At 71.9% G+C, this 225850-nt stretch carries 227 protein-coding genes, 1 tRNA gene, 1 pseudogene and 1 riboswitch (2 of these 230 only partly in view); of the genes and pseudogenes, 155 read left to right on the plus strand and 74 right to left on the minus strand.

The genetic code is table 11. The features are described 5' to 3' along the window. The 3 genes from C7S10_RS05575 to C7S10_RS05585 all read left to right on the plus strand — a co-directional run. On the plus strand, positions 1-972 hold the 3' end of the coding sequence (locus tag C7S10_RS05575; RefSeq protein ID WP_108343441.1) for an Ig-like domain-containing protein. The gene continues 2226 nt to the left of window position 1, outside the view; the window shows 972 of its 3198 coding nt (coding positions 2227-3198); its start codon lies off the left edge, out of view; its stop codon occupies positions 970-972. A 168-nt stretch (positions 973-1140) separates the two neighbouring features. Continuing rightward, positions 1141-2394, plus strand: a complete 1254-nt coding sequence (gene mshA, locus C7S10_RS05580; protein WP_423802706.1) for a D-inositol-3-phosphate glycosyltransferase — start codon at positions 1141-1143, stop codon at positions 2392-2394. Continuing rightward, entirely contained in the window at positions 2391-2897 is a 507-nt protein-coding gene (locus C7S10_RS05585; RefSeq protein WP_108343442.1) for a type III secretion system chaperone family protein, read from the plus strand. The genes mshA and C7S10_RS05585 overlap by 4 nt, the downstream gene beginning before the upstream one ends. Here the strand turns inward: C7S10_RS05585 and C7S10_RS05590 are convergent. The 4 genes from C7S10_RS05590 to C7S10_RS05605 all read right to left on the minus strand — a co-directional run bounded on the left by C7S10_RS05590 (position 2894) and on the right by C7S10_RS05605 (position 6150). After that, positions 2894-3247, minus strand: a complete 354-nt coding sequence (locus C7S10_RS05590) for a DUF1304 domain-containing protein (RefSeq protein ID WP_108343443.1) — start codon at positions 3245-3247, stop codon at positions 2894-2896. The genes C7S10_RS05585 and C7S10_RS05590 overlap by 4 nt on opposite strands. 17 nt (positions 3248-3264) lie before the next feature. Beyond that, positions 3265-4179: a DMT family transporter gene (locus C7S10_RS05595; protein WP_243395230.1), complete on the minus strand. Its 915-nt coding sequence runs from the start codon at positions 4177-4179 to the stop codon at positions 3265-3267. A gap of 73 nt (positions 4180-4252) precedes the next feature. Then, positions 4253-4930, minus strand: a complete 678-nt coding sequence (locus tag C7S10_RS05600; RefSeq protein WP_108343444.1) for a response regulator transcription factor — start codon at positions 4928-4930, stop codon at positions 4253-4255. Continuing rightward, on the minus strand, positions 4927-6150 hold the full coding sequence (locus tag C7S10_RS05605; RefSeq protein WP_108343445.1) for a sensor histidine kinase: 1224 nt from the start codon (positions 6148-6150) through the stop codon (positions 4927-4929). The genes C7S10_RS05600 and C7S10_RS05605 overlap by 4 nt, the downstream gene beginning before the upstream one ends. Positions 6151-6270: 120 nt before the next feature. Here C7S10_RS05605 and phoU point away from each other — a divergent pair, with 120 nt between their 5' ends. Then, positions 6271-6927, plus strand: a complete 657-nt coding sequence (gene phoU, locus C7S10_RS05610) for a phosphate signaling complex protein PhoU (protein WP_108343446.1) — start codon at positions 6271-6273, stop codon at positions 6925-6927. Positions 6928-6943: 16 nt separating this feature from the next. Here phoU and C7S10_RS05615 read toward each other — a convergent pair whose 3' ends face one another. Genes C7S10_RS05615 through C7S10_RS05625 form a run of 3 tightly spaced genes read right to left on the minus strand, consistent with a single transcriptional unit; the run spans position 6944 to position 9063 of the window. Continuing rightward, on the minus strand, positions 6944-7687 hold the full coding sequence (locus C7S10_RS05615) for a phosphoglyceromutase (protein ID WP_108343447.1): 744 nt from the start codon (positions 7685-7687) through the stop codon (positions 6944-6946). Next, positions 7684-8196, minus strand: a complete 513-nt coding sequence (locus C7S10_RS05620) for a copper chaperone PCu(A)C (protein WP_108343448.1) — start codon at positions 8194-8196, stop codon at positions 7684-7686. Before C7S10_RS05620 ends, C7S10_RS05615 begins: the two co-directional genes overlap by 4 nt. Before the next feature lie 21 nt (positions 8197-8217). Beyond that, entirely contained in the window at positions 8218-9063 is an 846-nt protein-coding gene (locus tag C7S10_RS05625) for a UbiA family prenyltransferase (protein ID WP_108343449.1), read from the minus strand. A 191-nt stretch (positions 9064-9254) separates the two neighbouring features. Here C7S10_RS05625 and C7S10_RS05630 point away from each other — a divergent pair, with 191 nt between their 5' ends. After that, positions 9255-9740, plus strand: coding sequence for a CarD family transcriptional regulator (locus C7S10_RS05630; RefSeq protein WP_108343450.1), 486 nt, complete (start codon positions 9255-9257; stop codon positions 9738-9740). An 82-nt stretch (positions 9741-9822) separates the two neighbouring features. After that, positions 9823-10398: a 2-C-methyl-D-erythritol 4-phosphate cytidylyltransferase gene (locus tag C7S10_RS05635; protein ID WP_108343451.1), complete on the plus strand. Its 576-nt coding sequence runs from the start codon at positions 9823-9825 to the stop codon at positions 10396-10398. On the opposite strand, the gene C7S10_RS05640 is transcribed toward C7S10_RS05635, so the two are convergent. Then, positions 10385-11068: an IspD/TarI family cytidylyltransferase gene (locus tag C7S10_RS05640; protein ID WP_108343452.1), complete on the minus strand. Its 684-nt coding sequence runs from the start codon at positions 11066-11068 to the stop codon at positions 10385-10387. The genes C7S10_RS05635 and C7S10_RS05640 overlap by 14 nt on opposite strands. A 101-nt stretch (positions 11069-11169) precedes the next feature. Here C7S10_RS05640 and C7S10_RS05645 point away from each other — a divergent pair, with 101 nt between their 5' ends. Genes C7S10_RS05645 through C7S10_RS05655 form a run of 3 tightly spaced genes read left to right on the plus strand, consistent with a single transcriptional unit; the run spans position 11170 to position 16006 of the window. Then, the gene (locus C7S10_RS05645) at positions 11170-12567 is read left to right on the plus strand and encodes an MFS transporter (RefSeq protein ID WP_108343453.1); all 1398 of its coding nucleotides are present in this window, start codon (positions 11170-11172) and stop codon (positions 12565-12567) included. Next, positions 12567-14615: a molybdopterin oxidoreductase family protein gene (locus tag C7S10_RS05650; RefSeq protein WP_108343454.1), complete on the plus strand. Its 2049-nt coding sequence runs from the start codon at positions 12567-12569 to the stop codon at positions 14613-14615. The genes C7S10_RS05645 and C7S10_RS05650 overlap by 1 nt, the downstream gene beginning before the upstream one ends. Then, the gene (locus C7S10_RS05655) at positions 14612-16006 is read left to right on the plus strand and encodes an FAD-dependent oxidoreductase (RefSeq protein ID WP_108343999.1); all 1395 of its coding nucleotides are present in this window, start codon (positions 14612-14614) and stop codon (positions 16004-16006) included. Before C7S10_RS05650 ends, C7S10_RS05655 begins: the two co-directional genes overlap by 4 nt. Here the strand turns inward: C7S10_RS05655 and C7S10_RS05660 are convergent. Together C7S10_RS05660 and soxR are read right to left on the minus strand one after the other, a co-directional pair. After that, positions 15993-16952, minus strand: coding sequence for a cation diffusion facilitator family transporter (locus C7S10_RS05660; RefSeq protein WP_207769255.1), 960 nt, complete (start codon positions 16950-16952; stop codon positions 15993-15995). The two genes, C7S10_RS05655 and C7S10_RS05660, sit on opposite strands and share 14 nt — an antisense overlap. 33 nt (positions 16953-16985) lie before the next feature. After that, entirely contained in the window at positions 16986-17462 is a 477-nt protein-coding gene (gene soxR / locus C7S10_RS05665) for a redox-sensitive transcriptional activator SoxR (RefSeq protein ID WP_108343455.1), read from the minus strand. Between the two features lie 46 nt (positions 17463-17508). On the opposite strand from soxR, the gene C7S10_RS05670 reads away from it, so the two are divergent. From C7S10_RS05670 to C7S10_RS05690, 5 genes are all read left to right on the plus strand, one after another. Then, positions 17509-18195 carry an SDR family NAD(P)-dependent oxidoreductase gene (locus C7S10_RS05670; RefSeq protein ID WP_108343456.1) on the plus strand — a complete coding sequence of 229 codons (687 nt, stop codon included), beginning with the start codon at positions 17509-17511 and terminating at the stop codon, positions 18193-18195. Beyond that, a complete protein-coding gene (locus C7S10_RS05675) occupies positions 18192-19262 on the plus strand; it encodes an S-adenosylmethionine:tRNA ribosyltransferase-isomerase (protein WP_108343457.1) in 1071 nt (356 codons plus the stop codon). Before C7S10_RS05670 ends, C7S10_RS05675 begins: the two co-directional genes overlap by 4 nt. 64 nt (positions 19263-19326) lie before the next feature. Beyond that, positions 19327-21942, plus strand: a complete 2616-nt coding sequence (nirB, locus tag C7S10_RS05680; RefSeq protein ID WP_108343458.1) for a nitrite reductase large subunit NirB — start codon at positions 19327-19329, stop codon at positions 21940-21942. Continuing rightward, positions 21939-22292 (plus strand): nitrite reductase small subunit NirD, encoded by a 354-nt coding sequence (gene nirD / locus C7S10_RS05685; RefSeq protein ID WP_108343459.1) that lies wholly within the window; start codon positions 21939-21941, stop codon positions 22290-22292. The genes nirB and nirD overlap by 4 nt, the downstream gene beginning before the upstream one ends. Next, positions 22289-23401 (plus strand): uroporphyrinogen-III synthase, encoded by a 1113-nt coding sequence (locus C7S10_RS05690; protein WP_108343460.1) that lies wholly within the window; start codon positions 22289-22291, stop codon positions 23399-23401. The genes nirD and C7S10_RS05690 overlap by 4 nt, the downstream gene beginning before the upstream one ends. A 236-nt stretch (positions 23402-23637) precedes the next feature. Here C7S10_RS05690 and ispF read toward each other — a convergent pair whose 3' ends face one another. Next, positions 23638-24117, minus strand: a complete 480-nt coding sequence (gene ispF / locus C7S10_RS05695; RefSeq protein ID WP_279303158.1) for a 2-C-methyl-D-erythritol 2,4-cyclodiphosphate synthase — start codon at positions 24115-24117, stop codon at positions 23638-23640. A 90-nt stretch (positions 24118-24207) separates the two neighbouring features. On the opposite strand from ispF, the gene C7S10_RS05700 reads away from it, so the two are divergent. Then, positions 24208-25731, plus strand: coding sequence for a molybdopterin-dependent oxidoreductase (locus C7S10_RS05700; RefSeq protein WP_243395231.1), 1524 nt, complete (start codon positions 24208-24210; stop codon positions 25729-25731). Here the strand turns inward: C7S10_RS05700 and C7S10_RS05705 are convergent. Both C7S10_RS05705 and C7S10_RS05710 read right to left on the minus strand, forming a co-directional pair. Beyond that, complete coding sequence (locus tag C7S10_RS05705) at positions 25728-26570, minus strand: patatin-like phospholipase family protein (protein WP_108343462.1); 843 nt, start codon at positions 26568-26570, stop codon at positions 25728-25730. The two genes, C7S10_RS05700 and C7S10_RS05705, sit on opposite strands and share 4 nt — an antisense overlap. 13 nt (positions 26571-26583) lie before the next feature. Further along, a complete protein-coding gene (locus C7S10_RS05710; RefSeq protein ID WP_108343463.1) occupies positions 26584-27798 on the minus strand; it encodes a C39 family peptidase in 1215 nt (404 codons plus the stop codon). 94 nt (positions 27799-27892) lie between these two features. Between C7S10_RS05710 and cysS the strand changes: the two genes are divergently transcribed. The 3 genes from cysS to C7S10_RS05725 are packed head-to-tail and all read left to right on the plus strand — an operon-like array spanning position 27893 to position 31761. Then, on the plus strand, positions 27893-29308 hold the full coding sequence (gene cysS, locus C7S10_RS05715; protein WP_108343464.1) for a cysteine--tRNA ligase: 1416 nt from the start codon (positions 27893-27895) through the stop codon (positions 29306-29308). After that, the gene (gene rlmB, locus C7S10_RS05720) at positions 29298-30257 is read left to right on the plus strand and encodes a 23S rRNA (guanosine(2251)-2'-O)-methyltransferase RlmB (RefSeq protein WP_108343465.1); all 960 of its coding nucleotides are present in this window, start codon (positions 29298-29300) and stop codon (positions 30255-30257) included. Before cysS ends, rlmB begins: the two co-directional genes overlap by 11 nt. Before the next feature lie 37 nt (positions 30258-30294). After that, positions 30295-31761, plus strand: a complete 1467-nt coding sequence (locus C7S10_RS05725; RefSeq protein ID WP_243395232.1) for a metallophosphoesterase family protein — start codon at positions 30295-30297, stop codon at positions 31759-31761. Here the strand turns inward: C7S10_RS05725 and C7S10_RS05730 are convergent. Together C7S10_RS05730 and C7S10_RS05735 are read right to left on the minus strand one after the other, a co-directional pair. Beyond that, the gene (locus C7S10_RS05730) at positions 31656-32852 is read right to left on the minus strand and encodes an acyltransferase family protein (RefSeq protein ID WP_108343467.1); all 1197 of its coding nucleotides are present in this window, start codon (positions 32850-32852) and stop codon (positions 31656-31658) included. The genes C7S10_RS05725 and C7S10_RS05730 overlap by 106 nt on opposite strands. Positions 32853-32926: 74 nt before the next feature. Continuing rightward, a complete protein-coding gene (locus C7S10_RS05735) occupies positions 32927-34102 on the minus strand; it encodes a GNAT family N-acetyltransferase (RefSeq protein WP_165807069.1) in 1176 nt (391 codons plus the stop codon). 101 nt (positions 34103-34203) lie between these two features. Between C7S10_RS05735 and C7S10_RS05740 the strand changes: the two genes are divergently transcribed. Then, positions 34204-35085, plus strand: a complete 882-nt coding sequence (locus C7S10_RS05740) for a hypothetical protein (protein WP_108343469.1) — start codon at positions 34204-34206, stop codon at positions 35083-35085. Here C7S10_RS05740 and C7S10_RS05745 read toward each other — a convergent pair. Further along, a complete protein-coding gene (locus C7S10_RS05745) occupies positions 35082-36329 on the minus strand; it encodes a DUF4032 domain-containing protein (protein ID WP_108343470.1) in 1248 nt (415 codons plus the stop codon). The genes C7S10_RS05740 and C7S10_RS05745 overlap by 4 nt on opposite strands. Positions 36330-36488: 159 nt before the next feature. Between C7S10_RS05745 and C7S10_RS05750 the strand changes: the two genes are divergently transcribed. The 4 genes from C7S10_RS05750 to C7S10_RS05765 all read left to right on the plus strand — a co-directional run bounded on the left by C7S10_RS05750 (position 36489) and on the right by C7S10_RS05765 (position 40330). Further along, positions 36489-37616, plus strand: coding sequence for an ABC transporter substrate-binding protein (locus tag C7S10_RS05750; RefSeq protein WP_108343471.1), 1128 nt, complete (start codon positions 36489-36491; stop codon positions 37614-37616). A 64-nt stretch (positions 37617-37680) separates the two neighbouring features. After that, positions 37681-38496 (plus strand): ABC transporter permease, encoded by an 816-nt coding sequence (locus C7S10_RS05755; RefSeq protein WP_243395233.1) that lies wholly within the window; start codon positions 37681-37683, stop codon positions 38494-38496. Continuing rightward, on the plus strand, positions 38493-39266 hold the full coding sequence (locus C7S10_RS05760) for an ABC transporter permease (protein ID WP_108343472.1): 774 nt from the start codon (positions 38493-38495) through the stop codon (positions 39264-39266). Before C7S10_RS05755 ends, C7S10_RS05760 begins: the two co-directional genes overlap by 4 nt. Then, the gene (locus C7S10_RS05765; RefSeq protein WP_108343473.1) at positions 39263-40330 is read left to right on the plus strand and encodes an ABC transporter ATP-binding protein; all 1068 of its coding nucleotides are present in this window, start codon (positions 39263-39265) and stop codon (positions 40328-40330) included. The genes C7S10_RS05760 and C7S10_RS05765 overlap by 4 nt, the downstream gene beginning before the upstream one ends. Here C7S10_RS05765 and C7S10_RS05770 read toward each other — a convergent pair. Beyond that, a complete protein-coding gene (locus C7S10_RS05770; RefSeq protein ID WP_108343474.1) occupies positions 40327-42141 on the minus strand; it encodes a glycoside hydrolase family 13 protein in 1815 nt (604 codons plus the stop codon). The genes C7S10_RS05765 and C7S10_RS05770 overlap by 4 nt on opposite strands. Positions 42142-42193: 52 nt before the next feature. Here C7S10_RS05770 and C7S10_RS05775 point away from each other — a divergent pair. The 3 genes from C7S10_RS05775 to C7S10_RS05785 all read left to right on the plus strand — a co-directional run bounded on the left by C7S10_RS05775 (position 42194) and on the right by C7S10_RS05785 (position 43737). Beyond that, positions 42194-42265 (plus strand) — tRNA-Thr (locus tag C7S10_RS05775). Between the two features lie 32 nt (positions 42266-42297). Next, on the plus strand, positions 42298-42699 hold the full coding sequence (locus C7S10_RS05780; RefSeq protein WP_108343475.1) for an HNH endonuclease signature motif containing protein: 402 nt from the start codon (positions 42298-42300) through the stop codon (positions 42697-42699). Positions 42700-42810: 111 nt separating this feature from the next. Beyond that, positions 42811-43737, plus strand: a complete 927-nt coding sequence (locus C7S10_RS05785) for a methylenetetrahydrofolate reductase (RefSeq protein WP_108343476.1) — start codon at positions 42811-42813, stop codon at positions 43735-43737. Here C7S10_RS05785 and pdxY read toward each other — a convergent pair. The 6 genes from pdxY to C7S10_RS05815 are packed head-to-tail and all read right to left on the minus strand — an operon-like array spanning position 43734 to position 50161. Next, the gene (gene pdxY / locus C7S10_RS05790; protein WP_108343477.1) at positions 43734-44576 is read right to left on the minus strand and encodes a pyridoxal kinase PdxY; all 843 of its coding nucleotides are present in this window, start codon (positions 44574-44576) and stop codon (positions 43734-43736) included. The genes C7S10_RS05785 and pdxY overlap by 4 nt on opposite strands. A gap of 22 nt (positions 44577-44598) precedes the next feature. Beyond that, positions 44599-45372, minus strand: coding sequence for a dioxygenase family protein (locus tag C7S10_RS05795; protein WP_108343478.1), 774 nt, complete (start codon positions 45370-45372; stop codon positions 44599-44601). Between the two features lie 46 nt (positions 45373-45418). Continuing rightward, positions 45419-46075, minus strand: a complete 657-nt coding sequence (locus C7S10_RS05800; RefSeq protein ID WP_108344003.1) for a uracil-DNA glycosylase — start codon at positions 46073-46075, stop codon at positions 45419-45421. 32 nt (positions 46076-46107) lie between these two features. After that, positions 46108-47553 carry a pyridoxal phosphate-dependent decarboxylase family protein gene (locus C7S10_RS05805; RefSeq protein WP_108343479.1) on the minus strand — a complete coding sequence of 482 codons (1446 nt, stop codon included), beginning with the start codon at positions 47551-47553 and terminating at the stop codon, positions 46108-46110. Next, positions 47550-48887 carry an MFS transporter gene (locus C7S10_RS05810; protein WP_108343480.1) on the minus strand — a complete coding sequence of 446 codons (1338 nt, stop codon included), beginning with the start codon at positions 48885-48887 and terminating at the stop codon, positions 47550-47552. Before C7S10_RS05810 ends, C7S10_RS05805 begins: the two co-directional genes overlap by 4 nt. A gap of 11 nt (positions 48888-48898) precedes the next feature. Next, complete coding sequence (locus tag C7S10_RS05815; RefSeq protein ID WP_108343481.1) at positions 48899-50161, minus strand: alpha/beta fold hydrolase; 1263 nt, start codon at positions 50159-50161, stop codon at positions 48899-48901. A gap of 76 nt (positions 50162-50237) precedes the next feature. On the opposite strand from C7S10_RS05815, the gene C7S10_RS05820 reads away from it, so the two are divergent. Further along, on the plus strand, positions 50238-51776 hold the full coding sequence (locus tag C7S10_RS05820; protein ID WP_108343482.1) for an FMN-binding glutamate synthase family protein: 1539 nt from the start codon (positions 50238-50240) through the stop codon (positions 51774-51776). Between the two features lie 18 nt (positions 51777-51794). Here C7S10_RS05820 and C7S10_RS05825 read toward each other — a convergent pair whose 3' ends face one another. Then, on the minus strand, positions 51795-53237 hold the full coding sequence (locus tag C7S10_RS05825) for an alpha,alpha-trehalose-phosphate synthase (UDP-forming) (RefSeq protein WP_108343483.1): 1443 nt from the start codon (positions 53235-53237) through the stop codon (positions 51795-51797). 139 nt (positions 53238-53376) lie between these two features. Between C7S10_RS05825 and C7S10_RS05830 the strand changes: the two genes are divergently transcribed. The 6 genes from C7S10_RS05830 to C7S10_RS05855 all read left to right on the plus strand — a co-directional run bounded on the left by C7S10_RS05830 (position 53377) and on the right by C7S10_RS05855 (position 57400). After that, complete coding sequence (locus C7S10_RS05830; RefSeq protein ID WP_108343484.1) at positions 53377-53673, plus strand: nucleoid-associated protein NapA; 297 nt, start codon at positions 53377-53379, stop codon at positions 53671-53673. Between the two features lie 43 nt (positions 53674-53716). Then, entirely contained in the window at positions 53717-54238 is a 522-nt protein-coding gene (locus C7S10_RS05835) for a LytR C-terminal domain-containing protein (RefSeq protein WP_108343485.1), read from the plus strand. A gap of 38 nt (positions 54239-54276) precedes the next feature. After that, positions 54277-55113, plus strand: coding sequence for a trehalose-phosphatase (gene otsB, locus C7S10_RS05840; RefSeq protein WP_108343486.1), 837 nt, complete (start codon positions 54277-54279; stop codon positions 55111-55113). A gap of 73 nt (positions 55114-55186) precedes the next feature. After that, positions 55187-55326: riboswitch (SAM riboswitch) on the plus strand. Positions 55327-55340: 14 nt separating this feature from the next. Further along, a complete protein-coding gene (gene thrC, locus C7S10_RS05845) occupies positions 55341-56612 on the plus strand; it encodes a threonine synthase (RefSeq protein WP_108343487.1) in 1272 nt (423 codons plus the stop codon). Positions 56613-56622: 10 nt separating this feature from the next. Further along, positions 56623-56898, plus strand: coding sequence for a MoaD/ThiS family protein (locus C7S10_RS05850; protein ID WP_108343488.1), 276 nt, complete (start codon positions 56623-56625; stop codon positions 56896-56898). A gap of 58 nt (positions 56899-56956) precedes the next feature. Beyond that, positions 56957-57400: a DUF6174 domain-containing protein gene (locus C7S10_RS05855; protein ID WP_108343489.1), complete on the plus strand. Its 444-nt coding sequence runs from the start codon at positions 56957-56959 to the stop codon at positions 57398-57400. A 16-nt stretch (positions 57401-57416) separates the two neighbouring features. On the opposite strand, the gene C7S10_RS05860 is transcribed toward C7S10_RS05855, so the two are convergent. Then, entirely contained in the window at positions 57417-57875 is a 459-nt protein-coding gene (locus C7S10_RS05860; protein WP_108343490.1) for a GDYXXLXY domain-containing protein, read from the minus strand. Next, the gene (locus tag C7S10_RS05865; RefSeq protein ID WP_108343491.1) at positions 57872-59068 is read right to left on the minus strand and encodes a DUF2157 domain-containing protein; all 1197 of its coding nucleotides are present in this window, start codon (positions 59066-59068) and stop codon (positions 57872-57874) included. Before C7S10_RS05865 ends, C7S10_RS05860 begins: the two co-directional genes overlap by 4 nt. Before the next feature lie 114 nt (positions 59069-59182). Here C7S10_RS05865 and C7S10_RS05870 point away from each other — a divergent pair, with 114 nt between their 5' ends. Then, positions 59183-60013 carry an SGNH/GDSL hydrolase family protein gene (locus C7S10_RS05870; protein WP_108343492.1) on the plus strand — a complete coding sequence of 277 codons (831 nt, stop codon included), beginning with the start codon at positions 59183-59185 and terminating at the stop codon, positions 60011-60013. Between the two features lie 3 nt (positions 60014-60016). Here the strand turns inward: C7S10_RS05870 and C7S10_RS05875 are convergent, their stop codons facing one another. Together C7S10_RS05875 and C7S10_RS05880 are read right to left on the minus strand one after the other, a co-directional pair. Continuing rightward, positions 60017-61366: a rhodanese-like domain-containing protein gene (locus tag C7S10_RS05875; RefSeq protein ID WP_114327785.1), complete on the minus strand. Its 1350-nt coding sequence runs from the start codon at positions 61364-61366 to the stop codon at positions 60017-60019. Positions 61367-61446: 80 nt separating this feature from the next. Beyond that, positions 61447-62325 carry a LysR family transcriptional regulator ArgP gene (locus tag C7S10_RS05880; protein WP_108343494.1) on the minus strand — a complete coding sequence of 293 codons (879 nt, stop codon included), beginning with the start codon at positions 62323-62325 and terminating at the stop codon, positions 61447-61449. 69 nt (positions 62326-62394) lie between these two features. On the opposite strand from C7S10_RS05880, the gene C7S10_RS05885 reads away from it, so the two are divergent. From C7S10_RS05885 to C7S10_RS05975, 19 genes are all read left to right on the plus strand, one after another. Beyond that, positions 62395-63000: a LysE/ArgO family amino acid transporter gene (locus C7S10_RS05885; RefSeq protein ID WP_108343495.1), complete on the plus strand. Its 606-nt coding sequence runs from the start codon at positions 62395-62397 to the stop codon at positions 62998-63000. A gap of 24 nt (positions 63001-63024) precedes the next feature. Continuing rightward, entirely contained in the window at positions 63025-64269 is a 1245-nt protein-coding gene (locus tag C7S10_RS05890; protein WP_243395234.1) for a low temperature requirement protein A, read from the plus strand. 9 nt (positions 64270-64278) lie between these two features. Next, on the plus strand, positions 64279-65076 hold the full coding sequence (locus C7S10_RS05895; RefSeq protein ID WP_108343496.1) for a methyltransferase: 798 nt from the start codon (positions 64279-64281) through the stop codon (positions 65074-65076). Next, positions 65073-65930 (plus strand): ATP-grasp domain-containing protein, encoded by an 858-nt coding sequence (locus C7S10_RS05900; protein WP_108343497.1) that lies wholly within the window; start codon positions 65073-65075, stop codon positions 65928-65930. The genes C7S10_RS05895 and C7S10_RS05900 overlap by 4 nt, the downstream gene beginning before the upstream one ends. Positions 65931-66064: 134 nt before the next feature. Next, positions 66065-66706: a TadE/TadG family type IV pilus assembly protein gene (locus C7S10_RS05905; protein ID WP_108343498.1), complete on the plus strand. Its 642-nt coding sequence runs from the start codon at positions 66065-66067 to the stop codon at positions 66704-66706. Positions 66707-66713: 7 nt separating this feature from the next. Next, on the plus strand, positions 66714-68504 hold the full coding sequence (locus C7S10_RS05910; RefSeq protein ID WP_108343499.1) for a pilus assembly protein TadG-related protein: 1791 nt from the start codon (positions 66714-66716) through the stop codon (positions 68502-68504). Positions 68505-68701: 197 nt separating this feature from the next. After that, positions 68702-70336, plus strand: coding sequence for a chaperonin GroEL (gene groL, locus C7S10_RS05915; protein ID WP_108343500.1), 1635 nt, complete (start codon positions 68702-68704; stop codon positions 70334-70336). Between the two features lie 185 nt (positions 70337-70521). Beyond that, on the plus strand, positions 70522-71088 hold the full coding sequence (locus C7S10_RS05920) for a hypothetical protein (protein WP_108343501.1): 567 nt from the start codon (positions 70522-70524) through the stop codon (positions 71086-71088). Further along, positions 71085-71597, plus strand: coding sequence for an SRPBCC family protein (locus C7S10_RS05925; RefSeq protein ID WP_108343502.1), 513 nt, complete (start codon positions 71085-71087; stop codon positions 71595-71597). Before C7S10_RS05920 ends, C7S10_RS05925 begins: the two co-directional genes overlap by 4 nt. After that, complete coding sequence (locus tag C7S10_RS05930) at positions 71594-72133, plus strand: nucleotidyltransferase family protein (RefSeq protein ID WP_108343503.1); 540 nt, start codon at positions 71594-71596, stop codon at positions 72131-72133. The genes C7S10_RS05925 and C7S10_RS05930 overlap by 4 nt, the downstream gene beginning before the upstream one ends. After that, positions 72130-73074 carry an aminoglycoside phosphotransferase family protein gene (locus C7S10_RS05935; RefSeq protein WP_108343504.1) on the plus strand — a complete coding sequence of 315 codons (945 nt, stop codon included), beginning with the start codon at positions 72130-72132 and terminating at the stop codon, positions 73072-73074. The genes C7S10_RS05930 and C7S10_RS05935 overlap by 4 nt, the downstream gene beginning before the upstream one ends. Before the next feature lie 40 nt (positions 73075-73114). Continuing rightward, positions 73115-73984 (plus strand): AAA family ATPase, encoded by an 870-nt coding sequence (locus C7S10_RS05940; protein WP_108343505.1) that lies wholly within the window; start codon positions 73115-73117, stop codon positions 73982-73984. Further along, positions 73981-75096 (plus strand): vWA domain-containing protein, encoded by a 1116-nt coding sequence (locus C7S10_RS05945; RefSeq protein ID WP_108343506.1) that lies wholly within the window; start codon positions 73981-73983, stop codon positions 75094-75096. The genes C7S10_RS05940 and C7S10_RS05945 overlap by 4 nt, the downstream gene beginning before the upstream one ends. After that, positions 75089-76225 (plus strand): XdhC family protein, encoded by a 1137-nt coding sequence (locus C7S10_RS05950; protein WP_108343507.1) that lies wholly within the window; start codon positions 75089-75091, stop codon positions 76223-76225. The genes C7S10_RS05945 and C7S10_RS05950 overlap by 8 nt, the downstream gene beginning before the upstream one ends. Before the next feature lie 103 nt (positions 76226-76328). Continuing rightward, entirely contained in the window at positions 76329-77507 is a 1179-nt protein-coding gene (mftD, locus tag C7S10_RS05955) for a pre-mycofactocin synthase MftD (protein WP_108343508.1), read from the plus strand. Between the two features lie 7 nt (positions 77508-77514). Further along, entirely contained in the window at positions 77515-78312 is a 798-nt protein-coding gene (locus C7S10_RS05960; protein WP_108343509.1) for a mycofactocin-coupled SDR family oxidoreductase, read from the plus strand. A gap of 132 nt (positions 78313-78444) precedes the next feature. Beyond that, complete coding sequence (locus tag C7S10_RS05965) at positions 78445-79638, plus strand: iron-containing alcohol dehydrogenase (RefSeq protein ID WP_108343510.1); 1194 nt, start codon at positions 78445-78447, stop codon at positions 79636-79638. Further along, on the plus strand, positions 79635-81053 hold the full coding sequence (locus C7S10_RS05970) for a MadS family sensor histidine kinase (RefSeq protein WP_243395235.1): 1419 nt from the start codon (positions 79635-79637) through the stop codon (positions 81051-81053). Before C7S10_RS05965 ends, C7S10_RS05970 begins: the two co-directional genes overlap by 4 nt. Then, entirely contained in the window at positions 81050-81727 is a 678-nt protein-coding gene (locus C7S10_RS05975) for a MadR family response regulator transcription factor (protein WP_108343511.1), read from the plus strand. The genes C7S10_RS05970 and C7S10_RS05975 overlap by 4 nt, the downstream gene beginning before the upstream one ends. A gap of 182 nt (positions 81728-81909) precedes the next feature. On the opposite strand, the gene mftM is transcribed toward C7S10_RS05975, so the two are convergent. From mftM to mdo, 4 genes are all read right to left on the minus strand, one after another. Next, positions 81910-82815, minus strand: a complete 906-nt coding sequence (gene mftM / locus C7S10_RS05980; RefSeq protein ID WP_108343512.1) for a mycofactocin oligosaccharide methyltransferase MftM — start codon at positions 82813-82815, stop codon at positions 81910-81912. Next, the gene (locus C7S10_RS05985) at positions 82812-84353 is read right to left on the minus strand and encodes a VWA domain-containing protein (RefSeq protein ID WP_108343513.1); all 1542 of its coding nucleotides are present in this window, start codon (positions 84351-84353) and stop codon (positions 82812-82814) included. Before C7S10_RS05985 ends, mftM begins: the two co-directional genes overlap by 4 nt. A 9-nt stretch (positions 84354-84362) precedes the next feature. After that, positions 84363-85568 carry an AAA family ATPase gene (locus tag C7S10_RS05990; protein ID WP_108343514.1) on the minus strand — a complete coding sequence of 402 codons (1206 nt, stop codon included), beginning with the start codon at positions 85566-85568 and terminating at the stop codon, positions 84363-84365. A gap of 79 nt (positions 85569-85647) precedes the next feature. Beyond that, positions 85648-86940 carry an NDMA-dependent methanol dehydrogenase gene (mdo, locus tag C7S10_RS05995; protein WP_108343515.1) on the minus strand — a complete coding sequence of 431 codons (1293 nt, stop codon included), beginning with the start codon at positions 86938-86940 and terminating at the stop codon, positions 85648-85650. Between the two features lie 216 nt (positions 86941-87156). Between mdo and mftA the strand changes: the two genes are divergently transcribed. The 11 genes from mftA to C7S10_RS06050 all read left to right on the plus strand — a co-directional run bounded on the left by mftA (position 87157) and on the right by C7S10_RS06050 (position 97426). Further along, positions 87157-87285 (plus strand): mycofactocin precursor MftA, encoded by a 129-nt coding sequence (mftA, locus tag C7S10_RS06000; protein WP_108343516.1) that lies wholly within the window; start codon positions 87157-87159, stop codon positions 87283-87285. Next, a complete protein-coding gene (gene mftB / locus C7S10_RS06005) occupies positions 87285-87551 on the plus strand; it encodes a mycofactocin biosynthesis chaperone MftB (RefSeq protein ID WP_108343517.1) in 267 nt (88 codons plus the stop codon). The genes mftA and mftB overlap by 1 nt, the downstream gene beginning before the upstream one ends. Continuing rightward, a complete protein-coding gene (gene mftC, locus C7S10_RS06010; RefSeq protein ID WP_108343518.1) occupies positions 87548-88774 on the plus strand; it encodes a mycofactocin radical SAM maturase in 1227 nt (408 codons plus the stop codon). The genes mftB and mftC overlap by 4 nt, the downstream gene beginning before the upstream one ends. 1 nt (position 88775) lies before the next feature. After that, positions 88776-89540, plus strand: coding sequence for a mycofactocin biosynthesis peptidyl-dipeptidase MftE (mftE, locus tag C7S10_RS06015; protein WP_108343519.1), 765 nt, complete (start codon positions 88776-88778; stop codon positions 89538-89540). Beyond that, positions 89537-90949 (plus strand): mycofactocin biosynthesis glycosyltransferase MftF, encoded by a 1413-nt coding sequence (gene mftF / locus C7S10_RS06020; RefSeq protein ID WP_108343520.1) that lies wholly within the window; start codon positions 89537-89539, stop codon positions 90947-90949. The genes mftE and mftF overlap by 4 nt, the downstream gene beginning before the upstream one ends. A gap of 60 nt (positions 90950-91009) precedes the next feature. Then, positions 91010-92239, plus strand: coding sequence for a sigma-54-dependent transcriptional regulator family protein (locus C7S10_RS06025; protein ID WP_108343521.1), 1230 nt, complete (start codon positions 91010-91012; stop codon positions 92237-92239). 98 nt (positions 92240-92337) lie between these two features. Next, positions 92338-92811: a (2Fe-2S)-binding protein gene (locus C7S10_RS06030; protein ID WP_108343522.1), complete on the plus strand. Its 474-nt coding sequence runs from the start codon at positions 92338-92340 to the stop codon at positions 92809-92811. Further along, positions 92808-95279 carry a xanthine dehydrogenase family protein molybdopterin-binding subunit gene (locus C7S10_RS06035; RefSeq protein ID WP_108343523.1) on the plus strand — a complete coding sequence of 824 codons (2472 nt, stop codon included), beginning with the start codon at positions 92808-92810 and terminating at the stop codon, positions 95277-95279. Before C7S10_RS06030 ends, C7S10_RS06035 begins: the two co-directional genes overlap by 4 nt. Further along, positions 95276-96130, plus strand: coding sequence for an FAD binding domain-containing protein (locus C7S10_RS06040; protein ID WP_108343524.1), 855 nt, complete (start codon positions 95276-95278; stop codon positions 96128-96130). Before C7S10_RS06035 ends, C7S10_RS06040 begins: the two co-directional genes overlap by 4 nt. 4 nt (positions 96131-96134) lie before the next feature. Further along, entirely contained in the window at positions 96135-96860 is a 726-nt protein-coding gene (locus C7S10_RS06045) for an SRPBCC family protein (protein ID WP_108343525.1), read from the plus strand. A gap of 86 nt (positions 96861-96946) precedes the next feature. After that, complete coding sequence (locus C7S10_RS06050; protein ID WP_108343526.1) at positions 96947-97426, plus strand: hypothetical protein; 480 nt, start codon at positions 96947-96949, stop codon at positions 97424-97426. A 15-nt stretch (positions 97427-97441) separates the two neighbouring features. Here C7S10_RS06050 and C7S10_RS06055 read toward each other — a convergent pair whose 3' ends face one another. Continuing rightward, the gene (locus tag C7S10_RS06055) at positions 97442-98089 is read right to left on the minus strand and encodes an alpha-ketoglutarate-dependent dioxygenase AlkB (RefSeq protein ID WP_243395236.1); all 648 of its coding nucleotides are present in this window, start codon (positions 98087-98089) and stop codon (positions 97442-97444) included. 103 nt (positions 98090-98192) lie between these two features. Here C7S10_RS06055 and C7S10_RS06060 point away from each other — a divergent pair, with 103 nt between their 5' ends. The 3 genes from C7S10_RS06060 (at position 98193) to C7S10_RS06070 (ending at position 102291) form a co-directional block, all read left to right on the plus strand. Further along, complete coding sequence (locus C7S10_RS06060) at positions 98193-98957, plus strand: ABC transporter ATP-binding protein (RefSeq protein ID WP_108343528.1); 765 nt, start codon at positions 98193-98195, stop codon at positions 98955-98957. Beyond that, entirely contained in the window at positions 98957-101485 is a 2529-nt protein-coding gene (locus C7S10_RS06065) for an ABC transporter permease (protein ID WP_108343529.1), read from the plus strand. The genes C7S10_RS06060 and C7S10_RS06065 overlap by 1 nt, the downstream gene beginning before the upstream one ends. 83 nt (positions 101486-101568) lie before the next feature. Beyond that, positions 101569-102291 (plus strand): GntR family transcriptional regulator, encoded by a 723-nt coding sequence (locus tag C7S10_RS06070; protein WP_243395237.1) that lies wholly within the window; start codon positions 101569-101571, stop codon positions 102289-102291. Here the strand turns inward: C7S10_RS06070 and C7S10_RS06075 are convergent. Genes C7S10_RS06075 through C7S10_RS06090 form a run of 4 tightly spaced genes read right to left on the minus strand, consistent with a single transcriptional unit; the run spans position 102288 to position 107102 of the window. Next, positions 102288-102884 (minus strand): HD domain-containing protein, encoded by a 597-nt coding sequence (locus tag C7S10_RS06075; protein WP_108343531.1) that lies wholly within the window; start codon positions 102882-102884, stop codon positions 102288-102290. The two genes, C7S10_RS06070 and C7S10_RS06075, sit on opposite strands and share 4 nt — an antisense overlap. Further along, a complete protein-coding gene (locus C7S10_RS06080) occupies positions 102856-104502 on the minus strand; it encodes a DNA repair helicase XPB (protein WP_108343532.1) in 1647 nt (548 codons plus the stop codon). The genes C7S10_RS06075 and C7S10_RS06080 overlap by 29 nt, the downstream gene beginning before the upstream one ends. Beyond that, positions 104499-105026: a CGNR zinc finger domain-containing protein gene (locus C7S10_RS06085; protein WP_108343533.1), complete on the minus strand. Its 528-nt coding sequence runs from the start codon at positions 105024-105026 to the stop codon at positions 104499-104501. The genes C7S10_RS06080 and C7S10_RS06085 overlap by 4 nt, the downstream gene beginning before the upstream one ends. 9 nt (positions 105027-105035) lie before the next feature. After that, positions 105036-107102, minus strand: a complete 2067-nt coding sequence (locus tag C7S10_RS06090) for a helicase-associated domain-containing protein (RefSeq protein ID WP_243395238.1) — start codon at positions 107100-107102, stop codon at positions 105036-105038. Positions 107103-107384: 282 nt separating this feature from the next. On the opposite strand from C7S10_RS06090, the gene C7S10_RS06095 reads away from it, so the two are divergent. Genes C7S10_RS06095 through C7S10_RS06105 form a run of 3 tightly spaced genes read left to right on the plus strand, consistent with a single transcriptional unit; the run spans position 107385 to position 110694 of the window. After that, positions 107385-108203, plus strand: a complete 819-nt coding sequence (locus tag C7S10_RS06095) for a PP2C family protein-serine/threonine phosphatase (protein WP_108343535.1) — start codon at positions 107385-107387, stop codon at positions 108201-108203. Beyond that, positions 108200-109480 carry an FHA domain-containing protein gene (locus tag C7S10_RS06100; RefSeq protein ID WP_108343536.1) on the plus strand — a complete coding sequence of 427 codons (1281 nt, stop codon included), beginning with the start codon at positions 108200-108202 and terminating at the stop codon, positions 109478-109480. The genes C7S10_RS06095 and C7S10_RS06100 overlap by 4 nt, the downstream gene beginning before the upstream one ends. A gap of 29 nt (positions 109481-109509) precedes the next feature. Beyond that, positions 109510-110694 carry an RDD family protein gene (locus tag C7S10_RS06105; RefSeq protein WP_165807070.1) on the plus strand — a complete coding sequence of 395 codons (1185 nt, stop codon included), beginning with the start codon at positions 109510-109512 and terminating at the stop codon, positions 110692-110694. 9 nt (positions 110695-110703) lie between these two features. Here the strand turns inward: C7S10_RS06105 and C7S10_RS06110 are convergent, their stop codons facing one another. Further along, positions 110704-112830: a S8 family serine peptidase gene (locus C7S10_RS06110; RefSeq protein ID WP_108343538.1), complete on the minus strand. Its 2127-nt coding sequence runs from the start codon at positions 112828-112830 to the stop codon at positions 110704-110706. Positions 112831-112947: 117 nt separating this feature from the next. On the opposite strand from C7S10_RS06110, the gene C7S10_RS06115 reads away from it, so the two are divergent. Both C7S10_RS06115 and C7S10_RS06120 read left to right on the plus strand, forming a co-directional pair. Further along, a complete protein-coding gene (locus C7S10_RS06115) occupies positions 112948-113586 on the plus strand; it encodes an HAD family hydrolase (protein WP_108343539.1) in 639 nt (212 codons plus the stop codon). Positions 113587-113708: 122 nt separating this feature from the next. Continuing rightward, positions 113709-114104, plus strand: coding sequence for a cold-shock protein (locus tag C7S10_RS06120; RefSeq protein WP_108343540.1), 396 nt, complete (start codon positions 113709-113711; stop codon positions 114102-114104). A 3-nt stretch (positions 114105-114107) separates the two neighbouring features. Here the strand turns inward: C7S10_RS06120 and C7S10_RS06125 are convergent, their stop codons facing one another. Next, a complete protein-coding gene (locus C7S10_RS06125) occupies positions 114108-115526 on the minus strand; it encodes an MFS transporter (RefSeq protein WP_108343541.1) in 1419 nt (472 codons plus the stop codon). A 98-nt stretch (positions 115527-115624) separates the two neighbouring features. Between C7S10_RS06125 and C7S10_RS06130 the strand changes: the two genes are divergently transcribed. Then, on the plus strand, positions 115625-116401 hold the full coding sequence (locus tag C7S10_RS06130; protein WP_108343542.1) for a DUF3027 domain-containing protein: 777 nt from the start codon (positions 115625-115627) through the stop codon (positions 116399-116401). Here C7S10_RS06130 and C7S10_RS06135 read toward each other — a convergent pair whose 3' ends face one another. Both C7S10_RS06135 and C7S10_RS06140 read right to left on the minus strand, forming a co-directional pair. Next, complete coding sequence (locus C7S10_RS06135; protein ID WP_207769257.1) at positions 116402-117004, minus strand: class I SAM-dependent methyltransferase; 603 nt, start codon at positions 117002-117004, stop codon at positions 116402-116404. Then, a complete protein-coding gene (locus C7S10_RS06140; RefSeq protein ID WP_108343543.1) occupies positions 117001-117285 on the minus strand; it encodes a DUF2530 domain-containing protein in 285 nt (94 codons plus the stop codon). The genes C7S10_RS06135 and C7S10_RS06140 overlap by 4 nt, the downstream gene beginning before the upstream one ends. A gap of 66 nt (positions 117286-117351) precedes the next feature. Between C7S10_RS06140 and C7S10_RS06145 the strand changes: the two genes are divergently transcribed. The 10 genes from C7S10_RS06145 to tuf all read left to right on the plus strand — a co-directional run bounded on the left by C7S10_RS06145 (position 117352) and on the right by tuf (position 128088). Beyond that, on the plus strand, positions 117352-118224 hold the full coding sequence (locus C7S10_RS06145) for an ABC transporter permease (RefSeq protein WP_108343544.1): 873 nt from the start codon (positions 117352-117354) through the stop codon (positions 118222-118224). A gap of 47 nt (positions 118225-118271) precedes the next feature. Beyond that, complete coding sequence (locus C7S10_RS06150) at positions 118272-119348, plus strand: taurine ABC transporter substrate-binding protein (protein WP_108343545.1); 1077 nt, start codon at positions 118272-118274, stop codon at positions 119346-119348. Continuing rightward, a complete protein-coding gene (locus tag C7S10_RS06155; protein WP_108343546.1) occupies positions 119345-120121 on the plus strand; it encodes an ABC transporter ATP-binding protein in 777 nt (258 codons plus the stop codon). Before C7S10_RS06150 ends, C7S10_RS06155 begins: the two co-directional genes overlap by 4 nt. Positions 120122-120170: 49 nt before the next feature. Beyond that, positions 120171-121631, plus strand: a complete 1461-nt coding sequence (locus tag C7S10_RS06160) for an NCS2 family permease (protein WP_243395239.1) — start codon at positions 120171-120173, stop codon at positions 121629-121631. A gap of 159 nt (positions 121632-121790) precedes the next feature. After that, entirely contained in the window at positions 121791-122240 is a 450-nt protein-coding gene (locus tag C7S10_RS06165) for a MarR family winged helix-turn-helix transcriptional regulator (RefSeq protein ID WP_243395240.1), read from the plus strand. Between the two features lie 30 nt (positions 122241-122270). Next, positions 122271-123536, plus strand: a complete 1266-nt coding sequence (locus C7S10_RS06170; RefSeq protein ID WP_108343548.1) for an MFS transporter — start codon at positions 122271-122273, stop codon at positions 123534-123536. A gap of 232 nt (positions 123537-123768) precedes the next feature. Further along, a complete protein-coding gene (gene rpsL / locus C7S10_RS06175) occupies positions 123769-124140 on the plus strand; it encodes a 30S ribosomal protein S12 (RefSeq protein WP_010831695.1) in 372 nt (123 codons plus the stop codon). Then, a complete protein-coding gene (gene rpsG, locus C7S10_RS06180) occupies positions 124140-124610 on the plus strand; it encodes a 30S ribosomal protein S7 (RefSeq protein WP_108343549.1) in 471 nt (156 codons plus the stop codon). Before rpsL ends, rpsG begins: the two co-directional genes overlap by 1 nt. A gap of 131 nt (positions 124611-124741) precedes the next feature. Then, positions 124742-126802, plus strand: coding sequence for an elongation factor G (gene fusA, locus C7S10_RS06185; protein WP_423802707.1), 2061 nt, complete (start codon positions 124742-124744; stop codon positions 126800-126802). 92 nt (positions 126803-126894) lie between these two features. Continuing rightward, on the plus strand, positions 126895-128088 hold the full coding sequence (gene tuf / locus C7S10_RS06190) for an elongation factor Tu (protein ID WP_108343551.1): 1194 nt from the start codon (positions 126895-126897) through the stop codon (positions 128086-128088). 84 nt (positions 128089-128172) lie between these two features. Here tuf and C7S10_RS06195 read toward each other — a convergent pair whose 3' ends face one another. Next, on the minus strand, positions 128173-128985 hold the full coding sequence (locus C7S10_RS06195) for an alpha/beta fold hydrolase (protein ID WP_108343552.1): 813 nt from the start codon (positions 128983-128985) through the stop codon (positions 128173-128175). 59 nt (positions 128986-129044) lie between these two features. Here C7S10_RS06195 and trmB point away from each other — a divergent pair, with 59 nt between their 5' ends. Next, positions 129045-129764 carry a tRNA (guanine(46)-N(7))-methyltransferase TrmB gene (gene trmB / locus C7S10_RS06200; RefSeq protein WP_243395241.1) on the plus strand — a complete coding sequence of 240 codons (720 nt, stop codon included), beginning with the start codon at positions 129045-129047 and terminating at the stop codon, positions 129762-129764. A gap of 77 nt (positions 129765-129841) precedes the next feature. Next, complete coding sequence (locus tag C7S10_RS06205) at positions 129842-131119, plus strand: MFS transporter (RefSeq protein ID WP_108343553.1); 1278 nt, start codon at positions 129842-129844, stop codon at positions 131117-131119. Here the strand turns inward: C7S10_RS06205 and C7S10_RS06210 are convergent. Together C7S10_RS06210 and C7S10_RS06215 are read right to left on the minus strand one after the other, a co-directional pair. Further along, positions 131103-131486, minus strand: a complete 384-nt coding sequence (locus C7S10_RS06210; protein WP_207769258.1) for a hypothetical protein — start codon at positions 131484-131486, stop codon at positions 131103-131105. The two genes, C7S10_RS06205 and C7S10_RS06210, sit on opposite strands and share 17 nt — an antisense overlap. A 5-nt stretch (positions 131487-131491) precedes the next feature. Then, positions 131492-132307: an RDD family protein gene (locus C7S10_RS06215; protein ID WP_108344009.1), complete on the minus strand. Its 816-nt coding sequence runs from the start codon at positions 132305-132307 to the stop codon at positions 131492-131494. Between the two features lie 23 nt (positions 132308-132330). On the opposite strand from C7S10_RS06215, the gene C7S10_RS06220 reads away from it, so the two are divergent. Further along, positions 132331-133326, plus strand: a complete 996-nt coding sequence (locus tag C7S10_RS06220) for a stage II sporulation protein M (RefSeq protein WP_108343555.1) — start codon at positions 132331-132333, stop codon at positions 133324-133326. 20 nt (positions 133327-133346) lie between these two features. On the opposite strand, the gene C7S10_RS06225 is transcribed toward C7S10_RS06220, so the two are convergent. Genes C7S10_RS06225 through C7S10_RS06245 form a run of 5 tightly spaced genes read right to left on the minus strand, consistent with a single transcriptional unit; the run spans position 133347 to position 138504 of the window. After that, positions 133347-134639, minus strand: a complete 1293-nt coding sequence (locus C7S10_RS06225; protein ID WP_108343556.1) for a DUF58 domain-containing protein — start codon at positions 134637-134639, stop codon at positions 133347-133349. A 13-nt stretch (positions 134640-134652) separates the two neighbouring features. After that, complete coding sequence (locus tag C7S10_RS06230; RefSeq protein WP_108343557.1) at positions 134653-135663, minus strand: AAA family ATPase; 1011 nt, start codon at positions 135661-135663, stop codon at positions 134653-134655. After that, positions 135660-136778: a DUF4350 domain-containing protein gene (locus C7S10_RS06235; RefSeq protein WP_108343558.1), complete on the minus strand. Its 1119-nt coding sequence runs from the start codon at positions 136776-136778 to the stop codon at positions 135660-135662. Before C7S10_RS06235 ends, C7S10_RS06230 begins: the two co-directional genes overlap by 4 nt. Next, positions 136775-137401: a DUF4129 domain-containing protein gene (locus tag C7S10_RS06240; RefSeq protein WP_108343559.1), complete on the minus strand. Its 627-nt coding sequence runs from the start codon at positions 137399-137401 to the stop codon at positions 136775-136777. The genes C7S10_RS06235 and C7S10_RS06240 overlap by 4 nt, the downstream gene beginning before the upstream one ends. Then, positions 137398-138504, minus strand: a complete 1107-nt coding sequence (locus C7S10_RS06245; RefSeq protein WP_133176444.1) for a hypothetical protein — start codon at positions 138502-138504, stop codon at positions 137398-137400. Before C7S10_RS06245 ends, C7S10_RS06240 begins: the two co-directional genes overlap by 4 nt. A gap of 70 nt (positions 138505-138574) precedes the next feature. Between C7S10_RS06245 and C7S10_RS06250 the strand changes: the two genes are divergently transcribed. The 26 genes from C7S10_RS06250 to C7S10_RS06375 all read left to right on the plus strand — a co-directional run bounded on the left by C7S10_RS06250 (position 138575) and on the right by C7S10_RS06375 (position 153917). Next, complete coding sequence (locus C7S10_RS06250) at positions 138575-139399, plus strand: hypothetical protein (protein WP_108343561.1); 825 nt, start codon at positions 138575-138577, stop codon at positions 139397-139399. 403 nt (positions 139400-139802) lie between these two features. Further along, positions 139803-140111 (plus strand): 30S ribosomal protein S10, encoded by a 309-nt coding sequence (rpsJ, locus tag C7S10_RS06255; RefSeq protein ID WP_007078637.1) that lies wholly within the window; start codon positions 139803-139805, stop codon positions 140109-140111. An 8-nt stretch (positions 140112-140119) separates the two neighbouring features. Continuing rightward, positions 140120-140782 (plus strand): 50S ribosomal protein L3, encoded by a 663-nt coding sequence (gene rplC / locus C7S10_RS06260; RefSeq protein ID WP_108343562.1) that lies wholly within the window; start codon positions 140120-140122, stop codon positions 140780-140782. A 2-nt stretch (positions 140783-140784) separates the two neighbouring features. After that, positions 140785-141738 (plus strand): 50S ribosomal protein L4, sunset domain variant, encoded by a 954-nt coding sequence (gene rplD / locus C7S10_RS06265; protein WP_108343563.1) that lies wholly within the window; start codon positions 140785-140787, stop codon positions 141736-141738. Beyond that, positions 141735-142040, plus strand: coding sequence for a 50S ribosomal protein L23 (gene rplW / locus C7S10_RS06270; RefSeq protein ID WP_108343564.1), 306 nt, complete (start codon positions 141735-141737; stop codon positions 142038-142040). The genes rplD and rplW overlap by 4 nt, the downstream gene beginning before the upstream one ends. A 24-nt stretch (positions 142041-142064) precedes the next feature. Continuing rightward, positions 142065-142901 (plus strand): 50S ribosomal protein L2, encoded by an 837-nt coding sequence (rplB, locus tag C7S10_RS06275; RefSeq protein WP_108343565.1) that lies wholly within the window; start codon positions 142065-142067, stop codon positions 142899-142901. Positions 142902-142906: 5 nt separating this feature from the next. After that, a complete protein-coding gene (gene rpsS, locus C7S10_RS06280; protein WP_056887117.1) occupies positions 142907-143188 on the plus strand; it encodes a 30S ribosomal protein S19 in 282 nt (93 codons plus the stop codon). Beyond that, positions 143185-143613: a 50S ribosomal protein L22 gene (gene rplV / locus C7S10_RS06285; RefSeq protein WP_108343566.1), complete on the plus strand. Its 429-nt coding sequence runs from the start codon at positions 143185-143187 to the stop codon at positions 143611-143613. Before rpsS ends, rplV begins: the two co-directional genes overlap by 4 nt. Next, positions 143613-144458 carry a 30S ribosomal protein S3 gene (gene rpsC, locus C7S10_RS06290; RefSeq protein WP_108343567.1) on the plus strand — a complete coding sequence of 282 codons (846 nt, stop codon included), beginning with the start codon at positions 143613-143615 and terminating at the stop codon, positions 144456-144458. Before rplV ends, rpsC begins: the two co-directional genes overlap by 1 nt. A gap of 5 nt (positions 144459-144463) precedes the next feature. Next, a complete protein-coding gene (gene rplP, locus C7S10_RS06295; RefSeq protein WP_108343568.1) occupies positions 144464-144883 on the plus strand; it encodes a 50S ribosomal protein L16 in 420 nt (139 codons plus the stop codon). Next, complete coding sequence (gene rpmC, locus C7S10_RS06300) at positions 144883-145131, plus strand: 50S ribosomal protein L29 (RefSeq protein ID WP_108343569.1); 249 nt, start codon at positions 144883-144885, stop codon at positions 145129-145131. The genes rplP and rpmC overlap by 1 nt, the downstream gene beginning before the upstream one ends. Then, positions 145128-145412, plus strand: a complete 285-nt coding sequence (gene rpsQ / locus C7S10_RS06305; protein ID WP_108343570.1) for a 30S ribosomal protein S17 — start codon at positions 145128-145130, stop codon at positions 145410-145412. Before rpmC ends, rpsQ begins: the two co-directional genes overlap by 4 nt. 105 nt (positions 145413-145517) lie before the next feature. Further along, positions 145518-145886 carry a 50S ribosomal protein L14 gene (gene rplN / locus C7S10_RS06310; RefSeq protein WP_010831718.1) on the plus strand — a complete coding sequence of 123 codons (369 nt, stop codon included), beginning with the start codon at positions 145518-145520 and terminating at the stop codon, positions 145884-145886. Positions 145887-145889: 3 nt separating this feature from the next. Next, positions 145890-146240, plus strand: coding sequence for a 50S ribosomal protein L24 (gene rplX / locus C7S10_RS06315; protein WP_108343571.1), 351 nt, complete (start codon positions 145890-145892; stop codon positions 146238-146240). A gap of 1 nt (position 146241) precedes the next feature. Further along, positions 146242-146802, plus strand: coding sequence for a 50S ribosomal protein L5 (gene rplE, locus C7S10_RS06320; protein ID WP_108343572.1), 561 nt, complete (start codon positions 146242-146244; stop codon positions 146800-146802). A 1-nt stretch (position 146803) separates the two neighbouring features. Continuing rightward, positions 146804-146989 carry a type Z 30S ribosomal protein S14 gene (locus C7S10_RS06325; protein ID WP_010831721.1) on the plus strand — a complete coding sequence of 62 codons (186 nt, stop codon included), beginning with the start codon at positions 146804-146806 and terminating at the stop codon, positions 146987-146989. A 75-nt stretch (positions 146990-147064) separates the two neighbouring features. Then, positions 147065-147472 carry a 30S ribosomal protein S8 gene (rpsH, locus tag C7S10_RS06330; protein WP_108343573.1) on the plus strand — a complete coding sequence of 136 codons (408 nt, stop codon included), beginning with the start codon at positions 147065-147067 and terminating at the stop codon, positions 147470-147472. Between the two features lie 32 nt (positions 147473-147504). Next, positions 147505-148047: a 50S ribosomal protein L6 gene (gene rplF, locus C7S10_RS06335; protein ID WP_108343574.1), complete on the plus strand. Its 543-nt coding sequence runs from the start codon at positions 147505-147507 to the stop codon at positions 148045-148047. A 1-nt stretch (position 148048) separates the two neighbouring features. After that, on the plus strand, positions 148049-148432 hold the full coding sequence (gene rplR, locus C7S10_RS06340; RefSeq protein ID WP_108343575.1) for a 50S ribosomal protein L18: 384 nt from the start codon (positions 148049-148051) through the stop codon (positions 148430-148432). A gap of 40 nt (positions 148433-148472) precedes the next feature. Beyond that, a complete protein-coding gene (gene rpsE, locus C7S10_RS06345; RefSeq protein ID WP_108343576.1) occupies positions 148473-149105 on the plus strand; it encodes a 30S ribosomal protein S5 in 633 nt (210 codons plus the stop codon). After that, positions 149105-149287 (plus strand): 50S ribosomal protein L30, encoded by a 183-nt coding sequence (gene rpmD, locus C7S10_RS06350; RefSeq protein ID WP_101525234.1) that lies wholly within the window; start codon positions 149105-149107, stop codon positions 149285-149287. The genes rpsE and rpmD overlap by 1 nt, the downstream gene beginning before the upstream one ends. 1 nt (position 149288) lies before the next feature. Further along, positions 149289-149729: a 50S ribosomal protein L15 gene (rplO, locus tag C7S10_RS06355; RefSeq protein ID WP_108343577.1), complete on the plus strand. Its 441-nt coding sequence runs from the start codon at positions 149289-149291 to the stop codon at positions 149727-149729. A 212-nt stretch (positions 149730-149941) separates the two neighbouring features. Beyond that, a complete protein-coding gene (secY, locus tag C7S10_RS06360; protein ID WP_108343578.1) occupies positions 149942-151237 on the plus strand; it encodes a preprotein translocase subunit SecY in 1296 nt (431 codons plus the stop codon). Beyond that, positions 151237-151812: an adenylate kinase gene (locus tag C7S10_RS06365; RefSeq protein ID WP_108343579.1), complete on the plus strand. Its 576-nt coding sequence runs from the start codon at positions 151237-151239 to the stop codon at positions 151810-151812. Before secY ends, C7S10_RS06365 begins: the two co-directional genes overlap by 1 nt. 10 nt (positions 151813-151822) lie before the next feature. Then, positions 151823-152644 carry a type I methionyl aminopeptidase gene (gene map, locus C7S10_RS06370; RefSeq protein ID WP_279303159.1) on the plus strand — a complete coding sequence of 274 codons (822 nt, stop codon included), beginning with the start codon at positions 151823-151825 and terminating at the stop codon, positions 152642-152644. A gap of 241 nt (positions 152645-152885) precedes the next feature. Continuing rightward, a complete protein-coding gene (locus tag C7S10_RS06375; RefSeq protein WP_108343580.1) occupies positions 152886-153917 on the plus strand; it encodes a TerC family protein in 1032 nt (343 codons plus the stop codon). A 10-nt stretch (positions 153918-153927) separates the two neighbouring features. Here the strand turns inward: C7S10_RS06375 and C7S10_RS06380 are convergent, their stop codons facing one another. From C7S10_RS06380 to C7S10_RS06390, 3 genes are read right to left on the minus strand one after another with little or no spacing between them, the layout of a single operon-like run. Continuing rightward, positions 153928-154587 carry an HNH endonuclease family protein gene (locus tag C7S10_RS06380; protein WP_108343581.1) on the minus strand — a complete coding sequence of 220 codons (660 nt, stop codon included), beginning with the start codon at positions 154585-154587 and terminating at the stop codon, positions 153928-153930. Then, the gene (locus tag C7S10_RS06385) at positions 154575-155969 is read right to left on the minus strand and encodes a serine/threonine-protein kinase (RefSeq protein WP_108343582.1); all 1395 of its coding nucleotides are present in this window, start codon (positions 155967-155969) and stop codon (positions 154575-154577) included. The genes C7S10_RS06380 and C7S10_RS06385 overlap by 13 nt, the downstream gene beginning before the upstream one ends. Continuing rightward, positions 155966-157192 (minus strand): FHA domain-containing protein, encoded by a 1227-nt coding sequence (locus C7S10_RS06390; RefSeq protein ID WP_108343583.1) that lies wholly within the window; start codon positions 157190-157192, stop codon positions 155966-155968. Before C7S10_RS06390 ends, C7S10_RS06385 begins: the two co-directional genes overlap by 4 nt. Positions 157193-157375: 183 nt before the next feature. Between C7S10_RS06390 and C7S10_RS06395 the strand changes: the two genes are divergently transcribed. The 11 genes from C7S10_RS06395 (at position 157376) to rplQ (ending at position 172483) form a co-directional block, all read left to right on the plus strand. Continuing rightward, positions 157376-163624 carry an Ig-like domain-containing protein gene (locus C7S10_RS06395; RefSeq protein ID WP_133176446.1) on the plus strand — a complete coding sequence of 2083 codons (6249 nt, stop codon included), beginning with the start codon at positions 157376-157378 and terminating at the stop codon, positions 163622-163624. A 32-nt stretch (positions 163625-163656) separates the two neighbouring features. Then, the gene (locus tag C7S10_RS06400) at positions 163657-164625 is read left to right on the plus strand and encodes an AAA family ATPase (protein ID WP_108343585.1); all 969 of its coding nucleotides are present in this window, start codon (positions 163657-163659) and stop codon (positions 164623-164625) included. A 5-nt stretch (positions 164626-164630) separates the two neighbouring features. Continuing rightward, positions 164631-165812 (plus strand): DUF58 domain-containing protein, encoded by a 1182-nt coding sequence (locus C7S10_RS06405; protein WP_108343586.1) that lies wholly within the window; start codon positions 164631-164633, stop codon positions 165810-165812. After that, positions 165809-168310, plus strand: a complete 2502-nt coding sequence (locus C7S10_RS06410) for a transglutaminase TgpA family protein (RefSeq protein ID WP_108343587.1) — start codon at positions 165809-165811, stop codon at positions 168308-168310. Before C7S10_RS06405 ends, C7S10_RS06410 begins: the two co-directional genes overlap by 4 nt. Before the next feature lie 290 nt (positions 168311-168600). Next, on the plus strand, positions 168601-168822 hold the full coding sequence (gene infA, locus C7S10_RS06415; RefSeq protein ID WP_056927040.1) for a translation initiation factor IF-1: 222 nt from the start codon (positions 168601-168603) through the stop codon (positions 168820-168822). Positions 168823-168852: 30 nt separating this feature from the next. Further along, entirely contained in the window at positions 168853-168966 is a 114-nt protein-coding gene (gene rpmJ / locus C7S10_RS06420) for a 50S ribosomal protein L36 (protein ID WP_056707964.1), read from the plus strand. A 241-nt stretch (positions 168967-169207) separates the two neighbouring features. Continuing rightward, positions 169208-169582: a 30S ribosomal protein S13 gene (gene rpsM, locus C7S10_RS06425; protein ID WP_056599771.1), complete on the plus strand. Its 375-nt coding sequence runs from the start codon at positions 169208-169210 to the stop codon at positions 169580-169582. 70 nt (positions 169583-169652) lie between these two features. Further along, a complete protein-coding gene (gene rpsK, locus C7S10_RS06430) occupies positions 169653-170048 on the plus strand; it encodes a 30S ribosomal protein S11 (protein WP_056906616.1) in 396 nt (131 codons plus the stop codon). 26 nt (positions 170049-170074) lie between these two features. After that, positions 170075-170683: a 30S ribosomal protein S4 gene (rpsD, locus tag C7S10_RS06435; RefSeq protein ID WP_108343588.1), complete on the plus strand. Its 609-nt coding sequence runs from the start codon at positions 170075-170077 to the stop codon at positions 170681-170683. 105 nt (positions 170684-170788) lie between these two features. Beyond that, the gene (locus C7S10_RS06440; protein ID WP_108343589.1) at positions 170789-171805 is read left to right on the plus strand and encodes a DNA-directed RNA polymerase subunit alpha; all 1017 of its coding nucleotides are present in this window, start codon (positions 170789-170791) and stop codon (positions 171803-171805) included. A gap of 72 nt (positions 171806-171877) precedes the next feature. Next, positions 171878-172483, plus strand: coding sequence for a 50S ribosomal protein L17 (gene rplQ / locus C7S10_RS06445; RefSeq protein ID WP_108343590.1), 606 nt, complete (start codon positions 171878-171880; stop codon positions 172481-172483). Positions 172484-172534: 51 nt separating this feature from the next. Here the strand turns inward: rplQ and C7S10_RS06450 are convergent, their stop codons facing one another. Both C7S10_RS06450 and C7S10_RS06455 read right to left on the minus strand, forming a co-directional pair. Then, positions 172535-173491, minus strand: a complete 957-nt coding sequence (locus C7S10_RS06450) for a ketopantoate reductase family protein (RefSeq protein ID WP_108344011.1) — start codon at positions 173489-173491, stop codon at positions 172535-172537. After that, the gene (locus tag C7S10_RS06455) at positions 173488-173841 is read right to left on the minus strand and encodes a GntR family transcriptional regulator (protein ID WP_108343591.1); all 354 of its coding nucleotides are present in this window, start codon (positions 173839-173841) and stop codon (positions 173488-173490) included. Before C7S10_RS06455 ends, C7S10_RS06450 begins: the two co-directional genes overlap by 4 nt. 44 nt (positions 173842-173885) lie before the next feature. On the opposite strand from C7S10_RS06455, the gene C7S10_RS06460 reads away from it, so the two are divergent. Continuing rightward, positions 173886-174800, plus strand: coding sequence for a carbohydrate kinase family protein (locus C7S10_RS06460; RefSeq protein ID WP_108343592.1), 915 nt, complete (start codon positions 173886-173888; stop codon positions 174798-174800). 16 nt (positions 174801-174816) lie between these two features. Here the strand turns inward: C7S10_RS06460 and C7S10_RS06465 are convergent, their stop codons facing one another. From C7S10_RS06465 to C7S10_RS06480, 4 genes are all read right to left on the minus strand, one after another. Then, a complete protein-coding gene (locus C7S10_RS06465; RefSeq protein WP_108343593.1) occupies positions 174817-175380 on the minus strand; it encodes a TIGR03086 family metal-binding protein in 564 nt (187 codons plus the stop codon). Then, positions 175367-175885, minus strand: a complete 519-nt coding sequence (locus C7S10_RS06470; protein ID WP_108343594.1) for an SRPBCC domain-containing protein — start codon at positions 175883-175885, stop codon at positions 175367-175369. The genes C7S10_RS06465 and C7S10_RS06470 overlap by 14 nt, the downstream gene beginning before the upstream one ends. After that, entirely contained in the window at positions 175882-176247 is a 366-nt protein-coding gene (locus C7S10_RS06475) for an ArsR/SmtB family transcription factor (protein ID WP_108343595.1), read from the minus strand. The genes C7S10_RS06470 and C7S10_RS06475 overlap by 4 nt, the downstream gene beginning before the upstream one ends. An 83-nt stretch (positions 176248-176330) precedes the next feature. Then, positions 176331-177986, minus strand: a complete 1656-nt coding sequence (locus C7S10_RS06480; protein ID WP_207769259.1) for an NAD(P)/FAD-dependent oxidoreductase — start codon at positions 177984-177986, stop codon at positions 176331-176333. A 90-nt stretch (positions 177987-178076) separates the two neighbouring features. Between C7S10_RS06480 and truA the strand changes: the two genes are divergently transcribed. Together truA and C7S10_RS06490 are read left to right on the plus strand one after the other, a co-directional pair. Then, positions 178077-178907, plus strand: coding sequence for a tRNA pseudouridine(38-40) synthase TruA (truA, locus tag C7S10_RS06485; RefSeq protein ID WP_108344013.1), 831 nt, complete (start codon positions 178077-178079; stop codon positions 178905-178907). Continuing rightward, entirely contained in the window at positions 178904-179503 is a 600-nt protein-coding gene (locus C7S10_RS06490) for a class I SAM-dependent methyltransferase (protein WP_108343596.1), read from the plus strand. Before truA ends, C7S10_RS06490 begins: the two co-directional genes overlap by 4 nt. 9 nt (positions 179504-179512) lie before the next feature. Here C7S10_RS06490 and C7S10_RS06495 read toward each other — a convergent pair whose 3' ends face one another. After that, entirely contained in the window at positions 179513-179806 is a 294-nt protein-coding gene (locus tag C7S10_RS06495; RefSeq protein ID WP_108343597.1) for a hypothetical protein, read from the minus strand. Positions 179807-179867: 61 nt separating this feature from the next. Further along, positions 179868-180623 (minus strand): class E sortase, encoded by a 756-nt coding sequence (locus tag C7S10_RS06500; protein WP_108343598.1) that lies wholly within the window; start codon positions 180621-180623, stop codon positions 179868-179870. Positions 180624-180669: 46 nt separating this feature from the next. On the opposite strand from C7S10_RS06500, the gene mgrA reads away from it, so the two are divergent. The 3 genes from mgrA to C7S10_RS06515 are packed head-to-tail and all read left to right on the plus strand — an operon-like array spanning position 180670 to position 183285. Next, the gene (gene mgrA / locus C7S10_RS06505; protein WP_108343599.1) at positions 180670-181710 is read left to right on the plus strand and encodes an L-glyceraldehyde 3-phosphate reductase; all 1041 of its coding nucleotides are present in this window, start codon (positions 180670-180672) and stop codon (positions 181708-181710) included. Between the two features lie 53 nt (positions 181711-181763). Next, on the plus strand, positions 181764-182282 hold the full coding sequence (locus C7S10_RS06510) for a SigE family RNA polymerase sigma factor (RefSeq protein WP_243395242.1): 519 nt from the start codon (positions 181764-181766) through the stop codon (positions 182280-182282). Next, a complete protein-coding gene (locus C7S10_RS06515; protein WP_108343601.1) occupies positions 182275-183285 on the plus strand; it encodes a hypothetical protein in 1011 nt (336 codons plus the stop codon). The genes C7S10_RS06510 and C7S10_RS06515 overlap by 8 nt, the downstream gene beginning before the upstream one ends. Before the next feature lies 1 nt (position 183286). Here the strand turns inward: C7S10_RS06515 and C7S10_RS06520 are convergent, their stop codons facing one another. Next, positions 183287-184546, minus strand: coding sequence for an Nramp family divalent metal transporter (locus C7S10_RS06520; protein ID WP_108343602.1), 1260 nt, complete (start codon positions 184544-184546; stop codon positions 183287-183289). A 94-nt stretch (positions 184547-184640) separates the two neighbouring features. Between C7S10_RS06520 and C7S10_RS06525 the strand changes: the two genes are divergently transcribed. Then, positions 184641-186329, plus strand: a complete 1689-nt coding sequence (locus tag C7S10_RS06525; RefSeq protein WP_108344014.1) for an ABC-F family ATP-binding cassette domain-containing protein — start codon at positions 184641-184643, stop codon at positions 186327-186329. A gap of 13 nt (positions 186330-186342) precedes the next feature. Here the strand turns inward: C7S10_RS06525 and C7S10_RS06530 are convergent, their stop codons facing one another. Further along, a complete protein-coding gene (locus tag C7S10_RS06530) occupies positions 186343-187668 on the minus strand; it encodes a cytochrome P450 (protein ID WP_108343603.1) in 1326 nt (441 codons plus the stop codon). A 131-nt stretch (positions 187669-187799) separates the two neighbouring features. Between C7S10_RS06530 and C7S10_RS06535 the strand changes: the two genes are divergently transcribed. Beyond that, positions 187800-188597 (plus strand): lipase family alpha/beta hydrolase, encoded by a 798-nt coding sequence (locus C7S10_RS06535; RefSeq protein ID WP_207769260.1) that lies wholly within the window; start codon positions 187800-187802, stop codon positions 188595-188597. Here the strand turns inward: C7S10_RS06535 and C7S10_RS06540 are convergent. The 8 genes from C7S10_RS06540 to C7S10_RS06575 form a co-directional block, all read right to left on the minus strand. Next, the gene (locus C7S10_RS06540; protein WP_165807071.1) at positions 188587-189405 is read right to left on the minus strand and encodes an ABC transporter permease; all 819 of its coding nucleotides are present in this window, start codon (positions 189403-189405) and stop codon (positions 188587-188589) included. The genes C7S10_RS06535 and C7S10_RS06540 overlap by 11 nt on opposite strands. Continuing rightward, on the minus strand, positions 189405-190343 hold the full coding sequence (locus tag C7S10_RS06545) for an ABC transporter ATP-binding protein (RefSeq protein ID WP_243395243.1): 939 nt from the start codon (positions 190341-190343) through the stop codon (positions 189405-189407). Before C7S10_RS06545 ends, C7S10_RS06540 begins: the two co-directional genes overlap by 1 nt. Then, complete coding sequence (locus C7S10_RS06550) at positions 190340-191437, minus strand: hypothetical protein (RefSeq protein ID WP_108343605.1); 1098 nt, start codon at positions 191435-191437, stop codon at positions 190340-190342. Before C7S10_RS06550 ends, C7S10_RS06545 begins: the two co-directional genes overlap by 4 nt. 45 nt (positions 191438-191482) lie before the next feature. Then, entirely contained in the window at positions 191483-192646 is a 1164-nt protein-coding gene (locus C7S10_RS06555; protein ID WP_108343606.1) for an acyl-CoA dehydrogenase family protein, read from the minus strand. Beyond that, positions 192646-193785 carry an acyl-CoA dehydrogenase family protein gene (locus C7S10_RS06560; protein WP_108343607.1) on the minus strand — a complete coding sequence of 380 codons (1140 nt, stop codon included), beginning with the start codon at positions 193783-193785 and terminating at the stop codon, positions 192646-192648. Before C7S10_RS06560 ends, C7S10_RS06555 begins: the two co-directional genes overlap by 1 nt. A gap of 1 nt (position 193786) precedes the next feature. Beyond that, entirely contained in the window at positions 193787-194938 is a 1152-nt protein-coding gene (locus tag C7S10_RS06565; RefSeq protein WP_108343608.1) for an acyl-CoA dehydrogenase family protein, read from the minus strand. Positions 194939-194995: 57 nt separating this feature from the next. Next, complete coding sequence (locus C7S10_RS06570; RefSeq protein WP_108343609.1) at positions 194996-196183, minus strand: S1C family serine protease; 1188 nt, start codon at positions 196181-196183, stop codon at positions 194996-194998. Between the two features lie 112 nt (positions 196184-196295). After that, positions 196296-197606, minus strand: coding sequence for a citrate synthase (locus tag C7S10_RS06575; RefSeq protein ID WP_108343610.1), 1311 nt, complete (start codon positions 197604-197606; stop codon positions 196296-196298). A 299-nt stretch (positions 197607-197905) separates the two neighbouring features. Here C7S10_RS06575 and rplM point away from each other — a divergent pair, with 299 nt between their 5' ends. The 5 genes from rplM to C7S10_RS22015 all read left to right on the plus strand — a co-directional run bounded on the left by rplM (position 197906) and on the right by C7S10_RS22015 (position 202367). Then, on the plus strand, positions 197906-198349 hold the full coding sequence (gene rplM / locus C7S10_RS06580; RefSeq protein WP_108343611.1) for a 50S ribosomal protein L13: 444 nt from the start codon (positions 197906-197908) through the stop codon (positions 198347-198349). Between the two features lie 16 nt (positions 198350-198365). Continuing rightward, positions 198366-198872, plus strand: coding sequence for a 30S ribosomal protein S9 (rpsI, locus tag C7S10_RS06585; RefSeq protein WP_108343612.1), 507 nt, complete (start codon positions 198366-198368; stop codon positions 198870-198872). Positions 198873-198882: 10 nt separating this feature from the next. Next, complete coding sequence (glmM, locus tag C7S10_RS06590; RefSeq protein WP_108343613.1) at positions 198883-200229, plus strand: phosphoglucosamine mutase; 1347 nt, start codon at positions 198883-198885, stop codon at positions 200227-200229. Between the two features lie 41 nt (positions 200230-200270). Beyond that, positions 200271-201266: a GNAT family N-acetyltransferase gene (locus C7S10_RS06595; RefSeq protein ID WP_108343614.1), complete on the plus strand. Its 996-nt coding sequence runs from the start codon at positions 200271-200273 to the stop codon at positions 201264-201266. Positions 201267-201413: 147 nt separating this feature from the next. Continuing rightward, positions 201414-202367, plus strand: a complete 954-nt coding sequence (locus C7S10_RS22015) for a hypothetical protein (protein WP_133176447.1) — start codon at positions 201414-201416, stop codon at positions 202365-202367. 42 nt (positions 202368-202409) lie between these two features. Here C7S10_RS22015 and coaA read toward each other — a convergent pair whose 3' ends face one another. Then, complete coding sequence (gene coaA / locus C7S10_RS06605) at positions 202410-203378, minus strand: type I pantothenate kinase (RefSeq protein WP_108343616.1); 969 nt, start codon at positions 203376-203378, stop codon at positions 202410-202412. A gap of 65 nt (positions 203379-203443) precedes the next feature. Here coaA and glmS point away from each other — a divergent pair, with 65 nt between their 5' ends. The 10 genes and pseudogenes from glmS to C7S10_RS23140 all read left to right on the plus strand — a co-directional run. Then, positions 203444-205300, plus strand: a complete 1857-nt coding sequence (gene glmS / locus C7S10_RS06610) for a glutamine--fructose-6-phosphate transaminase (isomerizing) (protein ID WP_108343617.1) — start codon at positions 203444-203446, stop codon at positions 205298-205300. 20 nt (positions 205301-205320) lie between these two features. Next, positions 205321-205674 carry a holo-ACP synthase gene (locus C7S10_RS06615; RefSeq protein WP_108343618.1) on the plus strand — a complete coding sequence of 118 codons (354 nt, stop codon included), beginning with the start codon at positions 205321-205323 and terminating at the stop codon, positions 205672-205674. 82 nt (positions 205675-205756) lie between these two features. Then, on the plus strand, positions 205757-206335 hold the full coding sequence (locus C7S10_RS22480; protein WP_207769261.1) for a LysM peptidoglycan-binding domain-containing protein: 579 nt from the start codon (positions 205757-205759) through the stop codon (positions 206333-206335). Next, positions 206336-207712, plus strand: coding sequence for an NAD(P)H-hydrate epimerase (locus C7S10_RS06625; RefSeq protein ID WP_108343619.1), 1377 nt, complete (start codon positions 206336-206338; stop codon positions 207710-207712). Between the two features lie 21 nt (positions 207713-207733). Further along, complete coding sequence (gene alr / locus C7S10_RS06630; RefSeq protein WP_108343620.1) at positions 207734-208870, plus strand: alanine racemase; 1137 nt, start codon at positions 207734-207736, stop codon at positions 208868-208870. Next, positions 208871-209905, plus strand: a complete 1035-nt coding sequence (locus C7S10_RS06635; RefSeq protein WP_108343621.1) for an alpha/beta fold hydrolase — start codon at positions 208871-208873, stop codon at positions 209903-209905. It begins immediately after the preceding gene. Then, positions 209902-210789 (plus strand): tRNA (adenosine(37)-N6)-threonylcarbamoyltransferase complex ATPase subunit type 1 TsaE, encoded by an 888-nt coding sequence (tsaE, locus tag C7S10_RS23075; RefSeq protein ID WP_108343622.1) that lies wholly within the window; start codon positions 209902-209904, stop codon positions 210787-210789. The genes C7S10_RS06635 and tsaE overlap by 4 nt, the downstream gene beginning before the upstream one ends. A 14-nt stretch (positions 210790-210803) precedes the next feature. Further along, complete coding sequence (gene tsaB / locus C7S10_RS06645) at positions 210804-211448, plus strand: tRNA (adenosine(37)-N6)-threonylcarbamoyltransferase complex dimerization subunit type 1 TsaB (protein WP_108343623.1); 645 nt, start codon at positions 210804-210806, stop codon at positions 211446-211448. Continuing rightward, positions 211445-211924: a GNAT family N-acetyltransferase gene (locus C7S10_RS06650; RefSeq protein WP_108343624.1), complete on the plus strand. Its 480-nt coding sequence runs from the start codon at positions 211445-211447 to the stop codon at positions 211922-211924. The genes tsaB and C7S10_RS06650 overlap by 4 nt, the downstream gene beginning before the upstream one ends. A gap of 944 nt (positions 211925-212868) precedes the next feature. After that, positions 212869-213012: pseudogene (locus C7S10_RS23140) on the plus strand (hypothetical protein); the annotation flags it as partial. Positions 213013-213398: 386 nt separating this feature from the next. On the opposite strand, the gene C7S10_RS22735 reads toward C7S10_RS23140, so the two are convergent. Beyond that, positions 213399-213815, minus strand: coding sequence for a hypothetical protein (locus C7S10_RS22735; RefSeq protein ID WP_133176449.1), 417 nt, complete (start codon positions 213813-213815; stop codon positions 213399-213401). A gap of 155 nt (positions 213816-213970) precedes the next feature. Between C7S10_RS22735 and C7S10_RS06670 the strand changes: the two genes are divergently transcribed. From C7S10_RS06670 to C7S10_RS06690, 5 genes are read left to right on the plus strand one after another with little or no spacing between them, the layout of a single operon-like run. Beyond that, the gene (locus tag C7S10_RS06670; protein ID WP_133176450.1) at positions 213971-215089 is read left to right on the plus strand and encodes a DUF3558 domain-containing protein; all 1119 of its coding nucleotides are present in this window, start codon (positions 213971-213973) and stop codon (positions 215087-215089) included. A gap of 39 nt (positions 215090-215128) precedes the next feature. Further along, on the plus strand, positions 215129-216214 hold the full coding sequence (locus C7S10_RS06675; protein ID WP_108343627.1) for an S-(hydroxymethyl)mycothiol dehydrogenase: 1086 nt from the start codon (positions 215129-215131) through the stop codon (positions 216212-216214). Continuing rightward, on the plus strand, positions 216214-216837 hold the full coding sequence (locus C7S10_RS06680) for an MBL fold metallo-hydrolase (RefSeq protein WP_108343628.1): 624 nt from the start codon (positions 216214-216216) through the stop codon (positions 216835-216837). Before C7S10_RS06675 ends, C7S10_RS06680 begins: the two co-directional genes overlap by 1 nt. Beyond that, on the plus strand, positions 216834-217628 hold the full coding sequence (locus tag C7S10_RS06685; RefSeq protein ID WP_108343629.1) for an LLM class F420-dependent oxidoreductase: 795 nt from the start codon (positions 216834-216836) through the stop codon (positions 217626-217628). The genes C7S10_RS06680 and C7S10_RS06685 overlap by 4 nt, the downstream gene beginning before the upstream one ends. A gap of 28 nt (positions 217629-217656) precedes the next feature. Then, positions 217657-219444 carry a glycoside hydrolase family 3 protein gene (locus tag C7S10_RS06690; protein WP_108343630.1) on the plus strand — a complete coding sequence of 596 codons (1788 nt, stop codon included), beginning with the start codon at positions 217657-217659 and terminating at the stop codon, positions 219442-219444. Positions 219445-219453: 9 nt separating this feature from the next. Here the strand turns inward: C7S10_RS06690 and C7S10_RS06695 are convergent, their stop codons facing one another. Then, positions 219454-220638 carry a class I SAM-dependent methyltransferase gene (locus C7S10_RS06695; protein WP_108343631.1) on the minus strand — a complete coding sequence of 395 codons (1185 nt, stop codon included), beginning with the start codon at positions 220636-220638 and terminating at the stop codon, positions 219454-219456. Between the two features lie 62 nt (positions 220639-220700). Between C7S10_RS06695 and C7S10_RS06700 the strand changes: the two genes are divergently transcribed. The 3 genes from C7S10_RS06700 to groL (C7S10_RS06710) all read left to right on the plus strand — a co-directional run bounded on the left by C7S10_RS06700 (position 220701) and on the right by groL (C7S10_RS06710) (position 223906). Next, entirely contained in the window at positions 220701-221741 is a 1041-nt protein-coding gene (locus C7S10_RS06700) for a hypothetical protein (protein WP_133176451.1), read from the plus strand. A 161-nt stretch (positions 221742-221902) separates the two neighbouring features. Beyond that, the gene (gene groES, locus C7S10_RS06705; RefSeq protein ID WP_108343633.1) at positions 221903-222196 is read left to right on the plus strand and encodes a co-chaperone GroES; all 294 of its coding nucleotides are present in this window, start codon (positions 221903-221905) and stop codon (positions 222194-222196) included. Between the two features lie 90 nt (positions 222197-222286). Continuing rightward, complete coding sequence (groL, locus tag C7S10_RS06710) at positions 222287-223906, plus strand: chaperonin GroEL (RefSeq protein ID WP_108343634.1); 1620 nt, start codon at positions 222287-222289, stop codon at positions 223904-223906. Positions 223907-223978: 72 nt separating this feature from the next. Here groL (C7S10_RS06710) and C7S10_RS06715 read toward each other — a convergent pair whose 3' ends face one another. Then, positions 223979-225535, minus strand: a complete 1557-nt coding sequence (locus C7S10_RS06715) for a hypothetical protein (RefSeq protein WP_108343635.1) — start codon at positions 225533-225535, stop codon at positions 223979-223981. Between the two features lie 92 nt (positions 225536-225627). On the opposite strand from C7S10_RS06715, the gene C7S10_RS06720 reads away from it, so the two are divergent. Next, on the plus strand, positions 225628-225850 hold the 5' portion of the coding sequence (locus C7S10_RS06720; RefSeq protein WP_108343636.1) for a GNAT family N-acetyltransferase. It continues 668 nt past the right edge of the window; the window shows 223 of its 891 coding nt (coding positions 1-223); it begins with the start codon at positions 225628-225630; the stop codon falls past the right edge of the window.

Here is a 225850-nt window from a genome sequence, read left to right on the forward strand (position 1 = left end):
GCCCAGGCGCCGACCACCACGAAGCTCGCGGTCACCTCGTCGCTCACCGCGACCGTGGCCTCCGCCGCCGGCACCCCCGGCGGGGCCGTCACCTTCGCGATCGACGGCGCCGACGTGGCCACCGTCCCGCTGACCGGGGGTACGGCGACCTGGCAGGGCGACAACACCGGCGGGCCCGACTCGGTCGTCACCGCGACGTACTCCGGAGCTGCCGACTTCCTGTCCTCGGCCGTCTCCACCGCACGTCAGGACCCGAAGGTCCAGGCGACCCTGTCCGGCACGGCTCGCAACGGCTGGCACAACCAGCCCGTCACGGTGACCTTCACCTGCGCCCCCGGCTCCGCGCCGGTCACCTGCCCGGCTCCCGCGGTGATCGACAAGGAGGGCGCCGGCCAGACGGTCACCCGGACCGTGGTCGCCGCTGACGGCGGCATCGCGGTCGTCACCAGCGCGCCGGTCTCACTGGACCTCACCGCGCCGGACGCCCGCACCGTCGGCGTCGAGGCCGGACGGGTCTACAACGGCACGGCCCCGGACGCCGCCTGCGCGGCGACGGACGCCCTGTCGGGCCTGGCGGACTGCACGGTCGTGACCAGCGGCAACCGCCCCGGCACCCTCCGCACCACCGTGACGGCGACCGACCTCGCAGGCAACACGACCACGGCCGCGACCACGTACTCGGTGCGTGACCTCTGGATCACGCGCAGCGAGCAGGTCGGCGGCGCCTGGAACGTCCCGATCGGCGGCGGCCGGATGCTGCAGCTCGTCGACAGCGGCTTCCCGGTGGTCAAGGCCAAGGGCGACCTCGCGGCCAAGGACTTCCGGTTCGCCGGTCGGCTCGACGGCGTGGGCCACTGGACCAGCCGGGTGCGGGTGCCGGCCGGCGTCCGACCGGGCAAGATCCTCAAGCTGACGATCAAGCGCGACGACGGCTCCGTCCAGCGCGTGAGGATCCGGGCCGTCCGCCGCTGAGCGGTCCCTCGCAGCATCCCCGACGAGCCGTCGCCATCGTGCGGCGGCTCGTCGGGCCTTCCGGGCACCTGCCATCCCCAGGGGTGGGCAGGGAATCGTCCGCGCGCTGTCAGTGTTGGAGCCTGATGGCCCCCGGACATCGGGTGGTCGAGGACGAGAGGATGCCGCGTGGATCGCGTCGCGATGATCAGCCTGCACACCTCCCCGTTGGACCAGCCGGGGACCGGTGACGCCGGTGGGATGAACGTCTACGTCATCGAGCTCTCGCGCCGCCTCGCAGCCCAAGGCATCGCCGTCGACGTGTTCACGCGTGCCACGTCGTCCGAGCTGCCGCCGGTCGTCGAGGCCTTCGACGGCGTTCACGTCCGCCACATCGCCGCCGGGCCCTTCGAGGGCCTGACCAAGGGAGAGCTCCCCGGTCAGCTCTGCGCGTTCGCCCGCGAGGTGCTGCGCGCCGAGGCCAGCCAGCCGCAGGGCCACTACGACGTCGTGCACTCCCACTACTGGCTCTCGGGCCAGGTCGGTGCCCTGGCGCGCGACCGTTGGGGCGTCCCACTCGTGCACACGATGCACACGATGGCCAAGGTCAAGAACGAGGCGCTCGCGGTCGGCGACACCCCCGAGCCGCTGGCGCGCGTGATCGGTGAGGAGCAGGTCGTCGAGGCCTCCGACCTCCTGATCGCCAACACCGACCTCGAGGCCAAGCAGCTGATCGACCTCTACGCCGCCGACCCGCACCGGGTCGAGGTGGTGCACCCGGGCGTCGACCTGTCCGTGTTCCGGCCGCACGACAAGGCGGTCGTACGCCGCGAGCTCGGACTGCCCGAGGACGCGATCGTGCTGATGTTCGCCGGTCGGATCCAGCCGCTCAAGGCGCCCGACGTGCTGCTGCGGGCCGTGAGCGTGCTCCTCGACCGCGACCCGTCGCTGCGCTCGCGCCTCGTCGTGCCGATCGTCGGGGGTCCGTCTGGCAGCGGCCTCGAGCACCCGGAGTCCCTGGCCCAGCTCAGCGCCGAGCTCGACCTCGACGACGTGGTGCGGTTCGTGCCGCCCGTCGCCCAGCCCGAACTCGCGCGCTGGTGCGCCGCGGCGACCGCCGTCGCCGTGCCCTCTTTCAACGAGTCGTTCGGGCTCGTGGCCGTCGAGGCCCAGGCCACCGGCACTCCCGTCGTGGCCGCGGCCGTGGGCGGGCTGACCACCGTCGTGGCCGACGGGCGCAGCGGGCTGCTGGTGCCGACGCACGACGCCCACGACTGGGCCGACGCGCTGCGCCGGCTGATCGACGACCCCGCGCTGGCTGCCCGGCTCGGCGCCGGTGCCCTCGAGCAGGCCCGGGACTTCTCCTGGGAGCGGACCGCCGAGCGCACGCTCGAGGCCTACCACGCGGCACGCACGCTGATGCGTGATGAGATGTCGGTGTGAGTGCGGCAGAGGTCATCCGGGGCTATCTCGACGCCAACGAGATCGACTACGCGATGGCCGGGCCGGCGAGCTTCTCGCTGACCCTGCCCGGCGAGAAGAAGCTCCAGACGCCGGTGCGCCTCGACGTCGGTGAGCACGCCCTCGGGGTGCACGCGTTCGTGTGCCGCAACCCCGACGAGAACCACGCCCGTGTCTACCGCTGGCTGCTCGAGCGCAACCTGCGGATGTACGCCGTCTCGTTCGCCGTCGACCACGCGGGCGACATCTACCTCGACGCCCGCCTGCCGCTCGCGAGCGTCAGCGACGACGAGCTCGATCGGCTGCTGGGCTCCGTGCTCGCCCACGCCGACGAGTCGTTCAACGCCATCCTCGAGCTCGGCTTCGCCAGCTCGATCCGCAAGGAGTGGGAATGGCGGATCTCGCGGGGTGAGTCGACCGCCAACCTCGAGGCGTTCCGCGGCTGGCTCGAGTCGGGCGACGAGCCCGCGCCGCCCGTCGACTAGCGGCTGATCAGCACGGCGGCGAGCGCGACCACGGCCGGCACCGCCTGCACGAAGAGGATCTTGGTGCCGACCGTCGCAGCGCCGTACACCCCGGCGACGATGACGCAGCCGAGGAAGAAGACCTTGAAGGGGAGGTTGTCGTCGATCAGCCCCCAGGCGAGGCCGGCGACCAGGAAGCCGTTGTAGAGCCCCTGGTTGGCCGCGAGCGCCTTGGTCTCCTCCGCGAACTCCGGCGTGAGGTTGAACGCGCCGCGCCCGGCCGGCTTGGTCCACAGGAACATCTCGAGGACCAGGAAGTAGGCGTGGAGGGCGGCCACGAGGCCGACGAGCACGTTGGCGACGACTGTCATGCCCGCAGCATGGCAGGTCAGCGACCGACCGTGGAGGGCTTCCTGCGAGTCAGCAGCACGCCGGTGATCGCCAGCGCGCCACCCACGAACGTCAGGCCCGGCGGCACCTCGTCGAGCAGGGCCCACGCGATCAGCGTGGTGATCGCCGGCACCAGGAAGGTGGTGAGCGACAGCTTGCCGGCGTCGGTGTGCGCGAGGGCGAAGGCCCACGTGGTGAAGGCGATCGCGGTCGGGAAGACGCCGAGGTAGACCGTCCACCACAGCGTCGAGCCGCCCTCGGAGACGACACCCACGAGGTCGTGCGCGAACGGCAGGCAGACCGCGGCGCCGATGACGAACGAGACGAAGACGACCTGCACGGAAGGGATGCGGCGCAGCAACGACTTCTGGCTCAGCACGCCCACGGCGTACATCGCCGCCGCGAGCACGACCAGCAGGATGCCGACGAGGTCGCCGTCACCGCCCCCGGAATAGCCGCGCGCGATGATCGCGACGCCGCCGAACCCGATGACCATGCCGACGACCAGCCAGCGGTGCAGCACCTCACCGAAGATCCACACGGCCAGGACCGCGACGATGATCGGCCCGATCTGGATGATCATGGCTGCGGTGCCGGCGTCGACGCGGCGCTCGCCCTCGTTGAGGGCGAGGTTGTAGATGCCGAACCACCCGACACCGCACGCGGTCAGCAGGATCCACTCGCGCCGGGTCGGCTTCACCCAGCCCCGACGGAGGACGAGCGGCAGCACGCACAGCGCGGCGACCAGCAGCCGCCCGGCCCCGAGCGAGCCGGGGCTGATGTCGTCGGCGACGTGGCGGATCACCACGAACGCCGATGCCCACATGACGAGCGTGATCCCGCCCGCTGCCGCCGGGAACCAGGCCGGGTGGGACGGGGCGATCGGCTCGGCGCTCTGCTCGGTCGTTGTCACGAGTCAAGGCTAGGGACGACCATGACGCCGCGCGAGCGGATTCCGGACAGCGAACCCCGACTTCCCGCCTCGCTCAGAGGTCGAGCTTGTAGCCCAGTCCGCGCACGGTGACGAGGAACTTCGGCTCGCTCGGGTCGGGCTCGAGCTTCGCGCGCAGCCTCTTCACGTGCACGTCGAGGGTCTTGGTGTCGCCGACGTAGTCGGAGCCCCACACGCGGTCGATCAGCTGGCCGCGTGTCAGCACCCGCCCGGGGTTGCGCAGGAACATCTCGAGGAGCTCGAACTCCTTGAGCGGCAGCCGCTGCTCGGTGCCGTCGACGGTGACGACGTGGCGCTCGACATCCATCCGCACCGGCCCGGCCTCGAGGGTGTCGGGCAGCAGGTCCGGCTCCTGACCGCGGCGCAGCACGGCGCGGATCCGGGCGACGAGCTCGCGGGGGGAGTAGGGCTTGGTGACGTAGTCGTCGGCCCCGAGCTCGAGGCCCACCACCTTGTCGACCTCGTCGTCCTTCGCGCTGACCATGATCACCGGCACGCTGGAGGTCTGGCGGATCTGGCGGCACACCTCCGTGCCGGGCAGGCCGGGCAGCATCAGGTCGAGGAGCACGATGTCGGCCCCGTTGCGCTCGAACTCGCTGATGGCGGAGTTGCCGTCGGCGGCGATCGCCACCTCGTAGCCCTCCTTGCGGAGCATGTAGGCGAGCGCGTCGCTGTAGCTCTCTTCGTCCTCGACGACGAGTACCCGGGTCATCTGGTGATCTCCTGCTGTTCTTCTGCATGGGTGGTGGACGGCGTACGGCGCGGGGGAGCGATCATCGGCACGGGACCCGACGGCTCGCCGTCCCCGTCGAGGGCGTGCGGCTGGAGCGGGAGGGTCAGGGTGAACGTCGAGCCCTGGCCCTCGACGGACCACACGTTCACGTCGCCCCCGTGGGTCGCCGCGACGTGCTTGACGATCGACAGCCCGAGGCCCGTGCCGCCGGTGGAGCGGTGCCGGGCGGGGTCGACGCGGTAGAACCGCTCGAAGATGCGGTCGATCTCGCGCGCCGGGATGCCGATGCCCTGGTCGACGACCGAGATCTGAGCGGTGTCACCGAGGGCCTTGGTGCTGACGAGCACCCGGGACCCCTCGTCGGAGTAGGCCACGGCGTTGGCCACGAGGTTGCTCACCGCGGCGCTGATCTGGTCGAGCGAGCCGAAGACGTGGAGCTCGTGGTCGCCGGTCGTCACGAGCGTGATCCGCTTCGCGCCGGCGTCGATGGTGCTGGTGTCGACGGCCGCGGCCACGACGTCGTCGAGGGAGACCGACACCGGCGCCTCGAGCGGGTCGTCGCCCTGCAGCCGGGACAGCTCGATGATCTGCTGGACGAGCGTGGTCAGGCGGTCGCTCTCGGTGAGCATCCGGGACGCGAACCGCTCGACCGCCTCGGGGTCGTCGGCGGCCTCGGTCACGGCCTCGGCGAGCAGCCGGATCGCCCCGACGGGTGTCTTGAGCTCGTGGCTGACGTTGGCGACGAAGTCGCGGCGCACCGCCTCCACCCGCTTCTCGCGGGTGCGGTCCTCGACCAGCGCCAGCACGAGGCGCGAGCCCAGCGGGGCGACGCGGGCGATGACCGTGCGGGCGGTGGCGCTGTCGGCGCCGAGGTGGAGCTCGGTCTCGCGGATCTGCCCGTCCCGGCGGACCTGGCGGATCAGCGTCGTCAGGTCGTCGACCAGCACCTCGCTGCCGCGGACCAGGCCGAGGGCGTAGGCCGGGGCGGACGCCTTGAGCACCAGGTCGTCGGGGTCCACCACGACGGCGCTCGAGCGGAGGACCGAGAGCACCGCCGCGACACCGGGCGGGACGAGCGGCTCCTCGACCTGGGGCAGGCGGGACTGCTGGCGATCGCTGATGTGCCAGGCCAGCACGCTGCCGCCCGCGATGATCGCTCCGATGACGGCCGCGAGCGCTGCTTGCGTCGTCGGGTCCACACGCAGATCGTACGCAGGGTGACAGGGCGGATCCGCCGGCTGGACGCCCGGCGCGGAGTGTTCACGCCTCGTTCACCTGGGGTGGTCCGAGGGGCCGGATCGCGACCTTACGCTTCGCCCATGCGTGAAGCCTTCCACGACCAGCTCGATGCCATCTTCGTCGACCTCGCCACCATGTGCGGCCAGGTCGAGACCGCCGTCAACCGCGCCACCGCGTCCCTCATGAGCGGCGATGCGGCGATCGCCGAGGAAGTGATCAGCGCGGACCGGGCCATCGACGCCAACCGCGAGCGGGTCGAGGACAACGCCTTCGCGCTGCTCTCCCTGCAGCAGCCGGTGGCCGGTGACCTGCGGGTGGTCGTCTCCGCCCTGCGGATGGTCAGCGAGCTCGAGCGGATGGGCGACCTCTCGGTCCACGTCGCCAAGATCGCGCGCCTGCGGGTGCCGAACATCGCCGTGCCCGAGTCGATCCAGGACACCGTGGTGAAGATGGCCGAGACCGCCGAGGACATGGTGCGCCGGGTCAAGGCGATCATCGCCGACCGCGACGTCGAGGCAGCCATCGAGCTCGGTCGCGACGACGAGGTGATGGACCAGCTCCGCCGCAAGAGCTTCGCCGAGCTGCTCGGCGACGACTGGCAGCACGGCGTCGAGGCGGCCGTCGACATCGCGCTGCTCGGGCGCTACTACGAGCGCATCGCCGACCACGCCGTCTCGGTCGCCAACCGCGTCATCTTCGTCGTCACGGGCGAGCAGGTCTCCCGCGCGGACCGCTGACGGGCGCTGACGCGGGTCAGCGGCCCTGGTTGGCCACGGCGGCCGCTGCGGCTGCTGCGGCCTCGGGGTCGAGGTACTCGCCACCGGCCACCGTGGGGGCCAGCGAGTCGTCGAGGCGGTAGACCAGCGGCATGCCGGTCGGGATGTTGAGGCCGGCGATGTCCTCGTCGGAGATGCCGTCGAGGTGCTTGACCAGCGCACGCAGGCTGTTGCCGTGGGCGGCGACGAGGACGGTCTTCCCCGACGTCAGGTCGGGCACGATCTCGGCCTCCCAGTAGGGCAGGAAGCGCGCGATCACGTCCTTGAGGCACTCGGTGCGAGGCATCTCGGCGCCGAGGTCGGCGTAGCGCGGGTCACCGACCTGGGAGAACTCGTCGTCGTCCTCGATCGGGGGCGGAGGAGTGTCGAACGAGCGGCGCCAGAGCATGAACTGCTCCTCGCCGTACTGCTCGAGCGTCTGCTTCTTGTCCTTGCCCTGCAGGGCGCCGTAGTGGCGCTCGTTGAGGCGCCAGCTGCGCTTCACCGGGATCCAGTGGCGGTCGGCCACGTCGAGCGACAGGTGGGCGGTGGTGATGGCCCGGCGCTGCAGCGAGGTGTGCACGACGTCGGGGAGCAGCCCCGCACCGACCAGCAGCTCGCCGCCGCGGACCGCCTCGGCGCGACCCTTGTCGGTGAGGTCGACGTCGACCCAGCCGGTGAACAGGTTCTTGGCGTTCCAGTCGCTCTCGCCGTGGCGGAGCAGGATCAGGGTGTAGGTCATTCGGCCGACTCCTCGTCAGGTGCCTCATCGGATGACTCGGCGGGCGCGGGACCGTCGAGGTCGGCGTAGTAGCCGGCGTTGGGGACGACGGGCACGTCCAGGACGACGCTCTCGCCGCTCTCGAACCCGAGGGCCACCTCGACGAAGTCGCCGGCCTCGAAGTCGCCCGTGAGCTTGAGGTCGGCCGGCGGCTCGGCCAGGTTGACCAGCCCGCCCTTCGGGATCTCGATCGGCTCGAAGTCGATCGGGGTGCCGTCGCTGAGACCGAGCTCGGTGAGCGACGCCGCGTTGTCCTGGTCGCGGTTGGACAGCGAGGCGATGAAGGTCCCCGAACCGGGCTCCGTCGACACGACGACGGCCGCGAGGACCTTGACGCTGCCGTCGTGGTCGTTGGTCCCGACGCTCGGCGTGTAGTAGCGATCGGTCGCGTAGTCGAAGCCGCAGGAGGACAGGCCGGCGGTCAGGGCGACGGCGGCGGTCGTGAGCGCGAGGGAGCGTCGGAACTGCATGGCGCACAGCCTAGCGTCGACTCAGGTCAGGCCGACTGCCTGTCCCGCGACCAGCAGGCCCACGAGGACGGCGGCCGTGAACAGCCCGGCCAGCACCAGCAGGCGCGACGCTCCCGTCCTCAGCGCGATGCGCAACGGCAACGATCGCAGACCGTCCTGGTTGTCGGGGACCAGCCCCGGCAGCGCGCGCAGCACGTGGACGCCGAGACCCAGCAGCGCGGCGAGGACGGTGAGCTCGACCGTGGGCGGGGTGTCGGTCCCGGCGCCGTTCCAGCCGCCGTACGCGAGGTAGGCGGGGTAGAGGGCGAACTGGACCATCCAGGGCAGGAACGAGAGCACGCTGGCGCGCAGCACCCGGTTGCCGAGCAGCCCGACGAGCACGGCCACCAGGTAGGCGCCGCCGGCGCGCGGGCCGGCGCTGAGGCTGAGGGGGACGAGGAGCAGCAACGCGCAGGTGAGGGTGAACCACACCGTGCCGGGATCGAGCAGCCCCTGCGCGACCGGCTTGCCCGGGCGGTCGTGCCGCTCGTCGCGGGCACGGTCGACGAGGTCGTTGTCCCAGCCGAGCATCGCTTGCCCCACGAGCACCGTCGCGAGGACCAGCAGGGTTTCCCGCAGCGGGCGGCCGGCGAGCGCGGCGGCGACCGCGAGGCCGAGGGCGGTGAGCAGCGCCTGCTTGGGATGGGCGGCCCGGACGAGCACCACGGGGAGGGTCTCGCTCAGGCGGAAGGGACGGGGCGCTGCGCCTGCCCGGGTGTCCTCCGGTCGCGCCGGGGCGGGGTCGGGGGTGGTGGAACCGGCCGCCGGCGGCGTCCGGGACGAGGCGTCCGCGGGCGCGCTCTCACGCTGGCGCTTGAGGGGCGACATGGCACGCAGTATGTGCACATCTTCGGCTCGGGATCGGCACATTCGCGGACCACGGCGGGGCGATTCCGAGCCGCCCGGACCATACGAATCGCGGTCTGTCAATACCGCATATGGGCTCTGACCTGCACAAACGATGTCGGGGGCGCTCGGGGAGCGTGTTAGACTGCTCACCTAGGAAGGGGTACAAATACATGACTTTCACCGTCGGCGAAACGGTTGTTTACCCAAATCACGGGGCCGCTGTCATCGAAGAGATCGAGACGCGGACGATCAAGGGTGAGGACCGGGAGTACCTCGTCCTTCGGATCGTCGCCCAGCAGGACCTGGTCGTGCGGGTCCCCGCCATGAACCTCGACCTCGTCGGCGTGCGTGACGTCGTCGACAAGGACGGCCTCGAGCGCGTGTTCGACGTGCTGCGGGCGGCCCACGTGGAGGAGCCGACCAACTGGTCGCGCCGCTACAAGGCCAACCTCGAGAAGCTCCACTCCGGCGACGTCATGAAGGTGGCCGAGGTCGTCCGCGACCTGTGGCGCCGTGAGCGTGACCGCGGCCTGTCGGCCGGCGAGAAGCGGATGCTGGCCAAGGCGCGCCAGATCCTCGTCTCCGAGCTCGCGCTCGCCGAGCACACCAACGAGGACAAGGCCGAGGCCATCCTCGACGAGGTGCTCGCGTCCTGACGCACTGATCGATCCACAGCGGCCCCCGGGAGTGATCCCGGGGGCCGCTGTGCGTCTGCGGACGCCGTACGGTGGGGACGCCATGACGCATCTTCCGTACGACGTCCTCGAGGGCGAGCTGCCGCCGGCCCTGGGGATCGTGCTCGACCAGGACCGCGGGTCGTTGCCCTACGCCCTCATCCACGGCGAGGCGCTCGTCGCCTGTGCGGCGTGGGCCCTCGGCGAGGCCGGCGTGACGCCCCTCGACACCGGGGTCGGCTGGGACGGCGTGCGCGGGGCGGGGGAGCCGGTGGTGCTGCACGACACCCTGTGCCCCATGACCCCGGCGGACTTCATCGCGACCTGCGTCGCCCGGGCGCTCGCCGACGACACCGTCGTGGTCGGCACCCGCCCCGTCACCGACACCGTCAAGCAGGTCGCCGGTGGTGTGGTCGGAGGGACGGTCGACCGCGACGAGCTGGTGTCGATCGCCTCGCCCTTGGTGCTGCCGCCGTCCGTGGTCGCCGCGCTGGAGCACGCGCCCGGCACCGACCTCGCCGCCCTGGTCGCCCGGCTCGCGACCGACCACCAGGTCGTCGCGCTCGAGGCGCCGGCCTCGGCCCGGCGGGTCTCCTCCGTCGAGGAGATCGCCGTGCTCGAGGCGCTCACCGCCGGCTGAGCAGCCGTTCGGCCAGGGCGACGTCCTCGGGGAACGTGATCTTCACGTTGGTCGGGCTCCCGACGACCGCGACGACGTCGAGGGTGCCCTGCTCGGCCAGCACGGCCGCGGTGTCGGTGCCCTCGAACCCGGCCGCTGCCGCAGCGGCGTGCGCGGCGAGCAGCAGGTCGGCGCGGAAGGCCTGCGGGGTCTGTACGGCGCCGAGGTCGCCAGCAACCGGCTCGAGCCGCGACGTCAGCAGGCCGTGCACGGGCACCACCGGGATCGCGCCCCCGTGGTCCCGGGCGGCGGCGACCGTCGCCTCGAAGAGGGCGACCCCGGCGAGCGGGCGCGCGCCGTCGTGGATCACGACGAGGTCGACCTCGCCGGACTCGATGGCCGGCGCGAGGTGCTGGAGGGCCGCCCACTCCGACGCGTGCCGGGTGGCGCCACCGTCGACGAGCACCACCTCCGCGCCGTCGCCGAGGTGATGACCCAGCGCCTCGGCCACCGCGTCACGGTCGGCGGGCCGGACCACGACCACCACGCGACGTACGTCGTCGAGGGCGAGCGCGTCGCGCACGGACCAGGCGAGCACCGGGCGGTCGCCGAGGGGGAGCAGGACCTTGTTGACGCCGGCTCCGACCCGGCTGCCCGAGCCGGCGGCGACGATCACGACGGCGACGGGCATGGTCGAAGGGTAGGACGCCGTGAGGTCGTGAGGACAAGTTGACTCCTGCGTGAAACAAACGCGAGCGAGCGCGAAACCTCGCGAACCTAGGTTTCCCGGCCATGAACACCTACCGCGACACCTATCGAGGCGGGGCCACGATCCAGCACTGGACCCCCGAGGACGAGACTTTCTGGGAGACGACCGGGAAGGACGTGGCCAGGCGCAACCTGACGTGGTCGATCTTCTCCGAGCATCTGGGCTTCTCGGTCTGGCTGCTGTGGTCGGTGAGCGCGGCCCTGCTGCCCGGAGCCGGGTTCACCTTCACCGTCGGCCAGCTCTTCCTGCTGGTCGCGATCCCCAACCTCGTGGGTGCGCTGATCCGGCTGCCCTACACGTTCGCGGTGCCGCGGTTCGGCGGCCGCAACTGGACGGTGGTGAGCGCGCTCGCGCTGCTGGTGCCGACGTTGCTCTTCGCCTGGGCCGTGCAGCACCCCACGACGCCGTACTGGGTGTTCTGCCTGATCGCCGCGACCGCGGGGCTCGGCGGCGGCAACTTCGCCAGCTCGATGGCCAACATCAACTTCTTCTACCCGACCCGCAAGAAGGGGGTCGCGCTCGGCCTCAACGCCGCCGGCGGCAACCTCGGCGTCGCGGTCATCCAGTTCTTCCTGCCGATCATCGTGGGCGGAGCGGGCGCCTTCGGGCTGGTCAAGGCGAGCGCGGGCGGCTTCCACCTCGAGCGGGCCGGCTACCTCTACGCCGCGCTCGCGGTCGTCGCGGCCGGGGCCGCGTGGTTCTGCATGAACAACCTCGCCGGCGCGAAGTCCAGCCCGCGCGAGCAGCTCAAGGTCGTGAGGTACAGGCACACGTGGGTGATGTCGTTCCTCTACATCGGCACCTTCGGCTCGTTCATCGGCTACTCCGCGGCGATGCCGCTGCTGATCAAGCTCAACTTCACCGAGATCAACTTCGCCTACTTCGCCTTCCTCGGCGCGCTCGTCGGCTCGGTCGCCCGTCCGTTCGGCGGCTGGCTCGCCGACACCTACGGCGGGGCGCGCATCACCCTGGCGACCTTCGCGGCGATGATCGTCGGCAACCTCGGGGTCATCTGGAGCCTGGCCGTGCTCGAGTTCCCGCTGTTCCTGGCGGCCTTCCTCTTCGTCTTCGCGGCGTCGGGGATCGGCAACGGGTCGACGTACCGGATGATCCCGCTGATCCTGGCCACCGAGGCGCGCAGGAACGCCCCGGCGGACGGCGTCGACGCGGCGCTGGTGACCGCCACCAAGGAGTCGAGCGCCGTGATCGGCATCGCCGGTGCCGTCGGCGCGCTGGGCGGCTTCCTGATCCCGATGACCTTCGGCGCCCCGTGGATCGACGACCCGGTCGCGGCCGTGAAGGTCGCGTTCGCCGTCTTCACCGGGTTCTACGCGATCTGCCTGACGACGACCTGGCTGGTCTACGGCCGCAACGTCAGCGTCCCGGGTCGCGCCCGCAGCCTGGCGGGCGCCAGCGTCTGATGACTGCCACGCACTGCCCCTACTGCTCGCTGCAGTGCGGCATGCGCGTCACCCGACGCGGTCCCGCCGTGCCCGAGATCGGCGAGTGGGCCGAGTTCCCCGTCAACCGCGGCGCGCTGTGCCGCAAGGGGTGGAGCGCCGCCGGGCTGTACGCCGGCCGCGAGCGCCTCACGACGCCGCTGCTGCGCGACCGGGCGACCGGTGAGCTCACCCCGGTGGGCTGGGACGAGGCGCTGGACACCATCGCGGACCGCCTCTCGGCGCTCCGGGCCGAGCGCGGCCCGGACGCGGTCGGGGTGTTCGGTGGCGGCGGACTGACGAACGAGAAGGCCTATCAGCTGGGGAAGCTCGCCCGGGTCGCCCTCGGCACGTCGCAGATCGACTACAACGGACGCTGGTGCATGTCGTCGGCCGCCACGGCCGGCACCCGCGCCTTCGGCCTGGACCGCGGCCTGCCCTTCCCGCTGGCCGACATCGAGCAGGCCGACGTCGTCGTCCTCGTCGGCTCCAACCTGGCCGAGACCATGCCGCCGGCGGCGCGCCACCTCGACGCCCTCCGGGAGCGCGGGGGACAGGTGGTGGTGATCGATCCGCGGCGTACGGCGACCGCGGACCGTGCAGACGTCTTCGTGCAACCGGTCCCGGGCTTTGACCTCGCGCTGGCGCTGGGCGTGCTGCACCTGCTGGTGGCCGGCGGGCTGGTGGACGAGTCGTACGTCGCCGACCGGACCAGCGGCTGGGCGGACGTGCGGGACTCGGTCGGTGCGTGGTGGCCCGAGCGTGTCGAGCGCGTGACCGGCGTCCCCGCGCCCGAGGTGCGGGCGCTGGCCGCCCTCCTCGGCGGGGCGGAGCGCGTCGTCGTGCTCACCGCCCGGGGCGCGGAGCAGCACGCGACCGGCTCCGACACGGTGCTCGCCTGGATCAACGTCGCCCTGGCGCTGGGGATGTGCGGCACGCCGGGAGCCGGCTACGGCTGCCTGACCGGGCAGGGCAACGGCCAGGGCGGCCGCGAGCACGGGCAGAAGGCCGACCAGCTGCCGGGCTACCGGATGATCGACGACCCGGTCGCCCGCGAGCACGTCGCCTCGGTGTGGGGGGTGCCCGCGGACTCGCTGCCGGGGAAGGGGCGCTCGGCCTACGAGATGCTCGACGCGCTGGGCACGGACGACGGACCCTCGGCGCTGCTGGTGTTCGGGTCCAACATCGTCGTCTCCGCGCCCAACGCGACCCGGGTGACTGCGCGGCTCGAGGCCCTCGACCTGCTCGTGGTCGCCGACGTCGTGCTCTCGGAGACCGCCGCGATCGCCGACGTGGTGCTGCCGGTGACGCAGTGGGCCGAGGAGACCGGCACGATGACCAACCTCGAGGGACGGGTGATCCTGCGGCAGCGGGCCGTCTCCCCGCCGGCCGGGGTGCGCTCCGACCTCGACGTCATCTCCGGGCTGGCGACCCGGCTGGGCTCGCCGGTCCCCTTCGCCACTGACCCGGAGGAGGTCTTCTCGGAGCTGGGCCGCGCGTCGGCCGGGGGCAAGGCGGACTACGCCGGCATCACCTACGCGCGCATCCGCGACGAGGCGGGCGTCTTCTGGCCGTGCCCGTCGCCCGGCCACGCTGGCACGCCGCGGATGTTCCTCGACTCCTTCGCCCACCCCGACGGCCGCGCCCGCTTCCACGTCGTCGAGCACCGTGGCCCGGCCGAGGTGCCGGACGCGGACTACCCGGTGCACCTCACGACGGGGCGGGTGCTCGCGCAGTACCAGTCCGGCGCGCAAACCCGTCGCGTGCGCGAGCTCCCCGACAGCGGCCCGTTCGTCGAGCTCCACCCGATGCTCGCGGGCCGGATCGGCGCCGTGGACGGCGCCCCGGTGAGCGTCACCACCCGCCGCGGGTCGATGACCGCGTCGGCCCGCGTCGTCACGACCATCCGCCCCGACACCGTGTTCGTGCCGTTCCACTGGGTCGGCGCCAACCGCCTGACCAACGACGCGCTCGACCCGGCGTCGCGGATGCCGGAGTTCAAGGTGTGCGCCGCCGCGGTGACGGCATGAGCGAACGCCTGGTGGTCGTCGGCGGCGGCATGGCCGCGGTCCGCCTGGTCGAGGAGCTCACCGCACGGTCGTACGACGGCTCGATGACCGTGCTGGCGGACGAGCAGCAGGCGCCGTACAACCGGATCCTGCTGTCGGCCGTGCTCGAGGGCACGCACGGCGTCGACGCGATCACCCTGAGGCCCGCGTCGTGGTTCGACGCGCACGGGGTCGAGCTGCGGCTCGGGGCGCGGGTGCTGGACGTCGACCGGGAGCGGCGCGAGGTGATGCTGGTCGACGGGACGCGGATCGGCTTCGACCGGCTGGTGCTCGCGACCGGGTCGATCCCGACGCTGCCGCCGATCCGGGGTCTGGTGCGGATGGACGGCTCGCTGCACCCGAAGGTGCACGCCTTCCGGTCGCTGGCCGACTGTCGAGGACTCGACGCGGCCGCGGCTCCCGGGGCGCGTGCGGTAGTGGTCGGGGGAGGGCTGCTCGGGCTCCAGGTCGCCCGAGCGCTGGCGGTCCGTGGCTTGCACACCGAGGTCGTCGAGGGTGCGGAGCACCTGCTCGCCTCCCAGCTCGGCGAGCCGGGTGGTCGCGTGCTGGCGCGTGACCTGCGTCGGCTCGGGACGTCGGTCTACACGGGCGCGCGCGTCGTGCGGATGACGGAGGCGGGGGTGCGGCTCGACAACGGCTACGAGCTGAGCGCCGACCTGATCGTCCTCACGGCCGGCGGGCGACCCTCCACGGCGCTCGCCCGGCGTGCCGGACTGATGGTCCGGCGCGGAGTGGTCGTCGACTCGGACCTGCGCTCCGTCACCGACGACCGCGTCCACGCGATCGGCGACTGCGCCGAGCACCGGCGCCGCGTCACCGGGTTCGTCCCGCCGGCGTGGGAGCAGGCCGGCGTTCTCGCGTCCGTGCTGTGCGGCGGGGCCGAGCGCTACGACGGCTCGCGCAGCGTCGCCCGGCTCCGCGCGACCGACCTCGAGGTCGCGGTGCTCGGTGACCCGGAGCACGCCGCGGGCGAGGTCGTCGAGATGACCAACCCGATCGCCGGCTCCCACCGCCGACTGGTCGTCGAGGGTGGCGTGATCGTCGCCGCCGCGCTGGTGGGCGACCTGTCGCGCGTCGGCCTGATCACCCAGCTCTACGACCGCGGCACGGTGCTCGGCCCCGACGAGCCGGGGCAGCTGCTCCTCGGCGAGCCCGCCGCCGCGCCGGTCGCGCTGCCGGACGAGGCGGAGGTGTGCGCCTGCGCGGGCGTCACGGCCGGCACGATCCGTGGGTGCTCGTCCTTCGACGCGTGCCGGGAGGGCACGCGCGCGACCACCGGGTGCGGGGGCTGCGAGTCGGTCGTACGGCGCCTGCTGGACGAGGCGGAGCCTGCTTCCCTCAGCCGTGCGTGAGGCTCTCGTCCTCCGGCGACGACAGCGTGAGCACGGCCCGGGCGACGTTGTCGTGGCCCTCGATCCGCTCGGTGATCGTGCGCAGGCGCCGTGCCACCTCGGTCTCGGGGGAGTCGCCGGTGAGGTCGACGGCCGCGACGAGGAAGACCTTGCCGGGCCCGACGTACTCGAGGTGGAGGAAGGTGACCCGTTGGACCTCTGAGTCGCGCTCGAGGGTCCTGATCGCGGTGTCACGCATCCCGGGCGCGACGGCCTGGCCGACCAGGAAGTCTCGGTTGCGGCTGATGAGGTAGACCGCGACGCACCCGAGCAGGAGCCCGACCAGCACCGAGCCGGCGGCGTCCCACCGGGCGTCGCCGGTCGCCTGGTGCAGCCCGATGCCGGTGGCCGCGATGCCGATCCCGATCAAGGCCGCGGCGTCCTCGGCGTACACCGCGCGAAGGGTCGGGTTGGAGGTGCGTGAGAGGTAGCGCAGCGGGTGCAGCCCCGCCGCCCGGGCCGCGGACCGGGTCTGGCGGCGGGCCTGGAGGAACGACACGCTCTCCAGCACGAAGGCGAGCGCGAGCACCGCGTAGGCCCAGGTGTAGTCGACCTCCTCGCCCTCGCCGCCGGTCCAGCTCGTCACGCCGTGCCAGATCGACACCACCGCACCGGCGGTGAAGAGCCCGAACGCGGCGAACATCGACCAGACGTAGGCCTCGCGGCCGAAGCCGAGCGGGTGCCTGGCGTCGGCCGGCCTGGCCGAGCGGCGCTCGGCCACCAGCAGGAAGATCTCGTTGCCCGCGTCGGACCACGAGTGCGCGGCCTCGGCGACCATCGACGCGGAGCCGGTGATGACGGCCACGACCGTCTTGGCGGCGGCGATGAGTGCGTTGGCGCCGAGGGCGATCAGCACGGTGAGCATGCTCTCGCTGCCGGGCTCGGAGGTCGTGCCTGTCTCGGCCATGCCCACAGTCTCCACCTCGCGGCCGTGCCGGCCTCAGCGGCGGGTCGGGTGTGGCTTGCGCAGCGAGTCGGGCAGCAGGCCGGCGCCCGGAGCGCTGTCGCTGGACGCGACCCAGTCACCGGGGTTGGAGAACGCGCAGCGCTGGAGGCTCAGGCAGCCGCAGCCGATGCACGACTCGAGTCCAGTCTTGAGCCGTTCCAGTGCGACGATCTGCTCGTCGAGGCGTCCTCGCCAGTGCTGCGAGATGCGGTGCCAGTCGGACTTGGTGGGGGTGCGGTTGGAGGGGAGCCGGGACAGCTCGTCCTTGATCTCCTCCAGGGTCAGCCCGACGTTGGACGCGGCCCGGATGAAGGCCAGCCGTCGGAGCACGCTGCGCTGGTAGCGGCGCTGCCCCCCACCGGAGCGCATGGCCTCGATCAGCCCCTCAGACTCGTAGAACCGCAACGCCGACGCAGCGAAGCCGCTGCGCTGCACGATCTCGCCGATCGGGAGCACGTCGTGCTTGTCCATCTTGGCCCCTTGAACTCAAGTTAACTTCAACTTGAATGATTGCCGCATGACCAGGAAATCACAAGCACGGGTGGCACTCGTCACCGGAGGAACCGCGGGCCTGGGGCTCGCCCTGACCAAGGCGCTGGCCGCCGACGGCTGGCACGTCATCACCGACGGCAGGAACGAGGGACGGCTCAAGGAGGCGGACCTCCCGCCCGTCGTCGCCGCCGTCGTCGGCGACATCACCGACGCCGAGCACCGCTCGGCGCTCGTCAACCGGGTCTGGGAGGTCGGACGCCTCGACCTGCTCGTCCACAACGCCAGCACCCTCGGGCCGTTGCCGATGAAGCCGCTGGGCGAGGTGCGGATCGAGGAGATGGCGGAGGCGTGGCGGACCAACGTCGGCGCGCCGCTCGTCCTGACCGGTGAGCTCCTCCCCTGGTTGCGCCCGGGGGAGTCGACGCTCGTCTCGATCAGCTCCGACGCGGCCGTCCACCACTACGAGACCTGGGGGCTGTACGGCGCTGGGAAGGCCGCGCTCGACCACCTGACGCTCACGTTCGGGGCCGAGACCGGCGTGGCGGCGTACGCCGTGGACCCCGGCGACATGCGCACCCAGATGCACCAGGACGCGTTCCCGGGCGAGGACATCTCGGACCGGCCGCTCCCGGAGACCGTCGTCCCGCGCCTGCTGCGGCTGCTGGAGCAACGCCCGGAGTCGGGCCGCTACCGGGCGGAGGACTTTCGATGACCACGCTCAGCGAGGCGCCCGGCGTGCACTTCGAGGCGTCGGACTTCGCCCCGCAACCCGCGGAGTCGCGCGGTCTGGCGCGCGACGAGGTGCGACTGCTCGTCGGGACCGGCGACGGCGTCACCCACGCCCGGTTCCGCGACCTGCCCGACCACCTGCGCGCGGGTGACGTCCTGGTCGTCAACAACTCCGCGACCGTGCCCGGCGAGGTGGACGCGACGCTGCACGGCGCCGAGGTCGTGCTGCACGTCGCGGCCCGCCTGGACGACGGCGACCGGGTGGTCGAGCTGCGCTCCGCGCCCGACGCGTCCCGTGCCCTGCTCGACGCCTGGCCGGGCGACGTGGTGCTGGCCGGCGACGTGCGGGTGACGCTCGCGGCGCCCTGGCCGACGGGGGAGGCGTCTTCGCCGACCCGGGCTGGCAACCGGCTCTGGCGGGCGCGGGTGCGCGGCGACTTCGACGCCGTGCTCGCGCGGACCGGGCGACCGATCGCCTACGGCTACCTCGACCGGCCCTACCCCCTCCAGGCCTACCAGACCGTCTTCGGCACCCGACCCGGCAGCGCCGAGATGGCCTCGGCCGGGCGACCCTTCACCGAGGCGCTGGTGACGTCGCTGGTCGCCCGGGGCGTCGCCTTCGCCCCGGTCACGCTGCACACCGGGGTGTCGTCGCAGGAGGCCGGCGAGGCGCCCGGGCCGGAGTGGTTCGAGGTGCCGGACGCCAGCGCGCGGACCGTCAACGCCGCTCGGGCCGGGGGCGGGCGCGTGGTCGCGGTCGGGACCACGGCCACCCGGGCCGTCGAGTCGGCCGTGCGTGACGGCGCCCTCGTCTCCGCGACCGGGTGGACCGACCGCGTGGTCACCCCGGCCGCGCCTCCAGTCGTCGTCGACGGCCTGATCACGGGCTGGCACGACCCGCACGCCTCGCACCTGCTCCTCGTCGAGGCCGTGGCCGGACGGGCGCTCACGCAGGCGGCGTACGACGCGGCGGTGGCGAACCACTACCTGTGGCACGAGTTCGGCGACTCGGCGCTGCTGATGCCGTGGCGCCGTGAGGGGAGTGAGTGAGGGTTTTCCTCCCCGAAACATGGGGTGACACCGCCGACAACATCGCGTTCCTACCGTCGACGACATGACGCACACGCGCCCCACCCTCGTCGTCGTCGGCCACGGCATGGTCGGCCACCGCTTCGTCCAGGCCGCCGTCGAGCGCGGGCTGACCGAGACCCATGGCGTCGTCGTGCTGGGTGAGGAACCGCGTGCGGCCTACGACCGGGTGGCCCTGACGAGCTTCTTCGCGGCGGACAGCGCGGACGAGCTGTCGCTGCTGCCGGAGGGGGAGTACGCCGATCCGCGGGTGCGCCTCGTCCTCGACGCCGCCGTCACCGCGATCGACCGCACGGAGCGGGTCGTCACCTACGTCTCGCCCGCCCCGCGCGCGTCGGCGGAGCCGCTGGCCAACCCCGGGGCCGTGCACGAGATCGGCTACGACGTGCTGGTGCTGGCGACCGGTGCGGCGCCGTTCGTGCCGCCGGTGCCCGGGCGCGAGCTCGACAACGTCTTCGTCTACCGCACGATCGAGGACCTCGAGGCGATCCGGGAGGCGTCCACGACCGCGACCGCCGGCGCGGTCATCGGCGGTGGGCTGCTCGGGCTGGAGGCGGCCAACGCCCTGCACCAGCTCGGCGTCCGGACCCACGTGGTCGAGATGGCGCCGAGGTTGATGGCCGTGCAGGTCGACGACGCCGGCGGCGCCACGCTCAGGCGCCACGTCGAGCAGCTCGGGCTCAGCATCCACACGGGCGTGATGACCGAGCTGATCGAGGGCGACGCCGACGGTGTGGTCAGCGGCCTGAAGTTCGCCGACGCCGAGGAGCCGCTCCCGGTCGAGATCGTCGTCTTCTCCGCCGGCATCCGACCGCGCGACGCCCTCGCCCGCGAGTGTGACCTCGAGGTCGCCGAGCGCGGCGGCATCCTCGTCGACGAGCAGTGCCGCACGTCCGACGACCGGGTCTTCGCGATCGGCGAGTGCGCCGCCCCCGGCGGGAGGATGTACGGCCTCGTCGCCCCCGGCTACGCCATGGCCGAGGTCGTGGTCGACGCGCTCCTCGAGGGGCCGGGCACGTTCACCGGCGCCGACATGTCCACCAAGCTCAAGTTGCTCGGCGTCGACGTCGCCAGCTTCGGCGACGCGTTCGCGACCGCCGAGGGGTCGCTCGAGCTCGTCTACTCCGACGCGGTCGCCGGGGTCTACAAGAAGCTTGTCATCTCCGAGGACGGCACCCGGCTGCTGGGCGGGATCCTGGTCGGCGACGCATCGGCGTACGGCGTGCTCCGACCGCTCGTCGCCAGCGGCATCGCGCTCCCCGACAACCCGGAGTCGCTGATCCTCCCCGTCTCGTCGGGCGCCGCCCCGCTCGGGATGCCGGACGAGGCGCAGGTCTGCTCGTGCAACGACGTGACGAAGGGGCAGATCAAGCACGCGGTCGGCGAGGAGGGCTGCGAGACGGTCGCCGACGTGAAGCGGTGCACCCGCGCGGGCAGCACCTGCGGGTCCTGCGTCGGCCTGGTCAAGAGCATCATCGAGGAGCACTTCGAGAGCGTCGGCAAGGTGGTCGACAGGGGGCTGTGCGAGCACTTCCGGTTGAGCCGCCAGGAGCTCTTCGACATCGTCGCCGTCCACGGCTACAAGAGGTTCGACGACATCGTCGAGGCGCACGGCACGGGTCGCGGCTGCGACGTCTGCAAGCCGGCGATCGCCAGCATCCTGGCCAGCCAGTTCAACGGGCACGTGCTCGACCGCGGGACGCGGCAGCTCCAGGACACCAACGACGCCTATCTCGCCAACATCCAGCGCAACGGCACCTACTCCGTCGTCCCGCGCATCCCGGGCGGCGAGATCACGCCCGACAAGCTGATCGTGATCGGCGAGGTGGCCCGCGACTTCAACCTCTACACGAAGATCACCGGCGGTCAGCGGATCGACCTCTTCGGCGCCCGGATGGAGGAGCTGCCCGCCATCTGGCGCCGGCTGGTGGACGCGGGCTTCGAGTCCGGCCACGCGTACGGCAAGTCGCTGCGGACGGTGAAGTCGTGCGTGGGGTCGACGTGGTGCCGCTTCGGCGTGCAGGACAGCGTCGGCCTCGCGATCGCGCTGGAGCTGCGCTATCGCGGGCTGCGGAGCCCGCACAAGCTCAAGGGCGGGGTCAGCGGGTGCGCCCGCGAGTGCGCCGAGGCCAGGAGCAAGGACTTCGGGGTGATCGCGACCGAGAAGGGCTGGAACCTCTACGTCGGCGGCAACGGCGGCGCCGTACCTGCCCACGCCCGGCTGCTCGCCGGGGACCTGGACACCGAGACCCTGGTCTCCTACCTCGACCGCTTCCTCATGTACTACATCCGCACCGCCGACCGGCTCCAGCGCACGGCCGGGTGGATCGACTCGCTCGACGGTGGCCTCGACCGGGTCCGCGAGGTCGTGGTCGACGACGCGCTGGGCCTCGGGGCCGAGCTGGAGGCCGAGATGGAGCGGCACGTCGGGAGCTACTTCGACGAGTGGAAGGCCACGCTCGAGGACCCGGAGAAGCTGGGTCGTTTCGTGTCCTTCGTCAACGCGCCCGACACCCCCGACCCGGCGATCTCCTTCACCGAGGAACGCGGCCAGATCAGGCCGGCGGACCCGGACGCGCCGGTGGTGCTGGCCGCCACGATCCCGGTCGGGGCACCGGTCGACGCGGCGGTGCTCGGATGACCCGCGGCGACCGCACCTGGGAGAAGGTGTGCCCCCTCGCCGACCTCGAGATCGAGCGAGGGGTGACCGCACTGGTCCACGGCCAGGCGGTCGCGATCTTCCGCACGCACGACGGTGAGGTCTACGCCCTCGGCAACCACGACCCCTTCGCGAAGGCATCGGTCCTCGCGCGCGGGATCGTCGGCACGCGCGACGGGATCCCGTTCGTGGCCAGCCCGATGCACAAGCACGCCTTCGACCTCCGCAGCGGCGTGTGCCTCGACGACGAGCACGCCAGCGTCCCCTGCTACGAGGTGCTGATCGAGGACGGCGTGGTCCACATCGGCGGACGACGCCGTGAGGTCGCATGAGTGAGCTCCCGCTCGACGGCTATCGCGTCGGCGTCACGGCCGCCCGCAAGGTGGAGGAGCAGATCGCCCTGCTCGAACGGCGCGGGGCGAAGGTCGACTGGGCGCCGATGCTCTCCAGCGACCCCAACCGGGTCGACGACGCCGAGCTGCGGGCGGCGACGGAGGCGGTGCTGGCCGAGCCGGTCGACATCTTCGTGGCGACGACCGGCATCGGGATGCGGACCTGGCTCGACGCCGCGGAGGAGTGGGGTCTGCACGACGAGCTGGTCGGCGCGATCAGTGCCTCCGAGGTGCTCGCCCGCGGGCCCAAGAGCGTCGGGGCGCTGCGTCGTCGCGGGATCCGGGAGCTGTGGGCGCCCGACTCCGAGTGCTTCGAGGACGTGCTCGCGCACCTGCGGGGGCGGGACCTGGCGGGGCTGCGGATCGTCGTGCAGGAGCACGGGCAGTCGCTGTCGATGGTCGCCCACGCGCTCGCGCGGCAGGGGGCGCGGGTCGACGTCGTGACCGTCTATCGCGTGGCGAGCGCCGAGGACCCCGAGCCGATGTTCCGGATGGTCGACCTGGTCGCGGAGCGCAAGCTCGACGCGGTCACCTTCACCTCGGCCCCCGCGGTGGCGGCGCTGATGTCCGTCGCCGGCGTCACCGGTCGGCGCGACGAGCTCGTCGCCGCCTTCCAGGCCGACGTGATCGCGACCTGCGTCGGGCCCGTCACCGCCGCGGCGTTCGAGATGTGGGGCGTGCCGACGATCATGCCCGAGCGGTCGCGGCTCGCGGCCATGATCAAGATGCTCGAGGCCGAGCTGCCCTCGCGTCGCGACGGGCTGTCGATCGACGTCGCAGGACACGTGCTGCTGCTCCACAGCGACATGGTGCTGCTCGACGGGACCGAGATCCGCCTCTCGCCCGCGCCGCTCGCCGTCCTCCAGTCGCTGGTGGTCAACCCCGGCCACGTCGTCTCGCGGGCCGACCTCCTCGCGGCCCTCCCGAGCGGCACCGCCGGGTCCGAGCACGCCGTCGAGATGGCCGTCGCCCGGTTGCGTGCGGCGCTCGGAACGCGCGTGGTGCAGACCGTGGTCAAGCGGGGATACCGGCTGGCCGTCGCGAGCTGACCGCGCCGCGGCGTACGGCGTTGGTCCGTGTGCCCCTGGATTGGCGGGGGCGGCGGCCGGGGGCGGGGGTAGTTCAGTGCGACTTTGTCGGAATCCGAGGTGTGGACGACGAACTCTCACTGAACTACCCCGGGGCGGGCCGGCGAGGGTGGCGGCAGATCGCACGCGCGGGCGGCGAAACGCTGTCAGGTGCCGCCACCCATCGGCCGAGCTGACCGCGCTGCGGCGTACGGCGATCAGCCGGTCGCCACGACGAGCGCCGTCGCGATGGCGGCGACGCCCTCGCCGCGGCCGGTGAGGCCGAGTCCGTCGGTGGTGGTGGCGCTGACCGAGACGGGCGCACCGGCGGCGGCGGACAGCGCGGCCTCGGCCTCGGCGCGGCGCGGACCCAGGCGGGGAGCGTTGCCGACCACCTGGACGGCGACGTTGCCGATCTCGAAGCCGGCCGCGCGGACGCGGCGGGCGGCCTCGGCCAGCAGGGTGGCACCGGAGGCCCCTGCCCACTCGGGCTCCCCGGTCCCGAAGTGCGAGCCGAGGTCGCCGATCCCGGCAGCCGAGAACAGCGCGTCGCAGGCGGCGTGGGCGGCGACGTCGGCGTCGGAGTGACCCTCCAGGCCGAGGGGCTCGTCGGGCCACGCGAGTCCCGCGAGGTGCATCGGCCCCCCCGGGACGAGGCGGTGGACGTCGGTGCCGATGCCGGTGCGGGGGAGGCTCACGGGTCGATCATGCCGGGTCGACCCGGCAGAGTTCACCACCACGTAACCTCGAACCGTCCGGACTGCGGAGCCATCAGCCATGATGGTGGCGTGGAGGAGAGCAAGGTCCGGTGGGCGGTCGCCGGCGTCGTGACGATGTTCGTGGGACTCGCCACCAGCTACGCGACCGCGATGGCCCTCACGATCCGGGAGTCGCCGGTCGTCGCCGTGGCCGAGCTGATCATCCGCATCACGCCCGGTCCGGTCGCCGAGCGGCTGATCCGCTTCGTCGGCCAGCTCGACAAGCCGCTGCTGATCCTCGGCATCGTGCTCTTCCTGCTGGCCATGGGGGCGGTCGCCGGCCTGCTGGCCCGCACCAGCGTGGTCAGGCCCGTCGTCGTCTGGGTGGCGCTGGCCGCGATCGGCGCCACCGCCGTGATGCTCCAGCCGGGGGCGCGGGCCGTCGACGTGCTGCCGGTGATGGTCGGCCTGGTCACCTGGGTCGCGGTGCTGTCCGCGATCGTGAAGCCGCTCATCACCGAGCGCCACCATCCCGAGATCGTGTCGCGCGAGCGGCGCGTCTTCCTCTCCGTCGCCAGCGTGTTCGCGCTCGCGGCCGTCGGGATCGCCGGCGCCGGGCGCATCGTGGGGCGCGGCCGCCGCCACGTGGTGGAGAGCCGTCGGCTGCTCCGGCTCGACGGCGTGACCCTCCCGCCCGCACCGCCCGCCACGACGCTCGGCCTCGCCGGCATCTCGCCCTGGCAGACGCCCAACGACGACTTCTACCTCATCCACACGGCGATCTCGGTCCCGACGATCGAGCCGAAGGACTGGACCCTGCGCATCCACGGGCTCGTCGACCGCGAGCTCACCCTGACGTACGACGACCTGGTGGCCCGACGGCTCACCGAGGCCTGGGTCACCCTCAACTGCGTGAGCAACGAGGTCGGCGGCGACCTGGTCGGAAACGCCTGGTGGAGCGGGATCCGGGTGGCCGACATCCTCGAGGAGGTCGGTCTCGACCCGACCGCCGACTGCGTCCTCCAGACCTCCGAGGACGGCTGGAACTGCTCGACGCCGCTGACGGCCCTGACCGACGACCGCAACGCGATGCTGGCGGTCGCCATGAACGGCAAGCCCCTCCCGATCGAGCACGGCTTCCCGGTCCGCACGATCGTGCCCGGGCTCTACGGCTACGTCTCCGCCACGAAGTGGGTCGTGGACTACGAGGTCACCCGCTTCGCCGACGTCGCGGCGTTCTGGACCCAGCGCGGCTGGTCGGAGCAGGGGCCGGTCAAGATCTCCTCGCGCATCGACGTACCCCGCTCCGGGGCGGACGTCGTCGCGGGCAAGGTCAACGTCGGCGGACTGGCGTGGGCCCAGCACACCGGCATCGCGGCGGTGGAGGTCGCGGTGGACGGCGGCGAGTGGCTGCCGGCCGAGCTCGGCGCGAGCCCCAGCAAGGACACCTGGGTGCAGTGGGCGCTGACCGTCGACCTCGACGAGGGCGAGCACGAGCTGCGCGTGCGTGCCACCGACAAGGACGGGCTCGTGCAGACGGGCGTCCTGCGCGACGTGGTGCCGGACGGTGCCACCGGCTGGCACACCATCCGGGTCGACGCCGGGTCGGACTAGGGCTGCACGCCCCAGATGTGTCGGACCTCGGCGACGAGACCGGCCGCCTGGCGCAGGCCGGCCCGGGCCGCGTCGGCGCGCTTGGCCGGGTCGAGCAGGTTGTTGCCGAAGGCGGCCAGCGCCTCGGCGTCGGGCGTGATGACCGACCACTCCCGGGCGGCGACCTTCTCGAGCTGGGCGCGGATCGAGGTGGCCTTGCTGAAGGCCTGGGGCAGCGGCGCGAGCACGATCACCCGCTCGGCCCCGGCCGCCAGGTCGACGTTGGCGGTCGAGCGCATCCCGCCGTCGATGTAGTGGCGCCCGTCGATCGCCACCGGCGGCCACACCGTGGGCACCGCACAGCTCGCCGCGACCGCGCTCACGATGTCGACGCCGCTGTCGGGGGTGAAGACGGTGAAGGCGCCCGTCTCGGCCTCGACGGCGGTGATCTGCAGGTCGCGGTCGGGCCACTCCTCGGTGTCGATGCGGGACCGGATGACGCCCTCGCGATCGACGCTGCCGGGCTCGTGCGCCTTCATCGCCAGCTTGCCGATGCGCGCCCTCTTGGTGTTGCCGTCACCGGGCAGCACGAAGGGCGGCACCATCTTGATCAGGGCGAGGCGCGAGAGCCGGCCACCGAGCTCCGCGTCCGGCGGCGACAGCTGTTCGTCGTAGAGGTCGGCGATCGGCGTGCCGCTGGTGACCTGGACGCCGACGACGGAGCCGGCCGACGTGCCGATGATGCGGTCGGCGCCGGTGAGGTCGACCCCCTCGGCCGCGAGGCCGGCGAGGATGCCGACCTCCCACGCGATGCCGGTGATGCCGCCGCCACCGAGGACCAGTGCTGTGCGAGGACTCATGCCCTCACACTATTCAGCGGTTGATGACGTAGACCGTGCCGCCGCTGGCGTTGATCCAGACGTCCTCGAACTCGTCGCGGTCGTAGACACGGCGTACGGCGCCGTTGCTCGCGCCCGCCGGGTCGTTGACGACCACGTCGCCGTCGGGCTCGAAGCCGACGATCACGAGCAGGTGCCCGTTGCTGGTGGAGATCGGCGCACCGCTCAGCTGGTTGCGCCCGAAGGCGATCGAGGCGACCAGCGGCACGCCCGCGGTGATGAAGGGCTCGGCGGCGCGCAGGTCGGGGAGCCGCGTGACGTAGGCGTCGCCGGTGGTCAGGGTGCTGGCGTAGGCGGTGTTGAACGCCCAGTTGCCGGTGCCGCCGTAGGCGTGGTCATAGACCATCCGCGCGGTGTGGTCGACCTGGGCGTCGGCGTGGCCCGCGGTGATGTCGGTGAAGGGCCCCGGCTGGAGGCCGTAGTAGGCCAGCACCATCGCGGTCGAGGTGGGCGAGCACCAGGCCTCTCCGCCCCCGCCCCACTGCGGGTAGTGGCCGCCGTGCGTCATCTGGGAGAAGGTCGGTACGTCGAGGACGGTGCCGACACCCGGCCCGGGCACCGACGTCGGGGCGCTGCCGCGGGGCACCAGCGCGCTGGCCATCGCGCCCACCCGGTCGAGGCTCACGGGCGACTTGCTGTTCCTGCGGTAGAGACCGACCCGCACCTGCCACTGCGCGAGCGGGGCGGTGGCCTGCCAGGTGTCGACGTTGGCCCGGCCCAGGTCGTCGGGCTGGCTGCCGAGCGAGCGGCGCCGGCGGCTCGGGTTGTCGAGGCTCCACTCGGCCATCGAGTCCCAGCTCGACACGGTGCCGTCGGCGGCCTGGGCGCGCACCTGCACCTTGACCACCGAGTCGCCGGTGGTCATCGCCTCCCACGTCGGGATCAGCTGGGTGAAGCCGAAGCCGGGCGCCGACCACGGGGAGGTCCATGTGCCGACCTGGTAGCGGCGACCGCCGAGCTTGCCCGTGCGCGGCTTCCTCGGGACGAGCGAGTCGCCCTTCACACGCAGGCCCTTCAGGGTGCCGGTCTGCCAGTCGGCAGCGGTCGACCAGCCGGCGTTCGCGATGCCGGAGACGGCCCGGCGAGAGGCCGGGTCGGCGGCGTGAGCCGGTCCGACCGCCGGCAGCAGCGGGGCGACCAGCGCCGTGAGGGAGGCGGCTGCGAGGGCGGGGGCGAGGCGACGTACCACCCGGAGACGGTAACCCGCCGACGTCCCATCTGTCCCACGAGTCACAGGCTCCGGGGAATCGGGGCCAGACCCCGCCCGCCCGTAGACTTGGCGGGTGACCCTGCGCCTCCACGACACCGCGACCCGCGAAGTCCGTGACTTCGTCCCCCTCGAGGAGGGGAAGGTCGGCATCTACGTCTGTGGGCTCACCGTGCAGTCGGAGCCGCACGTCGGCCACGTGCGCTCGGCCGTCAACTTCGACGTGCTGCGCCGCTGGCTCAGCGCGAGCGGCTATGCCGTGCACTTCATCCGCAACGTCACCGACATCGACGACAAGATCCTGACCAAGGCCGCCGAGCAGGACCGGCCCTGGTACAACCTCGCCTACGCGATGCACGCCGAGCTGACCAAGGCGCTGGCCTCGATCAACGTGCTCCCACCGACCTACGAGCCCGGCGCGACCGGCACCATCCCCGAGATGGTCGAGCTGATCGAGAAGCTGATCGCGCGCGGTCACGCCTACGTCGGCGAGGACGGCTCCGGCGACGTCTACTTCGACGTGCGCTCGTGGCCGACCTACGGCGAGCTGACCCGCCAGGGCATCGACGACATGGAGCCGGCCGGCGACGCCGACCCGCGCGGCAAGCGCGACCCGCGCGACTTCGCCCTGTGGAAGGGGTGGAAGAAGGAGACGGAGCCGGAGTCGGCCGCGTGGCCCTCCCCGTGGGGACCCGGCCGCCCCGGCTGGCACATCGAGTGCTCCGCGATGGCCAGCAAGTACCTCGGCCCCGCCTTCGACATCCACGGCGGCGGCGTCGACCTGCGCTTCCCGCACCACGAGAACGAGCAGGCGCAGTCGCGGGCAGCCGGCATGCCGTTCGCGTCCTACTGGCTGCACAACGCCTGGATCACCACGGCCGGCGAGAAGATGAGCAAGTCGCTCGGCAACTCGCTGCTCGTGCCCGAGGTGCTCAAGCGCGTGCGCGGGATCGAGCTGCGCTTCTACATCGTCTCCGCGCACTACCGCTCGCACGTCGAGTTCAGCTTCGAGGCGCTCGACGAGGCCGCCGCCGGGTTCCGTCGCATCGAGAACTTCCTGGAGCGGGTCGGCTACGCCTCCACCCGACCGACCGGGATCGAGGAGATGACCGCTGAGTTCGTGGCCGCGATGGACGACGACCTCGGCACCCCGGCCGCCATGGCGGTCGTCTACGACCTGGTGCGCGACGGCAACCGGGCGCTCGCCTCCGACCAGGACGCGAGGATGCACGCCCGACACGTCGAGGCCATGCTCGACGTGCTGGGACTGCACCCGCACGACGAGGCGTGGGCCGGCGCCGGCGCCGGCGACGAGAAGCTGACCAGCGCCGTCGACGTACTCATCACAGCACTGCTCGAGGACCGCGCCACCGCGCGGGCCGACCGGGACTGGGCGCGAGCGGATGCCATCCGCGACCGCATCAAGGCAGCCGGGATCGAGATCGAGGACACGCCCTCAGGGCCGAAGTGGAGCATCGACAATGCCGGGTAATTCGCAACGCAAGGGCTCGGTCCGCAAGAGCGGCAAGGGCGCCACGGTCGGCTCGGGCGGTCGCGTCCGGCGCGGCCTCGAGGGCAAGGGTCCGACTCCGGCGGCCAAGGACCGGCCCTACCACAAGGCCCACAAGGACGCGAAGCGCGCCGAGCGGACCGAGGCCAAGCGGCCTCCGCGCCGTCAGGCGAAGTCGACCGACGCCGAGTGGGTGGCCGGGCGCAACTCGGTGGTCGAGGTGCTCTCCGCCGGCATCCCCGTGACGGGGGTGTACGTCGCAGAGGGAGCCGAGCGCGACGGCCGGCTGCGCGACGCGTTCAAGATGGCCGCCGAGCACGGCTACCCGTTGCTCGAGGTCACCCGTGCCGAGCTCGACCGGATGACCGGCGGAGCGGTGCACCAGGGCCTCGCGGCCCGCCTGCCGTCGTACGAGTACGCCCACGCCGACGACCTGCTCGACCGCGCCGTGGCCGCCGGCGAGGACGCGCTGATCGTCGCCCTCGACTCGGTGACCGACCCCCGCAACCTCGGTGCCGTCGTGCGCTCGGCGTCCGGCTTCGGCGCCCACGGCGTGCTGATCCCAGAGCGCCGCGCCGCCGGCATGACCGCGGCCGCGTGGAAGACCAGCGCCGGGGCGGCCGCGCGCATCCCCGTCGCCCAGACCGTCAACCTGGTCCGCCAGCTCAAGGCGCTGCAGGCGGCCGGGTGCATGGTGGTCGGGCTCGCGGCCGACGGTGACGTGTCGCTGCCCGAGCTGACCGCACCCGACGGCCTCGCCACCGGACCGCTGGTGATCGTGGTCGGCTCGGAGGGCAAGGGCCTCGGCCGCCTGGTCGCGGAGACCTGCGACCAGCTGGTGTCGATCCCGATGCACAACCAGCTCGAGTCGCTGAACGCGGGAGTCGCGGCGTCCGTGACGCTGTATGCCGTTGCGCAGGCCAGGAGCTAGGTCCGGGCGGGTCCTGACGGGGCTCGTCCTCGCGGCGGTGTGCCTCACCGTCGCGGTCTCGTCCGGCCTGGCGTTCTTCCTCGGCGACAGCCGCACGGTGGTCGTGGCGAGCCACGACGCCGTGGTCACGCCCACCTTCGACGGGTACGTCGCCCTGCGCACCGGCCCGCTCCTGCCGGACGTGCGGCAGGCGACCGGAGGTCCGATCGGCGTCGACCTGGTGCTCGGAAAGACCCAGAGCTCGTCGGTCGAAGAGCTGTTCGCGCGCTATGCGTTCATCGCCAGTGAGCCCGACTCGCAGGTCGCCAAGGTGACCGCGGCCGTGCGCGACATGGCGGTGTCGGCGGCCCTGCGCGGTGCCGCCCTCGGCATGGTCCCGCTCGGGACCTGGTGGCTCCTCGGACCCCACCGGCGCGGCCAGCTGTTCCGCGGGGTGCGCACCCGCAAGGGCGTGGCCGCCGCGCTGGTGCTCGTCTCGGTGCCCCTGCTGCTGTGGCAGCCGTGGTCGGCGGACGAGGAGTCCCAGGAGTCGCAAGGGGAGTGGGAGCCGCTCGAGACCTTCATGGCCGGTTTCCCGATCCCGGCCGAGGCCGCGGGAATCGAGATCCGCAACAGCGCGACCACGGTGCAGACGCAGCGGCTGATCCAGAGCGCCGTGGACACCTACGAGAAGAGCACGGAGTTCTACGACCGCGCCGCCGAGGAGGCCGGTGCCCTCGAGCTGCACGAGCCGGCCGACGACGAGACGGTCGCCCTCGTCGTCAGCGACCGCCACGACAACATCGGCATGGACCGGGTCGCGCGCGCCATCGGCGACCGCGCAGGGGCCACGGTCGTCCTGGACGCCGGCGACGACACCTCGACCGGCCAGCCGTGGGAGGCCTTCAGCCTCGACTCGCTCAACCGCGCGGTCGACGACCTCGACCGGTTCGCGGTTGCGGGCAACCACGACAACGGCCCGTTCGTCGCGGGCTACCTCGACGACCTCGGCTGGCAGATGCTCGACGGGACCGCCGTCGATGCCCCGTGGGGCGGACTGCTGATGGGCGTCGACGACCCACGCTCGAGCGGGCTGGGCAACTGGCGCGACGAGACCGGGCTGAGCTTCTCCGAGGTCGGCGAGCGGCTGGCCGACGCCGCGTGCGAGGTCGCCGACGACGGAGAGCGCATCTCGACCCTGCTGGTCCACGACGCCAACCTCGGGGGCGAGTCACTGGCGCGTGGGTGCGTCGACCTCGTGGTCGGCGGGCACACGCACGTCCAGGCCGGACCGGAGCTCGTCGAGGGCGAGGACGGTCGAGCGGGATACACCTTCACCAACGGCACGACGGGCGGGGCGGCGTACGCCATCGCGGTCGGCAGCAAGCCGCGCCGCGACGCCGACGTGTCGCTCGTGACCTACCGTGACGGCCACCCGGTCGGCACCCAGTGGGTGCGGCTGCGGACCAACGGCGTGTTCGTCGTCGGGGAGTACGCCGAGCTCGTGCTCGACGACGAGAGCTGAGCGCCGACCCGCGACTTCAGGCGCAGGAACGGCGTCTCGAGCCAGTAGTAGGACGCCGGCACCACGAGCGCGGTGAGGGTGGCCGCCAGCAGCTTCGCGCCGAGCGAGTCGAGGCCGACGGCCGCGTCGATGCTCACGAGGACGGGGTAGTGCCACAGGTAGAGCCCGTAGGACATCTTGCCCACCAGCACCAGGGGGCCGACCGACAGCAGCCGGGCCGCAGGGCTCCCCTCGGAGCGGACGGACGCGATCAGGGCGGTGGTGAACACCGAGACGCCGACCCAGGTGCCGAGCAGCACGGTGGTCGACGTCGGAGCGCCCACCATCACGAGCGCCACCAGCCCGACGAGCGAGACCACCCCGGCGAGCGGGGCCGACCGCGCGGTCCAGACCCGGCGACGCGGATCGCCGGTCAGGAGGACGGCCGCCAGGGTGCAGCCGGTCAGCAGCTCGGCCGCGCGGAACTGCGTGGCGTTGTTGAGCATCCCCATCTCGACGTCGGCCGCGAACACGGCGTACGCCGCGCCCGCCCACGCCAGCGCGCACGCCGCGGCGATGATCGCCGGAAGACTCGTGCGCCACCGGCGTGCGGCCGTCGTCGCGCCCACCAGGAGCACCGGCCAGAGCAGATAGAACTGCTCCTCCACCGACAGCGACCAGGTGTGGCCCAGCGTGCCCATCCCGGCGCCGAGGGCCGCGGCCCAGTTGGCGACGTAGAGGAAGCTGAAGAGCGCGCCGCGCAGCGTCCCGCCGGCGTCGACGACGAGGACGTCGCCCGCGACACACACCGCCACGACAGCGAAGTAGGCGGGGAGCAGTCGTAGGCCGCGGCGGAGGTAGAAGCCGGAAAAGCTGAGGGAACCGCGAGCCGACACCTCACGCAGGATCAGCCCGCTGATGAGGAAGCCGCTGAGCACGAAGAACATGTCGACGCCCAGGCTGCCGCCGTCGAATCCCGGCACCCGCAGGTGGAAGCCCACCACGCTCAGCGCGGCCAGCGCACGCAGCCCGTCCAGCGCCGGCTGGTAGCCGAGCGCGACCGGTCGGCCCGGCTCATTGCCGTGGCTCGTGGGCTCGGTCGAGCGCCGCATGTCTCCAGACGCTAGTGGCGGGACGACCGGCGGTCATCACTGCAATTGGGCAACCCCGTGTGACGCGGCCTCGATCAGAAGTAGTCGCGGATGTGGAGCTGGCGGCCGTCGAGGAGGGTGTCCAGCGCCCGGTCCTGGCCGGCGTCGCCGCTCAGCAGCCCGGCCATCCGCAGGTCGGTCGTGGAGGCCGCGCCGGCGTAGAGCAGGGCGACGCCCCGCGGGGCGAGCACCGGACCGCCGGGGCCGCCCGGGGAGACGGTCGCGAGCCCGTCGACGGGGGTCAGGGTCCAGTCGCCGTTCGTCGTCCCCAGCAGGTCGCCGGCGACCGAGAAGGTGATCTGCGTGTCGAGCGGGAGCCCGGCAAACGCGCCGGCGACGTCGTGGACGCGCAGCATGTAGGGGTGGCTCTGCACGACCGTCCAGGTGTCGAAGGGGAGCACCAGGCGCGCGGTGTCGCGACCCGAGGTGAGCAGGCGGACGTGCCCGGTGACCGTGGCGTACGACGCCGCGAGCCGCCACAGGGCCAGGGTCGCGTCACGGGTGAGGGCGACGAGGTCCTCGATCTCGAACGTGGCGGTGGTGTCGTAGCCGCGTCCGCGCTGCCACGCGGCGTAGCCGACGACCTCGCCGTCCTCCTCGGCGATGCTGACGCCGCTGAAGGACGCGAGGAAGGCGTCGGCGTCGGCGGTGAAGGACGCGCCGTCGCGTGTCAGTGGGCCGTTCTGCGCGCGCGCCCAGGTCTCGTGGACGCGACGGATCTCACCGACGTCGGCCGCCGTCGCGCGCCGCAGCGTCGTCGACGCGGGCTTGGGTACGGCGAGGAGGCGAGACGTCGGGATCTCGACGGTGTCGTAGGACGAGACCAGCTCGTAGCCGTAGCGCCGGTAGATGCCCGGCGCCGTGGGGAACAGGGTCGACACGACCTCGCCCCGCTCGCGCATCCCCTCGTCGAGGACGGCGGCGAACAGGTCGTCGAGGAGCCCGCGGCCCCGGTGCTCGGCCGCGACGGCGACGCCGGCGATGCCGTTGGTCGCCACGCGCCGGCCGTGGAACCACGAGTCGTACTCCCGCCGCACCACCTTGGCGGCGAGCACGTCGCCGTCGAAGGTGCCCCAGTCGTGGCGGCCCGGCGCGGGGTGGTCGGCCGGGACGGGCGGGACGTAGCCGGCCGGGAAGTCCCCGAACGCGTCCTGGGCCAGGGCCAGCATCTGGGGTAGGTCGGTCGCCACCAGGGGCCGGGTCTCGGTCATGGGCAACACCCTAGGGGCGTGACAACGCATCGCCGGGCCCGCGCGTCATAGTGACGACCGGTGCATTCTCGGCCACCGACCATCGTCTCGAAGGAGCTCTCATGACCAGGCCTCGCACGACCAGGTACACCCTGCTCGGCCTCATCCTCGCCCCCGTCCTCGTGCTCTGCCTCGGCACCACCGCCCTGGCCCTCACGGCATCCGCCGAGGCGGAGTCGGGTCGCTCGAGCGACCGGTCCACTGATCGGGCGGTGACGAAGGTGAAGTACCCCGGCATCGGCATCGAGGTCAAGCGCACCAGCGGCGACGAGCGCAAGCTCAAGGGCACCCCGCGCAGCTTCAAGAAGTTCATCAGGGCCCGCCTCGACGAGCTGTTCGAGGAGGCCGGCAGCAAGCCGCGCTGCGCCACCGCTCCGACCGTCGTGGTCAAGCGGTTCGACGCGCGCGGGTTCGGCGGCGGCGGCGAGGGCTCCTACGGCCCGTGCGCCGGCGGCGGCTACTCCATCATCTGGAAGAAGTCCGCCTCCGGCTGGGAGCCGATCCTCGGCACCCAGGACGTGCGCTACTGCCAGGACCTCGCCTTCCACGGCGTCACCAACTTCATCGGCGGCCCCGACTGCATCACCGAGGACGGCAAGGCGATCCGCTACCGCCTCAAGAAGACCGACACCGGCAGCCCCGAGGCCAGCGCGCGCCGGGTCTCGAGCCTGGTCAGCGGCTTCCCCGACGTGCCGACCGAAGCCCTCCTCTCGCCGGCCGCGGAGGAGCAGGTCGCGGTGCTCACCGCGAAGAAGGCGTACGTCGACGTCGACACCTGCGTCGCCGCGGGGGACTCCGACCCGCTGGCCGGGAAGCTGGGCGGCTCGCCGTTCGGCTGCTCGGTGACGGCGTACACGACGACGATGCAGCAGAAGAAGATCGGGTCCTACCTGCTGAGGATCGACGAGGACTTCCTCGTCACCGAGCTCGTCGAGCTGGCCTAGGACGGGTCGGGCTCGTCGGTGTAGTCGGGCGGCGGGTCCTCGGGCGCCGTGATGAGCTCGTCGGGCTTGGAGGCGAGCACGGTGTCGATGTAGTCGCGGGCGGTGTCGAAGATGCCGACCTCGCGGCTGTATCGCTGCGACAGGTGCCAGCGGTGCACGAGGATCTCGTGGAAGATCTCGGCGGGCTCGAGCTTGCCGCGGGCCTCGGGCGGCACCATCCGCATGATCGGCTCGTAGACCTCGGTCAGCCACCTGTTGGCGACCAGGTGGCGGTCCTCGCGGCCGAGGTCGAAGTGGGCGGTGTAGGCCGCGAGGTCGTTGAGGAGGCGCCGCGCCTGGGCGTCCTCGACGGTCATCCCCGTGAGCGACTGGAGCTCGCGACGGTGGTGGCCGAGCTCGACGACCTTCGGCTGGATCCGCATCTGGTCGCCGTCGAAGTCCGTGACGATGTCGAGCTCGTCGACGTCGAAGCCGAGGTCGTTGAGGCGCTCGATCCGGCTCTCGATGCGCCACATCTCGCTGGCGCTGAACTCCTCCTCGCCGGTGAGCTCGGCCCACAACGCGTCGTACTGGCTGCGCAGCCGGTCGATGATGGCGTGCCCGTCGACCTCGGTGTGCACGGCGCCGCTGGCCTGGAGGTCCATCAGCTCGGCGAAGATGTTCTCGCAGCCCACGGTGATGTCGTGGTCGCGCATGCGGTCGCTGACGCCGTCGTGCAGCTCACCGGTCTCGGCGTCGACGAGGTAGGCGGAGAACCCGCCGGCGTTGCGTCGGAACAGCACGTTGGACAGCGACACGTCGCCCCAGAAGAAGCCGGCGAGGTGGAGGCGCACGAGGAGCACGACGATCGCGTCGATCAGGCTCGGCAGGTTGTCGGAGGTCATGCCGTGCGCGAAGAGGCTGCGGTAGGGCAGCGAGAAGCGCAGGTGCTCGGTGATGAGCGTGGCCGGGAGCTCCTCGCCGCGTGCGTCGACTCGGCCGGTGACGACGCCCTGTGCGACGACCGAGGGGAGCCCCTCGCGCTGGAGGTCGCGGAGCAGACGGTACTCCCGGAAGGCGATGGACTCCTGCGTCTCCTTCACTGCGTAGGTCCGCTCGCCGAGCCGGACGATGCGCACGATGTGGCGCGAGAGCCCGCGAGGCAGCGGGACGACGACGTCGTCCGACCACTCCTCGAGCGGGGTCGACCACGGCAGGGTGATGATCGCCGGGTCGGGCCGGTTCGCGACGATGCGCAGCGCCATGGGGGGCAACCTACTCCCGATCGACGCTGCTCGTCCGCGAGCAGATTCTGGGGGTTTGCGTGACGGCCATCGCGCGTTTCCCTGGTGCCGCACTAGTGTCCCTACTCTCAGCGCGGCCCGCCGCCCGACGGGTCGACACCGTGTCGGAAGGTTCCATCCATGAAGCATGTACGTGTCCTGGCGACGATCGCCAGCGCTGCCACCGTGTTGGCGCTGGCCTCCTGCGCCGCCCCGGAGAAGGACTCGGGGAGCGAGTCGAGCGACGGTGGCGTCGCGGCCGCCGAGGCCACGAGCGTCGCCGACTTCGGCAGCATGGACGACCTCGTCACGGCGGCCCAGGACGAGGGCGAGCTCAACGTGATCGCGCTGCCGCCCGACTGGGCCAACTACGGCGAGATCATCAGCACCTTCGAGGACAAGTACGACATCAAGGTCAACTCCGACCAGCCGGACGCCGCCTCGCAGGACGAGATCAACGCCGCCGACACCCTCGCCGGCACCGACCGCGCCCCCGACGTCTTCGACCTCGGACAGTCCGTCGCACTGGCCAACACCGACATGTTCGCGCCCTACAAGGTCGAGACCTTCGACGACATCCCCGACGAGTTCAAGGACGCCGACGGCACCTGGGTCAACGACTACGGCGGCTACATGTCGATCGGCTACGACTCATCCAAGGTCCCCGACGTGACGTCGCTCGAGGACCTGCTCGGTCCCGACTTCAAGGGCAAGGTCGCCCTGAACGGCGACCCGACGCAGGCCGGTGCCGCGTTCAGCGGCGTGATGATGGCCGCCATCGCCAACGGCGGCTCCGCCGACGACATCGCGCCCGGCGTCGACTTCTTCGGCGAGCTGAAGAAGGCGGGCAACTTCCTGCCCGTCGACCCCGACTCGGCCACCATCGAGAGCGGCCAGACGCCGGTCGTCATCGACTGGGACTACCTCGGTGCCGCCGCCGCGAAGAACGTCCCGACGTGGAAGACCGTGGTGCCGTCCGAGGCCGTCGTGGCCGGCTACTACTTCCAGGCGATCAACGCCGACGCGCCCCACCCGGCCGCCGCGCGCCTGTGGCAGGAGTTCCTCTACAGCGACGAGGGCCAGAACCTGTGGCTCGCCGGCGGTGCCCGACCCGTGCGCGGCGACGCCATGGCCGAGGACGGCACCATCGACGCCGACCTGTGGGGCGCCCTGCCCGAGGTCGGCGGCGACCCGGTGATCCCGACCAACGAGCAGACGGAGAAGGCCGGCACCGTGCTCGCCGACACCTGGTCCAAGGTCATCAGCTGACGTGAGCTCGACTCACGCAAGCGGGGGTCGTCGCCTGGCGGCGGCGGCCCCTGCGCTGGGGCTGGTGCCCTTCCTGCTGTTCATCGGCATCTTCCTCGTCGTGCCGACCGTCACCGTCGTCGCGACCTCGTTCCAGGGCGCCGACGGGGGCCTCACGCTCGACAACATCCGCGCGCTGGGCTCGGAGGCCGCCCTCACCACGCTGTGGCACAGCATCATCCTCGCCGGGAGCACCGCGATCATCGGTGGCGCGCTCGGGGCGCTCCTCGCGTGGCTGGTCGTCAGCGCCGGGCCCACCAGTCGGCTGCGTCGTGTCACGCTCGCCGTTAGCGGCGTCCTGGCGCAGTTCGGCGGCGTGCCGCTGGCCTTCGCGTTCATCGCCACCCTCGGGTTCTCGGGCGTGCTGACCGAGGCGCTGCGCTCGTGGCCGGGTGTCGACATCTGGGGCGGCGGGTGGCTGTTCGGGCTCAAGGGCCTGATCGTCGTCTACTGCTACTTCCAGATCCCCCTCATGGTGCTGGTCTTCGTGCCGGCCCTCGACGGCCTGCGGGTCCAGTGGCGCGAGGCGGCGGTCAACCTCGGGGCGTCGAGGTGGCAGTACTGGCGCCACGTCGCCGTACCCCTCCTCACCCCGGCCTTCCTCGGCTCGGTCCTGCTGCTGTTCGCCAACGCGTTCGCGGCCTACGCCACGGCCGCCGTGCTGGTCAGCCAGGGCAACCCGATCACGCCGCTGCTGATCCGCTCGGCCCTCACCAGCGAGGTCCTGCTCGGCCAGGCCAACCTCGGCTTCGCGCTCGCGCTCGAGATGATCGTGGTCGTCGCGGTTGTGATGACGCTCTACGCGCTGCTGCTGCGGCGCACGAGCAGGTGGATGAGATGAGCCTCCCGGCCCGCATCGGTCGCGGGATCGCCCTGACCCTGTTCGCGATCTACTTCGCGCTGCCCCTGCTGTCGATGCTCGACTTCAGCACGCGTGCCAAGGGTGGTGCCGAGGGTCGCACCGGCGAGGCCTGGGCCAACCTGTTCCAGGACGAGGACCTGCGCAACGCGATCATCATGTCGCTGCTGCTCGCGCTGTTCACGGCCGTCGCCATGGTCGTGCTGCTGGTGCCGACGATGATCTGGGTGCGCCTGCGGGTGCCGGGGGCCACGCGCGTCATCGAGTTCCTGTGCCTGCTGCCGCTGACGATCCCGGCCATCGTGATCGTGGTGGGCATCGCCAACGTCTACTCGTGGGTGACCTACCTGCTCGGCGACTCGGCCCTGACGCTCACCTTCGCGTACGTCGTGCTGGTGCTGCCCTACGCCTACCGCTCGATCGACACGGCGCTGTCCGCGATCGACGTGCGCACGCTCGCCGAGGCCGCCCGCTCGCTGGGTGCCGGCTGGACGCGGGTGATCGTCACCGTCGTCCTGCCCAACATCGCGCAGGGCGTTCTCGGGGCCGCCTTCGTCGCGGTCGCGCTGGTGCTCGGGGAGTACGTCTTCGCCTCCCTGCTGCACTTCGACACGCTGCCGGTCGAGATCGCGCTGCTCGGCAAGAGCGACGCCAGCACGTCCGTCGCGGCGTCGCTCGCCTCGCTGGTCTTCGTCTCGGTGCTGCTCATCGGACTGTCCTTCCTCCACCGCAACCGTCGGAGCTCGTCATGACCACTGCTGCCCCAGACACCTCGACCGAGCGCGGCGTCGCCGTCCACCTCCAGGACCTCACGCGGACGTACGGCGCCACGCGGGCCCTCGACGGCCTCGACCTGTCCATCGAGCCGGGCGAGCTGGTCGCCCTGCTCGGACCGTCGGGCTGCGGCAAGACCACCGCCCTGCGGATCCTGGCCGGCCTCGACGTCGCCACGTCGGGACAGGTGCTGGTCGGCGGTCGTGACCTGACGCGGGTGCCGGCCAACAAGCGCGACATGGGGATGGTGTTCCAGGCCTACAGCCTGTTCCCGCACCTCACCGTCGCCGACAACGTGGCCTTCGGGCTGCGGCTGCGACGCACCTCCACCTCGGCCCGCAGGGCCCGCGCGCTGGAGATGCTCGAGCTGGTGGGCCTGGGTCAGCACGCGTCGCGCTACGCCGCCGAGCTCTCGGGCGGTCAGCAGCAGCGCGTGGCGCTGGCCCGCGCACTGGCCATCGAGCCCTCGGTGCTGCTCCTCGACGAGCCGCTCTCGGCGCTCGACGCGAAGGTCCGGGTGCAGCTGCGCGACGAGATCCGCCGCATCCAGCTCGAGGTCGGCACCACCACCCTCTTCGTCACCCACGACCAGGAGGAGGCGCTCGCCGTCGCCGACCGGGTCGGCGTCATGAACGCCGGCCGGCTCGAGCAGATCGCGCCGCCCGTCGACCTCTACGAACGCCCCGCGACCCCGTTCGTCGCGGAGTTCGTCGGCCTGCACAACAAGGTTGCGGCGACCGTGTCGGGCGGCACCGCCACCGTCCTCGGGGCGAGCGTGCCGGTCATCGACGGCTCGATCACCTCGGGGGCAGGCGTCGCGATGGTGCGACCCGAGTCCGTCTCGGTGTCGGCGTCGCCGACCGGCACGGCGTCGGTCGTCTCGGTCGGGTTCCTCGGGCCGATCTCGCGGGTGCACGTCCAGACCGAGGCGGGCGACGCGCTGATGGCGCAGCTCCCGTCGGCGCTGGCGGTCGGGCTGGCGCCCCAGGACCGGGTCGACGTCTCCATCGCCGGGACGCCTGTGCTGGTGGTCGCGGGCTAGTCGAGCGACCAGACGTCGAGGCGCGGACCGTCGCTCGCGCCGACGGTGCCGCCGTCGGTGGCCGGCGCTCCCGGCTCGGTCCCGACGAGGTGCTCGCCGATCGTGAGCGGCAGCTCGAACGACGGGCCCGCCGCTCGCCGGGCGACGACCAGCACAGATCCGTCGTCGTGCTCGCGCACGAAGGAGATCGTGTCGTCGTCGACGTACGCCCAGCGCTGGCTGCCGCGCCGCAGGGTCGCGCGGGACCGGCGGACCCGGGCCAGCTCGGAATAGGTGTCGAGGGTCGCGGTGTCCCAGTCGTCGGCGCCCTGCCACGGCATCGGCCGTCGTGAGTCCTCGCCGGTGACGCCCTCGAGGCCGAGCTCGTCGCCGGCGAAGAGCATCGGCACGCCCGGCATCGTGAACTGCAACCCGGCGGCGACGCGATGCAGCGACGGGTCGCCCCCGACCATCGTCCGGATGCGGGCGGAGTCGTGGGAGCCGAGGATGTTCCAGCTGGTGGTGGTGGCCTGCCAGCCCAGCGCGCCCTGCCAAGCCCGGAAGGTCCTCACGACCGCGGGTCCCGGCCGGCGCGGCACCTGCAGCGGCCGACCGAAGGGGCGGGCCGTCGTGTCGGGTGAGCGCAGCCACGACCAGACCGGCCAGGAGAAGCCGGAGTAGTTCATGGTGCCGTGCCACCCGTCGCCGTCCACGTCGCCCGAGGCGTCGTGGTTGTGCTCGCCGATGACGAGCGGGTCCTCCCGCAGCGCGGCGGCGGTGGAGCGCACGGACCGGGCGACCTCGTGGGCGACGTCCAGCGCGCCGAGGCGGCCGGTCATGTTGGCGACGTCGATGCGCCAGCCGTCGACGTCGTACGGCGGTCGCAGCCAGCGCCCGACCACCGAGTCCGCGCCCTCGACCATCGCGGCGCGCAGGTCGGGGTCGCCGTGGTTGACCTTCGGCAGCGTGTCGTGGCCCATCCAATTGGCGTAGGAGCCGTCGTGGTCGAAGTAGTAGTAGGTGCGCGTCGGCGCCTGCGGATCGTCCCTCGCGGTGAGGAACCACTCGTGCGTGTCCCCGGTGTGGTTGGTCGTCAGGTCACCGAGGATCCGCCAGCCGCGGGCGTGGATCGCGGTGCTGAGTCGTTCGTACGCCGCGTCGCCGCCCAGCAGCGGATCGACCTCGTCGAAGGTGGTGGCGTTGTAGCGGTGGTTGCTCTCGCCGGGGAACACCGGCGTCGTGTAGACGATGTCAGCACCCACCCGCTCGACGTGGTCGAGGTGCTCGGTGATGCCGTCGAGGTCGCCGCCGAAGAGCTGCGCCGGGGTGTGCGGGTCGCCGGGCTCGAAGACGACGGTGTCGGTCCACTCCGCCGCGACCGCCCAGTCGGGCGTGGTGCGGGCGTCGGCGGCCGCCGAGCGGGCGAAGCGGTCGGGGAAGATCTGGTAGACGACCCCGTCGCGCGCCCAGTCGGGGGCCGGGTCGTAGGACGTGAGCTTGAAGTCCGTCGCGTCGGGGGCGTCGACGTCGAGCAGGCCGGCGCCCGTCAGCCACTGCTGCGTCCCGTCGGTGCGGCCGATCAGGAAGCGGTAGTGGGTCACCGGGTTGTGCACCGGCAGGTCGGCGGCCCACCAGACCGCGTCGCCGTCGGTCGTGCGTGTGGTGGCGTGGAAGACCGGCTCCGCGTCGTACGTCGTGCGCAGCCAGACCCCGTCGATGGCGTCGCCGACGTGGCTGCGCATCCGGACGGTGACCGTGTCGCCGAGGCGCGGCGAGTCGTCGGCGACGTAGCGGGGCGAGCCGTCGTGGTGGGGCTCGTGGAGCAGGGTCATGGCGCCAGTCTGGCAGCCGCTCCGTCTAGGATTGCGCCGCTGCTTGCAGCAGGCCGCGTTAGCTCAGGGGTAGAGCACCAATCTTGTAAATTGGGTTGCGAGAGTTCGAATCTCTCACGCGGCTCGATGTCGGTGCGCCGCCCTACGGTCCGTCCCATGACCTGTCTCGGATGCGGCGCTGCGCTCACGAAGCGCCACCAGAAGGTCTTCTGCAGCAACCGCTGTCAGCGCGCGATGGAGCGTGCGGCCAACGTCGCGCGGTGGCTGGAGACCGGCGAGGGCCATCCCGGCAGCGGCGTCGGTCACTACATCCGGGGCCATGTCCTGGGTGAGCAGCACGGTCTCTGCGCGATCTGCGGGTGCCCAGCGGAGTGGAACGGCTCCGAGCTGCGCTTCGTCCTCGACCACGTCGACGGCGACTCCACCAACAACGCGCGAGCCAACCTGCGGCTGATCTGCCCCAACTGCGACTCGCAGCTCCCGACCTTCAAGGCCCGCAACCGCGGCAAGGGCCGAGCCTGGCGTCGGCAGCGCTACGCCGACGGCAAGTCCTACTGACCGCTCCGCAGGTCGCCGTACCGAACGAACGTGCTGCCCCGGTGACCCGTCCGTGTGGTCGTGGCGTCACCGACTGACACCACGACCACACGCTCGGCTACGGTCTGGGCCGTGGACCTGCGTCGCAGCATCATCGAGGGCCGGGGCGAGGTGCTGCTCTTCGCCCTCACGCCGCCGCGGCAGTCGGCTCCGGCGGAGCGGGTCCGGGAGATCGCCGAGGTCACGGCGCAGCGGCTGGAGCCGCTGGGGCTCGACGGCCTGATCCTCTACGACATCGACGACGAGAGCGATCGCAACGCCGAGGAGCGACCCTTCCCGTTCCTGCCCACGATGGATCCGGTCGACTACCTGGCCCACCACCTCGAGGACTGGCCGATCCCGGTCGTGGTCTACCGAGCGGTCGGGAAGTACGCCGAGCCCGAGCTCGAGTCGTGGCTGAGGTCGGCGGCGCCCGACCGGACGCTGTCGGTCTTCGTCGGTGCGTCGTCGGGGACCAAGGAGGTCGCGACGTCCATCCAGCGGGCGCAGGCCCTGCGGGCGGAGGTGCGGCCCGACCTGCTCTTGGGCGGCGTCGCGATCCCCGAGCGGCACGCGCGCCGGGGCGACGAGCACCTGCGGATGATCGAGAAGCAGGTGGCCGGCTGCTCGTTCTTCGTGACCCAGGTGGTCTACGACGTCAACGCCGCCAAGGACCTCGTCTCGGACTACCGCTACGAGTGCCTCGCGCGCGGCCTCACGCCCGTCCCGGTCGTCTTCACGCTCTCGGTGTGCGGGTCGACCAAGACGCTCGAGTTCCTCAGGTGGCTGGGCGTGGACGTCCCCCGCTGGATCGAGAACGACCTGACGCATGCCGAGGACACTCTCGCGGCGTCCCTCGACCACGCCCTCGGGGTGGCCCGGGAGCTGATGTCCTACTGCCGCCGCCAGGGCCTCCCGTTCGGGATGAACGTGGAGAGCGTCTCGATCCGGCGCGCCGAGATCGAGGCCTCCGTCGAGCTCGCCCGCCAGCTGCGGGACGAGCTCGACCGGCCGGACTAGCGCACCTGGCGCACCTCGAACTCGCAGGCCGGGTCGGCGATCGCGTCCTGCGCGGCGACCAGCCGCAGCTCGCGCTCGCCCGAGTCGAGGGTCTCCTTCAGCACCGCGAAGACCGCCGACGCCGTGCGGGCGAGGGCGTCGGCGGGGGAGCCGGTCTCGTGCAGGTGGGCGGTGAACATGGCGGCGGTGATGTCGCCCGAGCCGTTGGCCTTCATGGGCAGCCGCGGTGTCTCGACCAGCCAGGCGCCGTCGCGGTTGACGGCGAGCATGCCGATGGAGTCGTCGGTCGGGTCCACCGAGGTCACCAGCACGGTCGAGGGACCCATCGCCATGGCGAGGTCGGCCGAGGCCAGCGTCTCCTCCAGCGAGGTCGGCGAGGTGTCGGTCAGGAAGCCGAGCTCGAACTGGTTGGGCGTGATGATGTCCGCCTTCGGCACGACCTGCTCGCGGATGACCGGCGGGATCGCCGGGTCGACGAAGCAGCCGGAGGTCGCGTTGCCCATGACCGGGTCGCAGGTGTAGGTCGCCGCGGGGTTGGCCTCCTTGACCTGGGCCACGGCGTCGAGGATGACCGCGGCGATGCCGGCCCCACCCTGGTAGCCCGAGAGCACCGCGTCGCACGAGCCGAGCACGCCGCGCTCGGCGATGCCCGTCACGACCGCCGCGACGTCGTCGGGGGCGAGGAGCGGGCCGCGCCACGCGCCGTACCCCGTGTGGTTGGAGAAGTGCACGGTGAACACCGGCCAGACCTCGTGGCCGAGGCGCTGGAGGGGGAAGACGGCGGCGGAGTTGCCGACGTGGCCGTAGGCGACCGAGGACTGGATCGAGAGGATGCGCACCCGATCAGGCTAGTCCCGTGGCTCAGGCGACCTGCAGGCTCCGCTTGGACAGTCCCATCCAGAACCCGTCGATGACCTGCTCGCCGGGCTCGTCGGGCGTCGTCGCGGCACCGAGCGTCACGAACAGCGGCGTGTAGTGCTCCACCGTCGGGTGGGCGTAGGGCATGCCGGGCGCCTGGGAGGTGTACGCCGCCAGCGCGTCGACGTCGCCGCGCGCGAGCGCCTCGCCGGCCCAGGCGTCGAAGTCCTTCGACCAGCCGGGAGCCTTCGCGTCGATGCTGAAGTCCTTGAGGAACGGCAGGCCGTGGGTGAGGAAGCCCGAGCCGATGATCAGCACGCCCTCGTCGCGCAGGGGCCTGAGCCGCTCGCCGAGCTTCATCAGCCGGACCGGGTCCTGCGTGGGCAGCGACATCTGCAGCACCGGGACGTCGGCCTTCGGGTACATGATCTTCAGCGGCACCCAGGCGCCGTGGTCGAGGCCGCGGCTGGCGTGCTGGTGGACCGGCTCGTCCTTCGGCATCATCGCGGCCACCCGCTGGGCGAGCGCCGTGGCGTCGGGGGTCTCGTACGTCATCTGGTAGTAGCGCGGCGCGAACCCGCCGAAGTCGTAGACCAGCGGCGCGTGGCTGGCGGTCAGGCTGACCGGCGCCGACTCCCAGTGCGCGCTGACGATCAGGATCGCCTTCGGCCGGGGGAGGTCGCGCGCCCAGGCCGCCAGCTGGCCCGACCACACCGGGTCGTCGAGCAGCGGCGGGGCTCCGTGGCCGATGTACAGGGCAGGCATGCGGTCGTTCATGCGCCTCACCTTAGTTGAAGGTACAACTAAATTCAAGCTATCCGAGTCAGGCCGGCGGCAGCGACCAGTCGACCGGAGCCGCGCCCTGCTCCTCGAGGAGCGCGTTCACCCGGGAGAAGGGCTTCGACCCGAAGAAGCCGCGCTGGGCGGACAGCGGCGAGGGGTGGGCCGACTCGACGGCCGGGATCGGGGCCAGCTTCGGCGCCAGCGACTTCGCGTTGGAGCCCCACAGGATCGCGGCGCACGGCCCGCCGCGGGCGGCCAGCGCGGTGATCGCCCGCTCGGTGACCGCCTCCCAGCCCTTGCCCTGGTGGCTGTTGGAGTCGCCGGGGCGGACGGTGAGGCAGCGGTTGAGGAGCATGACGCCGCGGTCGGCCCACGCAGACAGGTCCCCGTGCTCCGGCGGCTCGATGCCCAGGTCGTCGCGCAGCTCCGCATAGATGTTGCGCAGGCTCGGCGGTAGTGGCCGGACGTGCTTCTCGACGGCGAAGCTCAGTCCGATCGGGTGACTGGGGTTGGGGTAGGGGTCCTGCCCCAGGATCAGCACGCGTACGTCGCCCAGTGGCCGCTCGAACGCGCGGAAGACCCGGTCGCCCGCGGGCTGGTAGTCGCGACCCGCCGCGAGCTCGGACCGCAGGAACTGGCCCATCGCCGCGATGCGCTCGTCCACCGGCGCGAGCGCCTCCGCCCAGTCGGGAGCCATCAGGCCCTTGTCGACCAGGCCGGCGAGCGCGCTCACGCCGGGACCTCCGTCGCCGGTCGCACCGGTCGAGAGAGCCGGTCGAGGAACGCGACCAGCAGCGCCTCGCGCATCGGCGGCGACGCGACGTCGAGCATCGCGTTGACCGGCGCCATCCGCGTCGGCAGGTCCAGCGACCCGTCCGCTCCGGCGCCGACCAGCCCGGACGCGGCCAGCAGGCCGTCGAAGTCGTCGTCGCCGAGCGCCGCCGGGTCCAGGGCCTCGATGAACGACACCACGCCCTCGTCGACGCTCACGGGCCCCGCGGCCCGGGCCGCCGCCACGGAGTCGGCGAGGGCCGTCGCGAAGTCGGGCAGGTGGCGCAGCGTCGCGGCGCTCACCGACAGGTGGACGGAGGCCGGCTGGTCGGCGTACGCCAGCTGCGGCTGGACGTACCACCCGCGCGAGACGAGCTCGTCGGTCAGCGTGAAGGGGTCGCACGAGCCGTCGGTCGTCAGTGCGACCAGCGTGGAGTCCGGCGGCACCACGAGCCGCAGCGCGGGCGTCGCCGACACGAGCTCGACGATCCGGTCGACCGCCTCGAACACCTCGCCGGCCAGTCGCAGGTAGCCCGCGTCCCCGATCGCGCTCACCACCGCCCAGGTGCCGGCGATCGGGCCACCCGACCGCGTCGACTGCATCGTCTGGTTGAGCATCGTGTAGCCGGGCCAGTCGGCGGAGGCGAAGAGCTGCGGGTGGCGCAGCGCGGACGAGCGGTGCAGCAGCAGCGACGTGCCCTTGGGGGCGTAGGCGTACTTGTGGGTGTCGACGGAGATCGACGTGACGCCCTCCACTGCGAACGTCCACGCCGGCACGTCGCGGCCCAGCCGGGCGGCGTACGGCAGCACCCACCCGCCGATGCAGGCGTCGACGTGGCAGCGGATGCCTGCTTCCGCGGCGGCCGCCGCGACCTCGGTGACCGGGTCGACCACGCCGTGCGCGTAGGACGGCGCGCTCGCCACGACCAGCACGGTGGTGTCGTCGATCGCCGCGGCCATCGCGGCGGCGTCGGCGCGGAAATCGGGTCCGACCGGCACCACGACCGCGCGCACCCCGAAGTAGTGCGCCGCCTTGTGGAACGCCGCGTGGGCGGTCGACGGGATCACCATGCTCGGCTCGCGCACGTCGGGGCGGGCGTCGCGCGCGCCCTGTACGGCGAGGAGCACCGACTCGGTGCCGCCGGACGTCACCGTGCCGACCGCGCCGTCCGGCGCGTCGAGCAGCGAGCACGCGAAGCCGACGAGCTCGTTCTCCATCGTGAGCAGCGACGGGAACGCCGTGGGGTCGAGCGCGTTCGACCCGGCGTAGGCCGCGACGGCCTCGCGCCCGATCCGGTCGACCTCGGCGTCGCCGCCGTCGTAGACGTAGGCCAGCGTGCGGCCGCCGTGGACGGGGAGGTCGCCGGCCTGGAGCTCCTGCAGCCGTGCGAGGGGGTCGGTCATGCTGCCTCCACCTGGTTCTCGTCGAGGGTGTAGCGGGTCAGCCACCACAGGCTCACCAGCGTCAGGACGGCAGGGACGAGCGAGAAGCCCAGCGTGATCGCGGTCTGCGCCGAGCCCGGCTGGACCACGTCGTCCCCGGCGGACGAGACATAGCCACCCGCCGCGAGCACGAGGGCGAAGAGTCCCGGCCCCAGCGCGAGGCCGAGCGTCTCGCCGGCCGTCCACACACCGGTGTAGACCCCCGCCCGGTTCTCGCCGGTGCGCGCGGCGTCGGTGGCGGCGGCGTCGGGCAGCATCGCCATCGGGAAGACCTGGCAGCCGGCGTAGCCGACCCCCACCAGCGCGGTGGCCGCGAAGACCACGGCCGCCGGCGCCGCCTGCGCGAGCACGGCGAGGGCCGCTCCCGCCGCGAGCACGAGCGACGACACGAGGTAGCCCTGCTTCTTGCCGACCCGCTCCCCGAAGCGTGCCCAGACCGGCGTCAGCAGCAGGGCCGGACCGACGAAGCAGACGAACAGGATCGTGGACGCCCCCTGGTCGTCGAGCACGTCCCCGGCGAGGTAGTCGACGCCGGCGAGCATGCAGCCGGTGGCGAGGGCCTGGAGCACGAAGGTGGTGAGGAGCAGGCGGAAGTCGCGCGCGGTGGCCACGATCCGGAGCTGTTCACGCAGCGACCCGGCGCCCGCGGCCACGGCCCCGATGGGGGCGCGGCGGGTGCCGACGTACGCGCTGACCACGCCGACGGCGATGACGAGCGCCATCACCACGCCCATCACGCGATAGCCCTCGCGGCCGCCGACGGCGTCGCGGATCACCGGCGCCGTGGCCCCGGCCAGCATGATCGTGAACGCGAGGATGGCCACGCGGGCCGTCATCAGGCGGGTGCGTTCGTGGTACGACGACGTGATCTCGGCCGGCATGGCGACGTACGGCACCTGGAAGAACGCGTAGGCCGAGGCCGCCAGCACGAAGAAGACCAGCACCCACGCGGCCTCGAGCACCTGCGAGCCCAGGTCGGGGGCGGCGAAGATCAGCGCGAACGCCCCGGCGAGCATCACGCCCGCGCGCAGCAGCCACGGGCGCCGGGGCCCGGCCGGATCGATCGTGCGGTCGGAGACGCGGCCCGCGACCGGGTTGAGCACCACGTCCCAGGCCTTCGGGAGGAAGACGATCAGTCCCGCCCAGAGAGCCGCGATGCCGAGCTCGTCGGTGAGGTAGGGCAGCAGCATCAGGCCGGGGACGGTGCCGAAGGCCCCGGTCGCGACCGAGCCCGAGCCGTAGCCGATGCGGACGCTGCGGGGCAGGCTCGTGCGGGGTTCGTGCAGGTCGGTCATCCCCGGCGCCCTCAGCGACCGAGCGAGCGCGAGCCCGCGGAGCCGTAGCGCCGCGACGGGTTGGACCCGATCGCCGCGCGGTCGGGGGCCTGCTTCCTCGCAGCCGCCTTCTTCGCCGGTGCCTTCTTCGCTGCCGCCTTCTTCGCTGCCGCCTTCTTCGTGCCCGCCTTCTTCGTCGGGGCCTTCGTCGGGGCCGTCGCCGCCGACCACTGGTCGATCCACTCGTCCATCACCAGCCAGGTCGAGGTGCGGGCGGCGCGACCGGTGAGCATCCCGAGGTGGCCGCCGGGCACGATCTCGAAGCGCACCTCCGGCGAGCCGGTGAGCAGGGGGACGACGGCCCTGACGGCGCCGATCGGGGCGATGCCGTCGGTCGCCCCGCCGAAGACCAGCACGGGCGCCTTGATCGCGGAGAGCTGGATGGTGCGGTCGGCGAAGGTCATCGACCCGGCGGCGAGGGCGTTGCCCTTGACCATGCGGTGGTAGAGCTGCCCGAACGCGCGGCCGGGATAGGCGATCATGTTGGACGAGAACCGGTCGACGGCCTCGAGCTGGGCGAGGAACTCGGTGTCGTCGAGGTGGGTCGCGATGGCCAGCGGCTTGGTCACCATCTTCTGCACGCTGGCGAGCTGGAAGGCCCAGTTGACCAGCGGCTTCGGGGCGCCGCCGAGGGCCTGGTAGCCGCGGGTCACGAGACCGCCGCGCTCGGTGAAGTTGAGGTTGAGCAGCGGACGCACCGGCGCCACGAGCGGGACCTTGCGTACGTCGACGGGCGAGCCGACCACGCTGAGCGAGGCGATCGGCAGGTCCGGCTGGTCGGCGGCGGTGAGCAGCGAGAAGATGCCGCCGAGGCTCCAGCCGACGAGGTGCACGGGCCGGCCGCCGGCGTGCTCGGAGACGGCCCGGACGGCCTGGGGCAGCACCTCGTCGACCCAGTGCTCCATGCCGAGCGTGCGGTTGCGGAACGAGACCTGGCCGTACTCCACGAGGTAGGTCGGGCGTCCCTGCGTGACGAAGTGCTCGACCAGCGAGCAGCCCCGGCGCAGGTCGAAGCAGAGGGCCGGAGCGGCCAGCGGGGTCACCATCAGGACCGGGTTGCCCGACTCGGTCGTCCCCGCGGCCGGCCGGTAGTGGTAGACCTCGCGGAGCTCGCCGTCGTCGATGAGCGTGCGCGGCATCGGACGCAGATCGGCCAGCCCGCCGTACAACAGCTTGTGCGCGACGTTGTTGGCGGCCGACACCACCTGGGCCGGCTTCGGGGGCAGGAGATCCATGGGGCGAAAGATACGCCGGGGCCGTGCACCCGTGAGGCTGTTGCCCCGGCACGGTGCGCAGGACTAGACACGACACATGAAGAAGACGCTCACCGCCCTGGGTGCCGCCGCCGTCGGTGCCGTGGCCGTGCGGGACCTCACCCAGAAGCAGCACGCCCTCAAGCGCAACTTCCCCGTCATCGCCAACCTGCGCTACCTCCTCGAGGCGGTCGGCCCCGAGCTGCGGCAGTACATCGTGACCGGCAACGACGACGAGCGTCCGTTCAGCCGCGACCAGCGGCGGTGGGTCTACGCCAGCGCCAAGCTCCAGAACAACTACTTCGGGTTCGGCACCGACAACGACCTCGAGGGCCGCACCGGCTACCCGATCATCAAGCAGCGCACGTTCGCCGACGTCGCGCCGTCGCGACACGCGCACTCCGGCGAGGAGACGCCGCTGCCGTGCGCGAAGGTCATCGGCCTGGCCCGCGGGCGGGCCAAGGCGTTCCGACCGGCATCGGTCGTGAACATCTCGGGGATGAGCTACGGCTCGCTGAGCAGCAACGCGATCATGGCGCTCAACAGGGGCGCCGAGCTCGCCGGATGCCTGCAGAACACGGGGGAGGGCGCGCTGTCGCCGTACCACCGCCAAGGCGGCGACCTCGTCTTCCAGATCGGCACGTCCTACTTCGGGTGCCGCGACGAGGACGGTGCCTTCGACCTCGACCGGCTCGTCGAGCTGTGCGCCGGCGCGCCGGTGCGGATGGTGGAGATCAAGCTGTCGCAGGGCGCCAAGCCCGGCCTCGGCGGGATGCTGCCCGGGGTCAAGGTGACCGAGGAGATCGCCGAGATCCGCGGCATCAAACCGGGCGTCGACTGCGCGTCGCCGAGTCGGCACGCCGAGTTCCACGACGTCGACTCGCTGCTCGACTTCGTCGAGACGATCGCGGCCGCGACGGGCCTGCCGGTCGGCATCAAGAGCGCCGTCGGCAACATGGACTTCTGGGACGAGCTGATCGCGGCCATGACGCCGGAGCGGATGGTCGACTTCGTCAACATCGACGGTGGCGAGGGCGGCACGGGGGCGGCGCCCCTCGTCTTCGCCGACTCGGTCGCGTTCCCCTTCCGCGTCGGGTTCGCCAAGGTCTACAAGCGGTTCGCCGAGGCGGGTCTCACCGACGACATCACCTTCATCGGCGCCGGCAAGCTCGGGCTGCCCGACAACGCCCTCGTCGCGTTCGCGCTCGGCTGCGACATGGTCAACGTCGGGCGCGAGGCGATGCTGGCCATCGGTTGCATCCAGGCCCAGAAGTGCCACACCGACGAGTGCCCCACCGGCGTCGCGACCCAGAGGCCGTGGCTGATGCACGGGCTCGACCCCGAGCTGAAGTCGGCGCGCGCCGCCAACTACGTCAAGACCCTGCGTCGCGACCTGCTCAAGGTCTCAGAGGCCGTCGGGGTCGCCCACCCCGCCCTGATCACCGCCGACGACATCGACCTGATCGACGGGCTCCAGTCGTCGCGACCGCTGCGCGAGGTCTACGGCTACGGCCGTGGATGGGGCACCGTCGGCGCCACGCTGGCCAAGGAGATCGAGACGATCATGGCCGAGGCGACCGCCGAGCACCCAGCCTGAGGGGCGGTACGGGGCGCGTCAGCGCTTGCGCGCGGGTCGCACCGCCTTGCCGTGCTCGGGGCGGGTGTCGGCGAGCGCCGAGAGGAAGTTGCTGGCCCACGCCGTCACGTCGTTGTCGACCACCTGCTTGCGCATGGCTCGCATGCGCTTGGTGGTCTCCTTCGGGTCCGCCTCGAACGCCTCCATCAGCGCGGCCTTCATGCCGTTGATGTCGTAGGGGTTGACGAGGTAGGCCTGACGGAGCTCGTTGGCGGCACCGGCGAACTCGCTGAGGACGAGGGCGCCGTCGTCGTCGTAGCGGCAGGCGACGTACTCCTTGGCGACCAGGTTCATGCCGTCGCGGTAGGGCGTGACGACCATGATGTCGGCGGCGCGGTAGAGCGCGGCCATCTCCTCGCGCGGGTAGGAGGAGTGGAGGTAGGAGATCGCCGGGCGACCGATCCGGCCGAGGTCGCCGTTGATCCGCCCGACCAGCCGGTCGATGTCGTCGCGCAGGATGCGGTACTGCTCGACCCGCTCGCGCGAGGGGGTCGCGACCTGGACGAACACCGCGTCCTCGACGTCGAGCCTCCCCTCCGCGATCAGCTCGGAGAACGCGCGCAGGCGTGCGTAGATGCCCTTGGTGTAGTCGAGGCGGTCGATGCCGAGGAAGACCTTGCGGGGACTGCCGAGGGCCTCGCGGATCTCCGCGGCGCGGGCCTGCACGGCCTCGTCGTGGGCCAGTTCGATGAACCCCTCGGCGTCGATGGAGATGGGGAAGGCGGCGGCCTTCACGGTCCGGCCGTCGGGGAGGTAGACGAGGTCGCGGTGGGTCTTGTGCCCGACGCGGCCGCGCACGAGCCGCACGAAGTTGGCCGCGCCGCCGGAGAGCTGGAAGCCGATCAGGTCGGCGCCGAGGAGTCCCTCGAGGATCTGGCGGCGCCACGGCAGCTGGCTGAAGAGCTCGGCCGGCGGGAACGGGATGTGGAGGTAGAAGCCGATGCGCAGGTCGGGGCGCAGCTCGCGCAGCATCTGCGGCACGAGCTGGAGCTGGTAGTCCTGCACCCAGACGGTGGCGTTCTCGGCGGCGACCTCGGCGGCGCGCTCGGCGAAGCGCTGGTTGACCCGGACGTAGGAGTCCCACCACTCGCGGTGGAACTCCGGCTTGGCCACCAGATCGTGGTAGAGCGGCCACAGGGTGCCGTTGGAGAAGCCCTCGTAGAACTCCTCGACCTCGTCGGCGGTCAGGTGCACCGGCACGAGCTGGAGGCCGTCCTCGACGAACGGCTCCATCACGTCGTCGTCGGTCGAGCCCGGCCAGCCGATCCACGCCCCGTCGTTGGCCCGCATCACGGGCTCGAGCGCGGAGACCAGCCCGCCCGGCGAACGACGCCAGTCGGTGGTCCCGTCGGGGAGGGTGACGCGGTCCACCGGCAGGCGGTTGGCCACGATCACGAGGTCGGCGAGCGCCTGTCTGGTCACGCGTGAACCCTATCGGTCGGGTGTGCGCTACCTGCCCGCCACCGTTTGGCCAACGCGACTCGCCGGGAGCGAATGACATCGGTGTTGTTCGTCGCCTACAGTGGCCCCACCGAGACGTCGATCCCAGGAGATGCAAGTCATGGACGCCGCGAACGCATACGTCGCACACGGGGGTGAGGACACCCCCGGTCTGAGCCAGCGCGACCGCGACATCCTGGAGTTCGAGCGCCACTGGTGGAAGTTCGCCGGGGCCAAGGAGCAGGCCGTCCGCGAGAAGTTCGACATGGGCTCGACCCGCTACTACCAGGTCCTCAACGCGCTCATCGACCGCCCCGAGGCCCTGGAGGCCGACCCGCTGCTGGTCCGCCGCCTGCGCCGGCTGCGTGCCTCCCGCCAGCGCCAGCGCTCGGCCCGGCGCCTCGGCTTCGACGTCTGATCCACCCGTCTTGTCCCGCCTACCTTCCCCCAGCGAGGCACCCATGAGCTCCAGGCCGATCTCCACGCCGTCCCGCCCCCGCACGCGCAACCAGCGCGGCGTCGCCTTCCCGTCGCCGCTGGTGATGCTCAGCGTCATCGCGATCGCGATGGCGGGGTTCGCCTTCGTCGCGACCCGCGACGCCGCCCCGGTCGAGCGCAAGGTCACCACCGCCGCGGCGACGCCGAGCCCGACCCCGGAGGCCACGCCGGTCACGCCGGTGAAGACCGCCAAGCCCAAGCCGACGATCAAGCGCGGCGAGGTGTACGTCGAGGTCTTCAACAACTCCGGCATCAAGGGCCTGGCCGCGACCACCGCCGCGAAGGCGACCCAGGTCGGCTGGCAGGTCGTCGGCGAGGACAACTGGGTCGGGTCGATCCCGGCCTCGACGGTCTACTACCCGGCCCGCCTCGAGGCCGCCGGCAAGCAGCTCGCGCTCGACCTCGGCATCGCCCGCACCAACCCGGCCGTCGAGCCGATGAAGATGGACCGCCTCACGATCGTCCTCACCGGTGACGCGGGCTGATTGACCCCGCAGCCGACCCACGTGGTTGGCTTCTCCGCATGGAGTTCACCTCCGCAGCCTCCCAGCAGCGCTACGCCGACCTCGTCGCGAAGGCGCACCAGACCGTGGTCGGCCTCGACTTCGACGGCGTCCTGTCGCCCATCGTCGAGGACCCGACCGAGGCGCACATCCACACCGACGCGCCGCAGCTGCTCGTCGACCTGAGCGACCTCGTCCTCGCGGTCGCCGTCGTCACCGGCCGCCCGGCACGCCAGGTGCTGGCCCTCGGCGGGCTCGACGAGGTCGGCGACGCGATCGGCGACCACGGCAAGGAGCTGTTCGTCTTCGGGCAGTACGGCAACGAGCGCTGGTCCTCGACGCAGCGTCGGGTCATCTCGCCGCGTCCCCCGCACGGGCTGTCCACCTTCGAGCGCGAGCTGCCGGCGCTGCTGCGCCGCAGTGGAGCGGGGGAGGCCTTCGTGGAGGAGAAGGGGCTGGCGGTCGCCGTACACACCCGACGCCTCGACGACGCCGGCGACGCGTTCGAGCGCCTCCTCGGACCGATGTCCGAGCTCGCGCTGTCCCACGGCCTGATCGTGGAGCCCGGTCGCAACGTCATCGAGGTGCGCTCCGACGGCCAGCACAAGGGTCACGCGGTGCGGACCCTGGCGAGCGAGCAGGGCGCCGGCGGATTCCTGTTCGCGGGTGACGACCTCGGCGACGTCGAGGCCTTCGAGGCCGTCGCCGAGCTGCGCGAGGAGGGGCTGGCCACCTTGCTGGTGTGTGCCGCGTCCGACGAGCAGTCGGCCCTGCTCCCGCTGGCCGACGTCGTGGTCCCCGGACCCGACGGTGTGATGGCCCTGCTGCGGCAGTTCGTCTCCGACGCCGCCGACTGAGTCCGCTCCGCACGCCGCGTGCCAGCATATGGACTCGATGTGCACATGCTGAGACGACCTGCCTACTCTGGAGACCTCATCACGAGGGACTGAGGGAACGGCCCGACGAAGTCCCGGCAACCGCCACGAACCTCCTTCCCGCCTCGCGCGAGAAGTCGTGGAAACGGTGCCAATTCCGTCCCGGAGCGAAAGTCGCGCCGGGGTCGATGAGAAGGAGGACTTCTGTCATGACTGCTGTCGCCGACACCCCGGCCACCTCGACCCTGCGCGACGGGGCCTTCGGCAACGCCCGCTCCCTCGTGTGCCGCGAGTGCAGCCACGAGGTCGAGCTCGGCCCGCACTACGCGTGTCCGGAGTGCTTCGGTCCGCTCGAGGTCGCCTACGACTTCCCGCAGGTGACCCGGGCCGAGATCGAGGCCGGCCCGCGCAACATCTGGCGCTACAAGGCGCTCCTGCCCGTCCCGACCGACATCGAGCAGAGCCCCAACACCGAGCCCGGCTTCACCCGCCTGCTCCGCGCCGACAACCTCGCCCGCGAGCTCGGCATCGACACGCTGTGGGTCAAGGACGACTCGACCAACCCCACCAACTCCTTCAAGGACCGCGTCGTCGCCTGCGCGCTGAGCGCCGCCCGCGAGCTGGACGCCAAGGTCTTCGCCTGCCCCTCCACGGGCAACCTCGCCAACGCCGTCGCCGCGGCCGGGGCCCGTGCGGGGATCAGGACGGTCGTCTTCATCCCCAGCAACCTCGAGCAGCCCAAGCAGGTCAACTCGGCGATCTTCACCGAGAACCTCGTGGCCGTGAACGGCAACTACGACGACGTCAACAAGCTCGCCTCCGAGATCGCGGGCGAGGAGGACGGCTGGGCGTTCGTCAACGTCAACGTCCGCCCCTTCTACGCCGAGGGGTCCAAGACCCTGGGCTACGAGATCGCCGAGCAGCTCGGCTGGCGCCTGCCCGACCAGATCGTCATCCCGGTGGCGTCCGGCTCCCAGCTGACCAAGGTCGACAAGTCCTTCCAGGAGCTGATCAAGCTCGGCCTCGTCGAGGACAAGCCCTACAAGATCTTCGGTGCCCAGGCGACCGGCTGCTCGCCGGTCAGCGTCGCCTTCAAGGGCGGCACGGACGCGATCCGCCCGGTGAAGCCCGACACCATCGCCAAGAGCCTGGCGATCGGCAACCCGGCCGACGGCATCTACGTCCTCGACATCTGCCGCCGTTCCGGCGGTGCCGTGGAGGACATCACCGACGACGAGGTCCGCGACGGCATCGTGCTGCTGGCCCGCACCGAGGGGATCTTCACCGAGACCGCCGGCGGCACCACCGTCGGCGTGCTGAAGAAGCTCGTCGAGACCGGGCAGCTCGACACCACGCTGGAGACCGTCGTCATCAACACCGGCCACGGCCTCAAGACCCTCGACGCCATCTCGGACCGGGTCGGTCCCGCGGCGACCATCGAGCCCAGCTACTCCGCCTTCACCGCCGCCAACATCGTCTGAGGAGACACCCATGGCCGTCTCGGTCCGCATCCCGACCATCCTGCGCACCTACACCGAGGGCGAGTCCGAGGTGAGCGCCGACGGCGAGACCCTCGCCGCCGTGCTCGACGACCTCGACGCGCGCTTCGCCGGCATCAAGGGCCGGGTGCTCGACGAGGCGGGCAACCTGCGCCGCTTCGTCAACGTGTACGTCGGCAACGAGGACGTGCGGTTCCTCGACAACCTCGACACCGCGACGCCCGACGGCACCCAGGTCTCGGTGATCCCGGCGGTCGCCGGCGGCTGAGGGGACCGCTCGACGCAACCGCTCGACGAAGGGGTCCGTCCAAGCGACCATGACCCACATGAAGCGCGTCCTGGTCCTCGCCCTCGCCCTGCTCCCCACCCTCGGCCTCGTGGTGCCGGCGCACGCTGCCGGCGACTTCGAGCCCACCTCGAAGGACGACCCGGCTCTGGTCGCGGCCTGGCAGGCGTGGGAGAAGAAGGGCATCGACGACTACACCACGACGGTCAGGCTCAGCTGCTTCTGCCCTCAGGCGCCCGGCGTGAGGACGGTCGTGCGTGACGGCGAGACGCGCACCGTCACGCAGGGCACCCGCACGCTCGGCGACGGCAAGGGCTGGTCGATGGACCAGCTGTTCGCGATGCTCCGCGAGGGCTACGAGACGGCCGACCGGGTCGAGGTGACCTACACGCCGCGCGGCATCCCGAAGTCGATCACCATCGACCCCGAGAAGTCCGCGACCGACGAGGAGCGCTACTACACCGTCAGCCTCTCGCGGTCCTGACGACCCCGGCACCTCGTCACGGGGCGCGTACGCCGATGAGCGCGGCGTGGCCCCGCCCGTCGATCCGCACCTCGGCGATCGCCCCGTCGCGCAGCGTCTCCTCCATGGCGGCGGCCTCGTCCTGCGGCAGGAACAGGCTGTCGATGCCGCAGTCGACCCGCCACCCGGTGGAGTCGCAGGCCAGGTAGGGCTGCTGGTCGGGGCGCTGGAGCGTGTAGTCGTCGGCGACCATGACGCCGTCCCGCTCGACCAGCGTGATGAACATCGGTCGCCCCTCGAGCTGGTCCTCGAGCTGGAGGTCGGGGTAGTCGAGGGTGACGTACGCACCCCGGAACGGGTCGATCGGGTCGAGTGGTGCGACCCGTAGGGCGTAGGCCTCGCCTGTCAGGCGGGCCGAGAGCTGCGGCGCGACCGCGACGCCCACCAGTCCGGCCTGGACGGCGACGACGGTCGCCAGGGTGACGAGCTTGTTCATCGGGCTCCACCTTCCTGCTCGGTGTCCTCGAGGGAGGCCGCGATCTCCCGCCTGGCCCGGTCGAAGGCGAACCCGGTGGCCAGGAAGACCAGCCCGAGCACTAGGAACAACCAGGCCCCCTGCACGATCGCGGCGAAGGCCGCGAAGCTCTGGAAGGTCGTGAACACCACGAGGCCGACCATGGCGACCACGGTGAGCATCGGGTGGTCGCGCAGGGTGCCCAGTGCGACGAGCGCGACGGCGAGGGCGACGAAGGCGACGACCCCGACCGCGGCGTGCGCCCAGTCGGCCGCACCGACGCTCGAGGTGTCGGTGCCGGTGTCCCACAGCACCATCAGCCCGGCGACGCCGACCACCGCGACGGCGACCAGCGGCTCGAGGCGGGCCCGACCGCGAGCGACCAGCAGCGCGGCACCAGCAGCGACGCCGGCCGCGACGAGGGCCGCGAACAGCCAGCCGCTCCAGCGGAAGCCGTCGGTCGTGGTGTACGGCACGGCCGCCACGAACAGGCTGACCATGCCGAGGAGCGCGCCGGCGGCGCGCCACACCTGCCCGAATCGGGTGAGGCCGCGGTCGTGGACGACCGCGACCGAGATGGCGACCACGCCGGCCGTCCCGATCCCGACGACCGCACTCGCGGCGCTGCCGTCGTCCCACAGCGGCTGGGCGATCCACCAGCCCACGCCGGTGACGACACCGACCACGAGGGGCAGGAGGGCGCGGAACGCGTAGGCGTGGACGAGTGCCCCCGCCGCCCACAGCCCGACGAGGCCGGGAGCGAAGGCCGGCACCTGCAACGACTGGGCGGCCTGGAAGACCACCGCGCCGAAGGCCAGTGCCGCCATCAGGCGCAGTGCTCCGCGTACGGCGCCGCCGACCCTCGACAGCTCGGCGCCCGTCAGCAGGGCCAGCCAGATCGCGGCGACGGCGACGAAGCGCACCATCGGTGGCAGCGCGTCGAGGTTGGCGGCGACCAGCCAGATCAGGCCGACGCCGACGAACGACCCGCCGAGGGCGAGCAGCAGGCGGCCCAGCGAGAACCGGCGGTGGCGGTCGCCGACGTCGGCGTACCGTGCCGTGATGGCCTCGGCGGTGCGGGCGTCGAGGAGTCCCTCGTTCTGCCAGTCGGCGAGCTCGCGCCGCAGCCAGCGGTAGTGCTCACCGCTCAGGGGTCGACGTTCGATGGTGTCCATGCGCCCATGGTGGCGCCGTTGCCGACCGCGGGCGTGAGTACGCGCGCCCAATCATTTCGCCCGCGGCCACCCAGTCGTGGCACGGCGTTCGCCCGCGTCTGGTTGAACGACCCCATGCGGAGCAGGGTGGTGGCGCGGTGGGGGATCGCCGCCGGTGCGCTCGGGGTGGTCGCCGGCGCAGCGGCGTACGCGACCAAGGAGGTGCTGACGCGCCAGGCGGCCATCGCCCGCAGCCGGATCGGCGACCCGCTCGGGCACGTCGCACCGAGCGCCGACAAGGTCTGGAGGAAGCGCTACGGGCAGACCATCGACCTCGTGGTCCTCGGTGACTCGATCGCGGCCGGCCTCGGCGCCGACCATCCCAAGCACACGCTGGGGGGCGGGCTGTCCCGACGCCTCGCGAAGCGGACCGGGCGCGCGGTGCGGCTCCGGACGGCCGCCGTGGTCGGCTCCGAGAGCAGCCTGCTGGCCGAGCAGGTGGCCGGCCTCCCTGCGACGTACGCCCCCGACGTCGCCGTGATCGTCGTGGGCGGCAACGACGTCACCCATCGCGTGCCGGTCGCCGAGTCGATCCGGCACCTGACCGACGCGATCACGGCCCTGCAGGCCCGCGGTGCCGAGGTGGTCGTGGGGACCTGCCCCGACCTCGGCGCACTCCGGCCCGTGCCGCAACCGCTGCGCGCGCTCGGCTCGCGGGCGTCGCGCCAGCTCGCGCAGGCACAGCGGGAGGCGGCCCTGGCGCACGGTGCGCGGGCGGTGTCGCTGGCGCACGTGGTGGGGCCGTTCTTCATCACCAACCCCGACGAGATGTTCAGCCTCGACCGCTTCCACCCCAGCACGCAGGGCTACAAGCGGACGGCCCGGGCGATGCTGCCCTCGGTGCTGGCGGCGCTGGGGCACGACGACGTGCTGCCGTTCGGACACCACGCCCCGGGCGTCGGGTAGCCCTCAGGCGGCGCGCCCCCGGAGCACCGGCAGCCCCTGGTCGGCGATCTTCTCCCAGTCGTCGGCGATCAGCACGACGTCCCGCCCGGCCCGGGCGAGCAGGCTGGCCGCGATGGCGGCGCGGAAGCCGCTCTTGCAGTGCACCCAGACCTGCCCGTCCGGGAGCCGCGACGCGGCGCCCTCCAGCTCGTGCAGCGGGACGTGGAACGACTCGGGCAGGTGAGCGTCGTGGTACTCCGCGTCGAGCCGCACGTCGAGGGTGACGCTGCCGCGGGCGCTGCGGGCGTAGGTCGCCCAGTCGGCCACCCGGTAGTCGTGGCTGTCGAACCAGGTGCTCGCCGGGCCGAGCAGGTGGGTCGCGCGGACCTGCACGCCGACCTGCGCGAGGTCGTGCACGCCGGAGGAGAGGTCGTCGGCCGAGTCGCTGATCAGCACGATGTCACCGCCCCAGGGCGCCAGCCACGCGGCGTACTGCGCGAAGAGGGGGCCGTCCTCGATGTTGATCGAGCCGGTCAGGTGGGCGCGGGCGAAGGTGGCCCGCGGGCGGAGGTCGATGACCCAGGATCCGCGACGCACGGCGTCGAGCACGTCGTTCTCGGTGATCTCGGTCGGCGGCAGCGTCGCGGCCGCCCCGGCGCCGGCACGGTTGAGCCGGCCCATGCGGCGGTAGTAGCTCGGCACCGGGCCGAAGCCGGCGACCAGCTCCTCGACGAACCGGTCGCGCGGGGTGACCAGGGCCGGGTTGAGTCCGCGCTCGTCGCCGACCGTGCCCTGCCCCACCGGCGAGGTGGCCGTCGCGGCGCACATCCCGCCGAAGCCGTGCGTGGGGTGCAGCGTGGCCGCGGCGTCGAGGGACGCGACCTTGCGCGCGCTCTCCCACTGGGCGCGCCCCATCATCCGGCTCAGCAGCGGGTCGACGAGGTCGGTGCGGCCGACCGTGCCGTGGAGCAGGCTGCCGCCGCTGAAGACGCCGGTCTCGCCGCTGCGCGGGTCGCCCACCACGAACGTCTGGTGGTGCAGCGTGTGGCCGGGCGTGGACAGCACCCGCACCCGGAGGCGACCGACGTCGAGCAGGTCGCCGTCGTGGGTCGGCAGCCGGTCGAACTGCACCCGCTCGTCGCCGCTGAGCCAGTAGTCCGCGCGGTGGCGGGTGGCCAGGCCGAGCCCGCCCGAGAGGTAGTCGTTGTGCACGTGGGTGTCGGCGACGGCGACGATGTCGACGCCGGCCGACTCCGCGGCGAGCTCGAGCGGTCGCCAGTCACGGGGGGCATCGACCACGAGCGCCCGCGCACCGTCGTGGACGAGGTGTGCGCGGTTGCCCAGCTCGGGGACATCGACGGCGATGACGTGCATGGCGCTCCTTGGATTCCAAAAGTCTAGTGAGTTACTCATATTAGAGCAGACGGGGCCACGAAAAGTTGTCCGGCGCCCGATCAGCGTCGGGTGCGGGTGCGGACGAGCTGCGTGCGCGCCGTCGCGACGACAGCGTCGGTCAGGGCTACCAGGGCGGTGGAGGCGATGCGCCAGTGCTGCCAGTGGAGGGGTACGTCGAGGTGCCGGCCGCCGGCGACCTCCACCAGCGCGCCCGTGGCGAGGTGCTCCGCGGCGAGCAGCTCGGGGATGGCGCCCCACCCGAGCCCGGCCCGGATCGCGGCGAGGTAGCCGTCGCCGGCGCCCACGGTGTGCAGCCTCCCGGTGAGCGCGCGGGTGGTGGCGCGGGCCACCAGCCGGTCCGGGATGTCGTCGGTGGCGTGGAACCTCGCGCGCGGTGCGACGGACAGGCTCGCGAGGTCGGTGATGGCCAGGTCGGGGGAGGCGACGGCGCGGTAGCGCAGCGAGCCGATCGGGACGGACCGACAGCCCTGCACGGGCTCGCCGGTCGTGGTGACGGCGCCCATCACGGCACCGGAGCGGAGCAGGGCGGCCGTGTGGTTCTCGTCGTCGACCCGCACGTCGAAGCCCGCGTCCGTCGCGTCGCCCGCGCTGCGCAGCGCGTCGACGAACCACGTCGAGACCGAGTCGGCGTTGGCCGCGATCGCCAGGGTCGGTGGCGCGTCGCGCTGGTGGAGCTCGGCGTCGGTGTCGGACTCGAGCTCGCGGACCTGACGGGCCAGCCGGACGAGGTGCTCTCCCGCGCTGGTCGCGGTGCAGGGTCGGGTGCGGCGCACCAGCACCGCGCCGGTCGCGTTCTCGAGGGCGCGCACGCGCTGGGACACCGCGGACGGCGTGAGGTGCAGGTCCCGCGCGGCGGCCTCGAAGGATCCGCGGGCGACGACGGACTCGAGGGCGGCAAGCTGCGCACGGTCATACATGAAGCAATGCTAATGCGTCGCTAATATCTTTCGCTGGGCTGAAACAATGGAAAACCCTACGCTCGGACCGTGCTCCTCACCCTGCTGGCCGGCCTGGGGGCTGGGCTGTCCCTGATCGTCGCCATCGGCGCGCAGAACGCGTTCGTGCTGCGTCAGGGGATCCGTCGCGAGCACGTCGGTGCCGTGGCCCTCCTGTGCGCCCTCGCCGACGCGGTCCTCATCGGCGCCGGCGTGCTCGGCATCGGCACCGTCGTGGAGCGGGCGCCGGTCGTCCTCGACGTCGTGCGCTGGGGCGGGGTCCTCTTCCTCCTCGGCTACGCCGTGCTGGCGCTGCGCCGCGCCGTACGCCCCGACGCGATGGCCACGGGGGAGGCCGCGGGCGGGGCGACGGTGCGGGCCACGCTCACCACGGCCGCCGCGCTGACGTTCCTCAACCCGCACGTCTACCTCGACACCGTCCTGCTGCTGGGGTCGATCGCCAACCAGCACGGCGACAACGGCCGGTGGGTGTTCGCGCTCGGAGCGGCGCTCGGGAGCTTCGCGTGGTTCTTCGGGTTGGGGTACGGCGCGCGCCGGCTCGCACCCCTCTTCGCCCGGCCGGTGGCGTGGCGGGTGCTCGATGGGCTCATCGCCGTCGTCATGGTGCTGATCGCGCTGAGCCTCGCCCTGGGCTGACCCGCCTCCCTAGACTGCGTCGTCGTGACGCAGGCCCTGACGCACCGGCTGACCCCGATGACCGGGCGCGACCCGCGCGAGTCGCACCGGGCCGCGACCCCGCTCGAGCTGCTCTACGACCTGACGTTCGTGATCGCCTTCGGGCTCGCGGCCGACGAGCTGGCTCACGCGCTCGCGGCGGACCACGTCGGGTCCGGGCTCGGCGGCTTCGCGTTCGCGATGTTCGCGGTGACGTGGGCGTGGATCCAGTACACCTGGTTCGCCAGCGCCTACGACACCGACGACTGGCTGTGCCGGCTGATGGTGATGGTCCAGATGATCGGCGTGCTGATCCTCGCGCTCGGGCTGCCCGCGCTGTTCTCCTCGCTCGAGCACGGCGAGCACTTCGACAACCGGGTGATGGTGCTGGGCTACGTCGTGATGCGCGTGCCGATGGTGGCGATGTGGCTGCGCGCCGCCCGGGCCGACCCGCCCCGGCGCAGGTCGCCGCTGGTCTACGTCGCCACGATCGTGGCCTCGCAGGTGATCTGGTGCTACATCGCACTCGCCGAGATGACGATCGAGCACACCTTGCTGGTGATGGTCGTGCCGCTCGTGGTCGAGCTCAGCGGTCCCGTCTTCGGCGAGCGCGTCGCCGCCGACCAGCGGATCCCGTGGCACCCCCACCACCTCGCCGAGCGCTACGGGCTGCTCGTCATCATCGCGCTGGGGGAGGGGCTGCTCGGCACCGTCGCCGCGCTCAGCGCGATCGTCGGGCCGGACGGGCCGGGCTGGAGCGGGGACGTGGCGATCCTCGGCGTGGCCGGAGTGGCTCTGATCTTCGGCATGTGGTGGATCTACTTCGTGCTGCCCAACGGTGAGCTGCTCGACCGCCACCCCGGTCGCGGGCTCGCGTGGGGCTACAGCCACTTCGTCGTGATGGCGGCCCTGGTCGCCGTCGGGGCCGGGCTCCACGTCGCCGCCTACTTCATCGAGCACCACAGCGAGCTCGACGCCGTCGCCACGCTGTGGACGGTGGTGGTGCCGCTGGCGGCGTACGTCATCGGCGTGCTCGTCCTCTACTCGATCCTCACGCTCACCTTCGATCCCTTCCACCTCGCGCTGCTGGTCGCGAGCGTGGCGGTCATGGCCGCCGGGGTCGTCATGGCGCAGGCAGGGCAGCCGCTCGAGTGGTGCCTGCTCGTCGTCGCGGCCACGCCGTGGGTGACGGTCATCGGCTACGAGACGATCGGCCACCGCCACGAAGAGGCCGTGCTGGCGCGCGACTAGGGTCGTGCCGTGCCATTCCGACGTGCCGCAGCCAGTCCGCCCGACGACGAGGCCGCGAAGAAGGCCGCGAAGAGGGCCGAGCGACGCCAGCGGCTGATGTCGCTCGACCTCACCGAGCTGGCCGTCGAGTTCGGCACCGACAAGTGGGGCGTGCACCGCTACACCCCGCACTACCAGCGGCACCTCGAGCACCTGCGCCGGGAGAAGTTCGTGCTCCTCGAGATCGGCATCGGCGGCTACACGCGCAAGCGGCGCAGCGGGGCGTCGCTGAAGATGTGGCGCTGGTTCTTCCCGAAGGCGCGGATCGTCGGCCTCGACATCGAGGACAAGTCGTTCCTCGACGGCGGGCACGTCGCGACGTACCTCGGCGACCAGACCGATCCCGGGATCCTGCAGCGCATCATCGAGGAGGAGGGCGCACCGCTGGTCGTGATCGACGACGGCAGCCACATCCCCGAGCACGTGCGCACCACGTTCGCCATCCTCTTCCCGCTGCTTCCCGACGGGGCGATCTACTGCATCGAGGACATCCAGACGTCCTACTGGCCGGCGTGGGGCGGTGCGCTCGACCCGCGGGCGCGCGGCACGTCGATGGACCTGGTGAAGGACCTCGTCGACGGGCTCAACCACGAGGAGCTGCTGGTCGAGGGCTACGAGTCGAGCTACACGGACCGGCACGTGACGGCGGTGCACTGCTACCACAACCTGGTCGTGATCGAGAAGGGCGACAACGTGGAGGGGAGCAACCGCGACACCGCGGCCCACACCTTCCACGGCAGCAACGACGACCCGGCAGCGTCCTCGTGACCGTCCTGCTGGTGACCAGCGCCGACTGGCCCGCCGGCGAGCCCGGCGCCGCCGCCCTGGATGCCGCCCTCGCGGACCGCGGCGTCGAGTCGCGCTGGGTGGTCTGGGACGACCCGGCGGTCGACTGGTCGGCGGCCGACCTCGTCGCGGTCCGCTCGACGTGGGACTACATGGCCCGCCCCTCCGACTTCCTGGCCTGGGCCGGGCGGCTCGACCAGGACCGGCTGCTCAACGGCGCCGACGTCTTCACCTGGAACCTCGACAAGGTCTACCTCACCGCCCTCGCGGGCGTCCCCGTCGTGCCGACCGTCGCTGCGGACGACGTCGCGTCCCTCTCGGCGGCGGTCGCCGGATTCGGTACGGCGGTCGTGAAGCCCCGCATCGGCGCGGGCGGCGCCGGGGTGCTCGTGGTCGACGACCCCGCCGACGAACGGCTGGGCCGCGACTTCGTCGACCACCCCGAGCTGCCGACGGCGCGCGGCCCGTGGATCGTGCAGCCGCTCGTCGAGTCCGTGCGGACCCGCGGCGAGACGTCCGTGTTCGTCCTCGGCGGCCGAGCCGTGTCGCAGGTCGACAAGCTGCCGGCCGACGGGGAGATCCGGGTGCACGAGCACTACGGAGGCGCCTCGACGCCCGTGCCCCTCGGGCCGGAGCTCGCGGAGCTGTCCGAGCGGGCCGTCGATGCGGCCGGCGCCCTCGGGGGGCGGCTCGACTACGCGCGCGTCGACCTGCTCCACCACGACGGCGCGTGGGCCGTCAGCGAGCTCGAGGTGACGGAGCCCGGGCTCTACCTCGACGTCCTCCCGGACAACGCGCAGCCCTTCGCCGACCTCGTCGCGGGCCGTCTCGAGTGACCCATTTGGACTAGTCCAAATGGCCGGATCGGGGGAGCCGACGGGGAAGTCCTCACCCCTAGCCTTCTTTCTTGGACGATTGGCATTCCGGACCGGGCCTCGATGGCCCCGTCCACACCGAGCAGAGGACACCCGTGAACGTTCGACGACGCGCGCGCAGCGAAGAGCGTGGAGCCGCTGCGGTCGAGTTCGCGCTGATCGCGATGCCGCTGATCCTGCTCATGTTCATGATCGTCGAGTCGGCCTTCCTCATGAAGGACTACGTCGCCGTCAACAGCGCCGTGCGCAACGGGGCCCGCACCGCGTCCGCCTCGGGCGGCGCCGGGCCGGGGACGTGCGAGGCCAGCGCCAACCCGCCGCCGTGCACGCCGGCCAACGCCCCCGCGTTCGCCCAGGGCGCCGCGGACGCGATCCAGACGACCGCGACCTCGCTCGACACCAACGACATCGACTGGCTGCTCATCTACAAGCCTGGCGCCAACGGCTATCCCGCCGGCCAGACGTCGCTGACGTGCGGCTCCAACTGCGTGAAGTACGTCTGGGACTCCGGACTCTCGAAGTTCCGCTACTCCAGCGGCAGCTGGGCGTCGGCCTCGATCAACGCCTGCCTCAACGACGCCGCTCGCGACAGCGTGGGCGTCGGCATGCAGGTCACGCACAAGATGGTCTCGGGCTTCTTCGGCGCCTCCAAGGCGATCCAGGAGCGCACGGTCATGCAGTTCGAGCCCCTCGAGTCCGACCGGTGCAAGCCGGGCACCCCCAACGCGCACCAGTGAGGCCCGCATGACCGCGACCCGATCCGCCCAGTCCCGCCGGCGCTACAGCAAGTCCGACGAGCGCGGCGCCGTCATGGTGCTCGGAGCCATCCTGTTCGCGTTCCTCGCGATCCCGCTGTGCGCCCTCGCGATCGACACCGCGCGCTGGTGGGTCGAGGCCGAGCACCTCCAGGCTGCGGCGGACGCGGCCTCGACGGCGGGCGTGACGTACATGCCCGATGACATCAACAGCGCCCGCTCGCGGGCGGTGGCCGTGGCCACCATCAACGGCTACACCGCTGGCTCGGGCACGACGGTGACCGTGACCCAGGGCGACAAGCCGACCCGCCTCAAGGTCACGATCAGCCAGTCGGTCGACAACTTCTTCGCCAACGCCTTCGGCATCGGCACCAGCACCATCACGCGCTCCGCAGTGGCCGACTACAACGGCCCTGCGCCCATGGGCAGCCCCTGCAACACCTTCGGCAACGAGCCACCCGGCACCACGGCCGCCGGGCCCACGGGCAGTCAGCTCCCCGGCAACATCCCGGCCGGTGCCAACTGCACGAGCAACCCCGACTTCTGGGCCTCGATCAACGGCCCCGACATCGCCAAGACCCAGGGTGAGCGGTTCGCCGCCCGGACGTGCGCCGGCAACGAGGACGGCTGCGACAGCGCCAACAAGAACACCGAGTTCGACCCGCTCGGCTACTTCTACGTCGTCCGCGTCGCCAATCCGGGCAGCCCGGTGACGATCCAGGTCTACGACCCCGCCTCGGTCCCCACCGGCCAGCAGTGCGAGTCACGTCCCAACTGGGGCACGTCGTCGAGCACCACGAACAACGCCAACGACTGGACGCCGGCCGACGCCAAGCTGCGCTACCCCAACCCCGCGTCGTACGCGTCCGGAACGACCAACCGCGAAGCCGCGACCGCCCTGTGCACGGGTGACAACGACATGCGCACCGGCAGCCAGACCGAGGCGCCCACCGTGACCTCCTTCGGCCTGCGCAACCCGACCGACACCCAGGTGCCGACCCAGGGCACCCCGATCACCTCCTGCGCGAAGCAGTACCGCGGGTACAAGGAGAGCGAGGTCACCACGGCCGCGCTCACGAGGGGCAACAGCAACTACAAGGACGGGCTCGCCAGCGTGTTCCACCAGTGGAACACCCTGTGCACCTTCACGCCGTCCGTGGCGGGCGACTACTACCTCCAGGTCCGCTCGAACGTGAAGTTCAGCGGCGCCGCGACCGACACCTCGACCAGCGGGAACAGCGCGATCTTCTCGCAGTCGGGCGACGACACGACCGTCAAGGGCACGGCCGTCAACTCCTTCGGCCTGCGGGCCTACTCCGGGACCGCGGGCAGCGTGTCCATCTCGGCCTGGAAGAGCATGCGGATCTTCGTGAACGGCGAGAACGCCCAGACCTCCTTCAACCTGGTGCGCGTGGTGCCGGCGGCGCAGGGCAAGACGCTCAACTTCGGGTTCTTCGACGTCGGTGAGGGCGCGACCAGCAGCGCCTCGATGAGGATCGTGCCGCCGGCCGACTCCAACATGTCCTCGGCCACCAACTGCAAGGCCTCCGGCTTCGTCACCTCCAACCTGCCCACCTGCTCGATGGCGATCAGCACGGCCTTCAACGGCAAGCAGCAGTACATGAAGGTGCCGATCCCCAACAACTACACCTGCACCTGGCAGTCCCAGGGCGGCTGCTGGTGGCGCGTCACCGTCGACTTCGGCGGTTCCAACGGGGTGCACGACGCCACCACCTGGACCGCTGAGATCCTCGGCGAACCGATCCGCCTCGTCGAGTAGGACGACGTTTGCACTCTCCGGGTGCGAGTGCTAAACATGACGCTGGCAGTCTCAACATGAGAGTGCCAATGCGAGACCGGTGACGCTGAGGTCTCACGCGCCGTCGGGAATGGTCCGTCGGAGACGCGGGGGTCGTCCGTCGCGGGCAGCCAGCCGGTCGTCCACCCTGACTCATGACGAAGGAAGTCTCACGAGTTATGCCCAAGCTGATTGCTTTCAATGAGGAAGCCCGCCGCGGCCTCGAGCGGGGTATGAACACCCTCGCCGACGCCGTGAAGGTGACCCTCGGTCCCAAGGGCCGCAACGTCGTGCTCGAGAAGAAGTGGGGCGCCCCCACGATCACCAACGACGGTGTGAGCATCGCCAAGGAGATCGAGCTCGAGGACCCCTACGAGAAGATCGGCGCCGAGCTGGTCAAGGAGGTCGCGAAGAAGACCGACGACGTCGCCGGTGACGGCACGACGACGGCCACCGTCCTCGCCCAGGCCATGGTCCGCGAGGGCCTGCGCAACGTCGCCGCGGGCGCCAACCCGATGGGCCTCAAGCGCGGCATCGAGGCGGCCGTCTCGGCGCTGTCCGAGCAACTGCTCTCCATGGCCAAGGAGGTCGAGACCCGCGAGCAGATCGCGGCCACCGCCACCATCTCCGCCGGTGGCGACACCACCGTCGGTGACGCCATCGCCGAGGCGATGGACAAGGTCGGCAAGGAAGGCGTCATCACCGTCGAGGAGTCGAACACCTTCGGCATCGACCTCGAGCTGACCGAGGGCATGCGCTTCGACAAGGGCTACATCTCGGCCTACTTCGCCACCGACCTGGAGCGGATGGAAGCGGTCCTCGAGGACCCCTACATCCTGATCGCCAACTCCAAGGTCTCCACGGTCAAGGACCTCCTCCCGCTGCTGGAGAAGGTCATGCAGTCCGGCAAGCCGCTGCTGATCATCGCCGAGGACGTCGACGGCGAGGCGCTGTCGACCCTGGTCGTGAACAAGATCAAGGGCACCTTCAAGTCGGTCGCCGTCAAGGCTCCCGGCTTCGGTGACCGCCGCAAGGCCATGCTGCAGGACATCGCCATCCTCACCGGTGGCCAGGTCATCTCCGAGGAGGTCGGCCTCAAGCTCGAGTCGGCCGGCATCGAGCTCCTCGGCCAGGCCCGCAAGGTCGTCATCACCAAGGACGAGACCACCATCGTCGAGGGCGCGGGCGACGCCAGCCAGATCGAGGGCCGGGTCAACCAGATCCGCGCCGAGATCGAGAAGTCCGACTCCGACTACGACCGCGAGAAGCTGCAGGAGCGCCTGGCCAAGCTGGCCGGCGGCGTTGCGGTGATCAAGGTCGGCGCGGCCACCGAGGTCGAGCTCAAGGAGCGCAAGCACCGCATCGAGGACGCCGTTCGCAACGCGAAGGCGGCCGTCGAGGAGGGCATCGTCGCCGGCGGTGGCGTCGCGCTGGTCCAGGCCGGCAACGAGGCCTTCGCCAAGCTCGAGCTCGAGGGTGACGAGGCCACCGGTGCCAACATCGTGCGCGTCGCCATCGAGGCCCCGCTCAAGCAGATCGCGGTCAACGCCGGTCTCGAGGGTGGCGTCGTCTCGGAGAAGGTCCGCAACCTGACGGCCGGTCACGGTCTCAACGCGGCCACCGGCGACTACGTCGACATGATCGCCGAGGGCATCATCGACCCGGCCAAGGTCACGCGCTCTGCCCTGCAGAACGCTGCCTCGATCGCGGCGCTGTTCCTCACCACCGAGGCCGTCGTGGCCGACAAGCCCGAGAAGGCGGCGCCCATGGGTGGCGGCGGCGATATGGGCGGCATGGGCGGCATGGACTTCTAGGAGTCCTCGAGCCCGCCTCGCGGCCTGCGACAAGTCGCAGTCCGCATCGGCGCTTCACAAACGATCTGGGTCGCGGCTCCGCCGCGGCCCAGATTCGTTCGTTCGGGCCTTCGTCCTCGGACGGGGGCCCTGCTGTCGTCCTCGGTCCGGCGGTCGCCGCGCAGGCACCTGATAGGAATCAGGGCATGCGACTGCCCGTCCCCGGACCCCGTGACCTGCTGGCCGTGCTGGAGAGGGGCTCCGAGCAGGTGGAGGCCCTCCTCGGCGCCGTGCCCCGCGTCCTCGCCCTGCTCGACCAGGCCGAGGCCCTGATGGTCCGGGCGTCGGCCGCCATCGACCAGGTCGAGGCGGTGACCCGCGACGCGGCCGGCGTCGTGGTCCGCACGAGCGGGGTCGTCGACCGCGCCGAGACCCAGGTGGGCCGCATCACCACCCTCCTCGACGACTTCGAGCCGTCGCTGGCCCGGCTCCAGCCGACCCTGGAGAAGCTGTCCGAGACCACCAACCCCGACGAGGTGGCGGCGCTCGTCCATCTCGTCGACCACCTGCCCGAGCTGAGCACCCGCCTGGAGGAGGACGTGCTGCCGATCATGACGACCCTCGGCACCGTGGCCCCCGACCTGCACGACCTGCTCGCCGTCTCGCGCGAGCTCAACGACATGCTGGCCAAGCTGCCCGGCCTCGGCCGGATCAAGCGCCGCATCGACGAGCAGCAGGGCGAGGACGGCACCACCGCGGCGGTGCGCGAGTGACCCGCGAGATGCAGGTCAGTGACAGCGTCGTGATCGACGAGGACGCCGGCACGCTCTGGGCGCAGGTCGCCGATCCCACCCAGATGCCGCGCTGGAGCGGCGAGAACACAGGGGCGAGGACGCCCGAGGCCGGCCGGCCCCTGACGCAGGGCGAGGTCTTCGACGGCACCAACCGTCGCGGCCGGGCGCGCTGGAGCACCGAGTGCGTCGTCACGGAGTCCGAGCCCGGGCGGCGGTTCGCCTTCGCCGTACGCAAGATCGGCGCAAGGACGCCGCTCCTCCCGGGCCGCATCGCGACCTGGACCTACGACTTCGAGCCGGTCGACGGAGGCACCCGCGTGACCGAGACGTGGGCCGACGGCCGCCGCGGCTGGCCCGACGTCGTGGCGGCCGCCTTCGACCGCACCGTCACGGGAGGGCGGCTCTTCGCCGACTTCCAGCGCCGCAACATCCGACGCACGCTCGCGGCGATGAAGGCCGACTTCGAGGGCGGGGACCGCACGACGTGACCGCCGGGCTGCTGCTGGCTGCCGGCGCGGGCCGGCGGATGGGCATGCCCAAGGCGCTGGTGCACGACGCCGACGGCACGTCCTGGCTGCGCAGGTCCGTCGAGGTGCTCCTCGACGGCGGCTGCACGCAGGTGCGCGTCGTCCTCGGGGCGCAGGCCGGGGAAGCGCGGGCGCTCCTGACCGGGACGGCCGCGACGGTCGTCGTCGCGGACGACTGGGCCGAGGGGATGGGCGCGAGCCTGCGCGCCGGCCTGGACGCCGCCGCGCACGACGGTGACGTGCTGGTGTCCCTCGTCGACCTCCCCGACGTGGGTGCCGACGTGATCGCGCGGGTGCTGGCGTGCGGAGCGACGCTGGCGCGAGCGACGTACGACGGCAGGCCCGGCCACCCCGTGCTCATCGGCCGTGACCACGTGGAGCCGTTGGCCGCGACCCTGCACGGCGACGTCGGCGCGAAGGCCTACCTCGAGGCCCAAGACACGCTCGGTGTCGAGTGCGGCGACCTCGCCACCGGACGCGACCGCGACCGGCGATGAGCGTCCCCCGGCTGCAGCCGCTGACCCGCGCCAAGCTGTCCGGGCAGGGCGAGGAGGGTGCGGCGTGGCACCGCGCGCTTCCGAGCGTGCTCGCCGAGCTGGCCGAGCAGTGGGACCTGACGCTGGGGCGGGCGTTGCCGGGCGGCAGCGCGTCGTACGTCTGCCGTGCGACCACCCGCGACGGCGAGGCCCGGGTGGTCAAGGTCGGGGCCCCCGGGCACCACCTCGTGGCCGAGGTCCGCGTCCTCCGGGCCGCCGGCGGGCGCGGCTACGTCCTCCTCCACGCCCACGACGCGGAGCGCGACGCGATCCTGGTCGAGGCCCTCGGCCGCTCGCTCGCCCAGACGCCCGACCCGCCCGAACGCGCCATCGGACTGGTCGCCGACACCCTGCGCGAGGCCTGGACGCTGCCCCTCGACGCGGTGCCGCCCGGCGAGGACAAGGCGGTCTCGCTGCACGCGCTCGTGCGCGACCTCGACGAGCGACTCGGGCACCCGACCGACCCCGCCGTGCTCCGGACCGCCCTCGACCACGCCGAGGCCCTGGCCGGTCACGACCCGGGCCACGACGTCGTCCTGCACGGTGACGCCCATCCCGGCAACACGCTGCCCGTCCTCGCTCCGCGCGGCGGGGCGCCCGTCGGCCACGTCTTCGTCGACCCGGACGGCTTCCGCGGCGACCCCGCCTACGACGCGGGCGTCGCGCTGCGCGACTGGTGCTCGCACCTGACCGGTCCCGGGGCGCGGGCGCGGCTCGAGGGCTGGTGCGACCTGGCGGCCGACCACACCGGTCTCGATCCGGCGCGGATCTGGGCGTGGGCGTTCCTCGAGCGCGTGTCCACCGGGCTCTACGTCATGTCCTTCGGCGCCGAGCGCGTGGGGAGGCCCTTCCTCGCCAGCGCCGAGCACCTCCTGCACGACCGGCACCGACCGTGGGCGTGACCAACGTCCGGCCAACGTCTCGCCCCGTAACCTGACCGACATGGACTCTGCTGCCGACGTTGCAGCGCGCCTCGGTGCGACCGGCTACCTCGCCGACGACGAGCTGGCGACGGTGCTCTTCCTGACCATGAGGATGCAGCGGCCCCTGCTCCTCGAGGGCGAGCCCGGCACCGGCAAGACTGCGCTGGCGGAGGCGCTCGCCGCGACGCTGGACGTCCCGCTGGTGCGGCTCCAGTGCTACGAGGGGATCGACGCCACCCAGGCGCTCTACGACTGGGACTTCCCGCGCCAGATCCTGCACCTGCGGGCGCTCGAGGCCGCCGGTTCGCAGGGGAGCGTCGAGGAGGCCGAGAAGAGCCTGTACGACGAGCGGTTCCTGCTCGCGCGTCCGGTGCTCGCCGCGCTCCAGCAGTCGCCTGCGGTGCTGCTCGTCGACGAGGTCGACCGGGCCGACGACGAGTTCGAGGCCTTCCTGCTGGAGGTGCTCTCGACCTGGCAGGTCACGATCCCCGAGCTCGGCACGGTGAGCGCCGCCACCCCGCCGTACGTCGTGCTCACGTCCAACCGCACCCGCGAGCTCCACGACGCGCTCAAGCGACGCTGCCTCTACCACTGGATCGACCACCCCGGCCTGGACCGTGAGGTGGCGATCCTGCGATCGCGTGCGCCCGAGGTGGCCGAGGCCCTCGCCCGCCAGGTCGTCGGGGTCGTGCAGCAGCTGCGCACCCGCGACGACCTCCTCAAGCCGCCCGGCGTCGCCGAGACACTCGACTGGGCCCGGGCGCTCCAGCACCTCGGCACGACCACGCTCGACCTCGAGACGGCCGCCGCCACGCTCGGCGCGCTGGTGAAGTACCGCGAGGACGCCGAACGGGTGAAGCAGGCGCTCGACCGGATGCTGACGTCATGAGCGACATGGACACCCTCGACCCGATGCCGGCGCTGGTCGGCTTCACCCGCGCGCTGAAGGCCGCCGGCGTCCCCGTGACGCCCGACCGCGCGCACGGGTTCGTCGAGGCGACGTCACTGGTCGGCCTCGACGACCGCCGAGTGACGTACTGGGCCGGTCGCGCCACCCTGTGCGCGAGCCCCGACGACCTCCTGCGCTACGACCAGGTCTTCGACGCGTGGTTCGACCCGCGCGGCGAGCTGCCCCGTCGCCGCGACACCGGACTGCCGATGCCCAAGCCGTCCACCCTCCCGAGCCTCGACGAGGCGGACGAGGGGACGGCCGAGGACGCCGACGACGTGCTGCGGGCGGCGGCCACCACCACCGACGTGCTGCGCCACCGCGACGTGGCGGGCCTCGACGCCGCCGAGCGCCAGCGACTCGCGGCGATGTTCGCCACCCTGCACCCGACCGCCCCCACCCGTCGCACCTCGCGGCACGAGCGCTGGCACCGCGGCCGCCTCGACGCCTCCCGCACGCTGCGCGACTCGCTGCGCCGGATGGGCGAGCCGGGGGACCTCGCCTGGCGGCGGCGTCGCGTCCGGCCGCGCCGGGTGGTGCTGCTGGTCGACGTCAGCGGCTCGATGAGTGCGTACGCCGATGCGCTGCTGCGCCTCGCCCACCGGGTCGTGTCCACGCAACCCCGCGCGGAGGTCTTCACCCTCGGGACGCGGCTCACCCACGTCACCCGCGCGCTCCGGCACCGCGACGGCGACCGCGCGATCGTCGCAGCGGGGGAGACGGTTCCCGACTGGTCGGGCGGCACCCGCCTGGGCGAGACGCTGCGGGTGTTCCTCGACCGGTGGGGACAGCGGGGGCTCGCCCGCGGCGCGGTCGTGGTCGTGTTCAGCGACGGCTGGGAACGCGGCGACGCGGCCCTGCTCGGCGAGCAGATGGCCCGGCTCCGGCGCATCGCGCACCGGGTCGTGTGGGTCAACCCGCACCGCGGCAAGCCCGGCTACGAGCCGGTCCAGCAGGGGATCGCGATCGCCCTGCCACACTGCGACGACTTCGTGGCCGGCCACTCCCTGGCCACCTTCGAGGAGCTGCTGGAGGTGGTCGGTCGTGCGTGAGGTGATGGACGAGCTGATGGCGTGGTGGTCGGCCGGCGAGACCGTGGGTGTCGGGACGGTGGTGGCGACCTTCCAGTCGGCGCCCCGCCCTCCCGGCGCCTCGATGCTGGTGGGCCCAGACGGCAGCGCGGTCGGCTCGGTCTCGGGCGGCTGCGTCGAGGGAGCGGTCTACGAGCTCGGCCAGTCCGTCGTCGAGTCCGGGGAGCCGGTGCTCGAGAGGTACGGCGTCTCCGACGACGACGCCTTCGCCGTCGGCCTGACCTGCGGCGGGATCCTCGACGTCTACGTCGAGAAGGTCTCCCGCGAGACGTTCCCCGAGCTTGGCGAGATCGCTGCCGACCTCGAGGCCGGTCGCGCGGTCGCCGTCGCCACCGTGGTCGAGCACCCCGACCCGGCGTGGCTGGGGCGGCGCCTGGTGCTCCGGCCCGAGGGCGTCTCGACCGGCTCGATCGGCTCGGCGCGCGCGGACGACGCCGTGCGGGACGACGCCCTCGGCCTCCTCGCCCACGGCCAGTCGGCGACCCTGTCCTACGGCCCCGACGGCGAGCGCCGCGGCGAGGGGATGCGCGTCTTCGTCTGGGCGTTCGCGCCCAAGCCGCGGATGCTCGTCTTCGGTGCCATCGACTTCGCCGCCGCCGTGGCCCGGGTCGGCACCTTCCTCGGCTACCACGTGACGGTGTGCGACGCCCGGCCCGTCTTCGCCACGACCAGCCGCTTCCCCGAGGCCGACGAGGTGGTCGTCGACTGGCCGCACCGCTACCTCACGGCCGAGGTCGAGGCCGGTCACCTCGACCGTCGCACGGTCGTCGCCGTGCTGACCCACGACCCCAAGTTCGACGTGCCGCTGCTCGAGGTCGCGCTGCGGCTGCCCGAGGAGTCGCGCCCGGCCTACGTCGGCGCGATGGGCTCGCGGCGCACCCACGACGACCGGATGGCCCGGCTCCGCGAGGTGGGCCTGACCGACGACGACCTCGCGCGGCTGTCCTCGCCCATCGGGCTCGACCTCGGCGCGCGCACTCCCGAAGAGACCGCGATCTCGATCGCGGCCGAGATCATCGCCGGTCGCTGGGGTGGCAGCGGCGAGCGCCTGGCCGGCACCGAGGGCCGGATCCACCACGACACGGCCTGATCCGACGTACCCCTCACTCGGGGGGTCCGTCCCCTCCGGACGGGCAGTTATCGCCGCGCGCCGAGCCACCTAGCGTCGAGACGACGACCGGAGGAGTGAGGCAATGGGCCAGTGGTTCGAGACAGTCAGTGAAGCGCAGCGGCGGGCGAAGAAGCGGCTGCCGTCGTCCGTCTACTCCGCGCTGCTCGCCGGCTCCGAGCGGGGCGTCTCCTACGACGACAACACCCGCGCTTTCGGCGAGCTCGGCCTGGCGCCGCACGTCGCGGGCCTGTCGGCCAAGCGCGACCTCGCGACCAGCGTGCTGGGCCAGGAGATCTCGATGCCGGTGGTCATCTCGCCGACCGGCGTGCAGGCCGTCCACCCCGACGGCGAGGTCGCCGTCGCCCGTGCGGCCGCGGCGAGGGGTACGGCGATGGGCCTGAGCTCCTTCGCCAGCAAACCGCTCTCCGACGTGGTCGCGGCCAACCCGCAGACGTTCTTCCAGACCTACTGGATGGGCGACCGTGACTCGATGCTGCGCCGGATGGACCGAGCCCGGGAGGCCGGTGCCGTCGGCCTGATCGCCACCCTCGACTGGTCGTTCTCGCACGGCCGCGACTGGGGCAGCCCGAAGATCCCGGAGAAGCTCGACGTGAAGGCGATGGCGCGGTTCGCCCCCGAGGTGCTGCGCCGGCCGCGCTGGCTCGCCGACTTCGCGCGCTCGGGCCGGCTCCCCGACCTGACCACGCCCAACCTGGCCGAGCCCGGCAGCCAGGCGCCCACGTTCTTCGGGGCGTACGGCGAGTGGATGATGACGCCGCCGCCCACGTGGGAGGACGTCGCCTGGCTCCGCGAGGAGTGGGGTGGGCCGTTCATGCTCAAGGGCATCTGCCGCGTCGACGACGCGCACCGCGCCCGGGACGCGGGTGTCACCGCGATCTCGGTCTCCAACCACGGCGGCAACAACCTCGACAGCACGCCGGCGCCGATCCGCGTGCTCCCGTCGATCGCGTCCGCGGTCGGTGACGACGTCGAGGTGCTCCTCGACTCCGGCATCCGGCGCGGCAGCGACGTCGTGAAGGCCGTCGCCCTCGGTGCCCGGGCCGTGATGATCGGCCGCGCCTACCTCTGGGGACTCGCTGCCGGTGGCCAGCCAGGCGTGGAGAACGTCCTCGACATCCTGCGCGGCGGCATCGACTCGGCGCTGCTCGGGCTGGGCCACTCCTCGATCCACGACCTGACCCCGGACGACGTGGTCGTGCCGGACGGGTTCACCCGCACCCTGGGCGTGGCCCGGAGCTGAGCCGGTCGTGACCCAGCCCCGCGTCGCCCTCGTGACCGGTGCCGCTCGTGGCATCGGCGCTGCCACCGTGCGAGCGCTCGTGGCGGCGGGTTGTCGCGTGGTCGCCGTCGATGCCTGTCTCGGCGAGGACCACGGACTGGCCGGGGTCGAGCACCCCCTGGCCACCCGCGCCGACCTCGACGCGGTGGCGGACGGATCGGGCGACTCGGTCGTGCCCGTCGTCGCCGACGTGCGTGACCGCGAGGCGCTCGCCGAGGCGGCGGCGCTCGCGGTCGAGCGCTGGGGGCGGCTGGACGTCGCGGTCGCCGGCGCGGCCGTGATGGCGGGTGGCCGCCCGCTGTGGGAGACGACCGAGGCCGAGCTCGCCTCGGTCTGGTCCGTGGACACGCTCGGGGTGTGGAGCACGGCGGCGGTCGCCGTACCCCACATGCTGGCGGGCCCCGACCCGTCCGGGTGCCGGGTCGTGGCCGTCGCGTCGACGGCGGCGAGCCGCGGGCTGTTCCACCTCGCGGGCTACACGATGGCCAAGCACGCGGTCGTCGGGCTGGTGCGCGGGCTGGCCGCCGACCTGGTCGGGACGGGGGTGACCGCGGTGGCCGTGTCGCCCGGCGCCACCCGCACCCCGATGCTCGACGCGACCGCACGGCTCTACGGGCTCGCGGACCCCTCCGAGCTCACGGCGCACCAGCTGTCGCGCCGGGTCCACGAGCCGGAGGAGGTGGCCGCGACGATCGCGCACTGCTGCTCGGTGGCCGGCGGGCTGCTCAACGGGTCGGTGGTCGAGGTGGGTGGCGGGTCGGGGTAGCGCAGGTGGTTGTCCCTCTCCGAACGGAGAGGTCCGCCCCCGCACACAGACCGGGTGCACGGACCCCGCCGACCCCTAGGGTGAGGATCGCTCGGGGGGTTACCGTGGGATGAAACCGGGTGAGGAGGTCCTGTGGCGTCAGCGCTCACGCCGTCGCGCCCGACCACCCCGGCCCCGCCTGCGCTGGCGAAGTTCCACGCGCCGGAGGTCGTCTTCGGCGCCGACTCCCTGGGCGAGGCGGGCTTCGCGGCCATCCGGCTCGGCGCCCGGCGTCCCTTCCTGGTGACCGATCCCGGCATCATCGAGGCGGGCTGGCTCTCGATGCTCCTCACGCTGCTCCAGGCCGAGGGACTCACGCCGGTGCTGTGGAGCGACGTCACGCCCAATCCCAAGGACCACGAGGTGCGCCGCGCCCACGAGCTCTACGTCGAGCGCGAGTGCGACGTGATCATCGCGCTCGGTGGCGGCTCGGTGATCGACGCGGCCAAGGGCGTCGCGATCCTCTCGGGCAACGGTGGCGACATCCGCGACTACGCCGGGGTGGACCAGGTGACCCGGCCGATCCCGCCGCTGCTGATGATCCCGACGACGTCGGGGACGGGCGCGGACGTGTCGCAGTTCTGCATCGTCACCGACACCGACCGGCACGTGAAGCTCACCATCATGGGTCGCGCGCTGGTGCCCGAGGTGTCGATCACCGACCCGCGGCTGTTGACGACGATGCCCGAGGACCTCAACGCCGCCACTGGCCTCGACGCCCTGACCCACGGCATCGAGGCATTCGTCTCGCTCGCCCACAACCCGCTCGCGGACACCCACGCGCTCAACGCGGTCGGGCTGGTGTGCCGCAACCTGCGCACGACGATCACCGAGCCCGAGGAGATGGCCGCGCGCGCGAAGATGGCGCAGGCCAGCCTGCAGGCGGGCCTGGCCTTCACCAACGCGATCCTCGGTGCCACGCACGCCATGAGCCACCAGGTGGGTGGACTGCTCGACGCGCCGCACGGCGTCGTCAACGGCGTCCTGCTGCCCCACGTCATCCGCTACAACGCCCGCGCCAGCCCCGACCGGTTCGTCGACCTCGCACGCTCGGCGGGCCTCGCCGTCGACGGCATGCCGGGTGAGGAGGCGGCCGAGCTGCTGGCCGAGCACGTCCGCAGCCTCGCCGACGACGTCGGTGTCCCGCACGGCCTCGGCGCGCTCGGGGTGACCGAGGCCGACATCGACACGATGGCGCACACGACGCTCGACGACGCCTGCCTGACCACCAACCCGCGCGAGGCGTCGGAGGGCGAGATCCGCCAGCTGTTCAAGGACGCCCTGTGACGACGCGTCCGCAGCCACCCGCCCCGGACCTGGCCACCCTCACGGGGGTCAGGTCCGGCAAGGGCTCCTACTACCGCGCCTACGTCCGTTCCGACGAGCGCATGCAACGCGCCGTACGCGCGATGGACTCGATCTCGCGTGCCCTGGTGCGCACGCTCGAGGGGCCACGCGGCCTGCTCGAGGAGGTCGTGCGTGCGGCCCGGGCCCACCTCGACGCGGAGTGGACCCTGCTGGCGCTCTCCGACGGGCACCTGCGCAACGCCCGCCCTCGGTTCCTGGTGCTCGGGCCGGCCGACGGCCCCCATGCCCAGCCGACCGCCGACGACTCCGGGCTGCCGCCGATGGTGCGCCGCGAGCTCGGTGCCGTCCGCGCCGGGCACGCGGTCCGCAGCAACGACGACGGTCGCTGGGTGCGGGTCCCGATGACGCTGGAGGGCCGACCCATCGGCTGCCTGGTCGGCCTCCACCGTCTCGAGGTCGACCCCGAGCCGGGCGACCTGTCCGTGCTGCGCATCCTCGCCAACCAGGCGGCCGTCTCGCTCCACACCTCCGAGCAGTACCAGGCGAGCATGGCGCTGCACCGTCGGGCGCAGCTGCTGTACGACGAGGCGCGGGCGCACGAGCGCGACCTGGAGGTCCGCACGGCCGAGCTGCGGCGCGTCGAGGACCGGCTGGTGCTGGCGCACCAGCGCGAGGTCATCGACACCGAGCGCCAGCGGATCGCCCGCGAGCTGCACGACTCGGTCGCGCAGTACGTCCTGTCCGCGGGCATGGCCGTCGAGGTGGCACGCGGCGAGGCCGAGGGCCTCGGGGAGCCGGGCGCCGCGATCTCCCTGCGGCTGGGGACGGCGAAGGAGCTCTCCCAGCAAGCCGTCGACCAGCTCCGCCGCGCGATCTACGCGCTCCACCGCACCCCGAGCGACACCGTCGTCGAGCTCCCCGAGCTGTTGCGGGAGGTGGCCGCCCACCACCGGCCCCAGCTGGTCGTGCAGGTCAGGGTCGAGGGAACGGCGGTCGCGTTTCCCGCCGAGGCCGGCCACGAGGTCGCGCGCGCCGTCGGCGAGGCGCTGTTCAACGTCGCCGTGCACGCCCGCGCCGAGCGAGCGGTGGTGCGGCTGCGTTACCGCCCCGACATGGTCATGGTCTCTGTCGCGGACGACGGGCAGGGTGACCCCACGGAGCTGAGCCGGCTCCTGCGCCTGGAGCGAGGCCGGTCCGGCGACGGGTCGCACCGCGGCCTGGCCAACATCGAGAGTCGGCTGGTCGAGCTCGGTGGGTCCGTCGCGTTCCGCCGGGCCCGCATCGGGGGCGTGCGGGTGGAGATGCGCGTCCCGCTGCCGCTGCGACGGCCCGACCGGCCCGGACTCATCGACCAGCTGGTCGGCACCACCGATCGACCCCAGGAGGATGCATGACGACGCTCACCCCGCAGCAGCAGGGATCCGACGTGACGACGGTGCGGATCATGCTCGTCGACGACCACGCGATCGTCCGCCAGGGCCTGCGCTCGATCCTCGAGCGCGAGCGCGACCTGGTCGTGGTGGCCGAGGCATCCACCCCGGACGAGGCGCTGACGGTGATCGGTCGGTCCGGGCCCCACATCGTGCTGCTCGACCTCAAGCTGTCCACGGCCTCCGACAGCGAGGGGCTCGACCTGTGCGCCGAGCTCTCCGCCCGCCACCCCGACGTCGGGGTGCTGGTGCTCACGACCTTCCTCGACGAGCAGCTCGTGCTCAAGGCCATCCGGGCCGGCGCTCGTGGCTATGTCCTCAAGGACGTCGACACCTCCGGGCTGGTCCGCGCGATCCGCGATGTCAGCCGGGGCGAGAGTGCCTTCGACGCGCGCTCGGCGGCCGCGATGGTGCGCGGCCTGAATGCCCCCGACCCGGAGGAGTCGCAGCAGCTCACGAGCCGGGAGCGCGAGGTGCTGCGCCTGCTCGCGCGGGGGCTGTCCAACCGTGACATCGGCGAGAAGCTCTACATCTCCGAGACCACCGCGAAGTTCCACGTCGGCAACATCCTGCGCAAGCTCGGTGTCTCCCGCCGGGCCGAGGCCGTCTACGAGGCCACCAAGCTCGGGTTGATCTGACCTCGCCGTACGCCCTCGTCCGGCGGTGGTAGACCCACATTCCGAGGCTTGGGAGTGTGGCTCACTCACCGCTGCCGTGCCGACTTCGAGCGGCGCGCCGGCCCGGCGGTGGCAGACCCACATTCGGCGGCCCGGGAATGTGGCTCACTCACCGCTGCCGTCGTGGCCTCATGACTCGCCGGTCACGACGTCTCGATCACCAGCCACCCGCCGTGGTGCTCGCTCACCTCGAACGGCAGGCCGGTGCGTTCTCCCCATCCCGTGAGGTCGTCGAGGCTGATGGTGCGCACGTGGCCCCACGTCTCGTCGGCCTCCTCCTCGAGGGGTACGGCGACCACGACCCGGCGCGCGGCGAGCCGGAGCGCCTCGGCCAGCACGCGGTCGCCGTGGTCGGCGTCGAGGTGCTCCAGCAGGTGGATGGCCAGCACCGTGTCGGCGCAGCGGCTCGCAGCGGGGAAGTGGCCGGCGTCGGCGGGCAGCGTCGACAGGGAGACGCCGAGCCGGGGCGCCACCTCGGCCAACAGGCGGGTGGTCCCGGAGGAGAGGTCGCTGGCCGTCGTACGTCGCCCGGAGGCCGCGATGCGCAGGGACAGGAACCCGAAGCAGCACCCGAGCTCGAGCACCGAGCCGGGCGCGAGCAGGCTCTCGGCGCGAGCGTAGACGGGGGCGTAGCCGGCGATGGTCCCGTGCCCGCCCGCGGTCGTCTCGTCGACGCACGACTCGATGCGGGCCAGCGTGTTGCGGTAGAAGAGCTCCCAGCTGTCGAGGGCGTCGACGCCCGAGGTGAGCACCGTGCCCGTGAAGATCCGCTCGAACAGTTCGGGTCCGCGCAGCCAGCCCGCCGCGAAGAGCTCGTCGGCCAGCAGCCCGGCCAGGTCGTCGTCGACCTTCTCCGGCGGGACGCGGTGGCGCACGTGCAGCCGGTCGCCGTCGCTGTGGACGTCGAAGTGCTCGGTGCGGACCATGTGCAGCGCGCGCCGCGGCGGCACCGTCCCCTGCGCGCGGACCTCGACCAGCTCGTCGGTGTAGGCGCCGTCGAGGCTCGGGCGGAGCGGGTCGATCGGCGTCGTCGTCGCCGCCTCGCTCATCGCCCGGCCGCCGTCATCGACTCGGACACCAGGTCGAGCCCGCTGAGGTTGCGCACCACCTGGACGCGGTCGCAGAACTCGGCGTACTGCGGCAGGTCGCACGCACCCAGCGCCCACGAGTAGCGCGGCTCCGGGGTGAGCCAGATGGTCGCGCGCGCCCGGCGGGTGATCTCCTCGAAGGCGGCCAGGCCGGGGTCGTTGCTGTTGCCGCGACCGTCACCGAGGACGAGCACGGTGACACGGCGCGTGATCGCGGAGCCGAACTCCTCGAGGAACGTCTCGAACGCGTGGCCGTAGTGGGAGTCGGCGTCGACGTCGAGCACGCCGCCGGCGGGCAGCCCCGACATGACCAGCGACAGCGCCTCCTCGGTGCGGTGTTCGGCGAACAGGTCGGTGACCTCGACGAGGTCCTTGACGAAGGCGAAGGTGCGCACCGAGCTGGCGATCGACTGCAGGCTGTGGACGAGGTGGAGGGTGAAGCGAGCGGTCGAGCGCACCGACATCGACACGTCGCACAGCACCAGGAGTCGCGACCGGTCCTCGACCTTGCTGACCGTGATCGGCCGGAACGGCACCCCGTCGTACCTCATGTTGGCGCGAGCGGTCCGGGCGCCGTCGACCGTGCCCCGCGCGGCCGCCTTCCGGCGGGGGCGGGGCGCGCCGTGCAGGCTGCGGAGCAGGCGCCGCAGCACCTCCTCGAGGTGCGCGCGCTCGGCCTCGTCGATCGTCTCGGCCTGCGCGGCCCTCACCTCACGGGTCTCGATGTCCCGCTCCATCGCCATCAGCCGCTCGAGGTGCTCGCGCAGCCGGTCGGGGAGTGTGGCGAGGAACGGGGCCAGCGCCTGGCGCAGCGCCGCCAGGGAGGCCATCGCGTCGGGATCGGCGAGCGACTCGTCGTCGAGGACGGTGTCCTCCAGCCACGACAGCAGGGCCATCTCCTCGGCCACCGTGAGCTCGGCGTCGAGCTGCATCCCGGCGGCCTTCGCCAGCTCCCCGGGGGCGCCCGGGTTGTGCATGCGGCTGGTGCTGATCTGGACGCGGGCCGCCTCGCCGGCGCTGCCCTCGGTGTCGTTGGACAGCACGATCTCGTCGGTGAGGGCGGCCATGTCGATCTTGTTGGCCTCCTGGTGCAGGTTGTACTGCTGCGCCATGTCCTCGGGCTTGAAGAACTCCTTGATGTCGTCGGGCTTGCCGTGGGAGTGGCCGTCCTCGGGCACGTCGCCGGGCTCGTCGGACAGGGTGAACGACTCGAGCTGCCCCTCGTCGGACAGGTCGTCGTGGGCGTGCGAGTGGCCGTGCTCGTCGTCCTCCTCGATCACGGCCCGCAGCCCGAAGAAGCGGTCGTAGACGCGGTCGAAGGTCTCCAGGTCGCGACGGTCCTTGACCAGGCTGACGGCGAGCGCCGACTTGAGCACTGCCCGGTCCTCGAGCACGCTCGGCTGGGCGACGGCGTGCATCGCGTCCACGGCCTCGGCGGTGCTCACCCGGACGCCGTACAGCCGCAGCAGGCGGATGAACCGGTGGACGGCCCCCTCCATGGCCGGTCCCTAGACCGGCCGCTTGCGTGCCGACCGGGCAGCGAACGAGCGCTCGCCCTGGCCGGTGCTGACCTTCTTGGCGGGAGCCGCGGCGGCGTCGTCGGAGCTGCCCTTGACGCCTTGGTACGCCGCGTCGTGGCGCCCCGGCCTGTCCTTGGCTGCGCGCTTGGCCCGGCCGTCGACATCGCCGCTGTCGTCGTCGTGCCCGTGGTCGTGCCCATGCCCATGCCCGTGCCCGTGGCCGTGGCCGTGCAGGTGCTCGGGGACCTCCGCGTTGGGGTCGACGAGCGAGGGGATGGCGCGTCGGGCCTTCTCGAGGTCGCGCTCGTACTTCACGACCACGTTCACCGTCTGCGACAGCACGTCGGCGCTCAGCTCCTCGACCCCCAGGACCGCCAGCGTCCGGGCCCAGTCGATCGTCTCGGAGATGCTCGGCGACTTGCGCAGCTCGAGCTCGCGCAGGCCGCGCACGATCTCGACCAGCCGCACCGCGAGCGACTCGGCCAGGCCCGTGTCCTTGGAGCGGATGATCGCGAGCTCGCGCTCGGGCTCCGGGTAGTCGAGGAACAGGTGCAGGCAACGCCGCTTGAGCGCCGCGGAGAGGTCGCGCGTGTTGTTGGAGGTGAGGACGACGTACGGCAGGTGGCGAGCCACCACGGTGCCGATCTCCGGGATGGAGATCTGGAACTCCGAGAGCAGCTCGAGCAGCACAGCCTCGAGCGCCTCGTCCGCCCGGTCGACCTCGTCGATCAGGAGCACCACCGGCTCGTCGGAGTCGATGGCCTGCAGCAGCGGGCGGGGGGAGAGGAAGCGCTCGGAGAAGAAGACGCTGTCCTGCTTGGCGATCCGCTCGACGGCCTCGCCCAGGTCGGCGGCGTCCTCGACGACCTGGCCGATCTTCTCCCGCAGGATCTGCGTGTAGAGCATCTGCTTGCCGTAGTCCCACTCGTAGAGGGCCTTGGTCTCGTCCTGGCCCTCGTAGCACTGCAGCCGGATCAGCCGACGCCCGGTGACGGCGGCCAGGCTGGTGGCGAGCTGTGTCTTGCCGACCCCCGCCGGCCCCTCGAGCAGGATCGGCTTGTCGAGCCTCGTCTGGAGGAAGACCGTGGTCGCGAGCCGGTCGTCGGCGAGGTAGCCCGCCTCGCCGAAGCGCGCGGCCGTGTCGGCGACGTCGCTGAAGTCGTGGGGTCCGCTGTCTCGATCGGGTGTGGTCACCGGGGTCCTTCCCTGGGAGTGGTGCCGACCGGGACCGCGCTTCGTGACGCGGGCCCGGCCGGGTCGGGGAACCTGCCGCTCAGGAGATGAGGTCGTCCAGGTCGCCGTTCATGCAGTGGTCGACCACGGGACGGACCGTCTCGAAGGTGCACTCCTTGGCGTTGCCCGGGGTGCAGGCATCGCCAAGGACGTGGTTGGTGATGCGGTCCACGTCGGCGCCGTCGCCGGTGATCACCTTGGCGTTCTCGTAGAACTTCGTCGGACCCTCGCCGAGGCGGTTCTTGGAGTAGCTGTCCTGGGTGACGTCGGTGAACTTCTCCGGGATGCCCACGTCACGCAGCAGCCGGATCGACGCGGCGAGCGCGGCGTCAGCGGCCTGGGGCTTGGTCATTCCGTGGGTGTCGATGCCCATGGCCTCGGCGATGTCGGCGAAGCGGTGGTAGACCGCCGGCATGTTGAACGCCCACACGCGGGGCAGCGCGATCGCGTTGTTGAGCCCGTGGTGGGTGTCGTAGAACGCGCTGATCGCGTGCGAGATGGAGTGGATGATGCCGAGGCCGCCGGAGTTGAACGCCTGGGCGGCGATGTACTGCGCGTACATCATCCCCTGACGGCCCTCGAGGTCCTGGCCGTTCCACGTCGCCGCGCGCAGGTGCTGCGAGGTCAGCTTGATGGCGTGCAGCGCGTTGCCCAGCGAGGGCTGGAAGTTGAGCCGCGAGACATAGGGCTCGCTGGCGTGGGCGAGCACGTCGAAGCCGCACTGCGCGGTGTAGTCGACCGGGCAGTCGAAGTAGAGCACCGGGTCGTCGATCGCCAGGCTCGTCACCGACGCGTCGTCGAACGCGACGTACTTGTGGGGGTTGTCCGGGTCGGTCGTGGTGTCGGTGATGACGTAGGCCCACGACGTCTCCGAGCCGGTGCCGGCGGTCGTCGAGACCGCGATGTGCGGCGGGTTCTTCGGGTTCTCGGACATGTTGAAGCCCTCGAACTCGTTGACGTTGCGTCCGTCGTGCGCGACCGAGACGCGCGCGCCCTTGCAGGCGTCGTGGGACGACCCGCCGCCGATGGAGACGAACGAGTCGCACTCGTTCTCCTGGTACATCGCCACGGAGTCCATGACGTTGTAGTCCTTCGGGTTGGACTCGACCTTGTCGTACACCACGACCTCGAGGCCGTGGTACTTCATCGACTCGACGATCTTGTGGACGATGTCGGTGCCCCGCAGTCCCGACGTCATCACGAGCGTCTTGCGGAACCCGAGCTTGAGGGCCTCGGGTCCGATCATCTCGTGCGCGCCGGGTCCCATCAGAGCCCGGGGGAAGGGGTGGAACTCCTTGATGGGGAACGGCTTGAGCAGTTCGTCGACCTGCATGGATGACCTCCTGGGGCGGATGTGGTGATGCTCCGGACGCTAGGACCGGGGTCGGGGGCCGACCAGACGAGGATCGGCAAACGGGTCGGTGGGGCAGGCCCCGACCTGACCGTCAGGACAGGTGCGGCCCCGTTGGGCGAGGGGTGCGCCGCGGGCCGCGTGCTTCCTAGCGTGGGAACGCGACACCCCACCCCGCCCCGACCACGGAGGAACGCCATGACCGACCCGACCCAGGACACCGCGGTGGACACCGCGCTCGAGACCGATCCCCACTCCGACTGGGCCACCACCGAGGACGCGCTCGTCGAGGAGGTCTCGATCGACGGCATGTGCGGCGTCTACTGATGCTCGCCGGCGAGGCCTGGCGCCTGAGCCCGTCGGTGTCGGTGCGGCCGGAGCCCTTCGGGGCCCTGGTCTACGACTTCTCGACCCGACGGCTCAGCTTCCTCAAGACCCTGCTCCTCCTCGACGTCGTCCGCCGCCTCGACGGGGCGAGCGACGTGGACGAGGCGCTCCGTTCGGCAGGAGTGGGTGACGGGGAGCGCGCCGGCTACCTCCGCGCCCTCGACGGCCTCGCCGCCAGCGGCGTGCTGATCAGGAGCACACCATGACCGCCACGCTGACCGAGACGTCGACCGGGTCCCCGCGCGTGGGCCGGCTCGTCGACCAGTTCGAGCTCGGCCTCGACGCCCCGATCTGCCTGACGTGGGAGCTGACGTACGCCTGCAACCTCGCCTGCGTGCACTGCCTGTCGTCCTCCGGGCGCCGCGACCCCGACGAGCTGTCCACGGCGGAGGCCAAGGCGCTCATCGACGAGTTCGAGCGGATGCAGATCTTCTACGTCAACATCGGCGGCGGGGAGCCGACCGTGCGCCCCGACTTCTGGGAGCTCCTCGACTACGCCGTCGACCACCACGTGGGCGTGAAGTTCTCCACCAACGGCTTCCGGATCACCCCCGAGCGCGCCGCGATGCTGGCGGCGACCGACTACGTCGACGTGCAGATCTCGCTCGACGGGGCGACGGCCGAGGTCAACGACCCCGTCCGCGGCCAGGGCACCTACGACGCCGCGATGCGGGCGCTCGCCAACCTGCAGGCAGCTGGGATGAAGGACTTCAAGATCTCGGTCGTCTGCACGCGCCACAACATCGGCCAGCTCGACGAGTTCAAGGCCATCGCCGACCGGTACGGCGCCCAGCTCCGCCTCACGCGGTTGCGCCCGTCCGGTCGCGGAGCCGACGTCTGGGACGAGCTCCACCCGTTGCCCCACCAGCAGCGCGAGCTCTACGACTGGCTGATGGCCAACGGGGAGAAGGTGCTGACCGGGGACTCGTTCTTCCATCTCGCGGCGTACGGCGAGCCGCTGCCCGGTCTCAACCTGTGCGGCGCCGGCCGCGTGGTCTGCCTCGTGGACCCGGTCGGCGACGTGTACGCCTGCCCGTTCGCGATCCACGACCGGTTCAAGGCCGGCAACGTCCGCAGCACCGGCGGCTTCGACCGGGTGTGGAAGGAGGCGCCGCTCTTCGAGGAGCTCCGCAGCCCGCAGACCGGGGGTGCCTGCACGCAGTGCTCCGCCTACGACGCCTGCCGTGGTGGTTGCATGGCGGCCAAGTTCTTCACCGGGCTGCCGCTCGACGGACCCGACCCGGAGTGCGTCAAGGGCAACGCCGAGGAGGCGCTCGCGGGTCTCGACCGGAGCACGCTGCCGGGGTCGAGCCAGGACCACTCCCACACGGGCACCGTGCGCAACGCCCCGGTGCCGTTGACGCTGGGCGCCACCCGCACCCGCCCCACGAGCGCGTGCGACGAGAGCCCTGTCGCGGGGATGTCGTGAGATGACGACGACCCCGCCCGGCGAGCACGGCCGTCGGCTCGGGCTCGGCGGCGTGCGGTGGCCCACCCTCGAGGACGAGCCGCCACTCGTGCTCGTGCCACTCGGGTCGCTGGAGCAGCACGGGCCCCACCTCCCGCTCGCCACGGACTCGATGGTGGCGTGCGCGGCGACGCGGGCGGTGGCCCGCCGGCTCGCCGCCGCGGGCGTGCGCGTGCTCGTCGCGCCGACCCTGGCCTACGGCGCCAGCGGCGAGCACGAGGACTTCCCCGGCACCATCTCGATCGGGCACGAGGCGCTGTGGCTCCAGCTGGTCGAGCTCGGACGCTCGGCCTGCCGATGGGCTCGTGGCCTCGTGCTCGTCAACGGTCACGGCGGCAACGTGGCCACCGTGGTGGACGCCGTGACCCGACTCCGTGACGAGGGGCGACCCGTCGCCTGGACAGGGTGCGCCCTCGCCGGCGACGCCCACGCCGGGCGGACCGAGACCTCGCTGCTGCGGCACCTCTCGCCGTGGTCGGTGCGCGTCGACCTCGCCGAGGTAGGCGCCACCGAGCCGATCGAGGAGCTGATGCCGAGGTTGCGCGGGGTCGGGGTCCGCACGGTCTCGCCCAACGGCATCCTCGGCGACGCCACCGGCAGCACCGCCGAGGAAGGTCGTCGGCTCTTCGAGGACCTGGTCGAGCGGCTGTTCCGCGAGATCTCCCTCCTCGACGTGGGCGACGAGGGACGACTCCGCAGCGCCAGGCCCGCCGGCGCGCGCAGGTGAGCCTCCCAGCGGGCTTCACCGTGCGGCTGTCGGCGCGCACGAAGGTCTGCGACGGTGGCACGGCGCTCGTCGGCGGCAGCAGGGGCTCGGTCCTCTACCTCAGTCCGGCTGCGGCCCACCTGCTCGGTGGCGAAGGCGTCGTGGCGGCCGCTCCGGGTGCGGCCGAAGCACTGGCCCGCTCCTTGCTGGACCGGGGATTCGCCGACCCGTGGTGGTCCGACCCGCCGGGCTCAGACGCCGACGTCACGGACGTGACGGTGGTGGTGCCCGTCCGCGACCGCCCGCTCGACCTGGCCCGCCTGCTCGACGCGCTGCCGCCCTCGGTCCCGGTCGTGGTCGTGGACGACGCATCACGCTCGCCCGGCCCGGTCGCCGGCGTGGCCAGGCGGCACGGCGCGACCCTCGTCGTGCACGAGGCCAACCGCGGCCCGGCCGCAGCGCGCAACTCCGGCCTGCGACGGGTCACCACGCCGTACGTCGCCTTCTGCGACTCCGACGTCGTCCCCGACCGGGGGTGGCTGGCCACGCTGCGGCGCCACCTCGACGATCCTGCCCTCGCCGTGGTGGCCCCGCGGGTGCTCGGCCCGACCGCGCGGGCCGACGACGGGTGGATCGAGAGGTACGAGCAGGCTCGGTCCTCCCTCGACCTGGGGCCCGAGCCGGCCGCCGTTCGCCAGCAGGGGATGGTCTCCTACCTGCCGAGCGCGTGCCTGGTCGCCCGCGTCGACGCCCTCGGCGACGGCTTCGACGAGGCGCTGCGCTGCGGCGAGGACGTCGACCTGGTCTGGCGGCTCCTCGCCTCGGGCGTCGGCGTGCGCTACGAGCCCGCGGCCACCGTGCGCCACCGGCACCGCGCCGAGCTGCGTGAGTGGCTGGGGCGCAAGGCCTTCTACGGCACCTCCGCCGCACCGCTCGCCGAGCGTCACGGGACCGCCGTGGCTCCCATGGTGCTCTCGCCGTGGTCCGCGGTGCTCGCCGGCGCGGTGCTCGCCCAGCGCCGGTGGTCCGTCCCGGTCGCGCTCGGCGCGGCGGCGGTCGCCACGGCCGGGACCGCTCGTCGGCTGGGGCGCAGCGAGCACCCGGTGCGCGCCGCCGCCGTCCTCACGCTGGAGGGAAGCGTCGCCGTCGTGTGGCAGACCGCCGCCGCGCTCACGCGCCACTACTGGCCCGTCGCAGCCCTCGCTGCCCTCGGGTCCCGGCGAGCGCGGCGGGCGGTCGTCGTCGCCGCGGTCGTCGACGGGCTGGTCGACCGGCGACGGGTCGGCGCCGACCTCGACCCGGTGCGCTACGTCCTCGCCCGACGACTCGACGACCTCGCCTACGGTGCCGGCGTCTGGTCCGGTGCCCTGCGCGCCCGGTCGCCGCGCGCGCTGCTGCCGGCCATGCGTGGTCCACACCGGCGCGCCTGACCACCTGACGCGGCGACCAGTGCGGCGCTACCGTGGGCAGCCGATCCCGTGGAGCCGCCGATGAGCACTGACGACCTGCACCTGCGCAGGGTCGACGCCGTGCGCGCGTGGACCAGCTTCGTCACGCTCGGCGACGGCGGCGAGCCCGCCGTGCGCCCGGAGATCCTGCGGAGCTGGGAGCTCTCCGGAGTGGTGTCGCCGACCCTCACGCACGCCCCGCTGGCCGACGAGTCCGACACGGCCGACTTCTGGCGGGCCTCGCCGCTGCAGACGGCCGTCACCCGCGTCCAGGACGAGCTGCGCCGCACCGCCGAGGACGGCGACCTCGTCATCGCGGTCACCGACGAGGAGACCCGCATCCTGTGGACGTACGGCGGTCGCGTGATGCGCCGCAAGGCCGAGACCGTCAACTTCGTGCCCGGGGGCCGGTGGGACGAGGCCAGCGTCGGCACCAACGCGCTGGCGATCGCCGGTCGCACCGACGCCCCGTCGATGGTCTTCAGCGCCGAGCACTACGCCGAGGTCGTGCACAACTGGGTGTGCTGGGCCGCCCCCGTCCACGACCCCGCCACGGGTCGTCGCCTCGGCGTCATCGACCTCTCCACCACCTGGGACCGCACCCACCCGATCGGGCTGGCGACGGCCCGGGTGATGGCGCGGCTGATCGAGACCGCGATGCCGACCTCCGCCCGCGCGGTCGCGAGCAACGTCCCGGCCCCGGGGGAGCCCGGCCTGACCCTGACGCTGCTGGGCACGGCGGAGGTGTGGCTCGACGGCCAGCGCCTGCTCCTCAACCGGCGCCAGACCGAGATCCTGGCGCTGCTGTCGATGCACCCCTCCGGGCTCTCGGTCGAACAGCTGCACTCCCTGCTCTACGGCGACTCCGCGGTCACCACCTCCACCCTCAAGGCGGAGGTCTCGCACCTCCGCGCCGCCCTGCGTGGCCAGCTCTCGTCCCGTCCCTACCGCCTGACGCTGCCGGTCGCCACCGACATCGACGAGGTGCAGCAGCGGCTGCGGGTGGGCGACGTCCGCGGGGCGCTCGGACGCTACGGCGGCGACCTGCTGCCGGGCACGGACGCGCCGGCCCTGGTCGAGATGGGCGACTACCTCGCCGTCAGCGTGCGCGAGGCGCTGCTGGCCGACCCGGACCCCGATGCCGTGCTGCGCTACAGCGAGCTGGCGCCGTACGACACGCACGTGGTCGAGGCGTGCCTGGCCGCGATCGGGCACCAGGTCCACCCGGCCGTCCCGCTGCTCAAGGGCCGGCTCGCCGCCTCAGGACGCTGAGCGCGAGCCGCTCGGTCGCGGGCAACCTTTGGCCAACCAGCCCTTCCTAGTGTGAGCGCCATCACAGCGTCGACTCCCAGGTGAAGGTGGATATCGCGATGGCCAAGATCGAACTCACCGTCGACGGGGCGCGAGTCTCCGACGACGTCGAGCCCCGGATGCTGCTGGTGCAGTACCTCCGCGAGAAGCTCGGCAAGACCGGCACCGTGATCGGGTGCGACACCAGCAACTGCGGTGCCTGCACGGTGCACCTCGACGGACGCAGCGTGAAGAGCTGCAACGTGCTGGCCGTGCAGGCCAGCGGCCGCGAGGTGACCACGATCGAGGGCCTGGCCGACGGCGAGTCGCTGCACCCGGTGCAGGAGGCGTTCCGCGAGTGCCACGGCCTCCAGTGCGGGTTCTGCACCCCCGGGATGATCATGCAGGCCGTCGACCTCCTCAACGAGAACCCGAGCCCGACCGAGGCCGACGTGCGCGAGGGCATGGAGGGCAACCTCTGCCGCTGCACCGGCTACCACAACATCGTGAAGTCCGTGCTGCACGCCGCATCGACCACGGGAGGTGCGAAGTGACCGCCACCGCCGAGAAGCCCGACCTCGAGATCGGGCGCGAGCGCCGCCGCAAGGAGGACCAGCGCCTCATCACCGGTCGCACGCGCTGGACCGACAACCTCGCGCTGCCGGGCATGCTGCACCTCGCGATGGTGCGCAGCCCGTTCGCGCACGCCACCATCACCGGCATCGACACCGAGGCGGCCAAGCAGGCCCCCAACGTCGTGGCGGTGTTCACCGGCGCCGACCTCGCCGACTACGCCGGCGCCTGCATCAACGCCTGGGCGATCACGCCCGACCAGGTCACCCCGCCGCACGCGCCCATGCCGACCGACCGGGTCGCGTTTGCCGGCGAGACCGTGGCCGTCGTGGTGGCGCGCTCCGCGGCCGAGGCGAGGGACGCGGCCGAGCTGGTCGACGTGGAGTACGCCGAGCTGCCGGCCGCCCTCGACCTCAAGGAGGCGGCGGCCGACACCGTGCTCGCGCACCCCGACCTCGGCACCAACAAGAGCGCCTACTGGGTCTTCGACTCGGGCGAGGCGGGCACCGGCGGCAGCGCCGACGAGGCGATCGAGAAGGCCCGCGGCGACGGCATCGTGATCGAGCGGGAGTATCGCCAGCAGCGGCTCATCCCCGCCTTCATGGAGCCGCGCTCGACCGTGGTCGACCCGACCGGCGAGCAGATCACGGTGTGGAGCGCCACCCAGATCCCGCACATCCTGCGGTTCGCGATCGCGGCCACCACGGGCGTGCCGGAGTCGAAGATCCGGGTCATCGCGCCGGACGTCGGCGGCGGCTTCGGCGGCAAGCTCCAGCAGACGCCGGAGGAGATGATCACCTTCGCCGTCGCCCGCAAGGTCGGCCGGCCGGTGAAGTACACCGAGACCCGCTCCGAGTCGTTGATGACCGCCCACCACGGCCGCGACCAGTGGCAGAAGCTGACGCTCGCGGCCGAGAAGGACGGCACGGTGACCGGCCTCAAGGTCGAGCTCACCGCCGACCTGGGTGCCTACATCGCCATCGTCGGCGGCGGTGTCCCGGTGCTGGGCGCGTTCATGTTCAACGCGATCTACAAGTTCCCGGCCTACCACTTCGCCTGCCAGACGGTGCTCACCAACAAGACCTGGACCGACGCCTACCGCGGCGCCGGCCGGCCGGAGGCGACGTACGCCATCGAGCGTCTGATGGACGAGCTCGCCGTCGAGGTCGGCGTCGATCCGCTCGAGATCCGCGAGAAGAACTGGATCAAGCACGAGGAGTTCCCCTTCACCACCGTCGCCGGCCTGGAGTACGACTCCGGCAACTACGAGGCGGCCACGGCCAAGGCGAAGGAGGCGTTCGGGTACGACGCCCTGCGCGCCGAGCAGGAGGAGCGACGGGCCTCGGGCGACCGGATCCAGCTCGGCATCGGCATCTCGACCTTCACCGAGATGTGCGGCCTGGCGCCCAGCCGGGTGCTCGGCTCGCTCAACTACGGCGCCGGCGGCTGGGAGCACGCGTCCGTGCGGATGCTCGCGACCGGCAAGGTCGAGGTCGTCACCGGGGCGTCCGCCCACGGTCAGGGGCACGAGACGGCGTTCAGCCAGATCGTCGCGGACCGGCTCGGGGTCGCGTTCGAGGACGTCGAGGTCCTGCACGGCGACACCCAGATCTCCCACAAGGGCCTCGACACCTACGGCTCGCGCTCGCTCGTCGTCGGCGGCGAGGCGCTCGTCAAGGCCGTCGACAAGGTGATCGAGAAGGCCCGGCCCATCGCGGCCCACCTGCTCGAGGCCGACGTCGACGACATCGAGTTCAGCGCCGGCCGCTTCGGCGTGCGAGGCACGGACCAGGGTCTGGCGATCGGCGAGATCGCGACCGCCGCCTTCGCCGCCCACAACCTGCCGGACGGGGTCGAGCCGAGCATCGACAGCGAGGCGACGTACGACCCCGTCAACTTCAACTACCCGCACGGCACCCACCTGTGCGCCATGGAGGTCGACACCGAGACGGGCGGCGTGCTGATGCGCAAGTACGTCTGCGTCGACGACATCGGCAACATCATCAACCCGATGATCGTCGAGGGGCAGGTGCACGGCGGGCTTGCGCAGGGCATCGCGCAAGCGCTGTGGGAGGAGGCGGTGTACGACGACTCGGGCACCCTGGTCTCAGGCTCGTTCGTCGACTACCTGCTGCCCACCGCGGCCGACACGATCAACTTCGAGGTCGACCACACGACGACCGCCTCGACCACGAACACGCTCGGCACCAAGGGCGTCGGTGAGGCGGGCACCATCGCCTCGACGCCGGCCGTGGTCAACGCGATCGTCGACGCGGTCCGCTCGTTCGGCGTCAACGACATCCAGATGCCGTGCACGCCCGAGCGCGTCTGGCGCGCGATCCACGCCCACGACGGAGACGCACCCACCGAGGGCGCCGCGGCGCCGCACTTCACGGAGGAGACCGGCATGCAAGGTCAGACCGACCGCACGGACGGAGCGGGCGCATGATCCCGGTCCAGTTCGACTACCTCGCGCCGAGCAGCGTCGAGGAGGCCCTCGCCGCCCTGGCGGAGCACGGTGACGACGCGAAGATCATCGCCGGCGGCCAGAGCCTGCTGCCGGTGCTGCGGATGCGGCTCAACGCCCCCGAGGTCGTCATCGACCTCGGCGGCATCGCCGGTCTCCGCGGCATCCGCGAGGACGGGGACGCGCTGGTCATCGGTGCCATGACGACCCACCACGACGTGCTCACCGACGCGCTCGTCAAGGAGCATGCCCTGCTCCTGACCCGCGCCGAGCACCAGCTCGCCGACGCGCAGATCCGCCACCGCGGCACCTTCGGCGGGGCGCTCGCGCACGCCGACCCCGCGGGCGACCTGGGTGCGCCGGCGCTCGCGCTCGGTGCCGAGTTCGTGATCGCCGGGGCGGGCGGCACCCGCACCGTCGCGGCGGCCGACTTCTTCGTCGACCTGTTCGAGACCGCGATCGGTGACGACGAGCTGCTCACCGAGGTGCGCGTGCCCAAGCACACCGGCTGGGGCGCCCACTACGAGAAGTTCGTCCGGGTCGCCCATCAGTGGCCGATCGTCGCGGTCGCGGCCGCGGTGAAGTCCGACGGCGGCACCATCACCGAGGCCCGGGTCGGCCTGACCAACATGGGCTCGACCCCGATCCGGGCCCACGCCGTGGAGGAGGCGCTCGTCGGTCAGCCGGCCACCGAGGACGCCGTCGCCGCGGCCGCCGCCCGCGCCACCGAGGGCACCAACCCGCCCTCCGACCTCAACGGCGCCGCCGACTACCGCAGCCACCTCGCCCAGGTCCTCACCCGGCGGGCCGTCCTCGCCGCCGCGGGGGCGTGAGCCGATGGAGCTGAGCCACCGGTTCACGGTCCCCTCGAGCCTGGAGGAGACCTGGGTGCACTTCGAGGACATCGCCTCCGTCGCCTCGTGCTTCCCGGGCGCGCAGGTGACCTCGGCCGAGGGCGACTCCTTCGAGGGATCGGTGAAGGTCAAGCTCGGTCCGATCGCACTTCTCTACAACGGCAGCGGGACCTTCGTCGAGAAGGACGAGGCCGCCCACCGGTTCGTCGTCGACGCCAAGGGCAAGGACAAGCGCGGCAACGGCACCGCGGGCGCCAACGTGACGGTGACGATGGCCGACGTCGACGGCTCCACGCAGGTCTCCGTGGAGACCGACCTCGCCATCACCGGCAAGCCCGCCCAGTTCGGCCGCGGTGTCATGCAGGACGTCTCCGACAAGCTGCTCGGGCAGTTCGTGACCTGCCTCGAGCAACGGCTGAGCGCCCCCGAGGCCGACCCCGAACCCGAGCCCGATCCCGAGGCACCCCCAGCGCTGGCCGCCGAGCCGACCACCGGACCGCCCCCGCCCGGTGGATCGGCCGGTGCGCCGGCCGCAGCAGCCGCAGCACCGCCGACGCCGAGGGCGTCGCCGCCGTCTCCGCCGCCCCCCGCAGAGGCACTCGACCTCGGTTCGGCGGTGCTGCCGGTGCTCGCCAGGGCCTACTGGAAGCAGGCCCTCGGCGTCCTCGCCGGACTCGCCGTCCTGCGGCGGCTCGTGCGCCGGCGCTGAGGGAGCTGCTGAGGGAACTCGGGCCGGGCGGGACGCGTCCCAGTGGTGTGGAACAGTGGTTCCACCCGACCGCACAAGGACGCACCATGCCTCGCACGACCACCTCGCTCGCCGTCCTCGCCCTCCTCGCCGCGGGCGTGCTCGTCGGCTGCGGCGCCGACGACGCCGAGCCCGGCCCCTCGGACTCGACGTCCACCGGCGCGACCCCGACCGCCGGAGCGGCCACGCTCGAGCTGACCCTGCCGGCCGCGCCGGCGGGCCGGTGCATGGCGCCCAACGTCGAGAACCTCCAGGCCCAGGACACCGCGTTCGAGGGCGTCGTCACCGCCGTCGACGACGACATGGCGACCCTCCAGGTCGAGCAGTCGTTCAAGGGCGACGACGTGCAGACCGTCTCGGTGGCGCTGCCGAGCCAGGAGCTCGCCGACGCGCTGCTCGCCGTCGACTTCCAGGTCGACCAGACCTACCTGGTGAGCAGCCTCGACGGACAGGTGTCGGTCTGCGGGCTCAGCGCCCCCAAGGACGACCTGCTCACCGGGCTCTACGACGAGGCCTACGCCGGCTGACTCCCGGCACTCCGTTCAGAACACGTTCAACGGCCGGAACTGCACGCTGATCCGCGGCCCGGCCGACGCGACCTTGGGGATCGCGTGCTCCCACGTGCGCTGGCACGAGCCGCCCATCACCACGAGGTCACCGTGGCCGAGGGTCACGCCGACAGAGTCGCCGCCACCGCGCGGGCGCAGGGCCAGCTTGCGCGGGTCGCCGAGCGAGACGATCGCGACCATCGTGTCGGCGCTCTTCCCCCGCCCGATCGTGTCGCCGTGCCAGGCCACCGAGTCCTTGCCGTCGCGGTAGTAGCAGCAGCCCGCGCTGACGAAGGGCTCGCCGAGCTCGGGCCGGTAGTGCGCGCTCAACGCGTCGCGGGCCTCCTCGAGGCCGGGGTGGGGGAGCGGCTCGCCGAGCATGTAGGTGTGCACGAGGCGGGGTACGTCGACGATGCGGTCGTACATCTGACGACGCTCGGCCCGCCACGGCACCTGCCCGACCATCGCCTCGAAGGCCTCGTCCGCGCCGGCGAGCCAGTCGCGCTGCACGTCGATCCACGCCCCCGCGCCCAGGACCGTGCGCTCCGGCGCGAGCGCCGCGTGCGCCCGGGCGTCGGAGGTGTCGACGGACGGGTCGGCACACGGGTCGGCGGGGGCGAAGAGGGTCGACTGGAAGTCCACGAGACAGACGCTAGGTCGAACATGCGTTCGACACAACCCTGACGCGCCGATCAGGGACGATCCCGGTAGCGGTCGTTTGTGCCGCTGCGGGAGGGTTGGACCCATGACGACCGGCGCGCACGCGGCCCCGCCCACCCAGGTGGCCGCTCGGGTCCGCGACCTGACCAAGACCTACGGCAAGGGCGACGCGATGGTGCGGGCGCTCGACGGCGTCACCCTCGACCTGGTCGCGGGCGAGTTCACCGCGATCATGGGGCCCAGTGGGTCGGGCAAGTCGACCCTGATGCACTGCTGCGCCGCCCTCGACACCGGGACGTCGGGGGAGGTGTGGATCGGGGACCAGGAGCTCGGCGGCCTGAAGGACAAAGAGCTCACCCGGCTGCGTCGCGACGAGATCGGCTTCGTCTTCCAGTCCTTCAACCTCGTCCCTACGCTGAGCGCCGAGGAGAACATCGTGCTCCCGCAGTCGATCGCTCGCCGCAAGCCCGACCGCGAGTGGTTCGACACCGTCATCGAGACGGTCGGCATCCGCGAACGGCTGGGCCACCGGCCCAACCAGCTCTCCGGCGGCCAGCAGCAGCGCGTGGCGGTCGCGCGCGCCCTCGTCGGTCGCCCGACGATCGTCTTCGCCGACGAGCCGACCGGCAACCTCGACTCCACCTCGGGCGCCGAGGTGCTCGACCTGCTCCGGCGCAGCGCCCGCGACCACGGGCAGACGATCGTGATGGTGACCCACGACCCGGTGGCGGCGTCCTACACCGACCGGGTGGTCCTGCTCGCCGACGGCCGGATCGTCGACGAGCTGCGCGACCCCGACCGCGACAGCGTGCTCGAGATGACCAAGAAGCACACGCCGGCGGCAGGCTGATGTTCCGCGCGGCCCTCAAGAGCCTGCTCGGGCGCAAGGTGCGCCTGCTGATGAGCACGTTCGCCATCGTCATCGGCGTCGCGTTCGTCGTCGGCACCCTCGTCTTCAGCGACACCCTGAGCCGCAGCTTCACCGCCCTGATGGCCTCGACGGTCGGCGACGTCGTCGTACGCCCCGAGAACACCGACGCCGCCGCCGAGCCGACCACGCGCACGGTGGACGCGGCCCTGGTCGACGAGCTCGAGGGGATCGACGGCGCCGCCCGGGTCGACGGCAACGTGACCGGCTTCGGGGTCTACGTCGTCGGCAAGGACGGCAAGCTCATCGGCGGCAACGGCCCGCCCAGCATCGGCGGCAACTGGACCGACGCCCCCGCCGGTCACGACCTCGCGGGCATGGAGATCATCGGCGGCCGGGCGCCGGAGAAGAAGGGCGAGATCCTGCTCGACTCGTCCACCGCGGGCGAGGGCGGCTACGTCATCGGCCAGGACGTCAACCTCGTCACCGCCACCGACCAGGGCACGCTGACGGCCGAGCTGGTCGGGATCGTCGGGTTCCCCGAGGGCGGCTCGCTCAACGGCGCGACCTTCACCGGCTTCGACACCCGCTCGGCGCAGGACCTGTTCCTCAAGGGCAAGGACGCCTACACCGACATCTGGGTCACCGCCGAGCCCGGCACCAGCCAGGAGGACCTCGCCGCCTCGGTCGCCGACGCTCTGCCCGACGGGGTGGAGGCCGTGACCGGCGACGAGGCCGCCGACGAGGCCGCCACCGTCATCCAGGAGGCGGTCGGGTTCCTGACCACCTTCCTGCTGATCTTCGCCGGCATCTCGCTGGTCGTCGGCGCCTTCCTGATCGTCAACACGTTCTCGATCCTGGTCGCGCAGCGCAGCCGTGAGCTCGCGCTGCTCCGGGCGCTGGGGGCGAGCAAGAAGCAGGTGACCCGCTCGGTGCTGCTGGAGGCGCTCGTGCTGGGCCTGCTCGGCTCGACGATCGGGCTCGGCCTCGGGGTGCTGCTCGCCATCGGCATCCGCAGCCTGTTCGCGCAGTTCGGCCTCGACCTGGCCGGGCAGCCGCTGATCATGGCTCCGAGGACGATCATCGCGGCGTACGCCGTGGGCGTGGTCGTGACGATGAGCGCGGCCTGGTTCCCGGCCCGCCGGACGACGCGGATCGCTCCCGTCCAGGCCATGCGCGACGACATCGCGATGCCGGAGTCGTCGCTGCGTCGTCGGCTGCTGGTCGGGGTGGTGATGATCCTGGCGGGCGGGGCGGCGCTGGCGGCGGGACTGGCCGAGTCGGTCCCGAAGCCGCTCTACTTCGTGGGCGGCGGGATCCTCGCGATCCTGCTCGGCGTCGCATCGGCGAGCCCGGTGATCAGCCACCCGCTGCTGGCGGCCGCGTCCTGGCTCTACGCCCGCCTCTTCGGCTCCGTCGGCGCGCTCGCCGGCCAGAACTCGCTGCGCAACCCGCGGCGTACGACCGCGACGTCCTCGGCGCTGATGATCGGCCTGTCCCTGGCCTGCACCATGGCCATCGTCGGCGACTCGGCGAAGGCCAGCGTCGACCAGACGATCGAGGAGAACTTCGTCGGCGACTACGTCGTGAGCAGCCTGGTCGGGCAGAGCTTCTCCACCCAGGTGGGCCGCCAGATGGCCGACCTGCCCGGCGTCGACAGCGTGTGGGCGCAGCGCTTCTTCGCCGCCGGCTTCGACGGGGAGGCGGTGAGCGCGGCCTCACGCAGCACCCTGCGCGACGGCCTCGGCGTCGACCTGGTCGAGGGCGACCTCGCCGGCCTCGTCGACGGGACGGTCCTGCTCGACGAGACGTACGCCGCCGAGGAGGGCCTCTCCGTCGGTGACCGGGCCACCGTCGAGCTCGCGGACGGCGAGCAGCAGCTCGAGGTCGTCGGGATCTTCGCCGAGAACCCGATCGTCTTCGGGTCGATCGTCACCACGCCCACGACCCTCGTCCGGGCCGGTTCGCCCGACGCCGACAACTTCCTCATCGTCGACACCGACGACCGCCCCGGCATGCAGGACGCCCTCGACGCGGTGGTCGAGGACTCGCCGATCGTGACCGTCAAGGACCAGCAGGGCTTCGCCGCCGAGCAGCGCGAGCCGATCGACCAGATGGTGCTGATGATCTTCGCCCTGCTCGGCCTCGCGCTGCTGATCGCCGTGCTCGGGATCGTCAACACCCTCGCCCTGTCGATCATCGAGCGCACCCGCGAGGTCGGGCTGCTGCGTGCCATCGGGCTCAGCCGTCCCCAGCTGCGCCGGATGGTGACGCTGGAGTCGGTGGTGATTTCGGTGCTCGGCGCCGTGCTCGGCGTGGTGCTGGGCATCGGGTTCGGGATCGCGCTGATGTACTCCCTGCGCGAGGAGGGCCTCGAGGTCATCTCGGTGCCGTCCGGGCAGCTCGCGGTCTTCCTCGCGGTCTCGGTCGTGATCGGCGTCCTGGCCGCGCTCCTCCCGGCCCGCCGCGCGGCGAGGCTGGACGTGCTCCGGGCCATCGGATCGGAATGAATCCCACATTTTGTGGACGTCTCGTTCACATGTGCTGGCAAGATTTACTTACGCCCGGGTGATAACGGTCCTACTCTCTGCATGTGGAAACCGTGGAGGCGAAGCGCAGCGAGGGCGGGCTCAAGCACGTCCAGGTGCGTGAGTACGTCCGGGAGCTGGTGGCAGGCGCCGCTCCCGGGTCGGCCGCTCCCTCCGAGCGCGAGCTCGTCGCCCGCTTCGGCGTCGCCCGCATGACGGTCCGCCAGGCGCTCGACGTCCTCGTCACCGAGGGCCTCCTCGAGCGGGTCCCCGGCCGCGGCACGTTCGTCGCCCACCCGCGCCGGCGCGTCGGCCGTCTCTCGTCCTACTCCGAGGACATGAAGGTCCGCGGCCTGCTGCCGGAGTCGCAGACGCTGGTGGCCCGCCGCGAGCAGGCCGGACCCGGCGTGGCCCGCGCGCTCGACATCTCACCCGGCGACGCGGTCATCCACTGGAAGCGCCTGCGTCGCGCCGACCAGCAGATCATCTGCGTCGAGGACGCCTACCTCAACGAGGTCCTGCTCCCCGGCTTCCTCCAGAGCGGCATGCCCACCAGCCTCTACCAGGCGCTCGAGGACCGCGGCCTGCGCCCGACCTGGGCCGAGGACGCGATCTCCGCGAGCGCCGCCACCGAGGACGAGGCCTCCCTGCTCGAGATCGCCCCCGGCTCGCCGGTCCTCCAGCTCTCGCGCCGTGCCCTGTGCGGCGACAAGGTCGTCAACGTGTCCCGCTCGGCCTTCCGGCCCGACCGCTTCACGATGCACGTCCAGCTCGGCGAGCCGTCCTAGCCCGTCAGGCTCGCGATCTCGGCCGCCACGTTGGCGCGCGCCGGCTCCTCCCACAACGCCCTGCCCTGCGGCGTACGGAACAGTGACGGTCCGTCCAGCAGGTCGCCCAGCACCGCGGCCCGTCCCGCGCGGAAGTCGGCGTCGGGCACGTGCGCATACTCCGTGCGTACGTCGCGGGCGTACTGCTCGTAGCGGTCGCGACCGGCCGCCAGGATGCCCAGGTCGGCGTCGCTGAGGGCGGCGGCGTTGAGGTCGTCGGGGAACGCCTGATGGTGCTCGGTCATCCGCACCAGTCGCGCCACCTCCGCGGCCGGCGGGTCGGGCAGGCATGCCTCCGCGAGCAGGGCCGAGCGCTCCTCGGCGCCGGGCCGCCCGTCGTAGACCGCGTCATGGAACCACGCCGCCAGCGCCACCGGCACCCGGTCGAAGCGGGCGCCGTCGCGGTCGAGGTCGTCGAGGCGGTCGAGCACCTCGGCGAGGTGTCGCAGGTCGTGGTAGCCCGGCCGGTCCCACGCGACGAGCAGCTCGTCGCGGACCTCGGTCAGTGCCCGCAGCGGCCAGCGCTCAGCGAGCGGTGTCGAGGTCGGCGGCATCGATGATCCGGTAGGCGTAGCCCTGCTCGGCCAGGAACCGCTGCCGGTTCTGCGCGAAGTCGGCGTCGACGGTGTCGCGCGAGACCACCGTGTAGAAGTGCGCGGACTTGCCCTCCGCCTTGGGCCGGAGCAGCCGGCCCAGGCGCTGGGCCTCCTCCTGCCGCGAGCCGAACGAGCCGCTGACCTGGATCGCGACCTCCGCGGACGGCAGGTCGATGGAGAAGTTGGCGACCTTGGAGACCACCAGTAGCGGCTCCTCGCCCGAGCGGAACGCGTCGAAGAGGCGCTGGCGCTCCTTGACCGGCGTCTCGCCCTTGATCACCGGCGCGCCGAGGACCTCCCCGAGCTCGTCGAGCTGGTCGATGTACTGCCCGATCACCAGCGTGGGTCGCTCCGGGTGCTGGTCGACCAGGCGGCGTACGACGTCGATCTTGGCGTGCGTGCACGACGCGAGCCGGTAGCGCTCCTCGGGCTCGGCGGTGGCGTAGGCGATCCGCTGCCCCTCGGGCAGGGTGACGCGGACCTCGACGCAGTCGGCGGGCGCGATGTAGCCCTGCGCCTCGATGTCCTTCCACGGCGCGTCGTAACGCTTGGGCCCGATCAGCGAGAAGACCTCGCCCTCGCGCCCGTCCTCGCGCACCAACGTCGCGGTCAGGCCGATGCGGCGGCGGGCCTGGAGGTCGGCGGTCATCCGGAAGATCGGCGCCGGCAGCAGGTGGACCTCGTCGTAGACGATCAGACCCCAGTCCCGTGCGTCGAGCAGCTCGAGGTGGGAGTAGACGCCCTTCCGGCGCGTGGTCATCACCTGGTACGTCGCGATGGTGACCGGCCGGATCTCCTTGACGGAGCCGGAGTACTCCCCGATCTCGTCGGCCGTCAGGGACGTACGGCGCACCAGCTCGTCCTTCCACTGCCGCGCGCTCACGGTGTTGGTGACGAGGATCAGCGTGGTCGCCTTGGCCTGCGCCATCGCGGCCGCGCCGACGATCGTCTTGCCGGCGCCGCACGGGAGCACGACCACGCCGGAGCCGCCGTGCCAGAACGACTCGGCGGCCTCGGACTGGTACTTCCGCAGCTCCCAGCCGTCCTGCGCGAGCTCGATCGGGTGCGCCTCGCCGTCGACGTAGCCCGCGAAGTCCTCGGCCGGCCAGCCGAGCTTGAGCAGGGCCTGCTTGAGGTTGCCGCGCTCGCTGGCGTGCACCACCACCGAGTCGTCGTCGATGCGCGCGCCGAGCATCCCGGCGATCTTCTTGGCGCGCAGCACCTCCTCGAGCACCGGTCGGTCGGTGCTGGACAGGACGAGCCCGTGGGTGGGGTGCTTCTCCAGCCGGAGCCGGCCGTAGCGGCCCATCGTCTCGGCGATGTCGACCAGCAGCGCGTGGGGCACGGCGTAGCGGCTGTGCGTCAGCAGTGCGTCGACGACCTGTTCGGCGTCGTGGCCGGCGGCGCGGGCGTTCCAGAGCCCGAGCGGCGTCAGCCGGTAGGTGTGGATGTGCTCGGGCGAGCGCTCGAGCTCGGCGAAGGGTGCGATGGCCTTGCGGGCCTCGCCGGCACCGGGGTGGTCGACCTCCAGCAGCAGGGTCTTGTCGCTCTGGACGATGAGGGGTCCGTCGTTCATGAAGCAGCAGCGGCCTTCTGTCGGGCGCGGTAGGCCGCGACGTTGGCACGCGACGAGCAGCGCTCCGAGCAGTAGCGGCGAGACTGGTTGGGCGAGGTGTCGACGAAGACGTGGTCGCACTTCACCGCCTGGCACAGGCCCAGCCGGGTCGCGCCGAGGTCGCACACGAGGTTGGCCAGGCCCATCAGCGACTCGCTGATCAGCAGGTCGGAGACGGAGGCCGCCCGGTTGGCGACGTGCATGTGCAGGTCGTCGGGGTCGTGGTCGCTGATCATCGGGGTCACCGGGTGCTCGACCAGCAGCTCGTTGAGGGTGGTGACGACGGCGCGCACCTCGCCGGCGTCCGACGCCTCGAAGACGGGGCGCAGCGCGACCTGAAAGCGCTGGAGTGCGGTCACGTCGCGGTCGTCGAGGGTGGGGTGGAGCCACGCGCGGTCGGAGAGGTGGGCCAGCAGCGCGTCGGCGTCGGGCAGCTCGGTGTTGAGCAGGGCTGCCGCCGACTCGGCATACCGGATGAAGTCCACCGCACCACTCTACGGTCGGGCTGGGGACAGCGGCGTCACGGTCGTGATGCGGTGCACGGCGAACAGCCGCTCGTCGTCGCTGCGGTGGTCGTGCGCCGTGAGCTGGCCGCCCTCGAGTCGCAGGGGGTCGACGACCCGGTCGGAGCTCGCACCGTGGTTGTCGACGTAGCCGATGACCACCGTCTCGCGGGCCTCGATCGCCTCGCGCAGCGCGGCCAGGGCGCCGGACGGCGTGGTGGCGACGGCCGGGGTCGCGGGACGGCCCTCCGTCGCCCGGTCGCCGCTGCGGATCGCGGTGACGACCGACGCCACCGTCGCGTGGGCGCGGGCCGCCGCGGCGGACCGCGTGCGGGACGTGCGCGGGCGGCGGGCACGCAGCAGGTCGCGCCGAGCGACCCGGACGGTGCCGTCGGGTGCCTCGACGACCGGCGCGGCCCCGAGCTCGCGCAGGCGCGGCAGCAGCAGGTCGATCGGGACCGTGGAGATCAGCACCGTCGGGGCGATCCGACGCAGCCCGAGGGTGCTCGCCTTCGGGTGGTGGAGCAGCTCGGTGAGGGCGGCCTCGTCGTCGGCGCGCAGGAACGCCTCGGCCGAGCCGACCCGCACCGTGCCGAACGTCCGGGCCACGTCGTCGACGAGGTAGGTGAGCGGCTGGGGGACGGGGGTCCGCGAGACCGAGCCGACGAAGTCGTGCACCTCCAGCGCGGACCAGCCGGCGTCGAAGGCGCGGCGGACCGAGCCGGTGGTGAAGCGGTAGACGGTGGCACCACCGCGGGACTCGACGTCGGCGAGCAGGTGGAGTGTGCGGGCCAGCTCGGTCTCCAGCGGACCGGGCGCGACGGCCGTCAGGTCGGCCTGGAGGAGCACGTGGTCGACCGGCTGGGGCAGGTGCGGGGTGATCGCCGCCAGGGCCGCGTCGTGGTCGTGCTCGAGCACCGCGCGGCCCGCCGTCGAGAGGCCGCCGGCGCCCACCAGGCCCAGCAGGCCGGCCTCGTGGACGGCCGCCGCGACCAGGTCGCGGTGCACCGACGGCCGCCGCGGTCGCAGCCACGCGACGCGCTCCACGACCGACGGGACCCCGGTGCCGGTCGCCAGGACCTGGCCCTCGGGCAGCCCGGCCAGCTCGGTGAGCGCCAGCGACCGGGCCTCGGGTGCCATCACGCTCGACAGGTCGGGGGCGAGGGCGTTCCACGTCTTGCCCCCGGGGTCCTTGCCGCCGATCAGGCTGGGCAGCCGCGTGGTGTCGAGCCACGCCAGCGCGAGCGTCACCCAGCGCTCGGCCGTCGAGCTCGCGGCCCAGGTGTCGAAGCCGTCGGTGGGCAGCCACACCTCGTTGCCCTCGGGGTCGGTTGCCGTCGTCAGCAGACCCGCGGCGGCCGCCACCTCGACGAGGAGCCCGGCCTCGGGCTCGCTGACCTGCAGCTCGGCGGCCGCGGCCTTGAGGTCGCGCACGGCGAGACCGCCGCTGCGCAACGTCGCGGGCGGCTCCAGGCCCCAGTGGTCGAGGAGCAGCTCGGTGCGGCGTACGACGTCGAAGGCCGCACCGCCGGCCGTCCGCTCGACGAGGGTGGACTCGCGCGCCGACGACGCGATCTCGGGCACGGCGTCGCGCGGGGTGGTCGTCGTCCGACCGCCCCGCAGCGCGATGCCCACCTCGCCGGGCAGCACCAGCAGCCCGCCGTCGCGCGGGACGAGCAGACGGTGCGCGATCAGCTCCTCGACCGGGGTCGCCGCGTCGGCGGGGGACACGGTGCGCCGGGCGTTGCCGGTCGTGCCCTCGCTGCCGTGCGCCAGCACGTGCTCCAGCAGGGCCCGCGCCCCGGGGCTGATGAGGGCGAGGCGGCCCTCGACCTCGTCCGGCGTGGCCGGGTCGGGCGACATCGGGCGCAGGCCGCTCACGCCCGCGGCCTCGTCGCCGCGCAGCGCCTCGGCCACCCCGCTCAGCGGTCGCAGACCGCCGGGTGACTCCCAGACCAGCGCCAGGTCGACCAGCCGGTCGCAGGCCGCGGCCGCCGCGTCGGGGTCGGCGTGGACGATCCGCAGAAGTTCGGATTGGGTGGTTTGGTTTGCAACCACGAGGGCATCAAGCACGGAGAGCTCGAGTCGGCTGAGGCTGTCGAGCGCCCTGAGGACAGAAATACGAGTCGCGGCGCGGGACGCGAGCTGCGCGGAATCATGAGGTGCGGGAGTGGCGAGATCGGGACGGTCGCGCAGGAGCGCCGCGAGCCTCTCATCCGGCCAGCGGCGCAACATCTCTGCCAGCGTCCGCGGGGGCGCCTGCTCCTTGCTCGACATCCCTTCTACGCTACTCGCCGAGCCCACGCGGTGGCTCATCGTCGTCGAGGGTGGAGGCTGGGCATGAAGCCGGTCGATCTGCACCACGGTGCCGCCTCCGAGGTCGGCCACGTGCGCAAGGTCAACGAGGACTCCTTCCTCGTCGCCCCGCCGGTCTTCGTCGTCGCCGACGGGATGGGCGGCCACTCGGGCGGCGACGTGGCCAGCCGCATCGTGGTCGAGGAGTTCGCGCGCATGGTCGAGCTGGGCTACGACACCCGCCGCGGCGCCGAGTCCGTCGCCGAGACCCTGTCCCGCGCGCAGGTGCGGATCCTGCAGTACGGCGAGGCGCAGCGCGGTACGCACCCGCGCTGGCACGCCGGCACCACGTGCGTCGCCGCCGTCCTGGTCGAGGACCACGAGGGCACCAAGTGGATGCTCGCCAACCTCGGCGACTCCCGGATCTACCGCTTCAACGACGGCGAGCTCGACCAGGTGAGCGTCGACCACTCGGTGGTGCAGGAGCTGATCGACGCCGGGGAGATCACCGCCGAGCAGGCGGCCACGCACCCGGAGCGGCACGTGATCACCCGCGCCCTCGGGAGCCCCGAGGGCGTCGCGCCCGACTTCTTCCTGCTGCCGCTGTCCGCCGCCGAGCGGCTCCTGCTGTGCAGCGACGGCATCAGCGGGATGATCGAGGACAAGGCGATCGAGGACATCCTCGACCGGGTCCACGACCCCCGCGACGCCGCCGACGCGCTCGTGCAGGCCGCCCTCGACGCCGGAGGTCGCGACAACGCCACGGCGGTCGTCGTCGATGTGGTGGGATTGGTCCACGATGATTCCTACGACTCCGAGCGTCAGCGCGCGAGTCTCGAAGACAAGCTGGGGGCCCGACCGTGACCGAGGACGCCGCGCACACGAGGACCTTCGCCGCCGGCGACTGGTACGCCGTCGTGGGGGAGCAGGTCACCGCCCTGGTGCCGGCTGATGCCCGTGACCGCGTCGCCGGGCTGTGGGACATCGCCGACCGGGGCGCCGGCTTCGACGAGGTGCTCGACGGCCTCGTCGCCGACGGCCTGACCAACCTGTCCGGGTTCGCGCTCGTGGGGCACGGCGAGCCCACCCGCGTGCTGGTCCGGGGCGGCGTCGCCGCGACGTTCCACACGGCCGAGGGTGACGTCGACGTGGCGCACGAGCCCGACGTCCTGTGGACCGACCGCACGCTCGCGGGGGTGACGGGCGGTCGCCTGGTCGCCGGGTCCGCCGGTGGCGAGTCGGCCCTGGCGCTCGTCACCGGCGTCGCGCGTGCGTCGGCGGTGCAGTTCGGGGAGGCGTCCGGCGCGGCCTCCGCCCCCGACGCCCCCGACGCCGCCGGCGCAGTCGCTGCCGCGCCCGTCGAGGAGACCGATCCGGGGGTCGCGCCCGTCGAGGTGCCCGCCGAGCCCGAGCCCGTGGCGGTCCCCGCCGAGCCCGAGCCGGCCGAGCCGGCCGCGTCCGACGTGGCCGACGAGAGCGCGCCGTTCGAGGCGGAGACGCCCGAGCCGACGCCCGAGCCGACGCCCGAGCCGACGCCCGAGCCCGAACCTGCTCCCGAGCCCGGCGAGCCGCTGAGCTTCGGCGCGCCCAGCGCGGACGACCCGACGCCGACCGGCGAGCACCCGGCCGTCACCGGCGGCACGGTCGCTCCCGACCAACAGCCCGAGCCGGCGCCGTACGAGAGCCAGGACCACGACGGACAGACCACGGTCGGCACGCCGGTCGAGGACTTCGTCCGGCCCCAGGTCGGCATCCCCGGCCAGGAGCTCGCCCCGGCCGTGGTCGCGCACCCCGTCGCCAAGCTCATCTTCTCGACCGGCGAGGTGGTCGACGTCGACCGGGTGATCCTCGTGGGCCGCGCGCCGGAGGCCCGGCGGTTCGCGTCCAGCGACCAGCCCCACCTCGTCACGGTCGCCAGTCCCAACCACGAGATCTCCTCGACGCACCTCGAGATCCGTCCCGGCGCCGGTGCCGACCACGGCATGGCCGTGGTGACCGACATGGGCTCCACCAACGGCACCGTGCTCGTGCAGCCCGGGCTTCCGGCCGAGGACCTCCAGGCCGGCATCGCCGTCTCGCTCATCCCCGGCGCGATCCTCGACCTCGGCGACGGCGTCACCATCCAGACGACCAACCCGTGAGCCGGCTCGAGAACGCGCCAGGACCAGACGTGAGCGACCAGCAGGCCTCGGCGAGCTACCCGATCGCGGAGCTCGAGCGCCGTTTCTACGCCTTCTTCGTCGACCGGCTCCTCGGCTGGACGCTGGTCGCGGCCGCCGGTCTCGGCGCGTGGCTGGCGCTCGACGACGTGTGGACCGCCGTGTGGGTCGCCGCCGGCGTGATGGCCGTCGTGTGGCTCGCCCTCGTCGTCTCGGTCGGGGTCGGCGGCACGACTCCCGGCAAGGCGTTGGTCGGCCTCCGGGTCGTGCACCACGGCACCGGCACCCCCATCGGCATCGGCCGCTCGCTGCTGCGATCGATCGTGCTCGCGATCGCGTCCGTGCCCACGTTCGCCCTCGGGCTCGCCACGCTGGCCTGGACCGCCGTCGAGGACCGGGGCCACCAGCGCCGCGGCTGGCACGACCACCTCGCGCACTCGGTCGTCGTGGACGTCCGACCGGTCGAGCACGTCGATGACGAGGTCGACGACGCCCCGCGCCACGTGGTGAACCTGACGGCCCTGCGCCTGATCCCGGCGCCGCCCGTCGAGATCGCCCCGACGCCGCGCCGGGTCAACCCGGAGCAGTCGACGCGGCGTACCCCCCTTCCCGGCCAGCCCCCGGTCCAGGCCCCGGTCCAGACCCCGCCGCCCGTCGCCCAGCAGCCGGCACGCCAGCAGGCGCCGGCCCCGCAGGCTCCGCCTCCGGCCGCCCCGCCAGCACCGGTGCAGCACGCCGCCCCGCCGCAGCACGCCGCCCCGCCGCAGCACGCCGCGCCGCCGTCGGCCCCGCCGATCCAGCGGCCGCCCGCGGACGACGGCCGCACGGTGGTCCGGACGGTGCCCGGCGCCACGCCGGCGGGCCCGCGCTGGCGGGTCACCTTCGACAACGGCGAGACCTTCGTCGTCCAGGGCCTGGCCCTGGTCGGCCGCCGCCCCGAGCCGCGCTCGGGCGAGCAGGTGCACCACCTCGTGCCGCTGACCTCGAGCGACATGTCGGTCTCCAAGACGCACGCCCAGTTCGGCCCGGCGCCCGACGGTGCCCTGGTCGTCATGGACCGCGGCTCCACCAACGGCTCGGTGCTGGTGCGGCAGGGCGTGTCTCGGCCCCTGGCCCCCGGGAAGCCGGCCACGCTGGTCGACGGCGACACCGTGTCGTTCGGCGACCGTCAGATGTCGGTGCGCCGCGAGGCCTGACCGGCCGACCTAGCGGGTGATCGCGACCGGGATCCGGGTCTCGGAGCCGCGGGCGCCACGCCACACGACCCAGCCGTCGTCGAGGGGGGTGGGCCCGGTCGGACCGGTGATGGTGACGCGGACCGTCGCGGTCTCGCCGGGCGCGAGCCGGAGGGCGACCGGGGTCAGCCGCACCTGGTGACGGGTGAAGCCGAGCGCCTGCCCGGAGAAGTACTCCGCGCGCGAGCCGAGGTTGGTGACGCGGCGAGTCGTCGTGCCCCCGCCGCGGACGATGATCGAGGACGTGTTGAGGCCGCGCCAGGAGTGGGCCTCGAGGGCCTTGCGGTAGCTCGAGGGGCGTACGTCGAGGGCCAGCCCGGGCCTCGGCAGCGCGACGCCGACCTGCCCGCTGCCCTGCGTGAGCGTGGGCGCGCCCGCGACCGGCCGCGCGGTCGTGGTGAGGACGGAGCGGACGACCGGTGCGGACCAGTCGTGGCGCGAGCGGAGCAGCGCGGCGAGGCCGCTGACGCGAGCGGTGGCGGCGGAGGTGCCGGAGAACAGCGCCCACGAGCCGGGTACGGCGCCGAGGACTCCCTCGCCGACGGCGACGACGTCCGGCTTCAGGACCGTGGAGCGTGAGTCGCCCGGCGCGGACCAGCCGGCCGCGCGGGCGGGCGTGCGTCCGGAGGGGAGCCCGGCGATCCGGACCGTCGTGCGGACGTGGGTGCGGGCCCACCGCGACAGGCGGCGGCCGTCGCGCTGGGTGAGCTGGACGGTCGGGACGCTGTGGAAGTCGTCGATCACGACGCCGGGACGCTCGTTGACCAGCACCATCGCGACACCGTCGGCGAGCGCGACCGCCTCGGACTTGTCGACGCGCCCGATGCCGCCGCGCACGCAGAGCACCGCACGGCCCGCGACCCGGCGGGCGTCGAGGGAGCCGGGGCGGCACTGGCGGGCGTCCCGCTGCCGCGCGCCCGAGGCGGCGACGTCGGCGCCGACCACGAGCCGGACCGGCGCGAGTGACCGGCGAGACCGGCTGGCCCCGGTCAGGCTGGGTCCGCCCACGACCGAGACGCGGCCCCGCAGCGTGCTGCCGCGGGTGGCCCCGACGGTGGTGACCCACGGCGAGGCGTGGCCGGCGAACGACGAGCGACCTGCGTTGCCGGCCGCGCCCACGACCACGACGTCGGCCTCGGCCGCGCCGAGCAGGGCGCGCTCGACGGTGTCGACCGCGGCCGGGCCGGCGACGGCGATGTTGAGGACGTCGACCCCGTCGGCGGTGGCGCGGTCGATCGCGGAGACGAGGTCGGCGGTGGCGCAGCCGTCGTCGGCCGGGTCGGGAGCCGCCCAGCAGGCCTTGTAGGCCGCGATCCGGGCACGCGGCGCCACGCCACCGAAGTCGCCCATCGTCCGCCCGCGCACGCGCACCGAGACGTCTGAGTTGCCGGCCGCCACGGAGGCGACCTGGGTGCCGTGCCCGACGACGTCGAGCGGTGAGAGGCGCTCGGAGGAGCGGATGCGGTCGGCGCCGAAGCCGGCCACCCACCAGCCGGCGCCGACCACCTTGCGGTTGCACGAGGACGAGGGCCAGCCGTCACCGGCGGTGCACTCGCCGGTGTAGGAGTCGTTTCCGGCACCGAGGCCGGGCACGTCCGCGAACAGCGGCGACCCGAGGGCCAGGCCGGAGTCGACGAAGCCGATGACGACGCCCGACCCGCCGCGCCCGACGTCGCCCCGCGGCCCGGCGAGCTGGGCCGCCTGGGCACCGGACGAGGTGATCCGCCCGGCCATCGGCAGCACCGTGCTGGGTTCGACCCCGACCACCTCGGGGTCGTCCTCGAGGACGGTCACCTGGTCGTTCGTCAGCTGGACGGCGAAGCCGTTGAGGGCCGTCGTCCACCGGTAGGTGGCGGTGGGAGAACCGATCGTGGCGAGGACGGCGTCCTGACGGGCGAGCAACGCCGCGGCATCGTCGCCCGACCCCGAGGTCCCGGCCCCGGACAGCGTGACCAGCTGCAGGCTGGTGGCATCGTCGGCGGCCGCCCCGGCGGGCGCCGACACCAGCGCGCCGGTCACCGCCGCCGCGGCCACGACCGCGGCCAGGAGCGCGCGCGAGCCCCGGGTCGCGGTGGCTCGGATCGGCACGGTCTTCACGTGGGTCCTCGACGGTCGGTGGGACAGGAGTGCGCCATTGTGACGCGGAACCCTCCATGGTGTCAGCCGGTCGGAGGGGAGGCAAAGCCGTCCCCGGGCGGGACCTACGCTGGCGCCATGTCCTCACCGGCCCCCGCACCCGCTCCCGAGCTCGTCGTCGGCTTCGACCTGGACATGACCCTGATCAACACGGTGCCGGGCTTCGCGGCGACCCTGGAGGCGCTCGGCGCCGAGCTCGGCGTCGGCTTCCCGGTCGCCGAGCTGACCCGGAGGCTGGGCCCGCCGCTGGACGTGATCCTGCGGCCGCACCTCGCCGAGGAGGCCATCGGGCCCGCCGTCGACCGGTTCCGCGAGCTCTACGTCGACCACTCCATCACCCCGGTGCCGGTGCTGCCGGGCGCGCACGAGGCGCTCGCCGCCGTACGCCGCCACGGCGGCCGCGTCCTGGTCGTCACCGGCAAGTTCGCGCCCAACGCGCAGCGGCACGTCGACCACCTCGCCCTCGACGTCGACCACGTCGAGGGGACGGTGTGGGGGGTCGGCAAGGCCGACGTGCTGCGCCAGGAGGGTGCGTCGGTCTACGTCGGCGACCACGTGCACGACGTCGAGGGCGCGCTCGCGGCCGGTGTCGTCAGCGTCTCGGTGCTGACCGGCGGGTGCACCCGCGAGGAGCTGGTCGCCGCCGGCACCCACGTCGTCCTCGACAGCCTGGCCGACTTCCCGGGCTGGCTCGACGAGCACCTGGGCGTCGGCTGAGCGACGTCCCGCCGATGTCCACCGGCGCCAATCGGTTGGCGGCGTGTTGGCGGGTCGGCCTAGAGTTCGACCGCGATCGCGCAGGGCGGTCGTGCGGACGTGCGAGTAGAAGAGGTCAGGCCGTGCCCAGTGGCAAGGTGAAGTGGTTCGACGCCGACAAGGGGTTCGGGTTCCTGTCGCAGGACAGCGGCCCCGACGTCTACCTGCACGCCGACGCGCTCCCCGAGGGCATGACGACGATCAAGAACGGCACCCGCGTCGAGTTCGGCATCGCCCAGGGCCGGCGCGGCGACCAGGCGCTCCAGGTGCGCGTCGTCGACGCTCCCGCCTCGGTCTCGCGCAACAAGCGCAACGCCCAGCGCAAGGACCCCGAGCTGATGGTCACCATCGTCGAGGACCTGATCCGGCTGCTCGACGGCGTGGGCGAGACCTACCGCCACGGCCGGCACCCGGAGGCGAAGACCGCCAGGCCGACGGCCAAGCTGCTGCGCGCGCTGGCCGACGAGCTCGAGCTCTGACCCTCAGGCGGTCGCGGGCGCCGTACGCACCCGTCCCGGGCGGCTGAGGAACACGTAGACCGCCCACGCGAAGAGCACCCCGCACGCGATCCCGAGCCCGAGGCGCGGCATCAAGGGCATCGCGATGCCCACGAACCCGCCGACCACCCACGCCAGCTGGAGGGTGGTGTCGGAGCGGGCGAACGCGCTCGCCTGGATGCGCTCGGGGACGTCGCGCTGGATGGTGGAGTCGAGGGACAGCTTCGCCAGCGACTGCGCCAGCCCGGCCGTCAGGCCGAGCGCGACCAGCGACGGCAGGCCGTAGAACAGCGACGCGACGAGCACGACCAGCGCGTCGGCGGCCAGCGCGAGCACGACCGTCAGACTCGGGTCGATCTTCTTCAGGACCGAGCCGAGGGTGATGCCCAGGGTGTTGCCCAGTCCCGCGGCGCCGATGACGAGGCCGAGCAGCACCTCGGGCTTCCAGTCGCCGATCGGGTTGTCGCGCAGCAGGAAGGCCATGAACATCGTCAGGAACCCCGAGAGCCAGCGCGGACCGCAGTTGGCCCGCAGCGCGAAGGCCACCGCGGCCGGGATCGGGGTGCGAGGCCGCCGGCCCTTGCCGCCGGTCTCGGGCTGCCGGTCGCGGGCCGCGGGCATCAGCACGAGCGTGCCCTCCCCGACGCTCGAGTCGACGCGGCTCGGGAGCCGGATCGCCCAGATGGTCGCGACCACGAACAGCACGAAACCGTAGCGCAGTGACCACTCCGGCCCCGCCGTCGAGGCCAGCACGGCGATCGGGGCGGACAGCGCCGCGCCGACGACGCCGGCCAGCGACACCCGGGCGTTGGCCTTGACCAGCGTCAGGGTCGGGGGGACGAGTCGGGGTACGGCGGCGGCGCGCGTGACGCCGTACGCCTTGGACGCCACCAGGACGCCCAGCGCCGCGGGGAACAGCCAGTCGGACTCGGTCGCGACCGCCGTGGCCAGCACCCAGCACAGGAAGGCGCGGATGGCCATCGTGGAGCCGACCGCCCAGCGGCGGCCGTGGCTGAAGCGGTCGAGGAACGGACCGATGAGGGGCGCGACGATCGCGAACGGGAGCATCGTCAGGCCGAGGAACAGCGCCACCTGTCCGCGCGCCTCCCCGGTGGGCACCTGGAAGAACAGGGTGCCGGCCAGCGAGATCGCGACGGCCGCGTCGCCGGCGGCGTTGACGGCGTGCAGCGCGATCAGGCGGGACAGTCCGGACTCGCCGGCGCCCTCGGCCCGGGCGGCACGCCGCGCCGTACGCACGGTGTAGCGGCCGGCCCGGCCGGTGACCCGGGTGGCCCCGGCCACGCCGCGCCCGACACCGCGGCCCGCGGCTCGCACGCCCCGGCCGGCGCTCGCGAGCCGGTGCGGCGCGGTGGCGTCGCCGGGGGGCTCGTGGTCGGTGGTCATGGGCCAATCCTGCCGTGTGGGTGGAGTGCGGTGGTGCATCAGGCGTCCGTGTGGCAGGTCGAACTGACAGACCCGGTGGAGTTTGCGATGATGCGACGGTGATCGACCTCGACGAGACCTCGCCCGACGCCATCCTGGCCGCGGCCGTCGAGGACGCCCGAGCCGCCGTGCTCGAGCTGACGGGCGGCGGCGACGTCGGCGAGCACCTCGGGGTCCACCACGAGGACGAGCTCGTCGTCACCCACACCTTCGCCTGCACGCGACCGGGCTACGTCGGCTGGCACTGGTCGGTGACCGTCACCCGCGACGCCGACGCCACCCGGGCCACCGTCAACGAGGCCGTGCTGCTGCCCGGCTCCGACGCGATCGTCGCGCCATCCTGGGTGCCCTACAAGGAGCGCCTCCAGCCCGGCGACCTCTCCCCGGGCGACCTGCTCCCCGTCGAGGACGAGGACCCGCGCCTGGTCCCGACCTACCTCGTCGGCGACGACCCGCTCGACCCCGACGCCCGCGCGCAGGTGCGCCAGGTCGCGGGGGACCTCGGCCTCGGTCGCGTCCGCACGCTGTCGATCGAGGGCCGGGACATGGCGGCCGAGCGGTGGTACGCCGGCGACGGCGGTCCCGAGGCGCCGCTCGCGAAGAGCGCCCCCGACTCCTGCTGGTCGTGCGGCTTCCTGGTCCGGCTCGCCGGCCCGCTCTCCGACACCTTCGGCGTCTGCGCCAACGGCAACGCCAACGACGACGGCAAGGTCGTCACCCTCGACCACGGCTGTGGTGCGCACTCCGAGGTCAAGCTGGCCCGCAAGCAGCAGCCGATCCCGGTGCCCGACCACGTCTTCGACACGCTGACCGACGACGAGCTCGAGTCGCTCTAGCTAGTCGGCCTGGTCGGCGGACAGCACCCACACGGCGTAGTCGTCGTCCGGCGGGTGCAGCTCGTAGCTCCCGAACCGCCACACGACGCCGAGCCCCGCCGCCTCGACGTCCGCGACGAACTCGTCGGCGGGGTAGGTGCGGCTGCCGTTCTTGGTGCTGGCCAGCTCGAAGCCCGCCAGGATCCGACCACCCGGCGCGAGCAGCGACCGCAGGTGGGCGAGCACGTCGCGCTCGGTGTCCTCGCCGAGGTAGACCAGCACGTTGCCGACCACGACGACCAGGTCGAAGGGTTCGAGCGGCGGGATGGCGAGCGCCTCGTGGGGGAGCACCGGCAGGTCGGCGTACGTCGACCGCGACTGCTCCCGCAGGGCCGGGTCCGGCTCCGTGGCGACCACGTCGTGGCCCCGCGCCGCCAGCGCGGCGGCGATCCTGCCCATCCCGGAGCCGACGTCGAGGATGCGGGCGTGCCGCGGGACGAGGGCGTCGGCCAGCCGGGCCTCACCGGTGATGTCGGCGCCGTCGGCCACCAGGGCGGCGAAGTGCTGGCCGTAGCCGCGGTTGCCCTCGCCGACGAGCTCCCAGCGGGTCGGGGGGAGGCTCACGGCTCGACGAGCTCGGCGCGCGCCTTGCGGCGGCGGCGGCAGTACTCCAGGCCGAAGAGGCCCAGGCCGAAGCCGGCCAGGCAGGTCCACAGCCACCAGGTGCGGCCACTGTCCTGCAGGGCGTCGTAGAAGGGGAGGAGGGCGACGAAGGCGATCAGCCAGACGGCGACGCCGACCTCGGTGGTGCGCACGCCGTCGACGTCGAGCGGGGCGACCTGGGCCACGATGTAGGTGCGCTTGCCGATCTCGTGCTGGGTCTTCTGGTCGTCCCTCAGCTCCATGCGCTCAGGCTACCCGTGGACACCGGCGTGCAGCGACTCTCCTTTGTCAGGTAGATTACTCGACTAATGACAGTCCAGACCGCCCCCGCCCCTCCCGCCACGACCGCTCCGCAGTCAGGCGTGGCCTCCGGCCGCTCCCGCGTGCGCGGTTGGTTGCCGCACCTGCTCACCGTCGCGGTGCTGCTCGGCTCGTGGTGGCTGGTCACCCGGCTCGAGCTGGTCAAGCCGCTGTTCCTGCCCTCGCCGGGCGCCGTGTGGGACGCGTTCGTGCGGGCCAACACCGACCATCCGCTGAGCCCCGGGTCCGACCGGATCGTGCGCGGCGAGCAGAACTACTACCTGTGGGAGCACCTGGTCGCGAGCCTCCAGCGGATCGGGATCGGGGTGGGCGCCGCGGTCGTGTTCGCCGTACCCCTCGGACTGGTGATGGGGACCAGCCGCGTCATCGGCAACGTGCTCGAGCCCTACCTCAACTTCCTGCGCTCGCTGCCGCCGCTGGCCTACATCGGTCTGCTGATCGTGTGGTTCGGCATCGGCGACCAGTCGAAGATCTGGCTGCTCTTCCTCGCCGCGTTCCCGCCGATCGCGGTGGCCACCATCAGCGGCGTGCGGGGCGTGCGGACCGACCACGTGCTCGCCGCCCGGGCGCTCGGCGCCTCGCAACGGCAGATCATGACCGGCGTGCTGCTGCCGAGCACCCTGCCCGAGATCCTCACCGGCGTCCGGGTCGCCGTCGGCTTCGCCTGGACCACCGTCGTCGCCGCCGAGATCTCCAACGGCATCCCCGGCGTCGGCGGGCTGGCCTACCTCTCGGGCCAGCAGCTCAAGAGCCCGCTGGTCATCGCGTGCATCGCCGTCATCGGCCTCACCGCCATCGTCTTCGACCTGGGCCTCACGTGGCTCGAGCGCCGGCTCGTGCCCTGGCGCGGGCAGTCCTGACCACCCCTCGTCCACCCGAACGTCCCGCCCGGAAGCGAGCACCACACATGCGCCGTACCCCTGCCCTCACCCTCACCGCCGTCGCCGCGCTGGCCGTCCTGACCGGCTGCGTCGAGTCCGGCCGCGGCGACGACGCGTCGGCCACGTCCACCAACACCACGGCAACCGCGGCGGACTGCCCGTGGAAGCCCGACGAGTCGATCACCACCACCGCCCGCATCGCGTGGCAGGCCATCCCCAACGGCGACGTGATCGTCAAGGACCAGGGGATCCTCGAGGCCTGCATGCCCAACGCCACCATCGAGTGGAAGCAGGCCCCGTCGGGCGGCGACGTGCTCAAAGGCTACGGCTCGGGCGACTTCGACCTCGGGCTGATGGGCTCGGCACCGGCGGCCCGCGCCGCGTCGGCGCCGCTCGTCGACCAGGTCGACATCGACGTCGTGTGGATCCACGACGTCATCGGCGACGCCGAGTCGCTGGTCGCCAAGGACGCCACCGACGTCGCCGGGCTGAAGGGGAAAACGATCGCCGTCCCGTTCAGCAGCACCGCCCACTACTCCCTGCTCCAGGCGCTCGGGGAGGCCGGGCTCGACCCGAGCACGGACGTCGAGGTCATCAACCTCGAGCCCGAGGCGATGCCGGGCGCGTGGCAGGGCGAGATCGACGCCGCCTGGATCTGGGAGCCCGCGCAGACGCAGCTGCTCGACGCCGGCGGCACCCGCATCCTCTCGAGTGCGGACACCGCGAAGGAAGGTTTCCCGACCTTCGACGTCGGCACCGTCGACCACGCCTTCGCCGAGGCCAACCCGGAGTTCCTCGCCCAGTGGATCAAGGCGCAGGACCACGCCGTCGCGCTGATCGAGGACGACCCGACCGCCGCCGCCGAGTCGGTCGCGGCGGTGCTCGGCGTCAGCCCCGAGCAGGCCACCACCCAGCTCGGCGGGCTCGAGTTCGTCTCCGCCGCCGACCAGGCCGGACCCGACTACCTCGGCGGCCAGCTCGGCTCCGACCTCTTCTCGACCGCCACCTTCCTGCTCGAGCAGGGCGAGGTCGAGGCCGTGGGTGACAAGCAGGTCTACGCCGACCACGTCAGCCCGTCCTTCGCGGAGGCGGGCGCCCGGTGACCGCCACCGGCGTCCGGGTCGAGGCCCTCACCCACAGGTACGGCGACGCGCCGGTCCCCGCCCTGGGGCCGATCGACCTCACGATCGAGCGCGGCGAGCTCGTGGCCCTGGCCGGACCCTCCGGCTGCGGGAAGACCACGCTCCTGCGCCTGCTGGCCGGGTTCGTGCGGCCCGACGAGGGTCGGGTGCTCGTCGGCGGCGAGGAGATCCGCGGGCCCGGTGCCGAGCGGGGCGTCGTCTTCCAGGCGCCCAACCTGTTCCCGTGGCTCAGTGTCGCGGGCAACGTCGGGCTCGGTCCGAAGTTCGCCGGGATCGCGCCAGAGGTGCGGGACGCGACGGTCCGGCGCCACCTCGAGCTGGTCGGCCTGGCGGACTACGGCCGGCACCGGCCGTACGAGCTCTCGGGCGGGATGCAGCAGCGCGCCCAGATCGCCCGCGTGCTGGCCGCCGACCCCGACATCGTGCTGATGGACGAGCCGTTCGGCGCCCTCGACGCCATCACCCGCGAGCGGCTCCAGGAGGAGCTGCTCGAGATCTGGCGCGCGACCGGCAAGACGATCCTCTTCATCACCCACAGCGTCGACGAGGCCGTGTTCCTGGGCTCCCGCGTCATGGTGATGAGCCCGCGGCCCGGTCGGATCGTGCTCGACGAGTCGGCCGTCTTCGGCAGTGGCGAGCGGGTCCCGGTCGCCGAGATCCGCGGGCTCCCCGACTACCAGGCGCTCTGCGGCCGGGTGCGCGACGCCCTGGAGGTGCGGGCCCCTGCGTCCTGACCGTGTCGCGCAACACCACTGAAACGCGGGCTCTGCCACAATCACGCCCGTGACGGTCAAGGGCGGCGGCATCGACGGCTTCTTCAAGATCGCCGAACGGGGATCGAGCATCGGGACGGAGGTGCGCGGCGGCCTCGTCACCTTCCTGACGATGGCCTACATCGTCGTGCTCAACCCATTGATCCTCGGCTTCGTCCCCGACTCGACCGGGACCTTCCTCGGCGGCGGCACCGAGCCCGGCAGCGGGATCCCGGCCATCGCGGCCGGCACGGCGCTGGTCGCCGGACTGCTCACCATCCTGATGGGCGGCCTCGCCAACTTCCCGCTCGCGCTGGCGACCGGCCTCGGGCTGAACGCGTTCGTCGCCAACTCCATCGCCCGCGTCTCGACGTGGGGCGACGCGATGGGCCTGGTCGTGCTCGAGGGCATCGTGATCCTCGCGCTGGTGCTGACCGGCTTCCGCAAGGCGGTCTTCCACGCCGTACCCCAGCAGCTCAAGGTCGCGATCTCGGTCGGGATCGGCCTGTTCATCGCCCTGATCGGTTTCGTCGACGCGCGCTTCGTCACCCGCATCCCCGACGCCTACCAGACCACCGTGCCCGTCCAGCTCGGCGCCGACGGGCACCTCGTCGGCTGGCCGGTGCTGGTGTTCTGCCTGGGCCTGCTGCTGATGATCGGCCTGTGGGTCCGCCGGGTGCGGGGCGCCATCTTGATCTCGATCCTGGCCAGCACCGTGCTCGCGGTCGTCATCGAGGCGGTGGGCGACCTCGGTCCGGCGTCGGCCGACAACCCGGGCGGCTGGTCGCTGAGCGTGCCCTCCCTGAGCGGCGACCTCGTCGGCCTGCCGTCCTTCGACACCCTCGGCGAGGTGGATCTCTTCGGCGCGTTCAGCTCCGTGGAGGGCGGCGTGCTCGCCGCGCTGCTGCTGGTCTTCTCGCTGCTGCTCGCCGACTTCTTCGACACGATGGGCACGATGACGGCGATCGGCGCCGAGGCCGGGCTCAACGACGAGGCGGGCACGCCGGAGAACGCGCAGCGGATCCTGGTCGTCGACTCGGTCGCGGCCATCGCGGGCGGCGCGGCCGGCGTCTCCTCCAACACCTCCTACATCGAGTCGGCCTCCGGGGTCGGAGAGGGAGCCCGTACGGGCCTGGCCTCCGTCGTCACCGGTGTGCTGTTCCTGCTCGCGATGTTCGTGACCCCGCTCGTCGCGGCCATCCCGTCCGAGGCCGCCGTGCCCGCGCTGGTGCTCGTCGGCTTCCTGATGATGCAGCAGGTCACCGAGATCGACTGGCGTGACGTCGAGATCGCCATCCCCGCGTTCCTCACCGTCGTGCTGATGCCCTTCACCTACTCCATCAGCGTCGGCATCGGCGCCGGCTTCGTGGCCCACGTCCTGATCAAGGTCGTGACCGGCAAGGTGCGCGAGGTGCACCCGCTCATGTGGATCGTCGCCGGTCTCTTCGTCGTCTACTTCGCCTACTCGCCGATCAGCGGCTGGCTCTCCTGACGGTTTCGCCTCCTTCGGTTTCCCCGGGTAGCCGGGGAAACCCAGACTTCGGGGGGCAAGCAAACCCCCAGAAGTTCACATTTCCCGCGCGGAGTCCGGGCGCGCCGGCGACATCGCCGCCGGAATACTTAGCAGAACTAATGAGTTATGCTAAGCATCATGCCCACCACCCAAGCCGTCGTCCGCACCGATGCGGGGCTCGCCGCCGAGCTCCGGGTCGGTGTCATGCGCCTGCGGCGCCGCCTCGCCGGTGAGCGTCACCCCGACAACGACCTGAGCCTCGGCCAGATGGCCGTGCTCGGGCTTCTGCTGCGGCGCGGCGACCTGACCATCGGCGAGCTCGCCCGCCTCGAACGCGTGCAGCCCCCGTCGATGACCCGCACCGTGACGTGCCTCGAGGAGCTCGGCAACGTCACCCGGCGCCCCCACGAGACCGACGGTCGCGTGGTCGTCGTCGCGCTGACCGAGCACGGCCGCGAGGTCGTGCTGGCCGACCGCAAGCGTCGCGACGCCTGGCTGGCCGTGCAGCTCACCCACCTGACCGCCGAGGAGCGCGACGCCCTGCGCCGGGCCGCGCCCATCCTCGACCGCCTCTCGCAGGCCGACTGACCAACCACGAGAAGGAGCACGAACACAGACTTGAGTCCCACCTTCCGCTCACTGCACAACCCGAACTACCGCCTGTACGCCGCGGGCGGGGTCGTCTCCAACACCGGCACGTGGATGCAGCGGGTCGCCCAGGACTGGCTCGTCCTCCAGCTGACCGCCAGCTCGGGCGCTGCGCTCGGCATCACCACCGGCCTGCAGTTCCTGCCGTTCCTGCTCCTCGGCCCGTTCACCGGTCTGGTCGCCGACCGGATGCCCAAGCAGCGACTGCTCCAGATGACCAACCTCGGCATGGCCCTGCCGGCCGTTGTCCTCGGCCTGCTGGCCGTCACCGGCACCGCCGAGATCTGGCACGTCTACGTCCTGGCCTTCGTGCTCGGCCTCGCCTCGGCCTTCGACGCCCCGGCCCGCCAGTCCTTCGTCTCGGAGATCGTCGAGCCCGACGACCTGACCAACGCCGTCGGCCTCAACTCCGCCAGCTTCAACGCCGCCCGCCTGGTCGGACCCGGCCTCGCCGGCGTGCTGATCGCCGCCTTCGGCGGGGGAGCGGTCGCCACCGGTTGGGTGATCCTGCTCAACGGCATCTCCTACGTCGCACCGATCCTCGCCCTGCGAGGCATGGACGCCAGCCGCCTCGACTCCCCTGAGCTCACGCGGCCCGGCCCGGGCGCGATCCGCGAGGGGTTCGCCTACGTCCGGGCCCGCCCCGACCTCCTCCTGATCCTCGCCATCGTCTTCTCCGCGGGCACCTTCGGGCTCAACTTCCAGATGACCAGTGCGCTGATGGCGACCGAGGTCTTCGACAAGGGCCCGACCGAGTACGGCCTCCTCGGCACCTTCCTCGCGGTCGGCTCGCTCAGCGGCGCGCTGCTAGCGGCCCGTCGCGAGCGCGTGCGCCAGCGGCTGGTGATCGTGGCCGGACTGGCTTTCGGGGTGCTGGTGACGCTGTCCGGCCTGATGCCGTCGTACGTCGCCTTCGCGATCATGGCGCCGCTCGTCGGCCTCTCCGCGCTGACCCTGATCACCAGCGCGAACGCCTACATGCAGCTCCACCTCGAGCCCGGCGTGCGGGGGCGGGTGATGGCCCTCTACATGATGATCTTCATGGGCGGCACCCCGTTCGGCGCGCCGATCATCGGCTGGATCGGCGAGGCGTTCGGCGCCCGCTGGACCCTCGTCCTGGGCGGGCTGCTGACGATCGCGGGCATCGCCGGCGCGAGCCTGCTGTTCGCCCGGGCGAGGGGCGTGCGGTTCTCGGACCTGCACGCCCACCCGGCGGCGTACGAAACGACCGCTTGATCGCAGTCAAGCACCGACGCCCGGCGTTTTGACCGCTCATGGGCCCCCCGGTAGATTGACTCCTCGTGTTTGTGCTGCCCTCAGGCATGCCCTGACCAGCCCCCACACACAACACCCGCGTGGTCCTCGTGACCCGCGGCCGGGCACCCCCGCCGAGAGGCGGAGTTCCCGACACGACCCGCCTCGGCAGAGCGCCGTCGCGAGAGATCTGACCAAGAAAGGGAACCACTCGGTGCCCACCATTCAGCAGCTGGTCCGCAAGGGCCGTCAGGACAAGGTGTCGAAGTCCAAGACGCCTGCCCTCAAGGGATCCCCGCAGCGCCGCGGCGTCTGCACCCGCGTCTACACGACCACCCCGAAGAAGCCCAACTCCGCCCTCCGCAAGGTCGCCCGCGTGCGCCTGAGCTCCGGCGTCGAGGTCACGGCCTACATCCCGGGCGTCGGCCACAACCTGCAGGAGCACTCGATCGTGCTCGTGCGCGGCGGCCGTGTGAAGGACCTTCCCGGTGTCCGCTACAAGATCATCCGCGGCACGCTCGACACCCAGGGTGTCAAGAACCGCAAGCAGGCCCGCAGCCGCTACGGCGCGAAGAAGGAGAAGTAATGCCTCGCAAGGGTCCCGCGCCGAAGCGCCCCCTCGTCGTCGACCCGGTCTACGGTTCGCAGGTCGTCACCCAGCTCGTCAGCAAGGTCCTCCAGGACGGCAAGAAGGCTGTTGCCCAGCGCATCGTCTACACCGCCCTCGAGGGTTGCCGCGAGAAGACCGGCACCGACCCGGTCGTCACGCTCAAGCGCGCGCTCGACAACGTGAAGCCGGCCATCGAGGTCAAGTCCCGCCGCGTCGGCGGTGCGACCTACCAGGTCCCCGTTGAGGTCAAGACCAACCGCCAGACCACGCTGGCCCTGCGCTGGCTCGTCGGCTACGCCTCGGACCGTCGTGAGAAGACGATGGCCGAGCGCCTGATGAACGAGATCCTCGACGCCTCCAACGGCCTCGGTGCCGCGGTGAAGAAGCGCGAGGACACGCACAAGATGGCCGAGTCCAACAAGGCCTTCGCCCACTACCGCTGGTGATCGGTGCGGGGCTCCGCTGACGGAGCCCCGCCCCTCCCGCCAACAACCCCACCAACTCTTACGAGGGACTGAGACATTCAGTGGCTGTCGACATCACCACCGACCTGAACAAGGTCCGCAACATCGGCATCATGGCGCACATCGATGCCGGCAAGACCACCACCACCGAGCGCATCCTCTTCTACACCGGCATCAGCTACAAGATCGGTGAGGTCCACGACGGCGCAGCCACGATGGACTGGATGGAGCAGGAGCAGGAGCGTGGCATCACGATCACCTCCGCCGCGACGACCTGCTGGTGGAAGAACCACCAGATCAACATCATCGACACCCCCGGCCACGTGGACTTCACGGCCGAGGTCGAGCGCTCGCTGCGCGTCCTCGACGGCGCCGTGGCGGTCTTCGACGGTGTCGCCGGTGTCGAGCCGCAGACGATGACGGTGTGGCGCCAGGCCAACAAGTACTCCGTGCCCCGCATGTGCTTCGTCAACAAGCTCGACCGCACGGGCGCGGACTTCTTCCGCTGCGTCGACATGATGGTCGAGCGCCTCAACTCCACCCCGCTCGTGCTGCAGCTGCCGATCGGCGCCGAGTCCGAGTTCCTCGGGGTGATCGACCTCGTCGGCATGCGTGCCCTGACCTGGCGTGGCGAGACCACGATGGGTGAGGACTACGAGGTCGAGGAGATCCCGGCCGAGCTCGCCGAGCAGGCCGCGGAGTACCGCGAGAAGCTCCTGGAGACGCTGGCCGAGGCCGACGACGACGTGATGGAGAAGTTCCTCGAGGAGCACGAGTTCACCGTCGAGGAGCTCGAGGCCGCGATCCGTCGCGCCACCCTCGCCGACAAGCTCAACCCGGTCCTGTGTGGCACCGCGTTCAAGAACAAGGGCGTCCAGCCCCTGCTCGACGCCGTGGTGAAGTACCTCCCCTCGCCGCTCGACATCGACGGCATCCAGGGCCACTCGGTCAAGGACGAGGACGAGGTCATCGTCCGCCAGCCCTCCGACGACGAGCCGTTCTCTGGCCTCGCCTACAAGATCGCCTCCGACCCGCACCTCGGCAAGCTGATCTACGTCCGCGTCTACTCCGGCAAGCTCGAGGCCGGCGCGTCCGTGATCAACTCGGTCAACGGTCGCAAGGAGCGGATCGGCAAGGTCTACCAGATGCACGCCAACAAGCGCGAGGAGATCGCGTCGGTCGGCGCCGGCCAGATCGTGGCCGTCATGGGCCTCAAGGACACCAAGACGGGCCACACCCTGTGCGACCCCGCCAACCCGGTGGTCCTCGAGTCGATGACCTTCCCGGCCCCGGTGATCGAGGTCGCCATCGAGCCGAAGACGAAGTCCGACCAGGAGAAGCTGGGCACCGCGATCCAGCGCCTCTCCGACGAGGACCCGACCTTCACGGTCAAGGCGGACGAGGAGACCGGCCAGACGATCATCGCCGGCATGGGCGAGCTCCACCTGGAGATCCTCGTCGACCGGATGAAGCGCGAGTTCCGCGTCGAGGCCACCGTCGGCAAGCCGCAGGTCGCCTACCGCGAGACCATCCGCAACACGGTCGAGAAGCACTCCTACACCCACAAGAAGCAGACGGGTGGCTCGGGTCAGTTCGCCAAGGTCGTCATCAACCTCGGTCCGAACATCGACCCCGAGACCGGCGTCGGCGCGGGCTACGAGTTCGTCAACAACGTGTCCGGTGGTCGCGTGCCGAAGGAGTACATCCCCTCGGTCGACCAGGGTGGCCAGGAGGCCATGGAGTTCGGCGTCCTCGCCGGCTACCCGATGGTGGACGTGAAGTTCTCGCTGGAGGACGGCGCCTACCACGACGTCGACTCCTCGGAGCTCGCGTTCAAGATCGCCGGCAACCAGGCCTTCAAGGAGGCCGCGCGTCGCGCCAAGCCGGTGCTGCTCGAGCCGATGTTCGCCGTCGAGGTGACCACCCCCGAGAGCTTCCTCGGCACGGTCATCGGTGACATCAACTCGCGCCGCGGCCAGATCCAGGCCCAGGAGGAGCGTCACGGCGACATGGTCGTCAGCGCCCTTGTGCCGCTCTCCGAGATGTTCGGGTACGTTGGCGACCTGAGGTCGAAGACCTCCGGCCAGGCGTCGTACTCGATGGAGTTCGACTCCTACGCCGAGGTTCCTTCGAACATCGCCGAAGAGATCGTCAAGAAGGTCCGCGGCGAGTAGTCGCCACGGGCCTGGGCCGATCACCAGGCCCCCCAGCACCACCAGTTCCACACCCATGAGTTCACGTACAAACCCAACCAGGAGGAGCCCCAGTGGCTAAGGCGAAGTTCGAGCGGACCAAGCCGCACGTCAACATCGGCACCATCGGTCACATCGACCATGGCAAGACCACGTTGACCGCAGCAATCACCAAGGTGCTGCACGACGCGTACCCCGACCTCAACGAGGCGTCGGCGTTCGACCAGATCGACAAGGCGCCCGAAGAGCGCCAGCGCGGTATCACCATCTCGATCGCGCACGTCGAGTACCAGACCGAGGCGCGCCACTACGCGCACGTCGACTGCCCGGGTCACGCCGACTACATCAAGAACATGATCACCGGCGCGGCCCAGATGGACGGCGCGATCCTCGTGGTCGCCGCCACCGACGGCCCGATGCCGCAGACGCGTGAGCACGTGCTGCTCGCCCGCCAGGTCGGTGTCCCCGCCCTGGTCGTCGCGCTCAACAAGTGCGACATGGTCGACGACGAGGAGCTCATCGAGCTCGTCGAGATGGAGGTGCGCGAGCTCCTCTCCGAGTACGAGTTCGACGGCGACAACATCCCCGTCGTGCGCGTTGCCGCCTTCCCGGCGCTCCAGGGCGACGAGAAGTGGGGCCAGTCGGTCCTCGAGCTCATGTCCGCCGTCGACGAGGCCATCCCCACCCCGGCCCGTGAGACCGACAAGCCCTTCCTCATGCCCGTCGAGGACGTCTTCACGATCACCGGTCGTGGCACCGTCATCACCGGTCGCATCGAGCGCGGCATCGTCAAGGTGAACGAGGAGGTCGAGATCATCGGCATCCGCGACACCGCCCAGAAGTCGACCGTCACCGGCGTCGAGATGTTCCGCAAGCTGCTCGACGAGGGCCAGGCCGGCGAGAACGTCGGACTCCTGCTCCGTGGCACCAAGCGCGAGGACATCGAGCGCGGCATGGTCGTCATCAAGCCGGGCACCACCACGCCTCACACCAACTTCGAGGCGAACGTCTACATCCTCAGCAAGGACGAGGGCGGCCGTCACACGCCGTTCTTCAACAACTACCGTCCCCAGTTCTACTTCCGTACGACTGACGTGACCGGTGTTGTGACCCTGCCCGAGGGCACCGAGATGGTCATGCCCGGCGACAACACCGAGATGACCGTCGAGCTGATCCAGCCCATCGCCATGGACGAGGGTCTGCGTTTCGCCATCCGCGAGGGTGGCCGCACCGTCGGCGCCGGTCGCGTCACCAAGATCACCAAGTGATCCTCGCTCGTCCCTGACGAGCACCAGCACCATCGCGAGGCCCCACTCCTGCGGGAGTGGGGCCTCGTGGCGTCTTCCCCGGTCTCAGGTGAGGGCGGTCAGGACGTCGGGCCAGTGGGCGGCCAGCGTCGCGAGGTGGGTGGTGCCGGGACGTACGACGACGTCCGCGCCCGCGATCCGTCCGGCCCACCACGCGGCGCCCGGCAGCGCCCGCTGGTCGGCCTCGCCGTACCAGAGGTGCGTCCGGCAGGCGATCGAGGCGAGGTCCACGGTCCACGGCTGGTGGAGGAGCGCGGCGTCGCGCAGGAACCCGTGGTGGTCGACCAGCGCCTCGCGTGCCGAGGCGGCCACGTCGGCAACGGGAAGGGCCCGGACGAGAGCGGCGTCCTGGTCGGGCAAGGAGGCCGCCCACCTCCCGGCGAGGGCCGCGTCGTCGGGGTCGGACACCTCGATCGCGGCCGCCCACGCCGAGAACTCGGGGCGGACGCGCTCCATCGCCTCCTCGACCGGCTCCGTGGCGGTCCCCTCCATCGGGAGGGTGGCCACGATCCCCAGCGCCCCGGAACGGTCGGGATGGCGGGCGGCGAACGCTGCGGCGTACGCACCGCCGACAGACATCCCGAGCGCGGCGACGTCGGCGATGTCGAGCACGTCGAGAACGGCGGCCGCGTCGTCGGCGACCGAGGCGTGCGTCGAGGCCGCGCGTGACGACCGGCCGTAGCCGGGGCGGTTGACGCACAGCAGGCGGACGCCCACCTCGCGGGCCGCGCCGGCCCCGGACCGCGCTGCCCAGCGGGTGTCCGGGCAGCCGTGGAAGAACAGCACGACCGGTCCCTCGTCCGCGCCGCCGAGCCAGAGCTGCGCCTGCCGGCCGTCGGGCAGCGTGACGATCTCCACCCGCCCAACCTAGGTGAGCCGACGGTGCCCGCGCCGCCGTCGGCTGCGAGAATCCTGGCGTGAACGACGCCCGCCCCGCCCGACCCCACCACAAGCTGACCGAGGACGGTCGTCGGATGCGGGAGGTGCTGACCTACTCGCGGCGGGGGAGCCGGTTCACGCCCAGGCAGGCGGCCGGCTGGGCGGCGCACCAGGCCGACTGGGTCATCCCGGACGAGGCGGTCGACAAGCCGGGCTTCGAGCTCGCGAGCTGGTGGGATCGCGAGGCCCCCCTGGTCGTCGAGATCGGTTCGGGCATCGGCGAGGCCACGGCGGCGCTGGCGCGGACCCGGCCCGAGGTCAACATCCTGGCCTTCGAGGTCTGGCTGCCCGGGATCGCCGACGCGCTGTCCAAGGTCGCGGAGGCGGGTGCCGACAACCTGCGGTTCTGCGGCGTCGACGCCGTCTGGTCGCTGGAGCACCTGCTGGGTCCCGGCAGCATCAGCGAGCTGTGGACGTTCTTCCCCGACCCGTGGCACAAGACGAAGCACCACAAGCGCCGGCTGGTCACGCCGCCCCACGCCGCCCTCGTCGCGAGCCGGCTCGCGCCCGGCGCGGTCTGGCGGCTGGCGACCGACTGGGCGGAGTACGCCGCCCAGATGAAGGAGGTCCTCGACGCCGAGCCGCTGCTCGAGGGCGGGGTCGTCGAGCGCTGGGCCGAGCGCCCGATCACGCGCTTCGAGCGCAAGGGGCTCGACAAGGACCGCACCATCACCGACCTGGCCTACACCCGGGTGTAGCGGGAGTGGCAGGACTTCGGCGTCTCGTGGCAAGGAACCGGGCGACGGGTCGCGGCGGCGAGAAATAGAGTCCTCCCATGACGGCCACCCAGGAGACCGGCACGAGGAGGGGCATCCACCCCGCCTGGTGGGTCGCGGCCGTCACGATGGCGTCGCTGATGGCCGCGGCCGGCTTCCGGTCCTCGACCGGCGCGCTGCTCGTGCCGCTCGAGGAGGACTTCGGCTGGTCGCGAGCGACCACCAGCGGCGCGGTCAGCCTCAACCTCATCGTCTACGGCCTGACCGCTCCCTTCGCGGCGGCGCTCATGGAGCGGTTCGGCGTACGCCGCGTGGTGGCCGCGTCCCTGGCGCTGGTCGCGGTCGGCAGCGGCCTGACCCTGGTGATGACCAGCCCGTGGCAGCTGTGGCTGCTGTGGGGCTTCGCGATCGGCATCGGCACGGGGTCGCTGGCGCTGGTCTTCGGTGCGGTCGTGGCCAACCGCTGGTTCGTGAAGCACCGCGGCGTCGTGGTGGGGGTCTTCTCCGCCGCCAGCTCCACCGGCCAGCTGGTCTTCCTGCCCGCCATCGCCAACCTCGCGGAGGGTCCGGGCTGGCGCTGGGCCGCCGCCCTGACCACCGCCTTCTCGGCGGTGCTCGTGCCGTTCGTGTGGTGGCTGCTGCGTGACCACCCGAGCGACATCGGCACCACGGCGTACGGCGCTCCCACACCGCTGCCCCGCCCGGCCCCGCCGACCCGCAGCGCCGCCCGGGTGGCGCTCGACGCGCTGCGGGAGAACACTGGCAACCGGACGTTCTGGATCCTCTTCGGGACCTCCTGGATCTGCGGGTGGTCGACCAACGGCCTGATCGGCACCCACTTCATCCCCGCAGCCCACGACCACGGGATGCCGGCCTCGACCAGCGCCGGCCTGCTCGCCCTGATCGGGGTCTTCGACATCGTCGGCACCATCGCGAGCGGGTGGCTCACCGACCGCGTCGACAGCCGCTACCTGCTCTGCGGCTACTACTTCTTCCGGGGGCTCTCCCTGCTCGGGGTGCCGTGGCTGCTCGGCCCGCACGTCCACCCGAGCCTGTTCCTCTTCATCCTCTTCTACGGCCTCGACTGGGTGGCCACGGTGCCGCCGACGGTGGCCCTGTGCCGCCAGCACTTCGGGATCGAGAAGGCGAGCGTGGTGTTCGGCTGGGTGTTCGCCGCGCACATGGTGGGCGCCGGCGTCGCGGCGAGCTTCGCCGGCTGGGTCCGCGAGTGGCGGGGCGACTACTTCGGGGCGTGGCTGACCGCCGGGGCACTGTGCCTGCTCGCGGCCCTGGCGTGCCTGATGATCCCGCGCCGCGGCGTCACTGCGGAGGCCTGAACCGCAGTCCGGCCTCCTCGAGCAACGACTCCACGCACAGCCGCTCGGCCTCGCGATCGGTGCCTGCCGGGAGCCCGGTGAGGGTGTCCGGCAGCCCGAGGGCCAGGCAGGCCTGCGCCAGCGCGTCGTCGTACGCCGCGGTCGCGGCGCTGCGACGGACCTGGCTCGTGCCGGGAGGGACCGCGAGGGTCGCGGCCCGGAGACGGGTGAGGTCGGCGACCAGTCGCTCGATCGGGGGACCGCCCGGGACCGTCGGGCCCGGCAGGTGCCGACGGACGAACAGCCGGGCGGCGCTGCCGTAGAACACCACCCAGAGCACGAGCGCCAGCATGGCCGTGATGGCGGCGATGGCCAGCAGCCCGGGCACCGGACTCAGCGCCCGCCGACCAGCCGTGTGCGCATGGCGTCCTCACGCGCGAGCCGCGCCGAGTCCCGCTCGCGGCGCGAGGCGATGACGGCGGCCAGGAAGTCCTGGGGTGCGGTGCCCGCTGGCGGCGGCGGTGCGACGTACGCCCCGACCTCGGCCGCGAGCCGGGACCCGAGGTCGTGGCGGGTGGCCGGGTCGAGGCTCGCTGCCCGGCCGAGGTACTGCCGCACGGCGAGCGCCAGCCCCGTCGGCAGGGAGGCCATGTCGGCCCCGCGCGCCCATCCCGCGAGGTGGGCGGGGAGCAGGGCCGGCGCGGCGAGCCGGAGGCGCACGCGCTCGCGGACGACGTAGGTCCCCGCGGCGTGGTCGCCGAACCGCTGCCCCCTGGCCGAGAGCATCGCGCAGAAGAAGGCCGGCGCGCCGCTGAAGGCGTAGATCTCGACGAAGCCGATCAGGGCCCGCACGAACGCGTGCTGGAACGAGATCGGCCCGGCGTCGTCGCGGACCGTGCGCAACCCGCAGGCCAGCTTGCCCAACGAGCGACCCCGGGTGAGGGTCTCGACGGTCGTGGGGACGACGAGGAAGACGGTGACCAGGGTCCCGACCAGCGCCACGTGCGCGAGCGCGCCGTCGCTGCGCAGCGCGGCGATGCCGAAGGTCAGGAACACCACGACCAGCAGCACCACCGTGACGACGGCGTCGATCAGCCCGCTCCCGATCCGCGAGCCCAGGCTCGCGGGCGGCAGGTCGAGCGCGACGGCCTCGCCGGTGACGTGGTCATCGGCGGTCAGGCTGGCGAAGGCGGGACCGGAGGCTGGCATCGCGGTCAGCATAGGCTGGCGCCGTGGACCTCGACGCGTACGTGCTGGCGCACCACGCGCAATGGGCGCGACTCGAGGAGCTGACGGCGCAGCGGCGCCTCGACGGCGAGCAGAACGACGAGCTCGTCGACCTCTACCAGCGCGTCGCCACCCACCTCTCGGTCGTGCGCACCTCGGCCCCCGACGCGGCCCTGATCGCCTACCTGTCCTCGATCCTGGCGCGCGCCCGGCTGCGCACCGTCGGCACCCGCGCGACGACCTGGGGCAGCGTGGGCAGCTTCTTCGTCGACCGGTTCCCGGCCGCGCTCTACCGGCTGCGCTGGTGGTGGATCTCGACGCTGGTCGCCAACGTCGTGGTGACCGGCGTGATGATGTGGTGGCTGCTCCAGCACCCGGCCGTCGAGCAGGGCCTGCTGTCGCCGGCGGAGATCGACCAGCTGGTCCGCCACGACTTCGAGGACTACTACAGCGAGTACGCCGCCTCGCACTTCGCCGCCCAGGTGTGGATCAACAACGCCTGGGTCGCGGCGCTCTGCATCGCCCTCGGCGTGCTGGGGGCGCCGGTGGTCTACCTGCTGTTCCAGAACGTCTCGAACCTCGCGATCATCGGCTCGATCATGATCCGCCACGACCACGCCGCCCACTTCTGGGGCCTCATCAGTCCGCACGGGCTGCTCGAGCTGACGGCCGTGTTCGTGGCGGGCGGCGTGGGCCTGCGGCTGTTCTGGTCGTGGGTCGCGCCGGGTGACCTGACGCGCGGGCAGTCGATGGCGCGCGAGGGGCGCACTGCCGGCACCGTCGCGCTGGGGCTGGTCGTGGTGCTCTTCGTCAGCGGGGTCATCGAGGCGTTCGTGACACCCTCGGGGCTGCCCACCGAGGTGCGTGTCGGCATCGGGGTCGTGGCCGAGCTCGCCTTCTTCGCCTACGTGTTCGTCGTGGGACGCAACGCCGTCGCGCGTGGCCACACCGGCGACATCGACGCGGCGCTGCTCGAGGACCGGGTCGCGCCCCAGGCGTAGGCGGGCGTGCGCGGCGTCCCTCAGAGCAGGCCGCGCGCCTTGAGGGCGAGGTAGTGGTCGGCGAGCGCCGGCGGCAGCCGTTCGGCGTCGGTGTCGACGACGTCGACCCCCAGCGCGGTCAGGATCTCGCCGGCCCGGCGGCGCTGCTGCAGGACCTGCGCGGCCGCCGCTGCGGCGTACACCTCGGGCAGCGTCTCGCGCTGCTCGCGCATCGCGCCCAGCGCCGGGTCCTGCACGGAGGCGACCACGACCCGATGGTGCTTGAGCAGGGCCGGCAGCACGGGCAGCAGGCTCTCGACGACCGACGCCGGCTCGAGCGGCGTGAGCAGCACGACGAGCGCGCGGTGGCGGCCGAGGTGGTTGACCGCGCCCGCGAGCCCCGCCCAGTCGGCCTCGGCGATGACCGGGTCGAGGTCGGCCATCGCGTCCTGGAGGGTGGCCGCGATGTCGCGTGCGCCGGCGGCGCGGACCCGGGCCCGGACCTGGCGGTCGCCCGCGATGAAGTCGACGCGGTCGCCGGCCCGCGCGGCCAACGCGGCGAGCAGCAGCGCCGCGTCCATCGCCGAGTCGAGCCGGGGCACGTCGCCGATCCGGGCGGCGGAGACGCGGGACGTGTCGAGCACCAGGACCACGCGGCGGTCGCGCTCGGGCTGCCAGGTGCGGACCACGACGTGGGTGTTGCGGGCGCTGGCTCGCCAGTCGATGGAGCGTACGTCGTCGCCGCGGACGTACTCCCGCAGCGAGTCGAACTCGGTGCCGGCGCCGCGGATCCGCACCGCGGACCGGCCGTCGAGCTCGCGCAGGCGAGCCAGCCGCGAGGGCAGGTGCTTGCGCGACTCGAACGGCGGCAGCGAGCGGACCGCGCCCGGCACGTCCAGCGTCGTCTGCCGCGCCGCCAGCCCGAGCGGGCCGGCGATCCGGACCGTGACGCCGAGGGCACGGAGGTCGCCGCGCCGGCGCGGACGCAGCGCGGTGGTCAGCCGGGTGGCGTCGCCGCCGGCCAGGTGGACCCGGTGGCGGTTGCCGCTCGCCCCCGCGGTGGGCTGCCAGGCGTCGCGGACGAGGGCGCGCACGCTCCGTGTCCCGGGGTTGGTCACGGTGAGCAGCGACTGGGCGTCGTGCCCCAACCGCACCGGACCCATCCCGGCGCGCCGCACCTCCAGGCTCGCCGGACGCACGGCCAGCCACCAGTCGGCCAGCGTCACGAGCGCCACCAGCAGCAGCCAGGCCCACACGGTGCCCAGCCCGGGGCGCAGCACCACCGGCACCAGGCCGAGGGCCAGGAGCAGCGGGACGCGTCCGGTGATGACCATCAGGCAGCCGGGTTCAGCGGGGGACGGGGACGGAGTTGAGCGCGGAGGTCAGCACGGCGCCGACGTCGACGCCCTCGAGCTCGGCCTCGGGTCGCAGGCCCAGGCGGTGGACGAGGGTGGCGTGCGCGAGCGCCTTCACGTCGTCGGGCGTCACGAAGTCGCGACCCGTCAGCCACGCCCAGGCGCGGGAGGTGCGCATCAGGGCGGTGGCCCCGCGCGGCGAGACCCCGAGCGAGAGCGACGGGGACTCGCGGGTGGCGCGCGCGATGTCGACGATGTAGCCGGTGACCTCGGGCGAGACCTGCACGGCGCGCACGGCGGCTTGCCCCGCCTCGATGTCCGCCGGTCCGGCGACGGCGCGGACGCCGGCGCCGGCGACGTCGCGCGGGTCGAAGCCGGCCGCGTGGCGGGTCAGGATCTCGAGCTCGGCGTCGCGCTGGGGGATCGGCAGCACGATCTTGAGCAGGAACCGGTCGAGCTGGGCCTCGGGCAGCGGGTAGGTGCCCTCGTACTCGACCGGGTTCTGGGTGGCCGCGACCAGGAAGGGGCGCGGCAGGCGCCGCGAGACGCCGTCGACGGAGACCTGCCCCTCCTCCATCGCCTCGAGCAGCGCCGACTGCGTCTTGGGCGGCGTCCGGTTGATCTCGTCGGCCAGCAGCAGGTTGGTGAACAGCGGTCCCTCGCGGAAGCTCAGCTCGCCGGCGCGGCCGTCGATCACCATCGACCCGGTGATGTCGCCGGGCATCAGGTCGGGGGTGAACTGCACGCGCCGGGTCTCGACGTCGAGCGACTCGGCCAGGGTGCGGGCCAGCAGGGTCTTGGCCACCCCGGGCACACCCTCCATCAGCACGTGCCCGCCGCACAGCAGCGCCACGAGCAGGCCCGACACGGCGGCGTCCTGGCCGACCACGGCCTTCGCGACCTCGGTGCGGACCTCGGCGAGCCGCTCCCGCGCGGCCCGGTGGTCGGGGGCGGGGCTCTTCGGGCTGTCGGGGCCCTCGGTGGTCTCGTCGGTGGTGGTCATGTGCGGCGTACCTCTCTGTCGAGCTCGGCCAGTGCGGCGGCCAGGCGGATGAGTTCGTCGTCGGTGGCGGGCTCCGGGGCCTGCTCGCCGATCAGGGCGTCGATGTCGGTGGCGGGGCGGTCGAGGCGCGCGGAGACGTCACGCACGAGCACCGCGACCTCGGCGGCGGGCACCCGCAGGTGGGCGGCCAGCTCGGCGCGCGTCGAGCGTCGCAGGGAGGCGGCGGCGTGGGCGCGCGCGGAGACCGAGCGGTAGAGCCGCCCGCGCGCCTCGGTGGTCTCCAGCGAGCGCACGGCGACGGGCAACGGCTCGACGGCGAGCGGCCCGAGCCGACGCCCGCGCCACCAGATGACCGCCACCATCGCCAGCCCGAGGAGCCAGAGCCCGGGCACGAGCCAGGGCGGGAGGAGGGAGGCCAGGCCGACCCCGTCGTCGCCGACGAGGTCGTCGAGGCTCGGGACGTACCAGACGACGCGCGTGTGCTGGCCCAGCAGCCGCAGCGCCACGGCGGCGTTGTCGGCGCGCAGCACCTGGTCGTTCTCCAGGATCGCGGCGGCCCCGAGGAGGGCGAGGTCGGGCCCGGCCGAGGCGAGCGCCCAGCCCGCCGCGCCGGGGAAGCAGCCGGCGGTGGTGGCGTACGACGCCGCGGCGTCGACCTCGATCCGCAGCTCCGACAGGTCGCCCAGGCCGGTGTCGGCGCAATCGCCGGTCTGCGCGCCCTCGAACGAGGCGTAGGCGGCATCGGCATCGATCCCGAGGGCGTCGATCGCGCCCTGGCCAGCGTCCACGACGACCACGGTGCTGTCGTCCGTGGCGGTGAGCAGGCGGCGGGCGGTGCTCCGGCCGAGGTTGTCGGGGGAGGTGACGACGACGGTGGTGTCGGCGTCGGGCGCGCGTTGCTCGAGCGCGTCGGCGGACCGCACGACGTCGACCTCGACGCCCTCGTCCTCGAGGACCTGCGCCACCGCGCGGGCGCCTGACGCGCCGGGGTTCTCCGGGTCGTGCGGCGCGCTGGTGCGTGGACCGCCGCTGAGCATCACCGCCACGACCAGGGCGAGCAGGGTCCCGAGGCCGATCACGAGCAGCGAGCGGTTGCGCCGCAGCCAGGCGTTCATCGCGTCCCCGCCAGCTCGTCGTCGAGCGCCAGGACGGACCTCGCCTGCTCGAGGGTGGCCGGCCGGTCGCCGTACAGCACGAGGTCGAAGAGTCGGGCGCCCTCGGCCATGGCGTCGGCCCGCGTGGGGTACGCCGCCCGCAGCACCTGCGCCACTTCGTGGGCCGTCGTGCCGGGTGTCGCGTCCAGCCGGCCCCGCTCGACCTGCCGCGCGGCGAGCGCGCGGAACCCGTGGACCAGGGCATCGGAGGGCCGCTCCTCGGCCAGCGCCCGCTCGGCCCGCTCGCGCCACTCCCGCGCGGTGACCGCCGCGTCGGGCAGGAGCGCCTCCGCGCCGTCGCGACGGCCCGGCGCGGTCCGCGCGCGGGTGGCCAGCCAGATCAGGGCGACGACCAGCGCGAACCCGACCGCCATGGCGGCGAGGGCCGACAGCGGGGGAGCGGTGGAGGCGGCGTCCAGGACGTCGCCGACGCGGCGGACCAGCCAGTCGATCAGGCGCTGGAGCAGGTCGTCGCGGTGGTAGGCGGGGTCGACGAGCTCGCGGCGCAGCAGGTCGCGGCCCTCGTCCGGGGTCGGGACGAGGGGAGGGTCGAGCAGCGATCCGTGCGGCGAGGCCCACCTCACGAGCGCGTCAGCCCTGCCCGCTCCATCAGGACCACGTCGAAGGCCTCCTTGCGCATCCGCAGGTCGACGTACTGCAGCGTGGCGACCGAGGTCGTGAACGGCGCGACGAAGGCAGCGGTGATGACCGAGGCGAGCGCCTGCCCGACCACGAGGAGGTAGACGCCGGCCTCGCCGGGCACGCCGAGGATCACGCCCTGGCTCAGCAGGCTCACCGGCATGGAGAGCATCGAGCCCGCGACCTGGGCGATCACGAAGGTGAGCAGGCCGATGCCGAAGGTGCGCCAGAACGCCCGGCGCGTGAGGCGGTTGCCGCGCGCGATCGCGGCGAAGACCCCGATCGGCTCGAGCATCAGCGCCGGCACGGGCAGGTAGTAGACACGCACCCAGAACCACAGCATCACGGCGATGAAGGCCGGCACGCTGACCAGGCCGTAGACCAGCGGCCCCTGCCAGCCGGACGCGGTCACGGCGACCAGCACCCACGACAGGACGTAGAGCGTGATCAGCACGGTGGTGGCCAGCCCGAGCAGGAAGGTCAGCCCGATCAGCCGCCACCGCTTGCCGCGGGTGGCGGCCCACGCCTGCCCGAGGGAGAGCTGGTGGCCGATGGCCGCGGCGGCCACGACGTGGGCGATCATCCCGCCGACGAGGATCAGGCCGATCCCCTGCAGGACGCTGCCGAGTGCCAGCGACCCGAAGACGCCCGCGATCCCGGCGACGTCCTCGCCGGTGACGGCCAGCGGCTCGTCGCTGGGGGAGGCCGTGGCGAGGTCGCCGGTCAGCGACAGGTCGAGCACCGCGCCGAGGAGGGCGGTGACGAGCACCGGGATCGCCATCGCGACCGCGGCCACCAGCACCGCCGAGCCGACGGTGGCGCGCGGGTTGAACCGGATGATCTTGAACGCCGCGTCGTACATGTCGCCCAGGCCGAGCGGGCGCAGCGGGATGGCGCCCGGCTTGTGGGCGCTCAGCTGCGGGGCGGGGACGTACGGCGCGGGCTGCCCGACCTGGCCCACGGGTCCGGGCTGGGCGGCCCAGGGCTGCGTCGGCGGGCCGGGCGGAGGCGCGCTCCAGCCGGGTGGCGGTGGCTGCTGCTCCGACAAGACGTCCCCCCAGGAAGTTGCGTGGGGCGCAATCCTGTCAGGTCGTCCCCGGCGCCATACCCTGTACGCCATGAAGGCGACGGGGGCACGGCGCTGGGTGGCGCCGCTGACCGTCCTCACCCTGCTCGCCCTGCTCGCGCTGGCCGGCTGCTCGAGCGACGACCCGGACGCGGCGGAGCCGACCGCCGGCGCCTCCGCGGTCGACTCCGAGGCGGCGGTCGACCCCGAGCAGGCGGTGCGCGACGAGTGCCTCTCGCAGGTCCCGCCCGACGCGCAGATCCGTCCGATGACGCTCGAGGGCGCCACCGACGGCAGCCTCCAGGCGCTGCTCTTCCCCAGCAGCGGCACCCGCGTCGCCCTCGTCCTGCTGCCCGAGGTCAGCGGCGGCGTGTGCGGCTGGGGCCGTTTCGCCGCGGCCGCCGCCGGGCTCGGATTCAGCTCGGTCGTGGTCGCTCCCTGCCTGTACGGCGAGTCGACCTGCTCCGACGCGGGCGACGTCGATCCGCTCAACGAGGTCGCCCCGGCGATCGAGGCGGCGCGGACGGAGCTCGGAGCTGAGCGGGTGGCGCTGGTCGGGACGTCGATGGGCGGCTCCCTCACGGTGATCGCCGCGGCCGCCGGCGCGGACGCCGACACGTGGATCGACGTGTCCGGGCCGGCGGCGTGGGAGGGGACCGGCCTGCTCGGGCTTGCCCCGGACCTGCCCGCCGGGGGACTGGTCGTGATGGCGAGGTCGGACGGCGACGCGGCGTACGCCTCCGCGCAGCGCCTGGCGAAGCGCTCCGGAGCCCGCTTCCTCGACGGCGGCAGCGGCCACGGCTACGAGCTGCTCACCGACCTCGACGGCAAGGTCTCCCGTGTCGGACGGGCCGTCCTGGCCCACGCGAAGGGCTGATCCGGCGCCCGGTCATTCCGATTTGGCGCGTGCCGTGATGTCTGCCAAGATAGTCCGGTTGCTCCGGCGGGTCGCTCTCGTGCGACTGGCGGAGTGTGGCAGCACTTGACTTCTGAATCGCGTCTCCGAGATCGATTGAGTGGTTGCGTGCGCCGCACCTCACCAGTGGACGAGGCGGAGACCCGATCAGCCCGACGAACCCGTCGGGTGCCCCTCACAACAACACATCGAGATCCTGGTCCTGTGCCGTGCGAAACAGCGCGACACGCCCGACCGCGGGGGTCGGTGGTGAGAGGCGGATGCACGGGCGGTGCGGACTCACCCGAGGACGTGTCGTGAACCAGACCAGAACGCGGTACGACCCCAGTGGGGCGTACGAGATCGATAAGGACGAGAGAGACCTATGGCGGGACAGAAGATCCGCATCAGGCTCAAGGCCTATGACCACGAGGTGATCGACACCTCGGCGCGCAAGATCGTGGACACCGTCACCCGCACGGGTGCCAAGGTCGCCGGCCCCGTGCCGCTGCCGACCGAGAAGAACGTGTTCTGCGTCATCCGCTCGCCCCACAAGTACAAGGACTCGCGCGAGCACTTCGAGATGCGCACGCACAAGCGCCTCATCGACATCATCGACCCCACGCCGAAGACCGTCGACTCGCTCATGCGCCTCGACCTGCCTGCCGGTGTCGACATCGAGATCAAGCTCTGAGGTCTGATATGAGCACTTTCGAACGCAATGTGAAGGGCCTGCTGGGCACCAAGCTCGGCATGACCCAGTTCTGGGACGAGAACAACCAGGTCGTCCCCGTCACCGTGATCGCGGCCTCGACCAACGTCGTGACCCAGGTCCGCCAGCCCGAGATCGATGGCTACAACGCCATCCAGGTCGGCTTCGGCGAGATCGAGGCACGCAAGGTCAACCAGCCCGACGCCGGTCACTTCGCCAAGGCCGGCGTGACGCCGCGCCGCCACCTGGTGGAGATCCGCACCGCCGACGCCGCGTCCTACTCCATCGGCCAGGAGCTCAGCCCCGAGCTGTTCACCGCCGGTGAGGAGATCGACGTGACCGGCACCAGCAAGGGCAAGGGCTTCGCCGGTGTCATGAAGCGCCACGGCTTCGCCGGTGTCAGCGCCTCGCACGGTGCCCACCGCAACCACCGCAAGCCCGGCTCCATCGGCGCCTGCGCCACGCCGGGTCGTGTCTTCAAGGGCACCCGCATGGCTGGTCGCATGGGTAGCGAGACGGTCACCACGCAGAACGTGACGGTGCACGCCATCGACGCCGACAAGGGCCTGATCCTCCTCAAGGGTGCCGTTCCCGGCCCCAAGGGTGGTCTCGTGGTCCTGCGCTCGGCCGCCAAGAAGACGCAGGAGGCCTGAGCATGGCTACCAAGACTGTCAAGGTTGACTTCCCCGCCGAGATCTTCGACGTCGAGCTCAACGTCCCGCTGATCCACCAGGTCGTCGTCGCGCAGCAGGCTGCTGCTCGTCAGGGCACCCACTCCACCAAGCGTCGCGGCGAGGTCCGCGGTGGTGGACGCAAGCCCTACAAGCAGAAGGGCACCGGTCGCGCCCGCCAGGGCTCGACCCGCGCGCCGCAGTTCGCCGGTGGTGGCGTCGTGCACGGCCCCAAGCCGCGCGACTACAGCGAGCGGACCCCCAAGAAGATGAAGGCCGCCGCCCTGCGCGGTGCCCTCTCCGACCGGGCCCGCAACGAGCGCATCCACGTCGTCGACGGCCTCATCTCCGGCGACAAGCCGTCCACCAAGACGGCCCTCGCCGCGCTGACCGCCCTCAGCGACCGCGTCCGCTTCCTGGTCGTGCTCGAGCGCAGCGACGCCATCACCTGGCTCTCGCTGCGCAACGCGCCGCAGGTGCACATCGTGGCTGTCGACCAGCTCAACACCTACGACGTGCTCGCCAGCGACGACGTGGTCTTCACGCAGGGTTCCTACGACGCCTTCGTCAGCGGCACCGCGGCCACGGCCAGCGCCCGCAAGGTCGCCGTCGTGGAGACCGGGACCGCCGCGCCGGCCACCGAGACCTCCACCGAGGTCAAGGGCTTCGCCGCCGTGCCCGCCGAGGACGCCGCGACCGAGACCGACACGACCGACGAGGCCCCGGCCCTGCCGAAGGGTGCCAAGGCGCCCCTCAAGAGCGGCAACGCTCCCAAGGGCTACGAGATCAAGGGCAACTCCGACTCGGGGCTCTACCACGAGCCGGACGGCCAGTGGTACGCCGCCACCGAGGCCGAGTTCTGGTTCAAGAGCGCCGAGGACGCGGAGGCCGCTGGCTTCACGCGTGCCGGCGGTGCCGCCAAGGAGGACGACAAGTGAGCACCCTGCACAAGGACCACCGCGACATCCTGATCGCGCCGGTCGTCTCCGAGAAGAGCTACAGCCTCCTGGACGCGAACAAGTACACGTTCATCGTGCGCCCGGACGCCAACAAGACCGAGATCAAGATCGCGGTCGAGAAGATCTTCGACGTCAAGGTGACCGCGGTCAACACGATCAACCGCCAGGGCAAGACGCGTCGTACGCGCACCGGCCTCGGCAAGCGTGCCAACACCAAGCGCGCCATCGTCAGCCTCGCTGAGGGTCACCGCATCGACATCTTCGGAGGTCCGGTCTCCTGACCGGACCATCGATAAGGAACTGATATGGCTATCCGCAAGTACAAGCCGACCACCCCGGGCCGTCGTGGCTCCTCGGTGGCCGACTTCGTCGAGATCACCCGGACCACGCCCGAGAAGTCGCTGACGCGCCCGCTGCCCAAGAACGGCGGCCGCAACAACCAGGGCCGCATCACCACCCGGCACAAGGGTGGCGGTCACAAGCGTGCCTACCGCATCATCGACTTCCGTCGCTACGACAAGGACGGCGTGCCGGCCAAGGTCGCTCACATCGAGTACGACCCCAACCGCACCGCGCGCATCGCGCTGCTGCACTACGTCGACGGCGAGAAGCGCTACATCGTGGCGCCCAAGGGCCTGACCCAGGGCACCCCGGTCGAGTCCGGCCCCAACGCCGACATCAAGCCCGGCAACAACCTGCCCCTGCGCAACATCCCGGTCGGTACCACCATCCACTGCGTGGAGCTGCGTCCGGGCGGCGGCGCGAAGATCGCCCGCTCGGCCGGCAACTCGGCCCAGCTGGTGGCCCGTGAGGGCAGCCGCGCCACGCTGCGCATGCCCTCGGGCGAGATGCGCTTCGTCGACGTGCGCTGCCGCGCGACGATCGGCGAGGTCGGCAACGCCGAGCAGTCCAACATCAACTGGGGCAAGGCCGGCCGCATGCGGTGGAAGGGCGTTCGCCCGACCGTCCGCGGTGTCGTCATGAACCCGGTCGACCACCCGCACGGTGGTGGTGAGGGCAAGACGTCCGGTGGTCGTCACCCCGTCTCGCCCTGGGGTCAGAAGGAAGGCCGCACGCGCAAGCGCAAGGCGTCCGACTCCCAGATCATCCGTCGTCGCAAGTCCGGCAAGGGTAGGAAGTAACCGCTATGCCTCGCAGCCTGAAGAAGGGCCCCTTCATCGACGACCACCTTCAGAAGAAGGTGGACGCCGAGAACGCGAAGGGCAGCCACAACGTCATCAAGACCTGGTCGCGCCGGTCGATGATCGTGCCCGACATGATCGGTCACACCATCGCCGTGCACGACGGTCGCAAGCACGTTCCCGTGTTCGTCACCGACTCGATGGTCGGTCACAAGCTCGGTGAGTTCGCACCGACCCGCACCTACAAGGGTCACGTCAAGGAAGACCGGAAGGGGAAGCGTCGATGAGCGTCACCGAGCGCCAGCGCACGAGCGCCCGCCGCGAGACCCTGCTGGGTGACCAGCCCGGTGCCTTCGCGAGCGCCCGCTTCGTCCGCATCACTCCCATGAAGGCTCGCCGTGTCGTGGACATGGTCCGCGGCCTTCCCGTCGACGAGGCCCTGGCCCTGCTGCAGTTCGCGCCGCAGGCCGCCTCCGAGACCGTCTACAAGGTGCTGGAGAGCGCCGTCGCCAACGCCGAGACCACCGAGGGCCTGCCCACGAGCGACCTCGTCGTCTCCGTCGCGATGGTCGACGAGGGCCCGACGATGAAGCGTTGGCGTCCGCGTGCGCAGGGTCGTGCGACCCGCATCAACAAGCGCACCAGCCACATCACGCTCGTGGTGCAGCCGGCCGAGGCCGTCGCTGCCAAGAAGAACGGAAGGGGTGCCTGATGGGCCAGAAGATCAACCCGAACGGGTTCCGCCTGGGCATCTCGACCGACCACAAGAGCCGTTGGTACGCCGACAAGCTCTACAAGTCGTACGTCGGTGAGGACGTCGCGATCCGTCGCCTGCTCTCCAAGGGCATGGAGCGGGCCGGCATCTCCAAGGTCGAGATCGAGCGCACCCGTGACCGCGTCCGCGTGGACATCCACACGGCGCGTCCCGGCATCGTCATCGGTCGCCGTGGCGCCGAGGCCGACCGCATCCGCGGCGAGCTCGAGAAGCTCACCGGCAAGCAGGTCCAGCTGAACATCCTCGAGGTCAAGAACCCCGAGATCGACGCCCAGCTCGTCGCCCAGGGAGTTGCCGAGCAGCTCTCCGGTCGCGTGCAGTTCCGTCGCGCGATGAAGAAGGCCATGCAGACCTCGATGCGCTCGGGTGCCAAGGGCATCCGGATCCAGTGCTCGGGTCGACTCAACGGCGCCGAGATGTCGCGCACCGAGTTCTACCGCGAGGGTCGCGTCCCGCTGCACACGCTGCGTGCCGACATCGACTACGGCTTCTACGAGGCCAAGACGACCTTCGGCCGCATCGGCGTGAAGGTCTGGATCTACAAGGGTGAGGTCGCCGGCACGCGTGCCGAGCGCCAGGCGCAGGCTGCTGCCCGCGCCGGTGCTCCGGGTCGCGGTGGCGCGGGCGGCCGTCCCACCCGTGGCGGCGAGCGTCCGAGCCGTGGCTCGCGCTCCGACCGCCCGGCCCGCTCCGACGCCCCCGCCGAGGCCGCTGCTCCCGCCGCGACCGACGCTCCGGCGGCGGGCGAGGCTGCCGTCGCCAGCACCGGACAGGAGGGCTGAGACCCATGTTGATGCCCCGTCGCGTCAAGCACCGCAAGCAGCACCACCCGAAGCGGACCGGTGCCGCCAAGGGCGGCACGAAGCTCGCCTTCGGTGACTTCGGCATCCAGGCGATCGAGGGTCACTACGTGACCAACCGACAGATCGAGTCGGCCCGTATCGCCATGACCCGTCACATCAAGCGAGGCGGAAAGGTCTGGATCAACATCTACCCGGACCGCCCGCTGACCAAGAAGCCGGCCGAGACCCGCATGGGTTCCGGCAAGGGCTCCCCCGAGTGGTGGGTGGCGAACGTCAAGCCCGGCCGCGTCATGTTCGAGCTTTCCGGTGTGGACGAGGAGACCGCTCGCGAGGCCATGCGCCGCGCGATGCACAAGCTCCCCATGAAGTGCCGGTTCATTTCCCGCGAGGCAGGTGAATTCTGATGAGCAACAAGCTCAACGCCTTCGAGCTCGACGAGCTCAACGCAGTCGACCTCGAGTCGAAGCTGCGTGAGGCCAAGGAGGAGTTGTTCAACCTCCGCTTCCAGGCGGCCACCGGCCAGCTGGAGAGCCACGGTCGTCTGCGGACGGTCAAGAAGGACATCGCCCGGATCTACACCGTGGTGCGTGAGCGCGAGCTCGGTATCCGCAGCACCCCGGGAAGCACCGACACTGAAGAGGCCAGCGCATGAGCGACACCACTGAGACCAGCACGGACCAGAAGCGCAACCAGCGCAAGGTCCGCGAGGGCCTGGTCGTGAGCGACAAGATGGACAAGACCATCGTCGTCACGGTCGAGGACCGCGTGAAGCACGCCCTCTACGGCAAGGTCATGCGCAAGACCTCGCGCCTCAAGGCGCACGACGAGGCCAACGAGTGCGGCATCGGCGACCGGGTCCTGATCATGGAGACCCGTCCGCTGTCGGCCACCAAGCGCTGGCGCCTCGTCGAGGTCCTCGAGAAGGCCAAGTGACCTGAGGCCTCGCCGCCTCTGAGCACCACCTCAACACTTATCCGTTCGGCCAGGCTCGCGATCCGCTGAGATCGTGAGAACCAGCTCGACAACCAGGAGATATCAATGATCCAGCAGGAGTCGCGACTCAAGGTCGCCGACAACACCGGTGCGAAGGAGATCCTCTGCATCCGTGTTCTCGGTGGCTCGGGCCGTCGCTACGCCGGCATCGGTGACGTCATCGTCGCCACCGTCAAGGACGCGATCCCCGGTGGCAACGTCAAGAAGGGCGACGTCGTCAAGGCCGTCATCGTGCGCACCGTCAAGGAGCGTCGCCGCGCCGACGGTTCCTACATCCGCTTCGACGAGAACGCCGCCGTCATCCTCAAGGCCGACGGCGAGCCGCGAGGCACCCGCATCTTCGGCCCGGTGGGCCGCGAGCTGCGCGAGAAGCGCTTCATGAAGATCATCTCGCTCGCCCCCGAGGTGCTGTGAGAGATGGGTAAGGGCATGAACATCAAGAAGGGCGACACCGTCAAGGTGATCGCGGGCAAGGACAAGGGCGCCGAGGGCAAGGTCATCTCGGTCCTCCGTGAGGAGGAGCGCGTGATCGTCGAGGGTGTCAACCGCATCAAGCGGCACACCAAGGCGGTCCAGGGCGGCAGCACCGGCGGCATCATCACCGCCGAGGCTCCCATCCACGTCAGCAACGTGATGCTGGTCGAGGGTGACGGCGTCACCCGCGTCGGCTTCCGTCGCGACGAGGTGACCAAGCGTCGCGCCGACGGTTCGACGTACTCCGCACAGCGCAGCGTTCGCGTCTCGCGCAAGACCGGTAAGGAGATCTGAGATGGCCGAGACCACCGAGATCCCGCGCCTCAAGGCTCGCTACCGCACGGAGATCATCCCGGCGCTGCAGTCCGAGTTCGACATCAAGAACATCATGCAGGTCCCCGGCCTGACCAAGATCGTCGTCAACATGGGTGTGGGCGAGGCTGCTCGCGACTCCAAGCTGATCGAGGGCGCGATCAAGGACCTGACCGCGATCACCGGCCAGAAGCCGTCGGTGACCAAGGCCCGCAAGTCGATCGCCCAGTTCAAGCTGCGTGAGGGCATGCCGATCGGCGCCCACGTCACGCTGCGTGGCGACCGCATGTGGGAGTTCCTCGACCGTCTGCTCTCGCTCGCGCTCCCGCGCATCCGCGACTTCCGCGGCCTCAGCGACCAGCAGTTCGACGGCCGCGGCAACTACACCTTCGGTCTGACCGAGCAGGTCATGTTCCACGAGATCGACCAGGACAAGATCGACCGCTCGCGCGGCATGGACATCACGGTCGTCACCACCGCCACCAACGACGACGAGGGTCGCGCCCTGCTCAAGCAGCTCGGCTTCCCGTACAAGGAGAACTGACATGGCGAAGACTTCGCTCAAGGTCAAGGCCGCTCGCAAGCCCAAGTTCGCGGTGCGGGGCTACACCCGTTGCCAGCGCTGTGGTCGCCCCAAGGCGGTCTACCGCAAGTTCGGCCTGTGCCGGATCTGCCTGCGCGAGATGGCACACCGCGGCGAGCTGCCCGGCGTGACCAAGTCCTCCTGGTGAGCCACCAGACTTCACCTCACAACCGCTGAAGGTCCGCCGAGCGCGGAAACCACAGAAGAGAGAGAACATCCAGCTATGACCATGACTGACCCGATCGCAGACATGCTGACCCGTCTGCGCAACGCCAACCAGGCGTACCACGACGAGGTGTCGATGCCCTTCAGCAAGATGAAGGCCGGCCTCGCCGAGATCCTCAAGCAGGAGGGCTACATCACGTCGTTCGACGTGAAGGAGCCGGGCGAGGGCGAGGTCGGCAAGACGCTGACCGTCACGCTCAAGTACGGCCGCAACCGCGAGCGCTCCATCGCCGGGGTCCGCCGCATCAGCAAGCCCGGTCTCCGGGTCTACGCCAAGCACACGGGTCTCCCGAAGGTGCTCGGCGGTCTGGGCGTCGCGATCATCTCGACGAGCCAGGGCCTCCTGACCGACCGCCAGGCCAACCAGAAGGGCGTGGGCGGCGAAGTCCTCGCCTACGTCTGGTAATCCGGACTACTAGACCAGAAGGAGAACACAGCATGTCGCGCATTGGCAGGCTCCCCATCCCGGTCCCGTCCGGTGTCGATGTCGCCATCGACGAGGCGACGGTCACCGTCAAGGGACCCAAGGGCACCCTGAGCCACCTCGTGGCCACGCCCATCATCGTGGAGAAGGGGGAGGACGGCGTCCTCTCGGTCAACCGCCCGAACGACGAGCGCAACAGCCGCTCGCTGCACGGCCTGACCCGCACCCTGATCAACAACATGGTCGTCGGTGTCACCGAGGGCTACGAGAAGAAGCTCGAGATCGTGGGCGTGGGCTACCGCGTGCTGCCCAAGGGCCCCACGCAGCTCGAGTTCCAGCTCGGCTACTCCCACCCGATCGTGTTCGACGCACCTGAGGGCATCACGTTCACCACCGACGGCCCGACCAAGCTCGGCGTCGTCGGTATCGACAAGCAGCTGGTCGGCGAGACCGCGGCGAAGATCCGCAAGCTGCGCAAGCCCGAGCCCTACAAGGGCAAGGGCGTGCGCTACGCCGGCGAGCACATCCGCCGCAAGGTCGGAAAGGCCGGTAAGTGACATGGCTATCTCCCTGAGCAACAACAAGCACACCGCTGCTCGCGTGAAGTCGCGCCTGCGCCGTCAGGTGCGTGGCCGCAAGCGCGTCGCCGGCACAGCCGAGCGTCCGCGCCTGGTCGTCACCAAGTCGGCCAAGCACCTCTCGGTGCAGGTCGTCGACGACCTGCAGGGTGCGACGCTGGCCTACGCCTCCACCATGGAGGCCGACGTCCGTGCCGCCGCCGGTGACAAGACCGCCAAGGCCACCAAGGTCGGTGAGCTCGTCGCCGAGCGCGCCAAGGCTGCCGGCATCGACGCGGTCGTCTTCGACCGCGCCGGCAACAAGTACCACGGCCGCATCGCGGCCCTTGCTGACGCCGCCCGTGAGGGCGGACTGTCCTTCTGATCGCAACGCGGTAGGAGATCTTAGATATGGAGCACATCTCATGAGCGGAGCCCAGCGCGGACAGCGCAGCGGTGGCTCGGGCGACCGTCGCGGACGCGACAACGGTCGCGGTCAGGCGGAGAAGTCCGTCTACATCGAGCGCGTCGTTGCCATCAACCGAGTGGCCAAGGTCGTCAAGGGTGGTCGTCGCTTCAGCTTCACCGCCCTGGTGATCGTCGGCGACGGCGACGGCATGGTCGGCGTCGGCTACGGCAAGGCCAAGGAAGTTCCCGCGGCGATCGCCAAGGGTGTCGAGGAAGCCAAGAAGTCCTTCTTCCGGGTTCCCCGCATCCAGGGCACCATCCCGCACCCGGTCCAGGGCGAGAAGGCGGCAGGCGTCGTCCTGCTCCGCCCGGCGTCCCCCGGTACCGGTGTCATCGCCGGTGGTCCGGTCCGCGCCGTCCTCGAGTGCGCCGGCATCCACGACGTCCTGAGCAAGTCGCTCGGTTCCTCCAACCAGATCAACATCGTCCACGCCACCGTGGCGGCGCTGAAGATGCTGGAAGAGCCCGAGCAGGTCGCCGCCCGTCGTGGCCTGAGCGTCGAGCACGTCACCCCTGCTGCGATCCTCAAGGCTCGCGAGGCCGGCAAGGTCGAGGCCGCTGCGGCGGCCGCCGCGGGGGTGTCCTCCTGATGGCGCAGCTCAAGGTCCAGCAGAAGCGCGGCCTGGTCGGCCTGAAGGCCAACCAGCGCGAGACGCTTCGCACGCTCGGTCTCAAGCGGATCGGCGATGTCGTCGTCAAGGAAGACCGCCCGGAGATCCGCGGCATGGTCAACACGGTCCGTCACCTCGTGACGGTTGAGGAGGTGGAGTGACATGACGCTCAAGTTGCACCACTTGCGTCCGGCTCCCGGCGCCAAGACTGCCAAGACCCGCGTGGGTCGCGGTGAGGGCTCCAAGGGCAAGACCGCGGGCCGCGGTACCAAGGGCACCAAGGCTCGCTACCAGGTTCCGGTCGCCTTCGAGGGTGGGCAGATGCCCATCCACATGCGGCTGCCGAAGCTCAAGGGCTTCAAGAACCCCTTCAAGGTCGAGTTCCAGGTCGTCAACCTCGACAAGCTGAGCGAGCTCTTCCCGCAGGGTGGGGCCGTCTCGGTCGAGGACCTGGTCACCAAGGGCGCGGTCCGCAAGGGCCAGCCCGTCAAGGTGCTCGGACAGGGCGACATCACCGTCGCCGTCCAGGTCAGTGCCGACGCCTTCTCCGGCTCTGCCAAGGAGAAGATCGAGGCCGCTGGCGGCAGCGCCACGGTGGTCTGAGGACCGTCACCACTCAGCAACGACGCGGCCCGGCCGCACAGTGGGAACTGTGCTGCCGGGTTCGCGCGTTCACCGGGAGAATCCGGCGACGGCCTCACTGTTAGGCTTCTCCGGGCCCTCTCGGGGCTCGTTCCCGAGTGCACCAACCCAAGGGTTTGCTCGGCCGGGGCAGGACACCTCCTGCATCGGCAACGCATCAGAAAGAGGATCCTGTGCTCAGCGCGTTCGCCAACGCTTTCCGCACTCCCGACCTGCGGCGCAAGCTGCTGTTCGTCCTGCTGATCGTCATGATCTTCCGGCTCGGCTCGCAGGTTCCGACCCCGGGCGTCCACGTGGCCAACGTCCAGGCGTGCCTCAACGACGTCGAGTCCAACGGGCTCTACCAGCTCGTCAACCTGTTCTCCGGTGGTGCGCTGCTCCAGCTGACGATCTTCGCGCTGGGGATCATGCCCTACATCACGGCCTCGATCATCCTCCAGCTGCTCGTCGTGGTGATCCCGCGACTCGAAGCGCTGAAGAAGGAGGGTCAGTCGGGCCAGACCAAGATCACGCAGTACACCCGCTACCTCACGCTCGGCCTCGCGCTCCTGCAGGCCACCGGCATCGTCGCCCTCGCCCGCTCGGGCAACCTGCTCCAGGGCTGCAACCGCGACCTGCTGCACAGCGACACCACCGCCACGTTCCTCACGATGGTCATCACCATGACCGCCGGCACCGCGGTCATCATGTGGCTCGGTGAGCTCATCACCGACCGCGGCATCGGCAACGGCATGTCGATCCTGATCTTCACGCAGGTCGTCGCGACCTTCCCGTCGTCGCTGTGGGCCGTCCAGTCCTCGCAGGGCTGGTGGGTCTTCGGCATGGTGATGGTGATCGGGCTCGTGCTCGTCGCGGCCGTCATCTTCATCGAGCAGGCGCAGCGCCGCATCCCGGTCCAGTACGCCCGACGCATGGTGGGCCGCAAGATGTTCGGCGGCTCCTCGACGTACATCCCGCTCAAGGTCAACCAGGCCGGCATCATCCCGGTCATCTTCGCCAGCTCGCTGCTCTACCTGCCGGCGATGGCGGTCCAGTTCAACCAGACCAGCACGTCACCCGTGCTGTCGTGGATCAACAAGTACCTCGTCGGTGGGGACCACCCGCTCTACATGGCGGTGTACTTCCTGCTGATCATCTTCTTCACGTACTTCTACGTCTCGATCACCTTCAACCCCGAAGAGGTCGCGGACAACATGAAGAAGTACGGCGGCTTCATCCCCGGGATCCGGGCGGGCAAGCCGACCGAGGACTACCTGTCCTACGTCCTGTCCCGCATCACGTTCCCTGGAGCCCTCTACCTCGGCCTCATCTCCCTGGTCCCGCTGATCGCGTTCGCGCTCATCAACGCCGACCAGAACTTCCCCTTTGGCGGCACCTCGATCCTGATCATGGTCGGTGTCGCGCTGGACACCGTGAAGCAGATCGAGAGCCAGCTCCAGCAGCGAAACTACGAAGGGTTCCTGCGCTAATGAGACTGATCATCATGGGCCCGCCCGGCGCGGGGAAGGGCACGCAGGCGAAGTTCATCGCCGAGCACTTCGCCATCCCGGCCATCTCCACGGGCGACATCTTCCGCGCCAACGTCTCGCAGGGCACCGAGCTCGGTGTCGAGGCGAAGCGCTACATGGACGCCGGGGAGTACGTCCCCGACGAGGTCACCAATCTGATGGTGCGCAACCGCATCGACGAGCCCGACGCCGAGCCCGGCTTCCTGCTCGACGGCTACCCGCGCACGCTGGCCCAGGTCGAGGAGCTCGACGGGATGATCAAGCACACCGGCCACGCGCTCGACGCGGTGGTCGTGCTGACGGTCGACCAGGACGAGGTCGTCGAGCGCCTCCTGCAGCGCGCCGAGACCGACGGTCGCGCCGACGACACCGCCGACGTCATCCGCCGCCGGCAGGAGATCTACGGCGAGGAGACCGCGCCGCTGATCGAGGTCTACCGCGACCGCGGCCTGCTCATCGAGGTCGACGGCCTCGGCGAGATCGGCGACGTCACCCAGCGCATCTTCGACGCGCTGGACGTCGTCCCCCAGTCGTAGGCGACGCCTCGTGTTCCACAACCGCGGCCTGGAGATCAAGACCCGCGAGCAGATCGACAAGATGCGCGTCGCCGGGCGGCTGGTGGGGGAGACCCTCGAGCTCCTGCGCGCCGCGGCCGGCCCGGGCGTGACGACGGGCCGGCTCGACGCGATCGCGGAGGCCAACATCCGCGACCACGGCGGCATCCCGTCGTTCAAGGGCTACAGCCACCCGCCGTTCCCGGCCACCATCTGCGCCTCCGTCAACGACGAGGTCGTGCACGGCATCCCGGGCGAGCGGGTGCTCGCCGAGGGCGACGTCGTCTCGATCGACTGCGGCGCCATCGTCGAGGGCTGGCACGGCGACGCCGCCATCACGGTGCCGATCGGCGAGGTGGCCCCGGAGGTCAGCGAGCTGCTGCGGGTCACCGAGGAGTCGCTGTGGCGCGGCATGGCGGCCGCTCACCTCGGCGGCCGGGTCACCGACATCTCGCACGCCGTCGAGCGCTACGTCCGCGGCCAGGGCCGCTACGGCATCCTCGAGGACTACACCGGCCACGGCATCGGCACCGAGATGCACATGGCCCCCAACGTCCCCAACTTCGGTCGACCTGGGAAGGGGCCGACCCTGGTCGAGGGGCTCGCGCTCGCGGTCGAGCCGATGGTCACGCTGGGGAGCAAGGAGACCGACCTGCTCGAGGACGACTGGACCGTCGCGACCGTCGACGGCTCGTTCGCCGCGCACTTCGAGCACACCTTCACCCTCACCCCCGAGGGGGCCTGGGTGCTGACGGCGGTCGACGGCGGCGCCGCCCGGCTCGCCGAGCTCGGCGTGGCCTTCGGCGGACGCTGAGGCGTCGCCGTACCTCCGTCGGGGTGGACAGGTTCGACCGCGAGACCCCACGCGTGACAGAGTGAGGTCCCAGGAGGGGAGTATTCCCCCGTGGTGGTGTCGTCAGTACGGCGCGGGCGCGAGCCCGCACCCGGTGCCGCCGGTCCGCCTGCGACGCTCGGGGTGGGCGGAAGAGACCTCCGGGTGCCGCGGCCTGCGCGGAACCCGTCGTCTGACCCCCTAACTCTCGAGGAGCACACCCGTGGACGTACCCGTCTGGGTCTGGATCGCCACCTTCGCGGTGACCGTCGTCATCTTCACCTTCGACCTCGTGGTCGTCGGGCGACGCCCGCACGAGCCGAGCATGAAGGAGTGCGCGACCTACCTGTCGATCTACGTCGGGCTGGCGATCCTCTTCGGCATCGGGGTGTGGATCACCTGGGACCACCAGCACGGCCTGGAGTTCTTCTCCGGCTGGCTCGTGGAGTACTCCCTCTCGATCGACAACCTCTTCATCTTCATCATCATCATGGCGAAGTTCGCCGTGCCGAAGGAGCTGCAGCAGTACGCCCTGATGATCGGCATCGTGATGGCGCTCGTCATGCGGGCGATCTTCATCGGCGTCGGAGCCGCGGCGATCAACCAGTTCAGCTGGGTCTTCTACCTCTTCGGCCTGTTCCTGGTCTACACGGCCTTCAAGCTCGCCAAGGAGGGCGCCGAGGACGAGGACGACGAGTTCGAGGAGAACAAGCTCGTCGCGTTCGTCGAGCGGCGGTTCCCGGCCACCTCGGAGTGGCACGGCCGCAAGCTGCTGGTCAGCGGCGAGGGCGCCAAGAAGATGATCACGCCGATGCTGATCGTGATCATCACCCTCGGCACGACCGACCTGCTCTTCGCGCTCGACTCGATCCCGGCGATCTTCGGCATCACCAAGGAGCCCTACCTGGTGCTGACGGCCAACATCTTCGCGTTGATGGGCCTGCGCCAGCTCTACTTCCTGATCGGCGGCCTGCTCCAACGCCTGATCTACCTCTCCTACGGCCTCGCGTTCCTGCTGTTCTTCATCGGCGTCAAGCTGTTCTTCCACGCGCTGCACGAGAACACGCTGCCCTTCATCAACGGGGGCGAGCACTTCGACCAGCCCTGGCTGGAGATCCCGATCTGGCTCTCCCTCGTCGTCATCCTCGCGACGCTGGCGATCACGGCGGCGCTGTCGCTGTGGGTCTCGGGTCGGATGAGCTCGGAGGAGCAGGACGCCGCCACCGGTCCGCGGCGTGACTGGGAGGACGACTGAGCCGGACGGCTCAGCAGCCGAGCGAGCGGATCGTCGCCTCGTCGGCGGCGGTGATCGGCAGGTCCCAGGCCACCGCGACCCGGAGGTACCTGCGCACGTAGGTGCAGCGGTAGCTCCGGCGAGCGGGTAGCCACTCCGCCGGGCTCGCCGCCTCCTTGGCGTCGTTGGCCTCGGCGGAGACCGCCAGCAGCTCGCGACGCACGTCGTTGGCGAACGCGACGCGGCGGCGCTGGGTCCACGCCCACGCACCGCCGTGCCAGGCCTCGGCGAGCGGGTAGACGTGGTCGATCACGATGGAGTAGCCGTCGTGCTGCCAGGTCATCCGACGCCCGGTGTAGGGGTCGGTCAGACGGGCGTCGTAGATGCGGCACCGCGAGCCCCACCGCATCTCGATGTCCTTCATCTGCTGGAGCAGGACGTCCTCGCGGGTGGTGCAGCCGTTGCCGGCGAACGGACCGTCGTGCCGATCGGTCCACGGCTCCCCGAAGACGCACGCGCCGGGGTCGCAGTCACGGTCGTAGCCCGGGTGGTAGGGCTCGGTCGCGACGACCTCGACGGCCCGCAGCAGCCGGTCGACCCGGGGGTCGGCGACGGCCTGGGCTGGGGTCGCCAGCGGCGTACAGACCAGGATCGTCAGCGCGAGGAGCAGTCGCGGTGCTAAGGCACGCACTCGTTGGCCGTGGGGGACTCGTCGGACTCGCGCACCTGACGCACCTCCAGGCACACCTGGCCGGCGCCGCGCACCTTCGTCGAGAGCTTCGTGGTGCGCTCGAGGTCGGCGGTGCCGACCTCCTGCCACACCCACTCGTCGCCCGGCTCGACGGAGTCGCTGTCCCAGCGGAACACGACCGTGTCGCCGGTGCGGGTGCCGGACAACGACGGCGGCTTGGTCAGGGTGTCGGCGATGATCGGCGAGGGCGTGCTCGAGTCGGTGGGCGGCGGCGGGTCGGGCTCGTCCCCACGGCCGCCGCTCAGGACCAGACCGCCGACGAGCACCGCCGTCGCGACGACGCCCAGCACCGCCCAGACCAGGGTCGAGGTGCGTTGCTCCTCGGGCGCCTCGTCCTCGGGGTCGACCTGTGCCGTGGTGACGCGCCGGGGGCTGGAGGCGGAGATGACCGTGACCGCCTTCAACACGGTGCGGTCCTCCTCCGGCTCCGGCTCGGTGGCTCGCACGGTGGAGTCGGGGCGGTCGCCCTCGACGGCCACCACCGTGCGAGGCCAGTTGGCGGCGGCCTCGATCTGCTGGAGGCTCCGCGCGAGCTCGAGCGCGCTCTGCGGCCGGTGGGCTGGGTTCTTGGCCAGGCACTGCTGGAGCAGCCGGTCGAGGGCGGGTGGCACGTCGGAGCGCTGGGTGGCCGGCGGGGCGGCGTGCAGGATGCGGGCGCTGAGGGCGCGGGTCGAGTTGTCGCCGGCCGGGATCGAGAACGGGGACCGGCCCACGAGGAGGTGCCAGATGGTGGCGCCGAGGGAGTAGACGTCGGAGGCGACCGACCCGTTGGAGCGGCCGTCGAGCAGCTCGGGCGGCGACCACGGGTAGGAGATGCGTACGTCGCTCTCGCCCTCGACCTCGGACATGTGACCGGCGATGCCGAAGTCGGTCAGGGCCGGCTCGTGGTAGGTCGTGACGAGCACGTTGCTGGGCTTGATGTCGCGGTGCAGGATGCCCGAGCGGTGGGCCGTCTCGATCGCGCTGGCGAGCTTGATGCCGGTGCTGACCGCGTCGACCACGGCCATCGGGTTGGACCGGACGCGGATGCCGAGGTCGGGCGGCGGGCAGTAGCGCATCACGAGGTAGGGGCGCCCGCCCTCCTGCGTGACGCCGGCCGTGATCACCGAGACGATGTAGGGGTGGTCGGCCAGCCGGGCCATCGCGTTGGCCTCGGCGGTGAACAGCTGCTTCTCGCGGTCGTTGAGTGGCACGTCGGGGCGCACCACCTTGACGGCGACGCGCTGGCGGGGCCACTGCTGCTCGTAGAGGAAGACGTCGGCGAACCCGCCGCTGCCGAGGTGCTCGACGAAGGTGAAGCCACCGATGAGGGGTGCACTCACCGTGGCACCACCGGGCCGACCTCGTAGCGGACCTCGTAGACCTCGGCCAGGTCGAGGCGCGCGCCCGGCTCGAGGACGTAGGCCTCACGGGCGGTCATTCGTTCGGGATCGCGGCCGGGCATGGTGAGCATGGTGCCACCCCGCGAGTCCAGGTCGCGCGCCAGCACGTTCCAGCCGTCGAGCTCGATGTGCAGGTGCATGCGGGAGACGAACGTGTGGTCGGAGGGCAGGTGCACCAGGTGCGGCCAGTCGGTGCTGTCCTCGAGCGGCGCGGGCTTGCGGCCCAGCACCACGCCCCGGTCGAGCGGGACCACCTCGCCGGTCGGCAGTCGCAGGCCGCCCAGCGTGGGTCGCGGCAGCCGGCGGGGCTCCTGCGGGGCGACGGGCGCCCGGCACACCCGGCACACCGGGGTGTCGGCCGGCGTCAGGTGGCCCGAGGGGCAGCTGATCGCCAGCACCGTGTCCGCCGTGCCGTGCCGCAGGTGTGAGGCCAGGTCGGGCCGGTGCACGGTCGACCCGTCGTGGTCGTCCACCTCCTCGTGGGACGGGACGACGGCGTCGTCGGCGGAGTCGGCGGGGTGGCCCTCGGCGGGCTGGATCGTGGTGTGGGTGCCCTCCGAGATCCGCTCGAGCAGGGCCGGGTCGGGCTCGGTCGTGTCGGTCAGCGACCCGGTGTCGTGCTCGCGCTCGGGAGCCATCCGCCGGCGCGGGCGCGGGGGCGGGCCGTCCGGTCCGGTCGCGGCCAGGATCGCGGCCGGGATGCCGTCGATCATGCGACCGCTCGGCGCCGGCGCGGTGGACACCTGCGGGGGAGGGGTCGAGGTGCGGTGGGACAGCGGCTTGAGGACCGCCCGCGAGGCCGCGACGACACCGCCGGCCAGGCGGCGCATGCGCGGCAGCGAGTCGGGGTCGGCCCCACCGTCGAGGCTCAGGATCCGGTCGGCGCCCGAGACCCGGACGTGCCCGGCGCCGCGTGACAAGGAGGTCGAGCTGCCACCGGCGAGATCGATGATCGCCAGGCCAGGGGGGTCGCCCGCGAACGCCTTCTCCACGATCGCGAGCACCTGCTCGGTGACGGGGGCGTCGCTCCCGCGCGCGCCCGACAGCACGGCCCAGAGGTCGTCGAGGACGTCGTCGTCGCCGGGGTCGGTCATCAGGACCCAGTGGTCCCCCGCCCCCAGCAGCACTCCGTCGCCCGCGGCGTACCTCGTCTCCACGACCACGCCTGCCTCCTCACCCCGTCGAGTGGCCTTCCCAGGACAGATTGCCTCATGCCTGGTCACTGCTCTGCACGCCCATCGTCACCGATCGGACAGCACTCTGTCTCAACTTGTCCTGAAGCGCACACCTACATACGCTCTCGGTGCGACCATGGGGTCGACGCACTGCAGTAGGGGGACACACTCGTGGCGCGCGCAGGTTTCATCCGCCGGCACAGGGTTGCCATCGCGTCCAACACCGCTCTGGTGCTGGCCGCGGGTGCCGTGGTTGCCTACGCCATCTCCGCCGACGGCTACCAGGCGCACAAGGCCGAGCTCAACGACGGCGGCATCTGGGTCGTCAACGGCGACCGCGGGCTCTACGGCCGGATCAACAAGCCGATCAACCAGCTCGACACCACGATCCTGAGCGAGAACGGCAGCGACCGCCAGCTCGACGTGGTCCAGGACGGCGCCGCGGTCGCGGCGATCGACCGCAAGGCCCTTACCGCCCAGGTGATCGACCCCTCGGCCTCCAAGCTCGACCCGACCGGCAAGATCTCACTTCCCTCCTCCGGCGACCAGCAGATGGCCGGAGGCACCTTCGCCTCGATCGACGCCGAGAACGGTGAGCTGTGGGCCGTGCAGCTTGACCCTCAGCTCGGACGCCCCCTCATCACCACGGTCGATGCGCAGGGCAAGCCCCTGGCGAAGGTCGGCGACGGCGCCGCGCTCGCGGTCACCCAGTCCGGCACGGTGATCGCCACCTCGCAGGGCAAGTCGACCATCACCTACCTCGTCCCCTCCGGCGACGCCTTCGCGAAGCCGCGCTCCGAGGACCTGCCCGAGGACGCCGGCGACGTCACGTCCGTCACGGCGGTCGGCGAGACCGCGGTGACCCTGGACGAGGCGACGGGCGCGCTCAGCGTCATCGGCGGCCCGAGCGCGACGATGCCGGCCGAGAGCGTGCTCCAGCAGCCCGGCCCCGACGCCGACTCGGTGCTGGTGGCCAACCCCGGCGGCCTGCTGCGCGTCGACCTCGAGACGGGCAAGGCGACCATCGTCGACGAGGGCCGCACCGGCGTGCCGGTCGAGCCCGTGCGACTCGGCGCCTGCTCGTACGCCGCCTGGTCGGGCGGCATCGGGTCGGTGACCGTCCAGTGCGGCGACGACGACGCGCAGAACTCCACCCTCGGCGGGAAGGCCGGCGAGCTGGCCTTCCGGGTCAACCGCGGCCAGATCGTCCTCAACGACAACACCAGCGGCACGGTCTGGGACCTCGACGAGCAGACCCCCGAGAAGATCGACAACTGGAACGCCTTCACGCGCAGCAAGAAGAAGAAGGACGACGACAAGGAGAACCAGCAGCAGAGCGCGGCCGACCGCACCCCGCCGAAGGCCGAGCCCGACAGCTACGGTGCGCGGCCGGGCCGCACCACCGTGCTGCACCCGCTCGACAACGACTCCGCCCCCGAGGGGCGGCTGCTGAGCATCGTCGACGTCGACCAGCCCACCGGTGGTGCGTCGGCCGAGATCAGCCCCGACGGGCAGACCATCGTGCTGGAGATGCCGGACGACGCGCGCGACACCTCCTTCGACTACTACATCGACGACGGACGCAGCAACGCCACCGCCCACGCCACGGTGCGGGTCGGGGTGCGCACCAACGGCGAGAACGACCAGCCCAAGCTGCGCAACGGCTTCGAGCCCCGCCTGCGCCGCGTCGCCGCCAACGGCTCCGTCAGCTACCCCGTCCTCTCCGACTGGCGCGACGACGGTGACGGCGACTCGCTGATCCTCGAGTCCGCCACCGTCCTCGGGGCGGGCAACACCGGCGCCGTCGCCCGCACCACCTCCGACGGGCGCCTGCGCTTCACCGGCTCCCGCGACGGCGGCGACACCTTCCAGGTGGAGTACCTCGTCAGCGACGGCCGCTCCGAGCCCGTCCGGCAGACGATGAGCTTCGAGGTCCAGGAGCGGCTCGACCGCGAGACGTTCCCCGCCGTCGCCGAGCCCGACGTGATCCGCGGCGAGCAGGGCCAGCCGATCAAGATCCGGCCCCTGCTCAACGACCTGCCCGGGTCCGACCCCGGCAGCCCCGACGCCGAGCTGGCGATCGCCGCGAAGGTGCCGGCCCAGGACGGCGCCCAGGTCAAGACCGACCTCGAGACCGGCGTCATCACGGTCACCGCCTCCGAGGCGCGCACCTACTTCCTGCAGTACGACGCGGCGTACGGCGACGCGGCCCTCGACAAGGCGACGATCCGCGTCGACGTCCGGCCCAAGCCCAAGTCGCCCGGCGAGCCGGTGGCGATGCCCGACTCGCTGACCATCTTCGGCCAGGCGGCCGGCATCGTCGACGTCCTGGCCAACGACCTCGACCCCGCCGGCGGGCTGCTGGTCGTGCAGACCGCGACCGCCGAGAACCGCAACCAGGTCGACGTCGCGATCATCGACGGGCGCTGGCTGCGCATCTCCGCGCGGCAGGGTGAGCTGTCGCCCAACCCGCAGCTGGTGAACTACACGATCAGCAACGGTGCCAACTCCGGCGTCAAGGGCGAGGTCTCGGTCAGCCAGCGCAGGACGCCGGCCGACAACTCGCCGGTGACCGTCACCGACCGGGTGCACGTGCGCTCCGGGTCGTCTGTCACGGCGGCCGTGCTCGACAACGACGTCGCGCCCTCGGGTGACCGGCTCTCGCTGGTCGGTGACGCGGCCCAGGGCGTCGCCGGCGAGCTCAAGATCGAGCGGCCGGTCGGCGTGAAGGGCGACATCGGCACCGCGCTCGTCTCGGGTCGCAACGTGCGCTACATCGCCCCCGACCTCAAGGAGCGCGACTCCTTCGAGATCTCCTACATCGCCCAGACGAGCACGGGGGAGCAGGCGCCCGGCAAGCTGGTCGTGATCGTCACCCCGGCCAAGGACCCCAACACCGCCCCCGAGCCGCCGACGCTGGAGTCGCGCGTCGTCTCGGGTGGCCAGGTCAAGATCAGGCTGCCGGGCAGCGGCATCGACCCCGACGGCGACCCGGTCACCGTCAACGGCATCACCTCCGCGCCCCGGCTGGGTCGGGTGCTCGGCTACGGCGGCAACTTCCTGGAGTACCAGGCCTACCCGCGCACCACCGGCACCGACGAGTTCGAGTACTCCGTCGTCGACAGCCGCGGGGCCGTCGCCACCGGCACCGTGCGTGTCGGCATCGCCCCGCCCGGTGAGCCGCAGCCGATCCTGGCCGTGGCCGACCAGCTGACCATCGCCCCGGGCCGGACCGCCGTGTTCGACCCGATGGCCAACGACTACTTCGCACCCGGCGACAAGATCAAGCTGGCCCTGCGCGACGCCCCCGACGGGGCGAAGATCGACCCGAAGACCAACCTCGTGTCGGTCCCGGCCCCGGACACCACCCAGGGGGAGACGACCCCGGTCGTCTACACCATCTCCGACGGCATCAACACCTCCAGCGCCACCATGACCCTGGTGCTGTCGGAGGACTTCGAGAACCCGCCCGTGGTCGCCGACGCGTTCGGCGTCGTGGACGAGAGCGAGAGCGTGTCGGTCGACGTGCTCGAGGGCGCCTACGACCCGGACGGCAAGGCCTCGGACCTCGAGGTCGTCGAGGTGTACGGCGAGGACGGCACCGGCGGCCGCCCGACCATCAACGGCAGCAACGTGAAGGTCGACCGCGGCCCCAACCCGGTCGTCGTCCCGTTCCGGATCGAGGACTCGAGCGGGGCCGCCGCGACCGCGTCGCTCTACGTCCCCCCGACCGGCCGCTCCATCCCCTACGTGAAGCCCGGCGTGCAGATCGAGCTCGACGAGGGCGCGACGGCCAAGGGCAAGCTCAAGGACTACGTCGTCAACCCGTCGGGCGGCCCGATCAGGCTCACCGCCCGCCAGTCGGTCTCGGCGTCCCCGTCCCAGCTCCAGGCGCAGCGCACCGGCGACGACTCGTTCCAGGTGACCGCGCGCGAGGGCTACCGCGGGCCGGGCGCCGTGCTGCTCGAGGTCACCACGGCGACCAACGAGGGTGGCAACGAGGACCCCGAGGACCCGACGGACGGCTACACCGCGTTGCTCTCGGTCCCGGTCCAGGTCGGCGACGACACCCCGGTCCTCGACTGCCCGCAGGACACGTTCGACATCTCGGCGGGACAGACCCAGGAGCTCGACATCCTGACGCTCTGCAACGTCTTCACCCCCGACCCGGCCGACGCCCCCGGGCTCACCTACGACGGCGCCTGGACCCAGGAGGTCGACGGCCTGAGCCTGAGCGGGAGCGGCGGCTCGGTGCTCACCGTCACGGCGGCCGACGACGCCAACCAGGGTGGCGAGGCCGTCCTGTCCGTCACCAGCAACGGCAGCGATCCCGAGCTGATCCGGTTCCGCCTCGAGAGCGCGCCGCCGCCCGACCTGCTCCAGATCCCGTCCGAGGACCTCGAGGCGGGCCAGTCGCGCCAGATCAACCTCGCGCCGTACCTCGAGAGCGGCGTCAGCGACCCCACGCCGACCGTCGTGACGATCGAGCAGGTCAGCGGGTCAGGCGTCTCGGCCAGCAAGAATGGCGCCACCGTGACGCTGAAGGCGGGGGCCGACACCAGCGGGCGATCGGTGTTCCGCGTGGTGATGAGCGACGTCGAGGACTCCAGCAGCTCCGCGCGCCGCGTGGAGGGCCGCATCGAGGTCGACGTCACCGGCGTCCCCGGCCAGCCCGGCACGCCGTACGACTACGACAACAACGAAGAGGGCACGATCCGCGTCGGCTGGTTCCCGCCGAAGGACGACGGTGGCGCACCGATCACCAGCTACGTCCTCAAGGAGATGACCAAGGGCAAGACGACGCGCTGCCGCACCAACGAGTGCGACGTGTCGGGCCTGGAGAACCAGAAGCAGTACAACTTCCGCGTCGCGGCGGTGAACAAGGTCGGCCAGGGACCGTGGAGCGACCTGTCGCAGACGGCCTACGCCGACACCAAGCCCGCGCGCGTCTCCAACATCCGGATGGTGAGCCGGGCCGACCACACCATCACCCTCGGCTGGTCGAGGCCGCAGAGCAGCACGACGATCGAGAGCTACCGCGTCACCTGGCTCGGCCAGTCCGTGACCGTCCCGGGCTCCTCGCCCACCACCGTCGTCACGGGGCTCGACAACAACCAGAAGTACGTGTTCTCGGTGTCGGCGCTCAACAGCGTCGGCTGGTCGCCCAAGCGCGAGTCGACGCCCCTCCAGTCGATCGGCACGCCCGCGTCGCCCGGCGGTCTGGCGGTCGTGGACCGCGAGGCCGGCCTCGACGCCACGGACGTGTCGGCCAGCTGGACCTCGACCCCGGCGGAGGGGCCGGCGCCGACGCTCTACACGCTGGCCTACTCCGTCAAGGGCGGTCCGCTGACCGCGGTGCCCGGTTGCAGCCGCATCCAGGCCCTGACCTGCACCCACACCGGGGTGCCCTACAACGGCGACACCTACAGCTACTACGTCCAGGCGAGCAACGAGAAGAACACCTCGCCGCCCGGCACGGCCGTCACCTTCCAGGCCGTCGGCAAGCCGGCCAAGTGGGGCGCCATCACCGCCACCCCCACCGGCGTCGACAACGAGGTGCTCGTGACCGGCACCGCGCCGGAGTCGCGCGGCTCGACGGCCCGTGCGGCGATCCTCGTCAACGGCGGCGCCGTCTGGGAGCTCGCCGTGTCTCCCGGGCGCGTCATCAACGAGCGGGTGCGCACCGCCGGCAACGGCTCGCCCTACCCGGTCCAGATGCGGATGTGCAACGAGTTCGCGGCCACGGTCGGGTGCAGCTTCTCCGACCCTGTCAGCGTGACGACCTACGGTCCGCTGAACAACTCGCACATCTACTCCAAGACCCCGGTCGTCGAGGGCAAGTCGATCTACTGGGTCATCTCCGGCACCAGCAACGGCGACGCCGCGATCATCGACTTCCAGGCGGAGGGCGGGGCGCTGCAGACGATCCGGCTCACCTCGCCCGGGGCCTTCCAGATCCAGACCTCGCCGGTCGCCACGACCAACTACAGCCAGAAGCAGGACATGTCGTTCCGGTTGTACGACGACGCGCCGGGCGGTCGCGGCGAGGGACGCGACAGCGGGTCGGCCACGTCCGGCGAGCCACCACTGCCCTCCATCTCGATCAGCAAGGGCGCGCAGTGCTCCACCGCGAGCGACGGCACCTCCATGCCCAACTGCTCGGACGTGAAGGGCCAGGGGTTCACCTGCGAGGAGGCGTCCTGTGCGTTCGTCAACGTCTCCTACGACAACCAGCGAGGCTCGGTGGACTGCCGGATCGAGGTGTTCTACAACATCGTCGGCTGGCAGTACGTCAACAGCTTCAAGATGGACACCGGGACGAGCGGCGCCACCCCACGCGCCTACTGGGGCGAGACCGGTCACGGACTGCGCGTCAACTGCGGCAACGGAAGCTACTACTCCAACGAGATCGGCTGGTAGATGACCGGCCACCACCCAACGACTGGAGCACTATGACCATCTCCCACGAGCAGGCCGACTGGTTCAAGCAGACCTTCGACCAGCTGACCGACAACATGGAGATCGCCGTCCTCGGCAAGCGTCACGTCGTGCGGCTGGCGCTGACCTGCCTGCTGTCCGAGGGCCACATCCTGCTCGAGGACTTCCCGGGCACGGGCAAGACGATGCTCGCGCGCGCGCTCGCCAACACCGTGCAGGGCTCCAACGCGCGCATCCAGTTCACGCCCGACCTGCTGCCCTCCGACGTCATCGGCGTCACGGTCTACGACCAGCACAAGGGCACCTTCGACTTCCACCCCGGCCCGATCTTCCACACGATCGTGCTGGCCGACGAGATCAACCGTGCCTCGCCCAAGACCCAGTCGGCGCTGCTCGAGGTGATGGAGGAGAGCCGCGTCACCGTCGACGGGGTCGCCCACTCCGTCGGCAAGCCGTTCCTGGTGATCGCGACCCAGAACCCGATCGAGCAGGCCGGCACCTACCGCCTGCCCGAGGCACAGCTCGACCGGTTCCTGATGAAGACCTCGATGGGCTACCCCGACCGCCAGGCGACGGTCGAGCTGCTCATCAACGCGGCCGTGCGCGACCGCGCCTCGCTCGTCACGCCGGTGATCACCGCCGCGACGATCTCGCAGATGAGCGGCCTCGCCGACCAGGTCTACGTCGACCCGGCCGTCGTGGGGTACGTCGCCGAGCTGGCCGAGGAGTCGCGGCGCCAGCCGCACGTGAAGCTCGGGCTCTCCGCGCGCGGTTGCCTCGCGTTCATCCGGGTGGCGAAGACCTGGGCCGCCGCGGACGGTCGCGACCACGTCGTGCCCGACGACATCAAGGAGCTCGCGGAGCCGGTGCTGTCGCACCGCCTGCTGCTCGACGCCGAGGCGCAGTTCAGCGGGGTCAGCGTCCAGACGGTCATCAGCCGCCTGCTCGACGCCGTCGCGCCGCCGACCGACCGGGTGGCCTGAGTCCGGTGAAGGAGCGGGTCACGCAGCTGCTGACGATCGTGCGCCCCGTGGGGTGGCTGATCCTCGGCCTGGGCCTCGTCGCGACCTACCTCGCGATCGTGGCCAACTGGCGAGAGCTCGCCGTGATCGCTGCTGCCTGCCTGCTCCTCCTCGCGCTCGCCGCGCCGTTCCTCGTCGGTCGCACCAACGTCGCGGTCGACCTGCGGCTCGAGCCCGACCGCGTCGCGGCGGGGGAGTCCGTCGCCGCCGGGGTGATCGTGCAGAACATCGCCAGCGGTCGGCTGATCCCGACCACCCTCGAGGTGCCCGTCGGCTCCTCTGTCCACCGCTACGGCATCGCGTCGCTGCCGTCGGGCGGGCGGCACGAGGAGGCGTTCACGATCCGCACCGAGCACCGGGGCGTCATCGCCGTCGGACCGGCCACCACCCGGCGCGGCGACCCGATCGGCATCTTCTCGCGCGACATGGTCTGGACCCCCGTCCGCGAGATCCTGGTACGCCCGCCGATGGTGCCGCTCGACTCGCTGGGTGCGGGCCTGCTCCGTGACCTCGAGGGCGTCTCGACCGACGCGCTCTCGCAGAGCGACCTGGCCTTCCACGCGCTGCGCGAGTACACCCCCGGCGACGACCTGCGCCACATCCACTGGCGCTCGTCGGCCAAGGTGATGGCCTCCGGCGGCGAGTCCAGCCTGCTCGTGCGGCAGTACCTCGACACCCGGCGCAGCCACGCGGCCATCGTGGTCGACGACGTCGAGGCGTCCTGGGCCGACCCCGAGGCGTTCGAGTCGGCCATGTCGGTGGCGGCGTCCATCGCCGTACGCGCCGTGCTGGACGACTTCGAGGTGTCCTTCGTCTGCGGCGACACCGCCTCCACCGGCAACGACGGCCACCTCGCGCTCGACGCCGTGTGCCGCGCCGAGCACGGGCGCACCGGCATCGTGAAGTCGGCCCGCCGTGCCACCCAGGTCGCCCCCGACTGCAGCCTGCTCTTCCTCGTCGGCGGCGTCGACACCGACTTCACCGACATGCTGCGCGGAGCCGCGGCCTTCCCGCCCGAGGTGCGCCGGTTCGCGATCCTCATCGACGGCTCGGAGACCAGCCGCGTCACGGAGATCGGCGGGCTCCCGGTGCTGCACCTGGCGGACAAGGGCGACCTCGGCGGCCTCCTGCAGTGGAGCGTGAAGTGAGCACCTCGCACGACGCCTCCCACGACGCCTCGGTCGACACCGCCACCCGGTCGCGGCGCCGGTCCGTGCTGCCCGACCCGGCGACCGCGCTCGACCTGGGGTTCGTGCTGCTCCTCAGCGGGCTCGCGCTCAGCGGCTTCGCGACGTCCTTCACCGGCATCGGGTTCCTCGTCGTCGGCCTGCTCGGCACCGTGATCGGCATCGCCGTCGCCCACGCGTCCCGCGCCCTGCGCTGGCCCCTGATCGCGCCGGTGCTGATCCTGGCCGTCCTGTTCTTCCTCCTCGGAGGCCCCCTCTGCCTGCGCTCGGTCGGCGACACCGCGTTCCTGCCGGGCGGCTCCACCCTCGGCAAGCTGGCCGACCAGGCGATCTTCGGCTGGAAGGACCTGCTGACCACGCTGCCGCCCGTCGACGGCGACGGCCCCCTGCTCGTGCTGCCCTGGCTGCTGGGCCTGGTGGCCGGCCTCGTCGGCACGGTGCTGAGCGGCCTCGGCTTCCGCCGGTCCTGGCTCAGCGCGCTGCTGCCCGTGCTCGGGCTGACCGCCGTGCTGGTCGCGGTCATCCTCCTCGGCGTGCGCCACCCGCAGTCGGTGCTCGTGCAGGGCTCCGCCTTCGCCGCAGCGGCGCTCGGCTGGCTGGCCATCCGGGCCCGGCGGGCCTCCGCGAGCGTGCGCGGCGGCTCCTCGGGCTGGGGCCGCGTCGCGCTCGGCGCGGGACTGGTGCTGCTGGCCTCCGCGCTCGCGATGCCGGCCAGCGCCCTCGTGACCGGGGACGACGACGAGGGACGCGCCGTGGTGCGCACCTGGGTCGAGCCGCCGTTCGACATCGGTCGCTACCCCTCGCCGCTGGCCGGCTTCCGCAAGTACATCGACCTCGGTTCCGCCGAGGACCCGGCCAACGTCTTCGACAAGACGCTGTTCACGGTCGAGGGCGGCGCCGGGCTGCGCATCCGCATCGCAGCGATGGACACCTACGACGGCCTGGTCTGGGGCGCTTCCAACGACGCCCTGCCCGGTGCGGCCGACGACTCGTTCCAGCGCGTCTCGTCCACGATCGACAACCCGGTGAAGGGGAAGAAGGTCACCGCCGAGGTCACGATCGGGGAGGGGTACGACGGCGTGTGGCTGCCCACCATCGGTGCCCTCCAGGGCGTCGACTTCGGGCTGGGCGACCCGACCACCAAGGCCGAGACCTTCCGCTACAACCTCGCGACCTCGACGGCCGTCGTGCCGTCGGGCCTGCGACGCGGCGACACCTACTCCTTCACCGCCGTGCAGCCCGACGACGAGCTGACGCCCGAGACGCTGGGATCCTCGTCGCTCACCGGGCTCGCGCCCGGGACCGGCTTCCTCAAGGAACCGGCCGCCGACTGGTCCGAGAAGGCCACGACCCCGATGGGCCGGGTGCTCGCGATCGCCGCCCACCTCAAGTCCGAGGGGAAGTACTCCGACGGCGTGGTCAAGGCCGAGCAGATCTACCACCCGGGCCACAACATTCAGCGGCTCTCCGACGGCTTCATCGGCGCCCAGCAGATGGTCGGCAACGACGAGCAGTACGCCGCCGTGATGGCCCTGCTGGCCAACGAGGTCGGCGTCCCGGCGCGGGTGGTGCTCGGTGCCGTGGTCCCCGACGACGGCGTCGTCACCGGTGAGCAGGTGCAGGCGTGGGTCGAGCTGCGCGCCTCGGACGGCTCGTGGCGCACGTTGCCGACCGAGGAGTTCATGTCGACGGAGAAGCCGTCGGAGCAGCTGCCCGAGACCGACACCCCGATGAGCGGCACGGTCGTCCCGCCGCCCGCGCCGATCCCGCCGCCGTCCGACGCCGGCGACCAGAGCGACGCCGACCTCAAGGAGCGCAAGGCCACCAAGGAGGACGAGGACGAGAAGTCCATCGCCGAGCGGCTGCCGGCCTGGGTGCTGGTCGTCGTGAAGTACGTCGGTGGCCCGCTCCTCCTCGTGGTGGCGCTGCTCGGCGCGATCATCGGGTTGAAGCTGCTGCGGCGACGCCGTCGGCGCACGGCCTCCGTCGTGTCCGCCCGCTTCGTCGGCGCCTGGCGCGAGCTGGTCGACCACGCGCGCGACCTGGGCCAGCCGGTCCCGCTGGGCCCGACCGTCACACGGCGCGAGCAGTCGGGGTCGATCGGCACCGAGTCGGCGCCGTCGCTGGCGCGCCGCGCCGACAGCTTCGTCTTCGGCCCCACTGCGCCTCAAGCCGAGGCAGCGGCGACCTACTGGGAGTCCGTCGACGCCGAGCGCCGGACGATGTCGGCGTCGGTCGGCCGGCGCAGGCGCCTGCTCGCCGCGATCAGCCTCGCCTCGCTGCGGAGGGGGACGGCCACGGTCTCACCGACCTCGATCGGAGCGACGACCCCGGCCTCCGACGAGCCGGCCGCCCCCGCGCGGGCGGGTCGCCTCTCGCGCCTGCCGCGCCTCCCGCGGGTGCCGGCCCTGCCCCGGGTGTCGAAGCGGCCCCGCGGCGGCAAGCGGCGCTCGTCCTGACCGCGGTGCCGTGATTGGTCTTTTCCAGCCACGCCTGACTAAACTGGCGTGTCGGCCCAACGTGGGTTGTGATTTGTGGTGCCTCGCGGCTGCCCGATCACGCGTCGTCCGTTCACAGGAGCGGGTTGCTGCGTGTCCGGGAATGAGTCACCACACTCCACCGCACGAGGTCCACCGCCAGGCGACGTAGTCGCGCGGCGGAGGTTCGCGGGCCACCTGCTCCTTGCCCTTCCAACAAGGGTGGAGCGGTGCAGCAACGGTAGAAGACCGAACAACAGATTGTGGAGGACATGCCGAAGAAAGAAGGCGTGATCGAACTCGAGGGCTCCGTCGTGGAGGCCCTTCCGAACGCCATGTTCCGGGTCGAGCTGACCAACGGACACAAGGTGCTCGCCCACATCAGCGGCAAGATGCGCCAGCACTACATCCGGATCCTCCCCGAGGACCGTGTGGTGGTGGAGCTGTCTCCCTACGACCTGACGCGAGGTCGGATCGTCTACCGCTACAAGTAGCAGCCACTCCTAGCTAGAAAGGGCTGACAAGTGAAGGTCAACCCGAGCGTCAAGCCGATGTGCGACAAGTGCAAGGTCATCCGTCGTCACGGCCGCGTCATGGTCATCTGCGAGAACCCGCGCCACAAGCAGCGGCAGGGTTGAGTGTGAGCGTTCAGATACGGCGAAGCCGGAGCTGAACGCTCATCGCGAGCCGCGCAGCCGCTTGCGGCAAGCGGGCTTGACGCCCAGTAGTAGCCAGAGCAACACAACAACACAACGTGATCGCTAGGTCCGCCCAGGCGGACTGAAGTCACCTCCGGAGCACCGGCCGGAGCCCACCCGAGGCGGGATGGGACGCGACACGACCAGAAACCGATGCGAGAACAGACAAGGAAACCGCCACATGGCACGCCTCGTTGGTGTGGACCTCCCGCGCGACAAGCGCATCGAGATCGCACTCACCTACATCTACGGCATCGGCCGTACCCGCGCCCAGCAGCTGCTCGCCGCGACCGGGGTTGACCCGAACGCCCGCGTGCACACGCTCGGTGACGAGGAGCTGGTCAAGCTCCGCGACGAGATCGAAGCCAACTTCAAGATCGAGGGTGACCTCCGTCGCGAGGTCCAGGCAGACATCCGCCGCAAGATCGAGATCGGCAGCTACCAGGGTCGTCGCCACCGCATGGGCCTCCCGGTCCGCGGTCAGCGCACCAAGACCAACGCGCGCACCCGCAAGGGTCCCAAGCGCACTGTCGCCGGCAAGAAGAAGGCGAAGTGATCCAACGCCTCGTGCGTTGACCACCGCCGCTTCACTCAGCTTCCAGACCAGTTACTCATAGGAGAACCGAATGCCTCCCAAGAGCCGCGCCACCAAGGTGCGTCGCAAGGAGAAGAAGAACGTTGCTCAGGGCGAAGCCCACATCAAGAGCACGTTCAACAACACCATCGTCACCATCACCGACCCGACCGGCGCCGTGATCTCGTGGGCCTCCGCCGGCACCGTCGGCTTCAAGGGCTCGCGCAAGTCCACGCCGTTCGCCGCTCAGATGGCCGCCGAGGCCGCCGGTCGTCGGGCCATGGACCACGGCATGAAGAAGATCGACGTCTTCGTCAAGGGTCCGGGCTCGGGTCGCGAGACCGCGATCCGTTCGCTGGGTGCGATCGGCCTCGAGGTCGGCACCATCCAGGACGTCACGCCCACCCCCCACAACGGATGCCGCCCGCCCAAGCGCCGGCGCGTCTGACCCGAGACTGAGAAAGAGAGACTGACATGGCCCGTTACACCGGACCCATGACCCGCAAGTCGCGCCGTCTCGGTGTCGACATCGTCGGTGGCGACTCGTCCTTCGAGAAGCGCCCCTACCCTCCCGGCCAGCACGGCCGCGGCCGCATCAAGGAGAGCGAGTACCTCCTCCAGCTGCGCGAGAAGCAGAAGGCCCGCTTCACCTACGGCGTGATGGAGAAGCAGTTCCTGCGCTACTACAAGGAGGCGAACCGTCGGCAGGGCAAGACGGGTGAGAACCTGCTCCAGCTGCTCGAGTGCCGCCTCGACAACGTCGTCTACCGTGCCGGCTTCGCCCGCACCCGTCGCGCTGCCCGCCAGCTCGTCGTGCACGGCCACTTCCTGGTCAACGGCCACAAGGTCGACATCCCCAGCTACCAGGTCTCGGCCCACGACATCATCGACGTGCGCGAGAAGTCGCTGGAGATGACGCCGTTCATCGTGGCTCGCGAGACCCACGCCGAGCGCCACGTCCCGGCCTGGCTGCAGGCGCTGCCCAACCGGATGCGCATCCTCGTGCACCAGGTGCCGGTCCGCGCGCAGATCGACACGCAGGTCACCGAACAGCTGATCGTCGAGTACTACTCCAAGAAGTAATCCCCTCCTCGGTGGTCGCCCGGCAACGGGCGGCCCCGAGGCATCCTCTCCCAGAATGAGATCGGGTCCATCAAATGGTGGTTGGATCCGGGAAGGAAAGAATCAGTGCTTATCGCTCAGCGCCCGACCCTGTCCGAGGAGTCGGTGGACGAGTTCCGCTCGCGCTTCGTCATCGAGCCCCTCGAGCCCGGCTTCGGCTACACGCTCGGCAACTCGCTCCGTCGTACCCTCCTGTCCTCCATCCCGGGGGCCTCGGTCACGAGCATCAAGGTGGACACCGTCCTCCACGAGTTCTCGACCATCGAGGGTGTCACCGAGGACGTCACCGAGATCATCCTCAACCTGAAGGGCCTCGTCGTCTCCTCCGAGCACGACGAGCCCGTCACGATGTACCTCCGCAAGTCCGGCGCCGGTGCCGTCACCGCCGCTGACATCGCGCCGCCGGCCGGTGTCGAGGTGCACAACCCCGACCTCAAGATCGCCACGCTGTCCGACAAGGGCAAGCTGGAGATGGAGCTGGTCGTCGAGCGTGGCCGCGGCTACGTCTCGGCTGTCCAGAACAAGGGTGCCGACAACGAGATCGGCCGCATGCCGGTCGACTCGATCTACAGCCCCGTGCTGAAGGTGACCTACAAGGTCGAGGCCACCCGTGTCGAGCAGCGCACCGACTTCGACAAGCTCGTCATCGACGTCGAGACCAAGCAGTCGATCCGTCCCCGCGACGCGATCGCCTCGGCCGGCAAGACCCTGGTCGAGCTGTTCGGCCTGGCCCGTGAGCTCAACGTCGAGGCCGAGGGCATCGACATCGGCCCGTCGCCCGTCGACGAGCAGCTCGCCGCCGACCTCGCCCTCCCGGTCGAGGACCTGCAGCTGACGGTCCGTTCCTACAACTGCCTCAAGCGCGAGGGCATCCACACCGTGGGTGAGCTCATCAGCCGCTCGGAGCAGGACCTGCTCGACATCCGCAACTTCGGTGCGAAGTCGATCGACGAGGTCAAGGCCAAGCTGGTCGAGATGGGCCTGTCCCTCAAGGACAGCGCGCCCGGCTTCGACCCGCACGCCGCCCTCGCGGCCTACGGCGACGACGACGACGACGCCTTCGTCGAGGACGAGCAGTACTAAACCCAAACCGCCGCTCGCCCGAGCGGCGTCTACCCCGGTACCTCACACGGCCGGAGAGAATCGAGAGATGACATGCCCCAGCCCAAGAAGGGCAAGCGCCTCGGCGGTAGCCCCGCCCACCAGCGCCTGATCCTGGCCAACCTGTCGACCCAGCTCTTCGAGCACGGTCGGATCACCACCACCGAGACCCGTGCGCGCATGCTGCGCCCGGTCGCGGAGAAGCTGATCACCAAGGCCAAGAAGGGTGACCTGCACAACCGTCGCGAGGTCCTCAAGACCATCCGCGACAAGTCCGTCGTGCACACGCTGTTCACCGAGATCGCCCCGACCTTCGCGGAGCGTCCCGGTGGCTACACCCGCATCACCAAGATCGGCCCCCGCAAGGGCGACAACGCCCCCATGGCGGTCATCGAGCTGGTGACCGAGGCCTACAGCCCGAAGGCTCCCTCGTCGAAGAAGACCGCCGCCGCGGCCGCTCCGGTCGAGGTTGCCCCAGTCGAGCAGCCGGTCGAGGAGTCGGAGGTCGACGAGACCACCGCCGCCGAGGAGCACGAGGCCGCCGCTGAGGAGCACGAGGCCGCGGCCGAGGAGCACGAGGCTGCCGCTGAGGAGCACGAGGCTGCCGCCGAGGAGCACGAGGCTGCCGCCGAGGCTGCCGAGGGCGAGTCCAAGGCCTGAGCCACGCACATCGAGGCCCGCCACCCTGCTGGGGTGGCGGGCCTTCGTGCGTCAGAGGCGGCGGAGGGTGTCGCCCGCGTCCAGGCTGCGAGGCTCGCCGCCGCTCGCGGCGAGCGCACGGGTGGCCTCGACGATCGCCGCGTTGGCCGGCGTGGGCACGCCGAGCAGTCGGCCCTGGAGCACGATCTCGCCGGAGAGGTAGTCGATCTCCGAGTCGCCCGTCCCGCGCCGCAGGCTCTGCCAGGTCGAGCCTCCCTCGCGCGCGAGGTCGCTGCGCCGCGCCAGGACGTCGCCGCGCCGCGCCCGGTCCTGATCTGCGGTGACCAGCGAGACGCCGGCGCGCGCCAGCACCCGCTCGCCCTCGGCCACGGCCCGATCGGCCAGCTCGTCGGCGGCGTCTCCCTGCCGGTAGGACGCGTCGACGCCGTTGCCGACGTTCATCAGCAGCTTGCGGCGCTTCCAGGCCATGATGTCGTCGCGCTCCTCGGACACCATGCCGGCGGCCCGCAGGTCGGCGGCCACGGCGGCCGTCGTGTCGTCAGTGCCGCCGGGGATGCGGCCGATGTCGAGGATCGCGGGCGTGGGGTGGCAGCCGGCCACCACGACACCGGGCTCGAGGTGCGTGGCCGGCAGCATCACGCACACGGCGTAGGTGTGGGCGAACACGCGCAGGACGGCGGTCTCGGTGGCGATGCCGTTCGTCGCGCACACGATCGGCGTGCGGCTCGGCGCGTGGGTGCGCAGGTCGGCGAGTGCCGTTGCCGCCTGGTGCGACTTCACGGCCAGGACGACGACCGTGTCGTCGGTCCACTCGACGTCGGCGGCGGTGTCGGTGGCCGGTGCCACGATGCGGTGCATGCCGGAGCCCGTGTCGAGTCGCAGTCCGCCCTCGCGGATCGCCGCGAGGTGGGCGCCGCGTGCGACCAGCGTGACCGAGCGGTCCGCCAGCGCGAGGTGCCCGCCGATGACGCCGCCGACGGCGCCGGTGCCGTAGACGACGTACCTCACGCGTCCCACCCGCTCTCGACGAGCCGCACGGCCTCCGCCCGGGTCAGGCCTCGCCGACGACAGGCCAGGACGTACGCCGCCGCGGCGTCGCGCACGTCGCTGCCGGCGTGCGACGAGGTCACGAACGTGCCGCGCCGTCCCTCGGTGGCGACGAGCCCGTCCGCCTCGAGCTCCTTGTAGACCCGCGCCACCGTGTTGACCGCGAGCCCCACCTCGCCCGCCAGTCCCCGGACGGTGGGGAGCCGGGTGCCGGCCGGCAGCCCGCCGGACGCGATCAGCGCGGCGACCTGGCTGCGGACCTGTTCGAACGGCGGGGTCTGCGACGCGTGGTCGACCGGGTCCAGCTGCATGCAGCGACCCTACGGCGAGGTCGCGCGTGGTAGACCTCGGTGTCATGGAACAGGTCGTGCTGGTCGTGGGTGAGGCGCTCGTCGACGTCGTGCGGGCCCGTGACGGGTCGGTTCGCGACCATCCCGGTGGCAGCTCGGCCAACGCGGCGGTGGCGCTGGCCAGGCTGGGTCGCCCGGTGCGCTTCGTGACCGCCTACGCCGACGACGACCACGGACGCCTGCTCGCGGAGCACCTCGGCGACAACGGCGTCCGGCTGGGCAGCGACCCGGTGATCCTGGAGCGGACCGCGACGGCGATCGCGACCCTGGCGGAGTCGGGCGCGGCGACGTACGTCTTCGACATCGACTGGCGCATCGGACCGGTGTCGCTGGAGGGCGACGAACCGGTGGCCGTCGTCTTCGGCTCGATCGGTGCCGCGCTGGAGCCGGGCGCGGAGGACGTGGCGCGCCTGGTCGGGCAGCACCGCGCCACGGCCCTGACGGTCTTCGACGTCAACGCCCGTCCGGCCATCACCGGCACCAGCAAGGCGGTGGTGGCGCGGGTCGAGGCGATGGCCGCCCTGGCCGACGTGGTGAAGGCCAGCGACGAGGACCTCGAGGCGCTGTGGCCCGGCCTCGAGCACCGCGAGGTGGCGGCGCGGCTGCTGGACCAGGGCACCGGGGCCGTGGTCGTCACGCTGGGGGAGCGGGGGCTGGCCTGGTTCACGCCGGACGGCGAGGGAGTGGTGCCGGCCGTGCGCACGGAGGTGGCCGACACCATCGGTGCCGGCGACACCGTCACCGCGGCGATCGTCGACGGCCTCTGGGACCTCGGGGTGGTGGGCAGCGCCGCCCGGGGCGGGCTGGCCGCCCTGCGCGCGGAGGACTGGACCGCGGTGCTGGAGCACGCCGGGCGAGCCGCCGCGATCACGGTGGGCCGCCCGGGAGGCGACCCACCGTGGCGGCACGAGCTCGGCTAGGTCCGGTCGGTGCTGCTCAGCCGGCCGACCAGGCCGGGTCGCGGCCGATGAAGCCCATCAGCCGGTCGACCACGGGGGCGTCGTCGGGGACGGGCACCGCGGCGCCGTACTGCCCCGAGCTGCGCAGCATCTCCTCGATGGGCTGCATCCCCGCGAGCATCGTGGCCGCGAAGTCCTCGTCGAGGCCGTGCGGCTGGCCGGTGGCGGTCGCCAGGTCCCAGGTGTGCATGAAGACGTCGGCGGTGTAGAACCGGTCGACGGCGTCCTCGAGCCGCTGGGTGCCGGTGAAGGGGTGGGTGAACTCCTCGTCGCCGCGGGTGTCGATCAGCTCCCGCACCCCGTCGGCGTGGTGGCGCCACGCAGCGACCGGGTCGTCGGCCACGCCCGGGCCGGCGGGCAGCGTGACACCGCCCGCGGACAGGAAGCCGGGGAACCACTCGACGAGATGGCCCACCACGTCGCGTGCGGTCCAGCCGGGCACCGGCGCGGGCGCCTCCCAGTCGTGAGTCTGCGCGACGCGGTCGGAGAAGGTGGCCGCCACCGCGCGGTGGCGCTGGGCCGGGGACTCAGGCAGCGCCATCGGCCAGCACTCCGTCGGCGAGCATCCGGTCGAGCTTGGCGTAGCCCTCGTGCACGCCGACCTCCATGCCGCTGGACAGCATGCCGTCGCGGCCCTCGAAGGAGTCGCACAGCGAGAAGCCGTGCATCCGGGTGCGGCCGTCGCCGAGGTCCTCGAAGGTCATGGTCTCCAGGGCGATCGCGTCGGGCATGCCCTCCCAGGTGAACGTCTGCACGATCTTGTCCTCGCCGACGAACGGGAACGTGCCACGGAAGGCGTACTCCTCGCCGTCGCGCTCGGAGACGTAGCGGTAGGAGCCGAGCGTGCGGCAGTCCCACTGGTCGATGCGGGTCGTCAGGGAGTCGGGACCGACCCACTGCGCGAACAGCTCCGGGTCGGTGTGGGCGCGCACGAGCTGGCCCGGGGTGGCCTCGAAGTCGCGCCAGATGTGCACGGCGGGCACGTCCTGGTCGGCCTCGATCGCGGCCTCGGTGTAGCGGGTGTCGGGGTTCTGCACGGCGGTCATGATGCGGTTCCTTCCTGCGGGGTCCGGTTGTTCTCTGCGTTCTCTGCGTTCATGGCGGCCAGCACGGCGTCGAGGCGGCTGAACCGCTCCTCGGCCTGCCGGCGGTAACGCTCGATCCACTTGGTCATCAGGTCGAACACCTCTGCTTCCAGGTGCACCGGTCGGCGCTGGGCCTCCCGGGTGCGGCTGACCAGGCCCGCGTCCTCGAGCACCTTGAGGTGCTTGGAGACGGCCTGCAGGCTGACGTCGTACGGCGCCGCCAGGTCGTTCACCGTCGCGTCGGCCTCCGTCAGCCGGGCGACCATGTCGCGCCGCGTCGGGTCGGCCAGGGCGGCGAAGACCTTGGAGAGCTGGTCGGTCATGCGAGGCACCTTCTTCAACTGATTGGTTGAATAAAAGGTAGGCCGACCAGAGGATCGTTGTCAACCGTTCGGTTGAACAAGGATCATTCGAGGAAGGAGTGCACCAGCGAGACGACCGAGGCGCCCTCGCCGGAGGCCGAGGCCACCCGCTTCATCGAGCCGGAGCGGATGTCGCCGGCGGCGAAGATGCCGGGGACGGTGGTGGCCAGGTTGGCCGGGGGCCGCCCCTCGGCCCACGCCTCGCCCGGCACGTCACGACCGGTCAGCACGAAGCCGCGCTCGTCGCGGGCGACCTGGTCGGGCAGCCAGTCGCAGTGCGGCTCGGCGCCCAGGAGGAGGAACACCCCGCGGACGTCGCGCCGGTGGACCTCACCGGTGGTGACGTCCTCGACGTCGACCCACTCGAGCCGCTCGGCCCCACCGCCCTCGACGATGCGCGACGACGCCAGCACCTCGATGCGGGGGTTGAAGCCGATCTCCTTGACCAGGTAGTGCGACATGGTGGCCGCCAGGTCGGGGCGGCGGACCATGATCGTCACGGACCGGGCGAACCGGGACAGGTGCACCGCCGCCTGCCCGGCGCTGTTGCCGCCGCCGACGACGATGACGTCGCCGCCCTCCATCTCGCGCGAGGCGGCCATCGCGGCGCCGTAGTGGACGCCGTAGCCGATCCGGGTGTCGATGGACTCGATGCCGATGCGCCGGTAGGTGACGCCGGTCGCGATCACCACGGCGCGGGCGTGCACGTCGCCGCCCTCGGTGCGCACGACGTGGGGAGCGCCGTCGCGGCCGGGCTCCAGCCCCAGCACGGGCCACCCGGTGAAGAACCGGGTGCCGAAGCGGATCGCCTGGTTGCGGGCGCGCTGCGCCAGGCGCATCCCGGAGATGCCGCGGGGGAAGCCGAGGTAGTTGCGGATCATCGAGCTGGTGCCGGCCTGCCCGCCGATCGCCTCGCTCTCGATGGTCACCGTCGACAGCCCCTCGCTCGCCGCGTAGACGCTGGCGGCGAGCCCGGCCGGCCCGGCGCCGACGACCACCACGTCGACGACCTGGTCGACCTCGATGTCGTCGGGCCGCCCGTAGAGCGTGACGGCGAGGTCGCGGGTGCTCGTCGGGACGAAGGGGACCGTGGAGTTGAAGGTCTCGACGAGCGGCCACGCGTCGGGCTCGCCGGTGTGGCGCCCGAGCACCTCACGGCCCTCGTCGCTGTCGGGGTGGAAGACGCCGCAGGGCGCCCCGACCCGGTCGAGGTAGTCCCGCAGCTGGAGCGTCAGCACGTCCTGCTCCGGGGTCACGATGCGCACGGAGTAGACCTCGGGCACCGCCACGGTCGCCGCCCAGTCGTTGAGGAGGTCGATGATCGCGGTGTGGAACTCCTCGTCGCGGATCCCGCGGGGCATCAGGAGGAACGCGTCGTACTTCCCGGTGGCCTGGCCGTGCCGCAGCGCGTCGGCGTCCACGCGGAAGTTCTCCCAGTGCGCCACCACCACGCGGCGCGCGGTCGGCACCGACTCCCGGATCTTGGCGATCGCGGGATAGACCTCCATGTCCGCGAGCCGCGACTCCAGCACGAACAGGGCGACCTGTCCGCCGCCCTTCAGCACGTCGATCGCCTGGTGCTTGGCCTCCATGGCGGTGCGGACGCAGCGGACGTCGTACTCCCGGCTGTAGCGCCAGAACTGCTGCTCGAGGACGTCGAGGTGCTGGTCGGAGACGAGGATGATCGCCGGGTTGCTCACGGGATCGAGTATGGCGCGACAGCGGTCGTCGCGTCGCGGACGTTCTGCCTCCGTCGATCCTGACGGGCCCGGCCACCTAGGATCTGCGGGGTGCGCATCCGGCTCGACCTGTCCTACGACGGGACCGACTTCAACGGCTGGGCGACCCAGCCCACGCTGCGCACCGTCCAGAGCGTGCTCGAGGACGCGCTCTCCACGACCCTGCGGCTCCCGGTCCGCGTCGTCTGCGCCGGACGGACGGACACCGGAGTGCACGCCCGCGGGCAGGTGGTCCACCTCGACGTCGAGCCGGACGTGCTGGCGGCCGCCGCCGGTCGACGACCGGTGTCGGCGCCCGAGTCGCTGGCGCGCCGGCTCAACGGCATCCTGCCGCCCGACGTCCGGGTGCGGCGCGCCGTGGAGGCGCCGCCCGGGTTCGACGCGCGGTTCTCCGCGACGTGGCGCCGCTACGCCTACCGCATCGCGGACCGCGCGGACCTGGTCGACCCCCTCACCCGCCGCCACGTGCTCGCCTGGCCGCGTGCGCTCGACGTCGATGCGATGAACGAGGCGTCCGCGCCGCTGGTCGGGCTCCAGGACTTCGCCGCCTTCTGCAAGCGGCGCGAGGGAGCCACCACGGTCCGCACCCTGCTCGAGCTCTCGTGGTCACGGGGCGAAGCCGGCCTGCTCGAGGGGCGGGTGGTCGCCGACGCCTTCTGCCACAGCATGGTCCGCTCGCTGGTGGGCTGCCTGCTGGCCGTCGGCGAGGGCCGCCGCGAGCCCGCCTGGGCCGCCGGGATCCTGGCCGGCCGCGTCCGCGACCCCGCGGTGGTCGTCGTGCGCCCCCACGGCCTGACCCTCGAGGAGGTCGGCTATCCCGAGGGCGACGAGCTGGCCGCCCAGGCCGCTCGTGCCCGCAACCCGAGGAGCCCCATCCCGTGACCGAGGACCACTACTTCTCCGCCGACCCCGCCGCGCCCTTCACCCGGGAGACGTTCACGGCGCAGGCGTGGGGCCACTCCCTCGAGCTGGCCAGCGCGTCCGGCGTCTTCAGCCGCGGGCACCTCGACCACGCGACCGCCGTGCTGTTCCGCGAGCTCGAGCCGCCGGTGCAGGGCCAGTTCCTCGACCTGGGCTGCGGGTACGGCGCCATCGGGCTCGCGATCGCCCGCGCCGTACCCCTCGCGACCGTCACCGCGGTCGACGTCAACGAGCGCGCCCTGCTCCTGGCCAACGAGAACGCCGAGGCCCTGGGCCTCGCCTCGCGCTTCGTCGCGGCCCTGCCCGAGCAGGTCCCGAGCGACATGACCTTCGACGAGATCTGGTCCAACCCGCCCATCCGGATCGGCAAGGCCGCGTTGCACGAGCTGCTGCTGACGTGGCTGCCGCGGCTGCGCCCCGACGGGCGGGCCGTCATGGTCGTCGGCAAGAACCTCGGCGCCGACTCGCTGCAGCGCTGGCTGGGCGAGCAGGGCTGGCCCACGACGCGGCTCTCCAGCGTCAAGGGGTTCCGGGTGCTGGAGACGCGTCGCGGCTGACGACCGGTCTCAGTCGTCGTCGCTCTCGATCTGGGCGATGAGGTCGTCGGCGTCGGTCTCGACGGCGAAGATCGGCAGGATGCTGATCACCCAGCCGGGCCGCTTGTCCTCGATCTCGTGGGCGAGGTCCCAGGCCTGTTGCGCACCGACGGGGCCGAGGCGGACGTACTCACCCTCGTCCTCGCTCTCGTGGTCGGTGTCGATCTCCACGACCCACGTCTCGGACCAGTCGTCGGCGAAGTCGTCGAAGGTGGTGTCGGCGTCGTCCGGGGTGTCCTCGGCGACCGGGTAGATCAGGGGCATGGCGGGCTCCGTTCGTCAGTGGGCGTGCGCGATCAGCGTGACCCATCGTGCCAGTGGGTGCTCAGGCCGGGCGGGTGGCCACGAGCACGCCGATCTTCTCGATCCGGTGCTCGGGGTTGTCGAACTCGTCGGCCCAGTAGTTGCCGGCCGCGTGGTCCTCGATCGTGGCGCAGGTCGACAGCGTGATCATCGCCCGCGTCGCCGCCACGCCGGGTCGTCCCGGGACCGCGGCGCGTTGCGCCGCCAGCGAGGCCCGCGACCGGAAGGACGTCCACCGCGTGCGACGCACCTCGTAGACGTGCACGACGTCGGCCACCCTGATCCGGACCCGGCTGCCGTTCGGCAGCGACGGCAGATAGCGGAACGGCTCGGTCGAGGAGAGCCGGTGCCCGGTCACGATGTAGTTGCCGATCTCGCCCGGCGCCTCCCCGCCCGACCGGCCGCGCGGCGAGGCGAGCGAGCCGTCGTTCTGCAGGCGGGTCCCCACGGCGTCGTCGGGTGACCCGCGGTAGCGGACGACCGGGAAGTCCGCGAGGCCGAGTCGCGGGATCGAGAGGAACGAGCGGGCCGGCTCGGGACGCGCCGGGGTCTCGGTGGCGGGCGGTGTGGGCGAGGGGGACGACGACGTGGGCGTCGACGTCGGCGTCCGAGTCGGCGACGGTGGTGACGAGGACGGTCCCGTGCTCGTCGACCCGGCCGGGCGGCGAGCCGAGCGCTCGGGCTCGGCCGCGCAGCCCGCTCCCGCCGCGACGGCCAGCAGCCCCAGCAGCCCCAGCAACGTGGCGGGAAGCGGGGCGGGGCGGCGTGCGCGGGCCATCCGGCCACGCTAGTCCGGAGACCAAGCGGCCTGACAGAGTGCAGCCATGACGTACGACGCCGCGCAGGACCGCTACGACCACACCGACTACCGCCTGACCGGCCGCAGCGGGCTCAAGCTCCCGCCGCTGAGCCTCGGGCTGTGGCAGAACTTCGGCGACGACCGTCCGGAGGAGACGCAGCGGGCGATCCTGCGACGGGCCTTCGACCGCGGCGTGACGCACATCGACCTGGCGAACAACTACGGCCCGCCGTACGGCCGGGCGGAGGAGAACTTCCGGCGCTACCTCGCCGAGGACTTCAAGCCCTACCGCGACGAGCTCGTCATCTCGACCAAGGCGGGCTACGACATGTGGCCGGGGCCCTACGGCCAGGGCGGGGGCGGGCGGAAGTACGTCCTCGCCAGCCTCGACCAGTCGCTGGCCCGAATGGGCCTCGACTACGTCGACATCTTCTACAGCCACCGCTTCGACCCCGAGACCCCGGTCGAGGAGACGATGATGGCGCTCGACACGGCCGTGCGTTCGGGGCGCGCGCTCTACGCCGGCATCTCGTCCTACTCCGCAGCCAAGACCCGCGAGGCGGCCGGCATCGCCCGCGACCTCGGGACGCCGCTGCTGATCCACCAGCCGTCCTACTCGATGCTCAACCGCTGGATCGAGGCCGAGGACGGTGGGCAGAGCCTGCTCGACGAGCTCGAGGAGCAGGGCATGGGGTGCATCGTCTTCACCGCGCTGGCCCAGGGCCTCCTCACCGACCGCTACCTCGACGGCGTCCCCGACGACTCGCGCGCCGCCCGGGACGACAGCACCATCGCCGGGCTCGACGAGGACGTGCTGCGCCGGGTGCGGGCGCTGAACGAGATCGCGCAGCGGCGCGGGCAGAAGCTCGCCCAGCTCGCCCTCCAGTGGGTGCTCCGCGACAACCGGGTGACCAGCGCGGTCATCGGCGCGAGCAGCGTCGAGCAGCTCGACACCAACCTCGACGCCCTCGACGGCCCGCCCCTGACGGACGAGGAACTCGCCGAGATCGACCAGCACGCCGTCGAGTCCGGCATCAACCTGTGGGCGAAGTCGACGGAGGACTGATCCGCTCGCAACGGATAGCAGGTCCCGCGCGTCTGTGAGGCATGGGGACAGCAGTGGGGACTCGTGACCAGGGCCGGGGGAGCCGGGCGGAGGCGATCACCGACTTCGACGCGTGGGTGTCGGCACGGGGGCCGGACCTGCTGAGGTTGGCCTACGTGCTCACCGGCAACCGGGCCGACGCCGAGGACGCCGTGCAGGACGCGTTGTCGCGCGCACTGCCCCGGTGGGATCGGATATGCCGGGCCGACGACGTCGACGCCTACGTGCGCCGGATGGTGGTCAACGCCAACGTCTCGGGCTGGCGCAGGTTCCGCCGGCGGGAGACCCCGACGACGGTCCCGGTCGACGGCGTGGCCCGCTCGGGCCTGCCGTCCGAGGACCGCGACGCGCTGTGGCAGGCCTGCCGGGCCCTGCCACCCGACCAGCGGACCGCCGTGGTGCTCCGCTTCTACGAGGACCTGGACTACCCCGAGATCGCCGCGCTGACGGGAGTGCGCGAGGGCAGCGTCCGCTCGCGCGTCTCGCGCGGGATCGCCACCATGAGGACTGCGCTGGGAGACGACGATGACTGAGTTCGAGGACACCCTGCGCGACACGCTGCGCGGACGGGCCGCCGAGGCGCCACGAGCGGAGGGACTGGCCGGCGGCGCGCGGCGACGGCTCCGCCGACGGCGTACGGCGATGGCGACCGCGGGAGTCGTCGCGGCCGTGGTCGTCGTGGCGCCCTTCCTGGTCTGGGACCGCGACCCGGGGTCGAACGACGTCGCGACCGACCCGACGTCCCCGACCGCCTCCGCGACGAGCACCGTCCCCGACGACGGGCCCCGCACGGAGTCGTGGCACGACGTGACCTTCGAGGTCCCCGGCGAGTGGGGCGTCGGCAACCCGACCGCGTGGTGCACGAACGCCGCGGAGCCTGCCGCCGCGACACCCACCGTCGGGCGCCCGAGCGACGTCACGCCGATGATCGCGTGCAGCCCCGGGCAGGGCTACGGAGCGATCATCGAGCCGCGCGACCCGGAGGGCTACTTCCCGGCCTCCGGCGACGTCTGGCGCTACCAGGCCCCCGAGGGGTTCGACGCGCTGTATCCCGACCGGTCCTGGGTGGGCATCTGGTACGACGCCGACGTGGCCGTGACGGTCGTGACCCCGGACCGGGCCCTGACCGAGCAGGTCGTCGGCTCCGTGCGGGTGGTCGAGGCCGACGGCGCCGACGACAACGGCTGCCCGCCGATGCTCGGCTTCGCGGAGGCATCGAAGGCCGACGGCTCCGACTCGCTCTCGGTGTGCCGCTACGACGACAGCGACGACCTCGAGTGGAGCAGGCGGCTGTCCGCGGCCGACGCGACGAGGGTCCGTGACCTGCTGGCGTCGGCACCCGAGCGCAGCATCGACTACGACTGCCCGACCGAGGAGCCCGACCCGGGCCGGTTCGCCGTCCTCGACGGAGGCGCCTACGCGATCGCGGTGGTCACCGGGGCGTCGTGCCCGGGTCGCAACGGTGTCTTCCGCGCGGACGGCGAGCGCGAGGTGACCCCGGAGCTGGCGGCCGCCCTGGAGCGGCCGACGTCCTGACTCACGCCTGGTCGATCGCCTTGCGCACCTCGTTGACGCACAGGGCGACGAAGGCAAGCGCGATGATCACCATCAGCACGTTGGAGTGCAGCTTGTTGCGCCACTCGGCGGGTGTGCGGTCGGTGTTGAGCAGCCACAGCAGCGTGATGGCGAGGAACGGCATGAAGAACGCCCCGAGCACGCCGTAGGCGAGGATCAGCCAGACCGGCTTGCCGAGGAAGAGCATCAGCATCGGCGGGAACGTCAGCCACAGGATGTAGGCGCGGTACCACGTGCCGCCGGCGCGGGCCTCGGCGTCGTCGCTGTGGCCGCCGCGGATGTTGGTCATGAAGTCGGCGAACATCAGGCTGACGCCGTTCCACACCCCGACCAAGGAGGACATCGCCGCCGCCCAGAAGCCGAGCAGGAAGACCTTCCCGGCCCATTGGCCGTAGCGGTCCTGCAGCACGACACCGAGATCGAGGAGTCCCGCGTCGCCACTCTCGATGGCCACGCTGGTCGAGTAGAGCAGCTCGGCACCGACGATCAGGGTGGCGAGGACGAAGATGCCGGTGACGACGTAGGCGACGGAGTTGTCGATGCGCATGACCCGCATGTAGGCCGGCGTGCTCCACCCCTTCTCGCGCAGCCAGTAGCCGTACGCCGCGAGCGTGATGGTGCCGCCGACGCCGCCGGCGAGGGCGAGGGTGTTGACCAGCCCACCGTCGGGGATGCGCGGGGCGAGCCCGGTCAGCAGCTCGCCGAGGTTGGGCAGCGTGAGCAGGGCGGCACCGACCATCGTCACGAACATGATCCCGACCAGCGCGGCCAGCACCTTCTCGAACACGCCGTAGCGCCCGGTCCACACGAGCAGCAGGCCCAGCAACCCGGACGCGATGCCCCACCACGTGGTGGAGAGCCCGCCGATGAGTCCCTGGAGCGCGAGCCCGGTGCCGGCCATCGCGGCGGCGCCGTACACGAAGCCCCAGATCACGATGTACGGCGCGAAGTACCACGTCGTCCAGATGCCGAGCGAGCGCCAGCCCTCGAAGATCGTGCGACCGGTGGCCAGCGAGTAGCGTCCGGCGCCCTCGACGAGCACGATCTTCATCACGCAGCCGACGACCACGCACCACAGCAGGGTGTAGCCGAACTTCTGGCCGGCGATCAGGGTCGCGACGAGGTCGGCGGCACCCACACCGGTCGCCGCGACGACGAGGCCGGGGCCGATGATGCGCCAGCGGGGGACGGAGGACGTGGCTTCGTCGTGCTGCAGGGACATGGTCCTCAACCTAGTGGTGGTCTAGACCGCAGGCGAATGTCCGCGCCAACAAACGCGTGGCCCCGGGGCGGCCCGATCGCGGACAATGGCGCCCGTGGGTCACGTGGATGTCGCCGGAGTGCGTTACGAGCTGCCAGACGGTCGGGTCCTTCTCGACGACGTCTCCTTCCGGGTCGCCGACGGCGCCAAGGTCGCCCTGGTGGGCGCCAACGGAGCCGGCAAGACCACCCTCCTGCGCATCGTCACCGGCGACCTGAAGCCGCACGCCGGCGCCGTCACCCGCAGCGGCGGGCTCGGGGTGATGCGCCAGTTCGTCGGGCACGGGGGAGGCGACGAGACGGTCGCCGACCTGCTGCTCAGCGTCGCGCCGCCGGCCGTGCGGGAAGCGGCGAACGCCGTGCACGCGTGCGAGCTGGCGCTGATGGACAGCGACGACGAGCCGACGCAGATGGCCTACGCGACGGCGCTGTCGGACTACGCCGACGCCGGCGGCTACGACCTCGAGGTCACCTGGGACGTGTGCACGACGACCGCGATGGCGCTGCCCTTCGACCGCGCCCGCTACCGCCTCCTGAGCACGTTGTCGGGCGGCGAGCAGAAGCGGCTGGTCCTGGAGTACCTCCTCCGCGGGCCCGACGAGGTGCTGCTGCTCGACGAGCCCGACAACTACCTCGACGTGCCCGGCAAGATCTGGCTCGAGGAGCGGATCCGCGAGTCGGCCAAGACGATCCTGTTCATCAGCCACGACCGCGAGCTGCTCGCCAACACCGCCACCCGCATCGTCACCGTCGAGCTCGGCCACGCCGGCAACCTCGTCTGGACGCACCCGGGCGGCTTCGCGAGCTATCACGAGGCCCGCAACGACCGCTTCCTGCGGTTCGAGGAGCAGCGTCGCCGCTGGGACGAGGAGCACGCGAAGATCAAGGCGCTCGTGCTCCGGCTGAAGATCAAGGCGGAGTACAACGACGGCATGTCCTCGCAGTACCGCGCCGCCCAGACCCGGCTCCGGAAGTTCGAGGAGGTCGGCCCGCCGACCGAGCAGCCGCGCGAGCAGCAGGTGACCATGCGGCTGACGGGTGGTCGCACCGGCAAGCGCGCGGTCGTGTGCACCGACCTCGAGCTGACCGGGCTGATGCGTCCCTTCGACCTCGAGGTCTGGTACGGCGAGCGCGTGGCCGTCCTCGGCAGCAACGGGTCCGGCAAGTCGCACTTCCTGCGGCTGCTGGCCGCCGGTGGCTCCGACCCCGACGTGGAGCACAAGCCCGTCGGTGACCCGCCGAAGCCGGTGCCGCACACCGGCAAGGCCAAGCTCGGTGCGCGGGTGCGACCCGGCTGGTTCGTGCAGACCCACGAGCACCCCGAGCTGGTCGGTCGCACGCTGCTGGAGATCCTGCACCGCGGCGACGGCTCACCGGACGGTCGGAGGGGGATGGGTCAGGAGCAGGCCGCTCGCGTGCTCGACCGCTACGAGCTGGCGCACGCCGGCGAGCAGGCCTTCGAGTCGCTCAGCGGCGGGCAGCAGGCGCGGTTCCAGATCCTCCTGCTCGAGCTCTCGGGCGCGACCCTGCTGCTGCTCGACGAGCCGACCGACAACCTCGACGTGCAGAGCGCCGAGGCCCTCGAGGCCGGGCTGGCGTCCTTCGAGGGGACGGTGCTCGCCGTGACCCACGACCGGTGGTTCGCCCGCGGCTTCGACCGGTTCCTGGTCTACGGCCAGGACGGCGAGGTCTACGAGTCCGACGGTCCGGTGTGGGACGAGGGTCGGGTGGCGCGGGCCCGCTGACGGCGCAGGCCGCTCAGGCGGACTGCGCCACCTCCGTCTCCTTGTCGAGCCGGACCGGGAGGGACTCGAGTCCGTAGACCGCGGACAGTGGCGTGAACGACAGCGTGCCGGGGTCGACGGCGAGGTCGAGGTCGGGGAACCGGCGCGCGAGACCGGTCAGGGCGGCACGCAGCTCCATCCGGGCCAGCTCGGCCCCCACGCAGCGGTGCATGCCGTGGCCGAAGGCGAGGTGGGACGAGGCCGGCGACGTCGGGTCGAAGTCGTCGGCCGTGCTCGTCCTCGGGTCGCGGCTCGCGCCGGTCAGCGAGACGAGGACGAGGTCACCGGCGGCGATCCGCACGCCGCCGAGATCCATGGCGGTGCGGGCGAAGCGCGGGAAGGCGACCTGGACGGGGCAGACGTAGCGCAGCAGCTCGTCGACGACCCGGTCGACCTGATCCCGGTCGCCGGTGGCCAATGAGGCGAAGGCGTCGCGGTCGCGCACCAGGACGAGGGTGCCCAGAGCGAGCATGCTGGCGCTGGTCTCGAAGCCGCCGAGGAAGACGCCGTCGGCGAGCCCGCCGACCTCGACGTCGCTGAGCTCGGGGTGGTCGTCGGCGATGCTGGCGATCAGGCCGTCGGGGTCGAGGCCGGCGCCGCCCTGCCGGTGGCGCGTGACGAGGTCGATCAGGAACTCGCGCGTGGTGGCCGCGGCGCCGAAGGTGCCGGCGCCGCCGTTGCTGAGGTCGAAGCGGGCCGTGCCGAGGGAGCGGAAGGCCGCCCGGTCGACCTCGGGCAGGCCGAGCAGGTCGCAGATCACCCGGAACGGCACGGCGAAGGCCAGCCGGTCGGCCAGGTCGACGACCGGCCCAGCGGACTCCATGTCGTCGAGGCAGTCGGCCACGATCCGGTCGATGCCCGCCTCGAGGCGGGCCAGCCGGCGCACCGTGAACTGGGGGGTGAGCACGCGCCGGAGCCGGGTGTGGTCCGGCGCGTCCGTCATCCCCAGCCCGCCGACCTCTTCGGCCGCACTGCGCGGCCGCGTCCCGAGCAGGTGACGCACGTCGTTGCTGTAGCTCTCCCGGTCCGCGAGCACGGTCCGGGCCAGGTCGTGGCCGGTCACCAGCCAGACGTCGAGGCCCAGCACGCGGATCAGCCGGGTGACGTCGCCGCGGGCGCGGGCCGCCGCCAGCTCCGGCACGGGGTCGAGTCCGTCACGCAGCAGCGGGAGCCGGGCCCGCGCCGGGAACCGACTGATCGTCGAGACGTCGAGCCCGCCTCCGGACGGGCAGGCGCGGCGGGACGTGGCGAGCCGGAGCACGACGCGGCGCACACCGCCCGGGATGCGGATCGTTGTCATGTCACCAGCACACCTCGCGTCGGGGGCGCCCACCAACAGGGTCAACCCCCATTCTGCCGGGCGTTCCCCCGACTCGTCCCCGACCTCGACGGCGCGCCGCCGACGGACCACCTGCCGGGCACACTGGAACGGTGCTCACCTCCCTGTCCCCGGCTCGGCGCCGCTTCGCCGTCGGTGCGACGGCCACGGTCGTGGTCGCCGTGCTCGCCGTGGTCGGGACCGTCCTGCTGCGCCGGGACCCCGCCGTACGCCCCGTGGCGCAGGACCGCCCCGGTCCCGTGCTGCTGGTGCCCGGCTTCGGAGGCTCGACGTCGGCGCTCGAGGTGCTCGCGGACGCCCTGCAGGGCGCCGGGCGTGAGGTGCGGATCGTCGGGGCCGGCGGCTCGGGGACGGGGGACCTGCACGAGCAGGCGGTGGACCTCGGGCGGGCGGTCGACGCCGCGCTCGAGGAGTCCGGGGCGTCGTCGGTCGACGTCGTCGGCTACTCCGCCGGCGGCGTGGTGCTGCGGATCTACGTCGCCGACCTCGGCGGGGGCTCGACGGTCCGTCGCGCCGTCACGCTCGCCTCGCCCCACCACGGCACCGACCTCGCCGCGCTGGCCTCGTCCCTGGGCACCCGGGCCTGTCCGATGGCCTGTCAGCAGCTCGACCCCGACTCCGACCTGCTGCGTGCGTTGAACGCCGGGACCGAGGCGCCCTCCGGTCCCGCGTGGGTCGCCCTGTGGACCGACGACGACGCGACCGTGGTGCCCCCGGACTCGGGCGACCTCGAGGGGGCGCTCGGTTTCTCCGTGCAGAGCATCTGCCCGGACCTGACCGTGGCCCACGCCGACGTGCCGCGGACCCCCGCGGTGATCGCGATGGTCCGATCCGTGCTCGGCACCGGGCCGGTCGTCGAGCCGGACGACTCGGCGTGCGTCAGTCGGTGATGTCCTTCGTCAGGAAGTTGGCCCAGGCGGCGCCCAGGAAGACCACGATGTAGCCCGCCTGCACGAGCACCCCGCGCAGGACGTCCGTCCACAGGATCGGGTCGCGGAAGAGGTCGACGAAGGCGAGCCAGTGCCGCGTCAGGAGGTAGGGGTGCAGGGCCTCGGCGGCGTCGAGCGGGAGCAGGAGGGTCGAGGCCACCAGCAGCATCATCGCCCCGAGCGCGGCACCCAGGGGCGACTGGGCGATCGTCGAGAAGAACAGGGCGACCGCGGCGACGCCGAGCATGCAGACCATGGCGTAGCCGAAGGCGAGTGCCGTGCGCCCGACCAGCTCGGGAGTCGACATGGCGGTGCCGGAGACGCTCGTGGTGGGACCGGTCACGGTCACGGTCTGGTCGCCGAGCAGCAGCACGCCGACGACGTAGGCCGTGACGGCGACGACGAGGACGGTGACGACCACGAACACCATGACGGCACCCAGCTTGGCGACGAGCAGCCGGGTGCGCCCGACGGGCCGGATCAGGAGGTAGCGCAGGGTGCCCTGCTGGGCCTCGCCGGCGATCGCCTCACCCGCGGTGATCGCCACCGCGATGGGCAGGAACAGCGGCAGGACCAGGGCGAGCGCGGCCAGGGGGAACAGGGTGCCGTCGGTCAGGACCGCGGACAGGAACGCCGGTCCGGTCCCGGGCCGTGGGCCGGGGTCGGTGAGGGCGAGCAGCACCGCCACGAGGGTCGGCAGGGCGTCGATCAGCGCGATCGTCGCCCAGGTGCGCCGGTTGCGGAAGAGCTTCGACAGCTCGGTGGCCATCACGGCGTGCCCGCCTCCCGCCCGAACCTGTCGGTCCCGGAGGTCGTGGCCTCCAGCACCACCTCCTCGAGGCTGCGGTGCTCCGGCGCGAGCAGCGTCACCCGCACCCCCTGCGCGACGAGCCGCGCGTTCAGCTCCGCCACGTCGGGCACGCGGACCAACAGCCGCCCGTCGCCGTGCTCCTCCACCGTGCCGTCCAGCAGGCTCCGCGCGAGGTCCACGTCCGGGGTGTGCACCTCGGTGCGCCCGGTGGGGCCCCGCAGGGCGGAGAGCTGGTCCTGGAGCACCAGCCGCCCGCCGTCCAGCACCCCGACCCGGGTGCACATCTGCTCGATCTCCCCGAGCAGGTGGCTGGAGAGGAACACCGTGGTGCCCTCCCGGTTGAGCTCGAGCAGCAGCGTGCGGATCTCGTTGATCCCCTGCGGGTCGAGACCGTTGGTGGGCTCGTCGAGGACCAGCAGGCGAGGCCGGCGGAGCAGGGCGGCGGCGAGCCCCAGCCGTTGCCGCATGCCCAGCGAGTAGGCGCGGACGGCCCGGTCGTCGATGCTGGCCAGCCCGACCCGGTCGAGGGCCTCCCCGATCCGCCGGCGTCGCGAGCGCCGGTCGCCACCGGGGCCGGTGGCGTCGATGAGCGCGAGGTTGGCCCGTCCGGACAGGTGGGGGTACGCCGCCGGCCCCTCGACGAGGGCGCCGACCTGTGGCAGCACCTCGCGCCCGGCCGCGGGCATCGAGGACCCGAGCACCTCGATCTGCCCGGAGGTGGCCAGGACGAGGCCGAGGAGCATCCGGACCGTGGTCGTCTTGCCGGACCCGTTGGCGCCGAGGAACCCGTAGACGTCGGCCTCCCGCACGTCGAGGTCGACGGAGTCCACGGCCGTGACGTGGCCGAACCGCTTGGTCAGGCCGTGCGTCCGGACCACGCCCGTCCCGCCGCTCACGAGGCGTCGTCCAGGACGACGAAGCCCGCCAGCAGGTCGCGCCCTGCCCGCTCGAGGGCGTCGCGCGTGAGCGTGCCGGCGAGCAGCCAGCCGCCGTCGCCGTCCGAGCCGGTGAGCAGCACGCCGAGCGGGCCGAGCGCGACCACGGTCCGGGTCCGGTCCCGGTCGACGCCGGGCGTGACCGCCATCTGCTCACGCAGGGCGTCCGCCTCGCGGTCGCGGAGCGGGATCGCGATGACCTGGGCGGTGCCCTCGCCGTACACCCCCACGGCGCCGTCGGAGGCGCCCGACTGGTCGAGCCCGGCGAGGCTGGTCGGCGGACGGAGGGGGGCGTACTGGTTGGCCGCGTCGGCGATGTCCAGCACGTCGTCGAACTCCACGTCGGTGCCGGACGTGGCCTCGAAGGTGAGGGTGTCGGCCGCGGGCCGGTCGGGGGAGAAGTGGGTGAAGCGCGAGCTGAAGTCGGGCGTCGAGGACCCGCCGGAGTAGACCTCGACGAGGAGCGGCACGCCCGAGGCGAGGTCGGTCCACAGGTCGACGTGGTCGATGCTGGACAGGGGCGACGACGGCCGGACGCGCAGGCCGGCGGCGCTCCGTCCGGCCACCCGCCTGGCCGGGAGGGCCGTCGCGTCCGACTCCGACAGTCCGCGCAGGAGCCGCTCGGCCAGGACAGGTGGGAGCAGGTCGCCGGCGCGGGGGAGACGGATGGCGGGGTTGCGGCTGACGGTGGCCTCGGCGCGCTCGTAGTCCCACCCGATGGTGGTGTCGCCGTCACGGAAGAGGTCGTCCTCCCCGGTGGCCAGCAGCCGGTCGACACGCCAGTGCTCCTCGTCCTGCCACCACGCACGCAGGCGGGTGCGCTCGCCGAAGAGGGCCGCGATGCCGCTGAACCGGTCGGCGTCCGGCAGCTGGAGGGTGCCCTCGATCTCCACCTGTCCCGACCACGAGCCGTCGACCGCGGCCCGGGCCTGCCCGAGCACCGTCTCCTCGTCCACGTCGGCGCCGCCGGCGGGCAGGGAGCGTACGGCGACCGGCGCGAGCGCGAGAAGGGCCGCGGCCAGCGCGACCGCGCACCAGCGCCGGGTCGGGGTCATCGCTCCATCATGCGCCGGACCCGGTTGGGCCCGGCAGGAGCGGCGTCACCCGAACGCGCTGATGCCCGTCTCCGCGCGGCCGATCAGCAGCTTCTGGATCTGGCTGGTGCCCTCGTAGAGCGTCATCACCCGGGCGTCGCGGAGGTACTTCGCGACCGGGTAGTCGTCGACGTACCCCGCCCCGCCGTGGACCTGGATGGCGTTGTTGGCGGCGCGCACCGCCGCCTCGGAGGCGAAGAGCTTGGCCTTGGACGCCGCCGTCCCGAACGGCTCGCCGCGGTCGACCAGGTCGGCGCAGCGCCACACGAGCAGCCGCGCGGCGTCGGCGTCCAGCGAGATGTCGGCGATCAGGTCCTGCACCAGCTGGAAGGCCGCGATCGGCTTGCCGAACTGGATGCGGGAGGTGGCGTAGTCGACCGAGGCCTCGAGGCAGCCCTGCACGATCCCCACGCAGCCCGCGGCCACGGCCAGCCTCCCCTTGTCGAGGGTGCTCATCGCGATCTTGAAGCCGCGGCCGACCTCGCCGAGCACGGCGGACGACGGCAGACGTACGTCGCTGAGGAAGAGCTCGGCGGTGGCCTGGCCGCGCAGCCCGAGCTTGCCGGTGACCTCGCGGGCCTCGAAGCCGGGGGTGTCGGTCGGCACCAGGAAGGCCGTGACGCCGCGCGGGCCGGGGTCGACGGCGGGGTCGGACGTGCGGGCGAAGACCAGCGCGACGTCGGCCCAGGTGCCGTTGGTGATGAACAGCTTCTGCCCGTTGAGCACCCAGTCGTCGCCGTCGCGGGTGGCGCGCGAGGTGAGGCTGCCGGCGTCGGAGCCGGTGTCGGGCTCGGTCAGGCCGAAGCAGCCCAGCTTGGTGGCGCTCGCCAGCTGCGGGAGCCACTCCTGCTTCTGCTCCTCGGTGCCGTGGAACAGGATCGACTTGCCGACCAGCCCGCTGCTCACCGACACGATGCCGCGCAGGGCGGAGTCGGCCCGCCCGAGCTCCTCCATGGCGAGCGCGTAGGTGACGTAGTCGCCGCCGAGCCCGCCGTACTCCTCCGGGATGGTGAGCCCGAAGAACCCGAGCTCCGCCATCTTCGGCACGATCGCGAGGTCGACGGACTCGTCGTGGTCCCACTGCGTGCGGTGGGGGACGGCCTCCCGGTCCAGGAACGTGCGCGCGAGGTCGCGGAAGGCGACCTGCTCGTCGGACAGGGAGAGGTCCATCAGCCGAGCGCCTCGACCGCGCCGTGGTCGCCCACCCGCGCCGAGAGTCGCGTCAGGTGGTGCTGCGCGCCGCCGAGCCACTGCTCGAGCACGGCGAGGTGGGCGGTGCCGACGCCGACGGAGTACTCCGCCGTCATCGCGATCCCGCCGTGGAGCTGGATCGCCTCCTGGCCGATGTGTCGTCCCGCCCGCGCGACCTGGAGCCCGACCCGGTCGGCGGCGTCGGCGATGTCGTCCTGGCTGCCCTCGGAGATCGTCATCGTCGCCCAGTCGACCAGGCTGTGGGCCAGCTCGAGCGAGACGTACATGTCGGCGGCGCGGAAGTTGAGCGCCTGGAAGGTGTTGAGGGTGACGCCGAACTGCTTGCGGCTCGTGAGGTAGTCGGTGGTGGCCGCGACCTGCGCCTGCATCACGCCGAGCGCCTGGTTGGCCCCCATGATGCGGGTGATGTCGCTGACGGTGGCGATGGTGGGGGTCAGGTCCTGGCCCGGCGTCCCGAGGGGTACGGCGGGGGTGCCGTCCAGCTCCAGGCGCGCGGCACGGCTCCCGTCCACCGCGGCGTAGTCGGTGCGGGTCACGGCCGCGCCCTCGACCACGAAGAGCCCGGTGCCGCCGTCGGGCAGCGACGCCGAGACGATCACGTGGTCGGCGCGGGCCCCGTTGGGCACCGGGTCGCGGACCCCGGTGAGGGTCCAGTCGTCCCCGTCGACCGCGGCCGTGACGCCCTCGGCGTCGGCGCTCCAGCGCCCGCCCGGCGAGGTGTCCGCGGCGGCGAGGACGATCTCGCCGGCGGCCAGCCGGCCGAGCAGGTCGGCCCGCTGCTCGGGCGTCCCGGCGGCCGCCACCAGCCCGCCGGCGTGCACGACGCTGGCCAGGAACGGCTCGGGCGCGAGCACCCGGCCGAGCTCCTGGCACACCAGCCCGATCTCGACCGGGCCGGCGCCCACACCGCCGTCGTCCTCGCTGAAGGGCAACCCGAGGACGCCCATCTCGGCGAGCCGCGCCCACTGCGCCTCGTCGAACCCGGGCGCCTCGGCGGTCGCCGTGCGGCGGCTCTCGAAGTCGGCGTACGCCTTGCCGGCCAGCCCCCGCACGGCCTCGCGCAGGGCCTTCTGCTCGTCGTCGTAGGTGAAGTCCATGTCAGAGTCCCAGGATCGTGCGGGCGATGATCTGGCGCTGGATCTCGTTGGATCCGCCGTAGATCGACGCCTTGCGCAGGTTGAGGTAGGTCGGGGCGGTCCGCCGGGCCCAGCCGGGCACGGGGGAGTCGTCGTCGGCCCCGCTGGCCAGCGACCCCGGGCCGGCGAGGTCGAGCGCGAGCTCGCTGACCGCCTGCTGGAGCTCGGTGCCCTTGAGCTTGAGCACCGACGACGCGGGGTGCGGCTCGCCGCCGGCCGAGTGGGCGACCACGCGCAGCGCGGTGAGCTCGAGGGCGAGCAGCTCGTTCTCGAGCTCGGCCACCCGCGCCCGGGTCAGCGGGTCGTCGAGCAGGTCGCCGGCGTCCTCCTTGAGCCGTGCGAGGGCCCGCTTGGTGGCGCCGACCGGGGCGACGCCGACCCGCTCGTTGCCGAGCAGGAACTTCGCGATCGTCCAGCCGCCGCCCTGCTCACCGACCAGCAGGTCACCGGGGACCCGCACGTCGTCGAACCACACCTCGTTGACCTCGTGGCCGCCGTCGATCAGCTCGATCGGGCGGACCTCGACCCCCTCGAGCGTCATGTCGATGAGCAGCATCGAGATACCGGCCTGCTTCTTCACCTCCGGGTCGGTCCGGACGAGGGTGAAGATCCAGTCGCCGTACTGCCCCAGCGTGGTCCACGTCTTCTGCCCGTTGACGATCCAGTCGTCGCCGTCGCGGACCGCCGTCGTGCGCAGGCTCGCGAGGTCGGAGCCGGCGTCGGGCTCGGAGAACCCCTGCGACCACCAGATGTCGAGGTTGGCCGTCTTCGGCAGGAAGCGCTCCTTCTGCTCCTGGCTGCCGAACTGTGCCAGCACCGGCCCGATCATCGAGGCGTTGAAGGCCAGCGGTGCCGGCACCCCCGCGCGCTGCATCTCCTCGTGCCACAGGTGGCGCTGCAGGTCGGTCCAGCCCTTGCCGCCCCACTCCTCGGGCCAGTGCGGCACCGCGAGGCCGGCGGCGTTGAGCGCCCGCTGGCCCGCGACGATCTCGTCGTGGGTCAGGTGCTGCCCGGCGAGCACCTTGTCGCGGATCTCCTGCGGGAACTCGGTGGTGAAGAACGTCCGCATCTCGTCACGGAACGCGGCGTCCTCGGCGGACAGCTTGAGCTGCATGGTGCTCCTGGTCCTCGGCTTGGTCGTCGGTGGGGCATCGCAGCGCGATGCTGCGACTCACTCTGCGTCGGAGTCAAGCACGAAGTCCCCCGTCTTGGTGTCGCCGCCCTGGGTCCAGGTCACGGTCACGGAGTCGCCGGGCCGGTAGGAGCGGATGGTGGCGACCAGGGAGTCGGCGTCGGTGATGCGCGCGTCGTCGATCTTGGTGATCACGTCGCCGGCGGCCAGTCCGCCCTTGTCGGCGGTCGATCCTGCGGTGACCTCGCTGACCACGGCACCCGCGGACTCGCCCGTCTTGGGGTTGCCGACCTTGAGCCCGAGGCGGGCGTGGGTCGGCGTCTCGCCGGCGCTCATCTGGTCGACGATCGGCATCACCTCGTCGATCGGGATCGCGAAGCCCAGCCCGATCGAGCCCGACTCCGACTGCCCGCCGAAGCCCGACTGGGAGGCTGCCGTACGGATCGAGGAGTTGATGCCCACGACCGCACCGGTCATGTCGACGAGCGGGCCGCCGCTGTTGCCGGGGTTGATGGCCGCGTCGGTCTGGATGGCGGGGTACGTCGTCGCGTTGCCGGCGTCGTCCGTGCCGACGTTGACCGGCCGGTCCAGCGCGCTGACGATGCCGCTGGTGACGGTCGCGTCGAGCCCGAAGGGCGAGCCGACCGCCACGACCTGCTGGCCGACGTTGAGGTTCTCGGACTTGCCGATGGACGCGGCGGTGAGGTCGCTGACGCCGTCCGCCTTGATCACCGCGGTGTCGGTGAGCGGGTCGGTGCCGAGGATGGTGGCGTCGGCGCTGGTGCCGTCGGCGAAGTCGACGGTGATCTTGCCGCTGTCGCCGGCCACCTCGACCACGTGGTTGTTGGTCAGGATCGTGCCGTCGCCGGTGAGGATGATGCCGGAGCCGGACCCGGCCCCCTCCTGCCCGACCACGTCGATCTTCACGACGCTGGGCAGCACCTTGGTCGCGACGGCCTCGACCGACCCCTCGGCAGCGGGGGTCTGCGTCTGCGCGACGGGCGAGGCGTCGGCGGAGGCGGGTGCGGTCGCGCTCGGGGAGTCGTCGTGCGTCGCGTCCCACGCGGCCGCCCCGCCCAGGCCGGCCCCGCCGCCCACGACGAGGGAGGTCGCGACCACGGCGGCGGCCAGGCCGGCGCGCCGCTTCTTCTTCGGCGGCTCCTCCGTCTGGGAAGCCATCGGGGTGGTCGGGGGCGGGCCGTAGCTGTCGGGGCCGTAGGTGCTCATGCTCTCGAGGTTGCCGCGCCAGGCTGTGAGGCACCTGAGCGCAGCTGAAGGGAAGATGAAGAAACGCACCCGCCCCCTCGAGCGAGGGGACGGGTGCGTCAGGGCCGGTCGGTCAGCGCCAGCGCTGCGCGGCGGGCGTGAACGTCAGCTCGCGGTCGCCGGTGTAGATCTGCTTCGGACGGGCGATCTTCTGGTCCTTGTCCTGGATCAGCTCGGACCACTGGGCGAGCCAGCCGGGCGTGCGCCCGATCGCGAACATGACCGTGAACATCTCCGGCGGGAACTGGAAGGCCTCGTAGATCAGGCCGGAGTAGAAATCGACGTTGGGGTAGAGCTTGCGCTTGATGAAGTACTCGTCCTCGAGCGCGATCTTCTCCAGCTCCTTGGCGATCTCGAGGAGCGGGTTGACCCCGGTGACCTCGAAGACGTCGTCGCAGGCCTTCTTGATGATCGTGGCGCGCGGGTCGAAGTTCTTGTAGACCCGGTGGCCGAAGCCCATGAGCTTCTCGTTGCCGGCCTTCACGCCCTCGATGAAGGAGGGGATGTTCTCCTTCTTGCCGATGCGGCGCAGCATCCGCAGCACGGCCTCGTTGGCGCCACCGTGCAGCGGGCCGTAGAGGGCGCCGACGCCGGCGGCGACCGCAGAGTAGGGGTCGACCTGGCTGGAGCCCACGGAGCGCACGGCGTTGGTCGAGCAGTTCTGCTCGTGGTCGGCGTGCAGGATGAACAGCACGTCGAGCGCCTTGACCAGGCGCGGGTCGGCCTCGAACTTCTGCTCGCTCATCTTGAAGAGCATCGAGAGGAAGTTGGCGGTGTAGCCGAGGTCGTTGTCGGGGTAGATGAACGGCTTGCCCTGCGCGTGCCGGAACGACCAGGCGCCCAGGGTCGGCATCTTGGCGATCATCCGGACCATCTGCATGTGCCGGTTGTCGGCGTCGCTGATGTTGCGGGCGTCGGGGTAGAAGGTCGACAGCGCGCCGACCGAGGCCATCAGCATGCCCATCGGGTGGGCGTCGTAGCGGAAGCCCTCCATGAAGGACTTCACGTTCTCGTGCACGAACGTGTGGTAGGTGATCTCGTGCACCCAGGCGTCGTACTCCGCCCTGGACGGCAGCGAGCCGTTGATCAGGAGGTAGGCCACCTCGAGGAAGTTGGAGGACTCCGCGAGCTGCTCGATCGGGTAGCCGCGGTATTCCAGGATGCCCTTGTCGCCGTCGATGTAGGTGACCGCGCTGCGGCACGAGGCGGTGTTGACGAACCCGGGGTCGTAGGTGGCCAGGCCGGGCAGGTCGTCGCTGGTGCGAATCTGGCCGAGGTCCTTGGCGTTGATCGTCCCATCGGTGATGGGGATGTCGTACTCCTGGCCGGTGCGGTTGTCGCGGACGGTCAGGGAGTCCGTGGAGTTGGCCGGTGCGTCGGTCACGTCGGCTCCTAGAGGCGATGAGTCAGTTGTCCCTCCAACCTATCCGCGACCCTCGCGCGGGTGCCAATGGCCCCCCGCCATGTGGAACGGCCACGCCGTCGGCCCCCGGTGCCGTTTTGACCCCCTCGCTGCCGCGCGCGTAACCTTGCTGGTTGCGACTCCTGCCGCGCCCCGGTCCCGCACGGACCGAGGGTGCAGACCCGGACGACGATGAGCCGGGCAGTGTTCGTCAGAAGCCGCAGCACCATCCGGTCGGGACACCTCCCGACCGGCACTACGAACGAGAACGGGATACAGCCGTGCGCACGTACAGCCCCAAGCCCGCTGACATCCAGCGACAGTGGCTCGTCATCGACGCCACCGACGTGGTCCTCGGACGCCTCGCCGTCCAGACCGCCAACCTCCTCCGCGGCAAGCACAAGGCGACCTTCGCTCCTCACATGGACATGGGCGACTTCGTGATCATCATCAACGCCGACAAGGTCGCCCTGTCCGGCAACAAGAAGGTCACCAAGCTGGCCTACCGCCACTCGGGCTACCCCGGTGGTCTCTCCGCGACGCCGTTCGGTGAGCTCCTCGAGAAGGACGCCCGCAAGGCCATCGAGACCGCTGTGTGGGGAATGCTCCCCAAGAACAAGCTCGGTCGCCAGGTGCTGAAGAAGCTCAAGGTCTACGCCGGCCCGGAGCACCCGCACGTGGCCCAGCAGGCCATCCCGTTCGAGATCTCCCAGGTCTCCCAGTAAGCGCAAGGACTGAACAGTGACTGAGAACATCGAGAGCACCGAGGTCGAGGAGACCTACGAGACCGACGCCGACGGCGTCGCCTACAGCTCGGAGAGCGCCCCGTCCGCCGACGCCCCGCTGCGTCCCGCGACCATCGCGCCCGGCGCGGCCACCGGCCGCCGCAAGGAGGCCGTCGCCCGCGTCCGCCTCGTCCCGGGCACCGGCGAGTGGACCGTCAACGGCCGCACGCTCGACAGCTACTTCCCCAACAAGCTGCACCAGCAGATCGTCAACGAGCCCTTCGTGGCGCTGCAGCTCGAGGGCCGCTTCGACGTCGTCGCCCGCATCCACGGCGGCGGCATCGCCGGTCAGGCCGGCGCCCTGCGCCTCGGCGTGGCCCGCTCGCTCAACGGCATCGACGTCGAGGCCAACCGCGCCGAGCTCAAGAAGGCCGGTCTGCTCACGCGTGACGCCCGCGCCGTCGAGCGCAAGAAGGCCGGTCTCAAGAAGGCCCGCAAGGCGTCGCAGTTCAGCAAGCGCTGACCTGCCACACATGGGTCGCCTCTTCGGCACGGACGGGGTCCGGGGTCTGGCAAACGTCGCTTTGACGGCGGAGCTGGCCCTGGACCTTTCCGTTGCTGCAGCACACGTCCTGGCCGACCGCGGCGACTTCGCGGGGCACCGCCCCGTCGCCGTGGTCGGCCGGGACACCCGCATCTCCGGGCAGTTCCTCGAGGCCGCCGTCGTGGCGGGCCTCGCGTCGGCCGGTGTCGACGTGCTGCTGCTCGGCGTGCTGCCCACGCCGGGCGTCGCCTACCTCACCGGCTCGCTCGGCGCCGACCTCGGCGTGATGCTGTCGGCCTCGCACAACCCGATGCCCGACAACGGCATCAAGTTCCTGGCCCGGGGCGGCCACAAGCTCGACGACGCGATCGAGGTCGCGATCGAGCAGCGCATGCGCGAGGAGTGGCAGCGACCGACCGGCGGTGCCGTCGGTCGCGTGTCGCCGTACGCCGATGCCGTCAGCGACTACGCCGCCCACCTCGTCGCCTCCACGACCCTGCCGCTCGACGGCCTCAAGGTCGTGCTCGACTGCGCCGAGGGTGCCGCCTTCGAGGCCGGCCCCAAGGCGCTGCGCGACGCCGGCGCCGAGGTGATCGCGATCCACGCCGATCCCGACGGCCTCAACATCAACGACGACTGCGGCTCGACCCACCTGGGGTCGCTGCAGCGTGCGGTCCTCGAGCACGGCGCCGACGCGGGCTTCGGCCTCGACGGCGACTCCGACCGCTGCCTGGCCGTCGACCACGAGGGCAACGTCGTCGACGGCGACCAGATCCTCGCCGTCCTCGCGCTCGCCCTGCGCGACCAGGGCCTGCTGGTCAAGGACACCGTGGTCGCGACCGTGATGAGCAACCTCGGCTTCGTCCGCGCCCTCAGGTCCGCCGGGGTCGGAGTCCGCCAGACCAAGGTCGGCGACCGCTACGTCCTCGAGGCGATGAAGGTCTCCGGCTACTCCCTCGGTGGCGAGCAGTCGGGTCACGTCATCCTCTCCGACTACGCCACGACCGGCGACGGCATCCTGACCGCGCTCAAGGTGCTCGAGCGGATGGCCGCGACCGGCCAGTCGCTCCAGGCCCTGGCCGGGGTGATGACCCGCCTGCCGCAGGTGCTCGTCAACGTCCCCGACGTCGACAAGGCCCGGGCCGACGACGACGCCGTCCTCGCCGCCGCCGTCGCCGAGGAGGAGGCCGCGCTCGGCGAGACCGGCCGGATCCTCCTGCGTCCCTCCGGCACCGAGGCGCTCGTCCGCGTCATGGTCGAGGCGCCGACCTCGGAGATCGCCAACGACGTCGCCCACCGCCTCGCCGGCGTGGTGAAGGCGCAGCTCGCCCTCTAATCGGGGTGCCCCGGCGCCCCACCCTGCCTAGCCTCGGGCGGGTGAGCATCGAGATCCGCCCTGTCGACCCGCACGACGAGTCCGCCCTGCGGTCGTGGTGGGAGGTCGGACGGTCGGCCACCGCCGTACGCCCCGGCAAGCCGTGGCCGCTGTGGGAGCAGAGCCGGGTCTCGCTGCCCGCCGACAACCCCGAGCGCGGCATCGACCTCCTGGTCGCGGCCGACGGCGATGACGTCGTCGGGTCGGGGCTCCTGACCCGGACGTTGAAGGACAACCCGCACACGGCGATGGCCTTCGCCTACGTCGAGCCCGGCCGCGAGCGGGAGGGGATCGGGCGCGCCGTGGTGGGCGGGCTGGAGGCGATCGCGCTGGCGGACGGCCGCACGACGATCCAGAGCGAGGCCTACCTCCCGCCCGGCGGCACGGCCGCGGCCGAGCACTTCGCCGCGGCCCTCGGCTACGCCGTCGCGAGCCGCGAGACGATCAAGGAGCTGACGCTGGCCGACTACGCCGCGCGGCGCGAGAGCCTCGTCGCCGAGGCCGGGGACGCGGCCGGCTACCGCGTCGTCACCTTCGACACCGTCTGCCCGGACGAGCACCTCGTGTCCTTCGGCCGGCTGCTCGGGATGCTGATGGACGAGGTGCCGCTCGGCGACCTCGACCTCGAGTCGTCGGAGTGGACCCCGGACCGTCTGCGGGCGGCCGAGCAGCGCCAGGTCGCGACCGGTCGGCACGTGCAGACCGCGCTCGCGATCGCCGCCGACGGCTCGGTGGTGGGCGTCTCCGACGTCCGGGTCGACGACACCGACCACGAGCACGCGCAGGTGGGCATCACCCTCGTCGACCCGGCCCATCGCGGTCACCGGCTGGGGCTGCTGCTCAAGCTCGCCACCCACGACCTCGTGCGATCGACGTACCCCTCCCTGCTCACCGTCGACACCTCCAACGCCGAGGTCAACCAGCACATGAACGCCGTGAACGAGGCCCTCGGCTACCGCCACCTCGAGACCCTGCTGGAGCTGCAGAAGCGCCTCTGACGTCATGGCGGGTGGTCGCCCGAACGACCAGCGCCCATGACGTTGCAAGGGCCCAACGGTCTCCACAACTCCGATCGCCGTCGTGGTCGTCCACAGGCGGATGTGATGGGCGCTCCGGACGTCAGTGGAGGCGCTCAACCTGTCGTCATGGGCGACCAGGGGAACCGACATTCAGTGGCCGAACGCAACCGCATCCTCACCGAGGTGCTGGCCCTCGCCGCAGGTCAGGGCGACGTGGTGTCGAGGCGTCAGGCGTACGACGCCGGCATGACCCGCGGGGAGGTGAGGGCCCAGATCCGTGCGCGACGCTGGCAACGGGTGTGGACCCGCTCGCTCTGCGTCCACACCGGTGCTATCTCCGAGCTGGGGAGGCAGTGGGCCGCGGTCTTCGAAGGCGGGAGTCGTGCATTGCTGGATGGTGAGAGCGCGTTGATCGCATCAGGGCTCGAGCGCTACGCGGCATCCGCGCAGCGCGTCTCCGTCCCGCGCGGCGTCAAGCCCCTCACCGGTCAGGGCCTCCGGATCCGTCGGACGAGACGTCTGCATCCCTCGGACCGTGCGCCCGGAGGAGTTCCCCGGACGAAGGTGGAGGTGGCGGCGGTTCGCGCCGCTCTCTGGGCGGTCAGTGACAAGCAGGCCGCGCTCGTGGTGACGATGACGGTCCAGCAGGGGCTGTCGACCGCAGACCGCATCGGCGAGGCGCTGCTCGCGGTCCGCCGGGACAAGCGCCGGGCCTTCCTGCACGACGTGGTGCTGGACATGCTGGGTGGCGCCCGCTCGCTGGGTGAGCTCGACTTCGCGCGAGCCTGCCGACGTCGGGGCCTGCCCGAGCCCACGCGGCAGGCTGTCCGTCGGGGCGGGGACGGCCGCTACTACCTCGACGTGTGGTGGGAGCCGTGGCACCTGGTGGTCGAGATCGACGGCATCCACCACGCGTGGGTCGACAACGTGGTGTCCGACGCCCTGCGTCACAACGAGGTGGCGATCAGCGGCGACACCGTGCTTCGTCTGCCCCTGCTCGGGCTCCGGGTCGCCGAGGACGCCTTCTTCGAGCAGATCGAGAGGGCCTTGGCGGACGCGGGTTGGCGAGCCGCAGCATGACGTCATGGCGGGTGGTCGTCGGGGCGACCACCCGCCATGACGTCAGAGCTTGCGCAGCCGCACGTAGCGCACGGAGTGGTCGGCGTCCTTGCGGAGCACCAGGGTCGCGCGGCCGCGGGTGGGGGCGATGTTCTCGACCAGGTTGGGCCCGTTGATGGTGTCCCAGATGTGCGTGGCCGTGTCGACTGCCTCGTCGTGGGTGAGGGCGGCGTACTTCGAGAAGTACGACGCCGGGTCGACGAACGCCGTCTCGCGCAGGCGCAGGAAGCGGTCGACGTACCACCGCTTGATGTCGCTCAGCGCGGCGTCGACGTAGACGGAGAAGTCGAAGAAGTCGCTGACCGCGAGCCCGGTGCGCCCGTCGTCGCGGATGCGCGCCGGCTGCAGGACGTTGAGTCCCTCGATGATCACGATGTCGGGCCGCTTGACCACGACCTTCTGCTCCGGCACGACGTCGTAGACCAGGTGGGAGTAGGTCGGTGCCTCGACCTCGTCGCGCCCCGACTTGATGTCGACGACGAACTTCAGCAGCGCCTTGCGGTCGTAGGACTCCGGGAAGCCCTTGCGCTGCAGGAGCCCGCGGCGCTCGAGCTCGGCGTTGGGGTAGAGGAAGCCGTCGGTGGTCACCAGCGCGACGTTGGGGTGCTCGGGCCAGTGGGCGAGCATCTGCTGCAGCAGTCGGGCCGTCGTCGACTTGCCCACGGCCACCGACCCGGCGAGACCGATCACGAACGGCGTCCGCGGCGGCTGCTGGCGCTGGAGGAACTCCTCCTGCTCACGGTGCAGACGGCTCGCCGCCTCGACGTACTTCGACAGCAGCCGCGACAACGGCAGGTAGACCTGCTCCACCTCGTGCAGGTCCAGTGCGTCGCCGAGGCCTCGCAGCTGCCGCACCTCGTCGGGGGTCAGTGGGCTGCGGGTCTCGCTGGCGAGTGCGGCCCAGGCGCTGCGGTCGAGCTCCACGTAGGGGGAGGACTCGCTCGCGACGACCAGCCCTGCGGCGTCCGACATGTCGAGGATTCTTGCACCGGGCGTACGGCGAAGGGCCAGCGGTGCGCCCGCGTAGACTCCGGCCCATGTGCGGAATCGTGGGTTATGTCGGTGAGAAGCAGGCGCAGGACGTCGTGATCGAGGGGCTGCGTCGTCTGGAGTACCGCGGCTACGACTCCGCCGGGATCGCGCTCGTCGACACCGCCGCCGGCGCCGGCACCATCGCCTCCGACAAGCGGGCCGGCAAGCTCGCCAACCTCGAGAAGGCCATCGGCGAGGCCCCGCTCCCGCCCGCCACGACCGGCATCGGCCACACCCGCTGGGCCACCCACGGCGCCCCCAACGACGTCAACGCCCACCCCCACCTCGGACAGGTACGCCGCGTGGCGGTCGTGCACAACGGCATCCTGGAGAACTTCGCGGTGCTGCGGGCCGAGCTGGAGGCCGCCGGCCACGAGCTGACCTCCGAGACCGACACCGAGGTGGCCGCCCACCTGCTCGAGAACGAGGTGCGGGCGGGCGCCGACCTCACCACCGCGATGCAGCGCGTGTGCCAGCGGCTCGAGGGCGCCTTCACCCTGGTGGCCGTCGACGCCGAGGACCCGTCGCGCGTCGTCGCCGCCCGCCGCAACTCGCCGCTGGTCGTGGGTCTCGGCGAGGGCGAGAACTTCATCGGCTCCGACGTCGCCGCCTTCATCGAGCACACCCGCGAGGCGCTCGAGCTCGGCCAGGACGAGGTCGTCACCATCACCCGTGAGGGCGTCGAGGTCACCGGCTTCGACGGCAGCCCGGCGGAGGGCAAGCGCTACCACGTCGACTGGGACCTCTCGGCCGCCGAGAAGGACGGCTACGACTGGTTCATGCGGAAGGAGATCTTCGAGCAGCCGCGCGCGGTCGCCGACGCGATGCTGGGTCGCCACGACGGCACCGGCAAGCTCCAGCTCGACGAGGTCCGGCTCTCCGAGGACGAGCTGCGCACGGTCGACAAGATCATCATCGTCGGCTGCGGGACGGCCAACTACGCCGGTCTCGTCGCGAAGTACGCCATCGAGCACTGGACCCGCATCCCGTGCGAGGTCGAGCTGGCCCACGAGTTCCGCTACCGCGACCCGATCCTGACGCGCGACACCCTCGTCGTCGCGATGAGCCAGTCGGGGGAGACGGCCGACACCCTGATGGCGATCCGGCATGCCCGTCTCCAGGGCTCGCGCGTCCTCGCGATCTGCAACACCAACGGCTCCACGATCCCGCGCGAGTCCGACGCCGTCATCTACACCCACGCCGGCCCCGAGATCGGCGTCGCCTCGACCAAGGGCTTCCTCACGCAGCTGATCGCGTGCTACCTCCTCGGCCTCTACCTCGCGCAGGTCCGCGGGACGAAGTTCGGCGACGAGATCTCCCAGGTGCTCGACGAGCTGGCCAAGATGCCCGACCACGTCCAGACGGTGCTCGACCAGTCGCAGGCGATCTACGACCTGGCGGCGCAGCACGCGGAGACCCGCTCCGTGCTGTTCCTCGGTCGCCACGCCGGCTTCCCGATCGCCCTCGAGGGGGCGCTCAAGCTCAAGGAGCTCGCCTACATCCACGCGGAGGGCTTCGCCGCCGGCGAGCTCAAGCACGGCCCGATCGCGCTGATCGAGGAGGGCCTGCCCGTCTTCTGCGTCGTGCCGCCCGAGGGGCGCGACGAGCTGCACTCCAAGATGGTGAGCGCGATCCAGGAGATCCGCGCCCGCGGCGCCCACACCATCGTGCTCGCGGAGGAGGGCGACGAGTCGATCACCGCGTACGCCGATGACCTGATCCGGCTCCCGAAGGTGCCCACCCTCCTGCAGCCGGTCGTGGCGGTCGTGCCGCTCCAGCTCTTCGCCTGCGAGCTCGCGACCCGGATGGGTCACGACGTCGACCAGCCGCGCAACCTCGCCAAGTCCGTCACCGTCGAGTAGACCTCCCGAGAGGAGCAGCCGTGCCCGTCGTCGGTGTCGGCATCGACGTCGTCGACGTCGCCCGGTTCGGTGAGTCGCTGGAGCGCACCCCCGCCCTGCGGGACCGGCTGTTCACCCCGTCCGAGGCCACCCGACCGCTGGCCTCGCTCGCGGCACGCTTCGCCGCGAAGGAGGCGATCGCGAAGGCCCTGGGCGCGCCCGTCGGCCTGGCGTGGCACGACGCCGAGATCGTCTCGGAGGAGAGCGGCCGGCCGCGCTTCGAGCTGCGGGGGACGGTCGCGGCGCGGGCCGAGTCGCTCGGTGCCGTCCACGTGCACGTCTCGCTGTCGCACGACGCCGGGATCGCCTCGGCCGTCGTGGTGCTCGAGGGGTAGAGGGACTAGCGTTCGAGACGCCGTCGCCGACGGTCCGAAGCGGTGTCACTCGGGTGACGTCCACCAAGCAGAGGCAGGGATCATGGGTTTTCTGGACAACGTCAAGGATGCGCTGAAGGACGCGGCGTCGAAGGGCGACGACGCGAAGAAGGTCGACACCCCGACCGCCGAGGAGCCCGCCACGACCGCGCCGCCGACGATCCCCGCGTCGGTCGACACGACCACGGACGAGACCTCCGCCGAGACCAGCAGCGAGACCACCAGCGAGACCACCAGCGAGCCCCCGGCCGCCCCCACCGTCGGCCCCGTGCAGCCCGCCGACTCCGTGGTTCCCGACGCGCTCGACGAGCAGGCCGACGAGAAGGCCGACGAGAAGGCCGGGCAGAAGGCGGCCCACCGGGCCGAGCGCCAGGAGGAGCGTCGCGAGACCCGCCAGGAGGCCCGGCAGGAGGCTCGCCACGAAGCGCGGCAGGACGCCCGCGAGGAGGCGCGCGAGGCGAAGGCGACGAAGTTCGAGACCTACACGGTCAGGGCGGGCGACTCGCTCTCCGGGATCGGCGCCCGTTTCGGGGTCTCGTACGAGGAGATCGCACGGCTCAACAAGATCGACGACCCCGACCTGATCTTCCCGGGCCAGGTGTTCCGGATCCCGACGAGCTGAATGCGCTCCGCCCACACCGTCGGCCAGGTGCGTGACGCCGAGGCCGACCTGATGCGTGACCTGCCCGACGGTGCGCTGATGCAGCGCGCGGCCGCAGGGCTGGCCTCCGCGGTGATCGACCTCCTCGGCGGCGGCTACGGCCGCCGGGTGCTGCTCCTCGTCGGGTCGGGGGACAACGGCGGCGATGCGCTGTTCGCGGGCGCGTTGCTCCGACGGCGGGGAGTCGGCGTCGAGGCGCTCCTGCTCGGGTCGAGCGCCCACGAGGCAGGTCTGGCCGCGCTCCTCACGAGCGGTGGCAGCGTGGTCGAATCCGTCGCCGACGTCGACCGTGCGACGGACGTGGTCGTGGACGCGATCGTGGGCATCGGCGGACGCCCCGGACTGAAGCCCGAGGCGGCCGGGGCGGTGGCGGCCCTCGAGGGGATCCCCGTCGTCGCCGTCGACGTGCCGTCCGGCGTCGGCGTCGACACCGGCGAGGTCGACGGACCACACGTCCACGCCGACCTGACGGTCACGTTCGGCACCCACAAGGTCGCGCACCTCGTCGACCCAGCCGCGCAGGCCAGTGGGGCGGTGCACCTCGTCGACATCGGGCTCGACCTGCCCGAGGCCGCCGTCGAGGCGCTCCAGCCCGCCGACGTCGCCGCGCTCGTCCCGCGCCCGGGTGGCGACGCCCAGAAGTACTCCCGAGGCGTCGTCGGCGTCCGGGCCGGCAGCGAGACCTACCCGGGGGCCGCGCTGCTCTGCGTCGCCGGGGCGTCGTGCGGGCTGGTCGGGATGGTGCGCTACGTCGGCCACGCCGCCGACGCCGTGCGGTCGACGCACCCGGAGGTGGTCGGCGACGGGCGGGTGCAGGCGTGGGTCGTCGGTCCGGGCGGGGGAGACGAGGCCGGCGAGGCGCTGGCCGCGGCGCTGGCCGACTCCGTGCCGGTCGTGGTCGACGCGGACGCGCTGTCCCACGTCGGCGCGCCCCTCGCCGTACCCGCCGTGCTCACGCCCCACGCCGGCGAGCTCGCGGCGATGCTCGGCGCGGACCGCACGGAGATCGAGGCGCGACCGCTCCACTTCGCCAGGCGAGCCGCCGAGGCGTACGACACCGTCGTGCTGCTGAAGGGGCGTCGCACGCTCGTCGCACGACCGGACGGACGCGTGCGTGTGACCACGACCGGGGTGCCGTGGCTGGCGACCGCCGGAGCGGGTGACGTGCTGGCCGGCCTGGTCGGGGCGCTGCTCGCCGCGGGACTCTCGCCGTGGGACGCGGCCTCGGTCGGGTCGTGGCTGCACGGCGCCGCCGCGACCGAGGCGTCGGCCGGCGGCCCGATCGTCGCGCGAGACGTGGCCCACGCTCTGGGTGGCGTGCTGCGGTCCCTGATCTGAGGGGTGGAAGAATCCTCTGCCATGACGTCGACGGCTGCTGCGCGCGCCGAGATCGTGGTCGATCTCGCCGCGATCCGTCACAACGTCTCCCGACTGCGTGAGCTCGTCGGCCCGGACGTCGCGATGATGACGGTGGTCAAGGCGGACGGCTACGGCCACGGCATGGTCGAGGTCGCGCGCGCGGCCCGGCAGGCCGGCTCCGAGTGGCTCGGCGTCGCGACGCTCGACGAGGCGATGGCCCTGCGCGAGGCCGGTGACCCGGGTCGGGTGCTCTGCTGGCTGGCGGTCCCCGGTGAGGAGTACGCCGCCGCGGTGGCCGCCGGCATCGACCTGACGGCCTACACGGTCGCCGAGCTCGACGAGATCGCCGAGTCGGGTGGCGAACGCGCGCGGGTGCAGCTCAAGGTCGACACCGGCCTGACCCGCGGCGGGGCGGCGCGTGCCGACTGGCCCGCGGTGTTCGCCCACGCGGCCGAGCTCGAGCAGGCGGGGCGGCTCGACATCACCGGCATCTGGTCGCACTTCGCCGCGAGCGACGAGCCCGAGCACCCCGCCAACGACGCGCAGGAAGCGGCGTTCCGTGAGGCCGTGGCGCTGGCCGAGGAGCTCGGCATGCGCCCCGAGCTGCGCCACCTCGCCAACTCCGCGGCGACGATCCTGCGTCCGTCGGCCCGGTTCAACCTCGTGCGGTGCGGCATCGCGTCGTACGGCCTCGATCCCGCCCCCGGCCGCACCCCCGACCTCGGCCTGGTCCCGGCGATGACCGTGCGCGCCAGCCTGGCGATGAGCAAGCAGATCGCCATCGGCGACGGCGTCTCCTACGGCCACACCTGGATCGCCGATCGCGACACCACGGTCGGCGTCGTGCCTGCGGGGTACGGCGAGGGCGTGCCCCGTGCCGCCGGCAACCTCGCCTCGGTGTGGGTCGACGACCGTCGCCGCGCCATCCGCGGACGGGTGTGCATGGACCAGTTCGTGATCGACCTCGACGGCGACCTGCCGCCGCCCGGGACCGACGTGGTCCTGTTCGGCCCCGGCGACCGTGGCGAGCCCACCGCGCAGGAGTGGGCCGAGGCGCTCGACACCATCAACTACGAGATCGTGACGCGGGTCGGCGGCCGACTGGCCCGCCGCCACGTCAACCGGGAGGATTCCTAGATGGGCCTGGTCCGCACGATGGTCGGCGCGGCCGCGGGGCTGACCGCCGCCGGCGTGGCCGTCGGCGTCGCCCAGCGCAGCCGCTCGATCTCCCGCCGCGGTGCGGGGGAGCACGTCGAGTTCGGCTCGTTGCACAGCACGCCGCTCAACATCATCACCGACGACGGCATCGACCTGCACGCCGAGGTCGACGAGGCGCCGGACTCCGAGCTGACCGTGATCTTCGTCCACGGCTACGCCCTCAACCTCGACTGCTGGCACTTCCAGCGGGCGAGCTACCGCGGACGGGTCCGCACGGTCTTCTACGACCAGCGCTCCCACGGTCGCTCGGCCCGCTCCTCGGAGGACAACACCACGATCGACCAGCTCGGCAGCGACCTGCGTCGAGTGATCGACCAGGCCTCGCCCGGACCCTGCGTGCTGGTGGGCCACTCGATGGGCGGCATGAGCGTCATCGCCCTCGCCGAGCAGCACCCCGAGCTGTTCGGCGACAAGGTCGTCGGCGCCGCACTCATCTCGACCACCGCGGGCGGGCTCGACCCCGGCCGGATCCTGTTCCCGATGGTGCCCCTCGGGCTCGGCGGCCGGGTCGTGGGGCGCGCGGTCCGCACCCTCGACCGTGGGCACAAGGTCGTCGACCTGGCCCGCACCTGGGGCCGCAGCGTGGCCGACGTGATGACGGACGCCTACGCCTTCGGCGACGACGTCCCTGGCCCCTACGTCGACTTCGTCTTCGACATGCTCAACTCCACCCCCTTCGCGGTGGTGGCCGACTTCTACCCCACGTTCGCGAGCCTCGAGAAGTTCGAGCACGTCGCCGTGCTGGGCGGCGTCCCGACGTCGGTCATCTGCGGCACCAACGACAAGATCACCAGCGTCGGGCACGCCCGCAAGCTGCACGCCCAGATCCCGGGCTCCAGCCTCCTCGAGGTCGAGGGCGCCGGGCACATGGTGATCCTCGAGCGCCACGCCGACGTCACCGCCGAGCTCGACGACCTGATCTCGCTGGCCCAGCACCGGATCGAGGCGCGATGAGCCTCGACGTCCGTCGCGTCGGCCCCGAGTCCGCCGTTCCCGTCCTCGAGGTGATCCGCACCGCGTTCGCGGCCCGCCCCGTACTTGACCCACCGACCGACGCGCTGTCCGAGACCGAGGAGAGCGTCGCGGTCGAGCTCGCGGCGTACGGCGGACTGCTGGCGACCCTCGACGGCGAGCCGGTCGGCGCGCTGCTGTTCCGCCCCGGCCCGGAGGCGATGCTGCTGCGCCGCTTCGGCGTCACGCCGGCGGCCCAGGGGACCGGAGTGGCCGGAGCGCTCGTGCGCACCGCCGTCGAGAGCACGCTGGGCGAGCCCGCCCTGGCGGTGCTGGCTCGCGAGGAGCTGCCCGAGACGATCGCGTTCTGGGAGAAGCACGGCTTCGTGGAGGTCGAGCGCGCCTCGCCGTACGTCGAGCTCCGCCGCGACCTGCCCTCGTCGTGGGAGGTCGTCGACGCCGAGGCGATGCGCGACCTGGGGGAGCGGCTGGCGCACTCCGTGCGCGCCGGCGACGTGGTGCTCCTCAGCGGCGAGCTGGGTGCGGGCAAGACCACCCTGTCGCAGGGCTTCGGCCGTGGCCTCGGGGTCCGGGGGCCGATCAACTCGCCCACGTTCGTCATCGCCCGCGTCCACCCCTCGCTCGTGGGCGGGCCCGACCTGGTGCACGTCGACGCCTACCGCCTCGGCGGCATCGAGGAGCTGGACGACCTGGACCTCGACACCTCCCTCGACTCCGCGGTCACCATCGTCGAGTGGGGGGCCGGCCTGGCGCACGTGCTCACCGAGTCGCGGGTCGAGGTCGAGATCACCCGGGCGCTGGGGCACGAGACCGACGACGACGAGCTCGATCCGCGGGTGGTCCACGTCCGTCGGCCGCGCGACTGAGTAACCTCGCCATCGTGCTCCTCTCGTTCGACACCGCCACACCCCTCGTCAGCGTCGCCCTCCACGACGGCGCCGACGTCGTGGCCGAGCGGTTCTCCGAGCTGCCCATGAAGCACGGCGAGCAGCTCGCGCCGCTCATCGAAGCAGTGCTCACCGACACCGGGCTGGTGCGGCAGGACCTCACCGCGGTCGCGGTCGGTGTCGGCCCCGGCCCGTTCACCGGCATGCGCGTCGGGATCGTCACCGCCCAGGCCCTCGGCTTCGGCCTGGAGATCCCGGTCTACGGCGTCTGCACGCTCGACGCGATCGCGGTCGAGGCGATCGACACGGGGGCGGTCGCCGGCGACTTCCTCGTGGCCACGGACGCCCGACGCAAGGAGGTCTACCTCGCGTCGTACGACGACCAGGGCCGCCGCCTCGACGGCCCCGTGGTCGCCAAGCCGGCCGACGTGGCCAGCGAGCTACCGACCGCCGGTCCGGGCGCGGTGCTCTATCCCGAGTCGTTCCCGCGCCCGGCGCTCCCGACGCGCCCGAGCGCCGGATGGCTGGCCCGGGTGGTGGCCGAGGAGAGGGCCGAGCTCCTCGACCCGGAGCCGCTCTACCTGCGGCGGCCCGACGCGGTCGCCAACGTGACCCGCAAGTCCGTCCTCGGGACATGATCCGCCTCGCCACGGCGACCGACCTGCCCAGCGTGGCGGCCCTGGAGGCCGAGCTGTTCGGGCCGGACGCGTGGGACCTGGCGGCCCTGCGGTCCGAGCTCGAGGGGCCCGGGCGGCGCTTCGTGGTCGACGTCGGTGATGACGTGCGCGCCTACGCGGTGTCCCGGGTGGCCGGCGACGTCGTCGACCTGCAACGGATCGGCGTCGCGCCTGCTCACCGGCGAGCCGGTGTGGCCACCGGCCTCCTCGAGGAGCTGATGGCCCACCCGGCCGGCGCCGACCGGATGATGCTGGAGGTGAGCGCCGCCAACGACTCGGCGATCGCGTTCTACCTCCGGCACGGATTCACCCGGATCGGCACCCGGCGGCGCTACTACCGCGACGGCTCCGACGCGACGGTGCTCAGCGTGGAGCTCCCGGCTCAGTCGAGCACGCCGGGCCCGGCGGCGTCGTCGCCGAGCCAGTCCTGCTCGTAGACCAGGGAGTCGCGCTCGTTGCGCTGCTCGTCGGAGCCCTTCTTGCCGCCGCGGTTGCCGGAGGTCGAGCCGTTGCCGGCGCCGCGACGGAAGAGACCCTTGCCCTTGCCGGAGGTCGAGCCCTTGCCGGTGCCGGCGGCCGCGCCGCGGCCGGTGCCCTTGGCGTTGGTCTTGGCGGTGCCCTTGCCGGTCGTGGACCCGGCGCTGCCGGCGCGGCCGGCGGTGCCCTTGCCCGCGGCGCTGCGGGCGCCGCTCTGGCCCGAGGCGCCCCGGGCCGAGCCCGTGCCGCCGGCCCGGCCGCCCGCACCGGCGCGGGAGCCGGACGAGGAACGACCCGAGGTGCCCGCGGCTCCTCCGCGCGCGCCCGAGGCCGATGAGCTCTTGCCGATCGAGCTGGGCCCGCCGGTCTTGCCGGTGGCTCCGATGCTCTTGACGGATCCACCCGTCGGAGCCTTCACCGCTCCGGCGATGCCGCCCTTGATCATGCCCGCACCGAGGCCAGCGCCCGCGGCTCCGGCTCCGGCAGCGCCACCGATGCCCGCACCGGTGGCACCGGCGCCGCCGCTGGTGTGGCTCGAGCCGTAGCCGGGACCGCCCGTGTAGGTGTTGCCGCCGTCCGTGCCGCCGACCACGTTGGTCTCGGGCACGTACGGGGTCGGCGTGTGGACCGGCGTCGGCGTGTGGACCGGAGTCGGGGTGGGAGTCGGCGTCGGCGTCGGGGTCGGCGTCGGCGTCGGGGTGGGCGTCGGCGTCGGGGTGGGAGTCGGCGTCGGGGTGGGAGTCGGCGTCGGGGTGGGAGTCGGCGTGGGGGTGGGAGTCGGGGTGGGGGTCGGAGTCGGGGTCGGAGTCGGGGTCGGCGTGTTGCCCGGCGTCGGGGTCGGGGTGTTGGTCGGGGTCGGCGTCGGGGTGGGAGTCGGCGTGGGGGTCACCGGGTCCGGCTCGCCGTGGATCTCCTTCATCACCTCGGTGGTGGTGGCGTAGTCCTTGTCCAGGGCCTCGAGGGCCTTGCGAGCGCGGTCCTCGTCGGCCTGCTCCTTGGCGTAGTAGTCGCCGACGGCCGAGTTGTACTTCGCCATCGCCGTCTCCTGCTCCGGAGTGGCCTGCGTGCCGGGCGTGGGTCCCTGCGGCTTCGTGGGCATCTCGTTGGTGCCCGAGGAGATCGCGGTGTGCTCGTTCATCATCGTCTGGGCGGAGCTGTGCGCCTTGCCGAGGGCTTCGGAGCCCTTCATGAAGACTGCGGCGTCCTCGTCCAGCTTCTTGGAGACCTTCTTCATCTCCTCGTTGAACCGGTCGGCCGTCTGGCCCGTGAGGTTCTCCTCGGACACGATCCCCTTGGCCGCCTGGAGCAGGTCCTCGGAGACCGTCGTGAGCATGCCGGACTTCTTCGACCAGTCCGCGGAGGAGGTGTCGATGCGGGCGTCCCGCACGGTGTCGTTCATCTTCTGCAGCTGGTCACGGTAGTAACGGCTCATGATCAGGCACCTTCTTCCTGGGCGGGCGTGTCCTGGTCGCCGTCCATCACGTCGCCGGCCGTGGCGACGCGGTTGAGCAGCACCTGGCTGCGGGCCTCGTCGTCGGCCGCGGTCAGGCCGACGTCCTTGCTGAAGTCGGTCATCGCGGTGGTGAGGGCCTGCAGGGCGGCGATGGACTCGACGATGCTGTTGGTGAGGAAGGCATTGGCCTTGCGGTGGTGGATCCCGAGGTACTGACCGGACCAGCGGGTGCCGAACATCGACTCGCTCCCCGAGTCCTCGTCGTCCTTGTGCTTGGCCAGCACCTCCTCCTGGCTCGTCAGGAACGCCTCGATGTTGGCGATCGCCCCTTCGGAGACCTTGAACTCCTTCAGGGTGTTGACGACCCCGCCCACCCCGCCAACGTCTGAGAGGAACATCAGAACTACACCTTCCCGCCGTGAGAGTCTTCCGCCCGCTACGCGCGGACGTGCGGCTCTTTCCCCGATCGACCGCGCCCAAACCTGATGATTTGCCCTCGGTTACGGTGGAGCCGCAGTCGTCAACCACGGAGCCGATGTCGAGGGGGCGGATCGTGCCGCTGACAGCACACTACGACGCGCGGTACGTCTCCCGGGCGGCAATGGTCGCGACCGCCGCGATCCTGCTGGTCCTTGCCGGGTGCTCGAGCGACTCCGGCGGGTCCGAGCGTGACGAGGGGCCCGAGGCGTCCGCGTCGTCCGCGAGCCCCGACCAGCCGGCGATCGACCCGGAGGCGGTCGAGAACCTCGATCCGTGCTCGCTGGTCGATCGCGACACCTGGATGACCTTCGTGCCGCGCGCCGGCCGCGCCACGGCACGGACGGACACGCAGCTGGTGGACCGCACGCTCGGGGCAACCTCCGTCGCGGGCGGCGGCGGGCTCGAGACCGACGACTACCCCAAGTACGGCTGCGAGGTCAGCTTCGAGAAGGGCGACGGCCGGGCGACCACGGCGCTGTCGTGGGGGTGGTACCTCGTCGACCTCCCGCCGCAGAAGGTCAACAGGATCGTGGCGAGCGCGGGCGGCGAGACGCACAACCAGGGGTTCTACGCCGCCGTGACGTCCGGCGACCTGCTGTCCTCGACGGCGTACGGCGTGCTGCCCCCCGCCGACGGGTCCTGGGTCGCCGTCGCCGCGCCCATCAACTCCAAGGCCAGGCTCGCCGGGGAGGACGACCCGCTCGGGACCATGGACGACCGCATGCTGGAGGTCCTCGACCTCGTGGCGGCGAGCGGGGACGCGACCCCGATCCTGCTCCCCGAGGCCTGCCCCGACCCCGAGGACGAGCTCATCACCTCCGTCATCGGTGACGTGGCACAGGCCCGCGGCTCCGACGACGGTGCCGGCCGGACGGTCTGCCTCTACCGCAACCAGGAGGAGGACGCGACACTGCGACTCCGCATGGGCTCCGACCCCGGGGTCGTCTCCGAGCTCGCCGACGGGACCGGCACGAGCGGACAGGACGCGTTCGAGGGCCCGGACGGCACCGACGGTGCGGCCGCGAGCGCTCCGAGCGGGCTGGCGGCCGGCTACCTCGTCGAGTCCGCGGGCTCGTCGTACGCCTCGGCCTCGGTCGAGCAGCAGATCGCGCACCAGACGCCGCGCGTCGACGAGGGCGCGCTGACGTCGTTGCTCGAGGCGGCATACTCCATCGCGGCGGGGACGAACTGACGAAGCCGGCGAGCGGCTCGTCATCGAGAGGAGCTCCACATGCAGCAGGTCAAGGCCATCGTCGCACGCGCCAAGGGCGAGCCGGTCACCATCGAGACGATCAACGTCCCCGACCCAGGGCCGGGGGAGGCCGTGGTGAAGGTGCAGGCTTGCGGGGTCTGCCACACCGACCTGCACTACCGCGAGGGCGGGATCAACGACGAGTTCCCCTTCCTCCTCGGGCACGAGGCCGCGGGCGTGGTCGAGTCGATCGGCGAGGGCGTCACCGGTCTCGAGGTCGGGGACTTCGTGGTCCTGAACTGGCGCGCCGTGTGCGGCAACTGCCGGGCCTGCCGCCGCGGTGAGCCGTGGTACTGCTTCGCCACCCACAACGCGACGCAGAAGATGACGCTGGAGGACGGCACCGAGCTGACCCCGGCGCTCGGCGTCGGCTCCTTCGCCGAGAAGACCCTCGTGGCCGCAGGCCAGTGCACCAAGGTCGACCCCTCGGCCCGCGCAGCCGCGGTCGGGCTCCTCGGCTGCGGCGTGATGGCCGGCCTGGGTGCCGCCATCAACACCGGCGACGTCGGGCGCGGGAAGTCCGTGGCCGTCATCGGCTGCGGCGGCGTCGGGATGGCGGCCATCGCCGGCTCGGCCCTGGCGGGGGCCTCGAAGGTGATCGCTGTCGACATCGACGACCAGAAGCTCGAGTGGGCCCGCGGGATGGGCGCCACCGACACGATCAACTCCTCGGGCAACGACCCGGTCGAGGCGATCCAGGCCCTCACCGACGGCCACGGCGCGGACGTGGTGATCGACGCGGTCGGTCGCCCCGAGACGTGGAAGCAGGCGTTCTACGCCCGCGACCTCGCCGGCACCGTCGTCCTCGTGGGCGTGCCCACGCCGGACATGAAGGTGCCCGACATCCCGCTCATCGACGTCTTCGGGCGCGGGGGCGCGCTCAAGTCGTCGTGGTACGGCGACTGCCTGCCGTCTCGCGACTTCCCGATGCTCGTCGACCTCTACCAGCAGGGCCGGCTCGACCTCGACGCGTTCGTCACCGAGGAGATCGCCCTCGACGAGGTGGAGGCCGCCTTCGAGAAGATGCACCACGGTGGCGTCCTGCGCTCGGTGGTGGTGTTCTGATGAGCGTGCGCGTCGACCACGCCGTCACCTCCGGCACGTTCTCCCTCGACGGGGAGACGCACGAGGTCGAGAACAACATCTGGGTCGTGGGGGACGACGAGGACTGTGTCGTGATCGATGCGCCGCACTCGGTCGAGGACATCCTCGCCGTCGTCGGCGGACGCACCGTCAAGGCGATCCTGTGCACCCACGCGCACGACGACCACGTGCGGGTCGCCCCCGAGCTGCGCGTCGCGACGGGCGCGCCGATCCTGCTCCACCCCGCCGACCGGCCGCTGTGGGAGCTCACCCACGGCGGCGACGAGGAGGGGGCCGAGCTGTGGGACGTGGACGTGGAGGACGGACAGTCGATCAAGGTCGGCGGTGCCGCCCTGACGATCCTGCACACCCCGGGCCACGCGCCCGGGGCGGTGTGCGTCTACGTCCACGACCTCGGGTGCGTCTTCACCGGCGACACGCTCTTCCAGGGCGGCCCGGGGGCGACCGGACGCTCGTTCAGCGACGAGGACCAGATCAAGGACTCGATCCGCAGCCGCCTCTTCGACCTGCCCGACGACACGGTCGTGCACACGGGCCACGGGGCGGACACCACCATCGGTGCCGAGAAGGAGAACCTGTCGTGACCACGTACCCCATCAGGATCGGCGTGCAGCTCCAGCCGCAGCACGCCGACTATGCCCAGATCCGCGACGCCGTGCGCCGGGCCGAGGATCTGGGCGTCGACGTCGTCTTCAACTGGGACCACTTCTTCCCGCTGTACGGCGAGGCCGACGGCAAGCACTTCGAGTGCTGGACGATGCTCGGAGCGCTCGCCGAGCAGACCAGCCGCGTCGAGATCGGCGCGCTCGTCACCTGCAACAGCTACCGCAACCCCGAGCTGCTCGCCGACATGGCCCGCACCGTCGACCACATCAGCGACGGGCGGCTGATCCTCGGCATCGGCTCCGGATGGTTCAAGCGCGACTACGACGAGTACGGCTACGACTTCGGGACCGCCGGCAGCAGGCTCGACGACCTCGGCGCGGCGCTGCCCCGGATCGAGGCCCGCCTCGCGCAGCTCAACCCGGCTCCGACCCGGGACATCCCGGTCCTGATCGGCGGGGGTGGGGAGAGGAAGACCCTGCGGCACGTCGCCCAGCACGCCGACATCTGGCACACCTTCGTGTCCGGTGACGAGCTGCGCCACAAGGTCGAGGTGCTGCACGGTCACTGCGCCGCCGTCGGTCGCGACCCGTCGGAGATCGAGATCTCCGCCAGCGTCAACGGCGACGAGCCGCCGCAGCCGCAGGTGGCGGGCGAGGAGCTGCGCGCCCTCGGGGCCACGCTGTTCACCTTCAGTGCCGGTGGCCCCGACTTCGACATCGAGCGGGTCGGCCCGTGGCTGGCCTGGCGCGACGAGGTCAACGCCGGCTGATCGGACTGCCGGTGCCAGACTGACCCGCGTGCGCCGTGTCGTCCCGCTGGTCCTCGCGCTGAGCCTGCTCGGCTCGGCGTGCTCGGGCGACGGCGACCCCGGACCGGACGACCAGTCCTCCGGCGGGACTCCGTCGGCCTCGGCGTCCGCCACCACGCCGCCCACCCCGGCCGAGCGGCTCGGCCTGGTCGAGGGCTGGGGACCGACCACCGCCGAGCTCGAGCGCGCGGCCCGGCTCGTGGGCCGGATGCGGCTGCCCGACCTCGCGGGCCAGGTGATCGTCGCCGAGTGGCGCGGGACCGCCGCTCCGGTCGAGATGGTGCGCAACCTCCACCTCGGCGGGGTGATCGCCTTCGCCGACAACGTGGCCTCGACCCAGCAGATCGGCGCCGTCAACGCCACGCTCCGGCGCGCCGTACGCCGTCCGTGGCCGCTGTTCCTCTCCGTCGACCAGGAGGGCGGGATCGTCGAGCGGGTCAAGGGCGACGCGACCCGGTTCCCGACCTTCATGAGCGCCGGGGCCGCCGGGGACACCGAGCTGACGCGCCGGGCGGCCGGGGCCAGCGGCGCCGAGCTGCGCGGACTGGGGTTCGACGTGGTGTTCGCCCCCGACGCCGACGTCACGTCCGGACCGGGCGACCCCACGATCGGCTCCCGCTCCGCGGGCTCGGACGTCGAGACCGTGGCCGCTCAGGTCGGCGCCGCGGTCGAGGGCTACACCGGCGCCGCGATCGTCCCGGTGCTCAAGCACTTCCCGGGCCACGGCTCGGTGCCGCAGGACAGCCACCTGACGCTGCCCGTGCAGACGCGGACCCGCAAGCAGCTCGGCGCGGTGGACCTCGCCCCCTTCGCCGCCGCCGTCGAGCAGGGCGTGCCGGCGATCATGGCCGGGCACATCGACGTCCGCGCCCTCGACCCGCGGGTCCCCGCGTCGATGTCGAAGGTGCTCGTGACCGACACCCTCCGCACCCGCCTCGGCTTCCAGGGCCTGGTCGTCACCGACTCGCTGTCGATGGCCGGGGTGCAGGCGTCGTACGACGCAGCGCACTCGGCCGTGCAGGGACTGCGCGCCGGCAACGACGTGCTCCTGATGCCGCCCTCGCCCGCCGCCGCCCGCGCCGGGATCGTGGCGGCCGTCAAGGCGGGCCGGCTCAAGCGGTCGCGGCTCGAGCAGGCGGCGGCGCGCCAGATCGCGCTCCTGCTGCACTACGCCGGGACGCCCGAGCAGCGCCGCGGACGCGCGCCGGGCAGCGGCCGGGCGGCCTCGCGGGCGATCAGCGCCGCCGCCCTGACCGTCGTCGCCGGCCCGTGCACAGGACGGCTGGTCTCGGGCGCGGTCACGCCGAGCGGTGATCCGGTCGCCGTCGCCAACTTCTCGGGCGCGGCGAGGTCGGCCGGCCTCACGGTGCTGGTGCGCCAGGCCCCGCCCGCGTCACTGTCCACCGCCGAGCCGGAGCCGAAGCGGAAGAAGAAGGAGAGCCGCAAGGCCTACGCCCAGCGCAGGAGGGCGTGGGGCAAGCGCGAGAAGCGGCGCCGGTCCCAGCTCGCGGCGTTCGTGGCCAGCGAGGACGCGCGCCTGGCCCGGGGCACGGGCATCGGCTTCACGGGCTACCAGGACACACCCCACGACGGCGAGATCGCGGTCGCCACCAACACTCCCTACGTCCTCGGCTCCCTGCAGGCGCCGGTGCGGATCGCGACGTACGGCGACACGCCGGGCGCGATGTCGGCGCTGGTCGACGTGCTGCTCGGGAAGGCTCCGGCGCCCGGTTCGCTGCCGGTCGAGGTCGCCGGCGCGCAGCGGGAGGGCTGCTGACCGGGCCGGCTAGAAGGGCTCGACCAGCAGTGCCGTGCCGCTGCCCGCGATGCGGGTCATCACCAGCGTCGCAGCGTTGTCGCCGCGCAGGTCGAGCCGCTTGCGCAGCGTCTCGGGGACGATCTCGACCCCGCGCTTCTTGATCGTGAGGGAGCCGATGCTGCGCTCGCGCAGCGCCGCCTTGAGCGGCTTCTCGCGGTAGGGGACCTCCTCGAGCACGCGGTAGGACCGCGCGAACGGCGTGCGGAACGCGGCGTCGCCGGTGACGTAGGCGATGTGCTCGTCGACCAGGCCACCGTCGACGCCCGCGGCCACGGCGGTGACGAGCCCGGCCCGGATCACGGCGCCATCGGGCTCGTACAGGAAGGCTCCCAGCTCGCGCACGGGCCGCTCCCGACCCTGATGCGGGTCGTCCTCGTCGGTCAGGGTGGCGAGGCCGCCCTCCCCGATCACGGTCGCGCGCCGTGCGGTGCTGGCGAAGACCGGCGCCCAGAGCACCGCCTCCTTGACGTCGCCCGCCTCGCTGACCCACTCGGCCTCGACGCCGTCCGGGACCAGGTCGTGCGGGATCCCGGGCGCGACCTTCACGAGGCCGCGACCGGCGAGGAGCTCGAGCACGAAGTCCCACGGCGGGGTCCACCCGTCGACGTCGAAGACCCGGCCGCGGGCACCGCGCCGGGCCGGGTCGGCGAACGCCGCCCCGAAGCCGCCCGGGTCGATGCTCGCCACGTCGGCGACCTCGACGGCGCCGGGCAGGCCGAGCGCGGCGAGGTTGGCGCGCGCTGCCGTGACCCGCACCGGATCGAGGTCGACGCCGGCCGCGGTCAGACCGGCCCGGGCGAAGGCGATGAGGTCGCCGCCGATGCCGCAGCCCAGGTCGACGACGCTCGAGGGACGGGCGGCGGCGAGACGGGCGGCACGGTGCTCGGCGACCCGCTGCCGCGTCGCTTGCTCCAGGGCGTCGGGAGTGAAGAACATGAGGGGTGCCTGATCCCCGAACTTCGCCACCGCGCGCGTCCGCAGCTCCACCTGCGTCAGCGCCGCCGCGGCCCGCTCCGGGTCAGGCTCAGCCCGTCGCACCGCGCTCGCGGCGCGAACCGGGTCCCCGGCCGCGTCGGCGTAGGCCTCCATCGCCACGTCCAGCAGGTCGTGCCCGGCATCGGTCAGGAGCCACTCGAGCGTCTGGACGTCCATCCGGGCATCTTCTCAGGTGGGTCTCCGCCCGCCGGACGGGTGGAGATGGCATGGTCGGGGCCGTGCGCAAAGTCATCTGGCCACTGGCCCTGGTCCTCGTCATCGCCGCGCTCGCCGGAGGCGGCGTGTGGCTCTCGCAGCAGGAGAAGGACGACGGGCTGAAGGCCGGGACGTTGATCAGCGAGAGCGCGTCCGAGGCGCTGGTGGGCCGCACGGCCGAGGTGCGCGTCCCGTGGGGGACCCTGCAGGTCACCGTGTCCGAGCCCCTCGAGCAGACCCACGAGGGCAGGAAGGCCGGCCACGGCGCCAGCCTCGTCGGCGTGCAGGTGTCGCTGGACGGGCCCGAGGACCTGCTGGTCGCCGACCGCCTGCCCGGCGCGTCGCTGGAGGACCCGACCTTCACGCTGGTCGCCGACGGCGAGGACTACGTGCTCGAGGGACTCACGGGGTGGGCGGGCGAGGACGAGATCGCCCAGGTCGCGCGCCGGCAGTACGTCGCCCTGAAGGGCACCCCGGCCGAGGTCGGCCTCCGGGTCGGGTACGACGGCGTGGACCAGGAAGTCGACGGACTGACCGGTGAGGTCGACCGCGACGACGCCGAGCCGCTCTACAGCCTCGGGTTCGCCGGCGGCGCCCAGCCGTGCGGCGACCCGCTGTGGAGCCCCGACGCCTCCGACGTCGGGGACAGCGTGACCCAGTGCCTCGTCACCTCGACGGCGCAGCGTCCCTACGTCGCCGGCCTCGGCTGGGCGCCGGAAGGACGCACCTGGCTCGTCGTCACCCTGCTGCCGGGCGCGCCCGCCGAGTTCGACGGACCGCAGGGCACCTACGAGGTCACGGAGTCGCGGTCGTCGTACCTCCTCGACGGCAGGGCGCCGAAGGAGACGTTCGCCAACAACGATGCGCTGCCGGCCGGGGTGGACGAGGACCCCAACGACCCGCAGGTCGCGATCTTCGAGGTCGACCCCGCCCGCGCCACCGGTCAGCTCGAGGTCCGCACCCGGCTGACGGGCGAGACCGAGGTGACCGTCGGCCGCAAGGGCGATCGCGAGGAGAAGACCCGCACGTTCAAGGCGCTGGTCGCGCAGGGCGCGTTCGTCTGAGCCGACTCTGGCACTCGATTGGGGGGAGTGCTAACGTCTGGACTGGCACTCTCGCCCTGAGGGTGCCAGCGCTTGCCATGACGTGCGACCCCCGCGACGGCGCCCATCACGGCAGGCCCACAGCCAATACGTCAGTCAAAGTGGAAAGTGGAGGTCGACAAGTGTCGGTCAACATCAAGCCCCTCGAGGACCGCATCGTCGTCAAGCCGCTCGACGCCGAGCAGACCACGGCCTCCGGCCTGGTCATCCCGGACACCGCCAAGGAGAAGCCCCAGGAGGGCGAGGTCCTGGCGATCGGTCCGGGTCGCGTCGACGACAACGGAAACCGCGTCCCCGTCGACGTCGCCGTGGGTGACAAGGTCATCTACAGCAAGTACGGCGGCACCGAGGTCAAGTACGCCGGTGGCGAGTACCTCATCCTGTCCGCCCGCGACGTCCTCGCCGTCGTTTCCTGATCCTCTCGCCCGGACGTCATACGAGCGGTGGCCCATCGGTCACGCTCCGTATGACGTCCGGGCGGTTTCTCTTCCACTAGGAGCACCTGAATGCCCAAGATCCTGGAGTTCGACGAGAACGCCCGTCGCGCCCTCGAGCGCGGCGTCGACGCCCTCGCCAACGCCGTCAAGGTGACGCTCGGCCCCAAGGGCCGCTACGTCGTCCTCGACAAGAAGTGGGGCGCGCCCACCATCACCAACGACGGCGTGACCGTCGCTCGCGAGATCGAGCTGGACGACCCGTTCGAGAACCTCGGTGCGCAGCTCACCAAGGAGGTCGCCACCAAGACCAACGACGTCGCCGGTGACGGCACGACCACCGCGACCGTGCTGGCGCAGGCGATGGTGCACGAGGGCCTGCGTGCCGTCGCCGCCGGTGCCAACCCGATGGGCCTCAAGCGCGGCATGGACGCCGCCGCCGAGGCCGTCGGCGACGCGCTGCGCGAGGCCGCCCGCGAGGTCGAGTCCCGCGAGGACATGGCGTCGGTCGCCACGATCTCGAGCCGCGACAGCCACATCGGCGACCTGCTCGCCGAGGCCTTCGACAAGGTCGGCAAGGACGGCGTGATCACCGTCGAGGAGTCCAACACCATGGGCACCGACCTGGAGTTCACCGAGGGCATGCAGTTCGACAAGGGCTACATCTCGGCCTACTTCGTCACCGACCCCGAGCGCATGGAGGCCGTCATCGACGACGCCTACATCCTCCTGCACCAGGGCAAGATCGGCTCGATCCAGGAGCTGCTGCCGCTGCTCGAGAAGGTCATCGCCGCCGGCAAGCCGCTGTTCATCCTCGCCGAGGACGTCGAGGGCGAGGCCCTCTCGACCCTGGTCGTCAACAAGATCCGCGGCACGTTCAACGCCGTCGCCGTCAAGGCTCCGGCCTTCGGTGACCGTCGCAAGGCGATGATGCAGGACATCGCCGTCCTCACCGGCGGTCAGGTCGTCGCCCCCGAGGTCGGACTCAAGCTCGACCAGGTCGGTCTCGAGGTGCTGGGCCAGGCCCGTCGCGTCGTGATCACCAAGGACAACACCACGATCATCGAGGGTGCGGGCGAGGCCAGCGCCGTCGAGGGCCGCGTCAACCAGATCAAGGCCGAGATCGAGTCGTCCGACTCCGACTGGGACCGCGAGAAGCTCCAGGAGCGCCTCGCCAAGCTCGCCGGCGGTGTCTGCGTGATCAAGGTCGGCGCCGCCACCGAGGTGGAGCTGAAGGAGAAGAAGCACCGCATCGAGGACGCCGTCTCCGCGACCCGCGCCGCGATCGAGGAGGGCATCGTCCCCGGCGGTGGCTCCGCGCTCATCCACGCCGTCTCCGTGCTCGAGGACGACCTCGGGCTCAGCGGCGACGAGGCTGTCGGTGCTCGCATCGTCCGCAAGGCCGCCGACGAGCCGCTGCGCTGGATCGCCGAGAACGGTGGCGTCAACGGCTACGTCGTGACCACCAAGGTCCGCGAGCTCGGCATCGGCAACGGCTACAACGCCGCGACGGGGGAGTACGGCGACCTGGTGGCCCAGGGCGTCCTCGACCCGGTCAAGGTCACCCGCTCCGCGCTGGTCAACGCCACCTCGATCGCGGGCATGCTGCTCACGACCGAGACGCTGATCGTCGACAAGCCCGAGGAAGAAGAGCCCGCCGGCGCGGGCCACGGTCACGGCCACGGCCACTGATCGACCCGCTCCACCACGACGCCCCGTCCGGCACTGCCGGGCGGGGCGTCGTGCGTCGTGAGCCGGGCCGGCTCAGGTGAAGATCGGGACCAGCCGGTCGAACGGCTGGTCGCAGTCGACCTCGAGCTCGGGTCGCACCAGCCGCCGCTGGTGGTAGATGCGATAGGCGCCGCACGCGATCGAGACCAGCTCGTAGTCCTCGAGCAGCTCCTCGCGGATCTCGTCGGTCCCGGCCTCCGACCACTCGTCGAGCCGCTTCGACTGCACGAACCACGTCGGGGCGTCCGGGCCCGTCAGGATCGCGCCGAGCTCGTCGAGGTCAGGGTCGAGGGTGCGCATGGGCAGCGACCACAGGTGCTCGTACGGCGAGCGCAGCCCGCTCGCCCACTGGATGTCCGCGCGACCGCCGTACGCCACGAGCGTGTCACCGGGCTGCGCAGCCTCGCCGATGGCGCGACCGGTGAGGTACTCCGTGGGCAGGTAGTCGTTGCGCGTGCGCTCCCACTCGACGACGCTGACGGCCGAGCTGACGACCGTGAAGGCGACCAGCACCCGCGTGGTGAGCCCGATCCAGTGCCGCCAGTGCCGGGCCATCAGCTGCTCGTCGGCCAGCAGGAGGCCCAGAGCCAGCACGGCGGGCGCGATCGGCACGAGGAGGTAGGTGCGCCAGTAGCTGCCGCTGAGGAACACCCCGGCCGAGTCGACCACGAGCATCGCCGCGACGGCCGCCGTCGGGACGACCGAGCGGCGCACCAGCCGCGGGACGCGCAGCACGAACCACAGCATCAGGGCGCCCAAGCCGGACACGATGGTGATCAGGAACAGCGTGTGGATGCGCGCGTCGATGGTACTCGAGGGCTGCTGGGCCAGCACCTCGCTCGCCTCCACCCGGAAGCCGAAGGTGACGAAGGCCAGTGTGGACAGCCGGACCCCCACGACCAGGCCCCAGCCGACGACGGCGAGCACGGGGACAGTGCCGCCGGCCAGCGCGGCCCCGGCCAGCCGGGTGAAGTCGCGGCGGTCCAGGCGCTTGGTGAGGAGCGCACCCAGGAGCAGCACGCCGCCGAACACGAGGCCGCCGAAGAGGTTCTGCTTGAGGCCGATGGCGAGCACCGCCAGCAGGCCCGCAGCGCCGGCGTGCCACACCGAGCGACGCATCAGCGCGCCGATCGCGAACCAGCACGCACCCATCACCACGGGCAGTCCGAGGATCTCGCCCTTCGCCGCCACCGAGTCGATGGCGGCCTGCGAGGTCAGGGCGGCGGTGGCGACCGCGACCCACGCACCGATCCGGTCGGCGCCGCGGGCCCCGGCGTAGTCGGCGAGGCGTCGCGCCGTACCAGCCGCGGCGAGGACGAACACGGCGGCGGCGACGGCGGCGACCACGCGGATGAAGTAGGGACCGCCGATCCAGTCGCTGAGCTTGAACAGCGCGATGATCGGCGGCGGCCGGTCGACCCAGTAGGTGCCGAACATGCTGTCCGGCTCGGGGTGCCAGGCGCGGGCCACCAGCAGGAAGCCCGCCTCGTCGGGGCGCATCGGCCACTGCAGTGAGGGGATGCGCCCCAGGACGGCCGCCACCATGGACAGCGCGACCACGGCGCGGGGCGTCGGTCGGGTCAGCGGCACCGGGACATTGTGCAGGGTCCGCCCAGCAAGGATTTTCGCGCCCGAAACATCGTGGGACTCCTCCGGCAACATCGCACGGCGAGAGTCGTCCCATGTTGTGGCGAGTGCGAACATCCATGCCGGACCGACCGGGGACCTTGGCGACCCTGGCCCAGGAGTGCGGCGCAGCCGGGGTGAACATCCTGGCCGTGCAGGTCTTTCCCGGCGTCGAGTCGGTGACCGACGAGCTGGTGCTGGAGGTGCCGGCGCACTGGGACGCCGACGAGGTGGGGGAGCTCGTCGCGCGGGCCGGCGCGCAGGCGGTCGTCTCGCTGC

Origin of the sequence: Nocardioides currus, assembly GCF_003057875.1 — a bacterium.
In the GTDB taxonomy this organism is placed as follows: domain Bacteria; phylum Actinomycetota; class Actinomycetes; order Propionibacteriales; family Nocardioidaceae; genus Nocardioides; species Nocardioides currus.

Excerpts from the sequence above, each read along its gene's own strand:
- C7S10_RS06550 (WP_108343605.1), bottom strand. The coding sequence starts at position 191,437 with ATGACCCCGACCCGGCGCTGGTGCGCGGTCGCGCTGGCCGCGGCCCTT.
- C7S10_RS06235 (WP_108343558.1), bottom strand. The coding sequence starts at position 136,778 with ATGAACGCCTGGCTGCGGCGCAACCGCTCGCTGCTCGTGATCGGCCTC.
- C7S10_RS05865 (WP_108343491.1), bottom strand. The coding sequence starts at position 59,068 with ATGGACACCATCGAACGTCGACCCCTGAGCGGTGAGCACTACCGCTGG.
- C7S10_RS05795 (WP_108343478.1), bottom strand. The coding sequence starts at position 45,372 with ATGAACGACCGCATGCCTGCCCTGTACATCGGCCACGGAGCCCCGCCG.
- rplQ (WP_108343590.1), top strand. The coding sequence starts at position 171,878 with ATGCCCCAGCCCAAGAAGGGCAAGCGCCTCGGCGGTAGCCCCGCCCAC.
- C7S10_RS06555 (WP_108343606.1), bottom strand. The coding sequence starts at position 192,646 with ATGGACCTCTCCCTGTCCGACGAGCAGGTCGCCTTCCGCGACCTCGCG.
- C7S10_RS06040 (WP_108343524.1), top strand. The coding sequence starts at position 95,276 with ATGATCCCGGTCCAGTTCGACTACCTCGCGCCGAGCAGCGTCGAGGAG.
- C7S10_RS06400 (WP_108343585.1), top strand. The coding sequence starts at position 163,657 with ATGACCATCTCCCACGAGCAGGCCGACTGGTTCAAGCAGACCTTCGAC.
- C7S10_RS05750 (WP_108343471.1), top strand. The coding sequence starts at position 36,489 with ATGAAGCATGTACGTGTCCTGGCGACGATCGCCAGCGCTGCCACCGTG.
- rpsG (WP_108343549.1), top strand. The coding sequence starts at position 124,140 with ATGCCTCGCAAGGGTCCCGCGCCGAAGCGCCCCCTCGTCGTCGACCCG.
- C7S10_RS06495 (WP_108343597.1), bottom strand. The coding sequence starts at position 179,806 with ATGCCCCTGATCTACCCGGTCGCCGAGGACACCCCGGACGACGCCGAC.
- C7S10_RS05935 (WP_108343504.1), top strand. The coding sequence starts at position 72,130 with ATGAGCGTCCCCCGGCTGCAGCCGCTGACCCGCGCCAAGCTGTCCGGG.
- C7S10_RS05830 (WP_108343484.1), top strand. The coding sequence starts at position 53,377 with ATGGACGCCGCGAACGCATACGTCGCACACGGGGGTGAGGACACCCCC.
- C7S10_RS06635 (WP_108343621.1), top strand. The coding sequence starts at position 208,871 with ATGGGCCTGGTCCGCACGATGGTCGGCGCGGCCGCGGGGCTGACCGCC.
- C7S10_RS06115 (WP_108343539.1), top strand. The coding sequence starts at position 112,948 with ATGTCCTCACCGGCCCCCGCACCCGCTCCCGAGCTCGTCGTCGGCTTC.
- fusA (WP_423802707.1), top strand. The coding sequence starts at position 124,742 with ATGGCGCACATCGATGCCGGCAAGACCACCACCACCGAGCGCATCCTC.
- rpsK (WP_056906616.1), top strand. The coding sequence starts at position 169,653 with ATGCCTCCCAAGAGCCGCGCCACCAAGGTGCGTCGCAAGGAGAAGAAG.
- C7S10_RS06225 (WP_108343556.1), bottom strand. The coding sequence starts at position 134,639 with ATGGTCATCACCGGACGCGTCCCGCTGCTCCTGGCCCTCGGCCTGGTG.
- rplN (WP_010831718.1), top strand. The coding sequence starts at position 145,518 with ATGATCCAGCAGGAGTCGCGACTCAAGGTCGCCGACAACACCGGTGCG.
- C7S10_RS06150 (WP_108343545.1), top strand. The coding sequence starts at position 118,272 with ATGCGCCGTACCCCTGCCCTCACCCTCACCGCCGTCGCCGCGCTGGCC.
- C7S10_RS05675 (WP_108343457.1), top strand. The coding sequence starts at position 18,192 with ATGACCACGCTCAGCGAGGCGCCCGGCGTGCACTTCGAGGCGTCGGAC.
- C7S10_RS05975 (WP_108343511.1), top strand. The coding sequence starts at position 81,050 with ATGACGACGCTCACCCCGCAGCAGCAGGGATCCGACGTGACGACGGTG.
- C7S10_RS06205 (WP_108343553.1), top strand. The coding sequence starts at position 129,842 with ATGACGGCCACCCAGGAGACCGGCACGAGGAGGGGCATCCACCCCGCC.
- mftM (WP_108343512.1), bottom strand. The coding sequence starts at position 82,815 with ATGAGCGAGGCGGCGACGACGACGCCGATCGACCCGCTCCGCCCGAGC.
- C7S10_RS05875 (WP_114327785.1), bottom strand. The coding sequence starts at position 61,366 with ATGCACGTCATCGCCGTCGATGTCCCCGAGCTGGGCAACCGCGCACAC.
- C7S10_RS06475 (WP_108343595.1), bottom strand. The coding sequence starts at position 176,247 with ATGACCGACCAGCTCTCCAAGGTCTTCGCCGCCCTGGCCGACCCGACG.
- C7S10_RS05810 (WP_108343480.1), bottom strand. The coding sequence starts at position 48,887 with ATGACCGACCTGCACGAACCCCGCACGAGCCTGCCCCGCAGCGTCCGC.
- C7S10_RS05690 (WP_108343460.1), top strand. The coding sequence starts at position 22,289 with ATGAGTGAGCTCCCGCTCGACGGCTATCGCGTCGGCGTCACGGCCGCC.
- infA (WP_056927040.1), top strand. The coding sequence starts at position 168,601 with ATGCCGAAGAAAGAAGGCGTGATCGAACTCGAGGGCTCCGTCGTGGAG.
- mftC (WP_108343518.1), top strand. The coding sequence starts at position 87,548 with ATGACCGCCACGCTGACCGAGACGTCGACCGGGTCCCCGCGCGTGGGC.
- C7S10_RS05635 (WP_108343451.1), top strand. The coding sequence starts at position 9,823 with ATGACGCATCTTCCGTACGACGTCCTCGAGGGCGAGCTGCCGCCGGCC.
- C7S10_RS06125 (WP_108343541.1), bottom strand. The coding sequence starts at position 115,526 with ATGACCACCGACCACGAGCCCCCCGGCGACGCCACCGCGCCGCACCGG.
- C7S10_RS05630 (WP_108343450.1), top strand. The coding sequence starts at position 9,255 with ATGACTTTCACCGTCGGCGAAACGGTTGTTTACCCAAATCACGGGGCC.
- C7S10_RS05835 (WP_108343485.1), top strand. The coding sequence starts at position 53,717 with ATGAGCTCCAGGCCGATCTCCACGCCGTCCCGCCCCCGCACGCGCAAC.
- alr (WP_108343620.1), top strand. The coding sequence starts at position 207,734 with ATGACGTCGACGGCTGCTGCGCGCGCCGAGATCGTGGTCGATCTCGCC.
- C7S10_RS06140 (WP_108343543.1), bottom strand. The coding sequence starts at position 117,285 with ATGGAGCTGAGGGACGACCAGAAGACCCAGCACGAGATCGGCAAGCGC.
- rplD (WP_108343563.1), top strand. The coding sequence starts at position 140,785 with ATGGCTACCAAGACTGTCAAGGTTGACTTCCCCGCCGAGATCTTCGAC.
- C7S10_RS05805 (WP_108343479.1), bottom strand. The coding sequence starts at position 47,553 with ATGACCGACCCCCTCGCACGGCTGCAGGAGCTCCAGGCCGGCGACCTC.
- C7S10_RS06680 (WP_108343628.1), top strand. The coding sequence starts at position 216,214 with ATGAGCGTGCGCGTCGACCACGCCGTCACCTCCGGCACGTTCTCCCTC.
- C7S10_RS05735 (WP_165807069.1), bottom strand. The coding sequence starts at position 34,102 with ATGACCGAGACCCGGCCCCTGGTGGCGACCGACCTACCCCAGATGCTG.
- C7S10_RS22480 (WP_207769261.1), top strand. The coding sequence starts at position 205,757 with ATGGGTTTTCTGGACAACGTCAAGGATGCGCTGAAGGACGCGGCGTCG.
- C7S10_RS05820 (WP_108343482.1), top strand. The coding sequence starts at position 50,238 with ATGAAGAAGACGCTCACCGCCCTGGGTGCCGCCGCCGTCGGTGCCGTG.
- C7S10_RS05870 (WP_108343492.1), top strand. The coding sequence starts at position 59,183 with ATGCGGAGCAGGGTGGTGGCGCGGTGGGGGATCGCCGCCGGTGCGCTC.
- C7S10_RS05855 (WP_108343489.1), top strand. The coding sequence starts at position 56,957 with ATGAAGCGCGTCCTGGTCCTCGCCCTCGCCCTGCTCCCCACCCTCGGC.
- C7S10_RS05650 (WP_108343454.1), top strand. The coding sequence starts at position 12,567 with ATGACTGCCACGCACTGCCCCTACTGCTCGCTGCAGTGCGGCATGCGC.
- C7S10_RS05745 (WP_108343470.1), bottom strand. The coding sequence starts at position 36,329 with ATGGCGCTGCGCATCGTCGCGAACCGGCCCGACCCGGCGATCATCACC.
- rplF (WP_108343574.1), top strand. The coding sequence starts at position 147,505 with ATGTCGCGCATTGGCAGGCTCCCCATCCCGGTCCCGTCCGGTGTCGAT.
- C7S10_RS06565 (WP_108343608.1), bottom strand. The coding sequence starts at position 194,938 with ATGCAGCTCAAGCTGTCCGCCGAGGACGCCGCGTTCCGTGACGAGATG.
- C7S10_RS06325 (WP_010831721.1), top strand. The coding sequence starts at position 146,804 with ATGGCGAAGACTTCGCTCAAGGTCAAGGCCGCTCGCAAGCCCAAGTTC.
- C7S10_RS06060 (WP_108343528.1), top strand. The coding sequence starts at position 98,193 with ATGACGACCGGCGCGCACGCGGCCCCGCCCACCCAGGTGGCCGCTCGG.
- C7S10_RS05945 (WP_108343506.1), top strand. The coding sequence starts at position 73,981 with ATGAGCGACATGGACACCCTCGACCCGATGCCGGCGCTGGTCGGCTTC.
- C7S10_RS06625 (WP_108343619.1), top strand. The coding sequence starts at position 206,336 with ATGCGCTCCGCCCACACCGTCGGCCAGGTGCGTGACGCCGAGGCCGAC.
- C7S10_RS06515 (WP_108343601.1), top strand. The coding sequence starts at position 182,275 with ATGACTGAGTTCGAGGACACCCTGCGCGACACGCTGCGCGGACGGGCC.
- rpmC (WP_108343569.1), top strand. The coding sequence starts at position 144,883 with ATGAGCAACAAGCTCAACGCCTTCGAGCTCGACGAGCTCAACGCAGTC.
- mftD (WP_108343508.1), top strand. The coding sequence starts at position 76,329 with ATGGGCCAGTGGTTCGAGACAGTCAGTGAAGCGCAGCGGCGGGCGAAG.
- C7S10_RS06560 (WP_108343607.1), bottom strand. The coding sequence starts at position 193,785 with ATGGACTTCACCTACGACGACGAGCAGAAGGCCCTGCGCGAGGCCGTG.
- C7S10_RS05780 (WP_108343475.1), top strand. The coding sequence starts at position 42,298 with ATGACCTGTCTCGGATGCGGCGCTGCGCTCACGAAGCGCCACCAGAAG.
- C7S10_RS06230 (WP_108343557.1), bottom strand. The coding sequence starts at position 135,663 with ATGACCACCACCGACGAGACCACCGAGGGCCCCGACAGCCCGAAGAGC.
- C7S10_RS06530 (WP_108343603.1), bottom strand. The coding sequence starts at position 187,668 with ATGACAACGATCCGCATCCCGGGCGGTGTGCGCCGCGTCGTGCTCCGG.
- nirD (WP_108343459.1), top strand. The coding sequence starts at position 21,939 with ATGACCCGCGGCGACCGCACCTGGGAGAAGGTGTGCCCCCTCGCCGAC.
- C7S10_RS22015 (WP_133176447.1), top strand. The coding sequence starts at position 201,414 with ATGGGCGACCAGGGGAACCGACATTCAGTGGCCGAACGCAACCGCATC.
- C7S10_RS05910 (WP_108343499.1), top strand. The coding sequence starts at position 66,714 with ATGACCGCGACCCGATCCGCCCAGTCCCGCCGGCGCTACAGCAAGTCC.
- C7S10_RS05620 (WP_108343448.1), bottom strand. The coding sequence starts at position 8,196 with ATGCAGTTCCGACGCTCCCTCGCGCTCACGACCGCCGCCGTCGCCCTG.
- coaA (WP_108343616.1), bottom strand. The coding sequence starts at position 203,378 with ATGTCGGACGCCGCAGGGCTGGTCGTCGCGAGCGAGTCCTCCCCCTAC.
- C7S10_RS06045 (WP_108343525.1), top strand. The coding sequence starts at position 96,135 with ATGGAGCTGAGCCACCGGTTCACGGTCCCCTCGAGCCTGGAGGAGACC.
- groL (WP_108343634.1), top strand. The coding sequence starts at position 222,287 with ATGCCCAAGATCCTGGAGTTCGACGAGAACGCCCGTCGCGCCCTCGAG.
- glmM (WP_108343613.1), top strand. The coding sequence starts at position 198,883 with ATGGGTCGCCTCTTCGGCACGGACGGGGTCCGGGGTCTGGCAAACGTC.
- C7S10_RS06050 (WP_108343526.1), top strand. The coding sequence starts at position 96,947 with ATGCCTCGCACGACCACCTCGCTCGCCGTCCTCGCCCTCCTCGCCGCG.
- rplP (WP_108343568.1), top strand. The coding sequence starts at position 144,464 with ATGTTGATGCCCCGTCGCGTCAAGCACCGCAAGCAGCACCACCCGAAG.
- rplO (WP_108343577.1), top strand. The coding sequence starts at position 149,289 with ATGACGCTCAAGTTGCACCACTTGCGTCCGGCTCCCGGCGCCAAGACT.
- C7S10_RS05800 (WP_108344003.1), bottom strand. The coding sequence starts at position 46,075 with ATGGCTCCCGACTGGGCGGAGGCGCTCGCGCCGGTGGACGAGCGCATC.
- C7S10_RS05920 (WP_108343501.1), top strand. The coding sequence starts at position 70,522 with ATGCGACTGCCCGTCCCCGGACCCCGTGACCTGCTGGCCGTGCTGGAG.
- C7S10_RS06065 (WP_108343529.1), top strand. The coding sequence starts at position 98,957 with ATGTTCCGCGCGGCCCTCAAGAGCCTGCTCGGGCGCAAGGTGCGCCTG.
- C7S10_RS05670 (WP_108343456.1), top strand. The coding sequence starts at position 17,509 with ATGACCAGGAAATCACAAGCACGGGTGGCACTCGTCACCGGAGGAACC.
- C7S10_RS06145 (WP_108343544.1), top strand. The coding sequence starts at position 117,352 with ATGACAGTCCAGACCGCCCCCGCCCCTCCCGCCACGACCGCTCCGCAG.
- C7S10_RS05770 (WP_108343474.1), bottom strand. The coding sequence starts at position 42,141 with ATGACCCTGCTCCACGAGCCCCACCACGACGGCTCGCCCCGCTACGTC.
- C7S10_RS05850 (WP_108343488.1), top strand. The coding sequence starts at position 56,623 with ATGGCCGTCTCGGTCCGCATCCCGACCATCCTGCGCACCTACACCGAG.
- C7S10_RS05740 (WP_108343469.1), top strand. The coding sequence starts at position 34,204 with ATGACCAGGCCTCGCACGACCAGGTACACCCTGCTCGGCCTCATCCTC.
- C7S10_RS06460 (WP_108343592.1), top strand. The coding sequence starts at position 173,886 with ATGGAACAGGTCGTGCTGGTCGTGGGTGAGGCGCTCGTCGACGTCGTG.
- C7S10_RS05815 (WP_108343481.1), bottom strand. The coding sequence starts at position 50,161 with ATGGATCTCCTGCCCCCGAAGCCGGCCCAGGTGGTGTCGGCCGCCAAC.
- C7S10_RS06650 (WP_108343624.1), top strand. The coding sequence starts at position 211,445 with ATGATCCGCCTCGCCACGGCGACCGACCTGCCCAGCGTGGCGGCCCTG.
- rpsE (WP_108343576.1), top strand. The coding sequence starts at position 148,473 with ATGAGCGGAGCCCAGCGCGGACAGCGCAGCGGTGGCTCGGGCGACCGT.
- soxR (WP_108343455.1), bottom strand. The coding sequence starts at position 17,462 with ATGGACAAGCACGACGTGCTCCCGATCGGCGAGATCGTGCAGCGCAGC.
- rpsQ (WP_108343570.1), top strand. The coding sequence starts at position 145,128 with ATGAGCGACACCACTGAGACCAGCACGGACCAGAAGCGCAACCAGCGC.
- nirB (WP_108343458.1), top strand. The coding sequence starts at position 19,327 with ATGACGCACACGCGCCCCACCCTCGTCGTCGTCGGCCACGGCATGGTC.
- rpsJ (WP_007078637.1), top strand. The coding sequence starts at position 139,803 with ATGGCGGGACAGAAGATCCGCATCAGGCTCAAGGCCTATGACCACGAG.
- rpsD (WP_108343588.1), top strand. The coding sequence starts at position 170,075 with ATGGCCCGTTACACCGGACCCATGACCCGCAAGTCGCGCCGTCTCGGT.
- C7S10_RS06455 (WP_108343591.1), bottom strand. The coding sequence starts at position 173,841 with ATGCAGCTGGACCCGGTCGACCACGCGTCGCAGACCCCGCCGTTCGAA.
- C7S10_RS06570 (WP_108343609.1), bottom strand. The coding sequence starts at position 196,183 with ATGAGCACCTACGGCCCCGACAGCTACGGCCCGCCCCCGACCACCCCG.
- rpsC (WP_108343567.1), top strand. The coding sequence starts at position 143,613 with ATGGGCCAGAAGATCAACCCGAACGGGTTCCGCCTGGGCATCTCGACC.
- rplB (WP_108343565.1), top strand. The coding sequence starts at position 142,065 with ATGGCTATCCGCAAGTACAAGCCGACCACCCCGGGCCGTCGTGGCTCC.
- C7S10_RS06470 (WP_108343594.1), bottom strand. The coding sequence starts at position 175,885 with ATGACCGCCGTGCAGAACCCCGACACCCGCTACACCGAGGCCGCGATC.
- C7S10_RS05645 (WP_108343453.1), top strand. The coding sequence starts at position 11,170 with ATGAACACCTACCGCGACACCTATCGAGGCGGGGCCACGATCCAGCAC.
- C7S10_RS05880 (WP_108343494.1), bottom strand. The coding sequence starts at position 62,325 with ATGTATGACCGTGCGCAGCTTGCCGCCCTCGAGTCCGTCGTCGCCCGC.
- C7S10_RS05615 (WP_108343447.1), bottom strand. The coding sequence starts at position 7,687 with ATGACCTACACCCTGATCCTGCTCCGCCACGGCGAGAGCGACTGGAAC.
- C7S10_RS06030 (WP_108343522.1), top strand. The coding sequence starts at position 92,338 with ATGGCCAAGATCGAACTCACCGTCGACGGGGCGCGAGTCTCCGACGAC.
- C7S10_RS05730 (WP_108343467.1), bottom strand. The coding sequence starts at position 32,852 with ATGCGGCGCTCGACCGAGCCCACGAGCCACGGCAATGAGCCGGGCCGA.
- C7S10_RS06250 (WP_108343561.1), top strand. The coding sequence starts at position 138,575 with ATGAAGGCGACGGGGGCACGGCGCTGGGTGGCGCCGCTGACCGTCCTC.
- C7S10_RS05760 (WP_108343472.1), top strand. The coding sequence starts at position 38,493 with ATGAGCCTCCCGGCCCGCATCGGTCGCGGGATCGCCCTGACCCTGTTC.
- C7S10_RS05640 (WP_108343452.1), bottom strand. The coding sequence starts at position 11,068 with ATGCCCGTCGCCGTCGTGATCGTCGCCGCCGGCTCGGGCAGCCGGGTC.
- C7S10_RS05940 (WP_108343505.1), top strand. The coding sequence starts at position 73,115 with ATGGACTCTGCTGCCGACGTTGCAGCGCGCCTCGGTGCGACCGGCTAC.
- mftE (WP_108343519.1), top strand. The coding sequence starts at position 88,776 with ATGACGACGACCCCGCCCGGCGAGCACGGCCGTCGGCTCGGGCTCGGC.
- C7S10_RS06165 (WP_243395240.1), top strand. The coding sequence starts at position 121,791 with ATGCCCACCACCCAAGCCGTCGTCCGCACCGATGCGGGGCTCGCCGCC.
- mftA (WP_108343516.1), top strand. The coding sequence starts at position 87,157 with ATGACCGACCCGACCCAGGACACCGCGGTGGACACCGCGCTCGAGACC.
- C7S10_RS05765 (WP_108343473.1), top strand. The coding sequence starts at position 39,263 with ATGACCACTGCTGCCCCAGACACCTCGACCGAGCGCGGCGTCGCCGTC.
- rplX (WP_108343571.1), top strand. The coding sequence starts at position 145,890 with ATGGGTAAGGGCATGAACATCAAGAAGGGCGACACCGTCAAGGTGATC.
- C7S10_RS06075 (WP_108343531.1), bottom strand. The coding sequence starts at position 102,884 with ATGCCGCCGACCTCGACACCGCTCGCTGAGCGCTGGCCGCTGCGGGCA.
- phoU (WP_108343446.1), top strand. The coding sequence starts at position 6,271 with ATGCGTGAAGCCTTCCACGACCAGCTCGATGCCATCTTCGTCGACCTC.
- C7S10_RS05985 (WP_108343513.1), bottom strand. The coding sequence starts at position 84,353 with ATGGAGGGGGCCGTCCACCGGTTCATCCGCCTGCTGCGGCTGTACGGC.
- C7S10_RS06215 (WP_108344009.1), bottom strand. The coding sequence starts at position 132,307 with ATGCCAGCCTCCGGTCCCGCCTTCGCCAGCCTGACCGCCGATGACCAC.
- C7S10_RS05860 (WP_108343490.1), bottom strand. The coding sequence starts at position 57,875 with ATGAACAAGCTCGTCACCCTGGCGACCGTCGTCGCCGTCCAGGCCGGA.
- rpmD (WP_101525234.1), top strand. The coding sequence starts at position 149,105 with ATGGCGCAGCTCAAGGTCCAGCAGAAGCGCGGCCTGGTCGGCCTGAAG.
- mftB (WP_108343517.1), top strand. The coding sequence starts at position 87,285 with ATGCTCGCCGGCGAGGCCTGGCGCCTGAGCCCGTCGGTGTCGGTGCGG.
- C7S10_RS22735 (WP_133176449.1), bottom strand. The coding sequence starts at position 213,815 with ATGTTCCTCTCAGACGTTGGCGGGGTGGGCGGGGTCGTCAACACCCTG.
- rpsH (WP_108343573.1), top strand. The coding sequence starts at position 147,065 with ATGACCATGACTGACCCGATCGCAGACATGCTGACCCGTCTGCGCAAC.
- rplE (WP_108343572.1), top strand. The coding sequence starts at position 146,242 with ATGGCCGAGACCACCGAGATCCCGCGCCTCAAGGCTCGCTACCGCACG.
- thrC (WP_108343487.1), top strand. The coding sequence starts at position 55,341 with ATGACTGCTGTCGCCGACACCCCGGCCACCTCGACCCTGCGCGACGGG.
- C7S10_RS05625 (WP_108343449.1), bottom strand. The coding sequence starts at position 9,063 with ATGTCGCCCCTCAAGCGCCAGCGTGAGAGCGCGCCCGCGGACGCCTCG.
- C7S10_RS06695 (WP_108343631.1), bottom strand. The coding sequence starts at position 220,638 with ATGGACGTCCAGACGCTCGAGTGGCTCCTGACCGATGCCGGGCACGAC.
- glmS (WP_108343617.1), top strand. The coding sequence starts at position 203,444 with ATGTGCGGAATCGTGGGTTATGTCGGTGAGAAGCAGGCGCAGGACGTC.
- C7S10_RS06540 (WP_165807071.1), bottom strand. The coding sequence starts at position 189,405 with ATGGCCACCGAGCTGTCGAAGCTCTTCCGCAACCGGCGCACCTGGGCG.
- rpsM (WP_056599771.1), top strand. The coding sequence starts at position 169,208 with ATGGCACGCCTCGTTGGTGTGGACCTCCCGCGCGACAAGCGCATCGAG.
- C7S10_RS05705 (WP_108343462.1), bottom strand. The coding sequence starts at position 26,570 with ATGAGTCCTCGCACAGCACTGGTCCTCGGTGGCGGCGGCATCACCGGC.
- C7S10_RS06095 (WP_108343535.1), top strand. The coding sequence starts at position 107,385 with ATGAAGCCGGTCGATCTGCACCACGGTGCCGCCTCCGAGGTCGGCCAC.
- C7S10_RS05600 (WP_108343444.1), bottom strand. The coding sequence starts at position 4,930 with ATGACCCGGGTACTCGTCGTCGAGGACGAAGAGAGCTACAGCGACGCG.
- C7S10_RS06080 (WP_108343532.1), bottom strand. The coding sequence starts at position 104,502 with ATGAACGACGGACCCCTCATCGTCCAGAGCGACAAGACCCTGCTGCTG.
- C7S10_RS06675 (WP_108343627.1), top strand. The coding sequence starts at position 215,129 with ATGCAGCAGGTCAAGGCCATCGTCGCACGCGCCAAGGGCGAGCCGGTC.
- C7S10_RS06025 (WP_108343521.1), top strand. The coding sequence starts at position 91,010 with ATGAGCACTGACGACCTGCACCTGCGCAGGGTCGACGCCGTGCGCGCG.
- rpsS (WP_056887117.1), top strand. The coding sequence starts at position 142,907 with ATGCCTCGCAGCCTGAAGAAGGGCCCCTTCATCGACGACCACCTTCAG.
- C7S10_RS05660 (WP_207769255.1), bottom strand. The coding sequence starts at position 16,952 with ATGGCCGAGACAGGCACGACCTCCGAGCCCGGCAGCGAGAGCATGCTC.
- rlmB (WP_108343465.1), top strand. The coding sequence starts at position 29,298 with ATGCCGGGTAATTCGCAACGCAAGGGCTCGGTCCGCAAGAGCGGCAAG.
- C7S10_RS05655 (WP_108343999.1), top strand. The coding sequence starts at position 14,612 with ATGAGCGAACGCCTGGTGGTCGTCGGCGGCGGCATGGCCGCGGTCCGC.
- rplR (WP_108343575.1), top strand. The coding sequence starts at position 148,049 with ATGGCTATCTCCCTGAGCAACAACAAGCACACCGCTGCTCGCGTGAAG.
- tsaE (WP_108343622.1), top strand. The coding sequence starts at position 209,902 with ATGAGCCTCGACGTCCGTCGCGTCGGCCCCGAGTCCGCCGTTCCCGTC.
- C7S10_RS06520 (WP_108343602.1), bottom strand. The coding sequence starts at position 184,546 with ATGTCCCTGCAGCACGACGAAGCCACGTCCTCCGTCCCCCGCTGGCGC.
- mgrA (WP_108343599.1), top strand. The coding sequence starts at position 180,670 with ATGACGTACGACGCCGCGCAGGACCGCTACGACCACACCGACTACCGC.
- C7S10_RS06465 (WP_108343593.1), bottom strand. The coding sequence starts at position 175,380 with ATGGCGCTGCCTGAGTCCCCGGCCCAGCGCCACCGCGCGGTGGCGGCC.
- C7S10_RS05590 (WP_108343443.1), bottom strand. The coding sequence starts at position 3,247 with ATGACAGTCGTCGCCAACGTGCTCGTCGGCCTCGTGGCCGCCCTCCAC.
- groL (WP_108343500.1), top strand. The coding sequence starts at position 68,702 with ATGCCCAAGCTGATTGCTTTCAATGAGGAAGCCCGCCGCGGCCTCGAG.
- otsB (WP_108343486.1), top strand. The coding sequence starts at position 54,277 with ATGGAGTTCACCTCCGCAGCCTCCCAGCAGCGCTACGCCGACCTCGTC.
- mdo (WP_108343515.1), bottom strand. The coding sequence starts at position 86,940 with ATGCAGGTCGACGAACTGCTCAAGCCGTTCCCCATCAAGGAGTTCCAC.
- C7S10_RS06500 (WP_108343598.1), bottom strand. The coding sequence starts at position 180,623 with ATGGCCCGCGCACGCCGCCCCGCCCCGCTTCCCGCCACGTTGCTGGGG.
- C7S10_RS06365 (WP_108343579.1), top strand. The coding sequence starts at position 151,237 with ATGAGACTGATCATCATGGGCCCGCCCGGCGCGGGGAAGGGCACGCAG.
- rplC (WP_108343562.1), top strand. The coding sequence starts at position 140,120 with ATGAGCACTTTCGAACGCAATGTGAAGGGCCTGCTGGGCACCAAGCTC.
- rplV (WP_108343566.1), top strand. The coding sequence starts at position 143,185 with ATGAGCGTCACCGAGCGCCAGCGCACGAGCGCCCGCCGCGAGACCCTG.